Source organism: Pseudomonas coleopterorum (assembly GCF_900105555.1).
GTDB lineage: Bacteria > Pseudomonadota > Gammaproteobacteria > Pseudomonadales > Pseudomonadaceae > Aquipseudomonas > Aquipseudomonas coleopterorum.
Genome location: NZ_FNTZ01000001.1, coordinates 230,687 through 461,372 on the forward strand (window position 1 = coordinate 230,687; position 230,686 = coordinate 461,372).

Sequence of the window (230,686 nt, forward strand, 5' to 3'; positions counted from 1 at the left end):
TGCCACCGACCACCGCCGCCCACTGGGCGATGCCCAGCGCGTCCGCCAGACAGGCCTGGCTGTGTACCCAGTCTTCCACGGTCAAGACCGGAAAATCGGCGCCGAACGGCTTACCGGTCTCGGGATCGATGCTGCTGGGGCCGGTGGAACCGTTGCAGCCGCCGAGGTTGTTCAGGCTGACCACGAAGAAGCGGTTGGTGTCGATGGGCTTGCCGGGGCCGATGCAGCTGTCCCACCAGCCCGGCTTGCGGTCTTCGGTGGAGTGGTAACCGGCTGCATGGTGATGGCCCGACAGCGCGTGGCAGATCAGCACCGCATTGCTGGCGCTGGCATTGAGCTGGCCGTAGGTCTCGTAGATCAGGTCGTAGGCGGGCAGCGACCGGCCGCAGGCCAGGGCCAGGGGTTCGCTGAAGTGGGCAATTTGTGGAACGACCAGACCGACGCAATCATCGGGAAAGACAGTGGACATCGACCCTGCTCACGCTTGAATGAGGCGTAAGTCTAAAGAGCGCAGGGCAGAGGGGCAAGCAGCGCTTGGCGGGGGTACAGGCGAGTGTGCAGGCAGGCTTGCCAGCTGCGCGAGCGCTCGTAGGAGCGCTGGCGCAGCTGGCGTGCAGCGGTCAGATCAGCAGGCGCAGAATCTGCGGCATGCCGGTGGTCATGGCCAGGTTGTTGATGACCAGCATGTCCAGCAGTTTGAGCACCATGAAGGCCAGGATCGGCGAGATGTCGAGGCCGCCCAGGTTGGGCACGATGCGCCGGAACGGCGCCAGCGCCGGTTCGCAGATCTGGTTGACCAGCTCGGCGCCGGGGTTGTGGCTCTGCGGCGCGACCCAGGAGAGGATCACGCTGATGATCATGGCGAAGAAGAAGATCTTCAGGAACAGCGCCGTCACCCCGATGATCGCCCACACCAGCAATTGCAAGGGGTTGCCCGTGGTGCCGTAGGCCAGCAGCAGGGTCAGCGCCATGATGATCATCTGGATGACGATGGCCAGCAGCAGTGAGGACATGTCCAGCCCGAACAGGCTGGGAATGATGCGCCGCACCGGTTTGAGCAGCGGCTGCGTGGCGCGCACGATGAATTGGCTGAGCGGGTTGTAGAAGTCGGCACGCACCAGTTGCAGCACGAAGCGCAGCAGCATGATCAGCAGGTACAGACTGCCCAGGGTTTGCACGACATAGATTGCCGCAGTATTGAGACCGTACATGAAAGCTCCTTATTGACCCAGCTGCTCGGCCAGTTCGGCCGAGCGCCGGGCTGCCGCGTTCAGGGCGTTCTGCACCAGGGTTTCGAAACCCTCGGACTGGAATGACTGGATGGCCGCCTCGGTGGTGCCGGCGGGTGACGTGACGCGACGGCGCAGCTCGGCGGCATCGACATCGCTGGCAACCGCCATGTGTGCGGCGCCCAGCGCGGTCTGCAAGGTCAACTTGGCTGCCGTCTCGTGGGGCAGGCCGAGTTTTTCCCCGGCGGCGGTCATGGCCTCGATCAGCAGGAAGAAGTACGCCGGGCCGCTGCCGGACACGGCGGTGACGGCATCCAACTGCTGTTCTTCGTCCAGCCACAAGGCCAGGCCGACCGCGCCTAGCAGGTCTTCGGCCTGTTGGCGTTGTTCGGCGTTGACGTCGGCGGTGGCGTACAGGCCGCTGGTGCCCTGGCGCAGCAGTGACGGTGTATTGGGCATGCAGCGCACGATTGGCTGTTGCTCGCCGAGCCAGCGTTGCAGGCTGGCGCAGTTGATGCCAGCGGCGATCGAGACCACCAGCTGACCGGGTGCGAGGCTGGGCGCCAGTGCCTGGCAGACCTCTTTCATTCCCTGCGGCTTGACCGCCAGCACCACGACGTCGACCCCTTCGATCGCTTGGGCGTTGTCGGCGAACACGTCGATGCCGTGTTCGGCCGCGACCTTGTCACGCTGCTCGGCGCCGCGATCGCTGGCGCGGATGTGGCTGGCTTCGACACCCTGCGCACGCAGGCCGCCGATCAGACTGGCGGCCATGTTGCCGGCGCCGATGAAGGCAATACGAGTCTTGCTCATGAAGGATCCTTGGTGAAAGGTGAAGGGGCCACGCCCGTGTCCGCTGGTGGAGTGTGCTGGCCGTAGTCGCGGGCGCCGAACAATGCCGTGCCGATGCGCACCCAGGTGGCGCCCTGGGCGATGGCAGCCTCCAGGTCGTGGCTCATGCCCATGGACAAGGTGTCCAGCGGCAATTGCAGGTCGTGTTGCAGCGCGCGAACGTGGGCAAAGGCAGCGTTCTGCGCCGCCGGATCATCGGTGGGTTCCGGAATCGCCATCAGGCCACGCAGGTGCAGGTTCGGCAGCGCTGCAATGGCCGTGGCCAAGGCGTGCACATCGTCGGGCGCGCAACCGGACTTGCTGGCCTCGCCGCTGACGTTGACCTGAATGCAGACGTTGAGCGGCGCCAGGGTGCTCGGGCGCTGCTCGCTGAGCCGTTGGGCGATCTTGAGGCGGTCCACGGAATGTACCCAGGCGAAGTGTTCGGCGATGGCTCGCGTCTTGTTCGACTGAATGGGGCCGATGAAATGCCAGATCAAGGGCAGGTCGACAAGTTCTTCCTGCTTGCTCAGCGCTTCCTGCAGGTAGTTTTCGCCGAAATCGCGGACACCTGCAGCGAATGCCTCGCGGATGGCCGTGGCCGGTTTGGTCTTGCTGACCGCGAGCAGGCCGACTTGGCTCGGCTTCCGCTGCGCCTGCCGGGCAGCGGCTGCGATTCGGGCACTCACTTGCGAAATGTTGTCTGCTATCGTGGACATTGAATTCGTGCCGGCGGGTTTCAGGTCTGCGGCATTCTACCTGCTTGTCTGTATTTGGGGAGTCTCATGGACATTACCGAGCTGTTGGCCTTCAGTGCGAAACAAGGCGCATCCGATCTGCACCTGTCCGCAGGCCTGCCGCCGATGATTCGGGTGGATGGCGACGTGCGCCGCATCAACTTGCCGGCGCTGGACGACAAACAGGTCCAGGCGCTGATCTACGACATCATGAACGACAAGCAGCGCAAGGACTTCGAGGAGTTCCTGGAGACCGACTTTTCCTTCGAGGTGCCGGGTGTGGCGCGCTTTCGGGTCAACGCGTTCAACCAGAACCGCGGCGCCGGTGCGGTGTTCCGGACCATCCCGTCCAAGGTGCTGAGCATGGACGACCTGGGCATGGGAGATGTGTTTCGCAAGATTACCGAAGTGCCACGCGGGCTGGTGCTGGTCACCGGGCCGACCGGTTCGGGCAAGTCGACCACCCTGGCCGCCATGATTGACTACCTCAACAGCAACAAGCACCACCACATCTTGACCGTTGAGGATCCGATCGAATTCGTCCATGAGTCGAAGAAGTGCCTGGTCAACCAGCGTGAGGTGCATCGCGACACCCTGGGCTTCTCCCACGCCTTGCGCTCGGCGCTGCGCGAAGACCCGGACGTGATCCTGGTGGGCGAGATGCGCGATCTGGAAACCATCCGTCTGGCCTTGACCGCGGCCGAGACCGGGCACCTGGTGTTCGGCACGCTGCACACCACGTCGGCGGCGAAGACCATCGACCGGGTGGTCGATGTGTTTCCGGCCGAAGAGAAGTCGATGGTGCGTTCGATGCTGTCCGAATCGCTGCAGGCGGTGATTTCCCAGACCCTGCTGAAGAAGATCGGCGGCGGGCGGGTGGCGGCGCACGAGATCATGATCGGCACGCCGGCGATTCGTAACCTCATCCGCGAAGACAAGGTCGCGCAGATGTACTCATCGATTCAGACAGGCGGGTCGCTGGGCATGCAGACGTTGGACATGTGCCTGAAGAACCTGCTGGCCCAAGGTGTCATCAGCCGCGACTCGGCCCGGGAAAAGGCCAAGTCGCCGGACAACTTCTGATCTGCATCAATCCGGCTGGACGGCGGTGTTCCTTTCGCGGCCACAGACCGCTCCTACGGGGTACCTCAGCATCCCGGGGGAACGGTCAGCCACCGCGAAGGACTCCTGTAGGAGCGGTCAGCGGCCGCGAAGGGCGCGCCGCAGTCGATGGGGATCAGCGTTGCACGATGCGCAGCGCAGGTTCCTTGGGCAGGACGCGCTTGGCGACGGCGTAGTGGGTGTTCCAGTACGGCTTCTTCAAGGTGTCGATGGTCACGGCCTTGCCGCGGCGTGGGGCATGGATGAAGCGGTCGTTGCCCAGGTAGATGGCAACGTGGTTGACCTTGCGGCTCTTGATGTTGAAGAACACCAGGTCACCCGGCTTCAGGTCCTTGCGCTCGACCTTGACGCCGTGGCCAGCAGCCATGGCGGTGGACGTGCGCGGCAAGTCGACGGCCTTCACATCGTTGAAGGCATACTTGACCAGACCGCTGCAGTCGAAACCCTTGCTCGGGCTGCTGCCGCCCCAGCGATAGGGCGTGCCGAGCACGTTGACGGCGCGGCTGAGCACATCGCTGCTCTGCCTGGAGGCAGAGGTGCCGACCTTGACGGTGGTGACCTTGGCCAGGGCCTGGTTGTTACCGGCGGGGCGGGTCACGACGATGCGTGGCGCACGTTGCGATTGTTCGGAAGCCGGCTTGGCGGTGTAGCCATTGAAGCCAGCGGGAAGTCGTTGCTCACGATTGGTGGCGTGGGCGGCCAGGGGCAATAATAGGCAGATGGTCAGCCATGTCTTGAAAAATGGACGCATTCGGCAGGGCTCATATGGGTAGGCGCGCGACTTTATAACAGCTTTTTGTAGGGTTTTTAATCCGCTGGTCGAGGCTCGAAGGTCGCAAATGGCACCATTTCGGCGCAGAATTGTCTTTTGTGCGGCACGCAAGTCAGGTGCTGCAAGGGTTCAGCCGATGTCGGTCACAGAAATGCCATACGTCGGGACGGGACAAAAAAGTCACAAATTTGTTTAGAAATTTTTTATATCAGAGGACTTGCATCGAGAATGAACACCTATCGGATCCATGATACCCACAGCAAGATCATGGGCTATCTGCTGTGGATTTTGGGCTTCACCGGCGCTCATCGCTTCTATTACGGCAAGCCGGTCACCGGAACGATCTGGTTCTTCACCCTGGGCCTGTTCGGTATCGGCTGGATCATCGACCTGTTCCTGATCCCGGCCATGGACCGGCAGGCCGACATGCGCTTTCACAGCGGCGATACCAACTACAACGTGGCGTGGGTGTTGCTGACGTTCCTCGGTTTGTTCGGTGTGCACCGCATGTACCAGGGCAAGTGGATCACGGGTGTGATCTACCTGCTGACCGGGGGATTGTTTCTGGTGGGTGTGCTGTATGACTTCTGGACCCTGAATGATCAGGTGTCGATGAAGAACGCGCAGCGTCGGTAGCTGGTGCCAGGCCATGGGGCTTGTTTGTGATCCAGCAGATAGATTGCGGTGAGGCCTTCGCGGGCAGAGGGCTCAGCCGCCCGCCCCGCTCCCACAGGGTACGCCGCCCTGCCCGCGAAGGGTTCGCTGCGGTATCAGTGACTGAAGCTGATATGCCCGTCCACCAGGGTGTAACGCACGGCACCCGGCAAGGTGTGACCGAGGAACGGACAGTTGGCGCCCTTGGACAGCCAGCGCTCGCCGGCCACCGTCGAGACGTTTTCATCGAACAGCACCAGATCCGCCGCCGCGCCCACTTGCAGGCGTCCAGCCGGTAGCCGCATGGCGTCGGCCGGGCCTTGACCCAGGCGCGCCAGCAGGGTCGGCAGGTCGAGCAGACCGTCCTGTACCAGGGTCAGTGCCAAAGGCAACAACAGTTCCACACTGCTGATGCCTGGCTCGGTCGCACCGAATGGCGCCAGCTTGGCGTCGCGATCGTGCGGCTGGTGGTGGCTGGCAATCGCCTGCACCACGCCCTTCTTCACCGCCGCGCGCAGGCCTTCACGATCCGCTACGGAACGCAGTGGCGGTTGCACGTGGTACAGGCTGGAAAATCCGGTCAGCGCTTCGTCGGTCAGAATCAACTGGTACAGCGCCACGTCAGCCGTGACCGGCAGGCCGCGCGCCTGCGCCTGTTCGATCAGCTCCACACCGCGGGCGGTGGTCAACTGGCTGAAGTGCGCGCGCACGCCGCTCTGCTCGACCAGCAGCAGGTCGCGCGCCAGGGCGACGGTTTCTGCGGTGGCGGGAATGCCCGCCAGGCCCAGAAAGGCAGCGGTTGGCCCGTCGTGGGCAAGCCCGCCCGCAGACAGATCACGGTCCTGAGAATGGAAGATCACGGTCAGGTCGAAGGTGGCGGCATATTCCAGCGCGCGGCACAGCGTGCGATTGTTGCCGAAGCTGTTCAGGCCGTTGCCAAAGGCAATGCAGCCGGCATCGCGCAGGGCAATCAGCTCGGCCAGTTGCTCCCCTTCCAGACCCTTGCTCAAGGCGCCGATCGGGAACACCTTGGCATGGCCGGCTTCGCGGGCGCGATCCAGGATCAGTTCGGCCACCGCCGAGGTATCCAGAATCGGTTTGGTCAGCGGCGGGCAGCACAGGCTGGTAACGCCACCGGCCGCGGCGGCACGGGTTTCACTGGCGATGGTGCCCTTGCGGCTGTAGCCGGGCTCGCGCAGCGACACGCTGAGGTCGACCAGGCCGGGGGCGGCGACCAGGCCAGTGGCGTCCACGCGCTGGCTGGCGGTGAAATCGGCGGGTGCGTCGCCGATCGCCACGATCCGGCCCTGGCTGATGTGCAGGTCGCTGATCTGGTCCAGGCCGCTGGCCGGGTCGATCACCCGGGCGCCAAGAATACTGAGGCTCACTGGGCGTTCTCCTGCTCGAATTGACGCTGGGCTGTCTGCCCGCTCATGGCCATCGACAGCACCGCCATGCGGACCGCGATGCCGTAGGTGACCTGGTTGAGAATCACCGAATGGGGGCCGTCGGCGACGGCCGATTCGATCTCGACGCCGCGGTTGATCGGTCCGGGGTGCATGACGATGGCATCGGGCTTGGCGCCAGCCAGGCGTGCGGTGGTCAAGCCGTAGAGCCGATAGAACTCGCCTTCGCTGGGCAGCAGGCCACCGCTCATGCGCTCACGCTGCAGGCGCAGCATGATCACCACGTCGACGTCCTTGAGGCCCTGTTCCAGGTCGGTGAACACCTTGACGCCATACTGCTCGACGCCCACGGGCAGCAGCGTCTTCGGCCCTATCACGCGGATGTCCCGGCAGCCCAGGGTCTTGAGCGCGATCATGTTCGAGCGGGCCACGCGCGAATGCAGGATGTCGCCAACGATCGCCACCGACAGGTTCTCGAAGCCGCCCTTGTGCCGACGAATCGTGAGCATGTCGAGCATGCCCTGGGTCGGGTGGGCGTGGCGGCCGTCGCCACCGTTGATGATGGCCACTTCCGGGCTGACGTGCTCGGCGATGAAATGCGCGGCTCCGGAGTCGGCATGGCGCACGACGAACATGTCGGCGGCCATGGCTTCGAGGTTGCGCAGGGTGTCGAACAGGGTTTCACCCTTGCTGGTCGAAGAGGTCGACACGTTCAGGGTGATCACGTCGGCCGACAGGCGCTGGGCGGCCAGTTCGAAGGTGGTGCGGGTGCGCGTGGAGTTCTCGAAGAACACGTTGCACACGGTCTTGCCGCGCAGCAGCGGGACTTTCTTGACCGCGCGCGCGCCGACTTCCAGAAACGAGTCGGCGGTGTCGAGCACTTCGGTCAGCAGTTCGCGGGACAAGCCGTCGAGGGAAAGAAAGTGGCGTAGCTGGCCCTGGTCATTGAGCTGCAGCGGGCGCTTGGCGTCGATAGGCGTCATGGCGGGGGCTCTTAAAGGCTGGAGGCGGAAGCGAGGTCCTGGCGCTCGAGGGCGAGCGGGGACGGGCCGAGCAATTTTACCCGCTCATGGGCGGCCAGTGACAGGGTGGCGCCGACGATGTCGGGACGAATTGGCAGTTCGCCAGCGTCCAGGTCGAGCAGGCAGACCAGGGTCACGCTGGCGGGGCGCCCGTAGTCGAACAGCTCGTTGAGGGCTGCGCGGACGGTGCGGCCGCTCATCAGCACGTCATCGATCAGCACCAGATGTTGGCCCTCGATCTCGAAGGGCAAGGCCGAGGGGCGCACTTGCGGGTGCAGACCGTTCTGGCTGAAGTCGTCGCGGTAGAACGACACGTCCAGGGTGCCCAGCGGTGCTTCGCTGTCCATGGCCTGGAGCAACGCTTGAGCGACCCAGACACCGCCGCTGTGAATGCCGATGTAGCGCGGCTCGGCAATGGAGCGCCTGGCCAGATGGGCCTTGAGGTCGACAGCCATCGCGCCGATCAGCTCGGCCGGGTTGGGAAGGCTCATGTGTGCTCCTGTGATTGATAGCGTCCAAAGAGAGGGTGCAACGTGGCGCGGCTTGCACCCCACCTGCGGCAGCGGCGCAAGCCGCGTCGGCGGTCGTGCGGTGTATCTGGAAGAATGCGTCGAGGCCGGACGCGGCTTGCACCGCACCTGTAGCAGCGGCGCAAGCCGCGTCGGCGGTCGTGCGGTGTATCTGGAAGAATGCGTCAAGGCCGGACGCGGCTTGCACCGCTGCTACAGGGGGGCGGGGTGCGGCGGCTGTCATCTTCAGGCGTCGCCACCCAGCGCATTGGCCTCCAGCCAGCCTTGCAGCAGCAGCTTGGCGGCGATGGCATCGACCGGGTTGTCACGGTAGCTGCCACGCTGGCCACCGCGGGCCATGCGTTCGCCCTTGGCTTCGAAGGTGGTCAGGCGTTCGTCGTGGGTGTGCACCGGGATGTTGAAACGGCCGTTCAGGCGGCGGGCGAACTTTTCCGCGCGCTCGCTCATTTCGCTGGGGCTGCCGTCCATGTTCAACGGCAGGCCGACGACGATGGCGTCCGGCTGCCACTCCTTTATCAGCGCTTCGACACGAGTCCAGTCAGGCACCCCGTTCTGGGCCTTCAGGGTGCACAGTTCGCGCGCCTGGCCAGTGATCACCTGTCCCACCGCGAAGCCGATCTGCTTGGTGCCGTAGTCGACGCCGAGCAGCAGTCTGGGGGCGGCCATCAGGCGTGACCCGCCTGGCTGGTGAGCAGGCTGAGATTGATGCCCAGGCGTGCTGCGGCGGCGCCAAGGCGCTGTTCGCTGTCGGTGTTGAAGAGGATATCGGGGTCGAACGGACAGGTCAGCCAGGCGTTGTCGGCCAGTTCGGCCTCCAGCTGGCCGGCTTCCCAGCCTGCATAACCCAGGGTGATCAGGCTTTGCGCCGGGCCTTCGCCGTCGGCGATGGCGAACAGGATGTCCTGTGAGGTGGACAGCGAAACCTCGCCCAGGTCCACCGTGGCCTGGAACACCGGGCCGCTGGGGTGCAGGACGAAACCGCGGTCGGTCTGCACCGGTCCGCCATTGTAGATCGGCACCTGTTGGCAGGAGGCTGCGGGTTCGGTTTCCGGTCGCAGTTGCTCGAGTATATCCGCCAGGTTCAGGTCCTGCAGGCGATTCACCACCAGGCCCATCGCGCCATTGGGCGTGTGCTCGACGATGTAGGTCAAGGTATGGGCGAAATTGGGGTCCGCCATGTGTGGCATGGCGATCAGGAACTGGTTCCTGAGGTAGCTGGTTTCGAGGTTTTTCATACTTTGTAGTGTGGCGTTGCCTCGTCGGCCTGACAAGCGTGGGGGCACAGTTTCATCCGCTTCAGTTGCTTTGCAGACGGTCGCCCTTGGCGAAGCGCCAGGTACGGATGATCTCCAGGCGATCGACGTCGGCCAGATCGCCGGTAAATGGTGCGAACGGCGCAGCCAGGCGTACGATGCGCTGAGCGGCCTGGTCGAGCAGCGGCTGGCCGGACGACTCCAGCACCAGCACCTCGTAGAGCGACCCGTCGCTGTTGATCGAGACCATCAGGCGCAGGCTGCCGTAGATCTGCTGGCGCCGTGCTTCGTCGGGGTAATTGAGGTTGCCGATGCGTTCGACCTTCTTGCGCCAGTCGTCCTTGTACCAGGCGCCCTTGTCGCGCATGGTCGAGGCCGCACTCAAGCGGTGGATGCGCGGGCGCTTGGCATAGGCCTGCTGTTCGTGGGACAGCTCGGCTTCCAGGCTGGCGATCTCGCTGGACAGCTGCGAGCTGTCGAATTCGGGGGTGGCGGCCTTGGGCTTGGGCTCGGGCTTGACCGGCGGCGGTCGCGCCTCGGTCTTCACGGGTTTGGGCGCCGTGGTGGCGATGGTCTTCTTGACCGGCGCAGGCTCGGGCTGGGTGACCGGCTTGGGCGCGGGCGGTGGCGTCACCTTGTTGATCTTGTCGTCCTGGAAGGGCGCCACTTCGGTGGTCTTGGGCACCGCCTTCTTGTCCAGGGTGCCGCTGCCCTGCTGGTTGTCCTGGGCCAGAAAGTCCGCATCCTTGGGCGCGGTCTGGCTCTTGAGCGGTGCCAGGGTCACTTCCAGCGTCTTGCTGATCTGAGTCGGTGGCTCGATGCCGAAGCCCACCCCGGCGATCAGGGCAACGTGCAGCAATGCCGCAAGAAACAGGGTAAAACCCAGCCGATCCGCAGGGCGAGCACCGATGCGGGTCAGTTCAGCAGGGAGGTCGGCGGGCAGCGTCATGAAGAATCCGGCAGGCATGCAACCCGGGCGACGATGCGCGCCCGGCAACTGAAAGGGCGTGCATCATAACCCGTAGCAGGGACGTAGGGTCAGCGTGCCTTGAGCTTGCGATCGATGGCTTCCATCAATTGGCCACCGATATCGGTGCCGAAAGCCGCGTCGATTTCGCGAATGCAGGTGGGGCTGGTGACGTTGATTTCGGTCAGGTGCTCACCGATCACGTCCAGGCCGACGAACAGCAGGCCCCTGGCGCGCAGCGACGGGCCGACCTGTTCGGCGATCCAGCGGTCCTTGTCGCTCAGCGGGCGCGCTTCGCCGCGACCACCGGCGGCCAGGTTGCCGCGGGTTTCACCGCTGGCCGGAATGCGCGCCAGGCAGTACGGCACCGGCTCGCCGTCGATCATCAGGATGCGCTTGTCACCGTCCTTGATCGCCGGCAGGTAGCGCTGCGCCATGATCTGTTGGGTGCCCATGGCCGTCAGGGTTTCGAGGATCACCGACAGGTTCGGGTCGCCCACCCGATGGCGGAAGATCGAGGTGCCGCCCATGCCGTCCAGCGGCTTGAGAATGACGTCGCCATGCTCGGCAGCGAACTCGCGCAGGATGTCGGCGCGGCGGCTGACCAGCGTGGGCGGAGTCAGTTGCGGGAACAGCGTGGCGAACATCTTCTCATTGCAGTCGCGCAGGCTCTGCGGCTTGTTCACCACCAGCACGCCAGCGGCTTCGGCTTGTTCGAGCAGGTAGGTGCTGTAGACGAATTCGAGATCGAAGGGTGGGTCCTTGCGCATCAGGATGACGTCGAGATCGGCCAGCGGTGCGTCGAATTCCGACTCGAACTCGAACCAGTGCTGCGGATCGGCGAAGACCTTGAGCGGACGCATCCGGGCGCGGGCCTGGCCCTGGCCTTGATACAGGTCCTGGATTTCCATGTGGAACAGCGACCAGCCACGCGCCTGTGCGGCCAGCAGCATGGCCAGCGAGCTGTCCTTCTTGTAGGAGATGTTGGCGATCGGGTCCATGACAATGCCGAGGCGAACGCTCATGGGGTAGCTCCTGTACGCGGGACGTGCCGCTTGCGAATGGGTCTTGGAAAGTGGCGTCAGGGTGGCGCCGCGTGGCCCGCAGGTCAAGGGGCAGCGGCCATGGAACGCCGTGGGAGAGTGTGCTAAAAAGGCTCGGGCATCTCTATTGGCCGGATGGCCCTTTCGCGAGTCGTCTGCCCGCGAACGGGCCCATCGGAAAAATCGCACACCAGAGCCTCCATGAAAACGCCTGACGCCTTCAAGATCATGGTGATCGACGACTCCAAGACGATTCGTCGCACCGCCGAGCTGTTGCTCGAACAGGCAGGCTGCCAGGTGATCACGGCCCTCGATGGTTTCGACGCCTTGGCCAAGATCGTCGACGAGCGTCCCGATATCATCTTCATCGATGTCATGATGCCGCGCCTGGATGGCTACCAGACCTGCACGCTGCTCAAGAGCAACAGTGACTTCAGTGCGATTCCGGTCGTGATGTTGTCGTCGCGTGATGGCCTGTTCGACAAGGCCTGCGGCCGCACCGCAGGCTCGGATCAATTTCTGACCAAGCCTTTCAGCAAGCAAGAACTGCTCGCCGCGATCCGTGCCCATGTGCCGGGTTTCGCCGCGTAGCGAACGATGTCCGGCCCTGGCGCGTGCCAGGGTCTTCACCGCATGGGGAACAGCATGGCTCGAATCCTGATCGTCGATGATTCGCAGACGGAAACCTACAAACTCACCGGCATGCTGGAAAAGCACGGTCATGAAGTGCTCAAGGCTCAGAACGGTGCCGATGGCGTGGCCCTGGCCCGGCAGGAAAAGCCCGACGCGGTCCTGATGGACATCGTCATGCCGGGCCTGAACGGCTTCCAGGCTACACGCCAGTTGCATAAGGATGAAGAAACCGTGGGCATTCCGGTGATCATGATCACTACCAAGGATCAGGAAACCGATAAGGTCTGGGGCACCCGTCAGGGCGCCAAGGGCTACCTGACCAAGCCGGTGGATGAGGAGACCCTGATCCAGACGTTGAACACCGTACTGGCCGGTTGACCCGCCCCGATGCTGGAGTCACGCACCGCATTCGACCTGCTGCTGGATATCGACCAGCGCTGCCGTTTGCTGGCCGCCGAATTGCCTTCTCAGGAACTGCGTCTGCAGACGTGGAGCGGCATTGGCTTTCGCCTGGCCGGGCACTGGTACGTCGCGCCGATGGGCGAGGTCGCCGAAGTGCTGCCCGAACCCCGCAGTACCCGCCTACCGGGCGTCAGGCCTTGGGTCGTGGGTGTGTCGAATCTGCGTGGGCGCCTGTTGCCGGTCATCGACCTGGGCGGCTTCTTTGGCCATGCCCTGTCGCCGCAGCGCAAACAGCATCGAGTATTAGTGGTGGACCGCGCGGACATCTTCGTCGGCCTGCTGGTGGACGAAGTGGCCGGCCTGCAGCACTTCGGTTCCGCCAGCCACGAGCCTTCAGTGCCTGACACGGCACTCCCTGCGGCCGTGCCGTTCCTGCAAGGGCACTTCGTGCGTGAACACCGCTGGTGCGTGTTCAGCCCGGACCGCCTGGTACAAGCCCGCGCTTTTCTGGATGTAGCACTCTGAGCATGCCTATGCGTATCTCCATCTTTTGCACCGAATTCTTCCTGCGCAGGTTTGCACGATGATCAAGCGCTGGCCAGGCAACTCCCTGCTGGGCTCCCGAGCCGGTGCGCAGATCATCGGGCTGTTCGTGGCCCTGGTGATCTTCATCGTGTTGTTGTTCGCCAACTTCACCTACCTCAACACCCAGTCCACCTACGACAAGCAGTACATCGGCCATGCTGGCGAGTTGCGCGTGTTGTCTCAGCGCATCGCCAAGAACGCCACCGAGGCCGCCGCCGGCAAGACCGCAGCGTTCAAGCTGCTGGCGGATGCGCGCAACGATTTCGAGCGGCGCTGGGGCTTTCTCAAGGAAGGCGACAGCGCCACCGGGCTGCCTGCAGCCCCCGCGGCGATGCGTGAGCAGATGCGCCTGGTGCAGCGTGACTGGGACGAGTTGCGACAGAATGCCGATGCCATCCTGGCCAGCGAACAGACCGTGTTGTCGCTGCACCAGGTGGCCGCGACCCTGGCCGAAACGGTGCCGCAGCTGCAGGTCGAATACGACAAGGTCGTCGACACCCTGCTGCGCGGGGCAGCGCCTGCCAGCCAGGTGGCCGTGGCGCAACGTCAGTCGCTGCTGGCCGAGCGCATTCTGGGGGCCGTCAACACGGTGCTGTCCGGCGATGAAAGCGCGGCCCAGGCAGCGGAGAGCTTTGGTCGCGACGCCAACCGCTTCGGTCAAGTGCTGGGCGGCATGCTCGACGGCAATGCGCTGATCCGGGTGACCCAGGTGCAGGACCCGGAAGCCCGTGCCCGTTTGCGCGAGATCGCCGAGCTGTTCCAGTTCGTCTCGGGCAGCGTCGACGAGATCCTGGAAACCTCGCCCGAACTGTTTCAGGTACGGGCTTCGGCCAGCAACATTTTCAACCAGTCGCAGACCCTGCTCGAAGAAGCCTCGCGCCTGGCCAGCGGCTTCGAGAACCTGGCCAACGGCCGTTCTGCCGGCACGGTCGGAGGCTATATCCTCGGCCTGTTGGCGTTGGCTTCGATCATTCTGATCGCGCTGGTGATGGTGCGAGAAACCAAGCGGCAGTTGCGCCAGACCGCCGAGAAAAGCGAGCGCAATCAGGCCGCGATCATGCGCCTGCTCGACGAGATCGGCGGGTTGGCCGATGGCGACCTGACCGTGACCGCCTCGGTCACCGAAGAATTCACCGGTGCCATTGCCGACTCGATCAATCACTCCATCGACCAGCTGCGTGATCTGGTCGCCACCATCAACCTGACCGCCGAAGAAGTGGCGACTGCCGTCCAGGACACCCAGGCCACCGCTCACCAACTGGCAAGGGCGTCGGGGCATCAGGCGCAGCAGATCAGCGACGCGTCGGTGGCGATCAGCGACATGGCCCAGTCGATCGACCGGGTGTCGACCAACGCCTGGGAATCGGCCAAGGTCGCCGACCGTTCGGTGACCATCGCCAACAAGGGCAGCGAGGTGGTGAACAACACCATCCAGGGCATGGACAACATTCGCGAGCAGATTCAGGACACGGCCAAGCGCATCAAACGGCTGGGTGAATCGTCCCAGGAGATCGGTCACATCGTCAGCCTGATCGACGACATTGCCGACCAGACCAGCATTCTCGCCCTGAACGCGGCGATCCAGGCTTCCATGGCGGGCGAGGCCGGTCGTGGTTTTGCTGTGGTGGCGGATGAAGTGCAGCGCCTGGCCGAGCGCTCGTCCTCCGCGACCCGGCAGATCGAGACGCTGGTGCGGGCGATCCAGGCCGACACCAATGAGGCGGTCACTTCCATGGAACAGACCACCTTCGAGGTGGTGCGCGGTGCGCGCCTGGCCCACGATGCTGGCATTGCCCTGGAAGAGATCGAAGGCGTATCCCAGGATCTGGCCGAGCTGATCCAGATCATTTCCAGCGCGGCCCAGCAGCAGACCAGTTCGGCAGGGCAGATCTCGCACACCATGTCGGTGATCCAGCAGATCACCGAGCAGACGTCCTCGGGCTCCAGTGCCACGGCTGAAAGCATTGGCAACCTGGCGCAGATGGCCAGCGAGATGCGCCGTTCGGTGTCCGGCTTCACCCTGCCTGCGCCCAGCCCCGATGCGAACCCGGAGTGATCATGGCTGAACGGCACGAATACGTACTCCCGGCCTTGTGCGAGGAGTTGCTCAAGGTCAAGTCGCAGCTGGACCTGTTCGTGCGCGGCGGGCGCGAGTACACCCAGGAACTGAACGCCCTGATGGCACCTTTGCGGCAGATTGCCGACGCCTTGGCGGTGCTGGGTTTCGGTCAGCCTCGCAAGGTGATCATCGATCAGTTGGCAGTCATTCAGGGTCTGATGCAGGGCACGCGCGAACCCAACGACGCGGTGTTGATGGACGTCGCCGGAGCCCTGCTCTATGTCGAGTCCACATTGGCTGGCATGGCCGGCCCCAATGATGCTCCCGGGCGCGACGAGCCGCAGGCGTCCAGCACCGACCTGATGCAGATTCGCCATGTGGTGATGCGCGAAACCCGTTTCGGGCTGCAGGAGGCCAGGGATGTCCTGACCGACTCCACCGACGGGCAATGGGATCTGCCACGCCTGCAGGCACTGGCCCCGCTGCTGACGCAGTTGCGCGGCGCCCTGGTCATGCTGGCGCTGCCCCGGGCGGCTGCAGTGCTGCAGGCTTGCAACCAAGTTGTTCAAGACAGCCTGCTGGCCGGCCCGCAGGCTTCATGGGAACGGGTCGTGACCGGACTGGCGGCCGTCGAGGACTATCTGCAGCGCACCAGCGAGGCACCGCAGCTCGCCCACGAGCCTGTGTTGGAAGTGGCTGAGACGGCCTTGGCAATGACGGCGCCGCAAGCCGAGCCACTTGCCACGCCAGCAACCGAGCGGGGCCTGGAGTCCGAGCCGCTGGATACGCAACTGCTGGAGATCTTTCATAGTGAAGCCCTGAGCCACCTGAGCGGTGTCGAACGGTTTCTCGCGCTGGACGAGCAGGGCAACGATGTCGCGGTCACCGATGAGTTGCAGCGGGCCCTGCATACGCTCAAGGGCAGCGCGCTGGTGGCCGGGGTCACGCCGTTGGCCGAGCTGGCCACCGCGTTCGACGTCATGGCCCGCGAGCTGCGTGCCCACCGGCTGCCGTTCCAGGGCCAGGAATTGAGCCTGCTGGGCGACGCCCACTATCTGATGCGGCAGAAGCTGCTGCAGTTGCCCGCGCAGCCCTTGACACCCATCCCTGGCGCCGCCGAATTGATCCGAAGCGTGCAGGAATGCACCGCCGAGCGCCTGCAGGGCGTGCAGGCGCAAGGTGATGCCCGGCAGGTCCAGGCGCCGCAACTGATCGAGCGGCTGCTGGACGAGGGCATGGATATCCTCCTGGATGCCGAGCGTCTGCTGCAGCGCTGGCAGCAGCATCCGGACAGCCGTCAGGAGTTGCCGATTCTGCTCGACCAACTGACGCTGCTGGGCGAACAGGCGCAATTGACCGATGTGCAGGCGCTCGACGAGCTGTGCGAGGCCTTGCTCGACCTCTACGGTGCGGTCGAAGAGAGCAGCCTGAGCGTCAGTCCCGGCTTTTTCCAGGAAGCCGAGCAGGCCCAGGAAGCCATGATCGGCATGCTCGACCAGTTGGCCGCAGGCCAGGAGGTCAAGGCGCAGCCCATCCATGTGCGGGCCCTGCGCACATTGCTGCAGGGGTCTCTGGACCCGCACGCCATGGGCGTGGTGCAGCGCGACGGCGGGGCGATGATCGATCTCGCCCGGCTTGGCAGCGGGGTTGCCAACGCTGGCGACGAAGAATCGATTGAACAGACCCAGCGGCGCTGGCTGAGCGAGTCGGACGCTGACAGCGAGGCCGAGGACGCCGACGACGGCGAGTTGTTGAGTATCTTCATCGAAGAAGGCCTGGACATCGTCGAAAGCGCCGGCGCTGCGCTTCTGCGCTGGCAGGCCGAGCCCGCCAACCACCTCGAAGCGGAAAACCTGCTGCGCGACCTGCACACACTCAAGGGCGGGGCGCGGATGGTGGAGATCGGTCCGCTGGGCGATCTGGCCCATGAACTGGAATCGGTCTACGAACGCATCTCTCAAGGCCAGCTGCAGGCCTCGACGCAGTTGTTCGGCTTGCTGCACAAAGGTCACGACCGTCTGGCGCAGATGCTCGATGCGGTTCGCTCCGGGCAACCCTTGCCGGCGGCCGGGAAGCTGATTGCCGCGATCGCCGAGTTCGCTACGGGCAGTGAGCCAGCGCCTGCCAACCTGCCCAAGCCTGCGGCTGCCGAACCGGTGGCGGCGGAGCGTGGTCCGGTCGATGTGATCAAGGTCGGCGCCGAGCTGCTCGACGAGTTGGGCAACCTGGCTGGCGAGACATCCATCTTTCGCGGGCGCATCGAACAGCAGGTCAATGACGCGCAGGTGGCGTTGCAGGAAATGGAAACCACCATCGAACGCATGCGCGACCAGTTGCGCCGTCTGGACACCGAAACCCAAAGCCGCATCCTCAGCCGCCAGCAGGTGGAGGGCCAGGGTTACGAAGATTTCGACCCATTGGAAATGGATCGTCATTCGCAGTTGCAGCAGCTGTCACGTGCCTTGTTCGAATCGGCGTCGGACCTGCTCGACCTCAAGGAAACCCTGGCCGGACGCAACCTGGAGGCGCAGACCTTGCTGCAGCAGCAGGCGCGGGTCGACAGCCAGTTGCAGGAAGGCCTGATGCGTACGCGCATGGTGCCGTTCGAGCGCCTGGTGCCGCGCTTGCAGCGGGTGGTGCGGCAGGTCGCCGAGGAGTTGGGCAAGGAGGTCGAGTTCGAAGTCAGCGAGGCCCAGGGCGAGATGGACCGCAGTGTGCTGGAGCGCATGATCGCGCCGCTCGAACACATGCTGCGCAACGCCGTCGACCATGGCCTGGAGCCGGTCGAGATGCGAATGGCGGCCGGCAAGCCCGCCGTGGGGCACATTCGCCTGGCCTTGCTGCACCAGGGCGGCGACATCGTCATCGAAATGAGTGACGACGGTGCCGGGGTGCCCCTGGCTGCGGTGCGGGCCAAGGCGATCAAGCGCGGCTTGCTGGATCCGCACAGCGAGCTCAGCGATCACGACGTGCTGCAGTTCATCCTGCAACCCGGTTTCTCCACGGCCACCAAGGTCACACAGATTTCCGGCCGGGGCCTGGGCATGGACGTGGTCCATGAAGAGGTCAAGCAGTTGGGCGGCGCCATGAGTATCGACTCGCGGCCAGGGCAGGGCGCACGGTTCCAGATTCGCCTGCCGTTCACTGTGTCGGTCAATCGTGCCTTGATGGTGCAGTGCGGTGAGGAACAGTACGCGATCCCGCTGAACAGCATCGAGGGCATCGTGCGGGTCTTGCCCGGCGAGTTGCACGACGCCTACCAATCCGCTCCACCGCGCTACGGCTACGCCGGGCGGGTCTACGACCTGCGCTATCTGGGTACCTTGCTGCATGGGCTTGCCGTGCCCTCGCTGACCGCGCAAAGCCAGCCTTTGCCGGTGCTGCTGGTGCGCGCCTTCGATCAGCAGGTGGCGGTGCAGGTCGATGCCCTGGCCGGCTCCCGCGAAATCGTGGTGAAGAGCCTGGGCGCCCAGTTCGCGGCGGTACCAGGCCTGGGTGGGGCGACCATTCTCGGCGATGGCAGCGTGGTGCTGATTCTCGATCTGCTGGCGCAGTTGCGTGCCCGCCAAGGGGTGGCTGCGCCCCGCACCGGCTACCAGCACGGCGCGCAGGTGCGGCGCTTGCAGGTACTGGTGGTCGACGACTCGGTGACCGTGCGCAAGGTCACCAGCCGCCTGCTGGAACGCCACGGCATGCAGGTGCTGACGGCCAAGGATGGGGTCGATGCCATGGCGCTGTTGCAGGAATACAGCCCCGACATTCTCCTGCTGGACATCGAGATGCCGCGCATGGACGGTTTCGAAGTGGCGCGGCGTGTCCGCCGGCATCCCACGCTCAGGCATCTGCCGATCATCATGATCACCTCGCGCACCGGCCAGAAGCATCGCGAGCGGGCGATGGCCATCGGCGTAAACGAATACCTGGGCAAGCCCTATCAGGAGAATCAGTTGCTCGAATGCATCGAACGCTGGGGTGAACCCCATGCTTGACCGGGCGATTGGCCGCCGCGACAGCCTTACCGCGCTGTTGTTGCCCCTTGCCGACCGCAATCTGCTGCTGCCCAACGTGGCGGTGGCCGAGTTGATCGACTACCTGCCCGGTGAGCCGGTGTTGGGAGCCCCTCGTTGGCATCTGGGGATGATCGAGTGGCGCAACCTGCGCCTGCCGCTGGTCAGCTTTGAGGCTGCCAGCGGCGGCGAGGCGGTGATCGGCGAGCGCGCACGCATCGTCGTGCTCAACGCCTTGGGCGAAACCTCGATGCGTTTCATCGCCGTGTTGATCCAGCACGTGCCTCGCTCGTGCCGGGTCGACAGTCAGTTGAGCTACGTGGACGTGCCGCTCAAGCCGCTGGAAATGGCCGCCGTGCAGGTCGGCGAAACCGTGGCCCGGGTGCCGGACCTGGCCGCTCTGGAAAACCTGCTGCACAGCGCGTTGTAGACACATTGTCGCGTAATCGTTGCAGCGCTTTACAGCGGTCGGCGCGCCCGGCACTCTGGCCATTGTCATTGTTGCAGGGACCTCGTAATGCTCCACCGCACCTTTCTCGCCTTCGCCCTCTGTGCTGCGCTGTTCAGTGGCAGTGCCGTGCGCGCCGAAGTTCCGGCGGGCTATTCGATGGTGTTGCTGACCGAGAACTTTCCGCCCTACAACATGGCCAGCAACGACAAGAACTTCGCCCAGGAAGACAACATTCGCGGCATCGCGACCGAGCTTGTGCAGGAAATGTATCGGCGGGCCGGGATTCCCTACAGTATGACCCTGCGCTTTCCCTGGGACCGTATCTACAAGCTGGCCCTGAACAATCCCGGCTATGGGGTATTCGTCACCGCCCGTCTGCCCGAGCGCGAACAGGCCTTCAAGTGGGTCGGTCCTCTGGGGCCGGATGACTGGATCATGCTGGCCCGGGCAGACAGCTCGATCACCCTGGAGAATCTCGACCAGGCCCGGCCCTATCGGATCGGCGCCTACAAGGGCGATGCCATCGCGCAAAGTCTGGCCGAGCGGGACATGCGTCCGATCCTCGCGCTGCGCGACCAGGACAACGCGCGCAAGCTGCTCGACGGGCAGATCGACCTGTGGGCCACGGGTGACCCGGCGGGTCGATACCTGGCTCGTCTGGAAGGGATCAATGGGCTCAAGACGGTGCTGCGTTTCAACAGCGCCGAGCTGTTTCTGGCGCTGAACAAGGAGACACCGCCGGAGGTGGTCGAGCGCCTGCAGCGAGCGCTCGATGACATGCGTCGCGAAGGCGTGGTCGATCGGGTCTTCGCCAAGTATCTATGACACTCGGCAGCGTGGATCAGTGGTAGATCCCGCCCTTGCCGTGAGCGGCCGTCGCGCGGTTGCCGCGCTCGCCGATCATCTGCCGGACCGGTATCCACTCCACTCCCTTGGCCTTCAAGCGCGGTAGTTCGCGCTCCAGCACTTCCAGGGTCTGTGGATAAGGGTGGCCGATGATCACCACCGTGCCCTGCTTGTGCGCCAGGGCAATGGCTTTCTCGAGCTGGCCAGCGATCGCCTCGACGGTGCGCGTGTCGTCCAGGAAGACATCCCGCGACAGGCTGGCCAGGCCAATGCTCTGGGCCTTGGCGGCGGCCACGGTGGCTGCGCTGGTGCGGCTGTCGACGAAGAACATGCCGTGCTGCTGCAATTCGTTCATCAGCAGGGCCATGGCCTCGGGCTGCGACGTCATGCGGCTGCCCTCGTGGTTGTTCAGGCCGGCGGCATAGGGCACGGCTCGCAAGGCAGCCTGCAGGCGGCCAAGCAATTCACTGGCAGGCATGTCGGGACGCCAGGCGAACGGGCCGGTCGCGGGGTCCATGGGCATGTGCACCATCACGGTCTTGCCGGCCTTGTGCGCCTGACGAGCGAAATCGGCCGCATGCGGGGTATCGGGCATGATCGCCAGGGTCACCGGACCGGGCAGGGCCAGGGTGCGACTGTCTCGGGCCGGCGACTGGCCAAGGTCGTCGATGATCAGGCTCAGGTAAGCCGGACCGGCGAAGGCCGGTCCGGCCGTCAGCAGCAACATGGCCAGCAACAGAACGCGGCGCATGTCAGTTGCCGCGCGTCACGCTCAGGCCCTTGAGCAGGCTGAGAGCCTGGCTGATCTGGAAGTCGTCGTCCTGCGGCCGCGCCTTGCGGGCGCCGATCGCTGTCTTGCCCGATGGCCGGTCGGCGCCACCGTTGCCGTTGCCAAGGTGACCCTGCAGGTCGGCTTCCTTGAAGCTTTCGGTATCGGCGTCGCGGGTCACCTTGCCCTGGCGCACTTCGACGTCCGGGACGATGCCCTGGGCCTGGATCGAGCGACCATTGGGCGTGTAGTACAACGCCGTGGTGATTTTCAGGGCGCGGTCGTTGTTCAGCGGCAGCACGGTCTGCACCGAGCCCTTGCCGAAGCTGTCGGTGCCCATGAGGATGCCGCGCTTCTGGTCCTGCAGCGCACCGGCGACGATTTCCGCCGCCGAGGCGCTGCCGCCGTTGATCAATACGACCAGAGGCACGCGCTCGCTGGCGTCTGCCGGGTCGGCGGAGAAGCGCAGTTCAGAGTTGGCGATACGGCCCTTGGTGTACACGATCAGGCCCTTGGTCAGGAAGTGGTCGGCCACCTCGACCGCGCTTTGCAGCACGCCGCCGGGGTTGTTGCGCAGGTCGAGGATCAGCCCCTTGAGCTTGCCGTTGTTGTCCTTGCGCAGCTTCGCCAGGGCCTTGCCGACTTCTTCGCCGGTTTTGACCTGGAACTGAGTGATGCGCAGGTAGCCGTAGCCGTTTTCCAGCAATTGCGCCTTGACGCTCTTGACCTGGATGGTGGCGCGCGCAAGCGTCACGTCGAAGGGCGTGCCACCGTCGCGCACCAGGGTCAGGGTGATCTTCTCGCCGAGCTTGCCGCGCATCAGGTCGACGGCTTCGGTCATGCTCAGGCCCTGGGTGGGCTGGTTGTTGATCTTGACGATCAGGTCGCCCGCCTCGATGCCGGCCTTGGAGGCTGGCGTATCGTCGATGGGCGAGACCACCTTGATCATGCCGTTGTCGCTGCCCACTTCGATGCCCAGGCCGCCGAACTCGCCGCTGGTGCTTTCCTGCAGCTCCTGGAAGTCCTCGGGGCCCAGGTAGGCCGAGTGGGGGTCCAGGTTGCTGAGCATGCCCTTGATGGCGTTTTCCAGCAGGGTCTTGTCATCCACAGGCTCGACATAGGCCGCCTTGATGCGGTCCATCACCTCGGCGAAGGTCCGCAGCTCGTCCAGCGGCAAAGGCGCTGCGGCCGGGGCCGCACTCGCCGCCCGGGCGGGCTGGGGGGACAGATCGGCAGCGACCACCGCAGGGGCGGCGGTGGCCACGGCGATCGTCAGGGCCAGCGAGGTAAGGCGGGACAGATGCGGCATGTCTAACAGACTCCTGATACGGGTTCGCGCCTTTGAGGGCTGCTTTTGAACGACTGCGCCAGTCAACCGCGACACCACTGCGAAGGGTCGGTCGGTTTGCCTTGCTGGCGTATTGCAAAATACAGCGCTGGCGTGCTCTGCCCGCCGCTGGTTCCTACGGTGGCGATGGCATCACCGGCCTTGACCACGTCGCCGGCCGATTTGAGCAGGGTCTGGTTGTGGCCGTACAGGCTGAGGTAACCGTTGCCATGGTCGAGAATGACCAGAAGCCCGGCGCCGCGCAACCAGTCGGCGAAGACCACGCGGCCACCGTGCACCGCATGCACCTGGCTGCCGGCCGAGGCACTGATCATCACCCCATCCCATTTGGTACGAACGTCGTCACCGCGGGTTTCCCCGAAGCGTGCCAACAGTCGACCATCGACAGGCCATGGAAGTTTTCCCCGCGCCGAGGCAAATGCACCGCCGAAGCTCTCGCCGCTGCTCGACGCCATGGGGCCCGTTGGTGCACGAGGCGCCTGGGGCGCGGGTGTCGGCGCCTCTCGGGCGGCGGCTGCAGCCGCTTCACGCTGGCGACGCTGTTCGGCCTCCTGAGCGGCGAGCAGGGCCTTCTGCCGCGCTTCCTCGGCCTCGCGTGCCTGGCGGGCCAGGGTTTCCTCGATGGTCTTGAGCACCTTGGCCAGGTCTTCCTGATCCTGTTGGCGGGCCTGCAGCTTCTGATCGCCTTGCTTGTACTGGTCGTTGAGCTTGGCCAGGGCGACCTGGCGCTCCTTGCGCACCTTGTCGAGGTCTTCGCGCTGGCTGTCCAGGTTGCCTTGCTGCACCAACAGCTGCGCCTGCTGCAGATTGATGTCCTTTTCCACACCGGCCAGCTTCTGCAAGGTCTGGTTGAAGCGTTTCAACTGTTCCAGGCGGGCCTGGCTCAGGTAGTCGTAATACGTCAGGGTGCGGGCGAACTTCTCCGGGTTCTGCTGGTTGAGCAGAAGCTTGAGGTATTCCTGGCGCCCGCTCTGATAGGCCGCGCGGGCCTGGATGGCAATGAGGCGTTGCTGTTCGACCCGGGCGGCCTGGAACTTGGCTTTCTCGCCATCGAGACGCTCCAGCTCGCCCTCAGTCTTTTTTAGTTCTTTCTGCAGGGCCTCCACCTGCTTTTCCAGCTTGCCCATCTCGGTTTCGGTCGTGCGCAGCTCTTTCTGCACCCCGGATCTTTCTGCCTGCAGCGTGCCAAGGGTTTTCTGCAGCTCGGCGATGTCCTTGCGGGTGGCATCGATCTGCTGCTGGGTTTGCGCGCGCTCGTCGGCGAAGGCCGGGCCGAGCAGGCAGGTCAGGGTCAGGAACGTCAGGGCGCGGAGCATGGGTCAGCCTTGTACCAGGATCGAGGTGCCGGTCATTTCTTCGGGCTTGGGCAGGCCCATCAACCAGAGCATGGTCGGCGCCACGTCGGCCAGCACGCCGCCTTCGCGAACCTTGACGTCGCGCTTGCCGACGTAGATGAACGGCACCGGCTCGGTGGTGTGCGCGGTATGTGCCTGACCGGTGCAGACGTCTTCCATCTGCTCGCAGTTGCCGTGGTCGGCGGTGATCAACGCTTCGCCACCGACCTTGTCGAGTGCGGCGGTGATACGGCCTACGCAGGTGTCCAGGCACTCCACCGCCTGGATCGCGGCGGCCATGATGCCGCTGTGGCCTACCATGTCGCCGTTCGCGTAGTTGACCACGATGACGTCATAGCGCTGCTGCTCGATGGCTTCGACGATGCGGTCGGTCACTTCCGGCGCGCTCATTTCCGGCTGCAGGTCGTAGGTTGCAACCTTCGGCGAGGGCACCAGAATGCGTTCTTCGCCGGGGAACTCTTCTTCGCGGCCGCCGGAAAAGAAGAACGTCACGTGGGCGTACTTTTCGGTTTCGGCGATGCGCAGCTGGGTCTTGCCGTTCTTCGCCAGGTACTCGCCCAGCACGTTGTTCAGGCCGGTAGCGGCAAATGCCGCCGGTGCCGGAATCTTCGCCGAGTATTGGGTCAGGCCGACATAGCCGGCCAGCTTGGGCTGGCGTGCGCGTGGGAAATCGTTGAAATCGTCTTCGACGAATACGCGGCTGAGCTCGCGCGCGCGGTCGGCGCGGAAGTTCATGAAGATCACGGCGTCGCCGTCTTCGACACGGACGGGCTCGCCTACCGTGGTGGCCTTGACGAATTCGTCGCTCTCGCCACGCTCGTAGGCGGCCTGCAAACCCTGCACGGCAGTGGCGGCATGGAATTCCGAGGTGCCGTCGACAATCAGGTTGTACGCAGCGCTGACGCGATCCCAGCGGTTGTCGCGATCCATGGCGAAGTAACGCCCGATCAGGCTGGCTGTGCGACCGTGGCCGAGACGGGCGAAGGTCGCGTCCATCAGTTCCAGCGAGGCCTGCGCACTCTTGGGCGGTGTGTCGCGACCATCGAGGAAAGCATGCAGGTAGAGCTTCTGCGCGCCGCGACCGGCGGCCAGCTCGGCCATGGCGACCAGGTGGTCCTGATGGCTGTGCACGCCACCGTCGGACAGCAGACCCATGAAGTGCACCGCCTTACCGGCTGCGACGGCCTTGTCCACGGCCGCGCAGATGGTGGGATTGGTGAAGAACTCGCCATCGCGGATGGCCTTGGTCACGCGAGTGAAGTCCTGATACACCACACGCCCGGCGCCCAGGTTCATGTGGCCGACTTCCGAGTTGCCCATCTGCCCGTCGGGCAGGCCGACATCCATGCCCGAGCCCGAGATCAAGCCGTTGGGCTGGCTTGCCGTGAGTGCATCGAGCACCGGCTTGCGAGCCGAATAGACCGCGTTGTACTCGTGGTTTTCGCTGTGACCGAAACCATCGAGGATGATCAGGACCAGGGGTTTGGGCGTGGTTGTCATGGATCCCACTCGCTATGTCAGAAGAGCATTCAGGAGAAGCCCGGCATTTTAGGGCATTGCGGGGCTGTGTGACGAATCATGGCGGTTTATTTCATCGCGGACGCAAGAACAACAAGCACAGACCCGCAATGAGGCCGAGCGGTTCCGTCCGGCGGGCTTTGGCCGGACTTGGCGGCTGTGTATACTGGCCGACATTTTAACGCCCTGGAACCCGCTGATGGTTGCTCACCTGATTGAATTCGCCACAAATCACTATCTGCTCGTGACCGCGTTCGTGGTCCTGCTGGTCATGCTGATCATGCTGGAAATGAGCAAGGGTGCCAAAAGCCTCAGCCCCCGCGAGCTGACTGCGCTGGTCAACAGCGAGCAGGGCGTGGTCGTGGACATCCGCAACAAGAAGGAATACGCCGCTGGCCACATCGTCGGTGCCTTGAGCATTCCTCAGGACAAGCTGGCCAGCCGCATCGGCGAGCTGGAAAAGTACAAGGGCAAGACCCTGATCGTGGTCGACGCCATCGGCCAGCACGCCGGCACTGCCTGTGCCGAGCTGGTCAAGGCCGGCCACACCGCCGCCAAACTGGCCGGTGGCGTATCGAGCTGGCGTGCCGACAACCTGCCCGTGGTGAAGTGACATGAAGCCGATCGTCGTCTACTCCAGTGACTATTGCCCGTACTGCTCGCGCGCCAAGTACCTGCTGGAAAGCAAGAAAGCGAAGTTCACCGAGATCAAGGTCGACGGCAAGTCCGATCTGCGCCGCGAAATGGCCGCCAAGGCCGGCCGCACCTCGGTGCCACAGATCTGGATCGGCGACTTGCACGTCGGCGGCTGCGACGATCTGTTCGCCCTCGAGCGCACCGGCAAACTGGACGCGTTGCTGGGGGCCTGATTCGGTCCCCTCTACCCCCACACCTCTGAAGATCACAAGGATCAGCGATGACCGATCAAGCGAACAATGGCGCTGCCGCCGAAAACGAACCGCAGTTCTCGCTGCAGCGCATCTACGTGCGTGACCTGTCGTTCGAAGCCCCGAAAAGCCCGGCGATCTTCCGCCAGCAGTGGGAACCCAGCGTTTCCCTGGACCTGAACACCCGCCAGAAAGGCCTGGAAGGCGACTTCCACGAGGTCGTGCTGACCCTGTCGGTCACGGTCAAGAATGGCGAAGAAGTGGCGTTCATCGCCGAAGTGCAACAGGCCGGTATCTTCCTGATCAAGGGTCTGGACGAAGGCTCGATGAGCCACACCCTAGGTGCTTTCTGCCCCAACATCCTGTTCCCGTATGCCCGCGAGACCCTGGACAGCCTTGTGACTCGCGGTTCGTTCCCGGCGCTGATGCTCGCTCCGGTGAACTTCGACATGCTCTACGCGCAGGAACTGCAACGCATGCAGGAATCGGGCGAAGCCCCTTCTGCCCAGTAAGCATGGCCGTGCTGTGAACGAAAAGCGCCTTCCGGGGCGCTTTTTTTGTGTGTGCGTGCTGCCTCTTTCGCGGGCCCTCTGCCCGCGAAGAGGCCCTCAAGCCCTACTCAAACCCCAGCTGTCGCCACGCCTCATACACCGCCACCGCCACGGTATTGGACAGATTCAAGCTGCGGCACCCCTCGCGCATCGGCAGGCGCAACTTGTGCTGGCTGTCCAGCGCGTCCAGCACCTCGGCCGGCAGCCCACGGCTTTCCGGACCGAACAGGAATGCATCGCCCTTCTTAAAGCTGGCATCATGAAACGGTCGCGAACCCTTGGTGGTGAACGCGAACACCCGTGGCTGCCCCAGGCTTTCCAGGCAACTGGCCAGGTCGGCATGGCGCTGCAGCGTGGCATATTCGTGATAATCCAGGCCGGCCCGACGCAAGCGCTTGTCGTCCAGCTCGAAGCCGATCGGCTCTATCAGGTGCAAGGCACAACCGCTGTTGGCACACAGCCTGATAATGTTGCCCGTATTGGGTGGAATCTCTGGTTGAAAAAGGATCACGTGAAACATGCGCGGCACCGAACTGAAGGACGGGCAGCATTCTACTCCTGATCCGAGCGAGCGTTCGCAACTGTGGCCACGGGTCTTGGGCTCGCTGGCCCTGTTCGGCCTATTGATCGGCCTGATGATCGGCCGCCTGACCAATCCCGAGCCTGCTCGTCTGGACAACATCGAAGTGCACCGCGACCAGTTGGTGCTGTGGTTCAACGACGAGCCGAAGGTGCATGCCGAGGTGGTCGAAGGAACGGTGGCGATGCTGTTCGACGCCACGGGTGCGCCGGCCAGCGGGCGGTTGCTGGTGGACGGCAAGCCGGTGACCTGGCGCATTCAGCGCAGTGAGGAGGGGTTGTTGTTGACCGCCGTGGCGGCGCGTCCCTTGCAGATGCAATGGCGCGCGGTGCAGGTCGATGGACGTTGGCAAACCACCATCGAGCTGGGCGAGCAATAAAAGAGGGGACTCCAGCCTGCCTGTACCGAAGCCCCCCAAGCGGGGATGAAATACCTGGCGCGGGGCCAGGTGTTTCGGTGTAAAGAAGGGGAGTCCCGGCCTGCCTGTACCAAGGTCCCCAAAACAGTTGTGCGGTATTCCAGCCTTGGCTGGAGTCGCGGTGTAAAGAGGGAATCCCCGGCCTGCCTGTACCAAGGTTCCCGAAACTGGGTAATGATTAGTACATTGCAGCGCGCGTGCCAGTTTTGTTGCAGAAGCTTTCTGAGCACCCCAGAAATTTTTATATGCTTTCTATCTGATTGAAATATAAGAAAAAATAATTTTTCTCGGATATCGGTCTTTTAGCTCATTGAAACGAACGAGGTTTTATCCGAACGGTCAGCGATGTTCAGCAGCGCATCGTGTGGGTGCACTGCACAAGGCCAATGCACAAAAGCGGAGAGTTTCTACAAGCCCCTGTAGCAGCGGCGCGAGCCGCGTCGGCGGTATATGCGGTCTATCTGACCCACCGCGGTGAGGCCGGACGCGGCTTGCGCCGCTGCTACAGGGATCGGGTATGCCCGTGGCGGTGTGCGCGACGTCAGGCTTCCTCGACTTCGTCCTCGTCGGCGCCATCGACTTTCATGCCCAGCTCCTTGATCTTGCGGGTCAGGGTGTTGCGTCCCCAACCCAGGAGCACGGCGGCGTCGCGACGGCGTCCGGCGGTGTGCTTCAGGGCCGTCTCGATCATGATCCGCTCGAAACTGGGCACGGCGCTGTCGAGCAGGCTCGACTGGCCGCGTGCCAGGGCCTGGTCGGCCCACTGTCGCAGCGCCTGCTCCCAGTTGGTTACCGGTGCTGCGTCCTGCGGCAGGCTCAGCAGTTCGGGCGGCAGATCGCTGGTGTGCACTTCCCGGCCCGATGCCATCACGGTGATCCAGCGGCAGGTGTTCTCCAACTGACGCACGTTGCCAGGCCATGGCAGGTTCTTCAGGTATTCCTCGGTTTCGCTCTTGAGCAGCTTGGGCTCGACCGCCAGTTCCTGGGCGGCACGGCTGAGGAAATGGCGGGCCAGGGTCGGGATGTCTTCGCGGCGGTCCGACAGGCGCGGGATGTGGATGCGGATCACGTTGAGGCGATGGAACAAGTCTTCGCGGAACTTGCCGGCGTGCACCAGGGTTTCCAGGTTCTGGTGGGTGGCGGCGATGATACGCACGTCGACCTTGACCGGAATGTGCCCGCCAACGCGATAGAACTCGCCATCGGCCAGCACGCGCAGCAGGCGCGTCTGGGTATCGGCCGGCATGTCGCCGATTTCGTCGAGAAACAGCGTACCGCCGTCGGCCTGTTCGAAACGTCCACGGCGCAGGTTGGCTGCGCCGGTGAAGGCGCCCTTTTCATGGCCGAACAGCTCCGACTCCATCAGGTCCTTGGGAATCGCCGCCATGTTCAGCGCGATAAAAGGCGAAGCGGCCCGTGGGCTGTGCCGGTGCAGGGCGTGGGCGACCAGTTCCTTGCCGGTGCCCGACTCGCCGTTGATCAGCACGGTGATGTTGGAGTGGCTGAGTCGGCCGATGGCGCGGAAGACTTCCTGCATGGCCGGCGCTTCACCGATGATCTCGGGCGTGCGGGTCAATGCCGGGACCTCGGTCAGGCCCTGCTGTTCCTGCGCGTGCTGGTTGGCGCGCTTGACCAGCGAGACCGCCTCGTCGACGTCGAACGGCTTGGGCAGGTACTCGAAAGCGCCGCCTTGGTAGGAGGCTACCGCGCTGTCCAGGTCCGAATGGGCTGTCATGATGATCACCGGCAGGCGCGGATGCTGTTCCCGAATGCGCGCCAGCAGGTCCAGGCCACTGGCGCCGGGCATGCGGATGTCGGAGATGATCACGTCGGGCTGCTGGCGTGCCAGCCGGCTCATGACGCCATCGGCGCTGTCGAAGCTTTGGGTGGTCATGCCTTCTTGCTGCAGGGCCTTTTCCAGTACCCAGCGGATGGAACGGTCGTCATCGACGATCCAGACAGTTTCACTACGGCTCATGACGAAGCGGCTCCTTGTTCCAGCGGCAGGAAGATCGAAAAAGTGGTGTGGCCGGGGTGGCTTTCACATTCGATCAAGCCTTGGTGCTGACTGATGATGTTCTGGGTAATGGCCAGCCCCAGGCCGGTGCCGTCGGGACGACCACTGACCATGGGGTAGAAGATGGTTTCCTGCAGTTGGGCCGGAATGCCCGGACCGTTGTCGGTGATCTCGATCTTGCTCACCAGGCGGTGGCGCACATGGCCGATGGTGAACTGGCGCATGGCGCGGGTGCGCAGGCTGATGCGGCCCAGGCGCAGCTCGTTCTGGCCGCTGATGGCCTGCATGGCGTTGCGCACGATGTTGAGCACCGCCTGGATCATCTGTTCGCGGTCGATCAGGACATCGGGAATGCTAGGGTCGTAGTCGCGCACCAAGGTGATGCAGCCCTGGCTTTCGGCCTCGACCAGATTGGCCACCCGCTCCAGCACCTCGTGGATGTTGGTCATGGCCAGCGAGGGCAGCTTGTTCGAGCCAAGCATGCGGTCGACCAGGTTACGCAGGCGGTCGGCTTCCTCGATGATGACGTTGGTGTAGTCCTTGAGACTTTCCTCGGGCAGCTCGCGGGCCAGCAGTTGGGCAGCACCGCGGATGCCGCCGAGTGGGTTCTTGATTTCGTGGGCCAGGCCGCGCACCAGCATCTTGGTGGTTTCCTGCTTGGACAGCTGAGCCTCTTCCTTGGTGATGCGCAACAGGCGATCGCGCGGGTGCACTTCGAGCAGTAGCCACGTTGCGCCGTTGCTGAGAATCGGCGTCACGGCATAGTCGACCGTCAGCGTCTGGCCAGCCAGCGCGGTCAGCATCGCTTCGCGCTTGGTGAAGGGATGCGCCTGCTCCACGGCTTGGCGCAGGGAATTCAAGGCTTCGGTCGATTCGGTGAACAGTTCGCTGATGAATTGACCATGGCTGCGCTGGCCACTGATCGCCAGCAACATCTCGGCTGCGGGGTTCATGTACTCAAGGCGCAGGTCGGCATTGAGCAGAATGGTGGCAGTGGTGAGGTTGTCGAGTAACAGTCGGTGCAGAGCATCGCTGATGGTCATGGGGACAGGTGACCTCTTTTGGCACAGGGCGCCCGTGGCAATGCCCGGGTTCGCGCGCGAAACAAACTCGCTGGTGCAGGGAAAATGCAAGAACCAAACCAAGGCTCCGAAAAGAAGCGTCGATCGTACAAATGAGTGCTACAGGTGCTCAGCACCAGCGCGAAAACCCGCGGGGTGCAGCGAGATCGAACCAAAATGGCCCGTTCCGACATTCGGCAGCCGTGATAGTGCACCAATCAAGTGCGCCAGTGTTAGCCGCCGGGTCGCGGCTCAGTCGTCTTCGGGTTTGTCTTTGAGCGGGCATTCCGGACGTACGCCGTAATCGGCAGTCCGGCAAGGATGAACACGGCGCTTCTGGATCAGCGAGATGCGCTGCAGATGAACCGGCTGGGCAGGTGTGCGCTCGATCACATGGTCCTCCTGATCGATGATCTCGGCAGCCAGGGTATGGGTGCCGCGGTCAACATTGCTCAGGGCGAATACCGGGCTACGGCCCGGAGCCTGCGCGATTTCACCGTCCAGCAGCAGGCGGTAGCGATGGTTCGGCTGCAAGGCCGGCTCGCTGGTGAGGGTGACGATCAGTGAACCGTCTTCCTCGCGCACGGCGGTGTCCGGCAGCGGGCCGAGGATGCGCAGCATCTGGTAGCGCATCACCGTCGATTTGCTCGGCACGACCACCTTGCCGGTGCGTGGCGGTGTGACGGTCGCCGGTGCGCTGGTGCCGGAGCGTGTCGGCATCGGCACGCGTTCGGCGCCTTTGCCGGGCTGGTCGGTGAACACCCGGTTGCCGTTGGCGTCGACGTAGGTGTACACCGCAGCCTGTGCGGATGCAGCGATCAATATCAGCCAGAGCAGGGCAGGGTACCTCACGGCAGGTGAACCCGCTGCACCGTGAAGGTGACGGTGGCGCTTTCCTGGATGACCGCTTCCTGGCTGTCGACCACCTGCACCGCCAGGCTGTGTTCACCGCGATCGACGTTCACCAGTTGCAGGCGCGGCACGTTGGTCGGCTGACCATAGGGCTGGCCGTCGAGGACCAGGCGTAGCCGGTCTCCCGAGCGCAGGCGGGGCACGATCGCTACGCCGACATCGAAGGTACCGTTATTGGCGCGCAGGGCTTCGTCACTCGGCAGGCCGGTCAGTTCCAGCTGGCTGTACTGAGTCTGCGGCACCTGGACGGCCGTGCTGGGCAGGGTCACCGGCGCCGGCTTGCGCGGCGAGTCGACGCTGTTGAGCGGCGGCAGTTCGACCGTCTGGCTCGCGCGCCCCTCGGGAGGCTGGTTGCTGTAGGCGGTGTTGCCCTGGGCATCGGTGTACTTGTAGATCTGCGCGGCGGCAGGCAGCGAACACAGCAGTAAAAGCGAGGCTAGGGGTGAGCGCATGGAAACTTCTCTGAGTGGCGCTTGCATGAAGGCCAGCATAGAGCAAATGGCAGGTCGGGTGCACCGAGGCTGTGGCGACCGCGCAACGAAAAAAGGCCACCCGAGGGTGGCCTTTCTGTCACATCACAGGGATCAGACGCTGTAGTACAGGTCGTATTCCAGTGGGTGTACGAAGGTACGGACCTTGATTTCTTCTTCGCTCTTCAGAGCGATGAAGGCATCGATGAAGTCGTCGCTGAACACGCCGCCCTTGGTCAGGAACGCACGGCCCTTGTCCAGCTCTTCCAGGGCTTCCTTCAGGCTGCCGCAAACCTGCGGGATTTCCTTGGCCTCTTCAGGCGGCAGGTCGTACAGGTTCTTGTCGGCGGCATCGCCAGGGTGGATCTTGTTCTGGATGCCGTCCAGGCCAGCCATCAGCAGGGCCGCGAAGGCCAGGTACGGGTTGGCTGCCGGATCCGGGAAGCGGGCTTCGATACGACGGCCCTTAGGGCTGTTGACGTAAGGAATGCGGATCGAAGCGGAACGGTTGCGAGCCGAGTAGGCCAGCATCACTGGTGCTTCGAAGCCTGGGACCAGACGCTTGTAGGAGTTGGTCGACGGGTTGGTGAAGCCGTTCAGTGCCTTGCCGTGCTTGATGATGCCGCCGATGAAGTACAGGGCGGTATCGGACAGACCGGCATAGCCTTCGCCAGCGAAGGTGTTTTTGCCTTCCTTGGAGATCGACATGTGCACGTGCATACCCGAGCCGTTGTCACCGTACAGTGGCTTGGGCATGAAGGTAGCGGTGCGGCCGTAGGCGTCGGCAACGTTGTGCACGACATACTTCAGGGTCTGCACTTCATCGGCCTTGGCGACCAGGGTGTTGAACTTGACGCCGATTTCGTTCTGGCCGGCAGTCGCCACTTCGTGGTGGTGAACTTCGACGACCTGACCCATCTCTTCCAGTGCGTTGCACATGGCAGTACGGATTTCGTGGTCATGGTCGACCGGTGGCACTGGGAAGTAGCCGCCTTTCACGCCTGGACGGTGGCCCTTGTTGCCGCCGTCGACGTCCTGGTCGGTCATCCAGGAAGCCTGTTCCGAGAAGATCTTGAACATGGAGCCGGAGATGTCCGACTTGAACTTCACTTCGTCGAAGATAAAGAACTCAGGCTCGGGACCGACGAACACGGTGTCACCGATACCGGTCGACTTCAGGTATTCCTCGGCACGGTGGGCAATGGCGCGCGGGTCGCGATCGTAGCCTTGCATGGTCGACGGTTCGATGATGTCGCAGACCAGAATCAGGGTCGGCTCTTCGGTGAACGGGTCGAGCACGGCGGTGCTGTCGTCGGGCAGCAGGATCATGTCGGAGGCTTCGATGCCTTTCCAGCCTTCGATGGAGGAGCCGTCGAACATCTTGCCGACTTCGAAGAAGTCGTCGTCCAGTGCATCGCGCGCTGGCATGGTCACGTGCTGCTGCTTGCCTTTGGTATCAGTGAAGCGCAGATCAATCCACTTGACGTCATGATCTTTGATGAGTTGAACCGACTTCGACATGTTGTCCTCCGGGGTGGAATAGGGCCGATTATGGTGAGGGCCCCAAATATGAGTGATGCCGGGCCCGATAGTCGGCCAAGGCAACCTGCCTCACAAGGGAGCAATTTGCATGCCAGTGCCCCGTGATGGGCGCAATGCCGCTGTGCCTGATCCCTATGTTCGAGCACATTCCCCTGTAGCAGCGGCGCAAGCCGCGTCATGCTTTGTTTAAGGCATCGATGTGTATAAAGGCGGGACGCGGCTTGCGCCGCTGCTACAGGGGGCGGTGGTGAATGTGGGTGCGCTGGTTTGGTGCGGGGTGTTTGTGAGCGGTCCAGAATGGTGCGTTCGGCCGTTCGTACGATAACTGGTCAAACCTTGAGCAATTTCCGCTATAATCCGCGCCCCTCTTTTCAGGCTGGCATTTCGCGCGCTGTTTTCATGAAACTTATCGTAAAAGTCTTCCCAGAGATCACCATCAAGAGCCCGCCGGTGCGCAAGCGTTTCATCCGCCAGCTCGCCAAGAACATCCGCATGGTGCTCCGTGACCTGGACCCGCAGCTGGTGGTCAATGGCGTGTGGGACAACCTTGAAGTCCAGACCAAGCTGACGGACGCCAAGGTGTTGCGCGAGATGACCGAGCGCCTGAGCTGCACGCCAGGTATCGCGCATTTCCTGCAAGTGGACGAATACCCGCTGGGCGATATGGATGACATCGTGGCCAAGTGCAAGGCGCACTTCGGCCCGCTGCTGCCTGGGAAGATCTTTTCGGTGCGCGCCAAGCGTGCCGGCAAGCATGCCTTCAGCTCGATGGACGTGGAACGCACCGTCGGCAGTCAATTGCGCCGTGAGTGCGGCGCTGCCGGCATCGACCTGAAAAAGCCCGACGTCGTGGTGCGCCTGGAAATCCGTGACCAGCGCCTGTTCGTCATCCATGACCAGCACGATGGCCTGGGCGGCTACCCGTTGGGTGCTCTGGAACAGACCATGGTTCTGATGTCCGGTGGTTTCGACTCCACCGTCGCGGCCTACCAGATCATGCGTCGCGGCCTGATGACCCATTTCTGCTTCTTCAATCTGGGCGGTCGCGCCCATGAACTGGGTGTGATGGAAGTCGCGCACTTCCTGTGGAAGAAGTACGGCAGCTCCCAACGCGTGCTGTTCATCAGCGTGCCGTTCGAAGAAGTGCTGGGCGAGATTCTCGGCAAGGTCGACAACAGCCACATGGGCGTGATCCTCAAGCGCATGATGCTGCGTGCCGCCACGCGCCTGGCCGACCAGTTGAAGATCCCTGCGCTGGTCACCGGCGAGGCCATCTCCCAGGTCTCCAGTCAGACCCTGCCCAACCTGTCGGCGATCGACAGCGCTACCGACAAATTGATGTTGCGTCCACTGCTGGCCAGCCATAAACAGGACATCATCGATCAAGCAGTTGAAATTGGGACTGCCGATTTTGCCAAACACATGCCAGAATATTGCGGCGTGATTTCGGTCAACCCGACCACCAGCGCTAAACTGCCGCGCGTTGTCCATGAAGAGAAGTCTTTCGACATGGCCGTGCTCGAGCGAGCGCTGGAGCGTGCCAAGCTGGTGTCCATCGATGAAGTCATCGACCAGCTGGGCCGGGATATCGAAGTCGAAGAGGTCAGCCAGGTGCTGCCCGGACAGGTCGTCATCGATATCCGCCACCCCGATGCGCAGGAAGACCAGCCATTGTCACTGGCCGGCATCGAGGTCAAGGCAATGCCTTTTTATGCCCTGAACAACCGCTTCAAGGAACTGGACTTCACACGCCAGTACTTGCTGTATTGCGACAGGGGCGTCATGAGCCGACTGCATGCTCACCATTTGTTGAGTGAGGGACATGCCAATGTGCGCGTTTATCGTCCGACATAGAGTTCCGGGGTTGAATGGCGGATCCATCCGCCATCGCCCTCCCGATTGCAGGTAGCGCGGGAGTCACTGCGCCGCTTGACCGAATTCGCTGTTTATTAATATTCGCCACGTAGAATGCGCGGCAACCGAATCCTCTGATCGAGATACACAAGTGATCGAAAATCTACGCAACATCGCCATCATTGCTCACGTTGACCATGGTAAAACCACCCTGGTAGACAAACTCCTGCGTCAGTCCGGCACTCTGGAGCGCAACGAGCTCAACGACGAGCGCGTGATGGACTCCAACGACCAGGAAAAAGAGCGCGGCATTACCATTCTGGCGAAAAACACCGCCATCAACTGGAACGGCTACCACATCAATATCGTGGACACCCCGGGCCACGCCGACTTCGGTGGTGAAGTAGAGCGCGTGATGTCGATGGTCGACTCCGTGCTGCTCCTGGTCGATGCCCAGGACGGCCCTATGCCGCAAACCCGTTTCGTGACCAAGAAGGCGTTCGAAGCCGGCCTGCGTCCGATCGTCTGCATCAACAAGGTCGACCGTCCGGGCGCGCGTCCTGATTGGGTTCTGGACCAGATCTTCGATCTGTTCGACAACCTGGGTGCCACCGAAGAACAGCTGGACTTCAAAGTCGTCTACGCCTCGGCCCTGAACGGCATCGCCGGTCTGGACCACAACGACATGGCCGAAGACATGACCCCGCTGTACCAGTCGATCGTCGACAACGTTCCAGCGCCAGCCGTGGACCGTGAAGGTCCATTCCAGATGCAGATTTCCGCTCTGGACTACAACAGCTTCCTGGGCGTCATCGGTGTTGGCCGTATCGCCCGTGGTTCGGTCAAGCCGAACACCCCGGTTGTGGCCATCAGTGCCGACGGCAAGAAGCGCAACGGCCGTATCCTCAAGCTGATGGGTCACCACGGTCTGCACCGTGTGGACGTCGAAGAAGCCGCTGCTGGCGACATCGTCTGCATCAGCGGTATGGACTCGCTGTTCATCTCCGACACCCTGTGCCACCCGGACACCGTCGAGGCGATGAAGCCACTGACCGTCGACGAGCCGACCGTTTCGATGACCTTCCAGGTCAACGACTCGCCGTTCTGCGGTAAGGAAGGCAAGTTCGTCACCAGCCGTAACATCAAGGACCGTCTGGACAAGGAACTGCTCTACAACGTGGCTCTGCGCGTTGAAGAAGGCGACTCGGCCGACAAGTTCAAGGTCTCCGGCCGTGGTGAGCTGCACCTCTCGGTACTGATCGAAACCATGCGTCGCGAAGGCTTCGAAATGGGTGTTGGTCGTCCGGAAGTGATCATCCGCCAGGTTGACGGCGAGAAGCAGGAACCGTTCGAGAACGTCACCATCGACACCCCTGAAGAATCCCAGGGCAAGGTCATGGAAGAAATGGGTCTGCGTAAAGGCGACCTGACCAACATGGTGCCGGATGGCAAGGGCCGTGTTCGTCTGGAATACAACATCCCTGCTCGTGGTCTGATCGGTTTCCGTAACCAGTTCCTGACCCTGACCAACGGTGCTGGCATCCTGACCTCGATCTTTGATCGCTACGCTCCGATGAAGTCGGGCCACATGTCCGGCCGTCAGAACGGCGTACTGGTTTCGGTCGAAACCGGTAAGGCGCTGACCTACTCCCTGGAAACCCTGCAGGCGCGCGGCAAGCTGTTCGTCGAGCACGGTCAGGAGATCTACAACGGTCAGATCGTCGGCCTGAACAGCCGTGACACCGACATGGGCGTCAACCCAACCAAAGGCAAGAAGCTGGACAACATGCGTGCCTCGGGTAAAGACGAGACCATCGCTCTGGTTCCGCCGGTTCGCTTCACTCTGGAACAGGCCCTGGAATTCATCCAGGACGACGAGCTGTGCGAAGTCACGCCGAAGTCGATCCGTCTGCGCAAGAAGATCCTGGACGAAGGCGAGCGTACCCGCGCTGCCAAGAAAGCCAAGAACTGATTCGTAGTTCAGGCTGATCGAAAAAGCCCCCGGCGCGAAAGCGTTCGGGGGTTTTTTTATGGCGGTGGGTGCTAGCAGGTCTGGCTTCTTCGCGGGCAGAGACCCGCTCCCACATTAAGCTTGGGGTGTGTCAAGGAGGGCGAGGTGCGGCCTTCGCGGGCGGAGGGCTCGCCGCCACTGTGGGAGCGGGTCTCTGCCCGCGAAGAGGCCGGCTTTGGCACCGCAAAGCCCTCTATCGTTCGCCCTCCAGTTTTCCACCCCCAGGCCGATAGCGCAGGCAATATCGATTCCCTCCGAAGGGGGCCCATGCGCCTGCTACCCACCAAGATCATGTCCCGCTTCAGCCTGGGCATCGTGTTTATCCTGCTGGTAACTGCGGCCGCCATCTATGCGGTCATGGTGCTCAGCGGCGAGCCCAAGCTGATCCAGTCCAACACCAAGAGCGCCGAGCAGTCGGCCACGGCCATCGCGCGGCAACTGTCGGTCGAACTGGCCGAGATCGAAGGCCGCGTCGCTGCCTTGGCGAGCCTGGGAGCGACGCTGCCAGCGGATGTCGAGCTGGTGAAAGGTACCTTGGCTCCAATCATCGATTCCCAGGGCAATACCGCCATCGCCGGCGGTGGCCTGTGGCCCGAGCCGGACGCATTCAGCGCAGGCGTGGCCCGTCGCAGTTTCTATTGGGCGCGCAGCGGCCAGAGCCTGGGGTATTCGGAGGAGTACAACGCCAGCACTGTGGATGACTATCACACCGCCGACTGGTACTTGCAGGGCAAGGCCTCCACGCCCGGTCGCTGCGCCTGGTCGGATGCCTACGAGGACCCGGTCAGCAAGATTCTGATGACCACCTGTACCGTGCCCTACAGCCACGACGGCCGTTTCGCCGGCGTGGCGACTATCGACCTGACCCTCACGGGCCTGGCCGACTTCCTCAAGTCCAATGGGCAGGTCACCGGTGGCTATGCCTTTGCGATCGATCCGTCCGGCAAGGTCCTGTATTTCCCGGCCACCGGCGAGCAACCGGCGCCTGCTGACGAAACGGCACTGCTCGCCGCCTATCCCTGGTTCAAGGCCGTCACCCAGTGGCGCAGCAGCGGCCAGCGTGAGGCGCAGACCTTTCAGGTGGATCATGATGCGCAGCTGGGTGGGGCAGGTTACATCAGCCTCACGCGGGTTCCGGCCAGTGGCTGGACAGTGGGCCTGGCCACGCCCCAGGCACACATGACCGGCATTGCCAGCAAGTTGACCATCGATATCCTCACCACCCTGCTGCCGATCCTGGCACTGGTATTTGGCCTGGCTTGGCTGGCCGGACGCGCGGTGTTCAGTCAGATCAACGAAACCACGGCACAGATCGACAAATTGGGCGAGCAGGGCGGTGGCACCAGCGCAGAACTGGACGTGGCACGGGCCGATGAGATCGGCCAGTTGCGCGGCGCGGTCAACCGCTACGCCGGCAACCTGCGCAACATGCTCAAGGCGATTGCCGATGAGGCGCTGCGCTTGCAGCAGCAGTCCGATGATGTCGCGCGGCTGTCAGTGATCATGGCCGAGCGCGCGGAAACCCAGCGCCAGGACAATACCTTGCTGGCCACCGCGATCACCGAGATGTCGTCCAGCGCCCAAGAGGTTGCCTCCAACACCACGGAGTGTTCCGACACCGCGCAGCTGTCGCTGTCAACGGCGCGCGAGAGTCAGGGGCATGTGGAGCAGAACAGTCAGACGATCGATTCTCTGACCGGCGATATTGCCAGCGTGGCTCAGGCCATCACCCGCTTGGGTCAGGACATCGAGAGCGTCAGCGGTGTGCTCGACGTGATCAAGTCGATTTCCGCGCAGACCAACCTGCTGGCGCTCAACGCCGCCATCGAAGCGGCTCGCGCGGGCGAGCAGGGCAGAGGCTTTGCGGTGGTCGCCGATGAGGTGCGCACTCTAGCCGGGCGCACCCAGGCGTCGGCCGACGAGATTCAGCAGATGATCGGCGAGCTGCGTCAGGCGTCGGTAAAGGCGGTCGATACCATGGTGGCGGGCGAGGACCGGACGCGCACCGTGGCGCAGCAGGCCGGTGTGCTGAGCGTATCGCTGGGCAGCACGGTGGTGGGTTTCGACGACATCGTCCAGCGCACCCAGCAGATCGCCGTGGCGGCCCAGGAGCAGAGCCATGTCACTCAGGAGATCACCGAGCTGGCGGTGCGCATTCACGCGGCCAGTGAGGACGGCGCGCGTGACGCGTCCAGTCTCAGCGAACTGAGCCAGGGCATGCAGGCGCTGTCGACGCGGCTGGCGGGGTTGAGTCGGCAGCGGTGACCGGCGGTCATTCGGCGGCGCCCCCTTCGCGGGCAGAGACCCGCTCCCACAGATGATCACCGCCATTGTGGGAGCGGGGCGGTCTGCCTGACACACCGCAGCTCAGTGTGGGAGCGGGCCTCTGCCCGCGAAGAGGCCGGCTTTGGCACCCTGCGCTCACATTGAACTGGGGTAGGTCAGGCAGGCCCTGCTCAGGGCGTGTGGCGACTCAGCCTTGGCGCGATACCGGCTTGGGCTGGTAGGCGCAGTAGCCGGGGCGAGGTCCGATCCTGGGGTGGTTGCGGCAGGTGTCCGGGCGCTTTTCGTAGATCGTGCACAGGCGGCTTTTCTTGTCCAGGTACAGGCAGTCGTTGTTGCTCATGCGCGTCAGGGTGAAAATGCCCGACTTCTGGTTGAAACGCTCGACGATGCCTTCCTTCTGCAACCGCTTGGCGACATTCTTGGGCGGATCGCCTTTCTCGAACTCGTCCACCACACCGATACGGATCAGGTCCTTGATCTTCACTTCCACCGGCAGCGTGCAGCAGGTCGAGATACAAGCGCCGCACATCGGCGCAGAATATTTCTGCCAGGTGTCCAGGCGGTCCACTTCGGCGGCGGCAATCAAAGAGCTTTTCATCGTCAGGTCATCAGGCAAGATGGATCAGGGCGCGCGATCATACCGGCATTGGTGAAAAAGTGAACAACCTTCTGCCCGAAACCCCGCGAATGGTGCAAAGTTACGAACCTGAGCATTGAGTGTGTGTCGAAGCGTCTAGGCTCAGGTATTCCATCCAGTATCGTCAATTTCCCCGAGGACGCATTGCATGTCTCAGGAACCGCTTGTCCGTGACGCCGAGGTGGCCGATTTTCGCGCTGCTGTACTCGCCAAACTCACCTACGCGGTGGGCAAGGACCCCGATCACGCATTCGACCATGACTGGTTCGAGGCCATCGCCCTCGCAGCGCGCGACCACATGGTCGAGCACTGGATGGATCACACCCGGCAGATCTACCGCAAAGGTCAGAAACGGGTCTATTACCTCTCCCTGGAATTTCTCATTGGTCGGCTGCTCTACGACAGCCTGAGCAACCTCGGCCTGCTGGACATCGCACGTGAAGCATTGACCGACTTGGGCGTGGATCTGGAGCGCATTCGCCTGCTCGAACCCGATGCGGCGCTGGGCAACGGCGGCCTCGGACGCCTGGCGGCCTGCTTCATGGAAAGCATGTCGACCCTGGGCGTCGCCGCCCACGGCTATGGCATCCGCTACGAACACGGTCTGTTCCGCCAGGCCATCGTCGATGGCTGGCAGCAGGAACAGACCGAAAACTGGCTCAATTTCGGCAACCCCTGGGAGTTCGAGCGTCCCGAGGTGATCTACCCGATCAGCTTCGGCGGCCATGTGGAAACCGTCACCGACAGCGAAGGCCAGCAAAAGCAGGTCTGGTGGCCCAGCGAGACCGTACGCGCGATCGCCTACGACACCCCAGTGGTCGGTTGGCGTGGTTCCAGCGTCAATACCCTGCGCCTGTGGCGCGCGCGGGCGATGGAAGACCTGCACCTGGAGCGCTTCAATGCGGGCGACCACCTCGGCGCCGTGGCCGAAGTGGCCCGTGCCGAGAGCATCTCGCGGGTGCTGTACCCGGCCGATAGCACCGAAGCCGGCCAGGAGTTGCGTCTGCGCCAGGAGTACTTCTTCGTTGCAGCCTCCCTCCACGACTTGTTGCGTCGTCACCTGAACGGCAACGACAGCCTGCTCAACCTGGCCGACAAGGCTGCGATCCAGCTCAACGACACTCACCCGTCCATCGCCGTGGCGGAATTGATGCGCCAGTTGGTGGACGAACATGGTCTGGCGTGGGAAACCGCGTGGGAAATCACCGTCAACACCCTGGCCTACACCAACCACACGCTGTTGCCCGAGGCACTGGAAACCTGGCCGGTGGGCCTGATGGAGCGCGTACTGCCGCGCCACATGCAGATCATCTACCTGATCAACGCCTATCACATCGACTCGCTGCGCGCCAAAGGCCAGCACGATGTCGATGTCTTGCGCGCGGTCTCGCTGATCGAGGAAGACAACGGTCGCCGCGTGCGTATGGGCAACCTGGCGTTCCTCGGTTCGCACAGCGTCAACGGGGTGTCCGGCCTGCATACCCAGCTGATGCGCAGCACGGTGTTTTCCGAGCTGCACAAGCTCTATCCCGATCGGATCAACAACAAGACCAACGGCATCACCTTCCGCCGCTGGCTGTATCAGTCCAACAGCGAGCTGACCGCGATGCTGGTCGACAAGCTTGGCCCGGAACTGCTCGACAATCCGGAAGGGCTGCTCAAGAACCTCGAGCCGTATGCCGAGCAACCCGAGTTCCGCAAGGCCTTCGCGGCGCAGCGACTGAACAGCAAGAAAGCGCTGGCTCGCATCATTCATGAGCGCGTCGGCGTGACGGTCAATCCGGAGGCGATGTTCGACGTTCAGGTCAAGCGTATCCACGAGTACAAGCGTCAGTTGCTCAACCTGATGCACACCGTGGCGCTCTATCAGGCGATTCGCGCCGAGCCGGAAACCGCCTGGGTACCCCGGGTGAAGATCTTCGCCGGCAAGGCGGCGGCCAGTTATCACCAGGCCAAGCTGATCATCAAGCTGGCCAACGACATCGCTCGGGTGGTGAACAACGATCCGACCGTACGCGGTCTGCTCAAGGTGGTGTTCCTGCCCAACTACAACGTCAGCCTGGCCGAAAGCATCATTCCGGCGGCCGACCTGTCCGAGCAGATTTCCACGGCCGGCTACGAAGCGTCGGGCACCAGCAACATGAAGTTCGGCCTCAATGGCGCGTTGACCATCGGTACGCTGGACGGCGCCAACGTGGAAATGTGCGACTTCCTGGGCAAGGAGAACATGTTCATCTTCGGCATGACTGCTGCCCAAGTCGAAGAGCGCAAACATGCCGGGGGCTTCAGCGCCCATGGTGATGTCGCTGCTTCTCATCGTTTGAACGACGTTCTGCAGGCCATTCGTGGCGGTGTGTTTTCGTCCGACGATCCATCGCGCTACGCCGGTCTGGTCGACTCGTTGACCAGCTATGACCGCTTCCTGCTGTGTGCCGATTTCGATGCGTACTGGGATGCGCAGCGCAAAGTCGAGGAGACCTGGCACGACGCCGACAAGTGGTGGCGCATGGCCGTGCTCAATACGGCGCGCATGGGGTGGTTCTCGTCCGACCGGACCATTCGCGAGTATGCGCAGGACATCTGGCAGGCGCTGGAGTAAGGCCTGGAACCGCGGTGTGCCCTTCGCGGGCAGAGCCCGCTCCCACACGTGCCGACTGTGGGAGCGGGCTCTGCCCGCGAAGGACGTGCGGCGGCGCACTTGATACATCCTGCTCCCACACCTGCCAACTGTGGGAGCGGGCTCTGCCCGCGAAGGGCATGCGGCGGTGCACCTGATACACCTCGCTCCCACACGTGCCAATTGTGGGAGCGGGCTCTGCCCGCGAAGGACGCGCGGTGCTACCCCTGATACACCCTGCTCCCACATGTGCCAACTGTGGGAGCGGGCTCTGCCCGCGAAGGGCATGCGGCGGTGCACCTGATACACCCCCTTACCGAACTATCTCCATTGATAGCCATCTGATAGCTGCCGCGGCGTGGCTAGCGCTCGCTAGGTTTGACCGCACCCGTGTAAACTGTGCGGGCTTTCCCCAACCCCCTTTTCTACTCCGGAGTCGTCCATGTCCCGCGTTACCCTGAGTCGCTACTTGATCGAGCAGACCCGTAGCAACAACACGCCGGCCGATCTGCGCTTCCTGATCGAAGTGGTGGCGCGCGCGTGCAAAGAGATCAGCCATGCGGTGTCAAAGGGCGCCCTGGGTGGCGTGCTTGGCAGCATGGGCACCGAAAACGTCCAAGGCGAAGTGCAGAAGAAGCTGGACGTGCTGTCCAACGACATCCTGCTCGAAGCCAACGAATGGGGCGGTCACTTGGCCGGCATGGCGTCCGAAGAAATGGATAACGCCTACCAGATTCCTGGCCAGTACCCCAAAGGGGCGTACCTGCTGGTGTTCGACCCCTTGGACGGCTCCTCCAACATCGACGTCAACGTCTCGGTCGGCACCATCTTCTCGGTGCTGCGCTGCCCTACCGAGCACCTGAGCCAGAACGACAGCCTCAAGGAACAAGCCTTCCTGCAGCCTGGCACCCAGCAGGTCGCTGCCGGTTACGCCATCTACGGCCCGCAGACCATGCTGATCCTGACGCTGGGCAACGGCGTGAAGGGTTTCACCCTGGACCGCGAGATGGGCAGCTTCGTGCTGACCCACGAAAACATTCAGATCCCGGAAACCACTGCCGAATTCGCCATCAACATGTCCAACAAGCGCCACTGGGAAGCCCCGGTGACCCAGTACGTGGACGAGTTGCTGGCCGGTCAAGAAGGCCCGCTGAAGAAAAACTACAACATGCGCTGGATCGCTTCGATGGTCGCCGATGTGCACCGTATCCTGACCCGCGGTGGCCTGTTCATGTACCCACGCGACAGCCGCGAGCCGGAGAAGCCAGGCAAGCTGCGTTTGATGTACGAAGCCAACCCGATGTCGTTCCTGGTGGAGCAGGCCGGTGGCGCTTCGACCGACGGCCGCCAGCGCATCATGGACATCAAGCCCGAAGGCCTGCACCAGCGCGTCGCGGTGTTCCTGGGCTCCAAGCAGGAAGTCGAGCGTGTGACCGGCTACCACACCAAGTAAAGGTCGCGCGGCTAGCACGCTCCGGCAGATTCCCGCCCCCCCTTTTGTGGGAGCGGGCTCTGCCCGCGAAGGCTTCACCTCGATCTGCCTGATATACCGCGCTGCTCTCTTCGCGGGCAGAGCCCGCTCCCACAGGCCACAACCCCCAAGCCACAAGCCATGAGGGTCGCAATTGGAACCCGCGCCGCTTGCGCTCTTCTAAGCAGCACACACCCTGTGTCTGCCGTTCAAGGAGAGCCCCCATGTCGTTGCGCAAGTTCGCCTTGCTACCTTTGTGCCTGTCGCTGATGATCGCCGGCTGCAGCAACGCCCCCGACGCCAGCATGGCGCCACGCACCGTCGACAGCGTGGACCTGCAACGCTACCAGGGCACCTGGTACGAAGTGGCCAGATTGCCCATGTTCTTCCAACGCAACTGCGCCCAGTCCGAAGCCCACTACACCTTGCAAACCGATGGCAATATCGGCGTGCTCAACCGTTGCCGTACCGAAAGTGGTGAATGGAGCGAAGCCAAGGGCACGGCGTCGCCACAGGTCCCGGGCAAGACCGACAAGCTGTGGGTAGTGTTCGATAACTGGTTCTCCCGGATGGCGCCAAGCCTGGCCAAAGGCGACTACTGGGTTTTGGACGTGGACGACAGCTACCAGCATGCGCTGGTCGGCAGTCCAAGCCGCAAGTACCTGTGGCTGCTGTCACGTACTCCCCAGGTGTCCACCGCAGTGCGCGAGCGGATGTTGGCGAAGGCACGTCAGCAGGGCTATGACACCAGTCGCCTGATCTGGCGCGCGGCGGATGCCGACATCGGCAAATAAGGCCTGTCGCGACTTGCGCCCGGCACGAGTGGCGTTACAGCCCAGGCGCGAGTCGCGTTACAATGTCGCTCGCTGTGCCCTACGAATCAATCAAGGAATTCCCGTGCCGACTCCGCCTGTTGTCCCTGCGCTGGCTGCCCAGATGGGCGAAAGTCCGGCGCCCTTGTATGCCCGCGTCAAACAGATGATCGCGGTGCAGATCCTCAACGGCACCTGGCCACCGCACTACCGGGTGCCGTCGGAAAGCGAGCTGGTCAATCAGCTGGGCTTCAGCCGCATGACCATCAACCGTGCCCTGCGCGAGCTGACGGCCGAAGGCCTGCTGGTGCGCATGCAGGGCGTGGGTACGTTCGTGGCCGAGCCGAAGAGCCAGTCGGCGTTGTTCGAGGTGCACAACGTCGCCGACGAGATCGCCGCTCGCGGCCATCGTCACAGCAGCCGCCTGGTGCTGCTGGAGGAGGAGGCGGCCGGTGCCGAACGCGCCCTGACCCTGAACATGCGCGAAGGCCAGCGGGTGTTTCATTCGATCATCGTGCACTACGAAAACGACATCCCGGTGCAGATCGAGGACCGTTACGTCAACGCACAGATCGCCCCGCAGTACCTGCAGCAGGATTTCGTCGAAGAAACCCCCTATGCCTACCTGACTCGTGTGGCACCTTTGACTGCCGGCGAGCACGTGGTCGAAGCCATGCTGGCCAACCCCAGCGAGTGCGAGCTGCTGCAGATCGAGCGTGGCGAACCATGCCTGCTGATCCTGCGGCGTACCTGGTCGGGCAAGACACCCGTCACCGCCGCGCGCCTGATCCACCCCGGATCGCGCCATCGCCTGGAAGGCCGCTTCACCAAATAGGCCTCCCCACAGCACAAATATGCCAATCTGCCGTTCGTCGCGCAGAACAATGGCTCATCGTGCGGTCACACCCATAGATCGCCGTGACCATGGCCTATGTGGAGCAGGACCCGATGAAACTGAACAAGACCCTCCTGGCAACGACCCTGTCCCTGGGCTTGCTGGCCGGTGCCACCAGCAGCCAAGCCGCTGGCTGGTGCGAATCGGGCAAGCCGGTGAAATTCGCCGGCCTGAACTGGGAGAGCGGCATGCTGCTCACCGACCTGCTGCAATTCGTTCTCGAACACGGCTATGACTGCAAGACCGACAGCCTGCCCGGCAACTCGATCACCATGGAGAGCGCCCTGGGCAGCAACGATATCCAGGTGTTCGCCGAGGAATGGGTCGGCCGCAGCGAAGTCTGGAACAAAGCCGAGCAGGCGGGCAAGGTGGTCGGGGTCGGCGCACCGATCACCGGCGCCGTGGAAGGCTGGTACGTGCCGCGCTACGTGATCGAAGGCGACGCCAAGCGCGGCCTCGACGCCAAGGCCCCCGACCTTGCCGCCATCGCCGACCTGGGCAAATACGCCAAGGTGTTCAGGGACCAGGAAGAGCCGAGCAAGGGCCGTTTCTACAACTGCCCGGCCGGTTGGACCTGCGAGCTGGAAAACAGCGAAATGCTCAAGAGCTACGGTCTGCAGGACAGCTACACCAATTTCCGCCCCGGCACCGGGCCAGCCCTGGATGCGGCTGTGCTGTCGAGCTACAAGCGTGGCGAACCGATCCTGTTCTACTACTGGTCACCGACCCCGCTGCTGGGTCAGGTCGATGTGGTCAAGCTGGCGGAAAAGCCCGGTGTGGACAAGACCATCAGCATCAAGGTCGGCTTGTCGAAAGCCTTCCACGAAGGTGCGCCGGAATTGCTTCCCGTGTTCGAGAAGGTCAACCTGCCCATCGACCTGCTCAACCAGAACCTGGCGCGCATGAGCCGCGAGCGTATCGAGTCGCCCAAGCTGGCGCGCTTGTTCCTCAAGGAGCACCCGGAAGTCTGGAAGCCATGGGTCAGTGAAGCGGCAGCCAGCAAGATCGAAGCGGCGCTTTGACCTTGCCTGCTGTTTTGACGAAGCCCCTTGCACCGAGAGCGCTCAATGTTTCCTGAGAGTTTCACCTTCTCCATCGCCGACTGGGTCAACGACGGCGTCGATGCGCTGGTCACCCGCTACGGCGATGTGTTCCGGCAGATTTCCGACACGCTGCTGTGGGCCATCGTCAATCTGGAAAGCCTGCTGCGCATGACGCCTTGGTGGCTGATGCTGGCCATCGTCGGCGGCATCGCCTGGCATGCCTCGCGCAAATGGCTGACCACCGTGGTCATCGTTGGCCTGCTGTTTCTGGTGGGAGCCGTGGGCTTGTGGGACAAGCTCATGCAGACCCTGGCCTTGATGCTCGTCGCCACGGTGATTTCCGTAGTAATCGCAATACCCCTGGGCATTCTTGCCGCGCGCAGCGACCGGCTGCGTGCGGTGTTGATGCCGCTGCTCGACATCATGCAGACCATGCCCAGCTTCGTGTACCTGATCCCGGTGCTGATGCTGTTCGGCCTGGGCAAGGTGCCTGCCATCTTCGCCACCGTCATCTACGCGGCACCGCCGCTGATTCGCCTGACCGACCTGGGTATTCGCCAGGTGGACCGTGAGGTCATGGAAGCGATCAACGCCTTCGGCGCCAACCGCTGGCAGCAGCTGTTCGGCGTGCAACTGCCGCTGGCACTGCCCAGCATCATGGCCGGTATCAATCAGACCACGATGATGGCGCTGTCCATGGTGGTGATCGCCTCGATGATCGGCGCGCGCGGCCTGGGCGAAGACGTGCTGGTCGGCATTCAGACACTGAACGTGGGCAAGGGCCTGGAGGCAGGGCTGGCGATCGTCATTCTGGCGGTCGTGATCGACCGCATCACTCAGGCCTATGGTCGTCCCCGTCACGAGGTAGGCCGATGAACCCACCCAAGATCCAAGTGCGCAACGTCTACAAGGTATTCGGCAAGCGCGAGAAAGAGGCGCTGGCGCTGAGCCAGCAAGGGCAAAGCAAGGAGCAGGTGCTGGCCGCAACCGGTTGCGTGGTCGGCGTCGATGACCTGTCGTTGTCGATCGCAGCGGGCGAGGTGTTCGTGATCATGGGCCTGTCCGGTTCGGGCAAGTCGACATTGGTGCGGCATTTCAACCGACTGGTTGACCCTTCCAGTGGCCAGATTCTGGTGGATGGCGAAGATATCCTGCGCTATGGCATGCCAGCGCTGCGCGAATTTCGCCGTCGCAAGATCAGCATGGTGTTCCAGAGCTTCGGCCTGTTGCCGCACAAGAGCGTGCTCGACAACGTCGCCTATGGGCTCAAGGTTCGCGGCGAGAGCAAGGCGCTGTGTCAGGAGCGGGCGCAGCAGTGGGTCGAGGCGGTCGGTCTCAACGGCTACGAGCGTGCCTATCCCCAGCAGCTGTCCGGCGGCATGCGCCAGCGCGTGGGCCTGGCACGGGCACTGGCGGCGGACACCGACATCATCCTCATGGACGAAGCGTTCAGCGCTCTGGACCCGTTGATCCGCGCAGAAATGCAGGATCAGTTGCTGGAATTGCAGACCCGCCTGCACAAGACCATCGTGTTCATCACCCACGACCTGGACGAGGCGATTCGCCTGGGCAACCGGATCGCCATCCTCAAGGATGGCCGCTTGATCCAGGCTGGGACCGCCAGGGAAATTCTGCACAACCCGGCTGATGATTACGTCGACCGGTTCGTGCAGCGTCGCAGCGTTGCGGTTTGAGGCAACCGGTGGTGGGGTCTGGAACGCGTCTGCCGACATCGCTGCCAGACATTTCTGTCGGAAGTTTCTGAAAAGTGCCTCTTTCAGAAACTTCCGATTGTTGTCCCGCAGTACCCTGCCTAGCGTGCAGGCATCCGTTCAGGAACAAGGAATGCCTGCATGCCCGTCACCAAGCACTACCTCAGCCATGAAGCCATCCACAAGGCGTTGCGCATTGCCGACTTGACCGATGCCTGCGAACCGCCCCACGCGGTACGCCTGCTGGTCAGGGATCTGCTCGCGGGTCTGGTGCGCCAAGGCTGGCCCCTGGCCGAAGTGCACAAGGGACCGCGGATCATCTCCGCAGTGGAAAACTTTCAGCTGTGCGGTGACGATCCCCAAGTGATGGATGAAGTCAGCACTCACAGCTGTTGGGTCGATGATGAATTGCTGCTGCGGACCCAGACCAGCAGCGCGGTCATCACCGGCCTGCAGGCGGCGGCGGGGCGTCGCGCGCCGGGCGAAACCATCATGCTCGCCGCGCCCGGCATCACCTTCCGTCGCGACATCCGCGATCGCTGGCACTGCGCCGAACCGCACCAGATGGACATCTGGGTAGTGGGCGACGCCGCGCTGGGCAATCGTCAGGAGCTGCTGCGGCTGGTAGGCGACGTGCTGGACATCGCCGTGCCGGGACGCATGTGGGCGCACAGCTCGGGCGTCTGTGGTTTTACCCGCGATGGCCTCAATGTCAGCCTGGTCACCCGCCAGGCGCCGGTGGACATTCTGGCTTGCGGTTGCATCTGCCCGGCGTTCCTGCAACGCCTGGACGTCGATCCCCAGGCCCATGGCGGTCTGGTGCTGCGCCTGGGGCTGGATCGCCTGGCGATGCTGCGCAAGGGCGTTCCGGACATTCGTCTGCTGCGTGACGGCCATCCTCAGGTCCAGGCGCAGATGGGCGACCTCAAGGCCTGGCAACCGCTGTATCGCCAGCCTGCCATCAGCCGTGACCTGTCGCTGGCGGTGGAACCGGGATTGGGTATCGAGGACATCACGGAGCATGTCCTGCAGGTGGCCGGCTATCGCGCCGGCTGGATCGAAGAGCTGCACATACGGGGCTGCTGGTCGTTCGAGGAATTGCCTTCCCCGACCATCAAGCGTCTGGGTATCGTGCGTGGACAGCACAACCTGGTGCTGCAGGTGGTGCTGCGCGACCATGCCCAGTCCTTGACCGCGCAACAGGCCGATGACCTGTACCGGGACATCCGCGCTGCCCTTCACCAAGGCGTGCCCGGTGGCGCCTATCTGGTGGGGGAGCGCTTGTGAAACCCTGCAATGGATAGGGAGAATGCGCCGAGTGGTCATTCGGGTTTATGATGGCCGACGGCAGAGACCCAACTTCCAACGGAGCGCACGATGCAAACCTTGTACCCGCAGATCAAACCCTACGCCAGGCATGATCTGGCCGTGGAAGAGCCGCACGTGCTGTATGTCGACGAGAGCGGTTCGCCGCAGGGCTTGCCGGTGCTCTTCATCCACGGCGGCCCGGGTTCGGGGTGCGACGCGCAGAGCCGTTGCTACTTCGATCCCAACGTCTATCGCATCGTCACCTTCGACCAGCGCGGCTGCGGCCGTTCCACCCCCCATGCCAGCATCGAGAACAACACCACCTGGCGGCTGGTGGCAGACATGGAGCGCATTCGCGAACACCTGGGCATCGACAAGTGGGTCCTGTTCGGCGGCTCCTGGGGCTCGACCCTGGCGCTGGCCTATGCCCAGACGCACCCCGAGCGCGTGCATGGCCTGATCCTGCGCGGAATCTTCCTGTGCCGCCCGCAGGAAATCGAATGGTTCTACCAGTGCGGCGCCAGCCGCCTGTTCCCCGACTACTGGCAGGACTACGTCGCGCCGATTCCACCGGAAGAGCGCGGCAACCTGTTGCAGGCCTTCCACAAGCGCCTCACCGGCAACGACCAGATCGCCCAGATGCACGCTGCCAAGGCGTGGTCCACCTGGGAAGGCCGTACCGCGACCCTGCGACCCAACCCGTTGGTGGTCGACCGCTTCTCCGAGCCGCAACGTGCACTGTCGATTGCCCGCATCGAGACCCACTATTTCGTCAACAACGCTTTCCTGGAGCCGGATCAATTGATCCGCGACATGCCGCGTATCGCCCATTTGCCGGCGGTGATCGTGCATGGCCGCTATGACGTGATCTGTCCGCTGGACAACGCCTGGGCGCTGCATCAAGCCTGGCCCAACAGCGAACTGCAGGTGATTCGCGACGCCGGCCACGCCGCCTCCGAGCCGGGCATCACCGATGCGCTGGTGCGTGCCGCCGAACAGATGGCGCGCCGTTTGCTGGATTTGCCTCTGGAAGAGGCATGAAGGGGCTGCTGCAGCGGGTCAGCCAGGCCCGTGTCGAGGTCGCCGGGCAGACCATAGGCGCCATCGATCAGGGCTTGCTGGTACTGGTGGCCGTCGAACCGGACGACACGGCCGCCAGTGCCGACAAGCTGCTGCACAAACTGCTCAACTATCGGGTGTTCAGCGATGAGCAGGGCAAGATGAATCTGTCGCTCAAGGACATCGGCGGCGGGTTGCTGCTGGTGTCGCAATTCACCCTGGCGGCGGACACCCGCAGCGGTCTGCGCGCAGGCTTCTCCACCGCAGCGCCGCCGGCCTTGGCGCAGGCGCTTTTCGACCACCTGGTCGAGGCTGCAAAAAAAGCGCACGGGCAGGTTCAGGTGGGGCAATTCGGTGCCGATATGCAGGTAAGCTTGACCAACGATGGGCCTGTAACCTTCTTGTTACAAATTTAGTGGCCTATTGATGGCGAGTTTGCGGTCGTCGACCTCTCTTCGTAGCATAAATACTTGGGCTACCCTGATGCGTTGTGACGCGACGTACTAGATAATCGCGCGCCAGGGGGGCCACGTTTTGCTACCCGGTATTTCCAGTTTGAAGCGCGTCTGGCTCCGCTTGGGGAATCATTAAGCCCTTTTGGAGTCGGAACAGTGCTCGCCAACCCGGCGCAAGATTGCTGGCCGTTGGTTTTTCGATATGTTTTCGGCGAGGGTTGCTCGTGATTGTTAGTCCTTTAAATGCTTCAAGAACACCCCGCACTCGGTTGCGCAAAGCGATGCTGGCCGGGTCTGCACTGTTCTGCCTGTTCAGCGCCAGCCAACTCTGGGCCTTCAGCCTGGACGATGTTGCCGGACGCGCCAAGGAGCTTGCCGGTCAGAAATTCGAAACCCCGCGCAGCAACTTGCCCAAAGAGTTTCGCGACATGAAGTTCGCGGACTACCAGAAAATCCGTTTCCGCAACGAGAACGCAGAATGGGCCGATGCCAAGACCCCGTTCAAGCTGTCGTTCTATCACCAGGGCATGCATTTCGACACGCCGGTGAAGATCAACGAAGTCACCGCCACTGCTGTCAATGAAATCAAGTACGACCCTGCGCGTTTCGATTTCGGCGACCTGCAGTTTGATCCCAAGTCCACCGAGCAGCTGGGCTACGCCGGTTTCCGTGTGCTGTTCCCGATCAACAAGGCGGACAAGCAGGACGAGATCATGACCATGCTGGGCGCGAGCTACTTCCGCGTCATCGGCAAGGGTCAGGTCTATGGCCTCTCTGCCCGCGGCCTGGCCCTGGATACGGCACTGCCGTCGGGTGAAGAGTTCCCGCGATTCCGCGAATTCTGGGTAGAACGTCCGAACGAAGGCGACAAGCAGCTGGTGATCTTTGCCCTGCTCGATTCGCCACGTTCCACCGGCGCCTACAAGTTGACCCTGCGTCCGGGCAAGGACACCACCGTCGACGTCGAGTCGCGGGTGTTCCTGCGTGACCGCGTCAGCCGCCTGGGTATCGCGCCGCTGACCAGCATGTTCCTGTTCGGTTCGAACCAGCCGTCCCGTGTGCAGAATTATCGCCACGAGCTGCATGACTCCACCGGCCTGTCCATCCATGCCGGCAACGGTGAGTGGCTGTGGCGCCCGCTGAACAATCCCAAGCACCTGGCCGTGAGCAGCTTTACCGTCGAGAACCCCAAGGGCTTCGGCCTGCTGCAGCGTGGCCGCGAGTTCTCCCGCTACGAAGATCTCGACGACCGCTACGACAAGCGCCCAAGCGCCTGGATCGAGCCGAAGGGTGATTGGGGCAAGGGCACCGTCGACCTGGTGGAAATCCCTACCGCGGACGAAACCAACGACAACATCGTGGCGTTCTGGAACCCGGAGAAGATCCCGGAGCCGGGCGTGGCGCTGGAGCATAACTACCGCCTGCACTGGACCATGGACGAAGACGAGTTCCATTCGCCCGACATTGCCTGGGTCGACCAGACTCTGCGCTCGACTGGCGACGTGAAGCAGTCCAACCTGATTCGTCAGGCCGATGGCAGCATCGCCTTCCTGATCGACTATCAAGGTCCGGTGCTGGCCGCTCTGCCTGAAGACGCCGCCGTTCGCAGCCAGGTCAGCGTCGATGACAACGCCGAGCTGGTCGAGAACAACGTCCGTTACAATCCGGAAACCAAAGGCTGGCGCCTGACCCTGCGGGTCAAGGTCAAGGATCCGAACAAGGCCGTGGAAATGCGTGCGGCGCTGGTCAAGGATCTGCCGGTAGAGCCCGCCAAGGCTGCCGAACCGGTCGAAGACAAGGCTGCGCACAAGCATGACAAGGTGCACGGCAAGACCGACAAGCCGGCCGAAGTGGCCCAGGCCCCTGCAGCGACCGCGCCGGAAGCCGCTGCCGAAACCGCTCCTGTCACACCTACCGAACCGGTCAAGACCGAACAGGTCCTGACTGAAACCTGGAGCTACCAGTTGCCCGCCGATGACTAATTCTCCAGCTCGGCCAGAATCGCTTGGCGAATACCTGGCTCAATTGCCCTTGGGGGACGCACAGCGCGCAGAACTTGCCGACTGCACGTCCTTCACCGAACTGCACGAGCGCCTGTCCGGGCGCCCGGCGCACGATGCCGTGCTCGGCGCACAGAACTCGGTCGAACAGCGCCTGCGGCTGGATTCGGCTGCCGAACTGGAAGAGGCCGAGATGTTCGGCGTCGACGCCAGCGGCCGCCTGCAGCTCAAGGCCACGCCACCGATCCACCGCACGCTGGTGGTTCCCGAGCCGTGGCGCACCAACGTCCTGGTTCGGGCATGGCGCAAGCTGACCGGCAAGGCCAGCAAGCCCGAGCCCACCAGCGACAAGCGCGAGCTGCCGAAAGCGCGCTGGCGCTGGGTCGGCTCGATGCGTCGCTACATCCTGCTGGTGCTGATGCTCGGCCAGACCATCGTCGCCGGTTGGTACATGAAAGGCATCATGCCGTACCAGGGCTGGGGCATGGTCGACCTCGACGAAGTGGTTCGTCAGCCAATCATGCAGACAGCCACCCAGGTCCTGCCGTACTTCCTGCAGACCAGCATCCTGATCCTCTTCGGTATCCTTTTCTGCTGGGTATCGGCGGGGTTCTGGACGGCGTTGATGGGCTTCCTCGAACTGCTCACCGGTCGCGACAAGTACCGTATTTCAGGTGCCAGCGCGGGCAATGAGCCGATCGAAGCCGGGGCGCGTACCGCGCTGGTGATGCCGATCTGCAACGAAGACGTGACGCGCGTCTTCGCCGGTCTGCGCGCCACGTTCGAATCGGTGAAGGCGACCGGCGATCTGGATCGCTTCGATTTCTTCGTGCTCAGCGACACCAATGACCCCGACATCGCCGTTGCCGAGCAACAGGCGTGGTTGCAGGTGTGCCGCGAAGCCGGTGGTTTCGGCCACATCTTCTATCGTCGCCGTCGTCGTCGGGTCAAGCGCAAGAGCGGCAACCTCGACGACTTCTGCCGTCGCTGGGGCAGCGAATACCGCTACATGGTCGTACTCGACGCGGACAGCGTGATGAGCGGCGAATGCCTGACCAGCCTGGTGCGCTTGATGGAAGCGACGCCGGACGCCGGCATCATCCAGACTGCGCCGAAGGCGTCGGGCATGGACACTCTGTATGCACGCATGCAGCAGTTCGCCACGCGCGTGTACGGTCCGCTGTTCACGGCCGGTCTGCACTTCTGGCAGTTGGGCGAATCGCACTACTGGGGCCACAACGCGATCATTCGCATGAAGCCCTTCATCGAGCACTGCGCCCTGGCGCCGCTGCCGGGCAAGGGTGCGTTCGCCGGTGCGATCCTCTCTCATGACTTCGTCGAGGCGGCCCTGATGCGCCGTGCCGGCTGGGGCGTGTGGATTGCCTACGACCTGCCAGGCAGCTACGAAGAGTTGCCGCCCAACCTGCTCGACGAGCTCAAGCGCGATCGCCGCTGGTGCCACGGCAACCTGATGAACTTCCGCCTGTTCCTGGTCAAGGGCATGCACCCGGTTCACCGGGCGGTGTTCCTGACCGGCGTGATGTCGTACCTGTCGGCACCGTTGTGGTTCTTCTTCCTGGTGTTGTCCACGGCCCTGCTGGCGGTGAACACGCTGATGGAGCCGACCTACTTCCTGGCGCCACGACAGCTGTACCCATTGTGGCCGCAATGGCACCCCGACAAGGCGGTGGCGCTGTTCTCCACCACCATCGTGCTGCTGTTCCTGCCCAAGCTGCTGAGCATCATCCTGATCTGGGCCAAGGGTGCGAAGGAATACGGCGGTCGCTTCAAGGTCACCCTGTCGATGCTGCTGGAGATGCTGTTCTCCATGCTGCTGGCGCCGGTGCGCATGCTGTTCCACACCCGTTTCGTGCTGGCCGCGTTCCTGGGCTGGGCGGCTACCTGGAACTCGCCGCAACGCGACGACGACTCCACTCCATGGAGCGAAGCGATCAAGCGTCACGGCTCGCAAACCCTGCTGGGTGCGGCCTGGGCTGCCTTGGTGATCTGGTTGAACCCCAGCTTCCTGTGGTGGCTGACGCCGATCGTGGGTTCGCTGATGCTGTCGATTCCGGTATCGGTGATTTCCAGCCGGACCAATCTGGGTGTGCAGGCTCGAGAGGAGAAGCTGTTCCTGATCCCCGAGGAGTACGATACGCCGCAAGAACTGGTTTCCACCGATCGCTACACCCAGGAAAACCGCGACAACGCGCTCAAGGATGGTTTCGTACGTGCGGTTGTCGATCCGCGCCAGAACGCCCTGGCCTATGGTTTGGGTACGGCACGACACGGCAAGGCCGCACCGATCGAGAGCATGCGTGCGCAGTGGGTCCATCAGGCTTTGCAAGGTGGTCCGCAGAAGCTCGATAACAACACGCGCATGTCGCTGCTCAGCGATCCGGTGGCGATCTCGCGTCTGCATGAGCATGTCTGGGCCGATCAGAACACGGCCTGGCTGGATGCCTGGCGTCAGTCAAAGCAGGCGGAACGGCAGTCGCCGACTGTGCCAACGCTGGACACCGCTCCGGCGGCAGGCTTGCAGAACGCCTGACCGTGTCGACCTCATTCGCGGGCAGAGCCCGCTCCCACAGAAGTGCTTTTGCTACTTGTGGGAGCGGGCTCTGCCCGCGAATGAGGCACCTCGATATTCCTGCCATGCCCCTCACCAGTGCCATCCGGCACTAATTTCAGTACCAAACTTTGTCCAGCCCCCCGTTTGAGTTAGGATCGCACCCCGAAATGGTGCGCCCAGGCCGGGTCGTGCCCGAAGTTGGCTAGGGGAATTGGTGATGAACAAGTATCTGTCGATGCTGCTGCTCGGCGTCATGGCCATGGCGGCCGTGGGTTCGGCGCACGCGGGCGCTATCGATGAAGCGGTCAAGCGCGGCACATTGCGCGTGGGCATGGACCCCACCTACATGCCGTTCGAGATGACCAACAAGCGTGGCGAAATCATCGGTTTCGAAGTCGATCTGCTCAAGGCCATGGCCAAGTCCATGGGCGTCAAGCTGGAACTGGTTTCGACCAGCCTGGACGGCATCATTCCCGCCCTGATGACCGACAAGTTCGACATGATCGGCAGCGGCCTGACCCTGACCCAGGAACGTAACCTGCGCATCAACTTCAGCGATCCGTTCATCGTCGTCGGCCAGACCCTGCTGATTCGCAAGGAATTGGCCGAGAAGATCAAGACCTACAAGGACTTGAACTCGGAGGACTACCGCATCACTTCCAAAGTAGGCACCACCGGTGAGTTCGTGGCGCGCAAGCTGATCGCCAAGGCGCAATACCATGGCTACGACAACGAGCCAGAAGCGGTACTCGATGTGGTCAACGGCAAGGCCGACGCATTCATCTACGATTCGCCCTACAACGTGGTGGCGGTGGATAAGGTCGGCAACGGCAAGCTGGTCTACCTCGACGAGCCCTTCACCTACGAACCGCTGGCGTTCGGTTTGAAGAAGGGCGACTACGACAGCCTCAACTTCATCAACAACTTCCTGCGCCAGGCCCGTGAAGACGGCAGCTACGATCGTATCCACAAGAAGTGGTTCGTGAACAAGAACTGGCTCAACGAAATGCAGTGACTGCGCCTCTGGCCAGACTCTCCCTGACGCGCGGGTTTTGTCCGCGCGTCGGTCTTCTAGCGGATTGAACCCCCTGTGATCAAACACCACAAAGCCCAATGGCCCTGGCACGGGCTGACCGCGCTGGTGCTCATCGGCCTGGCTTTCAGCTTGTACGCCGCGACCTCGCGCATCTCCTACGAGTGGCACTGGAATCGTGTGCCGCAATACTTCGTCTACCAGGCCGAACAGCCGCAGCGCGCCGAAGGTTACGGCAGCGTCGAACGGATCACTCGGCAGGGTGGGCAGGCGCAAGTGACCCTGCGCGACGAGGACGGCGGCGAGCAGGTGTTGCGGGTGGACGCCAGCAGTGTCGTGCTGCAGGAGGGCGATGACGTGTCCGAAGGCGACCAGATCGGCGTAACCCGGCACTGGACGGCCGGACCGATCGCCTGGGGCTTGTGGACCACCCTGTGGCTGTCGCTGGTGTCGGGTGTGGTCGGGCTGCTGCTGGGTTTGATCACCGGTCTGTGCCGGCTGTCGAGCAACCCCACCCTGCGCCATCTTTCCACCGTGTATGTGGAGCTGGTGCGCGGCACGCCGCTGCTGGTGCAGATCTTCATCTTCTACTTCTTCATCGGTACCGTGCTCAACCTCTCGCGCGAGTTCGCCGGTGTTGCGGCACTGGCGCTGTTCACTGGCGCCTACGTCGCCGAGATCGTGCGCTCGGGCGTACAGTCCATCGCCAAGGGGCAGGGCGAGGCCGCCCGTTCGCTGGGCCTGGATGCCGGCCAATCGATGCGTTACGTGATCCTGCCCCAGGCGTTCAAGCGTGTATTGCCACCGTTGGCAGGGCAGTTCATCAGCCTGGTCAAGGACACGTCGCTGGTTTCGGTGATCGCCATCACCGAGCTGACCAAGAGTGGTCGCGAGGCCATCACCACGTCGTTCTCGACGTTCGAGATCTGGTTCTGCGTGGCAGCCCTGTACCTGGTCATCAACCTGCCGCTGTCGTATTTCGCCAGCCGGCTCGAGCGGAGGCTTGCGCAAAGTGATTGAAGTACGCGACCTGTTGAAGGTGTTCAATACCCGCGGTCAGGTGGTACGTGCGGTGGATCAGGTCAGCACTCAGGTGGCCAAGGGCGAGGTGCTGGTGGTCCTGGGTCCTTCGGGTTCGGGCAAGTCCACGTTCTTGCGCTGTCTGAATGGCCTGGAGGCGTTCGATCAGGGGTCGGTGAGCATCGACGGCCTGCGTCTCGATGATCCCAAGACCAATATCAACGCCTATCGGCGCGAAGTCGGCATGGTGTTCCAGCACTTCAACCTGTTTCCGCACATGACCGTGCTGGAAAACCTCTGCCTGGCGCAGAAGGTGGTGCGCAAGCGCGGCAAGGCCGAGCGCGAGGCCAAGGCCCGTGCGTTGCTGGTCAAGGTCGGCATCGGCGAGAAGGCCGATGCGTTTCCGTCACGGCTGTCCGGCGGCCAGCAGCAGCGCGTGGCCATTGCCCGCGCGTTGTGCATGGACCCCAAGGTGATGCTGTTCGACGAGCCGACTTCGGCGCTCGACCCAGAGATGGTCGGTGAAGTGCTGGAAGTGATGAAGACCCTGGCCGAGGAAGGCATGACCATGGTGTGCGTTACCCATGAGATGGGTTTCGCTCGGGAAGTGGCGGACCGGGTGCTGTTCTTCGACCACGGCCGCTTGCTGGAAGACGCGCCTCCGGCCGAGTTCTTCGATGCACCCAAGGACCCCAGGGCACAGGCGTTCTTGCGGCAGGTGTTGTAGTTCTGCTGCTTGGGTGACCGTAGGGCCTCTTCGCTGGCAGAGGGCTCGCCGCCGCCCCGCTCCCACAGGAGTACGGCGGGATTTGTGGGTCTGTTGCCTGCTGACTGGCTGTTGGCCTCTTCGCGGGCAGAGACCCGCTCCCACAGGAGTACGGCGAGAGTTGTGGGTCTGTTGCCTGGCTGCCTGGCTGCCTGGCTGTGTTGGCCTCTTCGCGGGCAGAGACCCGCTCCCACAGGAGTACGGCGAGAGTTGTGGGTTTGTTGCCTGGCTGACTGGCTGTTGGCCTCTTCGCGGGCAGAGACCCGCTCCCACAGGAGTACGGCGAGAGTTGTGGGTCTGTTGCCTGGCTGATTGGCTGTGTTGGCCTCTTCGCGGGCAAAGACCCGCTCCCACAGGAGTACGGCGAGAGTTGTGGGTTTGTTGCCTGGCTGACTGGCTGGGTTGGCCTCTTCGCGGACAGAGATCCGCTCCCACAAGAATCTGCGGCGATCTTGTGGGAGCGGGTCTCTGCCCGCGAAGAGGCCCGCAAGCCCACCACCCAACCTCAAACCTTGAACTGCCCCACCAACCCCTGCAGGTGTGTCCCCAGCCGCGCCAGCTCGATGCTCGACGCTGCGGTCTCCTCGCTCGCCGCCGACGTCTGCTCGGAAACCTCGCGCACATTGAGCACGCTGCGGTTGATCTCGTCGGCCACCACGCTCTGCTGCTCCGCCGCTGCGGCGATCTGCTGATTCATGGCCTGGATCGCCGACACCGTGCGGGTGATGTCGCTTAACGACTGGCCGGCACGGCGAGCCAGTTGCACGCTGCTGTCGGTCATTTCCCGGCTGCTGTCCAACGCGCTCGACACCTGATGAGTCCCGGTTTGCAGGGACGCGATCAGCGCCTGGATCTCTTCGGTCGATTGCTGGGTACGTTGGGCCAGGCTGCGTACTTCATCGGCCACCACGGCGAATCCACGACCGGCCTCGCCGGCGCGGGCCGCCTCGATCGCCGCGTTGAGGGCCAGCAGGTTGGTCTGCTGGGCCACGGAGGTGATCACATCGAGCACACCGCCGATCTTGCTGCTTTCCTGCTTCAACTGGTTCATGGCTTCGCTTGAATGCAGCACTTCGGCCGCCAGACGTTCGATCTGGCCCACCGCCTGGCTGACCACCCGATCGCCTTCGCGTGCCTGCTGATCGGCAGCCACAGCGGCCTCGGACGCTTCTTCGGCATTGCGCGCGACTTCCTGCACGGTAGCGGCCATCTCATTCATGGCGGTGGCGACCTGATCGGTTTCGACCTTCTGCGCATTGACCCCGGCACTGGTCTGCTCGGTGACCGCAGACAACTCCTCGGCCGCGCTGGCCAATTGCGTCACGCCTTCGCTGATGCCGCCCACCAGTTCACGCAGGTTCAAGGTCATGCGCTGCAAGGCCAGCTGCACCTGGCCCAGTTCATCACGCCGGGTAATGGCGGGCGACTGCCTCAGATCACCGGACGCAACCCGTTCGACGCTGACCAGGGTCTGACGCAAGGGGCCGACGATCTGCGCGGTAATGGCCCATGCCGCGGCAATGCCGAGCAGGGTCGCCAACGCTGCCGCTGTGGCCAGCCACGCTTTGGCGCGGGCCGTATCGGCATCGCGCTTGGCGGTCTGCGAATCGCCGAGTCGGTCGCTCAGATCGAGCAGCGAGGTCCCCAACGTCGTCATCTTGTCGATGCTCTGAAGAGTGGCCTGCTGATTCTCGCTGAATTGCGCCACCGCAGCGCGGTAGGCGCTCAAGGCTTCCCCAGCCTGCTGCAGGCGCCCGATGAGTTCACTGGATACGCTGGCCTGTGCAGCGGCGACCGAGGCGATCGCCTGGTCGATGGCCGTCAGGGCCGGCTGGCGCGCGTCGTCCTTGGCGCTGTAGGTGTAGCCACGCACCTGGAAGCGAGCTTGCTGAATCAGCCGACTGGTTTCCACCAGCGTGCTGAAAGCCGACAGGTCGCCTTGGCCGAGCAGGGCTGCCTGAACCTGATTGACTTCGGCGACGGCGCGGTCGGCGGTGCTGCCCAATTGGCTGCGCGCGGCCTCGCGACCCTGGATCGACAGCAGCGACGCGGCGAACGCCTGGCGATAGGCTTGCGTGGCGGCTATCTCCTGCTCGACCAGCGCAATGTCTTCGGACATCACGAGGGTGTGCTGTGCGATCACCAGGTTGGCATCGAGGTCATCGAGCAGGCGATTGACGGTGTCGGCACCGGAACTGCCTTTCTGCAATTCGAACGATTGAGCGGCGATGCGCAGGTCGCGCATGCGGTCATCGAGTATGGAAATGCTGGTGATCTTGTCGGCCCGCTCGATCAAGCGGGACAAGCCAAACCAGCCGGTGGCGGCGATCAGCAGCGTAAGCAGCAGCACCAGCCCGAAACCGATCCCCAGTTTCAGGTTGACGCTCAGATTGCCCAGGTAACGGGCAAAGGTGTTCGACATGATTGAAGCTCCCTTTCAGGCCGACGGCGTGATTGTCGGCAGTTCAAGGGCATCGGCGTGAATGGAAGAAACTCGATAGTGGCATGTAACTAAATGCGGCCGGCGCTGTTGCTCCGAGCCATGGCTGCTTCAGAACAGCCGGGCCAGCAGTACCGCCACGGCAGTTTCAACCCGCAGGATGCGTTCGCCCAGCTGGACAGGCTGCAGGCCCGCCTCCTTGAGCAGATCGATCTCGTAGGGAATCCAGCCGCCTTCCGGGCCGATAGCCAGCGTGACCGGCTCGACGAGCTGGCGCGGGCAGGGCGGATAGTCGCCGGGATGCCCGACCAGGCCCAGGGTGCCAGCGCACAGGGCCGGCAGGCGATCTTCGACGAAGGGTTTGAAGCGCTTTTCGATCACCACTTCCGGAAGCTGCGTGTCGCGGGCCTGTTCCAGACCCAGTACAAGCTGTTCGCGAATGGCGGCGGGCTCCAGAAACGGGGTCTGCCAGAAGCTCTTCTCGACCCGGTAACTGTTCACCAGCACCACCTTGGCGACCCCCATGGTGGCAATGGTCTGGAATACCCGACGAAGCATCTTCGGCCGGGGCAGCGCGAGGATCAGGGTGAGCGGCAGCTTGGCCGGTGGTGCCTGGTCGAGCACCACGTCCAGCTCGGCTTCGTGACCCTCGAGGCGGACCACTTCGGCACGGCCCATCAGGCCGTCGAGCTTGCCCACCCGCAGGCTGTCGCCCAGCTCCACGCGGTGCACGGCCTGCATATGGGTAAAGCGGCGGTCACGCAACACCACCTTGTCCGGCGCGATGAAATCGGCCGTTTCGAGCAGCAGCAGGTTCATGCCCGGGTCGCGGGCGGCTGGTCGTTGCGATCGTCTTCCTGGGCGGGTTCGTCACCCCGCTTGCGGATCAGGGCGCCGAACAGGATGCCGATCTCGAACAGCAGCCACATCGGCACTGCCAACAGCGTCTGCGAGAAGATGTCCGGTGGGGTCAGGATCATGCCGACCACGAAGCAACCGATGATCACATAGGGACGAATCTTGCGCAGGTACTTCACGTCGACCACGCCGATCCACACCAGCAGCACCACTGCTACGGGAATCTCGAACGCCACGCCGAAGGCGAAGAACAGCGTCATGACGAAATCCAGGTAGCTGGCGATGTCGGTGGCCATGGTCACGCCCACGGGCGTGGCACTGGCGAAGAACTTGAAGACCAGCGGAAAGACCAGGAAATAAGCGAAGGCCATTCCGGCATAGAACAGAAAGATGCTCGATACCAGCAACGGTATGGCGATACGCTTTTCATGCTTGTACAAGCCCGGCGCGATGAAGCCCCAGACCTGATGCAGGATGATCGGCACGGCCAGGAACAGCGAGACCATCATGGTCAGCTTGAACGGGGTGAGGAACGGCGAGGCCACGTCGGTGGCGATCATCGTTGCGCCAGCCGGCAGGTATTCGCGCAGCGGCGCCGATACCAGGGTGTAGATCTGTTGGGCAAACGAAAACAGCCCGGCGAAGACCAGAAAGATCACGGCAACACAGCGCAGCAGCCGCGTGCGCAGTTCGGTCAGGTGCGAGACCAGCGGCATCGGCTGGTCATTTTCCGGAATTTCGCTCATGGGGCTCGCGGTGGCTGTGTAGGTTCATTGGAGGTGACGGGTATCGCGACCGCTGCGGCGCTGCTGGTATCGCGCTCGAGCACGTCGGCCTGTTGCGCGGCAGTGGCCACGCTGGTCGGGGTGACGGCGGCGCTCACCGCATCGCGGTCCAGCACCGGCTGTGCCTGAGCTCCGGGCGCGATGGGATCGGCCAGTGGCGCAGGAGGCTCGCTCGGCCGCGCAGGACGCTGCGGGTCGAGGATCTTGCGCGCCTGCTCCTCCAGCGACAGCACGTGCTCGTTGTGCAATTGACGACGAATCTCGTCGGCGCCTATCTCGCGTTCGACTTCGGTCTTGATCGCATTGAAGCTGCGCTTCAGACGCCCGATCCACAGCCCTGCGGTTCGCGCGGCACCGGGCAGCCGTTCAGGGCCCAGCACCAACAGGGCGATGAGGCCCACGAGCATGAGTTCACTGAAGCTGATACCGAACATTGATCAGTCTTTCCTGATGGATTCTTCGACTTTCTGATGCTGGCCGTCGAGGGTGTGCGGCGGGGTCAGCGGCGAGCTGGCCTGCGGGTGCACCGGCTGGGTGGGCTGTTCGGCAGCCGGTTTGTCATCGTCGTTCATGGCCTTGCGAAAGCCTTTGATCGACTCGCCCACGTCGGTGCCCAGGTTCTTGAGTTTCTTGGTGCCGAAGACCAATACCACGACGATCAGGATGACGATCCAGTGTTTCCAATCAAACAGACCCATGATTCAACTCCTCCAAAAAGACATTTCAGGCTGACGGCAGGCGGGCGGCTTTTTCATCGTGACCGGACAGACCGAAGCGGCGGTCCAGTTCATCGAGTACAGCCTGTGGGTGTTGGCCGAGTTGTGCAAGCATGACCAGGCTATGGAACCACAGATCGGCGGTTTCGTAGATGACATCGCTGCAGTCGCCGCTGTGCGCGGCGTCCTTGGCGGCAATGATGGTCTCGACCGATTCTTCGCCCAGCTTTTCCAGAATCTTGTTCAAACCCTTGGCGTACAGGCTGGCGACATAGGAACTGTCGGCGCTGGCGCCCTTGCGTTCTTCGAGTACCGCGGCAACGCGGTCCAGGGTGTCATTCATGGCCATGGCCTGTGTGATAGATGGCGTCGGGGTCCTTCAGAACCGGATCGACGACGGTCCATTGGCCGTCCTCGAAGACCCGATAGAAGCAGCTTTGGCGGCCGGTGTGGCAGGCGATGTCGCCGATCTGTTCGACGCTGAGCACGACCACGTCGGCGTCACAGTCCAGGCGCAGTTCATGCAGCTTCTGCACGTGTCCGGACTCCTCGCCCTTGCGCCACAGCTTGCCACGCGAGCGTGACCAATAGATGGCCCGGTTTTCGGCGGCGGTCAGCGCCAGTGCTTCGCGGTTCATCCAGGCCATCATGAGGATGCGCCCGGTCTTGTGATCCTGGGCAATCGCCGGCACCAGGCCGTCGCGGTCCCATTTGATCTCGTCCAGCCAGTCTTTCATGTGCGACTCCGACAACAGAGAGGGCTAGTGTGCCAGCCGATGGCGCCACTGGCTATCGGCGCACGACCAGGTACAAGCCCGATGCCAGCATCAACCAGGCCGGCCAAGCCTGCACACTGTCCAGGGCAATGCCGGAGACGGCGGTCACTGTCCCGCCCACCAACAAGGCACCGCCGAGCAGCCGCAGGGCCCACCGATCATGGCGTTGCTCCCAGGGCGGTGGTGGATCCTTGCGATGAGGCTGAGACATCCGTTCGAGTAGATCGCGGGTCATGTTGGCCAGATGCGGCAATTGCTCGACCTGCGATTGAACATTCTGAAACAAAGATTTCGGACTGACCCGCTCGCGCATCCAGCGTTCGAGGAACGGCTGGGCGGTGCTCCACAGGTCCAGGTCCGGGTACAGCTGGCGGCCCAGGCCTTCGATATTGAGCAAGGTCTTCTGCAACAGCACCAGTTGCGGCTGCACTTCCATGTTGAAGCGCCGCGCGGTCTGGAACAGACGCATCAACACCTGGCCGAAGGAAATGTCCTTGAGCGGCTTCTCGAAGATCGGCTCGCACACGGTACGGATGGCCGCTTCGAATTCGTTGAGCTTGGTTTCTGCCGGCACCCAACCCGAATCGATGTGCAATTGGGCGACGCGGCGGTAGTCGCGCTTGAAGAAGGCGAACAGATTGCGCGCCAGGTAATCCTGGTCTTCGGGGGTCAGGCTGCCGACGATGCCGCAGTCGATGGCGATGTAGCGTGGGCTCCAAGGCGCCACGGTACTGACGAAGATGTTGCCCGGGTGCATGTCGGCGTGGAAGAAGCTGTCGCGAAAGACCTGGGTGAAGAAAATCTCGACACCGCGCTCGGCCAGCAGCTTCATGTCGGTGCGCTGGTCGGCCAGGGCGGCCATGTCGGTGACCTGCACGCCGTAGATGCGCTCCATCACCAGCACCTTGGGCCGGCACCAGTCCCAGTACACCTGGGGCACGTAGAGCAGATCCGAATCTTCGAAGTTGCGTCGTAGCTGGCTGGAGTTGGCCGCCTCGCGCAGCAGGTCGAGCTCGTCGTAGATAGTCCGCTCGTAGTCGGCGACCACGTCCACCGGGTGCAGCAGGCGGGCGTCGGCCGACAGTCGCTCGGCCTGGCGGGCCAGCAGGAACAGCCAGGCCAGATCCTGGCCGATGACCGATCTGAGCCCTGGGCGGATGACCTTGACCACCACCTCTTCGCCGGTCTTGAGCCGCGCGGCGTGCACCTGGGCCACCGAAGCCGAAGCCAGCGGCTCGACGTCGAAGCGACTGAACACGTCGGTGATCTTCGCCCCCAACTGCTGCTCGATCAGGGCCATGGCCTGCTTGGGATCGAACGGCGGTACGCGGTCCTGCAGCAGCATCAGCTCATCGGCGATGTCTTCGGGCAGCAGGTCGCGGCGGGTGGAGAGGATCTGCCCGAACTTGATGAAGATCGGCCCCAGGTCCTGCAACGCCAGGCGCAGGCGCGCACCGCGGTTGAGCTCCTGGCGGCTGCGCGGCAGCCAGCGCCAGGGCATGGCGAAACGGGTGATCTTCAGCCACCACGGCAGTGGCAGCGCGAACATCAGGTCATCGAGGCGGTAGCGGATCACGACGCGCTGGATGCGCAACAGACGGCGGACGGCAAGCAGCTTCATGCGTTATCGCTGGAGTTGTGGGATCGGGCGAGGCGCTCAATACGCGCCTCGAGGCGTTCGACATCGACTTTCAAAGCATCCAGCTCATTGAAACGGGCCTGGGCTTCCTGCTCGCCTACCAGAGTACGCGCTTCCTCGGCCAGGTATTCGCCCAAATTCTGGGTCGCCGTGGCCAGACCTTCACGGGTCCAGCCCGTGCGGCTGCGCAGGTGCCCGGCCAGCAACGAGGTCGGCACCGGGCCAAGCCAGCGTGAGACTTCGTATTCCCAGTCCAGTTCAAGGTCCTGCAGCACCTTCACCAGCTCGAGCAGGGCAGCGCTGTCGCCGTCCAGATCGACCTGGGGGCTGTGCAGCACGGCGGTCTTGTCCTTGCGCAGCGCCAACTGCACGAGACTGGCGGCCGGCGCCCGCAAGGTGCAGTCGGCCGGCGTGGCCCATTGCTGGGCCAGCATCAGGCCATTGGCGCTGGGCAGGACGTAGAGCGTAAAGGAAGGCTGGCGGCCCTGGATGGCAATCACCTTGCCATGCAGGTGCGCCAGGCGCGGCAGCGCCGTGGCGTCCAGACGCAGCACACGGTTGAGGCCGTGTTCGACACTGGCGATCAGGCCGCCGAGCAACATCAGGGCTTGATCCCGCGGTGCAGCGCGACGATGCCGCTGGTCATGTTGTGGTAGGTGACGCGGTCGAAACCGGCCTGCACCATCATGGCCTTGAGGGTTTCCTGATCGGGGTGCATGCGGATCGACTCGGCGAGGTAGCGGTAGCTTTCCGAATCGTTGGTGATCAGTTTGCCGGCCAGCGGCATGAACGCGAACGAATAGGCGTCGTAGACCTTGGACATCAGCTTGTTGGTGGGCTTGGAGAACTCCAGCACCAGCAGGCGACCGCCCGGCTTGAGCACACGCAGCATGGAGGCGATGGCCGCTTCCTTGTGCGTGACGTTGCGCAGACCGAAGGCGATGGTCACGCAATCGAAGTGATTGTCGGGGAACGGCAGCTTTTCGGCGTCGGCCTGGACGAACTCGATATTGCCGGCCACGCCACGGTCGAGCAGCCGGTCGCGACCGACCTTGAGCATGGAGGCATTGATGTCGGCCAGTACGACCTGACCGGTCGGCCCGACCAGATCGGAGAACTTGCGTGCCAGATCGCCCGTACCGCCAGCGATGTCCAGCACCCGGTTACCCACGCGCACGCCGGACAGTTCGATGGTGAAGCGCTTCCACAACCGGTGCATGCCGCCGGACAGCACGTCGTTCATCAAGTCGTACTTGGCCGCTACCGAGTGGAACACCTCGGCGACCTTTTCGGCTTTCTGGCTTTCCGGTACGTGCTTGTAGCCGAAGTGAGTGGTGGGTTCGGCATCGCCGCCTTTGCGCTGATCATTCATATCGCTGTCACCAGGAAAAATTACGCACCATTCTAAGCCGCACAAGGGCGCTTTGTCTTGGCGCGATGGATTGCCAGGGCATCCGCGTTAAACTGTGCGCCATTGAACCCATTACCCGGAGTCCCCGATGACCCAGATCAACGTCGAACGCAAACACAATCTGGGCCGCGATGCGGCTCGGCAGAAGGCTGAAGTGGTGGTGCAGAAGCTGATCGACCGCTATGACGTGCAGGCCACCTGGCAGGGCGATACGGTGGCGGTCAAGCGCAGCGGCGCGCAGGGGACCGTGCAGATCGACGACGAAGCGATTCGAATCGACCTGAAGCTGGGCATGATGCTGGCGATGATGAGCGGTACGATCCAGAGCGAGATCGAAAAGGCGTTGGACAAGGCCCTGGCGGCCTAGAGCATCAACCTCACCACGGATTCGGCGGGGTCGCGGGATTTGCCGGCGGCGCGCAACTGTTCCAGGTAGTCGGCCCAGAGCTGCTCCTGGCGCAGCGCCAACTGGTACAGGTAGTCCCAGGTGAACAGGCCGCTGTCATGGCCGTCGTCGAAAGTCAGCTTCAGGGCGTACTGGCCAGCCGGTTCCACCTTGGTCAGGCCGACCCCCAGTTTACCTACCTGCAGAATCGGCTTGCCGTGGCCCTGGACCTCGGCGGACGGCGAGTGCACGCGCAGGAACTCGGCGGGCAGGTGGAACACCTCGTCGGGGCCATACGTCAGGCTCAGGGTCTTGGAGGCCTTGTGCAGGTTGATGGCACTCGGGATTTTGCTCATGGTCGACTCTCGCAGGCGCGGGGAGCAGCGTGTCAGTCAGAGCGCGGAGCGGCTGTGAAGGCCGCTCCGCGCATGACAGGCCGTATTACAGAATGTAGCGCGACAGGTCTTCGTTCTGCGCCAGCTCGCCCAGATGGCTGTTCACATACTCGGCATCGATCTGGATCGGCGCTTCGCTGTGCGCGGCAGCCATGTCACCGGCGCTGAACGAGACTTCCTCCAGCAACCGCTCCAGCAGCGTGTGCAGGCGACGGGCACCGATGTTCTCGGTCTTTTCGTTGACCTGCCAGGCGATCTCGGCCAGGCGCTTGATGCCTTCGGGCACGAACTCGATGTTCAAGCCTTCGGTCTTCAGCAACTCGCGATACTGTTCGGTCAGCGACGCATGGGGCTCGCTCAGGATGCGCTCGAAATCCTGCGGGCTCAATGCCTTGAGTTCGACGCGAATCGGCAGGCGACCCTGCAGCTCGGGCACCAGATCGCTCGGCTTGCTCAGGTGGAAGGCGCCCGAAGCGATGAACAGGATGTGGTCGGTCTTGACCATGCCCAGCTTGGTGTTGACCGTGCAGCCTTCGATCAACGGCAGCAGGTCGCGCTGCACGCCTTCACGGGACACGTCGGCGCCACCCACGTTGCCGCGCTTGGCCACCTTGTCGATTTCATCGATGAAGACAATACCGTGCTGCTCGACCGCTTCCAGCGCCTTGGCCTTGAGCTCTTCTTCATTGACCAGACGACCGGCCTCTTCGTCGCGGACCATTTTCAGCGCGTCCTTGACCTTGAGCTTGCGGCTTTTCTTCTTGCCCTTGCCCATGTTGGCGAACAGGCTCTGCAGCTGATTGGTCATTTCTTCCATGCCGGGAGGGGCAGAGATGTCCACGCCGCCCATCTGCTCGGCCACTTCGATCTCGATTTCCTTTTCGTCCAGCTGGCCTTCGCGCAAGCGCTTGCGGAACAGCTGGCGGGTGTTCGAATCGTTGCTCACCGGCTCTTCGTTGAAGCCTGCACGGGCAGCAGGCAACAGCGCGTCGAGAATACGCTCTTCGGCTGCGTCTTCGGCACGATGGCGGACCTTGACCATTTCCTGCTCACGCAGCAGCTTGATGGCCGCATCGGCCAAGTCGCGGATGATCGATTCGACATCGCGGCCCACGTAGCCGACTTCAGTAAACTTGGTCGCTTCGACCTTGATGAACGGCGCATTGGCGAGCTTGGCCAGGCGACGGGCGATTTCAGTTTTGCCGACGCCGGTCGGGCCGATCATCAGGATGTTCTTGGGCGTCACTTCGATGCGCAGCTCTTCGGGCAGCTGCATGCGCCGCCAGCGGTTGCGCAGGGCAATGGCGACGGCGCGTTTGGCATCGTCCTGGCCAATGATATGGCGATTGAGTTCGTGGACGATTTCGCGGGGGGTCATGGACATGGTGTGTTCCGGACTCGAAGGTTCAGTGCGCGTGGTCTTCTATGAAGATCATCCCAGGTGGGCGCGGCGACTGATCACTGGGCGAGATCCTGCTCCTCGATGGTCATGTTGTGATTGGTGAACACGCAGATGTCGCCAGCGATGCCCAGGGCGGTCTCGACGATTTCACGGGCGCCCAGCTCGGTCTTCTTCAGCAGTGCGCTGGCAGCGGCTTGCGCGAAGGCGCCGCCGGAGCCCATGGCGATCAGCCCGTCTTCGGGTTCGACGACGTCACCGTTGCCGGTGATGATCAAGGACGCATCCTTGTTGGCCACGGCCAGCATTGCTTCCAGGCGGCTCAGCGAGCGGTCGGTACGCCACTCCTTGGCCAGCTCCACGGCGGCACGGACCAGATGGCCCTGGTGTTTCTCGAGTTGACCTTCGAAACGTTCGAAGAGGGTGAAGGCGTCGGCGGTGGCACCGGCAAAGCCGGCGATGACCTGACCGTGGTACAGGCGCCGGACTTTCTTGGCGTTGCCTTTCATCACGGTATTGCCGAGGGAAACCTGGCCGTCGCCGCCCATGACGACTTTGCCATGACGGCGGACTGAAACGATGGTGGTCAAGGGGAGAGTCTCCACGCAGCGGGGCGAAAATGCCCTGATGGAAACGGATATGGGGGTGGGTGAGGGGATTTCAACCTTTGCGGGTTGTGGGGTGCGTGGAGACAGCTTGCGGCGTATCAGGAAATTTGCGGTGGGTCCTTCGCGGGCAGAGGGCTCGCCGCCCGCCCCGCTCCCACAGATGCTGCGCGCGCCTGTGAGCGCGGGCTGTGTGGGAGCGGGGCGGGCGGCGAGCCCTCTGCCCGCGAAGGACGCCCCGCCGATGCATGCACTTACTGCCGAATCTGCCTTTGCTGCAACAGCAGGTTACTAAATCCACTGCCCGCCAGTTGCTTCTGCGCCACGGTCAGTTGCTCGCGGTTGCTGAACGGACCCACCAGCACCCGGTACCAGGTGTCCTCCTTGACCGTCCCGGACTCGACGTTCACCGACTGCCCCAGCAGGATGATCTGCGCCCGCACCCGGTCGGCGTCCGCCTGCTTGCGGAACGAACCGGCCTGCAAATAGAACTGGGTGGTCGCTGCGGGCTTGATCACGGGTGGGGCCGGCGGCGGAGTCGCACCGCTGAGCGCCGCCTGGGCGCGTGCCGTATCGATCTTGGCCGCTTCGGCTGGCGTGACGGGGGCCTGGGCCGGAATCGGTGGTGTCTTCTCGGGAACCGCCTCGGGCGGCACGATGACCTCCGATTCCGGCAGCAGGGTGTAGAAGTCGTACTTGGGCTTGACCGGTGCCTGAGGGCTGGGCGGGGTCTTGTTCGCCTCGGCGATCTTCTCTGCCTTCGCCTGCTCGGCCTTGACGCGCTTCACGTCGCCGTTGCCCGGCTCCAGCTTCATCAGGAACACCACGAACGCGCCCACGCTCAGGCCGATCGCCAGCCACAGCCAGCCTGGGATGGGCTTCTTGGCAGGTGCGGAATTGCGGCTGGCGCCACGTTTGGGTGCAGGTTTCTTCTTGGCAGCCAACTTACATACGCTCCAGTGTTTCCAGGCCCAACAGAGCCAATCCTTGCTTGAGGGTGCGGCCGGTCAGCGCCGCCAGGCGCAGGCGGCTTTGTTGCTGAGCGGGGTTTTCGGCCGCCAGGATCGGGCAGTTCTCATAGAAGCTGGAGAACAGCCCGGCCACATCGTACAGGTAAGTGCACAGCACATGGGGCGTGCCTTTCTCACCGACGGTGTTCAGCACTTCGGCGAATTGCGCCAGCTTGGCCGCCAATTCCTTCTCATGTTCGGCTTCCAGCACGATCTGGCCTTCGACGTCCGCGAAATCCTTGCCCAGCTTGCGGAACACGCCAGCCACGCGGGTGTAGGCGTAGAGCACGTACGGTGCGGTATTGCCTTCGAAGTTGAGCATCAGGTCGAAGTTGAAGCTGTAGTCGCTGGTGCGATGCTTGGACAGGTCGGCATATTTCACCGCGCCGATCCCCACGGCCTTGGCGATCACCCGCAGGTCAGCCTCGGCGACCTCGGGGTTCTTTTCCTTGACCAGGGTGTAGGCGCGCTGCTCGGCTTCGTCGAGCAGGTCGACCAGCTTCACGGTGCCGCCGTCGCGGGTCTTGAACGGGCGGCCATCGGCGCCGTTCATGGTGCCGAAGCCCATGTGCTCGGGCTGCATGCCATTGCTGATGAAACCGGCGCGCCGCGCCACCTCGAACACCTGCTGGAAGTGCAGGGCCTGACGCTGATCGACGAAGTACAGCGCGCGGTCGGCCTTGAGCACGTTGCTGCGATAGCGCAGCGCAGCCAGGTCGGTGGTGGCATACAGATAGCCGCCACCGGCCTTCTGCACGATCACCGGCAGTGGGGTGCCTTCGGCGGTCTTGAATTCTTCGAGGAACACGCACTGCGCGCCGTTGCTTTCCACCAGCAGGCCCTTGGCGCGCAGGTCGGCGACCACGTTGGCCAGGTCGTCGTTGTAGGCGCTTTCGCCCATCACGTCGGCCGGGGTCAGCTTGACGTTCAAGCGCTCGTAGGTGCTCTGGCAGTGGGACAGGGAGATTTCGTTGAAGCGCTTCCACAGCGCCAGACACTCGGCGTCGCCGGCCTGCAGCTTGACCACCAGACCGCGGGCACGCTCGGCGAACTCCTCGGACTCGTCGAAACGCTGCTTGGCTGCGCGATAGAAATTCTCCAGGTCGGAGAGTTCGTCGCTGGTAGCGGGTTTTTCCTGCAGGTAGGCGAGCAGCATGCCGAACTGCGTGCCCCAGTCACCGACGTGGTTCTGGCGGATCACGGTGTCGCCGAGGAACTCCAGCACATTGGCCACGCCATCGCCGATTATCGTCGAGCGCAAGTGGCCCACGTGCATTTCCTTGGCCAGGTTGGGTGCCGACAGATCGACCACCACGCGCTGCGCCGGGCCGGCCTTGCGCACGCCGATGTGGGCATCGGCCAGTGCAGCATCCAGGCGCGCGGCGAGGGCGGCACTGTTCTGGAAGAAGTTGAGGAAGCCGGGACCGGCGATCTCGACCTTGCTCACTCCCTCATCGGCCGGCAGCGCGGCAATCAGCTTTTCTGCCAGGTCACGTGGCTTCATGCCGGCAGGCTTGGCCAGCATCATGGCGATGTTGCTGGCGAAATCGCCGTTCTTCTTGTCTCGCGAGTTTTCCACCTGGATTGCCGGCGTCAGACCTTCTGGCAGCACACCTTCGGCGACGAGGTGGGTCAGGGCTTGTTGAATCAGCTGGCGAATGGTGTCTTTCATGGGGTTCTCGGTCGACCGCGGGTACGGCGGTGCTGGATGCGCGGGTGGAAAAACTGGGCATTATCCGGTTGTTGGCAGGGGTTGCCAACCCGCAAATCCCCCCTGCAAGCCACCACCCCTGCAGCAGCGGCGCAAGCCGCGTCAGCAGACGCCGCCGATCCTTGCCCCAAGCGCGCCTATCTCAATACAAATCCACCGGGTCCACATCCAGCGACCAGCGCACCTGGCGCCCGCTCGGCAGTTGCTCCAGTTGCAGCATCCAGGAATTGAGCAAGCGGTGCAGCGGTGCTCGAAACGTCGCCTGCACCAGCAACTGCGCCCGGTAACGTCCGGCGCGGCGTTCCATGGGGGCAGGCACCGGCCCCAGCAGTTCGAGGCCGCCCAGTGCCAGTTGCGCCACCAAGGCTTCGGCGGCGGCGCAGGCTTCGTCCAGAAAGGCTTCGGCCTGGCCCGGCTTGTGGGCCTCGGCGCGCAGCAGCGCCAGGTGCGCGAAGGGTGGCAGGCCGGCGGCGCGGCGTTCGGCCAGGGCCTGCTCGGCAAAGGCGAAGTAACCCTGCTCGGTCAATTGCACCAACAGCGGATGGTCGGCCAGGTGCGTCTGGATGATCACCTTGCCTGGCTCTTCGGCACGCCCGGCGCGGCCGGCCACCTGAACGATCAATTGCGCCATGCGCTCGCTGGCGCGGAAGTCACCGGAGAACAACCCACCGTCGGCATCAAGGATCGATACCAGGGTGACCCGCGGAAAGTGGTGCCCCTTGGCCAGCATCTGGGTGCCGATCAGGATGCACGGTTGGCCCTTCTGGATGGTCGCGAACAACTGGTTCATCGCGTCCTTGCGCGAGGTGCTGTCGCGGTCGACGCGCAGCACCGGGTAGTCCGGAAACAGGATCGCCAGGCGTTCCTCGGCGCGCTCGGTGCCGGCGCCCACCGGCCGCAGGTCCACCGTGCCGCACTTGGGGCACTGGCGCGGCACGCGTTCGACGTGGCCACAGTGATGGCAGCGCAGCTCGCTCGAGCGCTGGTGAACGGTCGTGCGCGCATCGCAGCGCGGGCACTCGGACAGCCAGCCGCAATCGTGGCACAGCAGGGTAGGGGCAAAGCCGCGGCGGTTGAGAAACACCAGCACCTGCTGGCCGTTGGCCAAGGTCTGGCCAATGGCCTGCTGCATCGGTCCGCTGATGCCGCTGTCCAGCGGTCGGCTCTTCACATCCAGGCGCAGGAACTTGGGCTGCTGGGCGCCGCCGGCGCGATGGTCGATGCGCAGCAGGCCGTAGCGACCGGTATAGGCGTTGTGCAGGCTTTCCAGGGACGGCGTTGCCGAGCCCAGGACAATGGGAATGTCTTCCTGGCTGGCGCGTACCAGCGCCAGGTCACGGGCGTGGTAGCGCAGGCCTTCCTGCTGTTTATAGGAACCGTCGTGTTCTTCGTCGATGATGATCAGCCCAGGGTTCTTCATGGGCGTGAACAGCGCCGAGCGGGTGCCGATGATGATGTCGGCCTCGCCGTCGCGGGCGGCCAGCCAGGCGTCGAGACGGTCGCGGTCGTTGACCGCCGAATGCACCAGCGCGATGCGTGCGTTGAAGCGCTGTTCGAAGCGCGCCAGGGTCTGCGGTCCCAGGTTGATCTCCGGGATCAGCACCAGGGCCTGCTTGCCGGCCTCCAGGCATTCGTGAATCAGTTGCAGGTACACCTCGGTCTTGCCACTGCCGGTCACGCCCGCGAGGAGAAACGCGTGGAAGCCGCCCAGGCTGGCGCGGATCGCCTCGAAGGCGGCGCGTTGCTCTTCGTTGAGCGGCAGTTCCGGTTGCGCCAGCCAGTGTTCCGCGCGTGGGCCGGGGCCATGGCGACGCACTTCGACGCTGACCAGTTGCTTGGCCAGCAGCAGGTCGAGGCTGTCCTTGTTCAACTGCAGCTTGCTCAACAGCTGATGCGCCACGCCATGGGGATGCTGGGCCAGGGTCTTGAGCGCGTCGCGCTGCTTGGGCGCGCGGGCGATGCGCGGGTCGTCCAGGCGCGCATCGGCGGCGGCGTGCCAGAAGCGCTCCTGGCGGGCCTCGGCCGGTTCCCCCTGGCGCAGCAGCACAGGCAGTGCCCAACTGAGGGTGTCGCCCAGGCCGTGCTGATAGTACTGCGAGGTCCACAGGCACAGCTTGAACAGCGCCGGCGGCAGCGGGCTGACCGGATCGAGCAGGGCAATGGCCGGCTTGAGCTTGTCGGCCGGTACCTCGCTGTGGCTGACCACCTCGACCAGTATGCCGATCATCTCCCGCCGCCCGAACGGTACCCGCAGGCGCATGCCCGGGGTGAACACGGTCTGCGCCGTGTGGGCAGGCGCCTTGTAGTCGAACAGGCGTCGCAGCGGCGAGGGCAGGGCGAGGCGCAGGATGACGTCGGGCACGCGGGAATTCTCTTGAGTGGAGGCGACTGCAATCGTGGGCGGAGCCAGGGTCACGGCGGGTGACCGCGCTCGAAGGATTCGAGGTGCGCAGCCTAGCAGACGACGGTCGGCGCAAGCGACAACTTGCGTGTTCGCCGGATTCTGTTAATATACGCGGCCTAATTACGTGCGGTACTCGACAATGGTGTCGGGTGGCGGCACGCAGCCTGAGGAAGTCACCATGAAAGCCGATATCCATCCAGTATACGAAGCCATCGACGCTACCTGCAGCTGCGGTAACGTCATCAAGACCCGTTCGACTCTGGCCAAGCCATTGAGCCTCGACGTCTGCTCCGAATGCCACCCGTTCTACACCGGCAAGCAGAAAACCCTGGACGTTGGCGGTCGTGTTGACCGTTTCAAGCAGCGTTTCGGCGGTTTCGGCGCCAAGAAAGCTTGATTGGTTTGCTCTCGCTGTTGAAGAAGGCGCCCCGTGTGGGCGCCTTTTTTGTGGGCGTCTTCTGGCTGGTCGCCGCACAGGCGGAGGTCTACTGCCCGGCTCCGGGCGGGCTGAGCACCGCTCAGGTACGGCAGGTCATCGACGGCGATACCCTGCGCCTGCAGGATGGCCGCAGCGTTCGGCTGATTGGTATCAACGCGCCGGAGATCGGGCGCAAGGGGCAGAGTGACGAGCCCTACGCGGTGTCTGCCCGGCGCCGGTTGCAGGCGTTGGTCGATGACAGCGACGGCTTGGTTGGCCTGCAGCTGGGTCGCGAAAGCAAGGATCGCTATGAGCGTACCCTGGCCAACGTCTATGGCCGCGGCGGCTTGAACTTCGAGGCGCAATTGCTGGCCGAGGGGCTGGCCTTGCAGGTCGCGGTGGCGCCCAACGTCGACCAGGTCGCGTGCCAGCAAAGTGCCGAACGTGCGGCGCGACAGGCCGGGCTGGGCATCTGGCGTCAGTCGCCGGCCATTGCTGCCGCGCAGGTGGAGCGCGCCGGTTTTGCCCTGCTCGGTGGGCGCGTCAGCAAGGTCGAGCGCAACCGCGCCGGGGCCTGGATCGAACTCGACGACTCGGTGGTGCTGCACGTCGCGCCCAAGGTGTTCGGGCTGTTCCCGGACGGCTGGCTCGATACCCTCGAAGGTCGTCAGGTCGAGGCGCGCGGCTGGGTGCTGGATCGCAGCCGGCGCGGCAATCAGGGCGCAGGGCAGTTGCGCTGGATGCTCCCGGTCAGCGACCCCGCCATGGTGCAGATACAGCCCTGAGCCTGTCGACGGCGGCGAGGCATTGGTTGATCCGCAGGCCTTGAACAGGCCTTTCGCGGACCTGGCCATACCCGCCGAAAGTCGTAGGCCAGGGGCCTTGACGCAAGTGACTGGGTAGTCTTGTCGGGTGTAGGCATCTTGCGTATCCTCGCGGGTCTCGTCAGACCAACAGTAAAAGCGGAACGCCCCCATGTCAGATTTGAAAACTGCCGCTCTCGAGTACCATGCCCATCCGCGCCCAGGCAAACTGAGCGTCGAACTCACCAAGCCCACTGCCACCGCCCGTGATCTGTCGCTGGCCTACAGCCCAGGCGTGGCCGAGCCCGTTCGCGAAATCGGTCGCGATCCCGAACTGGCCTACAAGTACACCGGCAAGGGCAACCTGGTAGCGGTCATCTCCGACGGCACCGCCATCCTGGGCCTGGGTAACCTCGGCCCACTGGCTTCCAAGCCGGTCATGGAAGGCAAGGGCGTTCTGTTCAAGCGTTTCGCCGGCATCGACGTCTTCGACATCGAAGTGGACTCGGAAAGCCCGCAGGCCTTCATCGACACCGTCAAGCGCATCTCGATCACCTTCGGTGGCATCAACCTGGAAGACATCAAGGCGCCCGAGTGCTTCGAGATCGAACGCGCCCTGATCGAACAGTGCGACATTCCCGTGTTCCACGATGACCAGCACGGCACCGCCATCGTCACCGCGGCCGGCATGATCAACGCCCTGGAAATCGCTGGCAAGACCCTGGAAGACGCCAAGATCGTCTGCCTCGGCGCCGGCGCTGCGGCCATCTCCTGCATGAAGTTGCTGGTGAGCATGGGCGCTCGCATCGAAAACATCTTCATGATCGACCGCACCGGCGTGATCCACGCCGGCCGTGACGACCTGAACCAGTACAAGGCGGTCTTCGCCCACACCACCGACAAGCGCACCCTGGCCGATGCCTTGCAGGGCGCCGACGTGTTCGTCGGTCTGTCGGGTCCGAACCTGCTGAGCGCCGAAGGCCTGAAGTCGATGGCGGCCAACCCGATCGTGTTCGCCTGCTCCAACCCCGATCCGGAAATCTCCCCGGAATTGGCGCACGCCACCCGTGACGACGTGATCATGGCCACCGGCCGTTCCGACTACCCGAACCAAGTCAACAACGTCCTGGGCTTCCCATTCATCTTCCGTGGTGCCCTGGACGTCCGCGCCAAGCGCATCAACGAAGAGATGAAGATCGCCGCTGCCAACGCCCTGCGCGAACTGGCCAAGCTGCCGGTCCCTCAGGAAGTCTGCGATGCCTACGGCGGCATCTCTCTGGAATTCGGCCGCGAGTACATCATTCCCAAGCCAATGGACCCACGCCTGATCACCCTGATCTCCGACGCCGTGGCCAAGGCCGCGATCGAGACCGGTGTGGCCACCCTGCCGTACCCCAAGCACTACCCGCTCAAAAGCGTGGATGACGTGTTCAACGGCTGATTCCTTGAACGCCCCATGAAAAAAGCCCCGGCTCGCGAGAGTCGGGGTTTTTTTGGCCTGCTCTGTGTGTTCGCGGCCACTGGCCGCTCCTACGGGTGTACGCGATCCATGTAGGAGGGGCCAGTGGCCGCGAAGGGGTCGATACGGTTCGGGATCAGAACAGATCGATCGGCGCCGATTCATCGGCTGGGAGCGGGCTGCCTGGTGCGCTGCCGCCGCCGAACTCGCTGTTGGAGGGCGGGGTGTCTTCGCTCTTGAACAGTTCGAAGTAGGCGCCGGGTGTGCCCGGGGCAGCCGCGCGGCCGCTGATCGGGTCCACCCGCAGGCTGAGGATGCCTTCGGGCTCGGGCTGCACGTGGGCGGGCTTGTCTTTCAGCGCGGCCCCCATGTAGGTCATCCAGATCGGCAGCGAGACGGTACCGCCAAACTCGTGCCGGCCCAGGGTTTCGGGCTGGTCGAAGCCGGACCACACGGTGGTGATGTAGTCGGCGTTGTAGCCCGAGAACCAGGCGTCCTTCGAGTCGTTGGTGGTCCCCGTCTTGCCGGCCAGATCGGTTCGGCCCAGCGCCATGGCGCGGCGCCCGGTGCCCTTTTTGATCACGTCCTCGAGCATGCTGGTGAGGATGAACGCAGTGCGCCCGTCGATGACGCGCTCGGCGATCACCGGTGCCGGTGGCGCGCCTGGAGTCAGGGTCGCATCGACGCCGATCGGTGCCGGTTCCGGCGCAGGCGTGCCTGGCGCGGGCTGGGGCGACGCGGCCGCGACTTCGTCAGCCGGTACGGTCGGCGGATTGGCGCGGAACAGGGTTTCACCGTTGCGGCTGTCGATCCGCTCGATCAGGTAGGGCGACACCTTGTAGCCGCCGTTGGCGAACACGCTCCAGCCGGTGGCGATTTCCATCGGTGTCAGCGTCGCAGTGCCCAGCGCCAGCGACAGATTGCGCGGCAGGTCCTGCTTGTTGAAGCCGAACTTGCTGATGTAGTCGATGGTGCTGTCCACGCCCAGGCTCTGCAGAACCCGGATGGACACCAGGTTGCGCGACTTGTACAACGCTTCGCGCAGGCGGATGGGGCCCAGGAAAGTGTTGGTGTCGTTCTTCGGTCGCCAGACCTTGTCCACCGATTCGTCGACGAAGACGATGGGCGCATCGTTGACCAGGCTGGCGGGCGTGTAGCCCTTGTCCAGTGCGGCACTGTAGATGAACGGCTTGAAGCTCGAACCAGGCTGGCGCTTGGCCTGCATGGCGCGGTTGTAGTTGCTCTGCTCGAACGAGAAGCCGCCGACCAGGGCGCGGATGGCACCGGTACGCGGGTCCAGCGAGACCAGCGCGCTCTGCACGGTCGGTACCTGGCTGAACTTCAAGGTGCCATCGTCTTGACGCTGCACGCGGATCAAGTCCCCGACCTGCGCGACGTCCGCAGGCTGGGTCGGCATGCGTCCGACGCTGTTGGTGTTCATGAACGGGCGCGCCCATTTCATGCTGTCCCAGGCGATCGATTCCTGCTTGTCGTCACGGGTGAGCACGACGATCCCGGTCTTGTCGACCTTGGTCACGATGGCCGGCTCCAGGCCGTTGAGTGGACGCTGGCGGGTCAGTTCGACCGCCCACTCGCGTGGCGTCTTGCCCGGCAGGCGCGCTTCGGGTCCACGATAGCCGTGGCGCTGATCGTAGGCGATCAGCCCGGCACTGATGGCGTGGTTGGCGTCTTCCTGCAGGTTGCTGGGCACCGTGGTGGTGACGTTGAAACCCTGGGTGTAGGCGTCGCTGCCGTAGCGCCCGACCATCTCGGCGCGGGCCATCTCGGCGATCCACGGCGCGCTGACTTCCGGCGTGGGCACGTGGTAGCTGGCGTTGAGTGGCTCGTTGATGGCGGCGTTGTAGCTGGCTTCGTCGATCTTGCCCAGGCGGAACATGCGCCCCAGGATCCAGTCGCGACGCTCCTTGCTGCGCACCGGATTGGCCAGCGGGTTGAAGCGCGATGGCGCCTTGGGCAGGCCGGCGATCATCGCCATCTGCGCCAGGCTGACGTCGCGAATCGACTTGCCGTAGTACACCTGTGCAGCGGCTTCGATACCGTAGGCCCGGTTGCCCAGGTAGATCTTGTTTACATACAGCTCGAGGATCTCGTCCTTGGTAAGTTGGCGCTCGATTTGCAAGGCAAGAAGGATTTCAGTGATTTTGCGGGAAAAACTGCGTTCGGACGTCAAGAAATAGTTCTTGGCGACCTGCATGGTGATGGTACTGCCGCCGGTCTGGATATGACCGCTGCGCACCAGCTGCGAGGCGGCGCGCATCAGGCTGCTGGGGTCGACGCCGTAATGGTTTTCGAAATTGTCGTCCTCGGCGGACAACAGGGCTTGGATGAAATGTGGCGGAATCTCGGCGAACTTGATCGGCGAGCGGCGCATCTCGCCGAACTCGGCGATCAGTTTTCCGTCGCTGCTGAACACCCGCAGGGGGATCTGCAGCTCTACGCTGCGCAGGGCGTCGACAGACGGCAGGCTGGGGCTAAGATACAGAAATGCCCCACTGAGCACGAGCAACAGCCCGCAGAACACGGCGAGGAAAGACCACCAGAAAAACTTCAGCAGGCGTATCAAGGCTTTTGGATTTCCAGATAAAAGAATGAGTTAAGCGCAGCACGCGGTACGTGGAAAAAACGCTGGGCATTATAAGCATTTTTCGGCCCGGAGCGTCATTTGCGCTTCTGTCAAGACTGCTATTAAATGCCCCGTACGACAAAGGGTCCGTAAGTCGCGGATAGTAATAGGGAATCGGTTGTGCGTGGACTCTTCAGCAAGAAAGCACATTCGCTATTGGGCATCGATATCAGCTCCACATCGGTCAAACTGCTCGAGCTGAGCCGCACGGGCAACCGTTTCCGGGTCGAGTCGTATGCCGTGGAGCCGCTGCCGGCCAATGCCGTGGTCGAAAAGAACATCGCCGAGCTCGAGGGCGTGGGCCATGCCTTGAGCCGCGTGCTGGTCAAGGCGCGTACCGGCACGCGCATCGTGGCCGTGGCCGTGGCCGGTTCCGCAGTGATCACCAAGACCATCGAGATGGACGCCGGGCTGTCTGACGACGAACTGGAAACCCAGCTCAAGGTCGAGGCCGACCAGTACATTCCTTATCCGCTGGAAGAAGTCGCCATCGACTTCGAGGTGCAGGGCTATTCGGCACGTAACCCGGAGCGGGTGGAAGTCCTGCTGGCCGCCTGTCGCAAGGAGAACGTCGAGGTGCGCGAGGCCGCCCTGGCCCTGGCCGGGCTGAGCGCCAAGGTGGTCGACGTCGAGGCGTATGCCCTGGAGCGCGCTTTCGGCCTGCTCACCGCGCAGCTGGCGGGGGGCAATCAGGCCCTGACCGTGGCCGTGGTGGACATCGGCGCGACCATGACCACCCTCAGCGTGCTGCACAACGGCCGCATCATCTATACCCGCGAGCAGCTGTTCGGCGGGCGTCAGCTGACCGAGGAAATCCAGCGCCGCTATGGCCTGTCCAACGAGGAAGCCGGCCTGGCCAAGAAGCAGGGCGGGCTGCCCGACGACTACGTGGCCGAAGTGCTGCAGCCGTTCAAGGACGCCGTGGTGCAGCAGGTGTCGCGCTCGCTGCAGTTCTTCTTCGCCGCCGGCCAGTTCAACGATGTCGACTACATCATGCTCGCCGGTGGTACTGCCTCCATTTCCGGTCTGGATCGGCTGATCCAGCAACGCCTGGGCACCCCGACCCTGGTGGCCAACCCGTTCGCCGACATGGCCCTGAGCAGCCGAGTCAATGCCGGCGCCCTGGCCAGTGACGCACCGGCCCTGATGATCGCCTGTGGCCTGGCGCTGAGGAGCTTCGACTAGATGGCAAGGATCAACCTGCTGCCGTGGCGCGAGCAGCTGCGTGAAGAGCGCAAGCGACACTTTCTGATGGCCATGGCCGGTGTAGTGGTAGGCGCCATCGCGATCATCTTTCTGGCAGACCGATTCATCGGCAATGCCATCGACATCCAGACGGCGCGCAATGCCCACCTGCAGTCCGAGATCGTCCTGCTCGACCAGCGCATCAAGTCGATCAGCGAGCTCAAGGCGCGGCGCAAGCAGTTGCTCGAACGCATGAAGACCATCCAGGATCTGCAGGGCAACCGGCCGATCATCGGGCGCATCTTCGACCAGATGGCGCGCACGCTGCCCGACGGTGTGTACTTCACCGACGTGAAGATGACCGACAAGAACATCGCCATTGCCGGCGCTGCCGAAACGAACAATCGCGTGTCCGACCTGCTGCGCAACCTCGACGCCTCGCCCTGGCTGGAAGCCCCGACCCTCAACGAGGTCAAGGCCAACACCAGTGCCGACGTCAACGGCGCCAACAGTTTCCAGCTGACCGTGCGCCAGACGGCGCCGGTGCCTGCCGATGGGGACGACAAATGAACCCGTCGAGCTGGATGGAAAGCCTGCGCAAGGTCGAGCTCAGCGAGCTGGACCTCAACAACATCGGTTCCTGGCCCACCGCCGTCAAGGTGATCGCCGGCGTGCTGCTCATGGCACTGATTCTGGGCCTGGGCTACAACTTTCACATTTCCGACCTTGAAGCGCAGTTGCAGCAGCAGGCCGACCAGGAGGCTACGCTCAAGGAGCAGTTCTCCACCAAGGCTTTCCAGGCGGCGAACCTGGAGACCTACACCGAACAGATGAAAGAGATGGAAACCTCGTTCGGTGCCATGCTGCGACAGTTGCCCAGCGACACCGAGGTACCGGGCCTGCTCGAAGACATCACCCGCACCGGTCTGGGCTCGGGGCTGGAGTTCGAGGAAATAAAACTGTTGCCTGAAGTGACCCAGCAGTTTTATATCGAGCTGCCGATACAGATCAGCGTGACCGGCACCTACCATGACCTGGCCACTTTCGTCAGCGGTGTGGCCAGCCTGCCGCGGATCGTCACCCTTCACGATTTCGAAGTGAAGCCGGTCGATCCCAAGGCCAGCAACAGCCAGCTGCGCATGAGCATCCTGGCCAAGACCTACCGTTACAATGACCAAGGCCTGCCTGGGACGAATGCGGTACCGGCACAGGGGCAAGCGAAATGAGGGCGGTTTTCGTGGCAGGTCTGGCGCTGTGCACGCTGGTGCTGGCCGGTTGTGGTGGCGGTGGCGATTTCGCCGACCTGGATGCATTCATGGCCGAGGTCAAGGCGCGGCCCAAGGGCAAGATCGAACCGATACCGCGCTTTGCGCCCTATCAGGCGTTCAGCTACGAGGCTGCGTCGCTGCGCAGCCCGTTCCAGCCACCGATCAAGATCGAACTGGTGAACAGGCAGAAGGGGTCCAGGCTCATCAAGCCGGACACGACGCGGGTCAAGCAATTCCTGGAGGGTTTCAACATCGAGGAATTCGAAATGGTCGGTACGCTGGGCAATGCCGGCAGACGCTACGCCCTGATGCGTGGTGCCGGTGGCGTGCATCGACTGAAGGTGGGCGATTACCTGGGTCGCAACGACGGGCGGATCATCGCCATCAGCGATGCCCAGGTCGATGTCATTGAAATCGTTCCCGATGGGGATGGTGGTTGGTTGGAGCGGCCTCGCACCATCCCGCTCAAAGAGCGCTCGTAAAGGGCTGGGTCAAGCATGTCTAGTGGAACTCGAAAATGAACAGGATTCTCTCAGCCTTCGGTATTTCGCTAGGGATAGCGATGCTTTCACCGATTGTCATGGCCGCGAACTTGAAGACGCTCGACGTTGCTTCCCTGCCCGGTGATCGTGTCGAGCTCAAGCTCTCGTTCGACGGTCCGGTCACGGCACCGCGCGGCTACACCACCGAGCAACCGGCGCGCATCGCCCTCGACTTGCCCGGTGTGACCAGCCAACTGGGCGCGCGCAGCCGAGACCTGGGTGTGGGCAACGCTCGCAGCGTGGTCGTGGTCGAGGCCACCGACCGTACGCGGGTCATCGTCAACCTGACCAAGTTGGCGCCTTACAGCACCCGTGTGCAGGGCAACGATCTGTTCGTGCTGGTGGGCGAGGGCGCCGCTGCGCTGCAGGGCACGTCGCTGCCGGCCCCAACGTCTACGCCGACCACGCCCCGTCCCGTGTCGCGACCTGCGGCGGTGTCTTCGCCGGCGCCGGCGACCTCGCGAGCGGCGGTGCCGGCCGGACGCGCCATTCGCAACGTCGATTTCCAGCGCGGCGAGCTGGGCGAAGGCAATGTGATCATCGATCTCAGTGACCCGACCATCAGCCCCGACATTCAAGAGCAGGGCGGCAAGATCCTCCTCAACTTCGCCCGCACGCAACTGCCCGAGGCGTTGCGTGTGCGCCTGGACGTCAAGGATTTCGCCACCCCGGTGCAGTTCGTCAATTCCTCGGCCAGCGCCAATGGCGCGACCGTGTCCATCGAACCCAGCGGCACCTTCGACTACTCCTCGTACCAGACCGAAAACCGGCTGACCATCAGCGTGCGACCGCTGACCAACGAGGACGTGGCGCGGCGCAACGTCGAGCGCAACGTCTATACCGGCGAGAAGCTGTCGCTGAATTTCCAGGACATCGATGTGCGCTCGGTGCTGCAATTGATCGCCGACTTCACCAACCTCAACCTGGTGGCCAGCGACACCGTGCAGGGCGGCATCACCCTGCGCCTGCAGAACGTGCCATGGGACCAGGCGCTGGACCTGGTGCTCAAGACCAAGGGCCTGGACAAGCGCAAGGTCGGCAACGTGTTGCTGGTGGCGCCGGCCGACGAGATCGCTGCCCGCGAGCGCCAGGAACTGGAGTCGCAACGGCAGATCCAGGAACTCGCGCCGCTGCGCCGTGAGCTGATGCAGGTCAACTACGCCAAGGCCGCCGACATCGCCAAGCTGTTCCAGTCGGTAACCCGCGGTGAAAACGTCGAGACCGAGCGCGGCTCGATCACGGTCGACGAACGCACCAACAACATCATTGCCTACCAGACCCAGGACCGCCTCGACGAACTGCGCCGCATCGTTACCCAACTGGACATCCCCGTACGGCAGGTGATGATCGAAGCCCGCATCGTCGAGGCCAACGTCGGCTACGACAAGGCGCTGGGTGTGCGCTGGGGCGGCTCGACCAACCTGCGCGGCAAGCACAACTGGACTGCCTACGGCCTGGACAACAACGGCGACGAAGCCGGCAACACCGGCGCCGACGTCGGTAGCAACACGCCCTTTATCGATCTGGGCGCCGCCGATGCGACCTCCGGCATCGGCCTGGGCTTCGTGACCAACAACGTCCTGCTGGACCTCGAACTCAGCGCCATGGAGAGCACCGGCAACGGCGAGATCGTCTCGCAGCCCAAGGTGGTGACCTCCGACAAGGAAACCGCGAAGATCCTCAAGGGCACCGAGGTGCCGTATCAGGAAGCCAGTTCCAGCGGTGCCACAACGGTATCGTTCAAGGAGGCTTCGCTCTCGCTCGAAGTGACGCCGCAGATCACCCCGGACAGCCGCATCATCATGGAAGTGAAGGTCACCAAGGATGAGCCCGACTACCTGAACGCCGTACTGGGCGTGCCGCCTATCAGCAAGAACGAAGTCAACGCCAAGGTGCTGGTCAACGACGGCGAAACCATCGTCATTGGCGGGGTTTTCTCCAACACGCAAAGTAAAACCGTGGACAAGGTGCCCTTTTTGGGCGACGTGCCGTATGTTGGGCGCCTTTTCCGTCGGGATGTCGTGTCGGAAGCCAAATCCGAGCTGCTGGTATTCTTGACACCGCGTATCATGAATAACCAGGCGATTGCTGTGAGTCGTTGATTCTGTGCGAAATTTGATACTTGTTGGGCCAATGGGTGCAGGCAAGAGCACCATTGGCCGTCTGCTGGCCAAAGAGCTTCGGTTGCCGTTCAAGGATTCCGACAAGGAAATCGAGACCCGTACCGGGGCGAATATCCCGTGGATCTTCGACCAGGAAGGCGAGGTCGGCTTTCGCGATCGCGAGCAGGCCATGCTGGCCGAGCTGTGCGAATTCGACGGTCTGGTGCTGGCCACCGGCGGCGGCGCCGTCATGCGCGACGCCAATCGCCAGGCACTGCACGCCGGTGGGCGCGTGGTGTACCTGCACGCCTCGGTGGAGCAACAGGTGGGCCGCACGGCGCGTGATCGCAATCGGCCGCTATTGCGTACCGCCAATCCAGAGGCCACGCTGCGGGCCCTGCTGGCGGTGCGCGATCCGCTGTACCGCGAGATCGCCGATCTGGTGGTGCAGACCGACGAGCGTCCGCCGCGCATGGTGGTGCTCGATATCCTCGAACGTCTGCAACGCCTGCCGCCGCGCTGAGGCGCGTGTAGCCGAGGGTGTTCGCAGCGCTTGCAGGGCCGTTTGGCGCTAACGTGATTTCATGGAAGCTGTTTTCAGAAAAACAAGAGTGGGGACAGATGCAGACACTCAAGGTTGACCTCGGCGAGCGCAGCTATCCGATCTACATCGGCGAAGGGTTGCTCGATCAAGCCTCATTGCTGGCCCCGCACATTGCCGGGCGAAAGGTGGCGGTCGTCTCCAACGCCACGGTGGCGCCGCTCTACCTGGATCGCCTGACCCAGACCCTGGGTGCCTACTCGGTGGTGCCCGTGGTGCTGCCAGACGGCGAAGCCTTCAAGAACTGGGAAACCCTGCAGACCATTTTCGATGCCATGCTCACCGCACGGCTGGATCGACGCGTCACGGTCATTGCCCTGGGCGGCGGGGTCATCGGCGACATGGCCGGGTTCGCCGCCGCCTGCTATCAGCGCGGCGTCGATTTCATCCAGGTGCCGACCACGCTGCTGTCCCAGGTCGACTCGTCGGTGGGCGGCAAGACCGGCATCAACCATCCGCTGGGCAAGAACATGGTCGGTGCGTTCTATCAGCCGCAGGCGGTCCTGATCGACACCACGACCCTGGCCACGCTGCCGCCGCGCGAGCTGTCGGCGGGTCTGGCCGAGGTGATCAAGTACGGTTTCATCTGCGACGAGCCGTTCCTGGGCTGGCTGGAAGAACACGTCGATGCCCTCAGGGCGCTCGACCAGGCCGCCCTCACGGTGGCCATCGCTCGCTCCTGCGAAGCCAAGGCCCGCGTGGTCGGGGCGGACGAACGCGAGTCGGGTGTGCGGGCTACACTGAACCTGGGGCATACTTTCGGCCACGCCATCGAGACCCATATGGGGTATGGTGTGTGGCTTCACGGTGAAGCCGTGGGGGCCGGTACGGTGATGGCGCTGGAGATGTCCATGCGCCTGGGCTGGATCACCCAGGCCGAGCGGGACCGCGGCATTCGTCTGCTGCAGCGCGCCGGTTTGCCGGTGGTGCCGCCAGCGGCAATGACGCCGGCCGATTTCCTCGAGCACATGGCGATCGACAAGAAAGTGCTGGATGGCAGTCTGCGCCTGGTGCTGCTGCGCAGCCTGGGCGAAGCGGTGATCACCGCCGACTACCCGCATGATGTGCTTCAGGCGACCCTGGAAGCGGATTACCGCGCCATCGTCGCCGGGCTGGAAGCCTGATTGTGAAGGCGCTCGCCGCCCGCTCCGCTCCCACAGGTGTTGAGCCCGGCGTATTCCAGCAGGACGTGTTTCCAGCAACCCATCAACGATTCACCTTTGTTCTACGAGAGTTCGATGACAAGTCTGCATGCCGATGAGGCCTTTCTCGGCCACTACCAATTGGATCATGACCCCTTCGCCGCAAGGGTGCCTGGCTTCAAATTCTTCCCGGCCCAGCGCAAGCCGGTGCTGGGGCAATTGCACCATCTGGCGCGCTACAGCCAGCTGTTGCTGGTAGTCACCGGTCCGCACGGCAGTGGCAAGACGCTCCTGCGCCAGGCCCTGGTCGCCAGTACCAACAAGCAGTCGGTGCAAAGCATCGTGGTCTCGGCGCGTGGTGCCGGCGATGCCGCGAGCGTGCTGACCCAGGTCGCCCAGTCGCTCAACCTCAATACCCTGGAAGTGCCGGCCATGTTGGCGCAGATCGTCCAGCTGGGGCTCACCGGGCAGGAAGTCTACCTGCTGGTGGACGACGCGGAACAACTCGACGAATCCGCACTCGAAGCCCTGCTGGCGTTGGCGGCGGGCACTGCGGACGGGCGCCCTCACGTGTTCCTGTTCGGCGAGCCTTCCTTGATCGCGGGCCTGGAGCAGTTCAGCGCCGGGCAGGAATTGTTCCACGTGATCGAGCTGCAACCGTACAGCCTCGAGGAAACCCGCGAATACCTGGCGCTGCGTCTGGAAGGTGCCGGGAAGGGTATCCAGTTGCTCACCAATGACCAGATTGCCGACATTCACGAGAACTCGGATGGTTGGCCAGGGGCCATCAACCAGGTTGCTCGTGATACGTTGATCGAGGCCATGATCGCTAGCCGCTCGTCGGTGAAGCGTCCTGCTATGGGGTTTAAGATGCCTAAGAAACACGTACTGGCGATTTCCGCCGTTGTCGTCGTCGCGGTGGCTGCCGCCTGGCTGATACCCAGCCGTGATGGCAAGGCGCCGAGCACCACCGAACAGGCCCAGTTGCCGATGGGCCAGGGGCAGCCAACTGCCGCCCAATCCAACAACGGCAATCCGTCGGTCGAATTCAATGGCAGCACCCAGTCGTTGCCGATGAACGGGCAACAGCCGGTCATGCGCGGCCCGCTGGCCGAATCCACCGGCATGGGCGATGGCGACGAAACCGGTGCTGCCGTGAACACTTCGCCACAGCCGCCGACCGTCACCACCACCGCGCCACCTGCGGGCGTGCCTGCAGGTGCACCGGCTGCGGTTGCGCCAACGCCGACGCCTGCACCTGCACGCCAGGCGGCGCCGGTGGCGACCACCAAGCCTGCACCTGTCACCGCCGCCAAACCCGCACCTGCGCCTGCACCGACCGTGGCCGCCAAGCCGGCCCCTGCCGCTGCTGCCGCCAAGCCTGCTGCCGGTGGCAGCTGGTACGCCGGTCAGTCGCCGAGCAACTACGTCGTGCAGATTCTGGGGACCAGCAACGAAGGCGCTGCACAGGCCTACGTCAAGGAGCAGGGTGGCGACTTCCGCTACTTCAAGAAAACCCTGCAAGGCAAGCCGCTGTACGTGATCACCTACGGCAGCTTCGCCAGCCGCGATGCAGCGGTTGCCGCCATCAAGAACTTGCCAGCCAAGGTCCAGGCTGGTAAACCTTGGCCTCGCACTGTCGCCAGCGTCCAACAGGACCTCGCGACAGCTCGCTGATTGTCGGGCGGCACCTATCCCCGCCGCCCCACCCTCCGGCGTCATCTGAATCCCGAGCCTGCTACGCATTGTGTAGCAGGCTTCGCCGTCCCTGTCCCACCGTTTGCCGTCGAAGGCTCAAGCACGGGCCTTGTAGACATGCGGGCTTGCGCTGTCGAGCTGCGGGATTCAGAATCCAGCCTAAGTCGCTATCACAATAGCTCGCTGGAAAACGTTCACATTTGCGACAATTGAGTTATTGATTTCGTCGCTGAATTTGTGACCACCCGTTGCGCTGTGTACAATAACCTCCCTTTTGCCTCCGCAAAGCCGGCGTACGTTCGGCGCGCATGGTAACTAGTTGAATCGAAAAGAAATTGCCTCGAAAAGAGGCAGCCTGGTGAGAATGTGTCTATGAAAACAGGTCTGTATCGTCCGGATGAATTCAAGGATAACTGCGGTTTTGGCCTGATTGCCCATATGTCGGGCGAGCCCAGCCATAACCTGTTGCAAACGGCCATCGAGGCCCTGACCTGCATGACCCACCGCGGTGGGATCAACGCCGACGGCAAGACCGGCGATGGGTGCGGCTTGCTGATCCAGAAGCCCGACCTGTTCCTGCGTGCCATCGCCAAGGACCATTTCGGCAGCGAGTTGCCCAAGCAGTACGCTGTGGGCATGGTCTTCTTCAACCAAGACCCGGTTCGCGCGCAAGCGGCCCGCGACAACATGAATCGCGAGATCGAAGCCGCCGGCCTGCAACTGATCGGCTGGCGCGACGTGCCGATCGATACCAGCGTGCTCGGCCGTCTGGCCCTGGAGCGCCTGCCAAAGATCCAGCAAGTGTTCGTCGGCGGTGAAGGCCTGAGCGATCAGCAGTTCGCGATCAAGCTGTTCAGCGCCCGTCGCCGTTCGTCCGTGGCCAACGCGGCCGACACCGACCATTACATCTGCAGCTTTTCGCACAAGACCATCATCTACAAAGGCCTGATGATGCCGGCCGACCTTACGGCCTTCTACCCGGACCTGTCCGACGAGCGTCTGCAAACCGCCATCTGCGTGTTCCACCAGCGCTTCTCGACCAATACCCTGCCGAAGTGGCCGCTGGCCCAGCCCTTCCGCTTTCTCGCCCACAACGGCGAGATCAACACCATCACCGGCAACCGCAACTGGGCCCTGGCCCGTCGCACCAAGTTCGCCAACGATCTGATCCCGGATCTGGAAGAGCTCGGCCCGCTGGTCAACCGCGTGGGTTCCGACTCCTCCAGCATGGACAACATGCTCGAACTGATGGTCACCGGTGGCATCGACCTGTTCCGTGGCGTGCGCATGCTGATTCCGCCGGCCTGGCAGAACGTCGAGACCATGGACCCCGACCTGCGGGCGTTCTATGAGTACAACTCGATGCACATGGAGCCGTGGGACGGTCCGGCCGGTGTGGTCATGACCGACGGCCGCCATGCCGTGTGCCTGCTCGACCGCAACGGCCTGCGCCCGGCGCGCTGGGTCACCACCAAGAATGGCTACATCACCCTGGCGTCGGAAATCGGCGTGTGGAACTACCAGCCCGAGGACGTGATTGCCAAGGGCCGTGTGGGCCCGGGCCAGATCCTGGCGGTCGATACCGAAACCGGCCAGGTCCTGCACACCGATGACATCGACAACCGCCTGAAGTCGCGCCACCCCTACAAGCAGTGGCTGCGCAAGAGCGCGCTGCGTATCCAGTCGACCATGGAAGACAACGACCACGGTTCGGCTTTCTACAGCAGCGACCAGCTCAAGCAGTACATGAAGATGTACCAGGTGACCTTCGAGGAGCGCGACCAGGTGTTGCGTCCGCTGGGCGAGCAGGGCCAGGAAGCCGTGGGCTCGATGGGCGATGACACGCCGATGGCCGTACTGTCCCATCGGGTCCGTACGCCTTACGACTATTTCCGCCAGCAATTCGCGCAGGTCACCAACCCGCCGATCGATCCGCTGCGCGAAGCGATCGTGATGTCGCTGGAAATCTGCCTGGGCGCCGAGCGCAATATTTTCCAGGAATCCCCGGAGCATGCTTCGCGGGTGATCCTCAGCTCGCCGGTCATCTCGCCCGCCAAGTGGCGCTCGCTGATGAACCTGGATCGGCCGGGCTTTGATCGCCAGATCATCGAGCTGAACTACGATGAAGCCATGGGCCTCGAGGCCGCCGTGCGCAACATCGCCGATCAGGCCGAGGAAGCCGTTCGCGCCGGACGTACCCTGCTGGTACTCAGCGATCGCAACATCGCGCCGGGCAAGCTGCCGGTGCACGCGTCGCTGGCGACCGGTGCCGTGCACCATCGCCTGACCGAGAAGGGTCTGCGCTGCGACAGCAACATCCTCGTGGAAACCGCCACCGCCCGCGATCCGCACCACTTCGCGGTGCTGATCGGCTTCGGTGCTTCGGCGGTCTATCCGTTCCTGGCCTATGAAGTGCTGGGCGACCTGATCCGGACCGGTGAAGTGCTGGGCGACCTCTACGAGGTGTTCAAGAACTACCGCAAGGGCATCACCAAGGGCCTGCTCAAGATTCTGTCGAAGATGGGCATCTCCACCGTGGCCTCGTATCGCGGCGCCCAGCTGTTCGAGGCCATCGGCCTGTCCGAGGAAGTCTGCGAGCTGAGTTTCCGCGGCGTGCCGAGCCGCATCAAGGGCGCGCGTTTCGTCGACCTGGAAGCTGAACAGAAAGCCCTCGCTGCCGAAGCCTGGAGCACGCGCAAGCCGATCCAGCAAGGCGGCCTGTTGAAGTTCGTCTACGGCGGCGAGTACCACGCCTACAACCCCGACGTGGTCAACACCCTGCAAGCCGCCGTGCAGCAGGGCGACTACAGCAAGTTCAAGGAATACACCGCGATCGTCGACAACCGTCCGGTGTCGATGATCCGCGACCTGCTCAAGGTCAAGACCCTCGACCAGCCGCTGAGCATCGACCAGATCGAACCGCTGGAAGCGATTCTCAAGCGTTTCGATTCGGCCGGGATTTCCCTGGGTGCGCTGTCGCCCGAGGCTCACGAAGCGCTGGCCGAGGCGATGAACCGCCTGGGTGCGCGTTCCAACTCCGGTGAAGGCGGCGAAGACCCTTCGCGCTACGGCACCGTGCGCAGCTCGAAGATCAAGCAGATCGCCACTGGCCGGTTCGGCGTAACTCCCGAGTACCTGGTCAACGCCGAAGTGCTGCAGATCAAGGTGGCCCAGGGCGCTAAGCCCGGGGAGGGCGGTCAACTGCCCGGCGGCAAGGTCAACGGCCTGATTGCCAAGCTGCGTTATGCCGTACCTGGCGTGACCCTGATTTCGCCACCGCCGCACCACGACATCTACTCCATCGAGGACTTGTCGCAGCTGATCTTCGACCTCAAGCAGGTCAACCCGGCCGCGCTGGTGTCGGTGAAGCTGGTGGCCGAGGCGGGCGTGGGCACCATCGCTGCCGGCGTGGCCAAGGCCTATGCCGACCTGATCACCATTTCCGGTTACGACGGCGGCACCGGGGCCTCGCCCCTGAGCTCGATCAAGTACGCCGGCGCGCCGTGGGAACTGGGCCTGGCCGAAACCCACCAGACCCTGCGCGGCAACGACCTGCGCGGCAAGGTGCGGGTACAGACCGACGGCGGCCTGAAAACCGGCCTGGACGTGATCAAGGCGGCCATTCTCGGCGCCGAGAGCTTCGGCTTCGGCACCGCACCGATGATCGCCTTGGGCTGCAAGTACCTGCGCATCTGCCACCTGAACAACTGCGCCACCGGCGTGGCCACGCAGAACGAGAAGCTGCGCAAGGACCACTACATCGGCACGGTCGACATGGTGATCAACTTCTTCACCTACGTGGCCGAGGAAACCCGCGAATGGCTGGCCAAGCTGGGCGTGCGCAGCCTGGGCGAGCTGATCGGGCGCACCGACCTGCTGGAAATGCTGCCCGGTGAAACCGCCAAGCAGCAGCATCTGGACCTGACCCCACTGCTGGGCAGCGATCAGATTCCGGCGGACAAGCCGCAGTTCTGCGAAGTGGATCGCAACCCGCCGTTCGACAAGGGCCTGCTGGCCGAGCAGATGGTGGAAATGGCCTTGCCGGCGATTCAGGGCAAGACCGGTGGCGATTTCGAAATGAACATCTGCAACTGCGACCGTTCGATCGGTGCGCGCATCTCCGGCGAGATCGCCAAGTTGCACGGCAACCAGGGCATGAACGCCAACCCGCTGACCTTCCGCTTCAAGGGCACTGCAGGTCAGAGCTTCGGCGTGTGGAACGCCGGTGGCCTGAACATGTACCTGGAAGGCGATGCCAACGATTACGTCGGCAAGGGCATGACCGCCGGCAAGCTGGTGATCGTGCCGCCCAAGGGCAGCCCGTTCAAGACCCAGGACAGCGCCATCATCGGCAACACCTGCCTGTACGGCGCCACGGGCGGCAAGCTGTTCGCCGCCGGCACCGCAGGCGAGCGTTTCGCGGTGCGCAACTCCGGTGCCCATACGGTCGTTGAAGGCACGGGCGATCACTGCTGCGAATACATGACCGGCGGTTTCGTCTGCGTGCTCGGCAAGACCGGCTACAACTTCGGCTCGGGCATGACCGGCGGTTTCGCCTACGTGCTCGACCAGGACAACAGCTTCGTCGACCGGGTCAACCACGAGCTGGTGGAAATCCAGCGCATCAGTGGCGAAGCCATGGAAGCCTACCGTACTCACCTGGAACGCGTGCTGGCCGAATACGTCGCCGAAACCGACAGCGAATGGGGCCGCAACCTTTGGGAAAACCTGGACGACTACCTGCGTCGTTTCTGGTTGGTCAAGCCCAAGGCCGCCAACCTGAAATCGCTGCTGTCCAGCACCCGTGCCAACCCGCAGTGATATGCGCCTGAAGAGTTTGATGAGGTTTTAACAATGGCTGAACGTCTGAGTAATGACTTCCAGTTCATCGAGGTCGGGCGCAAAGATCCGAAGAAGAAACTGTTGCGTCAACGCAAGAAAGAGTTCGTGGAAATCTACGAGCCCTTCAAACCCGCGCAGTCGGCCGATCAGGCCCACCGCTGCCTGGGCTGTGGCAACCCGTACTGCGAGTGGAAGTGCCCGGTGCACAACTTCATTCCCAACTGGTTGAAGCTGGTCGCCGAGGGCAATATCCTCGCGGCCGCCGAGCTGTCGCACCAGACCAACACCCTGCCCGAAGTGTGCGGCCGGGTGTGCCCGCAGGATCGTCTGTGCGAGGGTGCCTGCACCCTCAACGACGGTTTTGGCGCAGTGACCATCGGTTCGGTGGAGAAGTACATCACCGACACCGCGTTCGCCATGGGCTGGCGTCCGGACATGTCCAAGGTCAAGCCGACCGGCAAGCGCGTCGCCATCATCGGCGCCGGCCCGGCCGGGCTGGGTTGCGCCGATGTGCTGGTACGCGGTGGCGTGACTCCGGTGGTGTTCGACAAGAACCCGGAAATCGGCGGTCTGCTGACCTTCGGCATTCCCGAGTTCAAGCTGGAAAAGAGCGTGTTGAGCAATCGCCGCGAAGTCTTCACCGGCATGGGCATCGAGTTCCGCCTGAACACCGAGGTGGGCAAGGACATCAGCGTCGAGCAGTTGCTGGAAGAGTACGATGCCGTGTTCATGGGCATGGGCACCTACACCTACATGAAGGGCGGCTTCCCTGGTGAAGACCTGCCTGGTGTGCACGATGCTCTGGATTTCCTGATCGCCAACGTCAACCGCAACCTGGGCTTCGAAAAGTCGCCGGAAGATTTCGTCGACATGAAGGGCAAGAAGGTCGTGGTACTGGGCGGTGGCGACACGGCGATGGACTGCAATCGCACATCGATTCGCCAGGGCGCCAAGGCGGTGACCTGCGCCTATCGTCGCGACGAGGCGAACATGCCGGGCTCGCGCAAAGAGGTTAAGAACGCCAAGGAAGAAGGGGTGAAATTCCTCTACAACCGGCAGCCGATCGCCATCGTGGGTGAAGACAAGGTCGAAGGCGTGAAGGTGGTCGAGACCCGTCTCGGCGAGCCCGATGCCCGTGGCCGTCGCAGCCCCGAGCCGATTCCGGGTTCCGAGGAGATCATCCCGGCCGATGCCGTGGTCATCGCCTTCGGTTTCCGCCCAAGCCCTGCGGCGTGGTTCCAGGACCACAGCATCCAGACCGACAGCCAGGGCCGCGTGGTGGCACCGGAACAGGGTCAGTTCAAGCACCAGACCAGCAACCCGAAGATCTTCGCCGGTGGCGACATGGTGCGCGGCTCTGACCTGGTGGTCACCGCCATCTTCGAAGGCCGCAACGCCGCCGAAGGGATCCTGGATTACCTGGAGGTCTGATACACCTCACCCCCCCCCCCATTTGTGGGAGCGGGTCTCTGCCCGCGAAAGGGCCACTGCAGTACTTCAGGTACACCGCGGTGGCTTCTTCGCGGGCAGAGACCCGCTCCCACAAGGTCACTGCGGTATTTCAGGTGCACCGCGGTGGATTCTTCGCGGGCAGAGCCCGCTCCCACAGATGCTCTTCCCTCAGGTTTACTACCACAGATGCTCCTCCACCGGTTTTCTGCGAGGTTTTCTCCTACCGGTTTTGTGTCAGCGCAGCTCAGGCGCGCATGACCGTATGGATATCCGCTGCCAGCTCGCGCACGCGGGCTTCCTCGGTGTCCCATGAGCACATGAAACGGGCGCCGCCGCTGCCGATGAAGGTGTAGAAGCGCCAGCCCTTGGCGCGCAGGGCTTCCAAGGCCGGTTCCGGCATCTGCAGGAACACGCCGTTGGCCTCCACCGGAAACATCAACTCCACCCCCGGTATACCCTCGACCAGCGCCTTGAGCAGCTGGGCACAGTGGTTGGCGTGCCCCGCGTGCTTGAGCCAGGCATCGTTCTCAAGCAAACCCACCCAGGGTGCCGACAGAAAACGCATCTTCGAAGCCAGTTGCCCCGCCTGCTTGCAGCGATAATCGAAATCTTCGGCCAGATCATGGTTGAAGAACAGGATCGCTTCGCCCACCGCCATGCCGTTCTTGGTGCCACCGAAGCACAGTACATCCACGCCCGCCTTCCACGTCAGTTCGGCTGGCGAGCAGCCGAGAAAGGCGCACGCATTGGCAAAGCGCGCGCCGTCCATGTGCAGGTTCAGGCCGAGCTCCTTGCAGGTGGCGCTGATGGCCCTGAGTTCTTCGGGACGGTACACGCTGCCCACTTCGGTGGCCTGGGTCAGGGTGACCACACGCGGCTTGGGGTAGTGAATGTCCTGGCGCTTGAGTGCCACTTCGCGAATGGCCTGTGGGGTCAGCTTGCCCATTTCCGTGCGCGCGGTGAGCAATTTGGAGCCGTTGGAAAAGAACTCGGGAGCACCGCATTCGTCGGTCTCGACGTGAGCGGTTTCCGAACAGATGACACTGTGGTAGCTCTGGCACAACGACGACAGGGCCAGGGAGTTGGCAGCGGTGCCATTGAAGGCGAAGAAGACTTCACAGTCGGTTTCGAACAGACGGCGGAATTCATCGGCGGCGCGTGCGGTCCACTGGTCGTCGCCATAGGCGCGCTGATGGCCCTGATTGGCCTGTTCCATGGCCGCCCAGGCCTCGGAGCAGATGCCCGAATAGTTGTCGCTGGCGAACTGTTGGGTTTGGTCGTTCATGGGCGGTCCTTGGTGTTAGGTATGGGAAGCACTGTAAACCAACTGTGAGAGATGTGTCGTCTCAGCGGGCCTCTTCACCTGTGGGAGCGGGCTCTGCCCGCGAAGAGGCCGGCATGAGCAACCCAAAAACTCGAGGCTATCCACAGATGACCCGCAACCGCTCACTGGACCTGCTCAAATCTTCGCGGCCACGTAGGCATCACACCTGTGGGAGCGGGCTCTGCCCGCGAAGAGGCCGGCATGAGCAACCCAAAAACTCGAGGCTATCCACAGATGACCCGCAACCGCTCACTGGACCTGCTCAAATCTTCGCGGCCACGTAGGCATCACACCTGTGGGAGCGGGCTCTGCCCGCGAAGAGGCCGGCATGAGCAACCCAAAAACTCGAGGCTATCCACAGATGACCCGCAACCGCTCACTGGACCTGCTCAAATCTTCGCGGCCACGTAGGCATCACACCTGTGGGAGCGGGCTCTGCCCGCGAAGAGGCCGGCATGAGCAACCCAAAAACTTGAGGCTATCCACAGATGACCCGCAACCGCTCACTGGACCTGCTCAAATGGCTGGCCATGCTGTGCATGGTGCTCGACCATCTGCGCTATGTCGGCTGGTCGCTGGACTTCCTCTATGCACCGGGTCGCCTGGCGTTCCCCTGGTTCTGCCTGGCCATCGCCGCCAATCTGACGCGTCGCCCGGACGCCCCTCTGGGTGGCCGCTACCTGGCGTGGTTGCTGATCTTCGCTGCGCTTTCGGAAATCCCTTACCGCCTGTTCGTCTATCCCGCCGATACCCTCAACGTCCTGCCCACCCTGGCCCTGGGTCTGGTGGTCGCCAAGGCCTGGCAGCAACGGCGACAACCGGCGATGGCCGCGCTCGGCTGCGTGGTACTCGTGGCTGGCGCTGTCTTCGATCACCACTTGATGTTCGGCCTGGCCGGCGTGCTGCTGCCGCTGGGATTCGTGCTCGCCTGGCAGCGCCCGCTGTACTGGGCGCTGCCACTGGGCGTGCTGTGCCTGGCCGCCAACGCTTGGAGCAATCTGTTCGAATCGGCACGCCACCTCTACTGGCCGGCCATTGGCGGCATTGTCGCCTGCCTGCTGGCACCGGGGCTGGGTCTGCTTATGCTGCGTACCGATGTGCGCCATGCCGTTGTCCCCATGCGCCGCTGGGCCTACGCCATCTACCCCCTGCATTTCCTTGCTCTGCTGGGGCTTCGCCTGCTGTTGCGCGTGCTCTGACGCTGGCCTGATCGCGCCATGTCGTAAACGAACCTCTGCAAGGCGCGCGCAGGCATTTGGTCGGATCGCGCCGGCCCTACCATCGCTCTCAAAGGGGGCAGCCGCAGACGGTCGCCTTCGTCCAACAAGCCAGGCGCCGCGCCGCCGCTGGGGAGACTGCGATGTTCAGCAAAGAAGATCAGATCAAGGGCTATGACGACGTCCTGCTGGCGGCCATGAACGCCGAGGATCAGCGTCAGGAAGACCATATCGAACTGATCGCCTCGGAAAACTACACCAGCAAGCGCGTGATGGAGGCCCAGGGCAGTGGCCTCACCAACAAGTACGCCGAAGGCTATCCAGGCAAGCGCTACTACGGTGGCTGCGAGCATGTGGACAAGGTCGAGCAACTGGCCATCGATCGCGCCAAGCAGCTGTTCGGCGCCGACTATGCCAACGTCCAGCCCCACTCCGGTTCCCAGGCCAACGCCGCCGTCTACCTGGCGCTGCTGCAGGCTGGCGACACCGTGCTGGGCATGAGCCTGGCCCACGGCGGTCACCTGACCCACGGCGCCAAGGTCAGCTTTTCCGGCAAACTCTACAACGCCGTTCAGTACGGCATCGACACCGACACCGGTCTGATCGACTACGACGAGGTCGAGCGCCTGGCCGTCGAGCACCAGCCGAAGATGATCATCGCCGGCTTCTCGGCCTACTCCAAGACCTTGGATTTCGCCCGGTTCCGCGAGATCGCCGACAAGGTCGGTGCCTACCTGTTCGTCGACATGGCCCACGTGGCCGGACTGGTTGCCGCCGGCCTGTACCCCAACCCGATTCCGTTCGCCGACGTGGTCACCACCACCACCCACAAGACCCTGCGTGGCCCACGTGGCGGCCTGATCCTGGCCCGTGCCAACGAAGCCCTGGAAAAGAAATTCAACGCCGCCGTTTTCCCCGGCGGTCAAGGTGGCCCGCTGATGCACGTGATCGCCGCCAAGGCGGTGTGCTTCAAGGAAGCGCTGGAGCCTGAATTCAAGACCTACCAGCAGCAGGTCATCGACAACGCCCAGGCCATGGCCGGGGTGTTCGTCGAGCGCGGCTACGATGTGGTCTCCGGCGGCACCGATAACCACCTGTTCCTGGTCAGCCTGATTCGTCAGGGCCTGACCGGCAAGGACGCCGATGCTGCCCTGGGGCGTGCCCACATCACCGTGAACAAGAACGCGGTGCCCAACGATCCGCAATCGCCCTTCGTGACCTCGGGCCTGCGCATCGGCACCCCGGCAGTCACCAGTCGTGGTTTCAAGGTGGCCCAGTGCACGGAGCTGGCCGGCTGGATCTGCGACATCCTCGACAACCTGGGCGATGCCGACGTCGAGGCCAACGTGGCCCGCCACGTGACGGCCCTGTGCAGCGACTTCCCGGTCTACCGCTGAGAGTGGAGTGAACACCATGCAACGTTATTCTGGCTTCGGCCTCTTCAAGCACTCGCTCAGCCACCACGAAAACTGGCAGCGCATGTGGCGCACGCCGACCCCCAAGAAGGTCTACGACGTGGTCATCGTCGGCGGCGGTGGGCACGGTCTGGCCACTGCCTACTATCTGGCCAAGGTCCACGGCATCACCAACGTGGCAGTGGTCGAGAAGGGCTGGCTGGGCGGTGGCAATACCGCGCGCAACACCACCATCGTGCGTTCCAACTACCTGTGGGACGAGTCGGCGCACCTGTACGAGCACGCCATGAAACTCTGGGAAGGCCTGTCCCAGGACATCAACTACAACGTGATGTTTTCCCAGCGCGGCGTGTACAACCTGTGCCACACCCTGCAGGACATGCGCGATTCCGAGCGCCGCGTCAGCGCCAACCGCCTCAACGGCGTGGACGGCGAACTGTTGAACGGCAAGCAGGTGGCCGAAGAGATTCCCTACCTGGACTGCAGCAAGAACACCCGTTACCCGATCATCGGCGCTACCGTCCAGCGGCGTGGCGGCGTGGCCCGTCACGACGCCGTGGCCTGGGGCTATGCCCGTGCGGCCGACGCCCTGGGCGTGGACCTGATCCAGCAGACCGAAGTGATCGGTTTCCGCAAGGAAAACGGCGTGTGCATCGGTGTCGAAACCAACAAGGGTTTCATCGGCGCCAAGCGCGTCGGTGTGGTCACCGCCGGCAACTCCGGGCACATGGCCAAGCTGGCCGGCTTCCGTCTGCCGGTCGAGTCCCACCCTTTGCAGGCGCTGGTGTCGGAGCCGATCAAGCCCATCATCGACAGCGTGATCATGTCCAACGCCGTGCATGGCTACATCAGCCAGTCGGACAAGGGCGACCTGGTCATCGGCGCCGGTATCGACGGTTGGGTCGGCTACGGCCAGCGCGGTTCGTACCCGATCATCGAGCACACCCTGCAAGCCATCGTCGAGATGTTCCCGGTGCTCTCGCGCGTGCGCATGAACCGCCAGTGGGGCGGCATCGTCGACACCACGCCGGACGCCTGCCCGATCATCTCCAAGACCCCGGTGCCGAACATGTTCTTCAACTGCGGCTGGGGCACGGGGGGCTTCAAGGCCACGCCGGGCTCGGGCCATGTGTTCGCTGCCAGCCTGGCCACCGGTGAAATGCACCCGCTGGCCAAGCCGTTTTCCATCGAGCGCTTCCACAACGGCGCGCTGATCGACGAACACGGCGCTGCCGCCGTCGCCCACTAACAGGAGAAACGATCATGCTGAACATCTTCTGTCCACACTGTGGCGAGCTTCGCAGCGAAGAAGAATTCCACTGCTCGGGCCAGGCGCACATCGCCCGCCCGCTCGATCCAGGCGCGTGCACCGACGCGCAGTGGGGCGAGTACATGTTCTTCCGCAACAACCCGCGTGGCCTGCAGCACGAGCTGTGGATCCACGCCGCCGGTTGCCGCCAGTATTTCAATGCGACCCGCAACACGGTCACCTATGAAATCCTGGAAACCTATCGCATCGGCAGCCAGCCCCAGTTCGTCGAGAAGACTATCGACGAAACCCCTCAAATCGCCTCGGGAGATCAGCCATGAGCCAGGTCAATCGCCTGTCCAACGGCGGACGTCTGGACCGCAGCAAGAAGCTGACCTTCACCTTCAACGGCACGACCTACGTCGGCTATGAAGGTGACACCCTGGCCTCGGCCCTGCTGGCCAATGGCGTCGACGTGATCGGTCGCAGCTTCAAGTATTCGCGTCCGCGCGGCATCGTTGCCGCGGGCGCCGAAGAGCCCAATGCGGTGCTGCAGATCGGCGCCACCGAGGCCACCCAGATTCCCAACGTGCGGGCCACTCAACAGGCGCTGTACCAGGGCCTGGTCGCCACCAGCACCAACGGCTGGCCGAACGTCAACACCGACATGATGGGTATCCTGGGCAAGGTCGGCGGCAAGCTGATGCCGCCCGGCTTCTACTACAAGACCTTCATGTACCCGCAGTCCTTCTGGATGACCTACGAGAAGTACATCCGCAAGGCCGCCGGCCTGGGCCGTTCGCCGACCGAAGTCGACCCCGATTCCTACGACTACATGAGTCGCACCTGCGACGTGCTGGTGGTCGGCGCCGGCCCGGCCGGGCTGTCTGCCGCCCTAGCTGCGGCCCGCAGCGGTGCGCGGGTGATCCTGGCCGACGAGCAGGAAGAGTTCGGCGGCTCGCTGCTCGATACCCGCGAGAGTCTGGACGGCCAGCCGGCCGGTGAATGGGTGAAAGCGGTCATCGCTGAACTGCAGGGTCTGCCGGACGTGACCTTGCTGCCTCGTGCCACGGTCAACGGCTATCACGACCACAATTTCCTGACCATCCATCAGCGCCTCACCGATCACCTCGGCGATCGTGCACCGATGGGCCAGGTGCGCCAGCGCATGCACCGGGTTCGCGCCGGGCGCGTGGTGCTGGCCACCGGCACCCACGAGCGGCCCCTGGTGTACGGCAACAACGACGTGCCGGGCAACATGCTGGCCGGCGCCATTTCCACCTACGTGCGTCGCTACGGCGTGGCACCGGGCAAGAAGCTGGTGCTGTCGACCAACAACGACCATGCCTACCGCGTGGCCCTGGACTGGTACGACGCCGGCCTCAAGGTCGTCGCCGTGGCCGATGCCCGGCACAACCCGCGTGGTGCGCTGGTCGAGGAAGCCCGCGCCAAGGGCATCCGTATCCTGACGTCCAGCGCGGTGATCGAAGCCCGTGGCAGCAAGCACGTCACGGCAGCACGCGTCGCCGCCATCGACGTCCGGGCGCACAAGGTGGCCAGCCCCGGCGAGTGGCTCGACTGCGACCTGATCGGCAGCTCGGGCGGCTACAGCCCGGTGGTCCACCTGGCCTCGCACCTGGGCGGCAAACCGATCTGGCGTGAAGATATCCTCGGCTTCGTGCCTGGCGAAGCCCCGCAGAAACGCGTGTGCGTGGGCGGCGTGAACGGCGTGTATGCCCTGGCCGATGCCATGGCCGACGGGTTCGAAGGCGGGGCAAGAGCCGCGTCCGAGACCGGTTTCGGCATTGTCGAAGGCACCTTGCCCAAGGTCTTGAGCCGCGTCGAAGAGCCCACCCTGGCGCTGTTCCAAGTCCCCCACGACAAGGACACGGCACGTGCGCCCAAGCAGTTCGTCGACCTGCAGAACGACGTCACCGCGGCCGCCATCGAGCTGGCTACCCGCGAGGGCTTCGAGTCGGTCGAGCACGTCAAGCGCTACACCGCTTTGGGCTTCGGTACCGACCAGGGCAAGCTGGGCAACGTCAACGGCCTGGCCATTGCCGCCCGCTCGCTGAACGTCACCATTCCGGAAATGGGCACCACCATGTTCCGCCCCAACTACACGCCGGTTACCTTCGGTGCGGTGGCTGGGCGTCACTGCGGCCACCTGTTCGAGCCCGTACGGTTCACCGCGCTGCATGCCTGGCATGTGAAGAATGGCGCCGAATTCGAAGACGTCGGCCAATGGAAGCGCCCCTGGTACTTCCCCAAGCGCGGTGAGGACATCCATTCCGCCGTTGCCCGCGAATGCAAGGCGGTGCGCGACAGCGTCGGCCTGCTGGACGCCTCGACCCTGGGCAAGATCGACATCCAGGGCCCGGACGCGCGCGAATTCCTCAACCGCATCTACACCAACGCCTGGACCAAGCTGGACGTGGGCAAGGCGCGCTACGGCCTGATGTGCAAGGAAGACGGGATGGTCTTCGACGATGGTGTGACCGCCTGCCTGGCCGACAACCACTTCCTGATGACCACCACCACCGGTGGTGCGGCGCGGGTCCTGCAATGGCTGGAACTCTACCAGCAGACCGAGTGGCCGGACCTGAAGGTGTACTTCACCTCGGTCACCGACCACTGGGCGACCCTGACCCTGTCCGGGCCCAACAGCCGCAAGCTGCTCGGCGAAGTGACCGATATCGATCTGGACAAGGACGCTTTCCCGTTCATGACCTGGAAGGAAGGGCAGGTGGCAGGCGTGCCGGCACGGGTGTTCCGTATCTCCTTCACCGGCGAGCTGTCGTACGAGGTCAACATCCAGGCCGACTACGCCATGGGTGTGCTGGAGAAGATCATCGAGGCAGGCAAGCAGTACAACCTGACGCCCTACGGCACCGAGACCATGCACGTGCTGCGCGCCGAGAAGGGTTTCATCATCGTCGGCCAGGACACCGACGGCTCGATGACTCCGGACGACCTGAACATGGGCTGGTGCGTGGGGCGGACCAAGCCGTTCTCGTGGATCGGCTGGCGCGGGATGAACCGCGAAGACACCGTGCGCGAGGAGCGCAAGCAGTTGGTGGGACTCAAGCCGATCGATCCCAACAAATGGTTGCCCGAAGGCGCTCAACTGGTGTTCGACCCCAAGCAGGCGATCCCCATGAGCATGGTCGGCCACGTGACGTCGAGCTACGCCAGCAACTCGCTGGGTTACTCGTTCGCCATGGGTGTGGTCAAGGGCGGTCTCAAGCGCATGGGTGAGCGGGTGTTCTCGCCCCAGGCCGATGGCAGCGTGATCGAAGCCGAAATCGTTTCCTCGGTGTTCTTCGATCCGAAGGGCGAGCGGCAGAACATCTAAGCCCCGCTTCCAGATAGCCTCAACAGCATTCACTGACAGGTGCAGCAAAATGACCACAGTCAACGTATACCAGCAACGTCCCACCTCGGGCGCCAAGGCCGAAGACCCGCTTCACCACGCCGACCTCGCCAGCCTGGTCGGCAAGGGCCGCCAGGGTGCCGGTGTGACCCTGCGCGAGAAAAAACTGCTGGGTCACCTGACCCTGCGCGGAGACGGCCATGATGCGACCTTCGCCGGCGCCGTGCACAAGGCCACCGGCCTGGAACTGCCGGGCGCCTTGAGCCTGGTCAGCAACGGCGAGACATCGCTGCAGTGGCTGGGCCCGGACGAGTGGCTGCTGATCGTCCCCGGTGGCGAGGAGTTGGCCGCCGAGCAGCGGTTGCGCGAGGCATTGGCCGGGCTGCATGTGGCAGTGGTAAACGTCAGCGGCGGCCAGTCACTGATCGAGCTGAGCGGTCCGAACGTGCGCGACGTGCTGATGAAGTCCACCAGCTACGACGTGCACCCGAGCAATTTCCCGGTGGGCAAGGCGGTGGGGACAGTGTTCGCCAAGTCCCAACTGGTCATCCGCCGCACGGGCGAGGAAACCTGGGAACTGCTGATCCGCCGCAGCTTCGCCGACTACTGGTGGCTGTGGTTGCAGGATGCTTCGGCCGAGTATGGGCTGAGCATCCAGGCCTGACCGCTCATACAGTTGTTTCGACCTCGACACCAAAGGACTACCCATGAGCCGTGCCCCTGATACCTGGATCCTCACCGCCGATTGCCCAAGCGTATTGGGCACGGTGGACGCGGTCACGCGCTACCTGTTCGAGCAGGGCTGCTATGTCACCGAGCACCATTCGTTCGACGACCGGCTGTCGTCGCGCTTCTTCATCCGGGTGGAGTTTCGGCAGCCCGACGGTTTCGACGAGGCCGCCTTTCGCGCCGGCCTGGCCGAACGCGGTGCCAGCTTCGGCATGATCTTCGAGCTGACTGCGCCGCAGTATCGGCCCAAGGTGGTGATCATGGTGTCCAAGGCCGACCACTGCCTCAACGATCTGCTCTACCGCCAGCGCATTGGCCAGTTGCCCATGGACGTGGTCGCGGTGATCTCCAACCATCCGGACCTCGAGCCGCTGGCGCGCTGGCACGACATTCCCTACTACCATTTCCCCCTCGACCCCAAGGACAAGCCGTCGCAGGAGCGCAAGGTGTTGCAGGTCATCGAACAGGCCGACGCCGAGCTGGTGATCCTTGCCCGCTACATGCAGGTGTTGTCACCGGAGCTGTGCCGCCGCCTGGACGGCTGGGCGATCAACATTCACCACTCGTTGCTGCCCGGTTTCAAGGGTGCCAAACCGTATCACCAGGCTTACAACAAAGGCGTCAAGCTGGTCGGGGCGACCGCGCACTACATCAACAATGACCTGGACGAAGGGCCGATCATCACCCAAGGTGTAGAAGTGGTCGATCACAGTCACTACCCCGAAGACCTCATCGCCAAGGGGCGCGATATCGAATGCCTGACCCTGGCCCGAGCCATCGGCTACCACATCGAGCGCCGCGTGTTCCTCAACGCCAACCGCACGGTGGTGCTGTAGCAGCGGCGCAAGCCGCGTCCGGCCCTGATGTGATGTGTCAGGTGTACCGCGCCGTCACTGACGCGGCTTGCGCCGCTGCTACAGATGACCGCGCATTCCTGTAGCAGCGGCGCGAGCCGCGTCAGGGCAGCACACGAATCAACGCATGACCGCAGCACGCAAAACCCAAGCTCAACAACAATAAACAGCGAGGTGAAAGCATGTCTGGTAATCGTGGAGTGGTGTATCTGGGCTCCGGCAAAGTCGAAGTGCAGAACATCGATTTTCCCAAAATGCAGGACCCGCGAGGCAAGCGCATCGAACACGGTGTGATCCTGCGCGTGGTCTCGACCAACATCTGCGGCTCCGACCAGCACATGGTCCGCGGCCGTACCACGGCTCAGGTCGGCCTGGTGCTGGGCCATGAGATCACCGGCGAGGTGATCGAGGCCGGTCGCGACGTCGAGCACCTCAAGGTCGGTGATCTGGTGTCCGTACCCTTTAACGTCGCCTGTGGTCGTTGCCGCTCCTGCAAGGAGCAGCACACCGGCGTTTGCCTGACCGTCAACCCGGCGCGTCCGGGCGGCGCCTACGGCTACGTCGATATGGGTGACTGGGTCGGCGGCCAGGCCGAGTTCGTCCTGGTGCCCTATGCCGACTTCAACCTGCTCAAACTACCCGACCGCGATGCAGCCATGGAGAAGATCCGCGACCTGACTTGCCTGTCCGACATTCTGCCAACCGGTTACCACGGTGCGGTGACGGCTGGCGTTGGCCCCGGCAGCACCGTGTACGTCGCCGGCGCCGGGCCGGTCGGGCTGGCCGCCGCGGCCTCTGCGCGTCTGCTGGGCGCAGCCGTGGTCATCGTCGGTGACGTCAACCCCACACGCCTGGCGCACGCCAAGGCTCAGGGCTTCGAGATCGCCGACCTGTCCCAGGACACCCCGCTGCACGAGCAGATCGCCGCCTTGCTGGGCGAGCCGGAAGTGGACTGCGCCGTCGATGCGGTGGGCTTCGAGGCACGCGGTCACGGCCACAGCGGCGCCAAGGCGGAAGCCCCGGCGACCGTGCTCAACTCGTTGATGGGCGTTGTGCGCGTGGCCGGCAAGATCGGCATTCCCGGCCTGTACGTGACCGAAGATCCGGGCGCGGTGGATGCAGCGGCGAAGATGGGCAGCCTGAGCATCCGCTTCGGGCTGGGCTGGGCCAAGTCGCACAGCTTCCACACGGGTCAGACGCCGGTGATGAAATACAACCGGCAACTGATGCAGGCCATCATGTGGGACCGCATCAAGATCGCCGACATCGTCGGCGTGGAAGTCATTTCGCTGGACGACGCCCCGCGCGGCTACGGCGAATTCGACGCGGGCGTACCGAAGAAATTCGTCATCGACCCGCACAAACTGTTCAGCGCCGCCTGATCACACCCGCTCCCACACTCCCTCTGTGGGAGCGGGGCGGGCGGCGAGCCCTCTGCCCGCGAAAAGTCCACCGCGCAGTCCCTGAACGACCGCGTCGCTGCTTTCGCGGCCACCGACCGCTCCTACCGGGGGAACTCTCCTGCAACTCCCCGCCATTACACAATTTTCACCCTCAAGGAACATAATGGGACCGAACTGCCGTTTGACGACGGTCCGCCTATCTGTCCCCGAGGTTGCTGCACAATGAACATCACTCGCGCCATGGCCCTGGCTTCCCTGATGGCCGTTGCCACCAGTCCGGCCTTCGCTTTCAACCTGAACGACGCGGTCAACGCCGCTGCCACCCTGCAGAACGGCAAGCAAGGCAACAACGCTGCCGTGGCTGCCGCACCGGAAGCCGCAGGCCTGCTCAACACCTTGGGCTCGACCCTGAACATCACCCCGACCCAGGCCATCGGCGGCACCGGCGCCATGCTGGGTCTGGCCAAGAACCAGCTGAGCACCGCCGACTATGCACAACTGAGCAAGTCCGTGCCCGGCATCGACAAGCTTTCGGGCAACAACGCCCTGGGTGGCTTGAGCGGTCTGAGCGGTCTGCTCGGCAAGTCCGACCAGAAGAACATCAGCGCCCTGAACAACGCCTTGGGCGACGTCAAAACCACCAGCGACATGAACAACGCCTTCAGCGCACTGGGCATGAACAGCGGCATGGTCGGCCAGTTCGCGCCAGTGATTCTGCAATATTTGGGGCAACAGGGCGTCGGTGGTCCGCTGCTCAAGAGCCTGGGCAGCGTCTGGGGCACCGGGACAGGCAGCTAAGCCTGCGCTGGATCAGCGATCGAGTTCGGCGCGCAAGGCGTCGATGCGCCGATCCTTTTCGGTCCAGAGCTGGTTGACCCAGTTCTGGACGGTCAAGCGGAAGTCCGGATCATTTTCGTAGTCGCCATCGATCAGCTCCGCGTCGATGGCCCGCGACTGGATCTCCACGATCACCCGCGGCACATCACCACACAGCAGGTTCCAGAATCCCGGAATGGCCGTGCCCGGATACACCACCGTCACGTCCAGCAGACGGTCGAGTTGTGGCCCCATGGCCGCCAGCACGAACGCCACGCCACCGGCCTTGGGCTTGAGCAGGTAGTTGAACGGTGACGCCTGCTCATCGCGCTTGGCCGGGCTGAAGCGCGTACCTTCCAGGTAGTTCACCACCGTCACCGGCTGGCGCTTGTACAGCTCGCATGCGGCCCGGGTGATCTCCAGATCCTTGCCCTTGAGTTGCGGATGCCTGGCCAGAAACGCCTTGCTGTAGCGCTTCATGAAGGGGTAATCCAGCGCCCACCAGGCCAGGCCCAGCAGCGGCACCCAGATCAGTTCCTTCTTGAGGAAAAACTTGAAGAACGGTGCCCGCCGGTTCAGCGCTTGAATCAGTGCCGGAATGTCGACCCACGACTGGTGGTTGCTCACGACCAGATAGGACGTGTCCTGGCGCAGGTCCGCCGCGCCCCGTATGTCCCACTGGGTCGGCACGCACAAAGCGAAGATGAGTTTGTCGATCTCGGCCCAGGTTTCAGCGATCCACACCACGGCTGCCGATGCCCAATCACGATAACGCATGGGCAGCACCAGCTTGATCAGGGCGAACACCAGCAGGGGTCCGATGAACACCAGGGTGTTGAGCAACAGCAGCAGGGCAGTCATACAGCCGGTGAGCAGGCGACGCATAGAACGACTCGGGGGGTATTCACGGCCGGCAATCATAAGCACAAGCGAGTGCCGAGCCAATTCCGGCACGCGGTTTCGTCAACAAATGTTTCACTTTTCATTGGGTATGCTGAGCCCATACCGTTAGCAGCACCGATCGCCTTCACCGGCCCTCGCTCAAGGAAAAGCTTCAGTGAAATCCGTTCTCGCATTGCTGTCCGTATTGGCGCTGCCGGTCATGGCCGCCGAACCCACGCTGTATGGTCGCTTTGAATACATCAAACTGCCGGAAATCGGTGGTCAGGTGTTCAAGGCCAAGATGGACACCGGCGCATTGACCGCCTCACTGTCGGCCAAGGACATCCAGACCTTCACCCGCGACGGCGACGATTGGGTACGTTTCCGCCTGGCCACCAAGGACGCCGACAACAAGGTGTACGAGCACAAGATCTCGCGTATCAGCAAGATCAAGAACCGCGCCGAGGAAGACGACGACGGCGAGGGCGCCGAAGTCTCGCAGCGCCCCGTGGTGGACCTGGAACTGTGCCTGGGCGACGTCGAGCGCACCATCGAGGTCAACCTGGTCGACCGCAGCAAGTTCAACTACCCCCTGTTGATCGGCGCCAAAGGCCTGCGCGAGTTCAAGGCCGCGGTCAACCCCGCCCGCCGTTTCGTCGCCGACAAGCCGGACTGCTGATTCAGGGTGTGGCGTGCGAGGCACATCCCATAGCCTTTCGCTCGGCATGACGCTGGTCACCGGTGACAAGGCGTTTGGCTTGGTCGAGGGGCTTGAGGTACAGGACTGGTGCGAGGTCGCGTGAGAACCCCCGCTCGTGTCACGCCGACGGCATAGTCGAGCGTAGCGACTCGCGCTGACTCACCTCGGCAAACCATCCGGCCAACCCCGGATAACGCTGCCGCCAGGCTGACTCCGGCATGCGAAAATCCACATACCCCAGCGCACAGGCCACGCCGATTGCCGCGATATCGAACGCTGCGCTCAACTCCGCGACCGCCGTGGCTTCCAGATACGCCAGTCCCCGTTCGATCTTCTCGGCCTGGTTGTCGAGCCACAGCGGCCAGTGCAACTCAGGCGGCCGCAGGGCCTTCTCGTAGCGAATCAGCACGGCCGCGTCGAGCATCGCATCCGCCAGTGACGCCACCGTCAACCGCCGCCAGCGCGACGCCCCTTCCCGAGGGATCAGCGGGTTGCCCACATGCTGATGATCCAGGTACTCCAGGATCACCCGACTGTCATGCAGCGTAGTGCCGTCTTCGAGCACCAATGTCGGAATCTTCCCGGCCGGGTTGTCCTGGTTCACTGACGCATCCGGGCTGACAGGGCTCAACGCCACCGTCTTCAGGGCGACCCGCTCCAACTGACCGGTCTCATGCAGCAGCACCATGACCTTGCGAGCAAAGGGGGAGGCGGGGTTGTGATAGAGCGTCATGGCGGGCATGAGGTGTTCTCCTTGGATAAGGAGTTACCCTGTATCAGCTTGAAGATGGGGTCAAGCCGTCCCAACTTGATTGTGATCCAACGCTCTCGGACCTTGAGTGCTTTGGCCAGGAATGCAGGCGCGTAGCCCGAGTTATGCACAGGGCTGACGCTCAGCGTTCTGCTATTTCCGCTATGCCTTTGAGCAGACCTTGCTCCCTTCTCAACAGATGCCAAGGCCCATCGGCAACGATCCTGCCCTGCTGGATAACCAGTACCCGATGGAAACGCGCCAACGCTTCGATATCGTGAGTGACGCAGATCAATCCTTTTCCTTTGAATGCATCCATCAAGGTGTCCCACGTTGCCATGGCCAGCTCTTGATCGAGCGAAGCGGTTGGCTCGTCGAAGAGATTGAAGCGTCCAGGCCTGTTGAGCAGCCGAAGCAGGCTGAGTCGCTTGGCCTGTCCGCCGGAGAGATTGGACGCGGTATCGTTGAGATTCAACTGGCTGAGCAGTGCCTCCAATGACAACTTCCGCGCTTGCTCCAGCACTTCAGGCCCAGCGGCATGGCCATACATCACGCCCGATTCCAGATCGCCCGGCAGGAATACCGGACTTTGCGGGCAGTAGCGCAGGGCGCGCAGCTGTGAGGCGCCGCGGATCCGCTGAACGCCGATGGCATCGATACGAGGTGCAGATAAGTATCACCGAGTTGAGTCATACACAACGTTTACGCACAGCCCTACGTCCCGAAAAACTGTAGGATTTTTAACAGCGGAATATCAGACGAATTAGCTGCAAAGTAGGACGCAATCTTCAGTTGTTCAAAGCAGAGCAGTTTCTTCTGTAGGACTCGACAGCGTCGGGTGAGCGGATTTTTTGTGGGAGCGGGCTCTGCCCGCGAAGAGGCCTATGTTCGCAATACACATCATCAGGCCATACGCCGAATGCACGAAGCGGTCGCCTTCGCTAGGTATCCCTATGATAACTGCGCAAGCTGCTCCACCGATTGCATCCTGATCCTGGATTACCCAAGCGCAGATGACCCCACCGGTGCACGGCCCAGCTCAGGCCCTCCTGACCAACCCCCACCCCCCCAGCACCGCTGGAATCCCCAACCCCACCCACGCCAGGGCATCCCACCAGCCATCTCCCAGCAGGGCCGCGAACAATCCGGCCGCGCCGATCAGTCCGATCGCCAGCGGAATGCCGAACACCGGCCAGAACGTCGACTTCTTCCGTTTCGTCACGCCGCGGCCTCCACGCCAGCGGCCTTGGCGGCGCGGCGGCGGACCCACCACAGGTACACGCCACTGCTCAGCACGATGATGGTCAGCACATCCAGCGCCGCCCAGAGGATCTGCATCGGCATGCCGCCGTAGTCGCCGAAGTGCAGCGGCTGCGACAGGCCCATGGCGTCCATGTACCACGGCCGTTCGACCACTGCCGTGACGTCCAGGGTGGTGGCATCGATCAGCACCGGCGTCAGCAGGTGCGAAGTCAGGTGAGTGCCGCCCTTCATGAATACCGCGTAGTGGTGTTCGCTGGAAAAGCGTGTCCCGGGAAAGGCGATGAAGTCGGGTGTCATGCCCGGCGCGGCGCCGTGGGCGATGTCCAGCAGGCGGGTGGCAGGCGCCCGTTGCGTGAGCGGTGGCGCGTCGCGGTAGGGTTCGATCAGGGCCGTGAGGCTTTCCGCCCGCCAGGCGCTGATGAGCAGGTCGGCGCAGGCGCTGATCACGCCCGTCACTCCCACCACCAAGGCCCAGGTCAGGGTGACCACGCCGATCAGGTTGTGCAGGTCGAGCCAGCGGGTACGGGTGGACTTCTGATTGCGCACGGTGCCGAACGAGAGTTTGCGCATGAACGGCGAATACAGCACCACCCCGGAAACGATGGCCAACACGAACAGCAGGCCCATGAACGCCAGCAACAGCTTGCCGGGCAGCCCGGCATACATGTCCACATGCAAACGCAGCATGACCATCATGAATCCGCCATTGGCCGAAGGCATTTCCATGGCTTCGCCGGTGCGGTTGTCGAGCATGAAGGTGTGGGACAGGTTGGGCTCGGTGTCGGCTGTGGCGGCGGTGATGGCGAACACGCCATGAGGGTCGTCTTCGTCCCAGCCGAAGTACTGCACCACCTCGTCGGGACGGTGGGCCTGAGCGGCCTGAACCAGTTGCTGCAGGTCCAGCTGCGGCGTGTCGGCAGGCATGTCGCGGAACTGTGGCTCGTCGCCCAGCAGGTGTTCGATCTCGTGATGGAACACCAGGGGCAAGCCGGTGATAGCCAGCATCAACAGGAACAGGGTGCAGATCAGGCTGGTCCAGGTGTGGATGAAGGACCAGCGGCGGATGGTGGTGCTTTTCATTTCAGGGCCTGCAAAAAGAACCCAGCCGTCCACGCAGGGATGGCTGGGTCATGGAGCATCAGGTGTCAGGGCGTTACGACCTGTAGTCGCACCAGTATACGTTCAGGCAGCGCGGAAAAGGCCAGTGGCCAGCGCAATCGAGGCGTGTCGGCAGCGTTCATGTGCATACGCAGTTTCGCGCCGGTCAGAACGCCTGAGTCTGCTGGCGCCGCCGCCACTGAGCCACTTTCTCGGCCAGGGCGCTGGGGCTGTCCAGGCCTTGGCGGCGGGCACGGCTGAACAGCAGCATGGCCAACTCCGCCGTGACCAGCGCATCGGCACTGGCATGATGGCGCTCACCGACCTGCAGGCCGAAATGCCCGGTCCAGTCATCCAGCCCGGCTTCGCGCAGGGCCGCATCCGGGCACAGCATCGGCGCCAGGGCGGCGACGTCCAGGAACGGGTGCTGCAAACGGTAGCCCAGACTTTGCTTGAGCGCGCGCGTGAGCATGTGCTCGTCGAAGGGCGCGTGAAAGGCCAGCAGCGGGCTGTCACCGATGAAGGCCATGAAGTCCAGCAAGGCTTCGGCCGGATCGTCCCCGGCGGCAATCGCCTCGGGGCCCAGGCCATGGATCAAGACACTGGCACCCAGCCGTGGTTGCTCGCGCAGCAACGTGCGTTCGAACTGCCGGGAGAAATCCACCGCGCCATCTTCGATGACCACCGCGCCGATCGACAGCACCTGATCCTTGTTCAGGTTCAAGCCGCTGGTTTCCAGGTCCAGCACCACCCAGCGCTGCTCGCGCAGGCTGCAGGTTTGCCAAGGCTGAGCCGTGGGCAGTGCTGCCACACGTTGCTGCAAAGTGGCGTCCAGCACGCAGGCGGGTTTGGCCCGTAGCCAGTCGAACAGGCTCACAGCTGGTACCTCAGGCTCAGGCTGGCCTGCAGGCGCTGGGCCTGGCGCAGGGATTCACGCAGGATGCGCCGGTCCAGGTGGTTGAGCTCGGCCGGGTCGACGCGATTGGAATAGGGCAGGTGCTGCCGGGCCTGGGCTTGATGCTGCTGCATGCGCGTCTGCTGGATGAAATGGTAGGCCTCTTCATAGGCGGCGCCGTCCTGTGCGTCGATGACCTCTTTTGCGACCAGCTGGCGCAGGCGCTCCAGGGTGTTCCCGGTGTCGATGCCGTTGGCCAGGGCCAGCAGGCGTGCGCCGTCGACGAAGGGCGTCAGGCCTTGCACCTTGAGGTCCAGGGTGGGTGCCTTGTCGCTACCCTGGCGGGTCAGTACGAAGTCGCGAAAGCGCCCGACCGGAGGCCGCTGGCGCAAGGCATTCTGCGCCAGCATGCGCTGGAACAGGCTGTTGTCCGCGACCTGTTCGAGCACGCTGCGGCGCAGTTGTGCACAGGCCGAGTCATCGCCCCATACCGTACGCAGGTCGAAATATATGCTCGAATTGAGCAGGTTTTCCGGGCTCGCCTCGCGGATGAAACCGGCGAAGCGCCGCGCCCATTCCAGGCGCGACAGACACAGCTCGGGATTGCTCGCCATGACGTTGCCCGTGCACAGACTGAAGCCGCACTGCGCCAGCGCCAGGTTGATCTGATGCGCCAGCGGCAGCAGCTTGCCGCGTATCTCGGCAGCGTGGGCGGCGTCACGGGCTTCGAAGACGATGCCGTTGTCCTGATCGGTGTGCAGGGTCTGCTCGCGGCGGCCTTCACTGCCGAAACACAGCCAGCTGAAGGGCACGCCCGGATCGCCGCGCTCCTGCAGCACCAGCTCGATTACCCGGCAGACGGTGTGATCGTTGAGCAAGGTAATCAGCTGGGTGATCTGCGTCGATGAGGCGCCATGAGCCAGCATGCGCTCGACCAGAGCGCTGATTTCCCCGCGCAGCGCGACCAGTTGTTCCAGCCGCGAAGCGTGGCGGATGGTCCGAGCCAGGTGCACCAGATCTACGCGCTGCAGGGAAAACAGATCGCGCTCGGACACCACGCCGCACAGGCGCTGATCCTTGACCAGGCAGACGTGGGCAATGTGCCGTTCGGTCATGGCCACGGCGGCATCGAAGGCACTGGCTTCCGGGCTGAGGTGAAAGGGCCGGGGAATCATGTATCGCTCGATGGCCGCGCCGAAATCGGTGGCTGCATCGGCCACGGCCTGACGCAGATCGCGCAGGGTGAAGATGCCTTGGGGGGCTTTCAGGTCGTCGACGATAACGATGCTGCCCACTTGCTGTTCGTGCATCAGGCGCACGGCATCGCGCAGAGGCAGCGAGGCGGCGCAGGTTACGGGATGACGCATGGCGAGGTCGCCCAGCCGGGTGTTCAGCGAGTACTGCGTACCCAGGGTTTCGACGGCCTGGCGCTGCACCTGCTGGTTGACCTGGTCGAGCAGGCTGCTCACCCCGCGCAGGGCGAAATCACGGAACACCGTGGACAGCGCGAACAGCTTGATGAAGGCCGGTTTGTTCAATTGCAGACAGAAGGTGTCCTCTGCTGCCAGATGCTCGGTGCGCGTGGCGCGCTCGCTCAGCAGCGCGGCGAGCGGGAAGCACTCGCCAGCGGTGATCTCGAACGTGGTTTCGGTCCCGCGACGCGCACTGTGAGGCCGCTCGCCCACCACCTGACCCTGCTTGACGATGTAGAAGTGCTCGACAGCACCGTCGGCCGGTTTGATGATGCTTTCACCGCTGGCATAGAAGCGCAGTTGGCACTGTTCGACCAGATAGGCCAGATGGGCGTTTTCCATCTGGTTGAACGGTGGAAAGCGTTGCAGGAACTGCACGGTGCCGTGAATGTTCTGCAGCACTGCGGTCTTGCCCGCCTGGGTGAAGGCGTCGGTTTTGCTCATTGGCCATTACCGCCCGATAGGTCGAATCGGAAATTGTCGTTATTGTGGATTTGGCTTTATTGTCCGGCCATGGTCGACTGCATGAGCGAACGTGCCCATTGGACGTAAGTCTAAAAGGTGGGACGGCGCTCAAAAGGCCGATGGATAGGTAATGGATGACGGGAAACGTATGTCCGATCACGAATCATTGTTGAGTGATGCCGAGCGTGAAGCGCTCAGCGAGTTGGGCCAGGTTCAGGATATGCCGCCCCAACTGGCGCTGGTGGTTGATGACGACGGCGACACGCGAGACGTCCTCACGCAGATTCTGGAGCTGCATGGCATTGCGTGTGTGCAGGCCGACAGTGCCATGGGGGCGATGCGCCAATTGCGCGCCAGCCGTCGCATCGGATTGCTGATCACCGACCTGCGCATGGGCCCGGAGTCAGGCCTGGATCTCATTCGTGAAGTGCGCGAGTCGGAGCGCGCGGCGTTGCCGATCATCATCATTTCCGGCGATGCCAGTGTGAAGGATGCGATTGCGGCGATGCACTTCAGCGTGGTGGACTTCCTGCTCAAACCGATCGACACGAACACGTTGGTGAAACTGGCGCGTGAAGAGTTGGGACTGGATGGGGCTTCTTGAGGTTATCCACGTTTATCCTGAGCGTGGCTGTGGATAACCTGTGTCGATAGCCCTGGAGCCCGCAGCCTGCGGTGTTTTCAGAGTGTTGATCAAAAAACGGACAGTTGTGCCGGGCTTGTGCACAATCCAGGTGGACCAGCCTGTGGATAACCTTGGCGTAACTTGCTGCAGGCCTTGACCGGCCTGACCCGCAGCCAGGTGAGCGTTTTTTGATCAGCTGCGCTGACGCCGATTCCACCAGATATCCACACTGTAGATAAGCAACCCCGCCCAGATGAAGATGAACGTCACCAGCGTCGCAGGCGCCAGGTGTTCGCCGAACACCTGAACGGCCAACAGCAGCACCAGGGTGGGCGCGATGTATTGCAGGAAACCCAGTGTGGTGTAGGGCAGGTGGCGGGCGGCTGCGTTGAAGCACAGCAGCGGCACCAGGGTGATCGGGCCCGCGGCCATCAACCAGAGGGCCTCGCGGGTGGTCCAGAACGCTGGCTGGACGCTGGCGGCATCGCCATGCCAGAGCAGCCAGCCCGCAGCCAGCGGCACCAGCAACCAGGTTTCGATCACAAGCCCCGGCAACGCTGCCACGGGCGCGCGCTTGCGAATCAGGCCGTAGAAACCGAAGGTCAGGGCCAGCGCCAGGGACACCCACGGCAGACTGCCCACTTGCCACACCTGCTGCGCCACGCCGATGGCCGCCAGCGCCACTGCGACCCACTGCAGCGGACGCAGCCGCTCACGCAGGATCAGCAACCCGAGCACGACGTTGAGCAGTGGATTGATGTAGTAGCCCAGGCTGGCCTCGAGCACTCGGTCGTGGGTCACTGCCCAGACATAGACCAGCCAGTTGGCGGCGATCAGGCAACCGCTGCCGACCAGTATCGCCAGGCGCATGGGGTTGTCGCGCAGTTCGCGCAGCCAGCCGGGATGCTTCCACACCAGCAGCAGCAACGAGCCGAGCAGCGCCGACCAGAGTACCCGCTGGGCAATGATCTCCACGGCCGGGTAGTGCGAGAGGGTCTTGAAGTAGAGGGGGATGAACCCCCAGCAGATGTAGGCGCTCAGGCCCAGGATGTATCCCCGGCGGGGATTGGCGACTTGCATGGAGCTCCCTGCTTGCATGGTTTTGTTATTGAGCGGTGGTCGGCAACTTTACACATCGGGCCGTGAGACACAACGCCTCGCGTGTGTGCTCAAAACAGTTTCAGTGGCTCTTCGTTGAGCGCTGCCAGTTGTTCGCGCAACGCCAGCACCTGGTCGCCCCAGTACCGCTCGCTGCCGAACCAGGGGAAGCTGCGCGGAAAGGCTGGGTCTTCCCAGCGGCGCGCCAACCAGGCGCTGTAGTGCATCAGGCGCAACGCCCGCAGCGGTTCGATCAGTGCCAGTTCACGGGGGTTGAAGTCGTGGAACTCGCTGTAGCCGTCCATGAGTTCGGACAGTTGCCCCAGGCATTCCTGGCGATCGCCGGCGAGCATCATCCACAGGTCCTGGACCGCCGGGCCCATACGGCAATCGTCGAGGTCGACGATGTGGAACACGTCGTCGCGGCACATCATGTTGCCGGGGTGGCAGTCACCGTGCATGCGGATGTTCTGGTGTGGCGTGGCCTTGTAGACCTCTTCCACGCGCTTGAGCAGGTCGCGGGCCACCGACTCGTAGGCGGGCAGCAGGCTGCGGGGAACATGGTTGCCTTCGAGCAGGGTCTGCAACGAATCGTGGCCGAAGTTCTGCACGCCCAACGCTTCGCGGTGTTCGAACGGGCGCGTGGCACCCACGGCGTGCAGACGACCGAGCAACTGGCCCAGACGATAGAGCTGGTCGAGGTTGCCCGGCTCCGGCGCGCGACCGCCGCGACGAGGAAACAGGGTAAAGCGAAAGCCGGCGTGCTCGAACAGCGTCTGGCCCTCGTGCACCATCGGCGCAACCACGGGCACTTCACAGTCGGCCAGCTCGGCGGTGAAGGCGTGTTCTTCAAGGATGGCCGCATTGGTCCAGCGATCAGGACGGTAGAACTTGGCAATCAGCGGTTGGCCATCTTCGATGCCCACCTGGTAGACGCGGTTCTCGTAGCTGTTGAGCGCCAGCACCCGTGCATCGCTGAGAAAGCCGATGCTTTCGACGGCGTCGAGCACCAGGTCTGGGGTCAGTGTTTCAAAAGGGTGGGCCATGCGAACTCCTGCGCGCGGCAGGCTGCCGCGTCCGGCTCGCCATGGTAGCGCAGACGCGACAGTAGCGGTGGGCATGTTACGCGCCGATCACCCCACCGTCTTCGCGGCTGATGGCGATCACCGAAGAACGTGGCTTGCCGTTGGGCAGGTGTTCGGGGAAGGTCGAACCACCGTTTTCACCCGGATGCTGGATGCCGATGAACAGGGTGCGTTGATCGGGGGCGAAGCTCACGCCGGTGACTTCGCAGCCCACCGGGCCGACCATGAAGCGGCGAATCTCGCCGCTGGCCGGGTCCGCGCAGAGCATCTGGTTGTTGCCCATGCCGGCGAAGTCACCGGCGTTGCTGGTGTCGCCATCGGTCTGCACCCAGAGCCGGCCGGCGTCGTCGAAGGCCAGGCCATCGGGGCTGTTGAACATGTTCTGCGGGTTGATGTTGGACGAACCGCCCTTGGCCTGGCCGGGATGCACACTGGGGTTGCCGGCCACCAGGAACAGGTCCCACTCGAACGTCATGGCACCGTGTTCGTCGCCGCTTTCACGCCAGCGCAGAATCTGCCCGTAGACGTTCTTCTCGCGCGGGTTGGGGCCGCCGACCGGCTGGCCGTCGTCGCCGCGTTTGATGTTGTTGGTCAGGGTGCAATAGACCTGGCCATCCTTGGGGCTGACCACGATCCACTCGGGGCGGTCCATGCGTGTGGCCTGCATGGCACTGGCGGCAAGCCGTGCGTGAATCAACACTTCGGCCTGGCTGGCGAAGCCCTTGCTGGCGTCCAGACCGTTCTTGCCATGGGTCAGCTCCACCCACTGGCCATGCCCCTTGGGACGATCCGGGTTGCCGTCGCCATTGTCGAAACGGGCGACGTACAACGTGCCGTGGTCGAGCAGGTCACGGTTGGCCTTGGGGTTGTGGTGGTCGATGCGGTCGCGGCTGATGAACTTGTAGATGAACTCGCCACGCTCGTCATCGCCCATGTACACCACCGCGCGACCATCGCGCGTTTCGGCCAGGGCCGCGTTCTCGTGCTTGAAGCGACCCAGCGCGGTGCGCTTGACCGGCATGGCGGTCGGGTCGAACGGGTCCACTTCCACGACCCAGCCGAAGCGGTTGAGTTCGTTGGGGTTACGCGCCATGTCGAAGCGCGGGTCGTGGGGGTGCCAGTTGATTTCCTTGCTCGCCGCGACCACGCCGTAGCGTTTCTGCGCGGGAGTGAACGCCAGGGTAGCGTCGGTGCTGCCGAAGCAGTCGGTGAAGTTTTCTTCGCACGTCAGGTAGGTGCCCCACGGGGTCTTGCCGTTGGCGCAGTTCTGGAAGGTGCCATGCACCAGTTGCCCGGTGCTGTCGGCCGCAGTCTTGAGCAGGGCATCACCGGCCGCTGGGCCGCTGACGCGGATCGGCGTGTTGCCGTGGACGCGGCGGTTGTATTGCGAGCCCTGAACGAAATGCCAGTGGCCGCCCTTGCGCTGGATCTCGATCACCGACAGGCCTTCGCAGGCCAGGGCCTTGCGCACTTCTTCGGCTGACTGTGGGCTGCCGCCGTGGGCGTAGAGGTAGCGGTAGTTGGTGTATTCGTTGTTGATTGCCATCAACGCGCGATTGGCGTCGTTGGGGAAGGGGAACAGACTCATGCCGTCGTTGTTGTCACCGAACTGCACCTCCTGGGCCTCGGCGCTGCCGTTGCCGCTGGGATCGAAGGCCGGGCCACCGGCCTGCAGTGGCTGCCCCCAGCTGATCAGCACGCTGGCCTGGTAGCCGGGCGGCAGGCTGATGGTATCGCTGGTGGCCGCGGCAATACCGGTAAAGCCCAGCAGTGCGCTGTTGCCGGCGCTGACCGCGTTGGCCATGGCCGTGCGGGTCAGCAGGTTGCCGCCCAGGAACATCGCGGCACCGCACAGGGCGCCAGCGCCGATGAAGCGGCGACGGCTCAGGCCGGTGATCTTTTCCAGGTCGGTGGCTTGGTGTTCTTCTAACAGGCTCATGGTGATCTCCCTTCAGGTCAGCGAGTACCTTAAGGAGGGATTGTGACGAACAGATTGCAGACCGTGGCTTAATCCTCGCACAGGCTCACTGCGCCACCTGGCCGACATCCAGCGCCTTGGGCAGCAGCTTGTTCTGGTAGAACAGGTCGGCAGTCGCCTGCTGGGTCTGGACCACGGTGTTATCCACAGGCCGCACGGGGGAGGGTGGGCGGTTGTCCACATAGCGCTCGACCACTGACTCCGGCAGCCCCATGGACTGGGCCAGCACTGCGATGCTCTGTGCATGCTCGGTGCGGGTCAGTGCCTCCGCGCTGCTGAGTTGGTCCAGCAGGTTGTGGATGAACTCGCCGTTGGCTTGGGCATAGGCACGCCGTGCGGTGTAGATCGGTCCGCCAAGACCCAGCCCGCTGCCATCGGCCAACAGCCGCGCATGACCCTGGCTCAGGGCCAGCGACGAGTAGGGTTCCCAGATTGCCCAGGCGTCGACACTGCCTTGTTCGAAGGCCGCCCGAGCATCGGCCGGGCTCAGGTACACCGGCTGAATTTCCCGATAGCTCAGGCCAGCCTTGTTCAGCGCCCGCAGGATCAGGTTGTGCGAACTGGAGCCTTTCTGAAAGGCGACCTTCTTGCCTTTGAGGTCGGCGACCTGAGCGAACGTACTGGTGTCCTTGACCAGCAAGGTCTCGGCCTGGGGCTTGGCCGGCTCGGCACCGATGTACACAAGGTCCGCGCCCGCTGCCTGCGCGAACAGCGGCGGGATATCTCCCGTGGCCGCTACATCGAGGCTGCCGATGTTCAAGGCTTCGAGCATCTGCGGGCCAGCGGGAAATTCGATCCACTGGACCTGGGTCTGCCCGAAGCGTTTTTCCAGCAGGCCATGCTGCTTGGCCAGGACCAGGGCAATCGAGCCCTTCTGATAGCCGATGCGCAGCGCCGCCGGATCGGCCAGAGCGGCGCCGGCCAGGCCCAGCAAGGCCAGTACGGCGCCCACGCGAGCGAGTGTCTTCATGTGATCGATCCCTTATTGCGCAGTCGAGGGTTTTTCCCAGAGGTTGATGCCGCCTTCCACTGCATGGCGGTCGATCTCGGCCAGTTCCTCGGCGCTGAAGCTGAGGTTGTCCAGTGCGCCGACGTTTTCGATGATCTGCTCGGGACGGCTGGCGCCGATCAGGGCGCTGGTCACGCGGCTGTCGCGCAGGGTCCAGGCCAGGGCCAATTGCGCCAGGCTCTGGCCGCGGCGGCGGGCGATTTCGTTGAGCGCGCGAACGTGGGTCAGGTTGGCCTCGCTCAAGTGCCCAGGCAGCAATGAGCCGCCGCCGGGACGGTTGACCCGCGCATCGGCCGGCACGCCTTGCAGGTACTTGTCGGTGAGCAGCCCTTGCGCCAGCGGCGTGAAGGCAATGACACCGGCGCCCAGTTCGTCGGTGACCTGCAGCAGGTCGTTCTCCACCCAGCGGTTGAGCAGGTTGTAGGCAGGCTGGTGGATCAGCAGCGGCACCTTCCACTCCTTGAGCAGGGCGGCGATCTCACGGGTCTTGACTCCGGAGTACGAGGAAATGCCGATGTACAGCGCCTTGCCCTGTTGCACCGCCGTGGCCAGGGCGCTGGCGGTTTCTTCCAGCGGCGTGTCGGAGTCGAAGCGGTGCGAGTAGAAGATATCCACATAATCCAGGCCCAGCCGTTGCAGGCTCTGGTCGAGGCTGGCCAGGATGTACTTGCGCGAGCCGCCGCCCTGACCGTACGGACCGGGCCACATGTCCCAACCGGCCTTGCTGGAGATGATCAGCTCATCACGGTAGTGCTTGAAATCCTCGCGCAGCAGACGGCCGAAATTGATCTCGGCGCTGCCATAGGGCGGGCCATAGTTATTGGCCAGGTCGAAGTGGTTGATGCCCAGATCGAAGGCGGTGCGCAACAGGCTGCGCTGGGTGTCGATCGGGGTGCTGTCGCCAAAGTTGTGCCACAACCCCAGGGACAGTGCTGGCAACACCAGGCCGCTACGGCCAACACGGCGGTAGGGCAGGCGCTGGTAGCGATGTTCGGCAGCGATGTAGGTCATGGAAAGCCTCGCTTCAGGTATGTCGAAGGGCGCCCGATCAGCGCCCGTTGATTTCGGGTAGGCCCAGATGCTCGCGCAACGTGGTGCCTGTGTAGTGGGTGCGGAACAGGCCGCGGCGTTGCAGTTCGGGCACCACCTGGCGTGCGAAGTCCTCGAGCCCGCCGGGCAGATGCGGCACCAGCACGTTGAAACCATCGGCGGCGCCGTTCTGGAACCATAGCTGCAATTGGTCGGCGATCTGCGCCGCAGTGCCGATAAGACTGAAGTGCCCACGCCCCCCGGCGATTCGGCGACCCAGTTGCGCCAGGTTGAGGTGCTCGCGCTCGGCCAGTTCGCTGAGCAGTTGCTGACGGCTGCGCTGGCCGCTGTCGGTCAGGGGCAGGTCGGGCAGCGGTCCGTCCAGCGGGTAGCCGGACAAGTCGAAGTTGCCCAGCATGCGGCCCAGCAGCGCCACCCCGACCTCGGGTTGCACCAGGTCCTGGAATGCTTCGAACTTGGCCTGTGCCAGGGCCTGGGTTTCGCCGACCACGACGAACACCCCAGGCATGATCTTCAGCTCATCGGCGCCACGACCGAATGTGGCCGCGCGGTTCTTGAGGTCGGCGTAGAACGCTTGCGCGGCGGTCAACGAAGGCTGCGCGGTGAAGATCACATCGGCGGTCCGTGCCGCCAGCGCGCGGCCGGCTTCGGACGAACCGGCCTGCACCACCACCGGTCGCCCTTGCGGTGAGCGGGCGACGTTGAGGGGGCCCTTGACCTTGAAGTGCTCGCCGACATGGTTCAGCTCGCGGCGCCCGGCCGGGTCGTAGTATTGGCCGCTGGCCTTGTCGCGCACGAAGGCATCGGCGCTCCAGCTGTCCCAGAGCCCCGTGACCACCTGATGAAACTCTTGCGCCCGGCTGTAGCGCTCGGCGTGCCCGATGTGTTCGTCGCGACCGAAGTTGCCGGCCTCGGCCGCGGCGTCCGAGGTCACCAGGTTCCAGCCGGCGCGGCCACCGGACAGATGATCCAGCGAGGCGAACTTGCGCGCCACGTGGTAGGGCTCGTTGTAGCTGGTAGTGACCGTACTGATCAGGCCGATGCGTTCGGTGACCACGCTCAGGGCCGAGAGCAGGGTCAACGGTTCGAAATGATCGGAGCGGGCCATCTGGCTGGCGCTGTCGCCGGTGGCTGCTGCCACGCTGTCGGCCAGGAACAGGGTGTCGAAGCAGGCCGCCTCGGCCACCTGCGCCAGGTGCCGATAATGCTGGAAATCGAGCCCGGCATCGGCCGGCACCTGGGGGTGGCGCCAGGCAGCCACGTGGTGCCCGGTGGCCATCAGAAAGGCACCCAGTTTCATCTGTCTGGCGCTCATGTCAGAAATCCTTGCGCAGTTGCACGCCGAAGTAGCGCTCGTCATCACGAGGCACGGCGCGGTAGATATAGCCGCTGCCACTGGCCAGCATCGGCGAGTAGGACTTGTCGGCCAGGTTCTTGCCCAGCAACGCGACACGCCAGCCATTGGTGTAGTCGGCCAAGGCGATGCTGGCATTCCAGATGCCATAGGCACCTTGCTTGGTGTCCGGGTTCTGGCTGATGTCGTACTGCACTTCGCTCTGCCAGCTGTAATCGGTCCCCAGCTCAACATCCAGGCCATTGGCCAATGGAATGCTGTAGTCGGCGCGCACGTAGCTCTTCCAGTCGGGGCTGTAGGGCAGGGTCTTGCCGTCGACGTTGCAGGAAGCGGCCGCGCCGGCCGGGCAACTGAACTGATCGATGCGCGCACGGGTGTAGGCCAGTGCGCCGGACAGCTTGAGGTTCTGCGTGGCCTGCAGGGCGTAGTCCAGCTCGACGCCCTCGGTGCTGACGCTGCCGGCGTTGATCAGACGGGTCACCACCTGATTGGCCACGGTGTCGAAGAAGTTCGCCTGGTAGTTGTCGTACTCGCTGTGAAAGACCGCCAGATTGCTGGTCAGGCGATTGTCCCAGGCGCTGGCCTTGATCCCCGCTTCCCAGGTGTTGGAGGTTTCCGGCTTGAGCGCGTCGGTGTCGCGCGGCTGCATGTTGAAGAACACGTTGTAGGCAGGGCCTTTGTATCCACGCGAATAGGTGACATAAGCCATGACCTCGTCACTGAGGTCGTACTGCACGCCCAGTCGTCCGGACCAGCCATCCTCATCCACCGAGCCTGAGCTGCGGGTGCCTGGCTGGATGCCGCTGACGGTGGTGGCCGAGGTCGACACGCGACGGTGATCGTATTCCAGGTCGTCGTGGGTCCAGCGCAGGCCGGCGATGCCGCGCAGCCGCGAGGTGAAGTTGAGGGTGGTCTCACCGAAGGCCGAGTAGCTGTCGCTGGTGGTGGTGTAGTCGGCCACGCCGCGCTGGCTGCCGGTCGGTGTCACCAAGGTGCGGCGGTAGGTTTCGTCATCCTTGCCGTGCATGTAGAACAGTCCGCCGACGTACTCCACGAACTCGCCCTTGGGCGAGGCCAGGCGAACTTCCTGCGAGTACTGGTCGTAGCTCAGGTCGCCCTTGTCTTCCGTGCCGGGGAAGGCGCTGGTGATGGTCGCCAGGCGGTCGCCGTCCTGCCATTGGGTGTTGTCCCAGCCGCGCCAGGCGGTGATCGAGGTCAGGGTGTAGTCGCCCAGGTTCCAGTCCAACTGGGCCGACAGACCCTTGTTGATGTCCTCGACATGGCTGCGGTAGTCGCTGGCGATATCACGGCTGTGGCCGCTGGCCGACACCGGCGCCAGGGCGCCCGCGAACGCAGGGGTCAGTGCCTTGCTGACGACGCCATTGGGCGCATCGTCGTGGCTCTGCATGTAATCGGCGGCCAAGGTAAGCGTGAGGTCGTCATTGGGGGTGAACTCGAGCTTCCCACGCACACCCTTGCGGTTGTAGCCGTTGACTTCGTGACCATTGGCGCGGTTGTCGACGTTGCCGTCGTAGCTGCCGAACAGCGTGGTCAGCGAGCCCTTGAGGGTGTCGGGGATCAGGCTGCCACCGATGCCGAAGCGGGTGCGGCTTTCGTTGCCGCTGTAGTACGACTGGTCGATATAGCCGTGGGTCTCTTCGGTGGGCGCCTTGGTCACGATGTTCAACACGCCGGCCGAGGCGTTCTTGCCGAACAGCGTGCCTTGCGGGCCGCGCAGCACTTCGATGCGTTCCAGATCCAACAGGTCCAGGGTGGCCTGGCCGGGGCGCCCGTAAACCACGCCATCGATGACCGTGGCCACGGTGGGCTCCACGCCGGGTGAGGTGGAAATGGTGCCCACCCCACGGATGAACAGCGAGGTGTCCTTGTTCGAGGCGCCGGTGCGGAAATTCAGGCTGGGCACCTGTTGCACGATGCTCGCAACGCCGTTGCGGTTGTCCCGTTCCAGCTGCTCGCCGTCGACCACCGACACCGCCACCGGCACTTTCTGCAGCGACTCGGCGCGCCGCGTGGCGGTGACCGTGACGGCTTGCAGGCTGACCGACTCTTCATCGCCCTGAGCGGCAAAGGCGGGCATTGCGCCCAGGGCGATGGCCGCAGCGACGGCCTGGGACAATACGGAAGTCTTGATCGCGAAAGATTGACGCTGTGGCATGGCGGGTCGCTCGAACAGGGGCTGGACATTGTTTTGATTGGCGCAGCATTCGCTCGAGCGAGTAGCAGACAGGTCAGCTGGTTAGCGCTAACATGGCGAATAGTGGCGATCAACGCTTATACGGTCAAATACCGTAATCTCTACTGTTTATGGTTTTTAGTTATTAGAGGCGGGCAGATGACCGATCCCAAGCACCAGCGCAAGCGCCGTGGTGCTGGCCGCGTGACACTGGCCAGCGTGGCCACCTACGCGGGGGTCTCTGCCATGACCGTATCGCGGTATTTCAATCAACCGGACCTGGTATCGGACGAGCATCGGCAGCGCATCGCTCAGGCGGTGACCGAGCTGGGTTATGTTCCCAATCTGGTGGCCGGGGGGCTGGCGTCGGCGCGGGGCAAGATCGTCGGCATGGTCATCCCGAACATTTCCGGGCCGATCTTCGCCCATACCATTCAAGGCTTCAGCGATACCTTGAGCAGGCATGGCTACCAAGTCCTGCTGGCGTCCAGCTATTTCAGCGCCGAGCAGGAGGAGAACGCTGTGCGTGCCTTCCTTGGCTGGTCGCCTGCGGCCCTGGTGCTGACCAGCCACTTCCACAGCGTCGGCACCGAGAAGATGCTGGCCCAAGCGCAGATACCGTTGGTGGAAACCTGGGACTATCAACCCGAACGCGCGCCGATGCAGATCGGCTTCTCGCATGCTCAGGTGGGCGTCACTTCGGTGCGCTATCTCTACGGCGAAGGCTACCGGCGCATCGCCTTCGTCCAGAACAGCGCAGCGGGCGACTTGAGTGCTCTCGAGCGTCGAGACGGCTATGCCGCGACGCTGGCCGAGCTGGGCCTGGAACCCCAGGTGTTCGCTCCCGATCCCTCCCTGGCGCCTTTCGAAGCCGGCAAACAGGCCCTCCATGCCCTGATGGCGAGCGAGCAGCCACCGGATGCGATCATCTTCGCCAACGACAACCTGGCCGCCGGGGGCTTGCTGGCGGCCCAGCGCGCCGGGCTGCGCATTCCACAGGACTGCGCGGTGATGGGCTTCGGCGACTACCCCTTCGCCGAAATGCTCCTGCCCAGCCTGACCACCATCAGGCCGCCTGCGCTGCAGATTGGCGTGCTGGCAGCCACGCGTGTCCTGCAAAGCCTGGGCATCATCGAGGGCGAGCCGCCGCATCTGGAGCTGCTCGACTGCGAACTTGTGGCGCGGGAGAGCAGTTGATACGCAAAGCGGCCTTCGACTTCGCACCTGCGTTTGAAAATGACACACAAGAATGCATTAGCTAACACGTCGGGCTAGGCTAGACTTGACATGCATCGCATGGTTTTGCCTTGCACAGATCGTTTGTCCTGCCAAGGGAGTCGCCACCAATGGCCATCCACAACATTCACGACGCTAAGAGCAATCTGTCGCGCTTGCTCGAACAAGCCGCAGCCGGTGAAGTGGTGGTCATCGCCAAGGCCGGCAAGCCCATTGCCAAGCTGGTGGCCTATGATGCGCCAGAGCCGCGCGAAGCAAAGCGTATCGGTTTCATGCTTGATCTTGTGGTTCCGGAAGACTTTGATGAGCTCGACAATGAGGTCACCACTCTCTTCGAGGGCAAGGTGTGAAGTTACTGCTCGACACGCATATCCTGATCTGGGTCGCCAAGGACAGCCCAATGCTTTCCTCAAAAGCTCGATCCTTGATCGCCAATCTGGATCATGAGGTTTACTTCAGCGCGGCAAGCCTATGGGAAGTGGCTATCAAAAACGGCCTTAGCCGCAGCGGCATAGTGATCGATACGGTGGGTCTGCGCCGTCAGCTATTGCTCAATGGCTACCACGAACTGCCGATCACGGCAGCCCATGGCATGGCCGTTGAAAAGCTGCCGCCCATTCACCGCGATCCATTCGACCGCCTGCTGTTTGCCCAAGCCACTCTGGAAAGCATGCAGCTACTGACGGCCGACGCACTGTTGAGTCAATACGGCGCACCCGCGTTGCAGGTTTGAGCCTTGCTACCCAAGAAGCTCGATATGCAGATGCTCGGCCACGCTCTGTGCGCTGGCGTTCTTCAGGTAGGGCACGCGACCCAGGCAAGGGGCCGGCAGGCGTTCGGCCAGGGTGGCGAGGTTGTCTTCCAGGCGTGAGGTTTTCGGTTCGATGATGTTGGCCACCCAGCCGGCCAGTTGCAGGCCGTCGCGGGCGATGGCTTCCGCGCTCAGCAGCGCATGGCTGATAGCGCCAAGGCGCACGCCCACCACCAGAATCACCGGCAGCTTCAAGGCAATGGCCAGGTCCGACAGATTGGCCTGGTCGGAGAGCGGCACGCGCCAGCCACCAGCGCCTTCGATCAGGGTGAAGTCGGCCTGCCGGGCCAGCACCTCCCGCATGGGTGCCAACAGCGAGCCGACGGTCAGGGCCACCCCAGCCTCGCGGGCGGCGATGTGGGGGGCGATTGCAGGTTCGAAGGCCACCGGGTTGATCTGCGCGTACTCAAGCTTGAGCGAGCTCTGGGCCATCAAGGCCAACGCGTCGCTGTTGCGCAGGCCCTTGGGGGTCACCTCGCAACCCGAGGCAACGGGCTTCGCGCCCAGCGTGCTCAGGCCCTTGAGGCTGGCAGCGTGCAGCAGGCCAGCGGCCACGGTGGTCTTGCCGATATCCGTGTCAGTACCGGCGATGAAATAGGCGCTCATCAGGATTGTCCTTGCTCGACGGGTTTGCGCAGCACAGCGTAGACCACCTGGTAAGTGGCTGGCAGCCCCTGGGGTGCACGAAAGGCTTCATAGGCTTGCAGCAGACCGAGCATGCGCGCGCGGCCGGTCAGGCCGTCGGGGCGACCGGGGTTGAGGTTGTGCGCGCCCAGGGCCTTGAGCTCATGGGTCAGGCCGCGCACGTCGGCGTAGTGCAGCACATGAGGCACGTTATCCAGGCCCAGCACCTCCAGGCCGCTGTCGGCGCACAGGCGCTGGTAGTCGGCGAATTCACGGAAACGGTTGACGTGCACTCGGCCATCCACCGCTCGCCAGCTTTGCCGCAGCTCGTGCAGCGTGCCCGCGCACAGGCTGGCAAAGGCCAGCACGCCGCCGGGTTGCAAGGTTCTGCGAGCCTCGGCGAGCACGGCGGCGAAGTCGCTGCACCATTGTACCGCCAGGCTGGAATAGATCAGACCACAGCTGCCGTCGCGCAAAGGCAGTTGCTCGGCATCGCCAGCCACATGCCAGGTGGCACCACCCTGTGCCTGCGCGTGGCTGAGCATGCCTTCGGCAATGTCCAGCGCCACGCCGACACGGTTCGGAAAACGCTGGGCCAGAACACGGCTGAAGTAGCCGGTGCCGCTGCCCAGGTCGAGCCATTGCGACGGTTGCAGGCCGTCTGGCAGTCGTGTGAGCAATGAGTGACCCACGTCCCGCTGCAATTGCGCGACGCTGTCATAGCTCGCTGCCGCTTTGGAAAAGGACGCCGCCACCAGCCGCTTGTCCGGCAACCTGAGCGTAGTCTCCCGCCTCACCTCAACTACTGTAGCAGCGGCGCAAGCCGCGTCATCTACCACCTCAACGCCTGCGCCAAGCACACTCCCGTTCCTCTCACTCATGCACAAAGGCCCCAATTGCACCGGCGACCCTATCCGGGTCTTCCAGCATGAACCCATGGCTGGCCTGCTCGACCATGCCGATCTGGGCCTCCGGCACCAGCTTGCGCAATGCACTCACTGCACCGACGGGCACCAGCGAATCGCTTCCGGCAAACAGGTGCAGTTGCGGCCCGGTAAACGCCTGCAACGCGGCACGGGTATCCAGCTCCGCGAGCACGTGCAGGCCCTCGACCAACGTCTGTGTCGAAGCCGGCTCAGCAACCGCCAGTCGCCGAGAAAGCCCGCGCGGATCAGCAGCGCCTTGCGCACAGAGCGATGCGAAGCGCTTCAGCAGGGTTTTTGGATCTGCCTCGCAAGCGGCCAGAAAGGCTTCGAACGTCTCAGCAGGCATTGCATCCGGCCAGTCGGCGCGGGCCACGAAGCAGGGGTTGCTGGCCAGGGTCAACAGGCCAGGGCAGCGTTCACCCCGGCGCGCCGCGAGCTCGGCGGCGAGCATGCCCCCCAGCGACCAGCCGCCCAGCCAGGCACCGTCCGGCAGGCATGCGTCGAGGGCATCCAGCCAACCGGCAAGCCCCGCAGCGTCTGGCGTGGGCAAAGGTTCGATCTGCACCTGCACGGGTTCACCGAGCTGCTGCAGCGCAGCGACCAATGGCTCCAGCGCATCTGTGCCCAGGCCCCAGCCGGGCAGCAGGATCAGGCGATCAGACATGTTCGGCTCCCAGCAACGGGTAGCATTCAGCCAGCGCATCGAGCAATTGCTGCACTTGGGCACTGCTGTGCGCGGCCGAAAGCGTCACCCGCAACCGCGCACTGCCGGCAGGCACGGTCGGCGGACGTATGGCCGTGACCAGCAATCCGCGCTCGCGCAACAACTGGGACAAGCGCAAGGCACGTCCGGCATCGCCGACCAGAATCGGCTGAATGGGCGTGAAACTGTCCATCAAGGTCAGGCCCAACTGAGCAGCGCCGTGTCGGAACTGGGTGATCAGGCTCGCCAGGTGTTCGCGCCGCCAGTGTTCGCTGCGCAGCAGTTGCAGGCTGCGCAAGGTAGCGCAGGCCAGCGCCGGTGGCTGGCTGGTCGTGTAGATGTAAGGCCGAGCGAACTGCACCAGGGTCTCGATCAGTTCCTCGCTGCCCGCCACGAACGCGCCTGCGGTGCCAAAGCCCTTGCCCAGGGTACCGACCAGCACTTGCACATCGTCCATCCCCAGCCCGAAATGCTCGACGATACCGCCGCCGGTAGCGCCCAGGGCACCGAACCCGTGGGCGTCGTCGACCAGCAGCCAGGCGCCCTTGGCCCGCGCAACGGCTGCCAGTCGTGGCAGCTCGGCGAGGTCGCCGTCCATGCTGAACACACCATCGGTCACCACGAGCGTGTTGCCGACGGCTTTGGCCAGACGTGTTTCCAGGCTGGCGGCATCATTGTGCAGATAACGGCTGAAGCGCGCGCCGCTGAGCAGGCCGGCGTCCAGCAGCGAGGCGTGGTTCAGACGGTCCTGCAACACGCTATCGCCTTGCCCCACCAAGGCAGTGACCGCCCCCAGATTGGCCATGTAGCCGGTGGAGAACAGCAGCGCCCGCGGGCGGCCGGTGAATTCAGCCAGGGCTTCTTCCAGCGCATGGTGAGGGCTGCTGTGGCCAACCACCAGATGGGACGCGCCGCCCCCCACGCCCCAGCGCTCGGCGCCCTCGCGCCAAGCCTTGATCACGTCGGGGTGGTTGGCCAGACCCAGGTAGTCGTTGCTGCAGAAGGCCAGCAGCGGTTGGCCATCGACCACCACGCGCGGCCCTTGCGGGCTTTGCAGCAATGGACGCTGACGATAGAGGTCGGCGGCGCGGCGCTCGGCCAGGCGCGCGCTGAGGTCGAAGGGCATGCAGGCCTCGAATGGCAGTGGATGAACGCCGGCGACGCGGCCGGCGCAGGGTCAGGCGGAGGCGGCGTCGTAGAACAGGTCGCTGCTCTTCTGTTCGACCAGGGCCTGTTCGATGGCCGCTTGATGGACTTCGTCAGCGTGTTCTTCGCGCGCTTCTGGGGCGATCCCGAGGCGGGCGAACAACTGCATGTCCTTGTCCGCCTGCGGGTTGGCGGTGGTCAGCAGCTTGTCGCCGTAGAAGATCGAATTGGCCCCGGCCAGGAAGGCCAGTGCCTGCATCTGCTCGTTCATCGCTTCACGCCCGGCGGACAGACGCACGTGGGATTGCGGCATGAGAATGCGCGCCACGGCCAGCATGCGGATGAAGTCGAACGGATCGACATCCTCGGCGTTCTCGAGCGGGGTGCCGGCGACCTTCACCAGCATGTTGATCGGCACCGACTCGGGATGCTCCGGCAGGTTGGCCAGCTGGATCAGCAGCCCGGCGCGGTCGTCCAGCGACTCGCCCATGCCCAGAATGCCGCCCGAGCAGATCTTCATGCCGGCGTCGCGCACGTGGGCCAGGGTCTGCAGGCGCTCGCTGTAGGTGCGGGTGGTGATGATGCTGCCGTAGAACTCCGGCGAGGTGTCCAGGTTGTGGTTGTAGTAGTCCAGCCCGGCCTGGGCCAGGGCCCTGGTCTGGTCTTCGTCCAGCCGGCCCAGGGTCATGCAGGTTTCCAGGCCCATGGCCTTGACCCCGGCAACCATCTGCAACACATATGGCATGTCCTTGGCCGAGGGGTGCTTCCAGGCCGCGCCCATGCAGAATCGCGTCGAACCGATCGCCTTGGCGCGGGCGGCTTCTTCGAGCACCTTCTGCACTTCCATCAGCTTTTCTTTTTCCAGCCCGGTGTTGTAGTGCCCCGACTGCGGACAGTATTTGCAGTCCTCAGGGCAGGCGCCGGTCTTGATCGACAGCAGGGTCGAGACCTGAACCCGATTGGGATCGAAATGCGCGCGATGCACGCTTTGCGCCTGAAACAGCAGGTCGTTGAAAGGCTGCACGAACAGCGCCTTGACCTCGGCCAGGGTCCAGTCGTGACGAACGGTTGCAGTTGTACTGGCGCTCATCGGCGATTCCTTGTTTATGCTCGGTCAAGTCCAGGACACGGAATGTCCATGGGCGCAACGCGGCTATTGAGTCGAATGCGGGCATGATTAAGGAAGCGCGATGTACTGTCAACCTGCTGTCAATACCTCGGTTTACAAGTGGATAAAAAGTGATCAGTCCTGCTTGCTGTGTGATGGCGCTTCGGGTAACCCCTATGCGCTCTGCGAGGCCTGCGAATGCGATCTGCCCTGGCTGGACGAGCAATGTGTGGTGTGTGCCCTGCCGCTGGCCATGAGCGGATTCACCTGCGCCCCGTGCCGGCGCCGTCCGCCCGCCTTCGAGAAGGTGGAAACCCCCTGGCATTACGGTTTCCCCGTCGACAGCCTGATCACGCGTTTCAAGCACAACAGCCAATGGCCCTACGGGCGCCTGCTGGCAGAGTTGACCAGCCACTGGCTCGACCATCGTTTCAACGAGGATCTGCCACGCCCGCAATTGCTGATTCCGGTGCCCATGGGCCGCAAACGCCTGCGCAAGCGCGGTTTCAACCAGGCTGAAATGCTCGCTGGCTGGCTGTCCAGGGCGCTGCATATCGACTGCGATTCGACCCTCGTTCAGCGCGCGCTCGAAACACGAGCCCAGCAGGAACTGGGTGCCAAGGCGCGGCTGCACAATCTGCAACACGCTTTTTCCGTGATGCCTGACGCGAGGCTGGAAGGGCTGCACGTGGCCCTGGTCGACGACGTGATCACCACCGGCGCCACGGCCCAGGCCCTGGCGGTGCTGCTGCGCAAGGCGGGTGCCGCGCGCGTGGACGTTTACTGTCTGGCGCGCACGGCCAAGGCCGAGTAGCCTTGAACCATGACCTTGTCCCCCTTGCTGGCCCAACACATCGCACGTCGTCCGCAACGCATCGAGCTGCTGCGGCATATTGCCGAGCAGGGTTCGATCACCCGCGCCGCCAAGGCCGCCGGCCTGAGCTACAAAGGCGCCTGGGACGCCATTGACGAACTCAACAACCTGGCCCATACGCCCCTGGTCGAGCGCGTCGTGGGCGGCAAGGGCGGCGGGGGCGCCCGACTGTCCGAGGAAGGGCAGCGCATGCTGCGCCTTTACGAGAAACTTCAAGCGTTGCAGGCGCAGGTGCTCGAAGCCGCCGATGACGCCAACGACCTCGACCTGCTCGGCCGACTGATGCTGCGCACCAGTGCGCGCAACCAGTTACATGGCCGCGTGAGTGCCATCGAGGCGCAAGGTCGCAACGACCATGTCACCCTTGATCTTGGCGCAGGGCTGAACCTGCGTGCCCAGATCACCCACGACAGCACGCAAACCCTGTCGCTGGCCCCGGGCGCCGGGGTGGTGGCCTTGATCAAGGCCGGTTGGCTCTGCGTGTTGCCGGTGGATGTCGCCGGTGTCCCCGGTCACAACTGCCTGCAAGGGCTCCTGGAGCAGGTTCTGCCCCAGGAGCAGGGGCCCTGTGAAATGCGCATCGGGCTGGCCAATGGGCAGACCCTCTGCGCACTGTCACCGCTTGGACCGGTCCGAGAGGGCGAGCCGGTCAATGTCTGGTTCGATCCTGCCAACGTGCTGCTCGGCACGCCGCTCTAACCCGTACCCTATCCGCTGGAAACCCCGCTGTGCCCATTTCTGCGGGCCGCATTCGCGCTTTTACTGGCAGGCGCGATGCCGTCGTCCGGCGCCGGGCGGGTATTGACTTTGCCCAGGCGTAAACGTATGTTTCAAACACCCGTTTGATAGCGACAACCTGTCGCAGGTCGAACCCATCGGAGTTCAGCAGAGGTTTATCGCTATGTCTGATTACAAGGCCCCCTTGCGTGATATTCGCTTCGTCCGCGACGAGTTGCTCGGCTACGAGGCGCACTATCAAAGCCTGCCCGGTTGCCAGGACGCCACGCCGGACATGGTCGATGCCATCCTCGAAGAAGGCGCCAAGTTCTGTGAACAGGTACTGGCACCGCTGAACCGCGTGGGTGACATCGAAGGCTGCACCTGGAGCGAGGACGGCGTGAAGACGCCGACCGGTTTCAAGGAAGCCTACAAGCAGTTCGTCGAAGGTGGCTGGCCGAGCCTGGCCCATGACGTCGAGCACGGCGGCCAGGGCCTGCCCGAATCCCTCGGGCTTGCGGTCAGCGAGATGATCGGCAGTGCCAACTGGTCCTGGGGCATGTACCCCGGCCTGTCCCATGGCGCCATGAACACCATTTCCGCCCACGGTACCCCCGAGCAGCAGGAGGCCTACCTGACCAAGCTGGTGTCCGGCGAGTGGACCGGCACCATGTGCCTGACCGAGCCGCACTGCGGCACCGACCTGGGCATGCTGCGCACCAAGGCCGAACCCCAGGCCGACGGCAGCTATGCGATCAGCGGCACGAAGATCTTCATCTCTGCCGGCGAACACGACATGGCCGACAACATCGTGCACATCGTCCTGGCACGCCTGCCCGATGCGCCTGCTGGCACCAAAGGCATCTCGCTGTTCATCGTGCCCAAGTTCCTGTCCAACGCAGACGGTTCGATCGGCACGCGCAATGCGGTGAGCTGTGGCTCGCTGGAACACAAGATGGGCATTCACGGCAACGCCACCTGCGTGATGAACTTCGACAGCGCCACCGGCTACCTCATCGGCCCTGCCAACAAGGGCCTCAACTGCATGTTCACCTTCATGAACACCGCGCGCCTGGGTACCGCTCTGCAGGGCCTGGCACACGCCGAAGTGGCGTTCCAGGGTGGTCTGCGTTATGCCCGCGACCGCTTGCAGATGCGCTCGCTCACCGGCCCCAAGGCGCCAGAGAAGGCCGCCGATCCGATCATCGTGCACCCGGACGTGCGCCGTATGCTGCTGACCATCAAGGCCTTCGCCGAAGGCACGCGTGCCATGGTCTATTTCACCGCCAAGCTGGTGGACGTGCTCAAGTTCAGCCAGGACGAGGAAGAGCGCAAACGTGCCGATGCCCTGCTGGCGTTCATGACCCCGATCGCCAAGGCGTTCATGACCGAAGTGGGCTTCGAGGCCGCCAACCACGGCGTGCAGATCTACGGTGGACACGGCTTCATCGCCGAGTGGGGCATGGAGCAGAACGTACGCGACAGCCGCATTTCCATGCTGTACGAAGGCACCACAGGTATCCAGGCGCTCGACCTGCTGGGCCGCAAGGTGCTCATGACCCAGGGCGAGGCGCTCAAGGGCTTCACCCGCATCGTGCACAAGTTCTGCCAGGCCAACGAAGGCAACGAAGCGGTTGCCGAGTTCGTCACACCCTTGGCGCAGTTGAACAAGGAGTGGGGCGAGTTGACCATGAAGGTCGGCATGGCCGCCATGAAGGACCGTGAAGAAGTCGGCGCCGCCTCGGTCGACTACGTGATGTATTCGGGTTACGCCTGCCTGGCCTACTTCTGGGCCGACATGGCTCGCGTGGCGGCGCAGAAACTGGCCGAAGGTCATGGCGATGCGGCGTTCTACACGGCCAAGCTGCAGACTGCGCGCTTCTACTTCCAGCGCATCCTGCCGCGCACCCGCACTCACGTTGCCGCCATGCTGTCCGGCGCAGGCAACCTGATGGCCATGGACGAAGCGCACTTCGGCCTTTCCTACTGACAGGCCAACCAGCCTGCGGCGCGCGTCGACCCGAGCGCGCCGCCCGGCTTTCGAACTTCAGCCCTCGAATTCCTGCGAGTTAGCCATGGCGGACTACAAAGCTCCCTTGCGCGATATGCGCTTTGTTCTGAATGAAGTATTCGACGTCGCCAGTCACTGGGCGCAATTGCCGGGCCTGGCCGACAGCGTCGACGTGGAAACCATGGAGGCGATCCTTGAGGAGGCCGGCAAGGTCACGGCCCAGGCGATCGCACCGTTGAGCCGTGCGGCCGACGAAGAGGGCTGTCATTGGCGCGATACCGTGGTTACCACTCCGGCTGGATTCATCCAGGCCTACCAGACCTATGCCGAGGGCGGCTGGGTCGGCGTCGGCGGCGAGCCTGCCCACGGTGGCATGGGCATGCCCAAGGTGATTTCGGCGCAGGTCGAGGAGATGGTCAACTCGGCCAGCCTGGCGTTCGGCCTGTACCCGATGCTGACGGCCGGGGCCTGCCTGTCCATCGACGCTCACGCCAGCGACGAGCTCAAACGGACCTACCTGCCCAAGATGTATGCGGGCACCTGGGCCGGCTCCATGTGCCTGACCGAAGCCCATGCAGGCACCGACCTCGGCCTGATCCGCACCCGCGCCGAACCGCAGGCCGACGGCAGCTACAAGGTCAGCGGGACGAAGATATTCATCACCGGCGGCGAACACGACCTGACCGAGAACATCATTCACCTGGTGTTGGCCAAGCTTCCCGATGCACCGCCCGGTCCCAAGGGCATCTCGTTGCTGCTGGTGCCCAAGTTCATGGTCGATGCCGACGGCAACCTGGGCGCGCGAAATGCCGTGTCGTGCGGTTCCATCGAGCACAAGATGGGCATTCAGGCCTCGGCCACCTGTGTGATGAACTTCGACGGCGCTACCGGTTACCTGGTCGGCGAGGCGAACAAGGGCCTGGCGGCCATGTTCACCATGATGAATTACGAGCGCCTGGGGGTCGGTATCCAGGGTCTGGCGTCGGCCGAGCGCTCCTACCAGAACGCCGTGGAATATGCCCGCGACCGGCTGCAAAGTCGCTCACCCAGCGGTGCTGCCCAGCCCGACAAGATGGCCGACCCGATCATCGTCCACCCGGACGTGCGGCGCATGCTGCTGACCATGAAGGCCTGCAACGAAGGCGGGCGTGCCTTTTCCACCTACGTTGCGTTGCAACTGGACACGGCCAAGTACAGCGAAGATCCGGCCACGCGCAAGCGCGCCGAGGACATGGTCGCTTTGCTGACACCGGTGGCCAAGGCGTTCCTGACCGACCTGGGCCTGGAAACCACTGTGCATGGGCAGCAGATATTCGGCGGCCACGGCTATATCCGTGAATGGGGCCAGGAGCAGCTGGTCCGCGATGTGCGCATCACCCAGATCTACGAAGGCACCAACGGTATCCAGGCGCTGGACCTGATGGGGCGCAAGGTCGTGGGCAACAGCGGCGCGTTCTATCAGCTGTTCTCCGAGGAGGTACGGGCTTACGCGACCCAGGCCGAAGGCGCATTGCAGGAGTTCACCCAGCCGTTGATCCAGGCGTTGGACCGTCTGGATGCGCTGACCGCCGGGGTGCTGGACCGGGCCGGGAACGATCCGCGCGAGATTGGTGCTGCGTCCGTCGAGTACCTGCAGGCCTTCGGCTACACCGCCTATGCCTACATGTGGGCAAGGATGGCCGGCGCCGCGCTGGGCCGGCAGGACGAGGCGTTCTACGCCAGCAAGCTAGGCACGGCGCGGTTTTATTTCGCGCGTTTGCTGCCGCGGGTTCACTCGCTGGCGGCCGCCGTCGATGCCGGCAGTACGTCGCTGTTTCTGCTGGATGAGGCGCAGTTCTGACGGTGTAAGCTTTGGCTTACGTTACGCGGCGTCTTTGAGCTATATCCGAAGATTGGATCCACGGTTAATCTTCTCTCCAAGGACGTTGCGCAGGATGCGCCTAGATATAACAGGGACACGTAGGATTTCTGCCAGGACGGCGGACGGAAATGGATGTCATGGGAAACAGTCTGCAAAACCCCGCTTCGGCGGGGTTTTCTTTTTTCCGCTCCCGAATATTCCCCGCATCACCGCCGGACGCCGCACACCAGACACCCCGCATCGACGCCCGACGCTGCTTACACACCCCCTGTAGCAGCGGCGCAAGCCGCGTCACTGACGACGCGCTTCACCTGACACCCCGCATCACCTCCCGACGCGGCTCGCGCCGCTGCTACAGGGTTGCGCAAGCCGTTCAGCAGCGCCGCGTCAGGTCATGGTTTCGCTGGCGGCTTGAGCAGCGCTTCGGCGGCCTTGGCCAGGTCCGGTGGCAGGAAATCCTTGTCCGGGTTGTAGTCGGCCTTGAGGAAGCGCGTCAGGTCCTGCAGGTCCCCCGGGCTCAGGATACCTGCCGCCTGCTTGAGGCGCAGGTTGTCCAGAATGTAGTCGTAGCGGGTGTTGTTGTAGTCGCGCACCGAGCTGTACAACTGGCGCTGCGCGTCGAGCACGTCGACGATGTTGCGTGTCCCCACCTGATAGCCGATCTCGGTGGCCAGCACCGAGCTCTGGTTGGAAATGATCGACTGCTTGCGCGCCTGCACCTGCTCGACATCGGTATTGACCGCGCGGTGCAGGTTGCGCGTGTTCTCCACCACCTGCCGACGCAGGCTTTCGCGCTGCTGCTCGCTTTGCGTGAGCCGTGCGTAGGCTTCACGCACCTGCGAGCTGGTCAGCCCGCCGCTGTAGATCGGAATGTTCAACTGCACGCCGATGCTGCGCTGCGACACATCGCTGCCATAGCTGACGCCCGGCAGAGTCGATGGGTTGCTGAAACCCAGATTGTCGTTGTCGCCCTTCTGGTATTGCGCGACCGCATCCACCGTCGGCGCATGCCCGGCCTTGCGCTGGCGCAAGGTCTGCTCGGCGGCTTCCACGGCGTAGTTGCTGGCCAGCAGATCGAGGTTCTGCCGCGAAGCGGTATCGACCCAGGTACTGGCGTCATTGGGTATCGGCGCCAGCACGGGCAGAGTGTGAACGATGCCCTGGATCGAATTGTATTCGCGGTTGGTCAGCGTGATCAGCGCCTGGAAGGCGTCGTCCACCTGACGCTGGGCGATGATCCGGTTGGCCCGGGCAGTGTCGTAGCTGGCCTGGGACTGCAGGGTGTCGGTCTTGTCGGAAAGACCGACGTTGAAGCGCTCCTGGGACTGATCGAGCTGGCGCCGGAATGCATTCTCCTCGGCGCGCGCGGTGGCCAGGTTGTCCTGGGCGCGCAGTACAGAGAAGTAGGCCTGGGCACTTTGCAGAATCAGGTTCTGCTCGGTGGCCGACAACTGCACTGCAGCCTGCTCGTCGACCGCCTTGGCCGCCTTGAGCTGGAACCAGCGGTCGGCACGGAACAGCGGCTGGCTCAATTGCGCACGGTAGGAATTGCCGCTGCGGTTGTACACCGCCGAGGGCTGGTCCAGCGCCGTGCGGGTGTCGTTGATGTCGTAACCGGCCGACAGGTTGGGCAGCAAACCGGCGCGCGCCTGCGGCACGATTTCGCTTTGCGCGGCATAGTCGGCCCGCGAGGCGGCCAGGTCAGCGTTGTTCAATACCGCTTCCTGATAGACGCTGACCAGATCGGTCATGCTCGCCAACGGTGCCTGCTGCGCCAGGGCCAGGCCTGGGATGGCACCGGACACGGCCAGGGCGAGGGCCGTTGCCGAGGGAAATCTACTGCGCAGCATGGGGGCAATCCTTGGTCTGTAAGCTGGGTCTGGACATCAGCTGTGGAAAGAGGCTTGGGGCAGGGCGAGTGTAGAGCGCGGCGCGCCGCACAACAATCGGTCCGATGCAACGGCCACTATCAAGACCTGCAGGCGGGGTTGGCGTTCCGTGTGCAGGGCGTCTATGCTGTGCACGTTCTTGTCGGGGTGCCTTGCTATGAGGCTGAGATCGGATAATCCGGATCCCGTTGAACCTGATCAGGTTAACGCCTGCGTAGGGAACAAGATTTCTCGTCTTTGCGGCGAGTCCTCTTGTGCTTCGTCCGAGGTCTCGCGCATTTTCTGCACAGCATCTCGCGTACAAGCACAGCATCCGTTCACAGGGTGCATCCGTGCCTTTCAGGTTCGCTCCGACATTCCCTGCTGGATGCCGTCTGGAGAGCCTGTGATGAATACAAAAGCAAAAAACACCGTGCATTTGAGCGAATCGGCCCAAGTCGATTCAGGCTCCGTGCAGCCCTTCACCCGTTCGCGCAAGATCTACGTCCAGGGCTCGCGGGCAGACATCCGTGTGCCCATGCGTGAAATCAGCCTGGACGTCACTCCGACCGACTTTTCCACCGGCAACAGCAGCGGTGAGATCAACCCGCCGGTGACCGTCTACGACACCTCCGGCCCCTACACCGACCCCAATGTCGTCATCGACGTGCGCAAGGGCCTGGCCGACGTGCGTTCGGCCTGGATCGACGACCGTGGTGACACCGAACGGCTGCCCGGCCTGAGTTCTGACTTCGGCCAACAGCGCCTGAGCGACGACGAACTGACCAAACTGCGCTTCGCTCACGTGCGCAACCCGCGCCGGGCCAAGGCCGGCGCCAACGTCAGCCAGATGCACTACGCACGTCAGGGCATCATCACCGCCGAAATGGAATACGTCGCCATCCGCGAGAACATGAAGCTGGCCGAGGCCCGCGCTGCCGGCCTGCTCAAGGATCAGCACAAGGGCCACAGCTTCGGCGCCAGCATTCCCAAGGAGATCACCGCCGAGTTCGTGCGTGAAGAAATCGCCCGTGGCCGCGCGATCATTCCGGCCAACATCAACCACACCGAACTCGAACCGATGATCATCGGCCGCAACTTCCTGGTGAAGATCAACGGCAACATCGGCAACAGCGCCCTGGGTTCCTCCATCGAGGAGGAAGTGGCCAAGCTCACCTGGGGCATCCGCTGGGGCTCGGACACGGTGATGGACCTGTCCACCGGCAAGCACATCCACGAAACCCGCGAGTGGATCATCCGCAATTCGCCCGTGCCGATCGGTACCGTGCCCATCTATCAGGCCCTGGAAAAAGTCGGCGGCGTGGCCGAAGACCTGACCTGGGAGCTGTTCCGCGACACCCTCATCGAGCAGGCCGAGCAGGGCGTGGACTACTTCACCATCCATGCCGGGGTTCTGTTGCGCTACGTCCCGTTGACCGCCAAGCGGGTCACCGGCATCGTCAGCCGCGGCGGGTCGATCATGGCCAAGTGGTGCCTGGCGCACCACAAGGAAAACTTCCTCTACACGCACTTCGACGAGATCTGCGAAATCATGAAGGCCTACGACGTCAGCTTCTCCCTGGGCGACGGTCTGCGTCCGGGCTCGATCGCCGACGCCAACGACGAAGCTCAGTTCGGGGAGCTGGAAACCCTCGGCGAGCTGACCAAGATCGCCTGGAAGCACGACGTGCAGTGCATGATCGAAGGTCCGGGGCACGTGCCGATGCAACTGATCAAGGAGAACATGGACAAGCAGCTGGAATGCTGCGACGAAGCGCCGTTCTACACCCTCGGCCCGCTGACCACCGACATCGCGCCGGGTTACGACCACATCACCTCGGGCATCGGTGCAGCGATGATCGGCTGGTTCGGTTGCGCCATGCTTTGCTACGTGACGCCCAAGGAGCACCTGGGCCTGCCGAACAAGGATGACGTGAAGACCGGCATCATCACCTACAAGATCGCCGCGCACGCCGCCGACCTGGCCAAGGGGCACCCCGGCGCGCAGATCCGCGATAACGCCTTGAGCAAGGCGCGTTTCGAGTTCCGCTGGGAAGACCAGTTCAACCTCGGGCTGGACCCGGACACCGCGCGCGCCTACCACGACGAAACCCTGCCCAAGGACTCGGCCAAGGTCGCGCACTTCTGCTCGATGTGCGGGCCGAAGTTCTGTTCCATGAAGATCACTCAGGAAGTGCGCGAGTATGCGGCCAACCAGAAGATCGAGACCGTCGACCTGAGCGTGGAGGAAGGAATGCGCGAACAGGCCAAGCGCTTCAAGCAGGAAGGCAGCCAGCTGTACCAGAAAGTCTGATCAGGACCTTCAGTGGTGCGGCGTTCGCGGCCGATGACCGCTCCTGCGATTTCTCCGTGGGAGCGGTCATCGGCCGCGAAACCCGCACCGCGTCTGACCTGACACCCCACCAATGCTCCGACAACCCCTGACTCCTTCCCTTTCGAGCCCATCCATTGAAAACCTCCTACTCCCCCGATATCGCGGTCTCCACCGCCCAGCGCGTGCTGGGCGGACGTGATCTGTTCTCCCTGTGGTTTTCCCTGGGCGTCGGCCTCATGGTGCTGCAGACCGGCGCCTTGCTGGCGCCCGGCCTGGGCCTTGCCGGTGCGCTGGGCGCCATTTTTCTCGGGACCCTGGTGGGTGTGCTGCTGCTCGCCGGCGTCGGCGTGATCGGCAGCGACACCGGGTTGTCGGCCATGGCCGCCCTGCGCCTGACCCTGGGCCATGGTGCCGGCAGCGTGCCGGCGCTGCTCAACCTGCTGCAACTGATCGGCTGGGGCTCGTTCGAAATCATCGTCATGCGCGATGCGGCCAGCCTGCTGGGCACCCGGGCCTTCGGCGAAGGCAGCCTGGGCAGCAATCCGTGGTTGTGGACGCTGCTGTTCGGCGCGTTGGTCACGCTGCTGGCGGTCAGTGGACCGCTGACCTTCGTGCGCAAGGTGCTGCGCAAATGGGGCATCTGGTTGCTGCTGGCCGCCTGCCTTTGGCTGACCTGGAACCTCTTCGCCAAGGCTGACCTGGCAGCTCTGTGGAACACTGCGGGCGACGGCTCCATGGACCTGGCCACCGGCTTTGACATCGCGATTGCCATGCCCCTGTCGTGGCTGCCGCTGATTGCCGATTACTCGCGATTCGGCAAGCGCGCCCGCAACGTGTTCGGCGGCACCGCCGTGGGCTTCTTCATCGGCAATTTCTGGTTGATGAGCCTGGGCGTCGCCTACACCCTGGCGTTCGCGCCCAGTGGTGAAGTCAATGCACTGCTGTTGGCGCTGGCCGGTGCCGGCCTGGGCATACCGCTGCTGCTGATTCTGCTGGACGAGTCGGAGAACGCCTTTGCCGACATCCATTCGGCTGCGGTATCGACCAGCCTGTTGTCAGGCTTGAAGGTGGAGCACCTGGCCCTGGCCATCGGTATAACCTGCACGCTGATCGCCTGCCTGGCACCGCTGGCGCAGTACCAGAACTTCCTGCTGCTGATCGGCTCGGTCTTCGCGCCGCTGTTCGGCGTGGTCCTGATGGACCACTTCGTGCTGCGCAAACGCGCCATCCAGGTCGAGCCACGGGCTGTGCGCTGGAGCGCGCTGCTGGCGTGGCTGGGCGGTGTGTGTCTGTATCATCTGCTGGCCAATCTGTACCCACAGATCGGAGCAACCCTGCCAGCGCTGGTGGTGGCCGGGTTGCTGTACTACCTGATCGAGCGGGTGCTCAACCGCGCCCCGGGAACAGCTCGGGCTTGATCACGCCATTGAGGCGCGGATAGGCGATCTTCACTTCCGGGTGGCCCATGGCGTAGGGGGCGATGCTGTACACGTTGTACTTGAGCACCACGCCCCCATAGGTCAAGGCAATGTTCGGCGTCTGCTGGAAAGGCCACTGACGAATGAAGTCGGCATCCTTGTCCAGCTTGCTGGCGACCAGCCAGCCACGGTGGGCTTCTTCGGCAGCCTGCCAGAACGCGCGTTCCTGGCCCGGTACCAGCATGTCCTTCAGGGTCAGTTCGCGATGCTCGCGACGCGACCAGTTGATGAAGCCGCGCCCCGGCATGCCGTGGGCGCCACCGGTCATGACGTAGCTGGACAGCTCGACCACCACGATACCGTCATGCTGCTCGCGTACCTTGGCTTGCAGGTAGCTGCTGTAGCGCGGCTGGGCCTCGCGCATGAATTGATCTTCATAAGCCTTAAGGGTCGCCGGTACGCGCGCGTCGGGAGTATTGACGGTCATCTCGCGCAAGCGTTTGTCGATGGCTGCATCCAAACCGGGCTCGTCGGGAAAATGCACCACGTCGATGTTCACCAGTGGGCAGTCCTGATTGTCGCAGCCGGGCTTGATGTGCTCGAAAGCTTCGCGCTTGGTCTCCAGCGGCGCCCGGTAGTTGGTTTGGAAGACACTGGCGCAGGCACCCAGGGTCAAGGCGACGCAGGCCACGGAGGTGAACTTGAGAAACGACATGATGGTCCTTGGCGGATGATTGAATTGTCGTGCTTGGACTGCCGGTCGAACCGTCGGTTCGCACGTAGCGCAATCTTAATGCCTGCTCGCCCAACCGCCTATCCCGAGGCTTGCGGCTTACCTTCGAAGGGGGCTGCAATACGGTCGCATCGCGGTTAGGATGGCCCCATGCTGCATGCACGAGTACGAGGTTTTTCCATGCCAGATTCATCCCGATCCACCCCCAAGGCGGTCGAGATCGACAAGACCGAACGTTGCTTCCAGGGCTTCTACAGACTGGACAAGCTGTTCCTGCGCCACGAGCTGTTCAACGGTGGCATGAGCAAGCAGATCAGCCGCGAACTGTTCGTGCGCCACGACGCCGTGTGCGTGTTGCCCTACGATGCCGTTCGCGACGAAGTGGTCCTGATCGAGCAGTTCCGGGTCGGCGCGGTGGGCAAGGTCGACAACCCCTGGCTGATCGAAATGGTCGCCGGGTTGATCGACAAGGACGAGCAGCCCGAGGAAGTCGCCCATCGCGAAGCCGACGAGGAAGCGGGGCTGCAGATCGAAGCGCTGTGGCCAGTCACCAAGTACTTCCCGTCGCCCGGCGGCAGCGATGAATACGTGCATCTGTACCTGGGTCGCTGCAGCAGCGAAGGCGCGGGCGGCCTGCATGGCCTGGAGGAGGAGGGCGAGGACATCCGCGTCAAGGTCTGGGCGTTCGACGATGCCCTGCAGGCCGTGCGCGACGGTCGGATCATCAACGCGGCAGCGATCATCGCCATTCAATGGCTGGCGCTGAACCGCGACGAAGTCAGGGGGCTGTGGTCGTGAGTCCGTTGCGCGAGCGCTACCGCGTCGACCTGGTCGGCTTGCAGGCCGCCTGCGAGGCCAACTATGCGCGACTCATGCGATTGTTGCCGGACATGCGCAGCCAGCAGTTGTCACGCCGCATCGCCATGACCCAGGCCGACCAGATGCTCGGCGTGCTGACCCTCGAGGTGCTGCTGGCCTGTCCGTACACCACCACCCTGCGCGTGCGCCAGGAACACAGCCTGCCCTGGCTGCCGGTGCCGCAGATGGAAGTGCAGGTGTATCACGATGCGCGCATGGCCGAGGTCATCAGCGCCGAGCATGCCCGTCGTTTCCGCAGCGTCTATCCCTATCCCAACGAGGCCATGCACCAACCCGACGAAAAGGCCCAGCTCAACCTGTTTCTCGGCGAATGGCTCAGCCACTGCCTGGCCTGCGGCCACGAGTACGAAGCGGTACGCTGAGCGCCGACCGGCCCCTGGCGCTGGACCCTGCATTGCCCTCGTCATCCGGGCTGCGCATAATTCCTTGATCAACCCCTGCCTGGAGACGGCCTTGTCGAGCCCATCTGATCGCGCTGTCGATGCCCCGGTGCTGCTCGTGCAGCTGTCGGACAGCCACCTGGTGGCCGAAGCCGACGGAGCCATGTTCGGCTTGAATACCCGGCAGAGCCTGGCGCAGGTCGTCAGCCAGGTGCAAGCGGAACAGCCGCACATCGATTTGCTGGTCGCCACTGGCGACCTGTCTCAGGACGGCACGCTGGCTTCCTACCATGCGTTTGCCCAGGCCACAGCGGGAATTGCCGCGCCGATGCGCTGGCTGCCTGGCAATCACGACGAACCGGCGGTCATGCAGCAGGCCGCGCAGGGCACGCAGTGGCTGGAGCCGGTGGTGGACATCGGTGCCTGGCGAGTAACGCTGCTCGATTCCGCCATCGCAGGTTCGGCGGCGGGTCATCTGGCCGACGAGCAGTTGCAGCTGCTCGAACGGTCGCTTGCCGAGGCACCGCACAGGCATCACCTGGTGTGTCTGCACCATCATCCAGTGTCCATCGACAGCTCCTGGATGGAGCCCATTGGCTTGCGCAATCGGCATGCCCTGTTCGAACTGCTTGCCCGCTTTGCGCAAGTGCGGGGTGTGCTCTGGGGGCACGTGCATCAGGAGATCGACCGGCAGGCTCATGGCGTGCGCCTGTTGGCATCGCCCTCGACCTGCATCCAGTTTCTGCCGCGCAGCGAGGATTTCGCCCTGGATGACCGCGCCCCGGGCTACCGCTGGCTGCGTCTGATGCCGGATGGACAGATCGAAACCGGCGTCTCGCGCCTGGCGGACTTTAGCTTCACCCCGGATCTGGACGCGGCGGGTTATTGATTCAGGGGCGGTAGCGTGGCTTTCGCGGGCAGAGCCCGCTCTCACAGGGTTTCGTGCCAGGATTGTGGCTTGCCGGAGCGGAGCGGGCGGCGATCCTTCTGGTTACGAAGGCCGCACCGCCCATATACCGATGCACCAACACCCCAACAGCATCCCCGACAAGGTAAACTGCGCGCCATCTCTATGCCCGGAGGCCCCCATGCCCGGTTCGATCCTCTACATTCATGGTCTGAACAGCTCGCCGGATTCGCAGAAAGCCCGCCAATTGAGTGCGCTGATGCAACGCATCGGCCTGGCTGATCAACTGCGCGCGCCCGCCTTGCACCACCATCCGCGCCAGGCCATCGCCCAACTCGAAGCGGCACTGGCGCAGCTCGACGCACCCTTGCTGGTGGGAAGCTCGCTGGGCGGCTACTATGCGACACACCTGGCCCAGCGCTTTGGCCTCAAGGCAGTGCTGATCAACCCGGTGGTCAACCCGCACCACCTGTTCGATGGCTACCTGGGCGAACAGACCAACCATTACACTCGCGAGCGCTGGCAGCTGACCCACGACCATGTCACGGCACTGGCCGAGCTGGAAGTGCCGGCCCCCACGGACCGCGAGCGGCTCCAGGTGTGGCTGCAGACCGGCGACGAGACCCTCGACTATCGCCAGGCGGCGGCCTTCTACCAAGCCTGCAGCGTGCACATCGAAAACGGCGGCGACCACGGCTTCCAGGGCTTTGCGCAGAAGTTGCCAGCGCTGCTGGCATTCGCCGGCATCGACGCCGAGCGCCTGGATGGCATCGACCTTGCCCAGCTTTGACCACTCATTTCACGAACGACTGACGACGAGACCCCATGGCCAATCCCAGCGCTAGCTCCTATAACGCAGACGCCATCGAAGTCCTCTCGGGCCTCGACCCGGTGCGCAAGCGCCCGGGCATGTACACCGACACCAGTCGGCCCAACCACCTGGCCCAGGAAGTCATCGACAACAGTGTCGACGAAGCCCTGGCGGGCCACGCACGGTCGATCCAGGTCATCCTGCACGCCGATCACTCCCTGGAAGTGTCCGACGACGGCCGCGGCATGCCTGTGGACATCCACCCGGAGGAAGGCGTCAGCGGCGTCGAGCTGATCCTCACCAAGCTGCACGCCGGCGGCAAGTTCTCCAACAAGAACTACCAGTTCTCCGGCGGCCTGCACGGGGTCGGTATCTCCGTGGTCAACGCCCTGTCCAATCAGGTGCGGGTCAGGGTCAAGCGCGACGGCAACGAGTATCAGATGACCTTCGCCGATGGCTTCAAGGCCACCGACCTGGAAGTCATCGGTACGGTCGGCAAGCGCAACACCGGCACCAGCGTGTACTTCGCCCCGGACCCGAAATACTTCGATTCGCCCAAGTTTTCCGTCAGCCGCCTCAAGCATGTGCTCAAGGCCAAGGCGGTGCTCTGTCCCGGCCTGCTGGTCAGCTTCGAGGACAAGGGCAGCGGCGAGAAGGTCGAATGGCATTATGAAGACGGCCTGCGCTCGTACCTGATCGATGCGGTCACCGAGTTCGCCCGTCTGCCGGACGAGCCGTTCTGCGGCAGCCTGGCGGGCAACAAGGAAGCCGTGGACTGGGCGCTGCTGTGGTTGCCTGAAGGCGGCGACAGCGTTCAGGAAAGCTACGTCAACCTGATTCCGACGGCCCAGGGCGGTACCCACGTCAACGGCCTGCGCCAGGGCCTGCTCGATGCCATGCGCGAATTCTGCGAGTTCCGCAACCTGCTGCCGCGCGGGCTGAAGCTGGCGCCTGAAGACATCTGGGAGCGTATCGCCTTCGTCCTGTCGATGAAGATGCAGGATGCGCAGTTCTCCGGTCAGACCAAGGAGCGGTTGTCCTCGCGCGAGGCGGCAGCGTTCGTGTCCGGCGTGGTCAAGGACGCCTTCAGCCTGTGGCTCAACGCGCATCCTGAATTGGGCATGCAGCTGGCCGAGCTGGCGATCAGCAACGCCGGCCGCCGCCTCAAGGCGAGCAAGAAAGTCGAGCGCAAGCGCATCACCCAAGGCCCGGCATTGCCCGGCAAGCTGGCCGACTGCGCCGGCCAGGACCCGGCCCGCTCCGAGCTGTTCCTGGTCGAGGGTGACTCGGCAGGTGGCTCGGCCAAACAGGCACGGGACAAGGAGTTCCAGGCGATCCTGCCGTTGCGCGGCAAGATCCTAAACACTTGGGAAGTGGACGGCAGCGAGGTCCTGGCCAGCCAGGAAGTGCACAACATCGCCGTGGCCATCGGGGTCGATCCCGGTGCCGCCGATATCAGCCAGCTGCGCTACGGCAAGGTGTGCATCCTCGCCGACGCCGACTCCGACGGCCTGCACATCGCAACTTTGCTTTGTGCGCTGTTCGTTCAGCACTTCCGGCCCCTAGTGGACGCCGGCCATGTCTACGTCGCCATGCCGCCGCTGTACCGCATCGACCTGGGTAAGGAGATCTTCTACGCCCTGGACGAAGCCGAGCGCGATGGCATCCTCGACCGCCTGGTGGCCGAAAAGAAACGCGGCAAGCTGCAGGTCACGCGCTTCAAGGGTCTGGGGGAGATGAACCCACCGCAGCTGCGCGAAACCACCATGGACCCCAACACCCGCCGCCTGGTGCAACTGACCCTGGACGACTTCGCCGGCACTACCGAGATCATGGACATGCTGCTGGCCAAGAAACGTGCGGGCGACCGCAAGGCGTGGCTCGAGTCCAAGGGCAATCTGGCCGAGGTGCTGGCTTGATCGCAGCGCTGCTGACAGCCCTGTTCGCCCTGGCCGTGCCGACGCTGGCCGAGGCGTCGGCGCAGCCCGCTGTGCCCGAGTTGACCTTGATTGGCGAGCATGCGGTCGATGGCATGCCCACGGGCAATCTGTCCGGTCTGGCGCTGTGCGGCAAGGCGTTGTGGGCCGTGTCCGACCGTGAAGACGGGACGGTCTATCGACTCGATACCTCGACGCCCACCTGGCAGGCCAGGGCGGTGACGTTCAAGGCACCACCGGTCCCCCCCAGCGGGCTGCCTGCCCGTCTGCGCATGAGCAGCTGGGCCGCGTCTTTCGTGCGCGGCGGCGATCTGGATTTCGAAGGCATCGGCTGTGATGCCCAAGGCAACCAATACCTGGTCAGCGAAGCCCATGTCGCAGTCTTGCAGATTCCCGTGTCAGGCGAGCCGAAGTGGTTGCCCCTGGATCCGACCCTGGTCAGTCAGGCGCGCGCCAGCAACCTGCTGTTGCACTTCAACGCCCTGTTCGAAGGGCTGACCGTCAACCCGGCCGGCGACCGCTTGTGGCTGGCCGCCGAACGTCAGCAGCGCGGTCTGTTGGCGGTTCGCAAGCGGCCGGTAAGCTGGAGCTGCGAGGGGCGTTGCGTGCTGCTCGCCGAAGGCGGTGCGGAAACGCTGCCGGTGCAGGTGCCTCGCACCAGGACCATGCCGCGCGACTTCGCTGACCTGGCCTACTTCGACGGCAAGCTGTTCACCCTGGAACGCAATGCCTACCGCATCTGCCGCCGAGACGCCGATACGGCGAAGCGGGAACGTTGCTGGTCGTTCGCCGCCGAAGCCCTGTTGCCCGCGCGCCGCTATGATGCGCCCTACGGCCTGACCGAAGCGCTGAGCTTGGACGCCGACGGCGCCTGGGTCGGCACTGACAACAACCAATGGGCCCGCGCCGATGGCGAACGCCGTCCGGTGGTCTGGCGCTTCGCAGCCCCGGCCGGTGGCTGGAGTGCGGCACCATGAGCCAGGCGGTACCCGGCAAGCGGGCGGGCAAACTGCTGATGCTGCTGGCCTGGGCCGCGGCGTTGTACCTGGCCACGCAGTTCTTCGGCGACTGGGAACAGCGTCGGGAAAATCCCAATGCCGTGCCGGTGTCCCAGCACGGCGACGGCTATGTGGAAGTGCAGCTGGCCGGCAATGGCCAAGGACACTTCGTCAGTGGCGGCTTCATCAACGGCCAGCCGGTGCAGTTCATGCTCGACACCGGCGCCACCGATGTGGCGATGCCCGAAGCCGTGGCGCGCAAGCTTGAATTGGCGCGCGGGGCACCGGTGCTGCTCACCACCGCCAATGGCAAGACCCAAGGCTATCGCACCGAGATCGCCAGCCTGCAATTGGGCGACATTCGCCTGAGCAATGTCCGCGCCCTTGTAGTGCCGGGCTTCGAAGGCAACCAGGTGCTGCTGGGCATGAGCGCTCTGAAACAACTTGAATTCACTCAGCGCGGCGGCAACTTGTTGCTGCGCCAGACCACGAAACGATGAGGCTTGCATGAGCGACTCCCTCGATCTCAGTCTCGACGGCGTAGAACGCCGGTCCCTGGCTGACTTCACCGAACAGGCCTACCTCAACTACTCCATGTACGTGATCATGGACCGCGCCTTGCCGCACATCGGCGATGGCCTCAAGCCGGTCCAGCGACGCATCGTCTATGCCATGAGCGAGTTGGGGCTCGACGCCGACGCCAAGCACAAGAAATCCGCGCGCACCGTGGGTGACGTGCTCGGCAAATTCCATCCCCATGGCGACTCGGCCTGCTACGAGGCCATGGTGTTGATGGCGCAGCCGTTCAGCTATCGCTACACCCTGGTCGATGGCCAGGGCAACTGGGGGGCGCCGGACGATCCCAAGTCCTTCGCTGCCATGCGCTACACCGAAGCGCGCCTGTCGCGCTATTCCGAAGTGCTGCTCACCGAACTGGGCCAGGGCACTGCCGACTGGGTACCGAACTTCGACGGCACCCTGGACGAGCCTGCGGTGCTGCCGGCGCGCTTGCCCAACATCCTGCTCAACGGCACCACCGGCATTGCCGTGGGCATGGCCACCGACGTGCCACCGCATAACCTGCGCGAAGTGGCCAGCGCCTGCGTCCGTCTGCTCGACGAGCCCAAGGCCACGGTCGAGCAGTTGTGCGAGCACATACAAGGCCCGGACTACCCGACCGAAGCGGAAATCATCACCCCGCGCGCCGAGCTGCTGAAGATCTACCAGACCGGTCGCGGTTCGGTGCGCATGCGCGCGGTGTATCGTCTGGAAGACGGCGACGTGGTCGTCACCGCTCTGCCGCATCAGGTGTCCGGTGCCAAGGTGCTGGAGCAGATCGCCGCGCAGATGCAGGCCAAGAAGCTGCCGATGGTGGCCGACCTGCGTGACGAATCCGACCACGAGCATCCGTGCCGCATCGTCATCATTCCGCGCTCCAATCGGGTCGAAGTCGACGAACTGATGCAGCATCTGTTCGCCACCACGGATCTGGAGTCGACCTACCGGGTCAACGTCAACATCATCGGCCTCGACGGCCGCCCGCAGCTGAAGAACCTGCGCGCGTTGCTGGTCGAGTGGCTGGAGTTCCGCGTCAACACCGTGCGCCGCCGCCTGCAGTTCCGTCTGGACAAGGTAGAGCGCCGCCTGCACCTGTTGGACGGCTTGCTGATTGCCTTCCTCAACCTGGACGAAGTGATCCACATCATCCGCACCGAGGACCATCCCAAGGCGCGCCTGATCGAGCGTTTCGCGCTGACCGAGATCCAGGCCGACTATATTCTCGACACGCGCCTGCGCCAGCTAGCGCGCCTGGAAGAAATGAAGATCCGTGGCGAGCAGGAAGAATTGGCCAAGGAGCGCGCCAAGCTGCAGGCCCTCTTGGGCAGCGAGGCCAAGCTGAAGAAACTGGTGCGTGCCGAGCTGATCAAGGATGCCGAAACCTATGGCGACGATCGCCGCTCGCCGATCGTGGCGCGCAGCGAGGCCCGTGCGTTGTCGGAAAACGAGCTGATGCCCACCGAGCCGGTGACGGTAGTGCTGTCCGAGAAGGGCTGGGTGCGCTGTGGCAAAGGCCACGACATCGATGCCACCGGGCTGTCCTACAAGGCCGGTGACGGCTACAAGACCGCAGCGACCGGGCGCTCGAATCAGTTCGCGGTGTTCATCGACTCGACCGGGCGCAGCTACTCGGTGGCTGCCCATACGCTGCCCTCGGCCCGTGGCCAGGGCGAGCCGCTGACAGGCCGCCTGACGCCGCCACCGGGTGCGACGTTCGAATGCGTGATGCTGCCCGACGACGACGCGCTGTATGTCATCGCATCGGACGCCGGCTACGGTTTCGTGGTCAAGGGCGAAGACCTGCAAGCCAAGAACAAGGCCGGCAAGGCGCTGCTCAGCCTGCCCAAGGGCGCCAAGGTGATCAACCCCCGCGCCGTGCCGGACCGTGAGCAGAACTGGCTGGCCGCCGTGACCACCGAAGGACGCCTGCTGGTGTTCAAGATCAGCGACCTGCCGCAGTTGGGCAAGGGCAAGGGCAACAAGATCATCGGCATTCCCGGTGATCGAGTGGCCAGCCGTGAAGAATTCGTCACCGACCTGGCGGTCGTTGCCGAAGGCTCGACCCTGGTTCTGCAGGCGGGCAAACGCACGCTGTCGCTCAAGCCCGACGACCTGGAGCACTACCGTGGCGAGCGTGGCCGCCGCGGCAACAAGCTGCCTCGCGGTTTCCAGCGCGTCGACGCTCTGGTCGTGGAAAACCCCTGACTGCCAACCGCGTGCGGACGGTGGCATGCCTGTCGTTCGACGCAAGCACTGGAGTCAGGGCGCGGATTCACGGATGATAGGCCCTTTCGCGGCGCCGCCAAGCGGCAGCGCCCAGACGACTCGGTCAAGTATTGCTGCGGTTGCCGTGTGGCAGCCGCCTGGATGAAATGATGAAACTGTTGCGTCTTCCCGTGATTTTATTGCTCGGCGGCGTGCTGGGACTGGCCGGATGCAGCACGCATCAACCCGTGGCTTTGTACCAGCTCGACAGCGGCAACCCCGGCCTGCCCAAGGAAAGCCGCGGCATGGCCGTGCTGCTGGGGCCGGTGTCGGTGGCCGACTACCTGCAGCGCGAAACGCTGCTGCAACGCCAGGCCGACGGCAGCCTGAGAGCGTCCACCGACGGCCGCTGGGCCGGCAGCCTTTCCGCCGACATCGACCAACTGCTGCTGCGCCAGATGGCCTGGCGCCTGGACAGCCAGCGCGTGGTGCTGGCACCCACGCCCGCCAACTTCACGCCCGATGCTCAGGTACTGCTGTCGATCACCCGGCTCGATTCAGGCAGCCGCCAGCCTGCGATTCTCGACGCCCAGTGGCGCGTCCTGGACCGTCGCGGACAGGTACGCGACAACCGCATCGTCCACCTCGAAGAAAAGCACGACGGCGGCACCGCCGCTCAAGTCCAGGCGCAGGGGGTGCTGTTGCAGCGTCTGGCTGCGCAGTTGACCGCGGCGCTCAAACCGCTGGCCAACCAACCGGCACTGGTCGAAGAGCGCAAGCCAGCGCCGGCGCAGGTGCGCCGGGAAGAAGAAAAACCGCAGATTCCGCTGGCGACCCCCATCCGTACCGACCTGGAAGTGTTCCGCTTCTAGAGCGACACCCAACAAAAAGCCCGCACTGGATGCGGGCTTTTTGTTGGGTGTTCAGCCGTAGTGGTAGCGGCAGGCAATTACCGTAAGCACATCATTGTCGTAGAAGTAGACCAGGCGGTGCTCCTTGTCGATGCGCCGCGACCAGTATCCGGTGAGGTCGCCTTTCAGTGGTTCGGGGCGACCTATTCCCTTGAAGGGATCACGCAGGATATGGGAAATGAGGTTATCGACAGCTTCATGTTTACCGGGGTCATTCTCGGACCAGTGCTGATAGTCAGCCCAACCATTGGCAGTGAATGAAACGGCGACACTGGTGCGAGCTTTAGTCTTGTTCTGCTGCTTCTTGCTCTGCGACATTCAAGGAGATCTCCTTGGTGAAGGCTCCCCCGGCCTTATGCTGAGCAATGGATTCGCGCAGGCGCTTGGCGTTCTCCGCTGAACCAAGCAGGTACAGGGTTTCCTCCATGGCGTTGTAATCTTCCAGCGACAGGATGACTACGTGTTCACCACGCTGGCGGGTGATGACGGCCGGCTCGTGATCACGGCACACATCATCCATTGTCTGCTTCAAACCGGCACGGGCCTGGCTAAAGGTAAGTACATTCATGGATATCGATTCCTTCCCGGGAATATCCCAAGGGAGAACGCCAAGGCAGTGCATAGCATACCCCTGGCAAGATCAGCCGCATCTGCGGCGAAACGGAACGAGGCTGCGGCACAGCCGGCAGCCTCGTTCGGTCGAGCTGAAAATGTACAATGCCTTGTACAATGACGTCAAGTCGGCTGCCAGTCAGCAAATGCGCGCCAACTGCCGTTCCAGCAGCGACGGGTAGGGCTCCAGCAGGCGCTCGACGCAGCAGGCGCCTTCGGGGCTGGCGATCGAACGGATGCGCGCGCGCTGGCGGATCAGCGGGTCTTCGCCGATCTCGCGTACCACCAGCAACAGGTTGCGGCTGTGCTGCGAGAGCGCCAGTGCATCCTGCGCCGATTCGGTCAGCAGCAGGTCGATGGAGTTCAGGCCATGGACCTCGTCGCTGAGCACCAGACCCAACTGCAGTTGCAGGGTGATACCGCTGTCGGCGACCTCGATCTGCAAGGCATGACCCAGGGCGCGCAACAGTTCGCCACAGCAGATCGCATTGGTCAGGTAGTCATCGCCGCTGGTTTCGCTGTGGAACAGCATCAGGGTACTGCCGTCCTGGAGCATGTGCACTTCACTCTCGTAGAGCGAGGCGGCCTGCTGCAGGCAGTCGTGGTAGCGCTCCAGCAGCTCGGCCAGGCGTGCCTTGGGTAGGCGCCGCAGTTGTTCCTGAGCACCCAGTTGCACGGCCAGCACCGCGCTGTCGGTATGCACCTTGGCCACGGCAGTGACGGGTGGCTTGATCACCGCCACCGGAGCTTCGCGCAGGTCCGCGAACGGATCGTCACCGAAGTCTTCCTCGTCCTCGTCGGCCTGGATCTGACGCATGACCGGTTTCGCAGGCTTTGCGGCCACCGGCGGGAACGGGCCGGGCTTGCTGGCGGTGCGCACGGGCAAGGCTGGCTGCGGCTCATCGTCTTCGTCGATGTCGTCGGGTTCGACTTCAGGCTCACGGGGCTCTGGAGCCAACTGCGCGTGCAGCTGGCGCGCCAGGTCGCCGATCTCGTCGGTGCGCTGGGTCGCCGGCGTGTACTCGTCAGGGTTGCGCAGCCAGACCCGCAGCTGCAGCAGTGGCGTCGAGATGTAGCGCCCCAGGCGCAGGCTCAGCGCCAACGCAAGCACCAGCAGGATCCCGGCCAGCACGCCCATGCTCTGCAGGCTGATGGTCAGCGGCTGCTGGAACTGGTTCATGTCCAGGCTGATGCGCAACTGTCCGGCCAGGGCGTCCTGGAAGTTGATCTTGGTCTCGTACAGCCCCTGGCTCTGCCCGAGCAGGCCGCTTCTGGGGCGCTGACCGGCTTCGGCAAGGATGCGGTTGTCCGGGCTGAAGATCGCCGCGTGCGCCACCAGTGGGTTTTTCACCAGGTTGTTGAGCAGCACGTTGAGGCTGAGGATGTCGTTGGACACCAGCAGCTCGGTGGCGGACGTGGCCGTCTGCGTGGTCAGGCTCTGGCCCACCGCATCGGCTTGCTCGTGCATGGCCTGCTTGAACTGCAGACCCATCACGCAGGCGTAGATCACCAGGGCGATGGCAACCAGCACGATGTTGGTGAACGCGATGCGCAAAGCCAGCGGCACTCGACGGTGGCGCACGGCTCGGAAGATCAGCAGGAAGAAGTTGTCGGTTTTGACTGGCGTAGGCCGGTTCACTGAGCGCGGCTCTTTGTCCGTGAAGTTGGCGCGCAGTATAACGACCGCCCCCCGAGCGGCAAAGCGCTGCCTGTGCCCGATGGTCACTGAAAGTGGTTAGAATGCGTTTTTTTTCATGAAACGGGGTGCCTCTTGCGCGAAATCGTCCTGATCAACATCACCGCTCAGGAGCAGTCGGGCATCGTCGATGCACTGGGCGACGTCCTGACCGCCGAGACCACCTTCAGCACCGCCCTGAACGCTGAGCCGGCAGACCACGTGGTCAGCGTGATGGGGCGCCAGGTCGGCTACCCGGCGCTGCGGCAGGTGATCACGCTGCTGGCCGAGCATGGCTTGTCGCTTTCGAGCCTGGAGCGCCTGTCAGCGGCCACGGGTGGCAATGCCTGTTTCGAGTTGTGCCTGCAGGGCCCGTTGGAGCAGCCACTGCCATTGCGTGCCCAGGTGCTCGAACTCAGCGCCGCACTGGGTCTCGACATCGTCTACCAGCCCGAATCGGCACAGCGTCGGCATCCGCGCCTGGCCGTGTTCGACATGGATTCGACACTGATCGAAGCCGAGGTGATCGACGAACTGGCCAAGGCGGCCGGCATCGGCGAACGTGTCGCGGCGATCACCGAACAGGCCATGCGCGGCGAGATCGATTTTCGCGCCAGCTTCAAGGCCCGCCTGGCGTTGCTCGACGGCCTCGATGTTGCAGTGCTCGATGACATCGGTGCGCAACTGCGCCTGAGCGAAGGCGCCGAGCGCCTGTTCGCCGAACTCAATCGCATGGGGGTGAAAACCGCCATTCTGTCCGGCGGCTTCACCTATTTCGCCAACCAGTTGCAGAAGCGTCTGAGCATCACTCATGTCTTCGCCAACGAACTGCAGGTGGTCGAGGGTAAATGCACCGGAGTTGCGGTCGAGCCCATCGTCGACGCCCAACGCAAAGCCGACCTGCTGCAGCAGTTGGCCCGTGAGCACGGTATCGACTTGAGCGAAACCATCGCAGTGGGTGACGGGGCCAACGACCTGGCCATGCTGGCCATTGCAGGGCTGGGCGTGGCGTTCCGCGCCAAGCCGCTGGTCCGGCAGTCGGCGCGTCAGGCCATCAGTGTGCTGGGGCTGGATGCGGTGCTGTACCTGCTCGGTCGCCGCGACTGAGCACTGGTTCGTTTACAGATCTTTCCACAGCGAAGCGAAGTCTTCTTCGGGCGCTCCATCCTCGGCACCGGTCGACACCGGTTTGGCAACCTCCAGCAGGTGGTATTCGAACTGGTTGAAACTGCCGGTGCCGGCCATCCGCGTGCCCAGGCCCGCAGGCTGCTCTTCACCCTGGTTGTTGATGATGACCTTGTTGCCCTCCTGAAAAGGCATGCGCGGGGCGAGCAGGGAAGCGGGAATGTCGATGGCGCGAATCTCCGGCAGCAGCAGGCCGCGCAGGAACTGGCTGTTCTGCTCGCTGACGCGCACCAGTTGCAGGCCGCACGGCTGGGCGTGCGGTGCCACCAACTCGATGCCCATCTGCGTGCCGCCACTGCGCACCTGCCGAATCCAGCGCACCACGGCCACGCTCCAGCCCTGGGCCTGAGTGTCCTGAATGCCGACCATCTCACCGGCCTGCAGTTGCGGCGGAACCTCCTTGGGCCACGCCAGGCAGTAGCCACCGGGGCTGTGATTGACGATCTGCAGGGCATAGGTCGGGAAGTGCTGATCGTGATTGGAGGCACTGCCAGCGCTGCTGCCGTCGCCGCGCGGCAGGTCGTACTGGATCTCCTCGTAGTCGCCGTGGCGATCGCCCTCGGTCGGCCTGCTCCACGATTGCGTGGCAGCGCCCGGTACGAACTGTGCGCTCTGCGAAGGGCCAGGGCGCTTGAGGATCTCGCTGAAGGACCGCTCGCCGCCAATGTAGTAATGCAACGCGCTCATGCCGATGCACAGGCTCAGGTTGCCCTGGCCGGGCGTTCGAGTAAAAGTGCGTTCCGCCACATCGCCCCAGGCGGCGGCCACGTGCTGGAGCAGATCGATACTGAAGTTGCTGGGGATCAGGTGCGACTGCGCGCGCTGCTCGACCGGCAAGTCCAGGTAGGCCTTGATGGCCTGAACCAGGTCGCTCGGGTCGAGCCCGATCAGGTGCGGCAGTTGGTCGTCGCCATACAGGGTCTTGTAGCGGGGCCCGCTGTCTTCACCGGGCGCTATGGCGAACAGGCTCGAAGCCAGGCTGGCCGGCTGCACACGGACCAGGGGGCTCCACGCATCCAGCACTTCGGCCAGACGCAGGATCGCCTGTTGACGCATCTGGTTGCAGCGAGAGCTGCCCAGCAGCAACGAGGCCGCGTAACTTTGCTGAACGGTCGAGCTACGGCCTGGAGGAATCAGCGGATCGTTGATGGAAAGGTTCTGCAACTGATGCGCCAGGGCTGCCTGATACAACTGGTGCAACTCCAGCCACACCCCATCGGGCACCGGACAGTACAGCAGACTGGCGCGCAACACGGGCCCGTTCAGGCAGTGCAGGGCACGCTGTGCAGCGGTGGCCAGAAGGGTGGCCCGCTCCTTGGTAACACGATCCTTGGTAGCGGTTGCGGAAATACGCAGCACGATCTGCTTGTAGCCGATCGCCAGATGGTTCTGCAGGGCCTGGCACAGGTTGGCGACCTTGCGCGAGCGCTCGTCGAGCACGATGGACTGGTTGAGGAAGTGTCGTTCCAGATGCTTGCAGACGAAATACACCTCGGGCCTGAGCAGCTCGAGCAGTTGCAGGCGATTGTCGCTGGGCGTGAGCAACTGGTTGAGCTCGCCCAGGCCCTGGTACAGCAACCGGGCGGTTTCCCCCAGATTGGCCTTGGGTAGCGTGGCAATCCAGCGTTTGAGGTCGCGCGGGGTCGCTTCGCAGAAGGTCAGGCTCAACTGCGATGGCGTCGGAGCGCGCAACAACAGATGGGGGCGTGGCGACATCGGTCGTTTCCTGGTTCGACTCAGGTCATCGTGCGACAGCGTGAACGATGACGAAAGACAGGCCATTCATTTGGCCGTATGCGAAGACTCTAACAGCATTGGATAACGGTCGCAGCCTCGATGTCGCCAAGGCTGCGCCGTGCCAGCCGCAAGCGGCTCAGATATCAGACAACAGTTGCAGGCGTCGCTGGGGCCACGTCCTGCGCAACGGCCGGGCGCCCCAGGCCTTGCCCCATGTTCACGGGTGACAGGTTGGCCAGGTGGTGAGCCCACTCGACCTGTTCCGGGCCGAACAGCATGACCACGGTCGAACCCAGTTTGAAACGGCCCATCTCGGCGCCTTTTTCCAGATGGATCGGCGCCCGTGCCGCTTCGTCGTAGCGAAAGGTCTTGAGTTCGCGCTTGGGCGGCGTTACCAGACCGGCCCAGACGGTTTCGATCGAGGCGACGATCATCGCGCCCACCAGCACCATGGCCATCGGCCCGCGCTCGGTGTCGAAGATGCACACCACGCGCTCGTTGCGCGCGAACAGCTCGGGGACGTTCTCGGCGGTGGTCTGGTTGACCGAGAAGATACGCCCTGGCACGTAGATCATTTCGCGCAGGGTGCCGGCCAGCGGCATGTGCACTCGATGGTAGTCACGTGGCGACAGGTAGATGGTGGCGAACTTGCCCCCCATGAAGGGCGCTGCGTTGGCAGGATCGCCGCCCAGCAGTTCGAGCACGCTGAAGCTGTGGCCCTTGGCCTGGAAGATGCGACCGTGTTCGATGGTACCCAGCTGACTGACGGCTCCGTCGGCTGGGGAGAGGATCGCACCGGGCGTTGGGTCCAGTGGACGTGCGTCGGGTTTCAGGGCGCGGGTGAAGAACGCGTTGAAATTCTCGTAGGCGCTCAGGTCCTCGACCTCGGCCAGGGACATGTCGACATCGTAGCGCTTGGCGAACCAGCGGGTGAACGCATCCTTGAACCATCGCGAACGACATTCGGCCACACAGCCGGCCAGGCGCGAGAGCAGGTGATGGGGCAGCAGGTACTGACTGATGATGAACAAGCGATCTTTCATTGAGTGTCCTTAAACTTCGATAGGGGTGTCGGGGTGGTTGCCCCATTCGCCCCAGGAACCGGCATAGCCCTTGACGCGTGGATAGCCAAGCGCCTTGGCCACCAGATAGGTGAAACCAGAGCGGTGATGTGTCTGGCAGTGCGTGATGATTTCCTTGTCGGCGGTGATACCCAGGCCATCGAGCAGCGGTGCGACGTCGCTGCGAATGCGCAACTGACGCGCCGGATCCATGGCCGCGGTCCACTCCAGGTTGATTGCACCGGGAATGTGCCCTGCCTTGGCTGCCAGCACCTTTTCACCGGTGTATTCCAGCGGGCCGCGGGCATCCCAGATGGCCAGGTCGGCGGCGCCCAGACGGCTCTGCAGATACTCGCGGGTGGCGATGGGCTCGTCGTGCAGGGTGAGCGGTACCGGACCGCCTGCGCTGGCCGGTGTGTCCTGGCTCAGCGGCAGGCCGGCGGCCTCCCAGGCCAGGATGCCGCCGTCGAGGTAGTGATAGCGTTCATGGCCGATGACGTCGAGCAGCCAGATGAAGCGCCCGGCCCAGCCGCCGCCTTCGTCGTCGTAGACCACATAGGTCGCCTCGGGCGTATGCCCCAGCTCACCGAACAGCTTTTCCAGAGACGACAATCCAGGCAGCAGCCCCGGCGCCGGCGGCTGGCCCAGCTGGGTACGCTTGGGATCGACGAAATGCGCCCCGCGAATGTGCCCGGACGCGTAGCGTGCAGCGCTGGTCAAGTCGACCACGATCAGGTTGGCGGCATCGAGCCGGGCGTTCAGCTCATCGGGCTCGATCACCAGGGGCAGGCCGGAAAAGTCAGGCATTCGGGTCTCCAGACGAAACGGAACGGCGATTGTAGCGCAAGCCTCAGCGGCTGCGGTTGGTAAAGGTGTCCAGGGCGCGCTCGATGCACTGCGCGCTCTTGCCGAAGCCCTGCACGCTGATCTCGGAGAACGGACGCCCGCCCTGGTCGGCCACCAGCAGCGTATGCACTCGCCCATCGACACCCAGCGAGCGCAGCAGCAGGTGTTCACCGCGGAACAGCGCGCGCAGGGTCGCCGGCAACAGGGCCTGCAACTGCGCGCTGTTGGCGGTGCCCATGCGCAGCTGCGTCGGTTGCGCGAGCAGCCGCTGCAGCAGGCCGTTGTGCTCGATGCCCAGGCTCAGCGCCGCGACTTCCTTGGGCAGTCCGGCGCTCTGGTGCACGCGCAGGCTGCCGTGATTGCGGTCGACCATCAGCAGCAGCACGCGCTGCATGCCGCACGCCAGCAGGGCATCGCGCGCGCAAGTGGTCAGGTGCAAAGCATTGTTGAACGGCGTCGGCGTGGTCAGCAGTTGCGTGCACAGTTGCCGCCAGTGCGCCAGCGCCTCTTCGCTCGGTGCCGGGGCTGGATCGGTGTCGGGCGCCGGTCCCTTGTATGGTGGCGGCCACAGCAGGTTGCGTGCCGGATGCCACAGGTCGGCGGCGCAGTGCACTCGGGCACTGTGCACCGCGTGTTGATGGACCTGCTGTTGAACCTGTTCCAGCGGCACTTGCAGGTACAGGCAGCTCAGGTACTGCCAGCGCTGAAGGTGCGGCGTGAACCAGCCCTGTTGCGCGGCCAGGGCGAGGCCGTTGGCCATCAGAATGGTGTTGGCGGGCTGGTTCAACCAGCGCCGCAACGCCGGCTCGTCGTCCAACTGCTGTTGCTGGCGCAAACGATGCTGATTGTCGCGGGCAATGTGCAGCGCCTGCACCAGCGCCCGACGCTCCTCCAGCAGCAGCCGATAGCCATGCAGCACCCAGGCGGGAAGGCGCCATTTCTGCGCCAGTGCCTGACACAGCACCAGCAACGGCACACCGAACAGCTCCTGCTCGACCTTGACCGCCGCTTCACCTTCACCGGTGACGCGCCGCTGCCATTCATCGAGCAGCTCGGGGTAGGTCGCCGCCAACGGCCACAGCGGTGAAAGAAACAGCAGGCTGCCCCAATGAATTTCCTGCCACAGCCGCGCCAGCCTTGCGGCGAACAGACCATTGGCCTGCTGGCTGGCGTGCTGGCTGATCATCTGCAGCTGGCGCAAGGTCAGGGGCATCTGTTGCGGCTCCTGGGCGGGCAGGCGCATCAACAACTCTTCGGCCCGCGACAGGCCCAGCCGGTTCAGCGCCACTTCGAGGCTTTCCGCCGGCTCCGCCAGGCTGTTGCTGGCATGCCGGTTGGCTTCGCGCATCACGCTGAGCACCAGTGCGGGGCTGTGCTGCATCAGGTCGGCGATGTCGCGCAGCGAGCGGCGCCGATCCTTGATCGCGGCGCGAACCTTGTCGTGGTACAGCTTGGGAATCGGCAGGCGCACGCCGTCGAGCAGTGCGAGCCAGGTGTCTAGGGTTTGGGGCTTGGCGTTGGACACTATGCTTATCCTGATGCATGCCTGAATGCAGGCCGACTACACGAACGGACCAAACTGGCTTTTGAAAACCGCTGCCTATAGTCTGGCGCAGTTCTGCCGATAAGGAGAACAACAGATTCCACACCACCTTTTTCGTCCCTGAACCCGACTTCTGAAGTGTTTTTTATCCATGGCTAAAATCATTGGCATCATTGTCGTGTTCGCGAGCGTGCTGGGCGGATACGTTCTTTCACATGGTCAACTGGCCGCCCTGGTCCAACCCTTCGAGGTGATGATCATCGGCGGTGCGGCCTTGGGCGCGTTTCTGCAGGCCAACCCCGGCAGCACCACCATGATCGTGCTGAAGAAGTCGTTGAAGATGTTCAAGTCGCGCTTCAGCCATGCCTACTATCTGGAAGTGCTGAGCCTGCTGTTCGAGATTCTCAACAAGAGTCGTCGCGAGGGCATGATGTCTATCGAGGCCGACATCGAAGACGTCGCCGCCAGTCCGATCTTCGCCAAGTACCCCACCATCCTCAAGGACGAGCAGATGATCGCGTTCATCTGCGATTACCTGCGCATCATGTCGTCGGGCAACATGGCGCCGCACGAACTCGAAGGCCTGTTCGACATGGAACTGCTGAGCATGAAGGAAGAGCTCGAGCATCCGTCCCACGCCGTGACCGGTATCGCCGATGCGCTGCCAGGTTTCGGTATCGTTGCGGCGGTATTGGGCATCGTGGTGACCATGGCGTCGCTGGGTGACGGCGACAAGGCGGCGATCGGTGGTCACGTCGGCGCTGCACTGGTCGGTACCTTCCTGGGGATCCTGGCGGCCTACGGTTTCTTCGGCCCGCTGGCGACCTGCCTGGGCCACGACGCCAAGGAAGAGCTGAACGTCTACGAAGCCATCAAAGCGTCGCTGGTGGCTTCGGCGTCGGGCATGCCGCCGTCGCTGGCCGTGGAGTTCGGGCGCAAGGTGCTGTACCCGGCACACCGCCCAAGCTTCGCCGAACTCGAACAAGCCGTACGCGGTCGCTGAGTCATGGAAAACAACCAGCCCATCATCGTCAAGCGGGTCAAGCGCTTTGGCGGCGGCCACCACGGTGGCGCCTGGAAGATCGCCTTCGCCGACTTCGCGACGGCGATGATGGCGTTTTTCCTGGTGCTCTGGCTGTTGTCCAACGCCACACCCGAGCAGAAGATCGCCATTGCCGGTTACTTCAAGGACCCGATCGGCTTCTCCGAAAGCGGCACGCCCTATGTCATCGACCTAGGCGGCTCTCCGCAGCTCTCGCCCGAGAAAACCCTGAATCCGGACGTCGACGTCTCGCCGCCCAAGCCGGAAACCTCGAATCAGGTGGAAGCCGAACAGGCCCAGCAAATAGCCGAACAGGTTGAAAAGGAACGCCTGGAACTGCTGTTGCAGGAGCTGCAGAACAAGGTCGACGAAAATCCCCAACTGCAGAAATTCAAGGACCAGATCCTTTTTGAAATCACGCAGGACGGCTTGCGTATCCAGATCACCGATGCCGAGAACCGGCCGATGTTCGACCTGGGCAGTGCGCGGCTCAAGCCTTATTTCGAGGACATCCTGCTGGCCATGGCCGACACCATCAAGGCGGTGCCGAACAAGATCAGCATCAGCGGCCATACCGACGCCAAGCCCTACGCCGGCAGTGCGTCGGGCGGCTTCGGCAACTGGGAGCTGTCGTCCAACCGCGCCAATGCCGCGCGTCGAGCCCTGGTGGCGGGCAGCTATCCGGAGGATCAGATCGCTCGCGTGGTCGGCTATGGTTCATCGTCGTTGTTCGACCGCAAGGATCCGCTGAACTCCATCAATCGCCGCATCGACATCGTGGTGCTGACCAAAAAGGCCCAGCGCGACATCGAAGGTGATCAGCCGGCATTGGAAGCGCCCAATCCCGGTACGGCCCCCGGTGCTGCGCCACCAGGCGCTTCGATCGGCGACCCCAGCGCACCGGTGCAGCCGCGCGAACTGCGGCAGCGCCTGAACCTGTTCGAAGACGGCTCGGCCAAGCTGGTCGAGCCGGGCAAGCCTGCGCCCTGAGACGATAAGCCGTTAGAAACCCCGGCCGATGCGTTCGCGCAGGCCCCTGTGGATATCTCGCGCTTGCACCGGCAGTGGCGTCTCGCGTTGGCCTGCCGGCAGGCGCATGGCCGCCTCGCGGTGATAGGCCTCGATGAGGAAGTCCAACTGCTGCGGGCGGGTCAGGGTCGGCCAATGCGCCAGGTATTCGGGCAGTGCCTGATCGCCCAGCCGATACAGGCACAGGCGCCGGTCCCACGAGGTGGCCTTGCCAATGCAGAACGGTATCCACCAGCGCCGCGCGCTGCAGTGCGAGATCATCAGGATCACGTGGGTGCAGTCGCGGATATGCGCAGTGAGCGTTTCGGTGACGTGCAGCGTGGTCAACGAATCGAAGTCCATCACGTCCATGCCCACCTCGATCCCGGCCCTGCGCAAGTATTTCCTGACCCGCAAGGCCTGGGGCAGATCGACATGCTGATAGCCAATGAACACGCTCATCGCCCAGGTCCGCCGGCAATGAATCGAGCAAGTCGCAGGCAAGCAACGGGCAGGTGGGACATGGAAAGCCTTCATCGTGGGTGCTGAAGGCTGAAAGATTGTTCAATGCCGTTTAAGCGGCAAGGGATGTCATCGAAAAGAGACAAGCCCTACTGCTGCCGGTAATTATCCTTACAGACGAAGCCTATAGCTTCTGCACCAGCGCACGCACGGTGCCGACGATGCGCTCCACTTCGGCATGGTTCAGGGTCAGGGGTGGCAGCAGCCGAATGGTAGTGCCCCGGGTCACGTTGATCAGCAGGCCATGCTCTTCTGCGGCTCGCTGCATCAGTTCGCGGCAGGGCCGGTCCAGCTCCACACCGATCATCAGGCCCAGGCCCCGAACGGCTTTGACGCCAGGCATGTTTCCCACTTCGCTACGCAGCCGTTCGAGCAGCGCATGCCCCTGGCGCGCGGCGTTATCCAGCAGTTGCTCGCGCTCGATGATGTCGAGCACCGTGCAACCGACCCGGCACGCCAGGGGGTTGCCGCCAAAGGTGCTGCCGTGGCCACCGGGCTGGAACAGGCGGCCCACGGCCTCGGTGGCCAGACACGCACCGATCGGAATGCCATTGGCCAAGGCCTTGGCCAGAGTGACCACATCGGGCTGGATGTCGGCATGCTGGTAGGCAAACCACTGACCAGTGCGGCCAATGCCGGTCTGGATCTCATCGAGCATCAACAACCAGCCGTGGCTGTCGCAATGCTCGCGCAGGGCCCGCATGTAGGATGTCGAGGCGACGTGCACACCGCTTTCGCCCTGGATCGGCTCGAGCAGCACCGCCACGATGCGCTGGCCGAACGCCTGGGTGACAGTGGCCAGCGCATCCAGGTCGCCGAAGGAAATCCTGATGCAGTCTCCAGGCAGTTGGCCCAGGCCGGCGCTCAGGTGCGCACCGTCACTGGCCGCCAGGGTGGCCAGGGTGCGGCCGTGAAAGGCGTTGTCCATGACCACCACCAAGGGCTTGGCGATACCGCGGCTGTGGCCGTGCAGCCGGGCCAGCTTCAACGCGGTCTCGTTCGCTTCCGCGCCGGAATTGTTGAAGAACGCCAGGGCAAGCCCGGACTTCTCGGCCAGCTTCGCGCCCAGCCGCTGTTGCCAGTCGATGGCGTACAGGTTGGAGGTGTGCAGCAACAGCCCGGCCTGCTCGACGATGGCGGCCACCACCTCCGGGTGGCTATGCCCCACGTTGGTCACTGCTACCCCGGCCAGGGCATCCAGGTATTCACGGCCCGCGTTATCCCACAGACGAGTGCCGCGACCATGGCTGAACGTCAGCGGCAGCGGTTGATAGGTAGGCATCAGGTGGCTTGCGCTCATCATGGAAGTCTCGGCGGTGAAATGAATGTGCAGTATTGCTTTCAACCTCAGGTGGATAAATGGCGTTAAGCTGAATGCACCTTTCACCGGGAGTTGATAATGGACCTGTTCCAGGCGATGCAGGTGTACGTAAAAGTGGTGGAGCTAGGCACCATGACTGCAGCGGCCAAGGCGTGCGATCTGTCCACGACCATGGTCAGCAACCACTTGCAGGCACTGGAGCAGCGTCTGGGCGTGAGCCTGTTGCTGCGCACCACGCGCCGCCAGCAGGTGACCGACGCCGGGCAGGCCTACTATCAGCGTTGTCTTGAGGTGCTGGGGCTGGTCGCCGATTCGGAGCGCTGGGCCGAACGCGCCCAAGGCACCGCGCAGGGACTGTTACGCATCACCGCGCCGCCGACCTTCGGCGCTGAGTGCCTGACACCCGCACTGGCGGGATTTCTCCAACGTTATCCACAGATCAGCGTCAGTCTCAGCCTCAGTGACCAGGTACACGACATGCTCGACGGGCAGTTCGACGCCGCACTACGGCTGGGCAATCTCGAACCCTCGACCTTGATCGCCCGTCCGCTGGACGACTATCGATTGAGTATCTGTGCGTCCCCGGACTACTTGCGTCGCCATGGCACGCCTTGCGATCCCGAGGAATTGGCTGCGCATGAGTGCCTGCAATTCATGTACAACCCGGGCGATGAGTGGCGCGGGACGCAGAAACGTTGGTCCATGCAGGGGCCGGATGGATCGATTGGCGTCGAGGTGCAAGGGCGACTGGTCACCAACAGCAGCGCGGGACTGCGTCAGGCCGCTCTGGCGGGCATGGGCCTGGTCATGCTCCCTGATGTGCTGGTGCGCCGCGACCTGGAAGAGGGCAAGCTGGTCCAGGTGCTGGCTCGATACGCACTGCCCGGCAGACCCATGCACCTGCTTTATCCACAGGCGCGCTACCGTTCCCCCAAGCTGCGCGCCTTCGTGGACTACATCGTCCAGGCGCTGGGGCCTCAGGACAGGACCGGTCAGTAGGTGTCCTGGGTCAGGCTGGCGATGATCGAGCGGTAGCTGTTCATGCGCTGTTGCTGCACACGGCCGTCTTCCAGCGCCCCGAGCAGAGCGCAACCCGGTTCGCGGTCGTGCTTGCAGTCGCGGAAACGGCAGGTGCCCAGCAGGTCGGCGAACTCGATGAAGCCGGCCTCGACATCCGCCCGGCTGACGTGGCCCAGGCCGAATTCACGGATGCCGGGTGAGTCGATCAGTTCGCCGCCGCCCGGGAAGTGGAACAAGCGTGCGGTGGTGGTGGTGTGCGTGCCCTGGCCGGACCATTCCGACAGCGCACCCACCCGCGCCTGCACTTCGGGCAGCAGGCTGTTGACCAACGACGACTTGCCCACCCCCGACTGACCGACGAACACGCTGATATGGCCGTCCAAACGTGCCTGCAACTGCTGCATGCCATCGCCTTGATGCGCCGATACTTCCAGCAATGGATAACCCAACTGTCGATAGACCGCCAGCAGCGCGTTGAGCGCGGGCGCGTTCTGCTCGTCGATCAGGTCGGCCTTGTTCAGCAGCAGCAGGGGATGGATGCTGGCGTGTTCGGCGGCCACCAGGTAGCGGTCGATCAGGTTGGCATGGGGTTCGGGCATGGGCGCGAACACGATGACAATCAGGTCAACGTTGGCCGCGACCGGCTTGAGCTGCCCGCGGCTGTCGGGACGGCACAGTTCGGTGCTGCGCGGCAGCTGCGCGACGATGACCCCGATGCCTTGGTTGCCGGCGCGCCAGACCACCTTGTCGCCGGTGACCAGCGAGGGCAGGTTGGCCCGCAGGTAGCAACGGCAGACCTGACCGGCGTGCTCGCCTTCCAGTGCCTCGACTTCCACCTGAACACCGAAGTGGGCGATGACCAGCCCCGTCTGCTCGGGACCCAGGTCGCCGCCTTCGAGGGTCTCCAGGGCCTGGGACTCGCGCTTGGCGGCGCGTGCGGCGCGCTCGCCCTGGATTTTTTCGATGCGCCAGTTCTGGCGGCGGTTCAGTTGGCGTTTGGCCATGTGTGTTCCGTGTAAATGAGTTCAAGCGTGAACGAAGGCGGGATACTAGCACGCCCGGCTACGCTAGACTGCGCAGCTACACCCAGGAGCCCCCCCAATGCAGAACCCACAGAACCTGATCTGGATCGACCTGGAAATGACCGGTCTGGACCCGGACCACGACGTCATCATCGAAATGGCCACCATCGTCACCGACAGCGACCTCAATACCCTGGCCGAAGGCCCGGTCATCGCCATCCACCAGAGCGACGAGATCCTGGCCGGCATGGACGAGTGGAACACCCGCCAGCACGGCGGCTCGGGCCTGACCCAGCGCGTTCGCGAAAGCACCGTCAGCATGGCCCAGGCCGAAGCACAGACCATCGCCTTTCTGGAGCAGTGGGTGCCCAAGGGCAAGTCGCCGATCTGCGGCAACAGCATCTGCCAGGATCGCCGCTTCCTCTACCGCCACATGCGTGAGCTGGAAAACTACTTCCACTACCGCAACCTGGACGTCTCGACCCTCAAGGAGCTGGCCGCGCGCTGGGCGCCCGAGGTCAAGGACAGCTTCAAGAAGGGCAGCACCCACCTGGCCCTGGACGATATCCGCGAATCGATCGCCGAGCTGCAGCACTACCGCAAGCACTTCATCAAGTTCTGACGCCCGTAGAACCCTGCAGCGGAAACGAAGCGGGCGGCGATCCCTCTGCCCGCGAAGAGGCCGGTGTGGGAGCGGGTTCTCAGTCCATGACGAGCCCTTTGTGGGAGCGGGTTCCCAGCCTATGACAAGCCCTTTGTGGGAGCGGGCTCTGCCCGCGAAGAGGCCCTCGAGCCAACCTCCCTCAATACACCCGACGCCGCGCTGCCTGCAATGCACTGGCGATATCGGCAGCCAGTCGCGCGATATCGGCCTCGGCCAGATTACCGACACTGACGCGCACCGCCGGCCCACTCTGCAATCGAAACGGACTGCCTGCCTGGACTGCCCAGCCTGCGGAGGCCAGGGCCTGCACCGTCGATGTTTCGTCAATGGCCGGTAGCCACAGGTGCAGGCCTTCGCCTGAGCTGGACAGGCTCACACCCATGAGTTCGAGTGCCTCGACCAGCGATTGTCGACGGCTTCGATAGGCCGCACCCACTTCCGTCAAGCGGCCCGCTTGCAACATCCTGTTCCACAGATGGGCGGTCAGTCGCTGCAGCAGCAGGCTGACCCAGCGCGGCCCGACCCGCTGCTGGCGTTGCATCTCGCCATGCAAGGACGCGCTGGCGCCCGCAATCGAGACGCGCAGGTCGGGCCCTATGAATTTGCTGGTCGACAGCACATAGAGCCAATGCTGCGGCAGCGGTTGCAGGTCGATGGCCGGGGCCTGGCTCAACGGTCCCCAATGATCGTCGATCACCAGCAGGGTGTGCGGTGCGTCCTGCAGGACCGCTGACCATTGCTGCCAGCGCGGGGTATCGAACGAGCAGCCGGTCGGGTTCTGTGCACGGGGCGTCAATACCACGGCCGCCGCACCACGCAGCACCTCCGGCGCCGGGGCCAGCGCGCCATGCTCGTCCATGCTCAATCCCCCTGGCTTGAGCTGTAGTCCGGTCAGCAGGTCGCGCAACGGCGGCCAGCATGGGTCTTCGATCAGCACCGTGGCGCCCGGGCGGCAGCGTGCACGAAGCGCTCTCTCCACTGCATCCAGCGCGCCGCAATACACACCTACGTGCTCGCTGGGCAGTTGCTGGCTGTCGAGCCATTCGCGGGCCAGGCTCGACAACTGCGGGTCATCGCCGAACGGGTCGAAACCACTCTGGGTGACGTTGCGCAGCAGCCATTCGGGATCGGGCGCTGGCAGCAGCGTGGCATCGAGGTTGCCGCTGGCCATGTCGTACAGCCCTTCAGGAAGCACGAAGCCGTACTCGACAATTTCCGAAGCCGGCGCGCTGACCCGAGTCCCGCGACGCCCGTCGGTCACCACGGTGCCGCTGTCACGCAACCTTCTGTACGCCGCCGCAACGGTATTGGGGCTGATCTTGAGCTGCGCGGCCAAGTCGCGCACCGAAGGCAGTGAAGCGTTTTGAAGCAAATCACCCTGGCGTATCTGCCGCTCGATGGCCTCCGCGATCTCGACGGCAGTGGACGCATTCGTCAATAATGTATTCATACATTCATATTATTGTATTGGTACATAAATGAAAAGTGCTTTGGTAGTGCGGCATCTCGCCTTCGAAGACCTGGGCAGTCTGGCCCCGGTGCTGGAAGCCGAGGGGTATGAAATCGAAATGATAGAGGCGCCACTGCACCCGCTGGCGTCCCTCGATGTGATCTCGGCAGACCTGTTGATCATTCTGGGCGGGCCAATCGGCGCTTTCGATGAGGCGCTGTACCCATTCCTGCTGGACGAGCTCGAACTCATTCGCCAACGCCTGGACAGCGGCAAACCTTTGTTGGGTATCTGCCTGGGCGCACAGCTGATCGCCCGCGCCCTGGGTGCGGGCGTCGCTGCCATGGGACACAAGGAAATCGGTTTCGGCCCCATCACGTTGACCGACGCCGGACACAACTCTGTCCTCGCGCCCTTGGCACAGGGAACCCCCGTGTTGCACTGGCACGGCGATCAGTTCGACATCCCCGCTCAGGCCGTGGCGCTCGCTGCCACCGACGCCTGTCCCCATCAGGCGTTCAGCCTGGGCAATAAGGTCCTGGCCCTGCAGTTTCATCTCGAGGTGGCACCGCAGATGCTCGAAGCATGGCTGGTCGGCCATGCCAACGAGCTGCATCAGCAGCGTATCGACCCCCGCGAACTGCGTGCCCAGGCGCAGGCACTAGGCTGCACAGGCGCACAGGTAGCCAGCGTGATCCTGACCGACTGGCTGGCACGGCTGCGATGAGTGAGGAGCTGCCCACCATCGAATTGCGGCACGTGCTCGCCGGCACGTCGCGCCCCTTCACGCGCCCAGGCAGTTTCACCGGCATCGACAAGGTCCCGCTCCCCGGGCCGGTTGAAGTGGGAACACTGGGAATCATGGGCGATGAGCAGGGGGATCGCCGCATTCACGGCGGCCCCGACAAAGCCATTCACCATTATCCGTTCGAGCACTACCACGCATGGAAGCGGCTCATCGGCGAGCATCCACGCCTGGCACAGCCAGCTGCATTCGGCGAGAACCTGTCGACTGTCGGTGTAGACGAAACCCAGGTGTGCCTGGGCGACATCTTTCGATGTGGCAGCGTGTTGCTGGAAGTCAGCCAGACCCGGCAGCCTTGCTGGAAGCTCAACGATCGCTTCGAAGTGAGCGATATGGCCTTGCGCATGCAAGCCAGTGCGATGACCGGCTGGTATTACCGGGTGCTCGAAAGCGGTGTCCTGCAGGCAGGCGACCCCATCGTGCTTCAGGATCGCCCAATCCCTCGATGGCCACTGCGCAAAGTCATCGCGCTGTTGTACGAGCGCTCGCTGGACTTCGATGAATTGAGCCAATTCGCGCAGTTGCCGCTCGTACCTTCCTGGCGCGCACTGGTGGAGCGACGCCTGGCAACGGGCCAGATCGAGAACTGGGCCAGCCGAGTGCTGGGTCCCCCTTCAGGAGAATAGAAACCATGCAGCACTTTCGCGTCATCGTTCAATTGCACCGGGCGTACTGGTGCCAGTTCGATATCGAGCATGCCGCTGCCGAGCATGCATTGGCCGATGTAGTCCGCCGCTTCCCCGAAGGCGAGGGCTACACCCTCGATATACAACGCAAGACGGGTGAGCGCCGGCTGCTGGAATCCACGCCCGACGGGATTCGGTTGCTGTATGCGCAGGGCATCTTTGCAAAGACTTGAATGCCAGTAATGGCGTTATTGGTTGAACATCACAGGTAAAGAGGTACGCAGCACGTGAATATGGAAGTTGGTCCGCAAAGCCATGATGGCGTCAGGAACATGCTGGAGAAGTTGTCTTCTTTATGGGACGTACGGGCAGCAGTCAATAATGATGCGACCCCGTACAGTGAATTGCTCTTCGAGCACGGCAGGTTGGACTTTAGCGAGTCGCTCGTTCCTTTTCGAAGCCATCCAAACTGGCAGGCGGCTTCGGCTGAGATGAAATCCAGATGTCTGTCCTACGGCTGGATTATCTATAACCTCAAAACCATCTATATCGAATGCGACATCGTGACGCCGGCCTGCGAGGACATCATCAAAAGGCCGCCTGTCGAGTCTAGCAACCGTGACATCCTGCAACGCGTGATGTCGGAGGCGCTGCTCGATGAAGCGCTCCATACCAAGATGTCGGTCACGGCATGCAATTACATCTATCTGAACCGAAAGCTGCCCTATCTCGATTTCACTGATTTCAATCTTATCCGCTGGCGAGATCAGATATTGGCCACGTGCACGGCTGAGTGGCAGCGGCGGCTGACTCGATTCGGTATTGCCTGTGCTAGCGAAACCTTGATTACCGACTATCTCAAAACCTTGTCCGAGGATGATTCCATCCAGCAGGTGTGCCATGAGGTAACCCGCACTCACGCAGTGGACGAGTGGAGTCATTCAAGCGTTTTCAGCTTTGTGGCGTGCGATATCGTTCATACGCTCAGCGTTCGCGAGCGGGCGTACTTGCAGGCGGTCATTGCCAAGACCGTGGAGATGTTTGCCGACAACGAAATGGGTGCCTGGGCTCAAGCACTTTCTCTGGCCGGATTCCAAGGCCATGAAGCCATGCTGATGGAATGTTCCCGATCTAGCGAGGTAGAAGTTTACACGGAGTCGGTTTTCAGTCTGCTCGCACGTATAGGTCTGGAATAGATGGCCCTTTCGGTCAAGGAAGGCCCCACTGCTCGGAAGCCTCTTGAGCCAGGTTTTCTGCGCTGTGATGTGGCGTGCGATATTGCCGAGAACGCACGAAGGTTCGTTCTCACGGTACTTAATGAGCAACAGGCAGAGGAGTGTGTCCCAGGTCGGTATCTGATACTGGAATACGCAGACGTGAACGGCCGTGTGCGTAGGGCCTGCTATTCGATCGTGGCATGCCCCGGGCCGCGGCGAGTCGAGATAATTGTCCAACGCGTGCCTTCAAAGGGGGTCTCGGAGGCGATGTTCAGTCATCTGATGGTCGGCGCTCTGGTGCGCTGCGTGGGCATTGCAGGGGACATCACCGCACAGCAGCTGTCCGGCTTCGATAGCGTGGCGCTGTTGGCCGGTGGTATCGGTTTTACCTTGCCCTTGGCATTGATACGCGAATTCAGGCATCGGGTACGGCAAGGTGGCCCAGTGCCGCGGACCACTTTGCTGTTGTGCACGCCCTCTCTGGACACTGTACCTTGCCTCGCCGAACTCATGATTCTAGAGCTTGCCGAGCGCTGGTTCACCTTGCGCATCCATATAACCCGTCAGTCGTTGTACCAAGACAATGGATGCTTGTTGCGGGGGCGGCCAAGCCAGGCCGCACTGGATGCTCTGCAAGCGCCGCAGGGTGTAGTGATTTGCGGTAGCCAGGCATTTGCCGACCAAATGCACCGGGCCATGACGGTTCGACATGGTGCTGCTCGGTACTTCATCGAAGCATTCAGCTCGTCCGACTCGCCGCTGCCCGCGGCTCAGGGCAACACTGGAACGGTGCGTTTGAAGATACCTGCGTCAGGTGTCGAGTTCGACGCGGTCCAGTCGTTGACGCTGCTTGAGCAGCTGGAAGCCCAGGGCCAGAAAGTGCGCAGTCAATGCCGTGCTGGAATCTGTGGTGCCTGCAAGATCAAGGTTCTGAATGGCGAGTGTCGTCGCGACGCGGATTTCGCCCTGAGTGCGAAGGAGCGCGCAGATGGATACGCCTTGGCGTGCTGTACTTATCCTATGGGCAATGAGCTCACTCTGTGCATCTAGGCCTCGTGAAGCGGACAGCACATGGGGGCGCCCGGTATGATGGGCGTCCACCGCGGCACCCATGTTCCACTTCATACCGCGCCCATCACACTACGTGTCTTCTGTCCTCCGGTTCCCATGCTGCTGACCCTCTACCTCATCGCCATCACCGCTGAAGCCATGACCGGAGCCCTTTCCGCAGGGCGGCGCGGGATGGACTGGTTCGGTGTCGTGCTGATCGCCTGTGTGACTGCATTGGGTGGCGGGTCGATGCGCGATGTGTTGCTGGGGCACTATCCGCTGACGTGGGTCAAGCACCCCGAGTATCTGGTGCTGACCAGTGTCGCGGCGTTGGTCACGATCTTCATCGCGCCGCTCATGCGCCGCTTGCGCTCGCTGTTTCTGGTGCTCGATGCGCTGGGGCTGGTGGCGTTCACGCTGATCGGCACCATGACCGCCCTGGAGCTGGGTCACGATTATCTGGTGGCGTCCATCAGCGGCATGATTACCGGGGTGTTCGGCGGTATCCTGCGTGACATCCTCTGCAACGACATTCCCCTGGTGTTCCGCCGTGAGCTGTATGCCAGCGTTTCATTTGCCTCGGCCTGGTGCTTTCTGGGCTGCACCTACCTGGAACTGGTGCCGATTCAGGCGCTGTCGATCACCTTGTTCGGTGGCTTCCTGCTGCGCCTGTTGGCGATCCGTTTCCACTGGGAAATGCCCAAGTTCGTCTACGACGACCGTTGAGCATGGGCCGCCAGGGCCCATTCGACGTGTTCGCGGACCAGCTCGCTGGGGTCTTCGCGGCGCGTCTTCAGGGCTTCGAGTACCGGAATGCTCGATGGCGCGTTGCCCAATCCCACTGCCAGGTTGCGCAGGAAACGCTCGTAACCGGCGCGACGCAGGGGCGAGCCCTCGGTGCTGCTCAGGAAGTGCTCTTCATCCCACAGAAACAGCTGGGCCAGCTCGGCGTTGTCCAACTGATGCCGCGGCTGGAAATCGCCTTCGCCCGAGGGGCGGGCGAAGCGGTTCCAGGGGCAGACGATCTGGCAGTCGTCACAACCGAACACGCGGTTGCCGATCAGCGGCCGCAACTCCGTGGGAATGGGGCCCTTGAGCTCGATGGTCAGGTAGGAAATGCAGCGGCGGGCGTCCAGCACATAGGGCCCGACGAAGGCAGCGGTGGGGCAGATCTCCAGGCAGGCCGTGCAGCGTCCGCAGTGTTCGCTGGCGTGCGCTTCGTCGACCGGTAACGGCAGGTCGACGAACAATTCGGCGAGGAAGAAGTAGCTGCCCGCCTTGCGGTTGAGGACCAGGGTGTTCTTGCCGATCCAGCCCAGCCCCGCCTCCTGCGCGATGGCTTTCTCCAGCACCGGCGCGCTGTCGACGAAGGCGCGAAAGCCGAACGGGCCGATGTCCTGCTGGATGCGCTCGGCCAGGTGCTGCACCCGTTTGCGGATCAGCTTGTGGTAGTCGCGACCCAGGGCATAGCGCGAGACGTAGGCTTTTTCCGGCTCGGCCAGGCGTTGCGCCATGTGCGTGTCGCCGGGCAGGTAGTCCATGCGCAGCGAAACGACGCGCAAGGTGCCGGGTACCAGTTGCTCGGGGTGTGAACGCTTGCTGCCGTGGGCGGCCATGTAGTCCATTTCGCCATGGTAGCCAGCCTCCAGCCAACGTTGCAGGTGTTGTTCATGCTCGGCCAGGTCCAGGCCGGCGATGCCGACTTGCTGGAAACCCAGTTCGCGCCCCCATTGCTTGATGGAGAGCGCCAGGGCGGGAAGGTCGATGGTGGGAGCAGACATGCGAGCGAGGAAACCGGTGCGGAGGTGGGTATAATTCTGCCAGACATCGACAGCAAAGGTTCAAGCATGCCGCCAGACACGCAAATACCCGACGTAGTGCACAGCCAGCCAGCGGCCGCCGTGCCGCTCACTCCGGCCACCTTGCCAGTCCTGTCGGCGCGGCCGATGGATGCGCACAAGGGCATGTACGGCCGTGTGCTGGTGATCGGCGGCGACCACGGCACCGGCGGCGCGGCGCTGCTCAGCGCCCAAAGCGCGCTGCGCAGCGGGGCCGGCATGGTCTCGCTGGCCACCCGAGGCGAGCACGTAGCGCCGGCGCTGGCGCGCCTGCCGGAAGTGATGGTGGCCGATATCGCCTCGGCCAATCAGCTCCTGCCAATGGCCGAGGCCGCTAGCGTGCTGGTGGTCGGGCCCGGCCTGGGCCAGGCCGGTTGGGGGCGCAGCCTGCTGTCGGTGGCGGCCAGCCAGGACAAACCACAGGTGTGGGACGCCGATGCCCTTAATCAGCTGGCCCAGGGCGCCGTCACGCTGCCCGCCGATGCGGTACTGACCCCGCATCCTGGCGAAGCGGCGCGGCTGCTCGGCATTTCCACCGCGCAGGTCCAGGAAGACCGCCCCGCTGCAGCCCGGCGCCTGGCCCGGCAATATGCGGCAGTGTGTGTACTCAAGGGCGCCGGCAGCCTGATCGCGGCGCCCGACGGTCGCCTGGCGATCTGCGAGCACGGTCATCCGGCCATGGCCACCGGTGGGCTGGGCGATGTCCTCGCCGGGCTGATCGGCGCACTGCGCGCCCAGGGTCTGGACGGCTTCGATGCGGCGTGTCTGGGCGTATGGCTGCACGCCTGTGCCGGAGAACGGTCGGGCGAGGGCGGCCGCGGCCTGGCCGCCAGCGATCTGATCCCTGCCATTCGTCAGTTGCTCGAGGAGCATTACCCGTGTCAGAAGTAGAGATTTTCATTGAAGGCGAGGACGCGATGGTCGCGTTCGGTGCGCGCATGGCAGAGGTCACCCAAGGCCACGGACTGATCTTTCTGGAAGGTGATCTGGGCGCCGGCAAGACCACCTTTTCCCGGGGCTTGATCCGCGGCCTCGGGCACGTCGGGGCGGTCAAGAGTCCGACCTTCACCCTCGTCGAGCCCTACGAAATCGGAGCTATAAAAGCCTTTCACTTCGACCTGTATCGCCTTGTTGATCCTGAGGAATTGGAGTATCTGGGCATCCGCGACTACTTTGAAGAGGACGCCTTGTGCCTGATCGAGTGGCCCCAGCAGGGTGCGGGCTTTTTGCCAAAGCCTGACCTGACCATTACCATAAGCCCGCAAGCGGCCGGAAGGCTGTTGAAGTTATCGCCACAGGGCCCGCGCGGCGTGTCCTGGTGTGCCGCTGTGGCACAGAAATCCAAATAATTTGATGGGGTTAGGTATGCGCATTCGCGCGCTGGTCGCGGTCGTTGGTCTGATGTTGACGGGTTTTGTCGTCAATGCCGTGGCCGCTACACAAGTCAAGAGCGTGCGCTTGTGGCGAGCGCCGGACAATACGCGGCTGGTCTTCGACCTCACCGGCCCGGTCCAGCACAGCGTGTTCACGCTCACATCGCCCGACCGGCTGGTGATCGACATCAACGGCGCCACTGCGTCCGCCCCGCTCAGCGTCGCTCCCGGCGACTCGCCCGTCACCAGCGTGCGCTCGGCCCAGCGCACGCCCAACGACCTGCGCGTCGTGGTCGACCTGAAAAAGGCCGTCACCCCAAAAAGCTTCACCCTCGCGCCGAACCAGCAATACGGTAATCGACTGGTGGTCGACCTGTTCGACTCGGCCGCCGATGCCGAACCAGCGCCGCCTCAGCCGGTCGTGGCCACCACACCGGCGGTGCCGGTCACGCCAACGCGTCCAGCTATCAAACTGACGCCAGTGCCCAGCGGCAAGCGCGATATCGTCATCGCCATCGATGCCGGTCATGGTGGCGAAGACCCCGGTGCTTCCGGCCCGCGAGGCCAGCACGAGAAGGACGTGGTGTTGCAGATTGCCAAGGAACTGCAACGCCAGATCAACGCCGAACAAGGCTTTCGTGCCGAGCTGACGCGCACTGGCGACTATTTCATCCCGCTGCGCGGACGTACCGAAATTGCCCGCAAGAAGGGCGCCGACCTGTTCGTTTCCATTCACGCCGACGCCGCGCCGTCCTCGGCCGCCTTCGGTGCCTCGGTGTTTGCGCTGTCCGAGCGCGGCGCCACCTCGGAAACCGCGCGCTGGCTGGCCGATACCGAAAACCGTTCCGACTTGATCGGCGGTGCTGGCAACGTCAGCCTGGACGACAAGGACCGCATGCTGGCCGGTGTACTGCTGGACCTGTCGATGACCGCTTCGCTGACTTCCAGCCTCAACGTGGGCCAGAAAGTGTTGAGCAACATCGGCCAGGTGACGCCGCTGCACAAGCGTCGTGTCGAGCAGGCCGGGTTCATGGTGCTGAAATCGCCGGACATCCCTTCGATCCTGGTGGAAACCGGGTTCATCTCAAACTCCAACGAAGCCAACAAGCTGCAAAGCTCGGGTCACCAGCAGGCTCTGGCGCGCTCCATTCGTACCGGTGTGAAGCAGTTCTTCCAGCAGAACCCGCCGCCCGGGACCTACATGGCCTGGCTGCGTGACACCGGCAAGATCGCACGGGGCCCCAGCACCCACGTAGTGCGTCCCGGCGAAACGCTGGCCATGCTGGCCGCGCGCTACGACCTGGGCATTGCCACCCTGCGCAGCGCCAACGACCTGAAGACCGACGAACTGAAAATTGGCCAGGAAGTCACCATTCCCAGCACTGCCCTGGCGTCCCAGTAATGACTGAATCGGCCCGTATCGAGCTGCTCAGCCCGCGGCTCGCCAACCAGATCGCCGCGGGCGAGGTGGTCGAACGTCCTGCCTCGGTGATCAAGGAACTGCTGGAAAACAGCCTGGACTCGGGCGCTCGCCGCGTCGACATCGAAGTCGAACAGGGTGGCGTCAAGCTGCTGCGCGTGCGCGACGACGGCAGCGGTATCTCCGCCGACGACCTGCCCCTGGCGCTGGCACGCCATGCGACCAGCAAGATCCGCGACCTTGAGGATCTGGAACGGGTGATGAGCCTGGGCTTCCGTGGGGAAGCGCTGGCCTCGATCAGTTCGGTGGCCCGTCTGACCCTGACCTCGCGCACGGCCACTGCCGACCAGGCCTGGCAGGTCGAAACCGAAGGTCGCGACATGGATGCCCGCGTGCAGCCTGCCGCGCACCCGGTAGGCACCTCGGTCGAGGTCCGCGACCTGTTCTTCAATACCCCGGCGCGACGCAAGTTTCTCAAGACCGAGAAGACCGAGTTCGACCACCTGCAGGAGGTCATCAAACGCCTGGCGCTGGCGCGCTTCGACGTCGGCTTCCACCTGCGACACAACGGCAAGAGCATCCTCGGCCTGCACGAAGCGCATGACGAAACTGCCCGCGCCCGAAGGGTCGCTGCGGTTTGTGGCCCGGCGTTTCTCGAACAGGCGATGCCGATCGAGGTCGAGCGCAATGGCCTGCGTCTGTGGGGCTGGGTCGGTTTGCCGACGTTTTCCCGGAGTCAGGCCGACCTGCAATATTTCTTCGTCAACGGTCGAGCGGTACGCGACAAGCTGGTCGCCCATGCGGTGCGCCAGGCCTACCGCGACGTGCTGTTCAATGGCCGCCACCCGACCTTCGTTCTGTTTCTGGAAGTGGATCCGGCGGTCGTCGACGTCAACGTGCACCCGACCAAGCATGAAGTGCGCTTTCGCGACGGGCGCATGGTGCATGACTTCCTCTACGGCACATTGCACCGTGCACTGGCCGACGTGCGCCCTGAAGACCAGTTGGCAACCGCGCCGGCGCAGTCGCAGGCGCCGCGACCCAGTGGCGCGCAGGCCGGCGAGTTCGGTCCTCAGGGTGAAATGGGCCTGTCGGCGAACCTGCTGCAGCCGCCCATGACCGCACCGCAGTCGAACGGTGGTTCCGGTGGTGGTTACTCGTACACGCCGCGGCCGACTGCAGCCTTGCCGGTGGCCGAGGCGCAAAGCGCCTACCGGGAATTCTTCGCGCCGTTGCCGACCGCAGGCAGCAGCACCGCACCGATCCCCAGCCTGCCGCAGAGCCAGGGTGACATTCCCCCGTTGGGTTATGCCCTGGCGCAGCTCAAGGGCATCTACATCCTGGCCGAAAACGCACAAGGGCTGGTGCTGGTGGACATGCATGCGGCCCATGAGCGGATCATGTACGAGCGCCTGAAGATCGCCATGGCCAGTGAGGGACTGAGCGGGCAGCCGCTGCTGGTGCCCGAGTCGCTGGTCATGAGCCAACGCGAAGCGGACTGCGCCGAAGAACACGCGGCCTGGTTCCAGCGCCTGGGCTTCGAGTTGCAGCGTCTGGGGCCGGAAACCGTGGCCATCCGCCAGATTCCGGCGCTGCTCAAGCAGGCCGAAGCCAATCGCCTGGTCAGCGATGTGCTCGCCGACCTCATGGAGTACGGCACCAGTGACCGCATCCAGGCACACTTGAACGAACTGCTGGGCACCATGGCCTGCCACGGGGCGATTCGCGCCAACCGGCGCCTGGCCCTGCCGGAGATGAACGCCCTGTTGCGTGACATGGAAAACACCGAGCGCAGCGGCCAGTGCAATCATGGCCGACCGACCTGGACCCAGATGGGCCTGGACGATCTGGACAAACTCTTCCTGCGCGGGCGTTGATCGATGAGTGGCCTACCTCCGGCGATCTTCCTCATGGGACCCACCGCCGCCGGCAAGACCGACCTGGCCATCGAGCTGAGCAAGGTGTTGCCCTGCGAGCTGATCAGCGTCGACTCGGCGCTGGTCTACCGCGGCATGGACATCGGCACCGCCAAGCCGTCTACCGCGGTGCTCAAGGCCCACCCGCATGCCTTGATCGACATCCTCGACCCGGCGCAGAGCTACAGCGCCGCCGATTTCCGGCGCGACGCCCTGCAAGCCATGGCGCAGATCACCGCGCGCGGCAATATCCCGCTGCTGGTCGGCGGCACCATGCTGTATTTCAAGGCGTTGCTCGAAGGGCTGGCGGACATGCCCGGCGCCGACGCCCAGGTGCGCGCCGACCTGGAAGCGCAGGCCGCCCGCGAAGGCTGGCAGGCATTGCACGACCAGCTCGCGGCGGTCGATCCGGTGTCCGCCGCGCGCATCCATCCCAACGATCCGCAACGCCTGATCCGGGCGCTGGAGGTGTACCGCGTAAGTGGTTCGAGCATGACCGAGCTGCGCGCGCGACAATCTGCGCAAAGTACCGAACCAGGCGCATTGGCAAGCGGGCAATTGCCCTATACTGTGGCCAACCTGGCCATCGCGCCCGCCGATCGTTCGGTGCTGCATGAGCGAATTGCCATGCGTTTCGAACAAATGCTGGAACAAGGCTTCGTCCAGGAGGTCACTGCCTTGCGTGCTCGAAGTGACTTGCATGCTGGGCTCGCGTCTATACGAGCGGTGGGCTATCGGCAAGTCTGGGATCATCTGGATGGCAAGCTGACCGAGGTGCAGATGCGCGAACGCGGCATCATCGCCACTCGCCAATTGGCCAAACGGCAGTTCACCTGGTTGCGCGGTTGGGCCGATCTGCACTGGCTCGACAGCCTGGCGGGCGACAATCTGCCTCGCACCTTGAAATACCTGGGCTCGGCCTCCATATTGAGCTGAGTCCCGCAATTGCCGTCTATCCTTGGGGTCTGACGGTCAAAGCCTTCATCTTTTTACAGCTTTTCCACTATTGATCCTTAAAGGAGTGCGGCACATGTCAAAAGGGCATTCGCTACAAGACCCTTACTTGAACACCTTGCGTAAAGAGAAGGTCGGCGTCTCGATCTATCTGGTGAACGGTATCAAGTTGCAGGGCCAGATCGAATCGTTCGACCAGTTCGTCATCCTGCTGAAGAACACTGTCAGCCAGATGGTCTACAAACACGCGATTTCCACTGTTGTACCGGTGCGTCCGATTCGTCTGCCAAGCGCGACCGAATCCGAGCAGGGCGACACCGACCCAGGTAACGCTTGATAGGAGTCTGCCTTGTTCTTTGAGCGCCACGGTGGTGGTGAACGAGCGATCCTCGTTCATCTGGATGGTCAGGACCCTGAGGCGCGCGAAGACCCGCAGGAGTTTCAGGAGCTGGCCATCTCGGCCGGCGCCGAAACTGTCGCATTCGTCAATGTCGCCCGTCATCGGCCCAGTGCCAAATTTCTGATCGGCAGCGGCAAGGTCGAGGAACTGCGTGATCAGGTCAAGACCGAACACGCGGATCTGGTGATCTTCAATCACACCCTCACACCCAGCCAGGAACGCAACCTCGAGAAGATCTTCGAGTGCCGCGTGCTGGACCGTACCGGTCTGATCCTGGACATCTTCGCGCAACGCGCCCGTACCCATGAAGGCAAGCTGCAGGTCGAACTGGCCCAGCTCGAGCACATGAGCACGCGGCTGGTTCGCGGCTGGACTCACCTCGAGCGCCAGGGTGGCGGTATCGGCCTGCGCGGTCCCGGGGAAACCCAGCTGGAAACCGACCGGCGCCTGCTGCGTGTACGCCTGCGCCAGATCAAGCAACGCCTGGAGAAGGTCCGCAGCCAGCGCGAGCAGGCTCGGCGGGGGCGTCGGCGTGCCGATATCCCCTCGGTGTCCCTGGTGGGTTACACCAACGCCGGCAAGTCGACCTTGTTCAACGCGATCACCCGTTCCGAGGTATACGCAGCCGACCAGTTGTTCGCCACGCTCGATCCGACCTTGCGCCGGCTCGAGTTGAACGACCTGGGGCCGGTGATTCTGGCCGACACGGTGGGCTTCATACGCCATCTGCCGCACAAGCTGGTCGAAGCGTTTCGCGCCACCCTCGAAGAGTCGAGCAACTCCGACCTGCTGCTGCACGTGATCGACGCCCATGAGCCCGAGCGCATGGCGCAGATCGAGCAGGTCATGGCGGTGCTCACCGAGATCGGCGCACAAGGCTTGCCGATCCTCGAGGTGTATAACAAACTCGATCTGCTCGAAAACGTCGAGCCGCAGATACAGCGCGATGCGGACGGCAAGCCGGTCCGGGTCTGGGTATCGGCGCGCGACGGTCGCGGCCTCGAGCTGGTCAAGCAGGCGGTCGCCGAGCTGCTGGGCGAGGACCTGTTCGTCGGGACGTTGCAGTTGGGCCAGAAACTGGGCCGTCTGCGTGCCCAGCTGTTTTCGCTGGGCGCGGTGCAAAGCGAAGCGCATGATGAGCAAGGTGGCAGTCTGCTGGCAATCCGCCTGCCACGTGCGGAACTCAATCGCCTGGTCAGTCGCGAAGGCATGGAGCCCGCTGAATTCATCGAGCAACACACTTTGCAATAAAAGCCTGACGTGGCAGCTGTGCTGTCGTGTCGGGCATTCTGTAGCATTGGTCGGCGCGCCGTGGGTGCGTCTTTGCTTTATCAGATGGAGAGCGCTATGGCTTGGAATGAGCCGGGTGGCAACTCGAACAATCAAGATCCTTGGGGTGGAAAACGCCGTGGAGGCGACCGCAAGGGGCCACCGGATCTCGACGAGGCCTTCCGCAAACTGCAGGACAGCCTGAACGGTCTGTTCGGCGGTGGAAAGAAACGCACAGGTGGTGGTGGCGACGGGGGAGGCACGTCCAAGGGCGGTGGTCTCGGCCTGTTGGGCATCGGCCTTGCCGTGCTCGGCGCTATCTGGCTGTACAGCGCGGTGTATGTGGTGGACGAGCAGGAACAGGCGGTTGTACTGCGCTTCGGCAAGTACTACGAAACCGTGGGTCCGGGTCTGAACATCTACTTCCCGCCGATCGACCGCAAGTACCTGGAAAACGTCACGCGCGAGCGTTCGTATACCAAGCAGGGCCAGATGCTCACCGAAGACGAGAACATCGTCGAGGTACCGCTGACCGTGCAGTACAAGATCACCAACCTGCAGGATTTCGTCCTGCGCGTCGACCAGCCTGAAATCAGCCTGCAGCACGCCACCGACAGTGCGCTGCGCCATGTGGTGGGTTCCACCGCCATGGACCAGGTGCTGACCGAAGGCCGCGAGCAGATGGCTGGCGAGATCAAGGAGCGCCTGCAGCGGTTCCTCGACACCTACCAGACCGGTATCACCGTCACCCAGGTCAACGTACAGAGCGCGGCAGCCCCGCGTGAAGTGCAGGAAGCCTTCGACGACGTGATCCGTGCCCGTGAAGACGAGCAACGCTCGCGCAACCAGGCCGAAGGCTATGCCAACGGCGTGATTCCCGAGGCTCGCGGTCAGGCCCAGCGCATCATCGAAGATGCCAACGGCTACCGCGACGAAGTGGTTTCGCGTGCCAAGGGTGAGGCCGATCGCTTCACCAAGCTGGTCACCGAGTACCGCAAGGCGCCCGACGTGACCCGCCAGCGTCTGTACCTGGAAACCATGCAGGACGTCTACAGCAACACCAGCAAGGTGCTGGTGGCCAGCAAGGAAGGTCAGAACAACCTGATCTACCTGCCGCTGGACAAGATGGTCGGTGGTGACCGCAACAACAGCAGCACGCCTGCCGCCAGCACGCCGTCATCGGCGAGCGACGCCGCCGGCGCCCGCGCCGCGGCCGACCTGCAGCAGCAACAGCGTGAAATGCGTTCAAGGGAGAGTCGCTGATGGGCAATAAATCTGTGATCGCCCTGATCGTCGCCGTCGTTCTGGCGGTGGCAGCATGGAACTGCTTCTACATCGTGGCGCAAACCGAACGTGCGGTTCTGCTGCAATTCGGTCGCGTGGTTCAGGCCGATGTCCAGCCCGGCCTGCATGTGAAGCTGCCGTACGTCAACCAGGTGCGCAAGTTCGATGCGCGGCTGATGACCCTCGACGCGCCGACCCAGCGGTTCCTGACCCTGGAGAAGAAAGCGGTGATGGTCGATGCCTATGCCAAATGGCGTGTGAAGGATGCCGAGCGCTACTACACCGCCACGTCCGGCATGAAGCAGATCGCCGACGAGCGTCTGTCGCGTCGTCTCGAATCGGGTCTGCGTGACCAGTTCGGCAAGCGCACGCTGCACGAAGTGGTATCGGGTGAGCGGGATGCGCTGATGTCCGACATCACCACCTCACTCAACCGCATGGCCGACAAGGAGCTGGGTATCGAAGTCATCGACGTGCGCGTCAAGGCCATCGACCTGCCCAAGGAAGTCAACCGCAGCGTGTTCGAGCGCATGAGCACCGAGCGTGAGCGCGAGGCGCGCGAGCACCGTGCCAAGGGTAACGAACTGGCGGAAGGCATCCGTGCCGATGCCGATCGTCAGCGTCGCGTCCTGCTGGCCGAAGCCTATCGCGAGTCCGAGGAAGCGCGCGGCGACGGTGATGCCCAGGCCGCAGCCATCTACGCCCAGGCCTATGGTCAGGATCAGGAGTTCTACTCCTTCTTCCGCAGCCTGCAGGCTTACCGCCAGAGCTTCGCCAACAAGAGCGACGTGATGGTGCTCGACTCCAAGAGCGATTTCTTCCGCTTCATGGAGAAGTACAAGCCCTGATCGGCTTTCCCCGCCGGGCGGTTTAACCGTTCGGCGGGGTGAACGATCGGCAAAACGTGTGTATGATGCGGCAGCCGGGAAATTCCCGGCTTTTTTGCGTCTGCAAGATCGATTGGCCGATTCATAGGCCCGGTTCATGAGGACATTGCCCCGCGACATGCTTGCGGTGGGCGATTTCTGCTTCACTCAAGGCTAGCCCGACGGCAGGCCACCCGGATCATAGGGGAAAGGCGTAATGGCAACGGTAGACCGCTGGCTGCTGCCAGATGGCATCGAAGAAGTACTGCCGCCTGAGGCCGCGCGCATCGAAGTCGCGCGGCGCCAGGTGTTGGACCTGTTCCAGAGCTGGGGTTACGAGTTCGTCGTGACTCCGCATATCGAATACCTCGAATCGCTGCTGACCGGCGCCGGCCAGGACCTTGACCTGCGCACTTTCAAGGTGATCGACCCGCAATCGGGTCGGCAGATGGGTTTCCGTGCCGATATCACGCCCCAGGTGGCGCGTATCGATGCGCATACCTTGCGTCGTGAAGGGCCGAACCGTCTGTGCTATGCCGGCAGTGTCCTGCATGCGCAGCCTCGCGCTCTGTCCAGCTCGCGCAGCCCCATCCAGTTGGGTGCGGAGCTGTATGGCGATGCCAGCCCCAGCAGCGACGTGGAAGTCATCAGCCTGATGCTGACCATGCTCGAAATGGCCGATGTGCCAGACGTGCACATGGATCTGGGGCATGTCGGTATCTACCGTGGCCTGGCCCGCGCGGCGGGCCTGTCGGGGGATGTCGAGCAACAGTTGTTCGATGCCCTGCAGCGCAAGGCCATCGACGAGGTGATCACCCTGACCGAAGGGCTGCAGGCCGATCTGGCCGAGATGCTGCGGGCTCTGGTCGGGCTGTGTGGCGGGCGAGAGGTGCTGGCCCAGGCCAAGGTACGCCTGGCCAATGCACCGGCGGCGGTGCTGACCGCGCTGGACGACCTGCTGACGATCGCCGAACGCCTGTCGTTGCGTTTTCCGCAATTGCCGCTGTACTTCGACTTGGGCGAACTGCGCGGTTATCACTATCACACCGGCGTGGTGTTTGCCGTGTTCGTTCCAGGCATGGGCCAGTCCATCGCTCAGGGCGGCCGCTACGACGACATAGGCGCGGATTTCGGCCGCGCTCGCCCGGCTACCGGGTTTTCCACGGACCTCAAGTCCCTGGTCACCCTGGGCCGGGCTCGAATCGAACTGCCGTGCGGTGGCGTCTGGATGCCCGATAGCACTGATGCAGCACTGTGGCAGGCGGTCTGCCAGCTGCGCCGCGAGGGCCAGCGCGTGGTCCAGGCCCTGCCGGGCCAGACGATCGAGGCTGCTGGCGAGGCAGATTGCGACCGTCAATTGATTCAGCAGAACGGGCAATGGCAAGTGCTGCCACTGGCCTCTTGAGTATTCCTGCCGGCCGCTGCCGGCACCAAGTTTGCGCGAATGAGGACAAGTGTTATGGGTAAGAATGTCGTAGTCCTGGGCACCCAATGGGGTGATGAGGGCAAAGGCAAGATCGTTGATCTGCTGACCGAACATGCTGCCGCGGTAGTGCGCTATCAAGGCGGTCACAACGCTGGCCACACACTGGTGATCGACGGCGAGAAAACCGTCCTGCACCTGATTCCTTCGGGCGTGCTGCGCGAAGGCGTGCAGTGCCTGATCGGCAACGGCGTGGTCGTTGCACCCGACGCTCTGATGCGCGAGATCACCAAGCTGGAAGAGAAGGGCGTACCGGTGCGCGAGCGCCTGCGTATCAGCCCGTCCTGCCCGTTGATCCTGTCCTTCCACGTGGCGCTGGATCAGGCCCGTGAAAAGGCCCGTGGCGAGCTGAAGATCGGCACCACCGGTCGCGGCATCGGTCCGGCGTACGAAGACAAGGTTGCACGTCGCGGCCTGCGCGTGGGCGACCTGCTCGACATGCCGCGCTTCGAAGACAAGCTGCGTGAACTGGTGGATTACCACAACTTCATGCTGGTCGGTTACTACAAAGAGCCGGCCATCGAGTTTGAAAAGACCCTGGCCGAGTGCAAGGAATACGCCGAGCTGCTCAAGCCGCTGATGCTGGACGTGACGGCCGAGCTGCACGAACTGCGTCGCGCTGGCAAAGACATCATGTTCGAGGGCGCCCAGGGTTCGTTGCTGGACATCGACCACGGCACCTACCCTTACGTGACCAGCTCCAACACCACCGCAGGTGGCGTGGCGACCGGCTCGGGCGTCGGTCCCATGTTCCTGGACTACATCCTGGGCATCACCAAGGCCTACACCACCCGTGTAGGTTCGGGGCCGTTTCCGACCGAGCTGTTCGACGAAGTCGGCGCGCACCTGGCCAAACAAGGCCATGAATTCGGCGCAACCACCGGCCGTGCCCGTCGCTGTGGCTGGTTCGACGCTGTCATCCTGCGCCGCGCGATCGATGTGAACAGCATCTCGGGCATCTGCCTGACCAAGCTGGACGTACTCGATGGTCTGGAAACCATCAACATCTGCACCGGCTACAAAGATGCAGAAGGCAATGACGTTGCCCCCACCGACGCCGACAGCTACGTAGGCCTGCAGCCAGTGTACGAAGAAGTGCCGGGCTGGACCGAGTCGACCGTGGGTGCCAAAACCCTGGAAGAACTGCCGGCCAACGCCCGTGCCTACATCAAGCGTGTCGAAGCGCTGATCGGCGCACCGATCGATATCATCTCGACCGGTCCTGATCGCAACGAGACTATCGTGCTGCGTCATCCGTTCGGCTGATCGCGGTTCGTGCACCACAGCAAAAGGCCCTTCGGGGCCTTTTGTCGTTTCAGGGACAGGTCGGCCGTCCGGCACGGCGTTTGCTGTGTGATTCCGAATCAGGTGCCAGTATTACGATGGCGTCAATAAAAAGGGGATTCACATGTCCGCTGTCCTTTCTCTTCTGCGCAGCCGCTTGCTGCGTCCGGTTTTCATTGCCTTGGGTATCGCTCTTTTGGTGCAGGTGCTGGCCGCCATTGCGCTGACCCGAAGCACCGTCACGGCACTTGAAGCCGACCTGGATCAGCGCATGGCCCAGGACAGCCAGCGGCTGACAGGGGAACTGCAAAGCGCCAGTGCGGAGGTGTCCTCCGGGCTCGAAAGTCTTTCCGCGAACACGCGTCAGCGCCTGAGTGCCGGTTTGTCGGCGCGCCTGACCCAGGAACAGGCGCAGATTCGAGCGACCCTGGACAAGGACCTGCAGGATTCGGCCACCGACATGGCCGAGCTGCTGGCCTCGGTCGCACCGCGGGCCATGTGGGACAACGATGTACCGACGCTGTCCGAGTTCGCCCGTCGCGCTCAGCGCAACCCCAACGTGCTGTTCGTGATCTATAACGACGCGCAGGGCGAGCACCTGACCCGTTACCTGAATCGCGACAACCCGATCAACCAGGCGCTGATGGCCAAGGGAGCCGGTGAGCGTGCTTTGGACAAGGTGCTCGATGCGGCCAGGAATGATCCTGGGGTGATCTATGTCGAAGCCTCGATCAATCCCAACGGCGTGGAGATCGGTCGTGTATTGATGGCCGTTTCGCGCACGGGCGTCGAAGCGCAGGTGGCCGAACTGGACAAGCGTTTTGCTGCGCTGATTACCAGTGCCGGGCAACTGGTGGGCGAAAGTCTGCAAGGCGCCTCGACCGAAAGCGCCAAGGCCCTGCAGGCCCGTCTGCAGTCGGCGGAATCGGCGGCAGCGACCATGCAGGCCAATACCCACAGCACAGTGCAGGACGCTGCGGCGCAGTTGCGCTGGCGCATCGGGCTGTGTTTGGCCCTGGTTGGGCTTGCCATGCTGGTGGTGCTCGCCGCTGTGCTGGGGCGGCGTGTAGTGCACCGCCTGCGCCTGCTGGTCGGCGCCTTGGATGACCTGGCTGCTGGTGAAGGCGACCTGACCAAGCGGGTGGCGATCCACAGCCGCGACGAGATCGGCGACATGGCATCGGCCGTCAACCGTTTTGTCGACAAGCTGCAGCCTATCGTTCGCGAAGCGGGCGAGGTGGCGCACAAGACAGGGGTTGAAATCGGCAGCATGGCTCAACGCAATGCGGGGGCCGACGATGCCGCCCAATTGCAGCGCGATGAAGTGGCGCAGAGCCTGCAGGACCTGTCGCAGATGGCCGATGAGGCTCAGGCCGAGAGTCAGGCGATGCAGTCGGCCTTGCAACAAGTGGCGGAGATCCGTCAGGCCACGGACGACAACACTCGGGCCTCTCAACAAGTCGGCGGCTTGATCGAAGCGTTGGCCGGGCAGGTGCAGAGTGGGTCCAAGGTGATCGAGCGATTGGCCGAGCAGAGTCAGCAGATCGAGGTGGTGTTGACGGTGATCCACGGGATCGCCGAGCAGACCAATCTGCTGGCGCTCAATGCCGCCATCGAAGCGGCGCGAGCCGGTGAAACCGGGCGTGGCTTCGCCGTGGTGGCCGACGAGGTGCGTGCGCTGGCGAGCAAGACGCAGAGTTCGACCGGCGACATTCAAGCCCATATCGGCGCTTTGCAGGCCGGCGCGCGCGAGGCAGTGGCGGCCATCGGCCAGGCCGGACGTCAGGCGGACGAAGGTCTGGCGGTGCTGCGCGACAGCGCGCGGCTGCAGCAAGCGGTGCAGACTTCGGTGGAGCAGGTACACGCGGCGATCGGCCTGGCGACTCAGGCCGCCGAGCAGCAGGCCCGCGGCGCGCAGGCTGTGAAGGGCAGGGTGCAGGTGATTCATGCGCAGGCAGAGAAAGCGGCTTTCGCCGTGCAGCAGACCACGGCCAGCAGCCGAGAACTGGACAAGCTCGCGGCCCAGCTGAAAGCCAGCCTGGGTCAGTTCCGGGCTTAGATGCCCGCCTGTAGGAGCGGTCATAGGCCGCGAAAGGCGCATTGCGGTCTACCTGACGAACCGCGTTGCCCTTTTCGCGGCCACGGACCGCTCCTACAGGAGGGCCTAACGTGTGTGGCTCAGGTACATGCGAGTCGTGAGCAGGTACACCGGCACCCCGGAGATCAGGATCAGCAAGGCCGCATAGGGCGCGGCGGCGGCGAACTCCATGTTCGAGGTGTGTGACCACACTTCGGTTGCCAGGGTGGTCATGCCCGTGGGGGCCAGAACCAGCGTGGCGGTGAGTTCCTTCATGCCGTCCAGGAACACCAGCGCGAATGCCGCAGCCATGGCCGGGAAAATGATGGGCAGCGTCACCCGGCAGAAGGCAGTAAAGGGCGTAGCGCCCAGCGTGCGCGCGGCTTCTTCCAGCTGGGGCGCAGCCTTGTTCAAAGCATTACGGACAGGCGCCTGCGCCAGGGGCAGAAACAGCAGTGCGTAGGCCAGCAACAGCAAACCCGTGGTCTGGTACATCGCCGGAACGTAGTGCAGGGCGAAATACACCAGGGTCAAGGCGATCACCAGTCCGGGCAGTGCGTGCAGCAGGTACGGCAAACGCTCCGCCCAGATCGCCAGGCGGCCGCGATGGCGCACGACCAGCAAACCGACGGGTAATGCCAGTGCCAGGCACAACGCCGCGCCACCCAGCGCCAGTGACAGCGAGGTCAGCAACGCCTCGCCAATGGCCGCCACCGGAAAGGCGGCCGACGAGCCTTTCACCAGCCAATACCCCAGCATGCCCAGCGGCACGCCACTGCCGACGACCACCAGCAGCAGGCAATACAGCTGCGCCACTACACGCCAGGGCCCCAGCCGCAACGGTGTTGCCCGGCGGGCTGCGCCTTGACCAGTACGAATGTGGCGCGCGGTACCCCGCACCCTCAGCTCCAGCCACAGCAGCAACAGGCACAGAACCAGCAGCAGCGCTGACAGCATTGCCGCATTGGTGTTGCTGAACTCAAGCTCGAACTGTTGATAGATCGCTGTGGTGAAGGTCTGCAATCCCAGGATCGACAGCGCGCCGAACTCCACCAGCATGTGCAGCGCGATCAGCAGTGCCCCGCCCAGCACTGCAGGCCACAGCAGCGGCAAGGTCACCTTGAAGAACACACCGGTGCGGTTCTGCCCCAGCGTACGGGCTGACTCTTCCAGCGAGGTATCCAGATTGCGCAGCGTCGCCGCGACCGGAAGAAACACCAATGGGTATTTCGACAGCGTCATGACCAGGATGGCGCCGCCCAACCCCTCGAATCCGGAGCTCAACGAAACCCAGGTGAAGCCGCTGACGAAGGCGGGGACTGCGAACGGCAGGCACAGGATCACGCCCCAAAGCCGCCGACCGACCAGGTCGCTACGCTCCAGCAGCCAGGCCAGGCTCACACCGATCACCACGCAGGCCGCGGTTACCCCAGCCATCAACATCAGGGTGTTGCCCAGCAAACGCAGGACGTAGGGGCGCCAGAGCAACCTGATCGCTTCGTGCAAGCCGGCCTGCCATGCTTTAAGGCCGACGTAGAGCAGGGGCAGCAGGCTCAGTCCGACCAGCAGCAGGACGGGCGCGAGCACCCAGATCGAGGGACGCTTGCGCCGCCCCATGGCACTGACAGGGGGGGTGATCAATTCAGGCCAACGTCCCGTTCCATGTCCAGGGCGTCCTCGGCATTGCCGATGTCAGCCGGGGTGATGGCAGGTGCCTGCAATTCGTCGAATGGCTTGAGGCCACGGTCCGAGACCATCCCTTTGTGCAGGGGGTATTCAGCGGTAGTCTGGGTGATCACGCGCTGACCCTCTTCGCTGGCCATGTAGGCGAGCAGTGCCTGGGCCTCGCGTGGGTGCTTGCTGGACTTGAGGACCGCAGCCGAGGAAATGGTGATCAGCCCACCGGCGTCACCGTTGCTGAAGTACTGCAGCTTGGAGTCGAGTTGGCCTTTCTCGCGCTGCAGTGCGAACCAGTAGTAGTTGTTCACCAGCACGGTGGCGATTTCGCCGTTTTCCACTGCCTTGAGGGCGACCATGTTGTTGGTGTAGGTCTTGCCGAAGGCGCGCAGGCCGGTCAGCCATTCTTCGGCAGCTTCTCGCCCGTGCAGCTTGATGATGGCAACGGCCTGCTCCTGGAAGGCGCCGCTGGTCGGTACGAAGCCAACCTTGCCCTGCCATTGCGGCTCGGCGAATTCCAGCACCGTTTCAGGCAGGTCCTTTTCGTCGATCAGCTTTGGGTTGTAGGCCACAACCCGTACGCGAGCGGTCACGCCTATCCAAGAGCCGTCCTTGGCGACGTACTCGGGTGGAAGCATGTTCAGGGTGCTGTCGTCGGTCTGGGCCAGGAAGCCTTTCTCGCCCAGGTTGTTCAGAGGCGGGGATTCTTCGGTGTAGATCAGGTCTGCCGGAGAGCGTTCGCCTTCCTCCATCACCTGGCTGGCCAGTTGATTGCTGCTGCCCTTGCGGACATTGACATGAATCCCGGTCTTGGCCTCGTAGGCCTTGGCGATGGCTTCGCCAATTTCCTTGTGCTGACCGTTGTAGAGGGTCAGTTCGACCTTGTCGGCGGCCTGGGCCAGTGGAACGGCCAGGGCGGTGCTCAGCAGGCATGCAGCCAATGCACGCAGCAGGGACCGGGGGTTTCGAGACGTCATGGACTACTTCCTTACGGCAGGGCAGCGGAATCTTGAAACAATTGTAAACGATATGGGTTCTCAGGTGCTCGTGCGCCGTACGAGCCCGCCGTAGGAGCGGTCATCGGCCGCGAAGGATGCGCCGTGGATACGGAGAAAGAGGACGGATTTCGAAACCCGAAAACGCAAAAACCCGCTTTCGCGGGTTCTTGTGAAGAATTGGTGCCCAGAAGAAGACTCGAACTTCCACGACCGTAAGGTCACCAGCACCTGAAGCTGGCGTGTCTACCAATTTCACCATCTGGGCAGCATCAGCAGCGTTGTACGCCGTTGATGGGGCGCACTATACGGCGGCCTTTTTGATCTGTAAACCCCTGTTTTGATTTTGTTAATTCAAATCATCGTGCAGGGCGCGCGGAAGCCTGAAACGCAAAAACCCGCTTTCGCGGGTTTTTGTGAGTGACGCAAGATTGTTGTAATCTCGTGTCCTGAATTGGTGCCCAGAAGAAGACTCGAACTTCCACGACCGTAAGGTCACCAGCACCTGAAGCTGGCGTGTCTACCAATTTCACCATCTGGGCAGCATCTGCAACGCTGTGCGTTGTCGATGGCGCGCACTATACGGAGCGCTCTTTGTGCTGTAAACCCCTTTGGCAAGAAAAATCGACTAAAATTCTGCAGTGGCGTCCCGGACACTGTTTTCGACCTCGGGGCAGGGCTTTTAACTGGCAGGCAGCGCCTGAAATTTCCCGTTTCAATACGCGTATGCCAAACTAACGCCTATATAGACAAGGTGAATTCTCTCTAATGGCCGATTGGCAGACCCTCGATCCCGAGGCCGCTCGTGAAGCGGAAAAATACGAAAACCCCATTCCCAGCCGCGAGCTGATCCTCAAGCACCTCGACGAGCGCGGCTCCCCCGCCAGCCGCGAGGAGCTGGTGGACGAGTTCGGCCTCACCACCGAGGACCAGCTGGAAGCCTTGCGCCGCCGTCTGCGAGCCATGGAGCGCGATGCGCAATTGATCTACACCCGCCGCGGCACCTATGCCCCGGTGGACAAGCTCGACCTGATCGCCGGCCGCATCAGCGGTCACCGCGACGGTTTCGGCTTCCTGATTCCCGATGATGGCAGTGACGACCTGTTCATGAGCCCGGCGCAGATGCGTCTGGTGTTCGACGGCGACCGTGCCCTGGCCCGCGTCTCCGGTCTGGACCGTCGAGGCCGCCGCGAAGGCGTGATCGTCGAAGTGGTGTCCCGTGCCCATGAAACCATCGTTGGCCGCTACTTCGAAGAAGGCGGCATTGGTTTCGTGACGCCGGACAACCCCAAGGTGCAGCAGGAAGTGCTGATCACCCCCGGCCGCCACGGCGCCGCGAAGATCGGCCAGTTCGTCGGGGTGAAGATCACCCACTGGCCCACCGCGCGCTTCCAGCCCCAGGGTGACATCGTCGAAGTGCTGGGCAACTACATGGCCCCGGGCATGGAAATCGATGTAGCCCTGCGCACCTACGACATTCCCCACGTATGGCCCGAAGCCGTACTCAAGGAAGCTGCCAAGCTCAAGCCTCAGGTGGAAGAGAAGGACAAGGAAAAGCGCATCGACCTGCGCCACCTGCCGTTCGTCACCATTGACGGCGAAGACGCCCGCGACTTCGACGACGCCGTCTATTGCGAAGCCAAGAGCAAGCTGCGCCTGTTCAACGGTGGCTGGACCCTGTACGTCGCTATCGCCGACGTTTCCAGCTACGTGAAACTGGGCTCGGCACTGGATGCCGAGGCGCAGGTGCGTGGCAACTCGGTGTACTTCCCCGAGCGCGTGATTCCGATGCTGCCCGAGCAGCTGTCCAACGGCCTGTGCTCGCTGAACCCCAAGGTCGACCGCCTGGCCATGGTCTGCGAGATGACCATTTCCAAGACCGGCGAGATGACCGACTACAGCTTCTATGAAGCGGTGATCCACTCTCACGCGCGCCTGACCTACAACAAGGTCAGCACCATGCTCGAGCACTCGCGCACCAGCGAGGCCAAGGCCTTGCGCGGCGAGTTCGGCGAAGTGCTGCCCCATCTCAAGCAGCTGTATGCGCTGTACAAGGTGTTGCTGTCGGCCCGTCACGTGCGTGGCGCCATCGATTTCGAGACCCAGGAAACCCGTATCGTCTTCGGCTCCGAGCGCAAGATCGCCGAGATCAAGCCGACGGTGCGCAACGACGCCCACAAGCTGATCGAGGAATGCATGCTGGCGGCCAACGTGGCCACCGCCGAGTTTCTCAAGAAGCATGAGATTCCTGCCCTGTATCGCGTCCACGACGGCCCGCCGCCGGAGCGTCTGGAAAAACTGCGTGCTTTCCTCGGCGAGCTTGGTCTGTCGCTGAACAAGGGCAAGGACGGTCCGTCGCCCAAGGATTACCGTGCGCTGCTGGAAACCATCCAGGGGCGCCCGGATTTTCACGTGATCCAGACCGTGATGCTGCGCTCCCTGAGCCAGGCGGTGTACAGCGCCGACAACCATGGCCACTTCGGCTTGAATTACGAGGCGTACACCCACTTCACTTCGCCGATCCGTCGCTATCCCGACCTGCTCACGCACCGGGCGATCCGTAGCGTGATCCACTCCAAGCAGGACACCCCGCACGTCAAGCGCGCCGGTGCCCCGACCATTCCCAAGGCGCGTATCTACCCGTACGACGAAGCCGCGCTGGAGCAGTTGGGCGAAGAGTGCTCAATGAGCGAGCGTCGGGCCGACGAAGCCACCCGTGACGTGGTCAACTGGCTCAAGTGCGAGTTCATGAAGGATCGCGTTGGCGAAACCTTCCCGGGCGTGATCACGGCAGTGACCGGTTTCGGCCTGTTCGTCGAGCTGACCGATATCTTCGTCGAAGGCCTGGTGCACGTCACCGCGCTGCCGGGCGACTACTACCATTTCGATCCGATCCACCATCGCCTGGCCGGCGAGCGCACCGGGCGCAATTTCCGCCTGGGCGACACGGTCGAAGTGCAGGTCATGCGGGTCGACCTGGACGAGCGCAAGATCGATTTCGGCATTGGCGAAGCGACGCTCAATCAGCCGATCGGTCGCAAGAACCGCAAGGCCGATGCGCCGGCGGGGAAGCCTAAAAGCTATCCGACCACGCCTGCCGTCGAAAAAACCGTTGCCGACAAGCCAGCTGCTTCGGCCAAGCGCAGTTCGGCACCGAGCAAGCGCAAGGCCGAAAGCGACGAGGTCTATCGGGCATCGGACGCCGCGGCCAAGAATGCCGAAGTGCGCAAGAGCCGGGAAATGAAGAAGGCTTTGCTGGCCGACGCAGCCAAGGGCGGCTCGGCCAAGGCCAGCAACAGCCGCGGCAGCGCTGGCAGCAGTGCCGGAGGCGACTCCAAACCGAGCAAGCATCGCAAGGGTCCGTCTAAGTCGGGCAGCCGCAAACCCAAGGCCAAGTCATGAGTCAGCTGGAAAAGATCTACGGCGTGCACGCCGTGGAAGCGTTGTTGCGTCATCACCCGAAACGGGTCAAGCAGATCTGGTTGTCCGATGGCCGCAGCGAGCCGCGGGTACAGACCCTGGTCGAACTGGCCACGCAGAATCGCATTTCCGTGGGTCAGGCCGAGCGTCGTGAGCTGGATGCCTGGGTCGAAGGCGTGCATCAGGGCGTCGTGGCGGAAGTCAGCCCCAGCCAGGTGTGGGGCGAGGCGATGCTCGACGAGCTGCTCGACCGCACCGAGGGCCCGCCCCTCTTGCTGGTGCTGGACGGCGTCACCGATCCGCACAATCTGGGGGCCTGCCTGCGCACCGCCGATGCGGCCGGGGCGCTGGCCGTGATCGTGCCCAAGGACAAGTCCGCCACCCTGACGCCGGCCGTGCGCAAGGTGGCCTGCGGCGCGGCGGAAGTGATTCCGCTGGTGGCGGTGACCAACCTGGCACGCACCCTGGAAAAGCTCCAGCAGCGTGGTCTTTGGGTCGTGGGCACCGCTGGCGAAGCGGAAGTCGAGATCTACCAGCAGGACCTGACCGGGCCCACCATCCTGATCATGGGGGCCGAGGGCAAGGGCATGCGCCGCCTGACCCGCGAGCACTGCGACTATCTGGTGAAACTGCCGATGGCCGGCAGCGTGAGCAGTCTGAACGTCTCGGTGGCGACCGGTGTGTGCCTGTTCGAGGCGGTTCGGCAGCGTAACGCCAAAAAGAAGTGATCCGACCGAGCTGGCCCCTTTACGGGCAGAGCCCGCTCCCACCAATATGACCGATAGGTGTGGCGGGCGGCGAGCGTTCCGCCCGCGAATGCGGTGGCAGAGACATTGCCGCCGCTGTTCAAATATTCACCAATCCTCTTGCTTCCCCCCAACCCCTTCTCTACAATTGCGCCCCTTGCCGTGATGGCTGGCGCACTTGTGCGCATTTACCGGCGCACCACCCAGCAAGACACACAGTGTCATTCACTCCTTGTCTGACCGCTCTGGCGGCAGGCTACAACCCGTAAGGAGCATTCATGCGTCATTACGAAATCATCTTTCTGGTCCACCCGGATCAGAGCGAGCAAGTCGGCGGCATGGTTGAGCGTTACACCAAGCTGATCGAAGAAGACGGCGGCAAGATCCACCGTCTGGAAGATTGGGGCCGTCGTCAACTGGCCTACGCCATCAACAACGTTCACAAGGCTCACTACGTGATGCTGAACGTTGAGTGCACCGGCAAGGCCCTGGCCGAGCTGGAAGATAACTTCCGCTACAACGATGCCGTGATCCGTAACCTTGTCATCCGTCGCGACGAAGCCGTCACCGACCAGTCCGAGATGCTCAAGGCAGAAGAAAACCGCAGCGAGCGCCGTGAGCGTCGTGACCGTCCTGAGCACTCTGACAACGCCGATGGCGATGACAGCGACAACAGCGACGCCAGCGATAACGCTGACGAGTAATCCACGGACCTTTTGAGGAGCCCATTACATGGCACGTTTCTTCCGTCGTCGTAAATTTTGCCGCTTCACCGCTGAAGATGTGAAGGAGATCGACTACAAAGATCTCAACACTCTGAAAGCCTACGTATCCGAAACCGGCAAGATCGTTCCAAGCCGTATCACCGGTACCAAGGCTCGTTATCAGCGTCAGCTGGCCGTCGCTATCAAGCGCGCCCGCTTCCTGGCCCTGCTGGCCTACACCGACAGCCACGGCCGCTGAGACCGGGTTGTCGATACGTAGTAAAAGGATAGATACGCATGCGTGCCCTGGCTGATTTCATCATGCGCGGTCGCATGCAGGCCACACTGGTTGTGGTCGGATGTGCGGCTTTGCCGCTGTTGTTCTGGTTGAGTGCTGCCGCAGCGTGCCTGGTGTACCTGCGGCGCGGCATGAGTGACGCTTTTGGCGTCCTCGTCTGGGCTCTGCTGCCGGCTCTGGCCTGGTGGTATTTCGGCGAACCGCGCACCTTGATGGTGTTGCTGGGCGCGCTGGGGCTCGCGGCGCTGTTGCGCGCGGGATGGGCCTGGAATCGCGTGCTGCTGGCCAGCATAGCGCTGGGGCTGGTGTACGGAGTGTTGTTGGGTGTGGTGTTTCGCGAACCCATCGAAGCGTTGGCGCAGGCGTTGAACGAACGCCTGCCGCAGATGCTCGGTGGTCTCTACCAGCAGATGTCGGTGGAAGAGCGGGCAAACCTCGGCAACCTCATTGCACCAGTACTCAACGGACTGATAGCGGCCTTGTTGCAAGTCGTCAGCGTGGCAGCCCTGATGCTGGGGCGTTACTGGCAGGCGGCGTTGTACAACCCGGGTGGTTTCGGCAGCGAGTTTCGCGCCATTCGCATTCCACTCTGGCCGGCGGTCCTGCTGCTGGCGTGCATGCTCATCGGTCCGAACTTCGGACCTCAGATGGCCATGTTGACGCCGCTGTGCAGCGTACCGCTGGTGTTCGCCGGGCTGGCCCTGATGCATGGGCTGGTCAAGGCGGGCAAGCTGGGCAGGTTCTGGCTCGTAGGGATGTACGTCACGCTCGTGCTGTTCATGCAGCTGATCTATCCGTTGCTCGTGGTCCTGGCCATTGTCGACAGCCTGATTGATTTTCGCGGCCGAATCGGGCCGAAAGGCACCGATAGCGATTCCGCGAACGGTGAAGGTTAAAAGTTAAGAGGTTTATACCAAATGGAACTGATCCTGCTGGAAAAAGTCGCCAACCTGGGCAACCTGGGCGATAAGGTAAATGTTAAGGCCGGTTACGGCCGTAACTTCCTGCTGCCATTCGGCAAGGCTACCGCTGCGACCGCCGCCAACCTGGCTGCGTTCGAAGAGCGTCGCGCCGAGCTGGAAAAAGCAGCTGCCGACAAGAAGGCTTCGGCCGAAACTCGCGCTGCCCAACTGGCTGAGCTGGAAGTGACCATCACTGCCACCGCTGGCGACGAAGGCAAGCTGTTCGGTTCGATCGGCACCCACGACATCGCTGACGCCCTGACCGCCTCCGGCGTCGAAGTGGCCAAAGCTGAAGTGCGTCTGCCGAACGGCACCATCCGTAACGTTGGCGAATACGACGTAGCCGTGCACCTGCACAGCGACGTTGAAGCTACCGTACGCGTTGTCGTAGTAGCTGCATAAGTCGGCTGGCACCTCGGGTGCCAGGCGGTTTAACATCGGGCACGACCTGTTTACAGGCCGTGCCCTTTGTCTTTTTGAAGAAGCTGTTTTTCTGCAACCCTAATTTCAAGTGGCCATGAACGAGATATCCGCTCCCGAGCAATACGACCTGCAAACCGCTGCCCTCAAGGTGCCCCCGCATTCCATCGAGGCCGAACAGGCCGTGCTCGGTGGCCTGATGCTGGACAACAACGCCTGGGAGCGCGTGCTCGATCAGGTTTCGGACGGCGACTTTTATCGTCATGACCACCGCCTGATCTTCCGCGCTATCGCCAAGCTGGCCGATCAGAACACTCCGTTCGACGTGGTGACCCTGCACGAACAGCTCGACAAGGAAGGGCAGGGTACTCAGGTCGGTGGCCTGGGCTACCTGGGCGAGCTGGCCAAGAACACGCCGTCGGTGGCCAACATCAAGGCGTACGCGCAGATCGTGCGCGAGCGCGCCACCCTGCGCCAGTTGATCAGCATCAGCACCGAGATTGCCGACAGCGCTTTCAATCCGCAGGGACGCAACGCGGCCGAGATTCTCGACGAGGCCGAACGGCAGATCTTCCAGATCGCCGAGGCACGGCCCAAGACCGGCGGGCCGGTGAGTGTCAACGACCTTTTGACCAAGGCCATCGACCGCATCGACACGCTGTTCAACACCGATGCGGCCATCACTGGTCTGTCCACCGGCTATACCGACCTTGACGAGAAGACCAGTGGCCTGCAACCGGCCGACCTGATCATCGTCGCCGGCCGTCCGTCCATGGGCAAGACCACCTTCGCCATGAACCTGGTGGAAAACGCCGTGCTGCGCAGCGAGAAGGCCGTACTGGTGTACTCGCTGGAGATGCCAGGTGATTCGCTGGTCATGCGTATGCTCTCTTCGCTGGGGCGTATCGACCAGACCAAGGTGCGTTCGGGCCGCCTGGACGACGACGATTGGCCGCGGCTGACGTCGGCGGTCAACCTGCTCAACGATCGCAAGCTGTTCATCGACGATACGGCGGGCATCAGCCCGTCGGAAATGCGTGCGCGGACACGTCGCCTGGTGCGCGAGCACGGCGAGATCGGCCTGATCATGATCGACTACCTGCAGTTGATGCAGATCCCCGGCTCCAGCGGTGACAACCGTACCAACGAGATTTCCGAAATCTCGCGCTCGTTGAAAGCCCTGGCCAAGGAGTTCAATTGCCCGGTGGTGGCGCTGTCGCAGCTCAACCGCTCGCTCGAGCAGCGGCCGAACAAGCGTCCGGTGAACTCCGACTTGCGTGAATCCGGGGCGATCGAGCAGGACGCCGACGTGATCATGTTCGTCTACCGCGACGAGGTGTATCACCCGGAAACCGAGCATAAGGGCATCGCCGAGATCATCATCGGCAAGCAGCGTAACGGTCCGATCGGTTTCATTCGCCTGGCATTCATCGGTAAGTACACCCGCTTCGAGAACCTTGCGCCGGGCAGCTACAACTTCGACGACGACGAGTAGTGATCCTGCAGGTACGGCCCCTTCGCGGGTAGAACCCGCTCCCACAGGAGCTGCGTGCAGCGCCCCTTCGCGGGTAGAGCCTACTCCCACAGGAGCCGCGTGCAGCGCCCCTTCGCGGGTAGAACCCGCTCCCACAGGAGCTGCGTACAGAGCCCCTTCTTGTGGGAGCGGTCTCTGCCCGCGAAAGGGTCACTGCGGTTGATCAGGTCTACCGGATAAATATCTTCGCCGCCTATTTCCGACTAAAGCCATCGGAATTGGTTGTTTTTTGTGCTATATTCCGCGCCCGCGATTTTTCATACGGTCATCGACATGCAAGCAGCCAAGCCGCTTTTTGACTATCCCAAGTACTGGGCCGAATGCTTCGGCCCAGCGCCTTTCCTGCCCATGAGCAGGGAGGAGATGGATCAGCTTGGCTGGGATTCGTGCGACATCATCATCGTCACCGGTGATGCCTATGTCGACCATCCGTCGTTCGGCATGGCCATCATCGGCCGGCTGCTGGAAGCCCAGGGGTTTCGCGTGGGCATCATTGCCCAGCCGAACTGGCAGTCCAAGGATGACTTCATGAAGCTGGGCGAGCCGAATCTGTTCTTCGGCGTCGCGGCCGGCAACATGGACTCGATGATCAACCGCTACACCGCCGACAAGAAGGTGCGTTCCGACGATGCCTACACGCCCGGCGGCCTGGCCGGCTCGCGCCCTGATCGCGCCAGCCTGGTGTACAGCCAGCGGTGCAAGGAAGCCTACAAGCACGTGCCGATCGTGCTGGGTGGGATCGAGGCATCGCTGCGCCGCATTGCGCACTACGACTACTGGCAGGACAAGGTCCGTCATTCGATCCTGATCGACGCCTGCGCCGACATTCTGCTGTACGGCAACGCCGAACGCGCCATCGTCGAAGTGGCCCAGCGGCTGTCCTACGGCCAGAAGATCGAAGAGATCACCGATATCCGCGGCACCGCGTTCATTCGCCGCGATACGCCCAAGGATTGGTACGAAGTCGACTCGACCCGTATCGACCGGCCGGGCAAGGTCGACAAGATCATCAACCCGTACGTGAACACCCAGGACACTCAGGCCTGCGCCATCGAGCAGGAAAAGGGCAATGTCGAGGACCCCAACGAAGCCAAGGTGGTGCAGATCCTCGCCAGCCCGCGGATGACGCGGGACAAGACCGTCATCCGTCTGCCGTCTTTCGAGAAAGTGCGTGGCGATGCCGTGCTGTATGCCCACGCCAACCGCGTGCTGCATTTGGAAACCAACCCCGGCAATGCCCGCGCACTGGTGCAGCGTCATGGCGAAGTGGACGTGTGGTTCAATCCGCCGCCCATTCCCATGACCACCGAGGAAATGGACTACGTGTTCGGCATGCCCTATGCCCGGGTCCCGCACCCGGCGTACGGCAATCAGAAGATCCCGGCCTACGACATGATTCGCTTCTCGGTGAACATCATGCGTGGCTGCTTCGGTGGCTGCACCTTCTGCTCGATCACCGAGCACGAAGGGCGGATCATCCAGAACCGTTCCGAAGAGTCGATCATCCGCGAGATCGAAGAGATCCGCGACAAGGTGCCAGGCTTCACCGGAGTGATTTCCGACCTCGGCGGGCCGACCGCGAACATGTACCGCATCGCCTGCAAGAGCCCGGAAATCGAATCCGCGTGCCGCAAGCCGTCGTGCGTGTTCCCGGGGATCTGCCCGAACCTCAATACCGACCACTCATCCTTGATCCAGCTGTACCGCAGCGCGCGGGCACTGCCGGGCGTGAAGAAGATCCTCATCGCCTCGGGCCTGCGCTATGACCTGGCGGTCGAGTCGCCGGAGTACGTGAAGGAGCTGGTGACGCACCATGTCGGCGGTTACCTGAAGATCGCCCCGGAGCATACCGAGGAAGGTCCGCTGAACCAGATGATGAAGCCGGGCATCGGCTCTTATGATCGGTTCAAGCGCATGTTCGAGAAGTTCTCGAAAGAGGCGGGCAAGGAGCAATACCTGATCCCGTACTTCATCGCCGCCCACCCGGGCACCACCGATGAAGACATGATGAACCTGGCGCTGTGGCTCAAGGGCAACGGTTTCCGCGCCGACCAGGTGCAGGCGTTCTACCCCTCGCCAATGGCGTCGGCGACTGCCATGTACCACTCGGGCAAGAACCCGCTGCGCAAGGTCACCTACAAAAGCGACAACCTGACCATCGTCAAGAGCGAGGAGCAGCGCCGTCTGCACAAGGCGTTCCTGCGCTATCACGATCCCAAGGGCTGGCCGATGCTGCGCGAGGCGCTGGAGCGCATGGGCCGTGCGGACCTGATCGGGCCGGGGAAAAACCAGCTGATTCCGTTACACCAGCCGGCTACCGACACCTACCAGAGTGCACGGCGCAAGAACTCCACGCCTGCGGGCAGCCACAAGGTGGCCAAGGAAACGCGCATCCTGACCCAGCACACCGGTTTGCCGCCGCGCGCCAGCGACGGCTCCAAGCCGTGGGACAAGCGCGAGCAGGCCAAGGCCGCCGCCGAAGCCCGCAGCAAGCAGGCCGCCAAGGACCGTCAGCAGGCGGCCAAGCCGGGCAAGGGCAAGAAGAAGCCGACGCGCCAGCCCGTACTGCCGCGCTGAGACGTCGTCGCCCCTGGACTGCAACCGCGCAGCCCAGGGGGGATGCCGACATTTTTCAGCTGGCCACGCCCACCACATGGCTGGCAGGAATGTCACCCTTCACATAGAACACCTCGGCTTCCTGATGCACGCTGATATTGTCTGCGGCCTTCAGTACAGTGGCACGCGTGACTTTCTTGGCCAATATCAAGCGCTCGGCATCTGTGAGCAGAATGTCGCTGACGGTGCGGTAGGCCTTCGGGTCATGGGTGGTATCGATCTCGAACACCGGAGCCCCTCGGCCCTTGGCAAATTTGCTGGCGACTGCCTTGTTGGCGCTCAGTGATAGAACCTCGCCGGCGCTGCCACCCTGACGGGCGGTGTGTTTGATGATCGCCGCCAGGTAGTCGTCGCCCTCCAGGCGTCCGCCCGGGGCCCGCTGCAGGCCCGTCTGAGCGACCTCCTGCACCGTGTTGCCCTGATGGCCGCGAAAGATGCGCTCGGGAACCGGAAAATCGCTGGCCCGGATTTCGGCAGTGCTCTGGACCTGGCCGATGGCTCGCGCTGTACTATTGGCGCGTTGCTGCAACAGGCTTTCCAGAAACGACAACTCGGCTCCGCTGCTAAACGGCTTACGTGGTGCTCGGTTGGCAATAGCCTGACCGGCCAGATCTTCCCTTGCTCGAATTGCCCCAGTATTGCGCAGGCGGTTGACCGCGTTCATCAGTTTTTGACTGGGTTTGAACCCGCCACTCGTCGCTGACGGTTTGATCGCCGCGGCCGATGGCTTCACCGGGATGCCTGGGCGCAGGGAGGTGGGCCGTGCAGAAGGGCGGAAAGCGCTGGGCCGTGCGGTCACGCGACCCACGTGAGCTCCAGGCCCGGAGCCAAGCAGGCTGAGCGCCACTTCCAGAGCGATATCGGCGAAGTCGGGAGGGGCCGGCTCGCCCTCATCGATTGGGATATCGGCATCGCTGACCGGGTCCAGGCCGGTGCGCCATTTGTAATGTTCCCGCTGGTAATCCTGCCACGTGCCGCGGGTATCGAACTGCGGCTCCTGACGTGCCGCTTGCGGGGTGGGCAGCGGTTCGAATTCAGGCGTTTGGTCGTTTGTGCTCATTTGAATGCTCCTTGATGAATTAAGCATCCAATCTAGAGTTGCCCCGTTACGGCATCGCCATACATGTTTAGCGCAAGACGGCATGCTCAATGTGTGCGACGCTGCTACAACCGTGGGGGGTGCAGAGCCCTTCGGGCCTGGTTGACTGGCACGCCAGAGGCAATCGCCACAACCGGGTCAATGGCATACGTCTTGCGCGTTAACCCCAATGCCCAGGCTCGCAGGAGGCACGCCGTGTCGATTCATGTCGCACTGAACCATGTCACCCATTACCGCTATGACCGCGAAATCGAAATCGGCCCTCAGGTGGTGCGTCTGCGCCCGGCGCCGCATAGTCGTACGCGGGTGCTTTCCTACGCACTGAGGGTCTTGCCAGCGCAGCATTTCATCAATTGGCAACAGGACCCGCAGGGCAACTACCTGGCCCGCCTGGTGTTTCCGGAAAAGGCTACGCAATTGCGCATCGAGGTGGATCTGGTTGCCGAAATCGCGGTGTTCAATCCCTTCGATTTCTTTCTCGAACCGCACGCGCAGCGCATTCCCTTTGCCTACACCCATGAAGAGCAGCACGAGTTGGCTCCCTACCTGGAAACCTTGGCCCTGACGCCCCGGTTCGAGGCGTACCTGAACGGCATCGACCGCACGCCGATCCCCAGTATCGATTTCCTGGTCAGGCTCAATCAGCAGCTCAGCCAGGACATTCGCTACCTGCTGCGCATGGAGCCAGGCGTGCAGACGCCCGAGCACACCCTGATGACCGGTGCCGGTTCGTGCCGCGACTCTGCCTGGCTGCTGGTGCAGCTGATGCGCCGGTTGGGGATTGCGGCGCGCTTCGTGTCCGGCTACCTGATTCAGATGGTGGCCGACGAGCAGGCGCTGGACGGCCCGTCCGGTACCGAGGTCGACTTCACCGACCTGCATGCCTGGTGCGAGGTGTACCTGCCCGGTGCGGGCTGGATCGGTCTGGACGCCACCTCCGGCTTGTTCGCAGGCGAGGGCCATATCCCTTTGGCGTGCAGCCCCGAGCCCTCGTCGGCAGCGCCCATCAGCGGGCGACTGGAGCCGTGCGAGGTGACGTTTTCGCACCGGATGTCGGTGCAGCGCATCTGGCAGACGCCGCGTGTCACCTGGCCGGTCAGCGAGCCGCAGTGGGCGGACATGCAGGCGTTGGGGCAGCGGCTCGATGCCGATCTGCAGGCGCTGGATGTGCGCCTGGGCATCGGTAGCGAGCCGACCTTCGTGGCCATTGAGGGCGCAGGTGTCGCGCCGCAGGAAGCTGAAAACGATCTGTCTTCGAGCCGGTTCGAAAGCACTTCGATGCCGGGCGTATTCAAAGTCCAATTGCTGCCGGCGAAGCAGTGGGCGCAGTCGGTCGAGCAAGTCGATGACCTCTACGAGCAAGCCCGGCAGAGCCGTCTGGGAACCCAGCGGTTCAGGGTGGACGGCCGGCAAATGGGCACCGGTGCGGGCAATGCGCTGCTGCTCGGTGGGGAGACTGCCGAGGATTCGCCGTTCCTGCGTCGGCCCGATCTGCTGCGCAGTCTGATCGGTTACTGGCATGACCACCCGGCGTTGACCTACCTGTTCAGTGGCATGGCTTGGCCAATCCCGCGAGTGGACGAGACCCGTGGCGATGCATTGTACGAACTGGAAATTGCCCTGTCGCAGTTGCCCGAACCCGGTACGCCATGCCCGCCAGGGTTGATCGACCGCCTGTTGCGCCCGCTGCTCGTGGATGTCGCCGGTGACCCGGATCGTGCACAGTTCTGCATCGTCGAGTTGCAGGGCGATGGCCCCGGCGAACATCAGGGACTGCTGCGGCTGCAGGGGTTCGAGATGCCACCCCATGCGCGGATGAACCTGGCGCTGCAGTTACTGCTGCGCTGCCTGGTCGCACGTTTCTGGCGCACGCCCTACGCGCCGGCGAGGTTGACCCGCTGGGGCGCGCAACTGCACGACCGTTTCATGCTGCCGTATTTCATCGAGCGTGATTTCGCCGAGGTGCTCGACGATCTCGACGCGGCGGGCTATGCAGTGGACAGCCAATGGTTCGCTGCGCAACAGGCATTTCGCTTTCCCACGATCGGTGACTACGCGGTGGCCGGCATCGAACTGGAATTGCGCCACGCGCTGGAGCCTGGCCCTGCGCGCGGCAGTGCCAGTGACGCGCTGGAACGTCTGCAGGTGCGGGTCAATGGCTGGCTGTCGGATCGTTACCGACTGGCCGTCAACGGTCGCCCCTTGCCGCTGACCGCGACCGGGCGCGCCGGCGAGTTCGTTGCCGGTGTGCGCTACCGCGCCTGGCAGCCCGTTCATGACGAGCATGCCACTGGCCAGCCCGATGTGCCCTTGACCTTCGACATCGTCGACACCTGGACCCAGCGCTCGCTGGGCGGGTGCCAGTACCACGCGGCTCATCCCGGCGGTCGCAATTACGAGAGCCTTCCGGTGAATGCCAACGAAGCGGAGAGCAGGCGTCTGGCGCGGTTTGCCCGGATCGGCCACAGCCCTGGTCCACTGGTGCTGCCACCGCTCAAGGTCGACGATGACTGGCCGATGACCCTGGACATGCGCCGCCGCCCATAAGCTGAAGTGCGACCCCTGGACGGTATCCGTGCACCGTTCAGGCTGCGATAATCGCTTCTTTCAACGCTGCTTCCGAGCTTCGCCATGTCCGACCTGCTTGACCGATACTCGCTGTCCGGCGGGTCCTATCATGAAATGCTCGAAGCCGATGGCGGCGTGCGGCCGCACTGGCAGCGCATGTTCGAGCAGCTGCAACGCAGCGCCCCCGGCCAGTTGTCGCAGCGCCAGGCCTCGTTGGCGCGGCAGATTCAGGAAAACGGCGTCACTTACAACGTCTATGCCGACCCCAAGGGTGCCGATCGGCCGTGGGAGCTGGACCTGCTGCCGCACATCATTCCTGCCCACGAGTGGCGTCAGGTGGCCGCCGGCATCGCCCAGCGGGCACGCCTGCTCAATGCCGTGCTGGCCGACGTCTACGGTCCGCAGACGCTCATCGCCGAGGGCCTGTTGCCCGCCGAGCTGATCTTCGGGCACAACAACTACCTGTGGCCGTGCCAAGGCGTGCAGCCCCCGCTGGGTACGTTCCTGCACCTGTATGCCGCGGACCTGGCTCGCACGCCCGATGGACGCTGGTGGGTCACCGCCGACCGCACCCAGGCGCCTTCCGGCGCCGGCTATGCGCTGGAAAACCGCATGAGCCTGTCGCGGACCTTCCCCGAGCTGTATCGCGACCTCAAGGTCGAGCACATGGCCAGTTTCTTCCGGACCGTGCAGGACACCATGAGCCGCCTGGCACCCAGCGGCCACGAAGCACCCCTGGTAGTGCTGCTGACACCGGGACGTTTCAACGAGAGCTACTTCGAGCATCTGTACCTGGCGCGGCAGCTGGGCTATCCGCTGGTCGAGGGCAGTGACCTGACCGTGCGCGAAGCCACGGTGTACCTGAAGACCTTGAGCGGCCTGCGCCGGGTGCACGCGATCATGCGGCGGCTGGACGACGATTTCTGCGATCCACTGGAATTGCGCACCGACTCGGCCCTGGGCGTGCCCGGTCTGCTGGACGCGGTACGCCAGGGCAATGTGATGGTGGCCAATGCCTTGGGCAGCGGCGTGCTCGAATCGCCCGGGTTGCTGGGCTTTCTGCCCAGGATCTGTGAACGCCTGTTCGGTGAACGCTTGATCCTGCCTTCGATCGCCACCTGGTGGTGCGGCGAGCCGCCAGTGCTGGCACAGGCCCTCGAGCGACTCGACGAGTTGGTGATCAAGCCAGCGTTTCCCTCGCAGAATTTTGGCCCGGTGTTCGGCCGGGATCTGAACGAGGCGCAGCGCCAGGCGTTGACCGAGCGCATTCAGGCGCGGCCCTATGCCTACGTGGCTCAGGAAATGGCCCAGTTGTCCCAGGCGCCGGTCTGGCATTGCCAGGGCAACGACCTGCAGCCGCGGGCGATCGGCATGCGCGTGTTCGCCGTTGCCGCTGCCGACGGTTACCGGGTCTTGCCGGGTGGCCTGACCCGCGTGGCGACGGACGCCGATGCCGACGTGGTGTCGATGCAGCATGGCGGTGCCAGCAAGGACACCTGGGTGCTGGGCGAGCACGCCCCGGTCGGCGAGCAGTGGCGCGCGCAGCGGACCATCGGTGCGCACGACCTGGTGCGCATGGATCCCTACCTGCCGTCGCGGGTGGTGGAAAACCTGTTCTGGTTCGGTCGTTACTGTGAGCGTTGCGACGGTAACGCGCGACTGCTGCGGATCATTCTTGGCCGCTACCTGGATGGCGATGATCCCCAGGCGTTGCAGGCTGCGGTCGACCTGGCCGAGAAGCTCAACCTGCTGCCCGAAGAGGGCGACCTGCGCGAGCGCCTGCTGACGGCGCTGCGCGGTGAAGACTGGGCGTTCAGCCTGCGCGCCAACCTGCAGCGTCTGCAGTGGGCGGCGTTTCAGGTCCGCGGCAAGCTGTCGCGAGAAAACTGGCAGGCGCTGGGCGAGCTGCAGCGCGAGTCTCTGGCCCTGGACGCCGAAGTGCCGGACCTGGGTGAGCTGTTCGATTTTCTCAACCGGCTGGTGATGAACCTGGCCGCGTTGTCCGGCTTCGCCCTGGATGACATGACCCGTGACGAAGGCTGGCGTTTCCTGATGATCGGACGGCGCATCGAACGCCTGCAGTTCCTCAGCAACGGCCTGTCGGCGTTCATCGCCGGCGATGCGGTGGACGATCAGGCGGGCCTGGACTGGCTGCTCGAACTGGGCAACAGCAGCATTACCTATCGCTCGCGCTACCTGGCCGTGCCGCAGTTGATCCCGGTGCTCGATCTGCTCCTGCTCGACGCCCAGAACCCTCATGCCGTGCTGTTCCAGCTCAAGCTGGTGGCGCGCGCCGTACGCCGTCTGAGCGTCGAATTCGACATGCCGGTGGATCACGCCCTTGAGCCGCTCATCGAGCGCGTGACCCGCTTCGATCTGGGCACTCTGGAAAACGCACTGTTCGGTGAGGCCAGCGTGCGCGACGTGCTCGATGGCCTGCGCGGTTTGCTGGAGGACATCGCCAGCGTCAGCGTGCAGGTCTCGGACCGTCTGGCGTTGCGCCATTTCGTCCATGTCGATGATGTCAGCCAGCAAACGGTGTCGGTGTGATGAGCGCGCATTACCAGATCGTCCACGACACCCGTTACTGCTACGACAGTCCGGTCTCGCTGGCCAAGCAGCTGGCGCACCTGTGGCCCAGGCCCTGTGCCTGGCAGCGCTGTCACCAGCAGACGCTGGCGATCAGTCCCGAGCCGACCCGGCGCACCGACGAACTCGACGTGTTCGGCAATCCGCTGACGCGGTTGGCCTTCGAGCGCCCTCATGACGAGCTCAAGGTTGGGGCTCGGCTGCATGTCGAGGTGCTGCCGCGCACGCCGCTGGAGTTTGCCCTCTCGCCGAGCTGGGAACTCACCCGTGATGCCCTGTGCTACAGCGGCCAGGCCGTGGGGGTGGATGTGCTGCAAGCCTGTCGCTACCGCTTCGAATCCCCTTACGTGCGCCTGAAGAAGAGCTTCGTGGCCTTCTCCGCGAGCTGTTTTCCGCCAGGTCGGCCGATGCTGGAGGGCGCGCAGGCGTTGATGCAGAAGATCTTCGGCGAGTTCACCTTCGATGCCACGGCCACCCAGGTGGCAACCCCGCTGGTCGAGGTCCTGGAAAACCGTCGTGGCGTGTGTCAGGACTTCGCACACCTGATGCTGGCCTGCCTGCGCTCGCGCGGCCTGGCGGCGCGCTACGTCAGCGGTTACCTGCTGACCCAGCCGCCGCCAGGGCAACCGCGGATGATCGGTGCAGATGCCTCGCACGCCTGGGTGTCGGTGTTCTGTCCGGTGTTGGGTTGGGTCGACTTCGACCCGACCAACAATGTCCAGCCGGGTCTGGAACACATCACCCTGGCCTGGGGCCGTGATTTCAGCGATGTGTCGCCGCTGCGCGGGGTGATCCTAGGCGGAGGCGGGCACGATCCCGAGGTGCGTGTGACTGTCCTGCCGATGGCGTGAGCCGAATCTTTACAGCGAATGTCTGAGTGCTGGCAGATAGCTGCAGTGTACGGTCAATCATGAAATGATGGCCGCCGTAGCCTTTCCCCCTGCCTGGAGACTCACATGTTCGCAAAAGCTGTAGCGGTATCGGTGCTCGCGTTGGCCAGCGGTCAGTTGCTGGCGGCCGAGTGTTCGACCACCGTTGATTCGACCGACCAGATGACCTTCGGCACCAAGGCCATCGAGATCAGCAAGAGCTGCAAGACCTTCACCGTCAACCTGACCCACTCCGGCAGCCTGCCCAAGGAAGTCATGGGGCATAACTGGGTGTTGAGCAAGGAAGAGGATGCACGTGGCATCGCCATGGACGGCATGAGTGCCGGTATCGACAACAGCTACCTGAAGAAAGGCGACGAGCGCGTAATCGCGTACACCAAGGTCATCGGTGTCGGGGAGAAGGATTCGGTGTCGTTCGACGTGTCGAAACTGTCCGCCGAGCAGAAGTACCTGTTCTTCTGCTCGTTCCCCGGTCATTTGGCCATGATGAAGGGGGCGGTGACGTTGGTCGATTGAGGCAATGCCTGACGCCTGCGCAATCCCTGTAGCAGCGGCGCGAGCCGCGTCGACGGTATCTGAATCAGCGTGATCTACCGCGTCGTCCTTGACGCGGCTCGCGCCGCTGCTACAGGGGGGCGGTTCCTGTTGCGTCAGGCACCTTGAACACGTGGCGCAGGTAGGCGACGAAATTGGGATCGCGGCATTGAGTCTTGGCCGCTTCGTCGGAAATCTTCGCCACCGGCTGGCCGTTGCAGTCGGTCATCTTCAGCACGATGTTCATCGGCTCCACGCCCGGTATGTCGCAGGTCAGGTTGGTGCCGATGCCGAAGCTCACATTGATGCGTCCGCGCAGGGCACGGAAAATCTCCAGCGACTTGGGCAGGTTCAGCCCATCGGAAAACACCAGGGTCTTGGTCATCGGGTCGATGCCCAGCTTGCGGTAGTGGGCAATGGCTTTTTCCGCCCAGATCACCGGATCGCCCGAATCGTGACGCAGGCCATCGAAGAGCTTGGCGAAGTACAGGTCGAAATCCCCGAGAAACGCGTCCATGGTGATGCAGTCGGTGAGGGCGATGCCCAACAGACCGCGGTATTCACGGACCCAGCAATCGAGTGCGGCGATCTGACTGTCGATCAGCCGCGGCCCTAGCTGCTGATGGGCCATGATCCACTCATGGGCCATGGTCCCCAGTGGTTTGAGGTCCAGCTGGCGGGCCAGGTGCATGTTACTGGTGCCGACGAAACGCCCCGGAAACTCGTGCTTGAGCACCGTGACCACTTCCTCCTGCACCTTGTAGGAGAAACGCCGACGGGTGCCGAAGTCGGCCACCTGCAGCTCCGCCAATTCTTCGCTGCTGGCATTGGCCTGCAGCCATTCGAACTTGCGGTAGAGCTTTTCCCGCGGCTGGCTGAGCAGCACATCGGGATAGCGAATGCGGTTGCGCACCTCGCTCACCGTTGCCAGCAACGGCACTTCGAACAGGATCACATGCAGCCACGGCCCGCGCAGGCGGATGAACAGCTGATCGTTCTCGATACCGATGCTCAGGTAGCGCAGATTGAAGCGGAACAGGCCCAGGAAGCGCAGAAAGTCCGGCTTCATGAAATTGATGCCTTCCAGAAAGCTCAACTGATCCGGGCCCAGACTCAATTCGGACAGCTGTTCGAGCTGTTCGCGAATGTCATTCAGGTAGGGCCGCAGGTCTTCCCCGTTGCGACAACGAAACTCCCACTCGACATCGACGTTGGGATAGTTGTGGAGCACAGCCTGCATCATGCTCAACTTGTACAGATCGGTGTCGAGCAGGTTTTGCACGATGCGATCGGCGAATACGCTCTCGCTCATCAGGGTCTCCAGAACCGCGTGCCTCATTTGGAACAGCGGTGGCGCACAGTAAGGGCACATTCTGCCAGCTTTTTCGAACGCAGGTGGACGCGACCGCACCATCGCCCGGCGCGGCCCCCTGCCAAAGGCTCGCCAATGACATGAGTGCGGCGGCGGGAACAGCGCACTCGGGGAGTATCCAGTGGTGCGCGATGTAGCGGTTATGCACCGACAGTGTGCACTTAGGTTACGTCCGCTGTTACAGCAAGGTTGCCCACTTGCGCAATGCACGGTTGCAATGATGGCTCACTCGGGTTGTACCGTTCTCGATTATCGGTATCACCAGCCCCGTGCCAGACGGTTGCACGACCTGTAGAAAATGGTCCGGGCGTCGAGGGGCCGTGCTGAAGATGAAAACTGTGCAACTTGGGTAAATGCGCTGGCACGGCGCTTGCTCGGAGCTTGGCGCTGAAGTTGTAGTGCCAACCAAAAAAATTCAGGAGCACCACTCATGTCGCAGACGTTCTACAGGAAAGGTTTTCTGGCTCTCGCAGTGGCAACTGCGCTGGGCGCTTCGTCGATTGTTCAAGCCGACGTCAAGATCGGTGTAGCAGGGCCAATGACCGGTGCCAACGCATCGTTCGGCGAGCAGTACATGAAGGGTGCACAAGCGGCAGCGGACGCCATCAACAAGGCTGGTGGCGTGAACGGGGAGAAGATCGTGCTGGTGGCCGGCGATGATGCCTGCGAGCCCAAGCAGGCGGTAGCGGTGGCCAACAAGCTGGAACAGGATGGTGTGATCGGCGTTGTCGGTCACTTCTGCTCGTCTTCCACCATTCCAGCGTCGGAAATCTACGCCGATGGCGGTATCGTCATGATCACGCCCGGTTCGACCAACCCGCAGGTGACCGAGCGCGGCCTGGACACCATCCTGCGCATGTGCGGTCGTGACGACCAGCAGGGCGTCGTCGCCGGCAACTACATCGTCGACGTGCTCAAGGGCAAGAAAGTCGCCGTCATCAACGACAAGGACACCTACGGTAAAGGCCTGGCCGATGCGACGGCCAAGCAGTTGACCGCACGGGGTGTCAAACCGGTGCTGGAAGAAGGCCTGACCCGCGGCGAGAAGGATTTCAGCGCCCTGGTCACCAAGATCCGCTCCACCGGCGCCGACGTGGTGTATTTCGGCGGCCTGCATCCCGAAGCCGGTCCTCTGGTTCGACAGATGCGCGAGCAAGGCCTCAAGGACGTCAAGTTCATGTCCGATGACGGCATCGTCACCGACGAACTGGTCACCACCGCCGGCGGCGCGCAATACGTTGACGGTGTGTACATGACCTTCGGCGCCGATCCGCGCGCGTTGCCCGACAGCAAGGCCGTGGTCGACGAGTTCCGCAAGTCTGGCTACGAGCCTGAAGGCTACACCCTGTACGCCTACGCCTCGCTGCAGACACTGGCCGCAGGCTTCAACGGCGCCAAGTCGAACAAGGGTGAAGACGCGGCCAAGTGGCTCAAGGCCAACCCGGTCAAGACCGTCATGGGCGAAAAGGCCTGGGACACCAAGGGCGACCTGAAAGTGTCCGACTACGTGGTCTACCAGTGGAACGCCGAAGGCAAGTACAAGCAGCTGGAACAGCAGAAGTAGGACGTTTGCGCTGGCGTACGCCAGCCGGGGCCGCCCCTGCGGTGGCCCCCGTTTCCCTCCATACCGCCTGACGGGGGGCGGGCGCCTTCAGGGTTGCCCGCACCCCGCGCGGTGCGCGGTTCCAGACGTTCGTGAGAGTGCATGATGGACGGTATCTTCCTGCAACAAATGATCAACGGACTGACCCTCGGGTCGGTGTACGGCTTGATCGCCATTGGCTACACCATGGTCTACGGCATCATCGGCATGATCAACTTCGCCCACGGCGACGTGTACATGATCAGCGCCTACCTGGCGGCCATCGGCCTGGCCGTGCTGTCGTTCTTCGGCCTCGAATCCTTTCCGTTCCTGATTCTCGGTACGCTGGTGTTCACCATCGTGGTGACCGGTGTGTACGGTTTCGTGATCGAGCGCGTGGCCTACAAGCCGCTGCGCAACTCGACCCGCCTGGCGCCGCTGATCAGCGCCATCGGTATATCGCTGATCCTGCAGAACTATGCGCAGATCAGCCAAGGGGCTCGTCAACAAGGCGTACCGACGCTGCTCGAAGGCGCCTGGCGCTTCGAAGTGGGCACCGGTTTCGTACAGATCACCTACACCAAGATCTTCATCCTCATCGCCGCCTTCGTGGGCATGGGCGTGCTGACCTACATCATCAAGTTCACCAAGCTGGGGCGCATGTGCCGCGCGACCCAGCAGGACCGCAAGATGGCCTCCATCCTGGGCATCAACACCGACCGGGTGATCTCCTACGTGTTCATCATCGGCGCTGCCATGGCGGCCCTGGCCGGGGTGTTGATCACCATGAACTACGGCACGTTCGACTTCTATGCCGGCTTCATCATCGGCATCAAGGCGTTCACTGCAGCGGTACTGGGCGGCATCGGCTCGTTGCCCGGTGCGATGCTCGGTGGCCTGATCCTGGGGGTTGCCGAATCGCAGTTCTCCGGTTTGATCAACTCCGACTACAAGGATGTGTTCAGTTTCGGCCTGCTGGTGCTGATCCTGATCTTCCGTCCCCAAGGCCTGCTGGGTCGCCCACTCGTGGCGAAGGTATAAGTATGTCCGCACCTACTGCCAAACCTGTCGATATCAAGAAAAGCCTGGTCGACATGGTCATTGCCGGCTTGCTGGCGCTGATCGTGTTCGGACCCATCGTCGGCATCGTGCTCGACGGCTACAGCTTCAACCTGCAACCGGCGCGCGTGGCGTGGCTGGTGGCGGCGGTGATGGCCGGGCGCTTCCTGCTCAGTCTGTTCCTGCAGACGCCTCGGGGGCTGGCCATCTCCCAGAGCTTCGAGAGCTCGGGCTCCGGTGTGCACGTGCTGCCGCCGGACTACAAGTCGCGGCTGCGCTTCATCATTCCGGCGCTGATCGTGATTGCCATCGTGTTCCCGATCTTCGCCAACAAGTACATCCTCACCGTGGTCATTCTCGGGCTGATCTATGTATTGCTCGGCCTGGGCCTGAACATCGTGGTCGGCCTGGCCGGTCTGCTCGACCTGGGCTACGTGGCGTTCTACGCCATTGGCGCCTACGGCCTGGCGCTGGGCTACCAGTACCTGGGGCTGGGCTTCTGGTCGGCGCTGCCGCTGGCCGCGATCGCCGCGGCGCTGGCGGGGTGCATTCTGGGGTTCCCGGTGTTGCGCATGCACGGGGATTACCTGGCCATCGTGACCCTGGGCTTCGGCGAGATCATTCGCCTGGTGCTCAACAACTGGTTGTCGTTCACCGGCGGGCCGAACGGCGTTCCGGTGCCGTCGCCCACCTTCTTCGGTCTGGAGTTCGGCCGTCGCGCCCGTGACGGCGGGGTGCCGATCCATGAGTACTTCGGTTTCGAATACAACCCCGACCTGAAATTCGTGTTCATCTACGCCGTGCTGTTCCTGGTGGTGCTGGCCGTTCTGTACATCAAGCATCGGCTCACGCGCATGCCGGTAGGGCGTGCCTGGGAAGCGCTGCGCGAAGACGAGATCGCCTGCCGCTCGATGGGCCTGAACCACGTGCTGGTCAAGCTTTCGGCGTTCACCATCGGGGCATCCACCGCAGGTCTGGCCGGGGTGTTCTTCGCCAGTTATCAGGGCTTCGTCAACCCCACCTCGTTCACCTTCTTCGAGTCGGCGTTGATCCTGGCCATCGTGGTGCTCGGCGGCATGGGCTCGACCGTTGGCGTGGTGATTGCCGCGTTCGTGCTGACCGTGGCGCCGGAGTTGCTGCGCAGTTTCTCCGAGTACCGGGTATTGCTGTTTGGCGTATTGATGGTGCTGATGATGATCTGGCGGCCACGGGGTTTGATCCGTATCAGCCGTACCGGCATCAAGCCGGTGAAAGGTGCATTGATCGATGCCAAAAGGACTACGCCATGAGTAACGAAGTCATTCTGTCGGTCGAGAAGCTGATGATGCATTTCGGTGGCATCAAGGCCTTGAGCGATGTCAGCCTGCAGGTCAGGCGCAATTCGATCTTTGCCCTGATCGGCCCTAACGGTGCCGGCAAGACCACGGTGTTCAACTGCCTGACCGGGTTCTACAAAGCCACTGGCGGGCGCATCGAGCTTAATGCCCGCGGCCAGAAGACCAACGTCATCAAGCTGCTGGGCGAGCCGTTCCAGGCCGCGGACTTCGTCTCGCCGCGCAGCTTCGCCAGTCGTGTCTGGTACAAGATGTTCGGCGGTACCCACCTGGTAAACCGCGCAGGCCTGGCCCGTACCTTCCAGAACATTCGCCTGTTCAAGGAAATGTCGGTGCTGGAAAACCTGCTGGTGGCCCAGCACATGTGGGTCAACCGCAACATGCTGGCAGGCATCCTGAATACCAAGGGATACCGCAAGGCCGAAGAGGACGCCATCAAGACCGCGTTCTACTGGCTGGAAGTGGTGGACCTGGTGAACTGTGCGAACCGCCTGGCCGGCGAGCTTTCCTATGGCCAGCAACGACGCCTGGAGATTGCCCGGGCGATGTGCACTCGGCCCCAGGTGATCTGCCTGGACGAACCGGCGGCGGGCCTCAACCCTCAGGAAACCGAAGCACTGAGCGGCATGATCCGCCTGCTGCGTGACGAACACGATATGACGGTGGTGCTGATCGAGCACGACATGGGCATGGTAATGAGCATTTCCGACGACATCGTGGTGCTGGACCACGGCAACGTGATCGCCAAGGGCAAACCGGAAGAAATCCGCAGCGACCCCAAGGTCATTGCGGCCTATCTGGGTGCCGAAGAGGAGGAGCTGGTATGAGTACGCCCATCCTCGAATTGAAGGAGATCGACGTTCACTACGGTCCGATCCAGGCGCTGAAAAAGGTCTCGCTGCACATCGACGAGGGCGAGACGGTGAGCCTGATCGGCTCCAACGGTGCGGGCAAGTCGACGCTGCTGATGTCCATCTTCGGCCAGCCGCGCGCCAGTGCCGGGCAGATCATCTACCGTGGTACCGACATCACTCAGAAGTCGTCCCACTACATCGCCTCCAACGGCATCGCCCAGTCGCCGGAAGGCCGTCGAGTCTTTCCCGACATGTCGGTGGAAGAGAACCTGATGATGGGTACCATCCCCATCGGCGACAAGCACTCGAGCGAAGACATGCAGCGCATGTTCGAGCTGTTTCCCCGGCTGAAGGAGCGGCGCAACCAGCGCGCCATGACCATGTCAGGTGGTGAGCAGCAGATGCTTGCCATCGCACGTGCGTTGATGAGTCGGCCCAAGCTGCTGTTGCTCGACGAGCCGTCCCTGGGGTTGGCACCGATCGTGGTCAAGCAGATCTTTTCGACCCTGCGCGAGCTGGCGCAGAGCGGGATGACTATCTTCCTGGTCGAGCAGAACGCCAACCACGCGCTCCGGCTTTCGGACCGTGCCTATGTGATGGTCAACGGCGAGATCCGTCTGACCGGAACGGGCCGTGAGCTGCTTAGCAACGATGAGGTGCGCAATGCCTACCTGGGCGGCCACTGATACCGAGCTCCAGCGCCGCAGAACGCCCCGTCAGGGGCGTTTTTCATGGCTTTGCACAATTGTGGAAAACAAATCCGGCGCAGCGCGCGCCTGCGACATAAAACCACTGTTGGTCATCGGAATGCCACAATCCGCGCTTGTCCCCAATTGCTGTGGAACCGGTTGTGGACAACTTGGTGGTATCACGCTGCAGCCCACGAGAATCGGAGCCTGCAGACTTCTGATCAAAAAACGTACAGGGGTTTGATGGGGATCGACAGGTAGCTTTGTCAACTGTTTTATCCACCGTGCCAACCAGAGTGACAGCAGTACAACATCCTGTGGATAACTCTGTGAACAAGCCTTGGAAATACCTCGAAAAGGGGCGTATTCACTGGCGTTGCGCCTTTGGTCGTATTTCCCCTGCCAACCATGGGCGAAGCAGGCATGCGCAATAGCCCCTGCCGGTCAAGCCAAAAAGTTCTAACAACGCCTGTTCGGCATTCGGAGTGAGACAGTCCCGGCAACGACAATTGCCCCCAGTCTCTGTGGAATCGCTTGTGGATAACATGCTGGTAACCGTCCGCGAGCCTTTAACCCTGCGGGTTTGGCGCGGGTGGTCGATTATTGATCAGTTGCATACGGCCCATTGGCCGGGCATTCTGCAAAGCCCCATTCTCAGTGGCCACGGCTTGAGCCTGACGCGCCCATGCGCCGCAGCCACACCCTCAGGAGAACCGCATGACTTCCACGGTATTCATCACTGGCGCCACGTCCGGATTCGGCGAAGCCTGCGCGCGGCGTTTCGCCGAGGCCGGCTGGTCGTTGATTCTGACCGGCCGCCGCGAAGAGCGTCTGACCGCGTTGAGCGAAGAGCTGTCGGCGAAGACGCGCGTGCTCCCGCTGGTACTCGACGTCCGTGACCGCAAGGCCATGGAGGCGGCGATTGCCGGGTTGCCCGAGGAATTCGCCAGCATCAGTGGGCTGGTCAACAACGCAGGTCTGGCTTTGGGCGCAGACCCTGCGCCCAAGTGCGACCTGGACGATTGGGACACCATGGTCGATACCAACATCAAAGGGCTGATCTACGCCACGCGGCTGCTGCTGCCGCGCCTGATTGCCCACGGCAAGGGGGCAACGATCGTCAACCTGGGCTCTGTGGCCGGCAATTACCCCTATCCCGGCAGCCATGTGTACGGGGGCACCAAAGCCTTTGTCGGGCAGTTCTCATTGAACCTGCGCTGTGACCTGCAAGGTACCGGCGTGCGCGTCACCAACCTTGAGCCGGGCATGTGCGAAAGCGAATTCTCGCTGGTGCGCTTCGGCGGTGACCAGGCGCGCTACGATGCAACCTATGCAGGCGCCAACCCGATCCAGCCGCAGGACATCGCCGAAACCATCTACTGGATTCTGACCCAGCCGCCCCACATCAACATCAACAGCCTGGAAGTCATGCCGGTCACGCAATCGTGGGCCGGCTTTGCGGTCGAGCGTCCCGGCAAGGCCTGACCGGCCGGGGATCAGACGAACGCCTGCAGCCCCTGGTAGCAGGTCAGCAGGTGGTAAGGGGTGGTCGATGGCATGTCGGTACGGCTGACCATCCCTTTGCCATCGCGGCACTCGTGCCAGCCGGCGCCGTGCAGGAAGCGCTCGCGCAAGACCTGCAACTGCGCGCCGACATCGGCATCGGGCCGCAGCGTCAGGGCGCGCAGGTACTCGGCCTGCGCCCAGATGCGTTGAGTGGCGTCGAGGACTTCGCCGTCGAGCTTGAGCATCGCCATCACGACCCCATCCTGCACGCCGGTGCCTTGTGCATAAGCGAAGGCGCGCTGCAGGGAGCGGTGCAGGGCGCTGCCCTGCAGCAGCGGTGAGGTCTGCACGAGAAACAGCCACTCGAACTGATGGCCCGGTTCGAACCAGTTATCCACAGCACCGCGCGGCTTCTCCAGCATGATGCCGTGCTCGGGTTCCACGAAACGCGCCTGCATGGCCTCGCACAGGGCCAGCAGCGCCGCCTGGGTAGGTTTATCGTCACGCACGGCCAGGGTTGCCAGGAAGGCTTCTGCCAGGTGCATCAAGGGGTTCTGCAAAGGGCCTGCGCCCTGATCGCTCCAGTCTTCGCCAAGCAGGGCTTCGTGGAGGCCGTCGCCTGTGGAAAACCGGGTGGCGATCACTTCCAGGGCGGCGTTGAGCACCGACTCCACCAGCGGCTCGCGCACCTTTTCCCAGTAGTGGGCACAGGCGAAGACGATGAAGGCGTGGGTGTAGAGGTCCTTGCGCCGATCCAGCGGTGCACCTTGCGCGTCGATGCTGTAGAACCAACCGCCGTGCTCGGCATCGTGGAAATGCCGTTGCAGGGAGCGGAACAGGGTGGCGGCGTGTTCGCGGGCACCGGGCTGGTCGATCAGACTGGAAAACACGTACAGCTGACGAGCGCACGCCATGGCGCGATAGCGCTGCGCCGGCAACGGCTGGCCAGTGGCGTTCACCGCTTCGAACGGCAGGCCCAGTTCGGTGTTGAAGCCGGCGCCTTGCCACAATGGCAGGACGGTGTCGCGAAAGTGCGCTTGAGTGGCCGCCAGGGCGGCGTGCAGCGATGGGTCAGGCATTGGCGGGATCATCGGAGGCGTTTTGCGCGACATGGTAGCAGGTGTCGGCCACGGCTCCTAAAGCAAGGCCCCCCCAGGCAGGGGGGGCGTGCCGCAATCAGCCGGCCAGCAACCATGCGCCGGTCAATGCCGACAGCGCACCGGCCACGCGTACCAGCGGCGCCGCGGCCTTGGGCAGGAAGCGCACGACGGCATAACCGGCTGCATGCAGTGCAGCGGTGGCGGCGACGAAACCGGCCGCATAGGCGACGGGGCTGGACATGTCCGGCAGCTCCAGGCCGTGGGCCACGCCGTGAAACAGGGCGAACAGCGCCGTGGCGACCACGGCCAGGATCAGCGGTGGCCGCACCGCCAGCGCCACGGCCAGACCCAGGGCCAGTACCGAAGCGGCAATGCCGCTTTCCAGCGCGGGCAGTTGCAGGCCGGCAAAGCCCAGCAGACCACCGATGAGCATGGTGCCGACGAAGGTGCACGGCAACGCCCAGCGCGCTGCACCCTGTTGCTGCGCCGCCCAAAGGCCTACGGCGAGCATGGCCAGCAAATGATCGAGGCCGCCCAGGGGGTGGCCGATACCGGCCAGCAGGCCGTTGTCGCCATGGCCCGGATGAGCGAAGGCGACAGCTGGAGTCAGCAGCAGGGCCGCACAGGTGAAGAGCGTCTTGAAGGTCATGTGAGTGTTTTCCTTATCGTCGTGTTCACTGCAATGAAAGCAAGGGTGGCAACGGCTCAGGCGGCGTCGAGCAAGCCCTGGCGCTCGATGAAGGCAATGATCTGCTCCAGGCCCTGGCCGGTCTTCTGATTGCTGAAGACGAACGGCTTTTCGCCGCGCATGCGTCGGGTGTCGCCGTCCATCATCTCCAGGGATGCACCCACCAGTGGTGCCAGGTCGATCTTGTTGATCACCAGCAGGTCGGACTTGCAGATACCGGGGCCGCCCTTGCGCGGTAGCTTGTCGCCGGCGGACACATCGATCACGTAGATGGTCAGGTCCGAAAGCTCTGGGCTGAAGGTGGCGGACAGGTTGTCGCCACCCGATTCCACGAGGATCAGGTCCAGGCCTGGAAAACGCCGATTGAGCTGGTCCACGGCTTCCAGATTGATGGAAGCGTCTTCGCGAATGGCGGTGTGCGGGCAGCCGCCGGTTTCCACGCCGATGATGCGTTCGGGGGCGAGCGCCTGGTTGCGTACCAGAAAATCGGCGTCTTCACGGGTATAGATGTCGTTGGTGACCACCGCCAGGTTGTAGCGCTCGCGCAGGGCCAGGCACAGGGCCAGGGTCAGCGCGGTCTTGCCGGAGCCTACCGGGCCTCCGATACCGACACGCAGAGGTTGGGTATTCATGGTGATTCTCCTAGGAACGGAACAGGCGGCTGTACTGGCGTTCGTGGGCCATGCTCGCCAGGGACAGGCCGAAGGCGGCACTGCCGTAGTGTTGAGGATCCAGTTCGGTGGCATTGCGCTGGGCCAACTGCAAAGTCGGCAGCAATTGGGTAGTGAGGCGCTGGGCGGCCTGCTGACCCAGGGGCAAGGTCTTCATGAGCACTGCCAGTTGGTTCTCCAGCCAGCTCCACAGCCAGGCGGCCAGCGCGTCTTGCGCCGGGATGTTCCAGGCCCGCGCGGCCAGCGCCCAGCCCAGGGCCAGGTGAGGTTCTTCGATCTGAGCCAGGTAGCGACGGGCTGGGATATCCAATTCGGCAAGGCCGAGCAGGAGTTGCTTGAGCGAATAGCCCATCTGCCGACTCTCCAGTTGCAGCTCGCGGGTCTCCCGACTCGCGCGGTGTTCGGCGCTCAGTTCCAGCAGCTGCCCCCAGTCGTCCTGCGCTGCGGCCATGCAATGGGCGAGCAGCAGGGGCGCTTCGAAGCGCGCCAGGTTGAGCAGCAGTTGGTCGGCGATCCAGTGATGGGCGCTCTGTGCATCGTTGACCGTGCCGTTTTCCACGGCCATTTCCAGGCCCTGCGAATAGCTGTAGCCACCGATCGGCAACTGTGGGCTGGCCAGGCGCAGCAGGGCCCAGGCGTTGTTCACGTGCGCACGCCGAACTGATGCAGTTTGGGCGCGTAGTTGAAGCCTTCTTCGCCGTGTCGCGAATGATGGTGACCACCGCCGTAGGCACCGTGCTCGGGTTGAAAAGGGGCGAGCAGCGTCTGGGTCTGTGCGCCGAGCTGTTCGAGCATGGCCTTGAGCACGTAGTCGTCGAGCAGGCGCAGCCAGCCGTCACCGACTTGCAGGGCGACGTGGCGATTGCCCAGGTGATAGGCCGCGCGGGTCAGTTCGAAGGCGCTTGCGCAGGTGACGTGCAGCAGTTCCTCGGGACGGGCGCACACGCGCACCACTCGACCGTCTTCGGCCTGCAGGCATTCGCCGTCGTGCAAGGGAGGCTGGCCGCGTTCGAGAAACAGTCCGACATCTTCACCCTCGGCACTGAAACAGCGCAGGCGACTTTTGCTGCGGGCCTCGAAGTTCAGGTGCAGCTCGGCAGCCCATTGGTCCGCAGGCGCGATTCGGCGGTGAATAACCAGCATTGGTGGCGTCCTTCTGAAGGCAGTGGCCAATGCAGAGCAAGTGTCTTGCCAACCTTTGGATGACCGCCGGCGCTTGGCTGTTGCCAGAAAAGAGGGCGGTTTTGCGCACCACTTCAGTGCAGATGATATCTGCGCGCACCAGTGCAAGGCGCGAGGGCTATTGGCTAAGCCCTTTCCAGTACTTGGCGCCGATGAAGATGAAGCGCAGTTGCTGGCTGATCTTCGCTTCGGGCGTCAGGTGAGCCGGCAGGTCGGGTGCCGGTGGGTCGATCAGTTCCGGCAACGTGGCGAACACGGCCTTGACCACCAGGTCGGCCATGACCTGCAGCGAGGCACTGTCCAGGTGCTGCCATTTGGGCATGGAGCCCAGGTCAGTCGCCAGGTCCGCGCTGATGCCCGCGCGCAGGGTGGCGATGGCTTGGCGCACGGGCAGGGAACCGCCGTATTGCTCGCGGGCGAGGAACAGGAACTGCGGGCGGTTGGCGGCTACGCCATCGAGAAAGATGCGCACCGAGGCTGCGGTGAGCCCGCCGACCACGATTTCATGGTGACGCACAAGACGCAGAGTGGCGCGAAACGTGGCGTCGACTTCGTTGACCAGGGCCAGACCGAGCTGGTCCATGTCGTCGAAATGGCGGTAGAAGCCGGTCGGTACGATGCCGGCAGCCTTGGCGACTTCGCGCAGGCTGATACTGCCGAAGCCTCGGCCGGCCGCCATCAATTGGCGTGTGGCTTCGAGGAGGGCAAGGCGGGTCTGCTGTTTCTGTTCGGCGCGCGGCAACATCGACGGTGCTTCTATACAAGGGCAGCGAAGGACTCTAGCAAATTGACAGGCTGGGCGTCGAACCAGGAAGGCGGGGCGAGGGGTTGCATCAACGACGGGTCAGACTGGATCGGAAAGCCCGGTCTGGAGAAACCGGGCTTTGTCGGAGACCTCGAACAGCAGGCTCATGCGTTGGCTTGGTCTTGACGATCGAGCAGGCGCTGCGAGCCGTTCTCGGCGAAGGTGCCCTGTGGAGTGCGATCCGAACCGTCTTCAGCGAAGGTGGCCTGAGGGGTGCGATCGGAACCGTTCTCGGCGAAGGTGCCTTGTGGGGTGCGATCCGAGCCGTCTTCAGCGAAGGTGGCCTGCGGAGTGCGATCCGAACCGTTTTCGGCGAAGGTGCCTTGTGGAGTGCGATCCGAACCGTCTTCAGCGAAAGTGGCCTGAGGGGTGCGGTCCGAACCGTTCTCGGCGACAGCGCCTTGTGGGGTACGGTCCGAGCCATCTTCGGCCAGGTAGGGCTGGCTGTAGCTGGCAGCGCTGGAGCGAAGCTCGGCGGAAACACTTTGATCCGCAGCTGGCATGGCGAAAGCGTTGGCAGCCAGGACGGACAGGGTCAGGGAAAGCAGCAATTGGCGTTTCATGATGTAGGCGCTCCTTGGGAGGGCAGAAATTGGGTACAGAGCCAATGCTACTCTCTGAAATTCGATAGAAAAGTTCATAAAGGCAATGGTAACAATCAACGAAAATGATGTTTTGCCGCGAGGGCTCTAGATCGAGGGTTTCAGTGCACCAGTGCGGGGATTTTCGTGGGCTTGGGCACCGTTGTCGGGCGTCACCATCGGTAACGTTGATAGTGAATGACGCATGCATATTCCGGATTGGACGCGTTTTATCGGGCGGATCCCAGGCACTACCGACGCGGCTTGCGCCGCTGCTACAGGGGCATACCACGATCCCTGTAGCAGCGGCGCAAGCCGCGTCCGGGCTCGAAAAACCCAAAAACTAAACCCTCAAGGCGTTTATCAGTCCTACCCTTGTTGGTAGTACCCCCTGTGCTCGCGGGAGCACGCAGTCTCAAGGAGCCCGCAATGACGCGCCCACGTAAAATCGTCGCCTGGACCCTGGGCAGCCTGTTGGTCCTGCTGCTGATAGTGGTAGTGGTGATCGCCACCTTCGATTGGAATCGAATCAAACCCACGCTCAACGAAAAGGTTTCCGAAGCCCTGCATCGTCCCTTTGCCATCAATGGTGACCTCGCCGTGCATTGGCAGCGTGAAGAGGATGAAGGGGGCTGGCGTGCCTGGGTGCCGTGGCCGCGTTTCGTCGCTCAGGACATCACCCTGGGCAACCCCGATTGGTCGTCGAAACCTCAGATGGCCAGCCTGCAGAAGGTCGAATTTCGTCTTTCGCCGCTGCCTCTGCTGGCCCAGCGCGTGGTCATACCGCGTATCGACCTGACCGGTCCCGATGTCTCCCTGCAACGTCTGGCCGATGGTCGCGCCAACTGGACCTTCCAGTTCGACGAAAAGGACCCCGACGCCGAGCCGTCCAAATGGGTCATGGACATCGGCTCCATCGGCTTCGACAAGGGCGTGGTGGCGTTCGACGACCAGACGCTCAAGACTTCGGTCAAGGTGTTGATCGACCCATTGGGTAAACCCATTCCGTTCAGCGACATCGTCGGCAGCGGTGCGGCCAAGAAAGTCGCCGACCAAGGTGCCAGTGCGCAGGACTACGCGTTCGGCTTCAAGGTCGATGGTCGCTACAAGGACCTGCCGCTCTCGGGCTCGGGCAAGATCGGCGGGCTGCTGGCGCTGCAGGACGCTTCCCGGCCGTTTCCCGTCCAGGTCGATGTGCGTATCGCCGACACCCGCGCTGCGGTTGCCGGCACTCTGACCGATCCGCGCAACCTGGGCGCGCTGGATTTGCGCCTGCGCCTGAGTGGCAGCAGCCTGGGCAATCTCTACCCACTGACCGGCGTGACCCTGCCGGATTCTCCCGCGTACGAAACCGATGGGCACTTGGTGGTCAAGCTGCACGAGCCTGGCGGCGCGTCGTTTCGCTATGAGGATTTCAACGGCAAGATCGGCAACAGCGACATCCATGGCAACCTGGGCTTCGTCGCCAGCCAGCCTCGGCCAAAGCTGAGCGGCGCGCTGGTGTCGAACCAGTTGTTGTTCGCCGACCTCAAGCCGTTGATCGGTGCCGACTCCAATGCCGAGCAGAAGGCCCGCGGCGGGGCGAGCAAGCAACCGGCCGGCAAGGTCCTGCCGGTGGAAGAGTTCAAGACCGACCGCTGGCGCGCCATGGACGCCGACGTCGAATTCACCGGGCGCAAGATCGTCCACAGCGAGGATCTGCCGTTCACGGACCTGTATACTCATGTGGTACTGGACGACGGCAACCTGCGCCTGGAGCCGCTACGCTTCGGCGTGGCCGGGGGCAAGCTCGACGCACAGATCTCGCTCAACGGCCGCACCACGCCGTTGCAGGGTCGGGCCAAATTGACCGCGCGCGGCTTTCAGCTCAAGCAACTGTTCCCCTCGTTCGAACCCATGCGCACCAGCTTCGGTCAGCTCAACGGCGATGCCGAGATTGCCGGCACCGGCAATTCGGTGGCGGCGCTGCTGGGCACGGCCAATGGCAATCTGAAAATGCTCGTCAACGATGGCGCGGTGAGCCGCGACCTGATGGAGATTGCCGGGCTGAACGTCGGCAACTACCTGGTCGGCAAGATCTTCGGTGACAAGGAGGTGGACATCAACTGTGCGGCCGCGTCACTGGGCATCAAGAACGGGCTGGCCAGCACCGATCTGTTCGTCTTCGATACCGAGAACGCGATCATCTACATCGATGGCACGGTGAATTTCAAGCAGGAACAACTGGACCTGAAGATCTCTCCAGAGTCCAAGGGCTTCCGTCTGCTGTCGCTGCGCTCGCCGCTGTACGTGCGCGGCCCGTTCGCCAAGCCCAATGCTGGCGTGCAAGCGGTGCCTTTGCTGTTGCGCGGTGCAGGGATGGTCGCACTCGGCGCTGCCATCGGGCCGGCGGCTGGCCTGCTGGCGTTGGTGGCACCCAGCGGTGGCGAGCCGAATCAGTGCACGCCGCTCCTGCAGCAGATGAAGGCGGGCAAGGCTCCGAAGACGGTACCTGGGTCCTGAGCCGGTTGCTGGTAGGAGCGGCCACGGACCGCTCCTACGAGGTGCAGGCAAAATGACCGGGCACAAAAAAGCCAGAACCTGAGTTCTGGCTTGGGACCTGCGACTGACGCTTACAGCGCGTTGTAAATGTCGGCCATGTCGTCGGCGTGTTCTTCTTCCTGGGCCAGGATGTCTTCGAAGATGCGGCGAGTGGTAGGGTCCTTGTCACCGATGTACTGGATGATTTCGCGGTAGCTGTCGATAGCGATCCGCTCGGCCACCAGGTCTTCGTAGACCATTTCCTTGAGCGTGTTGCCTGCCACGTATTGAGCGTGGGAGTTCTTGCTCAGCAGGTCCGGGTTGAATTCCGGCTCGCCGCCCAGTTGCACGATGCGCTCGGCCAGCTTGTCGGCGTGTTCGGCTTCCTGCTCGGCGTGCTCGAGGAATTCATCGGCCGCAATGCTGGCCTTCAGGCCACTGGCCATGAAGTAGTGGCGCTTGTAGCGCAGCACGCACACTAGTTCGGTGGCCAGCGAGCCGTTGAGCAGTTTGATGATCTCTTCGCGGTCGGCGTTGTAGCCTTCGGTGACGGCGCCTTGATCGACGTTCTGACGTGCGCGGGCACGCAGGTCTTGCACGGATGTCAGTTGGGAAGTTTCGAGGTTCAGCATGTTTATCTCCAGCTATACGGTTTGAGCCGTCGCGCTCTGTTGTTCCGAATTCGGAACCCGGCGGGATCGGTGCAGATGCGTCATTGCATGAATGTCGCTACAGGAATGTGAGTGGCGGCGGCGACGAAAAGTTTTATTACAAATGGCCTGGGTAAGGCCTTTCGTCAGCCGCCTGACGCAGGATTACGGCGCGGTTTCGTTCAGCTTGCGTTGCTCGCAGGTCATGAAGCCCTTGGTCGCCACACGGCCCGAGCTGTCGAAGCTGACGTAGTAAGGCTGTTGATGGCCTTCACGGTTGAGGATGTAGTTGTTGCAGGTGCCGTAGGCGGAGTTGGCGGTGCCTGCAACGACGGTCGACGGTGTGCCGCCGATGGCCAGGACCTGCTGCATGGTCATGCCTTTCTCGACCTGCTTGACCAGCGGTGCGTCGCGATAGGTCACGAAGTCCACCGGGTTCTGCACGGTGGTGTTCGAGGAACAGCCGGCCAGCGAGGCGATGACACACAGTGCAGCCAAGGATTGCTTGTACATGGGGAGTCGCTCCTTCGATGGGCCGTGAGTGGCCCCGTGCTGGTTTGGAGCGTGGTGAGGAGACGATAGTTCTGAAATTTTTCGCTCGTCGACTGGCTGGCCAGGCCTTTTGCGGGCAGCCCATGCTGGAAAACAAATGACGCAATTTAGCCGGGGCCGCGCCTGCGTTCGTCTACTGGCCCTTCGCTCGCAACGCTGGCAGACTGCCTGTCCTTTCGAATCGCTCGCTTCTGAGGCTTTATGCCCATGTTCTCTTCGCGTCAAGTGCTGATCGCCAGCTGGATTCTGGTGTTTGGCGGCCTTTTGCTGGTCTTGCCGATGCGCCTGCTGCCCAGCCTGTTGGCGGGCCTGCTGGTGTTCGAACTGGTCAACATGCTGACCCCGCAACTGGAGCGACTGATCGCCGGGCGTCGTGCGCGGTGGGTGGCGGTGGCGCTGCTGGGCACGCTGGTGGTCAGCAGCCTGGCGCTGCTGTTCGCCGGCGTCATCAGCTTCGTCCTGCACGAAGCGGAAAACCCGGGTGCCTCGCTGAACAAGTTCATGGGCGTGGTCGATCGTGCCCGCGGCCAGTTGCCGCCCTTCATCGACGCCTACCTGCCAGCCAGCGCCGCCGAATTTCGCGTGGCCATCAGCGGCTGGCTGAGCAAGCACCTGAGCGATCTGCAACTGGTCGGCAAGGATGCCGCGCACATGTTCGTGACCTTGCTGATCGGCATGGTGCTGGGCGCCATCATCGCGCTGCAGGCGATTCCCGATCCCGACCAGCGCAAGCCCCTGGCGGCGGCGCTGTTCGACCGTCTGGCGCTGCTGGTGCGGGCCTTTCGCAACATCGTCTTCGCGCAGATCAAGATTTCCCTGCTGAACACCTTCTTCACGGCCATTTTCCTGGCCGTGGTACTGCCGTTATGCGGGATCAAGCTGCCGCTGACCAAGACCCTCATCGTGCTGACCTTCCTGCTCGGGCTGTTGCCGGTGATCGGCAATCTGATCTCGAACACCTTGATCACCATCGTCGGGCTGTCACTGTCGATCTGGGTGGCCATGGCGGCGCTGGGTTATCTGATACTCATTCACAAGGTCGAGTACTTCCTCAACGCGCGGATCGTCGGTGGGCAGATCAGTGCCAAGTCGTGGGAGCTGCTGCTGGCGATGCTGATCTTCGAGGCAGCGTTCGGGCTGCCTGGGGTGGTGGCGGGGCCGATCTACTATGCCTATCTGAAGAGTGAGTTGAAGCAGGCTCAGTTGGTGTAAAGCTTACTGGCCTCTTCGCGGGCAGATGGCTCGCCGCCCGCCCCGCTCCCACAATCCCCGCCCCCACAGGTATTGTGGGAGCTCTGTGGGAGCGGGCTCTGCCCGCGAAGAGGCCGGACCTGCCTTACTCCGTGCCGTAGCGCTTGCGCGCCTCGATGGCCAGGCCGCTGCCGATGCTGCCGAAGATGTTGCCTTCCACATGCCGCGCATTGGGCAGCATTGCCGCAACGCTG

203 protein-coding genes, 2 tRNA genes, 4 pseudogenes and 1 riboswitch (2 of these 210 cut by a window edge) are annotated in these 230,686 nt (G+C 63.4%); of the genes and pseudogenes, 118 read left to right on the top strand and 91 right to left on the bottom strand.

Annotation, left to right across the window (positions count from 1 at the left end):
* The 4 genes from metX to BLV18_RS01040 form a co-directional block, all read right to left on the bottom strand.
* A protein-coding gene (metX, locus tag BLV18_RS01025; RefSeq protein WP_049861692.1) for a homoserine O-succinyltransferase MetX crosses the window boundary here: on the bottom strand, positions 1–469 show its 5' portion. It extends 671 nt beyond the left edge of the window; 469 of the gene's 1,140 nt are visible here — the first part of the coding sequence; its start codon is at positions 467–469; the stop codon falls past the left edge of the window.
* Between the two features lie 151 nt (positions 470–620).
* Positions 621–1,211, bottom strand: a complete 591-nt coding sequence (locus BLV18_RS01030) for a YggT family protein (RefSeq protein ID WP_049861693.1) — start codon at positions 1,209–1,211, stop codon at positions 621–623.
* A 9-nt stretch (positions 1,212–1,220) separates the two neighbouring features.
* Positions 1,221–2,042: a pyrroline-5-carboxylate reductase gene (proC, locus tag BLV18_RS01035; RefSeq protein WP_090355597.1), complete on the bottom strand. Its 822-nt coding sequence runs from the start codon at positions 2,040–2,042 to the stop codon at positions 1,221–1,223.
* The gene (locus BLV18_RS01040; RefSeq protein WP_090355600.1) at positions 2,039–2,779 is read right to left on the bottom strand and encodes a YggS family pyridoxal phosphate-dependent enzyme; all 741 of its coding nucleotides are present in this window, start codon (positions 2,777–2,779) and stop codon (positions 2,039–2,041) included. Before BLV18_RS01040 ends, proC begins: the two co-directional genes overlap by 4 nt.
* A gap of 66 nt (positions 2,780–2,845) precedes the next feature.
* On the opposite strand from BLV18_RS01040, the gene BLV18_RS01045 reads away from it, so the two are divergent.
* Positions 2,846–3,880 (top strand): type IV pilus twitching motility protein PilT, encoded by a 1,035-nt coding sequence (locus BLV18_RS01045; RefSeq protein ID WP_043191513.1) that lies wholly within the window; start codon positions 2,846–2,848, stop codon positions 3,878–3,880.
* Positions 3,881–4,034: 154 nt separating this feature from the next.
* Here BLV18_RS01045 and BLV18_RS01050 read toward each other — a convergent pair whose 3' ends face one another.
* The gene (locus BLV18_RS01050) at positions 4,035–4,670 is read right to left on the bottom strand and encodes a C40 family peptidase (protein WP_090355602.1); all 636 of its coding nucleotides are present in this window, start codon (positions 4,668–4,670) and stop codon (positions 4,035–4,037) included.
* A gap of 249 nt (positions 4,671–4,919) precedes the next feature.
* Here BLV18_RS01050 and BLV18_RS01055 point away from each other — a divergent pair, with 249 nt between their 5' ends.
* A complete protein-coding gene (locus tag BLV18_RS01055) occupies positions 4,920–5,327 on the top strand; it encodes an NINE protein (RefSeq protein WP_049861697.1) in 408 nt (135 codons plus the stop codon).
* A 134-nt stretch (positions 5,328–5,461) separates the two neighbouring features.
* Here the strand turns inward: BLV18_RS01055 and BLV18_RS01060 are convergent, their stop codons facing one another.
* From BLV18_RS01060 to gshB, 7 genes are all read right to left on the bottom strand, one after another.
* Positions 5,462–6,733 (bottom strand): dihydroorotase, encoded by a 1,272-nt coding sequence (locus BLV18_RS01060; protein ID WP_056844462.1) that lies wholly within the window; start codon positions 6,731–6,733, stop codon positions 5,462–5,464.
* Positions 6,730–7,734 (bottom strand): aspartate carbamoyltransferase catalytic subunit, encoded by a 1,005-nt coding sequence (locus tag BLV18_RS01065; protein WP_049861699.1) that lies wholly within the window; start codon positions 7,732–7,734, stop codon positions 6,730–6,732. Before BLV18_RS01065 ends, BLV18_RS01060 begins: the two co-directional genes overlap by 4 nt.
* 11 nt (positions 7,735–7,745) lie before the next feature.
* Positions 7,746–8,264, bottom strand: a complete 519-nt coding sequence (pyrR, locus tag BLV18_RS01070) for a bifunctional pyr operon transcriptional regulator/uracil phosphoribosyltransferase PyrR (protein WP_049861700.1) — start codon at positions 8,262–8,264, stop codon at positions 7,746–7,748.
* Between the two features lie 264 nt (positions 8,265–8,528).
* On the bottom strand, positions 8,529–8,969 hold the full coding sequence (ruvX, locus tag BLV18_RS01075) for a Holliday junction resolvase RuvX (protein ID WP_090355605.1): 441 nt from the start codon (positions 8,967–8,969) through the stop codon (positions 8,529–8,531).
* Positions 8,969–9,538, bottom strand: a complete 570-nt coding sequence (locus tag BLV18_RS01080) for a YqgE/AlgH family protein (RefSeq protein WP_049861703.1) — start codon at positions 9,536–9,538, stop codon at positions 8,969–8,971. The genes ruvX and BLV18_RS01080 overlap by 1 nt, the downstream gene beginning before the upstream one ends.
* A gap of 61 nt (positions 9,539–9,599) precedes the next feature.
* Complete coding sequence (locus BLV18_RS01085) at positions 9,600–10,505, bottom strand: energy transducer TonB (RefSeq protein WP_090355607.1); 906 nt, start codon at positions 10,503–10,505, stop codon at positions 9,600–9,602.
* Between the two features lie 89 nt (positions 10,506–10,594).
* Positions 10,595–11,548, bottom strand: a complete 954-nt coding sequence (gene gshB, locus BLV18_RS01090; protein ID WP_049861705.1) for a glutathione synthase — start codon at positions 11,546–11,548, stop codon at positions 10,595–10,597.
* Positions 11,549–11,767: 219 nt separating this feature from the next.
* Here gshB and BLV18_RS01095 point away from each other — a divergent pair, with 219 nt between their 5' ends.
* From BLV18_RS01095 to BLV18_RS01125, 7 genes are all read left to right on the top strand, one after another.
* Positions 11,768–12,157 carry a response regulator transcription factor gene (locus BLV18_RS01095; protein WP_049861706.1) on the top strand — a complete coding sequence of 130 codons (390 nt, stop codon included), beginning with the start codon at positions 11,768–11,770 and terminating at the stop codon, positions 12,155–12,157.
* A gap of 54 nt (positions 12,158–12,211) precedes the next feature.
* Positions 12,212–12,577 carry a twitching motility response regulator PilH gene (gene pilH / locus BLV18_RS01100; RefSeq protein WP_049861745.1) on the top strand — a complete coding sequence of 122 codons (366 nt, stop codon included), beginning with the start codon at positions 12,212–12,214 and terminating at the stop codon, positions 12,575–12,577.
* A 9-nt stretch (positions 12,578–12,586) separates the two neighbouring features.
* On the top strand, positions 12,587–13,126 hold the full coding sequence (locus BLV18_RS01105) for a chemotaxis protein CheW (RefSeq protein WP_049861707.1): 540 nt from the start codon (positions 12,587–12,589) through the stop codon (positions 13,124–13,126).
* A gap of 58 nt (positions 13,127–13,184) precedes the next feature.
* Complete coding sequence (locus BLV18_RS01110) at positions 13,185–15,242, top strand: methyl-accepting chemotaxis protein (RefSeq protein WP_049861708.1); 2,058 nt, start codon at positions 13,185–13,187, stop codon at positions 15,240–15,242.
* Positions 15,243–15,244: 2 nt separating this feature from the next.
* A complete protein-coding gene (locus BLV18_RS01115; protein WP_090355610.1) occupies positions 15,245–19,234 on the top strand; it encodes a hybrid sensor histidine kinase/response regulator in 3,990 nt (1,329 codons plus the stop codon).
* A complete protein-coding gene (locus BLV18_RS01120) occupies positions 19,227–19,682 on the top strand; it encodes a chemotaxis protein CheW (protein WP_090361921.1) in 456 nt (151 codons plus the stop codon). The genes BLV18_RS01115 and BLV18_RS01120 overlap by 8 nt, the downstream gene beginning before the upstream one ends.
* Positions 19,683–19,769: 87 nt before the next feature.
* Positions 19,770–20,528 carry a substrate-binding periplasmic protein gene (locus tag BLV18_RS01125; protein ID WP_090355612.1) on the top strand — a complete coding sequence of 253 codons (759 nt, stop codon included), beginning with the start codon at positions 19,770–19,772 and terminating at the stop codon, positions 20,526–20,528.
* A 16-nt stretch (positions 20,529–20,544) separates the two neighbouring features.
* Here the strand turns inward: BLV18_RS01125 and BLV18_RS01130 are convergent, their stop codons facing one another.
* The 4 genes from BLV18_RS01130 to gpmI all read right to left on the bottom strand — a co-directional run bounded on the left by BLV18_RS01130 (position 20,545) and on the right by gpmI (position 25,521).
* A complete protein-coding gene (locus BLV18_RS01130; protein WP_090355616.1) occupies positions 20,545–21,300 on the bottom strand; it encodes a divergent polysaccharide deacetylase family protein in 756 nt (251 codons plus the stop codon).
* A gap of 1 nt (position 21,301) precedes the next feature.
* Entirely contained in the window at positions 21,302–22,627 is a 1,326-nt protein-coding gene (locus tag BLV18_RS01135) for a S41 family peptidase (protein ID WP_049861712.1), read from the bottom strand.
* Between the two features lie 62 nt (positions 22,628–22,689).
* The gene (locus BLV18_RS01140; protein WP_090355618.1) at positions 22,690–23,982 is read right to left on the bottom strand and encodes a murein hydrolase activator EnvC family protein; all 1,293 of its coding nucleotides are present in this window, start codon (positions 23,980–23,982) and stop codon (positions 22,690–22,692) included.
* A gap of 3 nt (positions 23,983–23,985) precedes the next feature.
* Entirely contained in the window at positions 23,986–25,521 is a 1,536-nt protein-coding gene (gpmI, locus tag BLV18_RS01145) for a 2,3-bisphosphoglycerate-independent phosphoglycerate mutase (RefSeq protein WP_090355620.1), read from the bottom strand.
* 217 nt (positions 25,522–25,738) lie between these two features.
* Between gpmI and BLV18_RS01150 the strand changes: the two genes are divergently transcribed.
* From BLV18_RS01150 to secB, 3 genes are read left to right on the top strand one after another with little or no spacing between them, the layout of a single operon-like run.
* Positions 25,739–26,152, top strand: a complete 414-nt coding sequence (locus tag BLV18_RS01150; protein ID WP_090355623.1) for a rhodanese-like domain-containing protein — start codon at positions 25,739–25,741, stop codon at positions 26,150–26,152.
* Position 26,153: 1 nt separating this feature from the next.
* Positions 26,154–26,408, top strand: a complete 255-nt coding sequence (gene grxC, locus BLV18_RS01155) for a glutaredoxin 3 (protein WP_090355625.1) — start codon at positions 26,154–26,156, stop codon at positions 26,406–26,408.
* Positions 26,409–26,455: 47 nt separating this feature from the next.
* Positions 26,456–26,938, top strand: a complete 483-nt coding sequence (gene secB, locus BLV18_RS01160) for a protein-export chaperone SecB (RefSeq protein WP_049861717.1) — start codon at positions 26,456–26,458, stop codon at positions 26,936–26,938.
* Positions 26,939–27,041: 103 nt separating this feature from the next.
* Here the strand turns inward: secB and trmL are convergent, their stop codons facing one another.
* A complete protein-coding gene (gene trmL, locus BLV18_RS01165) occupies positions 27,042–27,497 on the bottom strand; it encodes a tRNA (uridine(34)/cytosine(34)/5-carboxymethylaminomethyluridine(34)-2'-O)-methyltransferase TrmL (RefSeq protein ID WP_090355627.1) in 456 nt (151 codons plus the stop codon).
* On the opposite strand from trmL, the gene BLV18_RS01170 reads away from it, so the two are divergent.
* A complete protein-coding gene (locus tag BLV18_RS01170; RefSeq protein WP_090355630.1) occupies positions 27,496–27,936 on the top strand; it encodes a hypothetical protein in 441 nt (146 codons plus the stop codon). The two genes, trmL and BLV18_RS01170, sit on opposite strands and share 2 nt — an antisense overlap.
* Positions 27,937–28,516: 580 nt before the next feature.
* Here BLV18_RS01170 and ntrC read toward each other — a convergent pair.
* From ntrC to glnA, 5 genes are all read right to left on the bottom strand, one after another.
* Positions 28,517–29,953, bottom strand: coding sequence for a nitrogen regulation protein NR(I) (gene ntrC / locus BLV18_RS01175; RefSeq protein WP_049861720.1), 1,437 nt, complete (start codon positions 29,951–29,953; stop codon positions 28,517–28,519).
* Positions 29,950–31,035, bottom strand: a complete 1,086-nt coding sequence (gene glnL / locus BLV18_RS01180; protein WP_043191452.1) for a nitrogen regulation protein NR(II) — start codon at positions 31,033–31,035, stop codon at positions 29,950–29,952. The genes ntrC and glnL overlap by 4 nt, the downstream gene beginning before the upstream one ends.
* Before the next feature lie 270 nt (positions 31,036–31,305).
* Positions 31,306–31,905, bottom strand: a complete 600-nt coding sequence (locus BLV18_RS01185; protein ID WP_090355632.1) for a DUF4124 domain-containing protein — start codon at positions 31,903–31,905, stop codon at positions 31,306–31,308.
* A complete protein-coding gene (locus tag BLV18_RS01190; protein ID WP_090355634.1) occupies positions 31,902–32,417 on the bottom strand; it encodes a DUF4124 domain-containing protein in 516 nt (171 codons plus the stop codon). The genes BLV18_RS01185 and BLV18_RS01190 overlap by 4 nt, the downstream gene beginning before the upstream one ends.
* A gap of 132 nt (positions 32,418–32,549) precedes the next feature.
* On the bottom strand, positions 32,550–33,956 hold the full coding sequence (glnA, locus tag BLV18_RS01195; RefSeq protein ID WP_049861723.1) for a glutamate--ammonia ligase: 1,407 nt from the start codon (positions 33,954–33,956) through the stop codon (positions 32,550–32,552).
* A gap of 420 nt (positions 33,957–34,376) precedes the next feature.
* Between glnA and thiI the strand changes: the two genes are divergently transcribed.
* The 4 genes and pseudogenes from thiI (at position 34,377) to BLV18_RS22655 (ending at position 40,107) form a co-directional block, all read left to right on the top strand.
* Positions 34,377–35,831, top strand: coding sequence for a tRNA uracil 4-sulfurtransferase ThiI (gene thiI / locus BLV18_RS01200; protein WP_090355637.1), 1,455 nt, complete (start codon positions 34,377–34,379; stop codon positions 35,829–35,831).
* Positions 35,832–35,982: 151 nt separating this feature from the next.
* On the top strand, positions 35,983–37,803 hold the full coding sequence (gene typA / locus BLV18_RS01205; protein WP_049861725.1) for a translational GTPase TypA: 1,821 nt from the start codon (positions 35,983–35,985) through the stop codon (positions 37,801–37,803).
* A gap of 396 nt (positions 37,804–38,199) precedes the next feature.
* Positions 38,200–38,988 (top strand): annotated as a pseudogene (locus tag BLV18_RS22650) (cache domain-containing protein); the annotation flags it as partial.
* Positions 38,989–39,408: 420 nt separating this feature from the next.
* On the top strand, positions 39,409–40,107 hold the full coding sequence (locus BLV18_RS22655; protein ID WP_425272636.1) for a methyl-accepting chemotaxis protein: 699 nt from the start codon (positions 39,409–39,411) through the stop codon (positions 40,105–40,107).
* Positions 40,108–40,315: 208 nt separating this feature from the next.
* Here BLV18_RS22655 and BLV18_RS01215 read toward each other — a convergent pair whose 3' ends face one another.
* Positions 40,316–40,726 carry a YkgJ family cysteine cluster protein gene (locus BLV18_RS01215; RefSeq protein WP_090355641.1) on the bottom strand — a complete coding sequence of 137 codons (411 nt, stop codon included), beginning with the start codon at positions 40,724–40,726 and terminating at the stop codon, positions 40,316–40,318.
* Between the two features lie 187 nt (positions 40,727–40,913).
* Between BLV18_RS01215 and BLV18_RS01220 the strand changes: the two genes are divergently transcribed.
* The 15 genes from BLV18_RS01220 to BLV18_RS01290 all read left to right on the top strand — a co-directional run bounded on the left by BLV18_RS01220 (position 40,914) and on the right by BLV18_RS01290 (position 59,489).
* Positions 40,914–43,364, top strand: a complete 2,451-nt coding sequence (locus tag BLV18_RS01220; RefSeq protein ID WP_049861728.1) for a glycogen/starch/alpha-glucan phosphorylase — start codon at positions 40,914–40,916, stop codon at positions 43,362–43,364.
* A gap of 460 nt (positions 43,365–43,824) precedes the next feature.
* Entirely contained in the window at positions 43,825–44,835 is a 1,011-nt protein-coding gene (locus BLV18_RS01225; protein ID WP_090355644.1) for a class 1 fructose-bisphosphatase, read from the top strand.
* Between the two features lie 287 nt (positions 44,836–45,122).
* The gene (locus BLV18_RS01230; RefSeq protein ID WP_376787048.1) at positions 45,123–45,647 is read left to right on the top strand and encodes a lipocalin family protein; all 525 of its coding nucleotides are present in this window, start codon (positions 45,123–45,125) and stop codon (positions 45,645–45,647) included.
* A gap of 142 nt (positions 45,648–45,789) precedes the next feature.
* On the top strand, positions 45,790–46,500 hold the full coding sequence (gene hutC / locus BLV18_RS01235; RefSeq protein ID WP_177327972.1) for a histidine utilization transcriptional repressor HutC: 711 nt from the start codon (positions 45,790–45,792) through the stop codon (positions 46,498–46,500).
* Positions 46,501–46,613: 113 nt separating this feature from the next.
* Positions 46,614–47,582 carry an ABC transporter substrate-binding protein gene (locus BLV18_RS01240; RefSeq protein WP_090361924.1) on the top strand — a complete coding sequence of 323 codons (969 nt, stop codon included), beginning with the start codon at positions 46,614–46,616 and terminating at the stop codon, positions 47,580–47,582.
* 45 nt (positions 47,583–47,627) lie between these two features.
* The gene (locus BLV18_RS01245) at positions 47,628–48,479 is read left to right on the top strand and encodes an ABC transporter permease (protein ID WP_049861732.1); all 852 of its coding nucleotides are present in this window, start codon (positions 47,628–47,630) and stop codon (positions 48,477–48,479) included.
* A complete protein-coding gene (locus BLV18_RS01250; RefSeq protein ID WP_090355648.1) occupies positions 48,476–49,297 on the top strand; it encodes a quaternary amine ABC transporter ATP-binding protein in 822 nt (273 codons plus the stop codon). Before BLV18_RS01245 ends, BLV18_RS01250 begins: the two co-directional genes overlap by 4 nt.
* 159 nt (positions 49,298–49,456) lie before the next feature.
* A complete protein-coding gene (gene srmL / locus BLV18_RS01255) occupies positions 49,457–50,602 on the top strand; it encodes a PheS-related mystery ligase SrmL (RefSeq protein WP_090355650.1) in 1,146 nt (381 codons plus the stop codon).
* 90 nt (positions 50,603–50,692) lie between these two features.
* Positions 50,693–51,664, top strand: a complete 972-nt coding sequence (gene pip / locus BLV18_RS01260) for a prolyl aminopeptidase (RefSeq protein WP_056844443.1) — start codon at positions 50,693–50,695, stop codon at positions 51,662–51,664.
* On the top strand, positions 51,661–52,098 hold the full coding sequence (gene dtd / locus BLV18_RS01265) for a D-aminoacyl-tRNA deacylase (RefSeq protein ID WP_090355653.1): 438 nt from the start codon (positions 51,661–51,663) through the stop codon (positions 52,096–52,098). Before pip ends, dtd begins: the two co-directional genes overlap by 4 nt.
* Before the next feature lie 263 nt (positions 52,099–52,361).
* Complete coding sequence (locus BLV18_RS01270; RefSeq protein WP_090361926.1) at positions 52,362–54,119, top strand: glucan biosynthesis protein G; 1,758 nt, start codon at positions 52,362–52,364, stop codon at positions 54,117–54,119.
* The gene (gene mdoH / locus BLV18_RS01275; RefSeq protein WP_090355655.1) at positions 54,112–56,688 is read left to right on the top strand and encodes a glucans biosynthesis glucosyltransferase MdoH; all 2,577 of its coding nucleotides are present in this window, start codon (positions 54,112–54,114) and stop codon (positions 56,686–56,688) included. Before BLV18_RS01270 ends, mdoH begins: the two co-directional genes overlap by 8 nt.
* Positions 56,689–56,926: 238 nt before the next feature.
* On the top strand, positions 56,927–57,724 hold the full coding sequence (locus tag BLV18_RS01280) for a transporter substrate-binding domain-containing protein (protein WP_049861738.1): 798 nt from the start codon (positions 56,927–56,929) through the stop codon (positions 57,722–57,724).
* Between the two features lie 75 nt (positions 57,725–57,799).
* Positions 57,800–58,762: an amino acid ABC transporter permease gene (locus BLV18_RS01285; protein ID WP_090355658.1), complete on the top strand. Its 963-nt coding sequence runs from the start codon at positions 57,800–57,802 to the stop codon at positions 58,760–58,762.
* Positions 58,755–59,489, top strand: a complete 735-nt coding sequence (locus tag BLV18_RS01290) for an amino acid ABC transporter ATP-binding protein (RefSeq protein ID WP_090355660.1) — start codon at positions 58,755–58,757, stop codon at positions 59,487–59,489. The genes BLV18_RS01285 and BLV18_RS01290 overlap by 8 nt, the downstream gene beginning before the upstream one ends.
* A 544-nt stretch (positions 59,490–60,033) precedes the next feature.
* Here the strand turns inward: BLV18_RS01290 and BLV18_RS22660 are convergent.
* From BLV18_RS22660 to ubiE, 11 genes and pseudogenes are all read right to left on the bottom strand, one after another.
* Positions 60,034–60,897, bottom strand: a complete 864-nt coding sequence (locus tag BLV18_RS22660; RefSeq protein WP_376787049.1) for a methyl-accepting chemotaxis protein — start codon at positions 60,895–60,897, stop codon at positions 60,034–60,036.
* Positions 60,889–61,950: pseudogene (locus tag BLV18_RS22665) on the bottom strand (methyl-accepting chemotaxis protein); the annotation flags it as partial. The gene BLV18_RS22660 and the pseudogene BLV18_RS22665, both read right to left, overlap by 9 nt.
* Positions 61,951–62,079: 129 nt before the next feature.
* On the bottom strand, positions 62,080–62,787 hold the full coding sequence (locus BLV18_RS01300) for a 16S rRNA (uracil(1498)-N(3))-methyltransferase (protein ID WP_056844438.1): 708 nt from the start codon (positions 62,785–62,787) through the stop codon (positions 62,080–62,082).
* Positions 62,784–63,572, bottom strand: coding sequence for a twin-arginine translocase subunit TatC (tatC, locus tag BLV18_RS01305; protein ID WP_090355664.1), 789 nt, complete (start codon positions 63,570–63,572; stop codon positions 62,784–62,786). Before tatC ends, BLV18_RS01300 begins: the two co-directional genes overlap by 4 nt.
* Entirely contained in the window at positions 63,569–64,045 is a 477-nt protein-coding gene (gene tatB, locus BLV18_RS01310) for a Sec-independent protein translocase protein TatB (protein WP_090355667.1), read from the bottom strand. Before tatB ends, tatC begins: the two co-directional genes overlap by 4 nt.
* Positions 64,046–64,048: 3 nt before the next feature.
* A complete protein-coding gene (locus BLV18_RS01315; RefSeq protein WP_090355671.1) occupies positions 64,049–64,309 on the bottom strand; it encodes a twin-arginine translocase TatA/TatE family subunit in 261 nt (86 codons plus the stop codon).
* A 25-nt stretch (positions 64,310–64,334) separates the two neighbouring features.
* Positions 64,335–64,670: a phosphoribosyl-ATP diphosphatase gene (locus BLV18_RS01320; RefSeq protein ID WP_049861754.1), complete on the bottom strand. Its 336-nt coding sequence runs from the start codon at positions 64,668–64,670 to the stop codon at positions 64,335–64,337.
* On the bottom strand, positions 64,663–65,064 hold the full coding sequence (hisI, locus tag BLV18_RS01325; protein WP_056844435.1) for a phosphoribosyl-AMP cyclohydrolase: 402 nt from the start codon (positions 65,062–65,064) through the stop codon (positions 64,663–64,665). The genes BLV18_RS01320 and hisI overlap by 8 nt, the downstream gene beginning before the upstream one ends.
* Positions 65,065–65,116: 52 nt before the next feature.
* Positions 65,117–66,724 carry a ubiquinone biosynthesis regulatory protein kinase UbiB gene (gene ubiB / locus BLV18_RS01330; RefSeq protein ID WP_049861756.1) on the bottom strand — a complete coding sequence of 536 codons (1,608 nt, stop codon included), beginning with the start codon at positions 66,722–66,724 and terminating at the stop codon, positions 65,117–65,119.
* A complete protein-coding gene (locus tag BLV18_RS01335) occupies positions 66,721–67,344 on the bottom strand; it encodes a ubiquinone biosynthesis accessory factor UbiJ (protein ID WP_090355674.1) in 624 nt (207 codons plus the stop codon). The genes ubiB and BLV18_RS01335 overlap by 4 nt, the downstream gene beginning before the upstream one ends.
* A complete protein-coding gene (gene ubiE, locus BLV18_RS01340; protein ID WP_043191385.1) occupies positions 67,344–68,114 on the bottom strand; it encodes a bifunctional demethylmenaquinone methyltransferase/2-methoxy-6-polyprenyl-1,4-benzoquinol methylase UbiE in 771 nt (256 codons plus the stop codon). Before ubiE ends, BLV18_RS01335 begins: the two co-directional genes overlap by 1 nt.
* A 127-nt stretch (positions 68,115–68,241) precedes the next feature.
* Between ubiE and BLV18_RS01345 the strand changes: the two genes are divergently transcribed.
* On the top strand, positions 68,242–68,520 hold the full coding sequence (locus tag BLV18_RS01345) for a polyhydroxyalkanoic acid system family protein (RefSeq protein ID WP_043191383.1): 279 nt from the start codon (positions 68,242–68,244) through the stop codon (positions 68,518–68,520).
* Here BLV18_RS01345 and BLV18_RS01350 read toward each other — a convergent pair.
* The 6 genes from BLV18_RS01350 to BLV18_RS01375 all read right to left on the bottom strand — a co-directional run bounded on the left by BLV18_RS01350 (position 68,517) and on the right by BLV18_RS01375 (position 76,020).
* Positions 68,517–68,894: a gamma-butyrobetaine hydroxylase family protein gene (locus tag BLV18_RS01350; RefSeq protein ID WP_049861758.1), complete on the bottom strand. Its 378-nt coding sequence runs from the start codon at positions 68,892–68,894 to the stop codon at positions 68,517–68,519. The genes BLV18_RS01345 and BLV18_RS01350 overlap by 4 nt on opposite strands.
* Positions 68,895–68,979: 85 nt before the next feature.
* Positions 68,980–70,317, bottom strand: coding sequence for an ATP-dependent protease ATPase subunit HslU (gene hslU / locus BLV18_RS01355; RefSeq protein ID WP_090355676.1), 1,338 nt, complete (start codon positions 70,315–70,317; stop codon positions 68,980–68,982).
* A gap of 74 nt (positions 70,318–70,391) precedes the next feature.
* Positions 70,392–70,922, bottom strand: a complete 531-nt coding sequence (hslV, locus tag BLV18_RS01360; protein ID WP_049861759.1) for an ATP-dependent protease subunit HslV — start codon at positions 70,920–70,922, stop codon at positions 70,392–70,394.
* A gap of 269 nt (positions 70,923–71,191) precedes the next feature.
* On the bottom strand, positions 71,192–71,881 hold the full coding sequence (locus BLV18_RS01365; RefSeq protein ID WP_056844431.1) for an SPOR domain-containing protein: 690 nt from the start codon (positions 71,879–71,881) through the stop codon (positions 71,192–71,194).
* Position 71,882: 1 nt separating this feature from the next.
* A complete protein-coding gene (argS, locus tag BLV18_RS01370) occupies positions 71,883–73,619 on the bottom strand; it encodes an arginine--tRNA ligase (protein WP_090355679.1) in 1,737 nt (578 codons plus the stop codon).
* A 181-nt stretch (positions 73,620–73,800) separates the two neighbouring features.
* Positions 73,801–76,020: a primosomal protein N' gene (locus BLV18_RS01375; RefSeq protein WP_090355681.1), complete on the bottom strand. Its 2,220-nt coding sequence runs from the start codon at positions 76,018–76,020 to the stop codon at positions 73,801–73,803.
* 220 nt (positions 76,021–76,240) lie between these two features.
* Between BLV18_RS01375 and rpmE the strand changes: the two genes are divergently transcribed.
* The 3 genes from rpmE (at position 76,241) to BLV18_RS01390 (ending at position 78,724) form a co-directional block, all read left to right on the top strand.
* The gene (gene rpmE, locus BLV18_RS01380) at positions 76,241–76,459 is read left to right on the top strand and encodes a 50S ribosomal protein L31 (RefSeq protein ID WP_043193699.1); all 219 of its coding nucleotides are present in this window, start codon (positions 76,241–76,243) and stop codon (positions 76,457–76,459) included.
* A 35-nt stretch (positions 76,460–76,494) separates the two neighbouring features.
* Positions 76,495–77,265, top strand: a complete 771-nt coding sequence (locus tag BLV18_RS01385) for a thermonuclease family protein (protein WP_414705020.1) — start codon at positions 76,495–76,497, stop codon at positions 77,263–77,265.
* Between the two features lie 190 nt (positions 77,266–77,455).
* The gene (locus tag BLV18_RS01390) at positions 77,456–78,724 is read left to right on the top strand and encodes a malic enzyme-like NAD(P)-binding protein (RefSeq protein WP_049861763.1); all 1,269 of its coding nucleotides are present in this window, start codon (positions 77,456–77,458) and stop codon (positions 78,722–78,724) included.
* A 154-nt stretch (positions 78,725–78,878) separates the two neighbouring features.
* Here BLV18_RS01390 and BLV18_RS01395 read toward each other — a convergent pair whose 3' ends face one another.
* Complete coding sequence (locus BLV18_RS01395) at positions 78,879–81,326, bottom strand: penicillin-binding protein 1A (RefSeq protein ID WP_090355684.1); 2,448 nt, start codon at positions 81,324–81,326, stop codon at positions 78,879–78,881.
* Between the two features lie 180 nt (positions 81,327–81,506).
* Here BLV18_RS01395 and BLV18_RS01400 point away from each other — a divergent pair, with 180 nt between their 5' ends.
* The 10 genes from BLV18_RS01400 (at position 81,507) to BLV18_RS01450 (ending at position 96,197) form a co-directional block, all read left to right on the top strand.
* Positions 81,507–82,571: a pilus assembly protein PilM gene (locus tag BLV18_RS01400; protein ID WP_049861765.1), complete on the top strand. Its 1,065-nt coding sequence runs from the start codon at positions 81,507–81,509 to the stop codon at positions 82,569–82,571.
* On the top strand, positions 82,572–83,141 hold the full coding sequence (locus BLV18_RS01405; protein ID WP_049861766.1) for a PilN domain-containing protein: 570 nt from the start codon (positions 82,572–82,574) through the stop codon (positions 83,139–83,141).
* Positions 83,138–83,797, top strand: coding sequence for a type 4a pilus biogenesis protein PilO (pilO, locus tag BLV18_RS01410; RefSeq protein ID WP_090355687.1), 660 nt, complete (start codon positions 83,138–83,140; stop codon positions 83,795–83,797). Before BLV18_RS01405 ends, pilO begins: the two co-directional genes overlap by 4 nt.
* Positions 83,794–84,321, top strand: a complete 528-nt coding sequence (locus BLV18_RS01415) for a pilus assembly protein PilP (RefSeq protein ID WP_090355690.1) — start codon at positions 83,794–83,796, stop codon at positions 84,319–84,321. The genes pilO and BLV18_RS01415 overlap by 4 nt, the downstream gene beginning before the upstream one ends.
* Positions 84,322–84,356: 35 nt before the next feature.
* Positions 84,357–86,483, top strand: a complete 2,127-nt coding sequence (locus tag BLV18_RS01420; RefSeq protein ID WP_090355694.1) for a type IV pilus secretin PilQ — start codon at positions 84,357–84,359, stop codon at positions 86,481–86,483.
* 4 nt (positions 86,484–86,487) lie between these two features.
* On the top strand, positions 86,488–87,006 hold the full coding sequence (aroK, locus tag BLV18_RS01425) for a shikimate kinase AroK (RefSeq protein WP_056844424.1): 519 nt from the start codon (positions 86,488–86,490) through the stop codon (positions 87,004–87,006).
* 98 nt (positions 87,007–87,104) lie between these two features.
* Entirely contained in the window at positions 87,105–88,208 is a 1,104-nt protein-coding gene (gene aroB / locus BLV18_RS01430) for a 3-dehydroquinate synthase (protein WP_090355698.1), read from the top strand.
* Positions 88,209–88,322: 114 nt separating this feature from the next.
* Positions 88,323–89,903 (top strand): SPOR domain-containing protein, encoded by a 1,581-nt coding sequence (locus tag BLV18_RS01435; RefSeq protein ID WP_090361931.1) that lies wholly within the window; start codon positions 88,323–88,325, stop codon positions 89,901–89,903.
* A gap of 393 nt (positions 89,904–90,296) precedes the next feature.
* Entirely contained in the window at positions 90,297–94,745 is a 4,449-nt protein-coding gene (gene gltB, locus BLV18_RS01445) for a glutamate synthase large subunit (protein WP_090355700.1), read from the top strand.
* Positions 94,746–94,778: 33 nt separating this feature from the next.
* A complete protein-coding gene (locus BLV18_RS01450) occupies positions 94,779–96,197 on the top strand; it encodes an FAD-dependent oxidoreductase (protein ID WP_049861773.1) in 1,419 nt (472 codons plus the stop codon).
* A 265-nt stretch (positions 96,198–96,462) separates the two neighbouring features.
* Here BLV18_RS01450 and BLV18_RS01455 read toward each other — a convergent pair whose 3' ends face one another.
* The gene (locus tag BLV18_RS01455) at positions 96,463–97,503 is read right to left on the bottom strand and encodes a threonine aldolase family protein (protein WP_049861774.1); all 1,041 of its coding nucleotides are present in this window, start codon (positions 97,501–97,503) and stop codon (positions 96,463–96,465) included.
* A gap of 527 nt (positions 97,504–98,030) precedes the next feature.
* On the opposite strand from BLV18_RS01455, the gene BLV18_RS01460 reads away from it, so the two are divergent.
* From BLV18_RS01460 to BLV18_RS01500, 9 genes are all read left to right on the top strand, one after another.
* Complete coding sequence (locus BLV18_RS01460) at positions 98,031–98,741, top strand: TraX family protein (protein WP_090355703.1); 711 nt, start codon at positions 98,031–98,033, stop codon at positions 98,739–98,741.
* A 161-nt stretch (positions 98,742–98,902) separates the two neighbouring features.
* The gene (glyA, locus tag BLV18_RS01465; RefSeq protein WP_090355705.1) at positions 98,903–100,156 is read left to right on the top strand and encodes a serine hydroxymethyltransferase; all 1,254 of its coding nucleotides are present in this window, start codon (positions 98,903–98,905) and stop codon (positions 100,154–100,156) included.
* Positions 100,157–100,172: 16 nt separating this feature from the next.
* Complete coding sequence (locus BLV18_RS01470; protein WP_049861776.1) at positions 100,173–101,423, top strand: sarcosine oxidase subunit beta family protein; 1,251 nt, start codon at positions 100,173–100,175, stop codon at positions 101,421–101,423.
* Between the two features lie 14 nt (positions 101,424–101,437).
* On the top strand, positions 101,438–101,764 hold the full coding sequence (locus tag BLV18_RS01475; protein WP_043191317.1) for a sarcosine oxidase subunit delta: 327 nt from the start codon (positions 101,438–101,440) through the stop codon (positions 101,762–101,764).
* Entirely contained in the window at positions 101,761–104,778 is a 3,018-nt protein-coding gene (locus BLV18_RS01480) for a sarcosine oxidase subunit alpha (RefSeq protein ID WP_090355708.1), read from the top strand. Before BLV18_RS01475 ends, BLV18_RS01480 begins: the two co-directional genes overlap by 4 nt.
* Positions 104,779–104,827: 49 nt before the next feature.
* The gene (locus tag BLV18_RS01485; RefSeq protein WP_090355714.1) at positions 104,828–105,460 is read left to right on the top strand and encodes a sarcosine oxidase subunit gamma; all 633 of its coding nucleotides are present in this window, start codon (positions 104,828–104,830) and stop codon (positions 105,458–105,460) included.
* A 43-nt stretch (positions 105,461–105,503) separates the two neighbouring features.
* Positions 105,504–106,361, top strand: a complete 858-nt coding sequence (gene purU / locus BLV18_RS01490) for a formyltetrahydrofolate deformylase (RefSeq protein ID WP_090355717.1) — start codon at positions 105,504–105,506, stop codon at positions 106,359–106,361.
* 200 nt (positions 106,362–106,561) lie between these two features.
* Positions 106,562–107,761, top strand: coding sequence for a formaldehyde dehydrogenase, glutathione-independent (gene fdhA, locus BLV18_RS01495; protein ID WP_043191307.1), 1,200 nt, complete (start codon positions 106,562–106,564; stop codon positions 107,759–107,761).
* A gap of 243 nt (positions 107,762–108,004) precedes the next feature.
* Positions 108,005–108,580 carry a DUF2780 domain-containing protein gene (locus BLV18_RS01500; RefSeq protein WP_056844420.1) on the top strand — a complete coding sequence of 192 codons (576 nt, stop codon included), beginning with the start codon at positions 108,005–108,007 and terminating at the stop codon, positions 108,578–108,580.
* 12 nt (positions 108,581–108,592) lie between these two features.
* Here BLV18_RS01500 and BLV18_RS01505 read toward each other — a convergent pair whose 3' ends face one another.
* Entirely contained in the window at positions 108,593–109,483 is an 891-nt protein-coding gene (locus tag BLV18_RS01505) for a 1-acylglycerol-3-phosphate O-acyltransferase, YihG family (RefSeq protein WP_090355719.1), read from the bottom strand.
* 172 nt (positions 109,484–109,655) lie between these two features.
* Between BLV18_RS01505 and rloA2 the strand changes: the two genes are divergently transcribed.
* Positions 109,656–110,159: a retropepsin-like aspartic peptidase RloA2 gene (gene rloA2 / locus BLV18_RS01510; protein WP_090355722.1), complete on the top strand. Its 504-nt coding sequence runs from the start codon at positions 109,656–109,658 to the stop codon at positions 110,157–110,159.
* Between the two features lie 139 nt (positions 110,160–110,298).
* Here rloA2 and BLV18_RS01515 read toward each other — a convergent pair whose 3' ends face one another.
* The 6 genes from BLV18_RS01515 to BLV18_RS01540 all read right to left on the bottom strand — a co-directional run bounded on the left by BLV18_RS01515 (position 110,299) and on the right by BLV18_RS01540 (position 116,103).
* Positions 110,299–110,922, bottom strand: coding sequence for a glutathione S-transferase (locus BLV18_RS01515; protein WP_167375904.1), 624 nt, complete (start codon positions 110,920–110,922; stop codon positions 110,299–110,301).
* A 151-nt stretch (positions 110,923–111,073) separates the two neighbouring features.
* Positions 111,074–111,589 (bottom strand): ATP-binding cassette domain-containing protein, encoded by a 516-nt coding sequence (locus BLV18_RS01520; protein ID WP_090355726.1) that lies wholly within the window; start codon positions 111,587–111,589, stop codon positions 111,074–111,076.
* 381 nt (positions 111,590–111,970) lie between these two features.
* Positions 111,971–112,153 (bottom strand): hypothetical protein, encoded by a 183-nt coding sequence (locus tag BLV18_RS01525; protein WP_090355728.1) that lies wholly within the window; start codon positions 112,151–112,153, stop codon positions 111,971–111,973.
* Positions 112,150–113,274: a PepSY-associated TM helix domain-containing protein gene (locus tag BLV18_RS01530; protein WP_090355732.1), complete on the bottom strand. Its 1,125-nt coding sequence runs from the start codon at positions 113,272–113,274 to the stop codon at positions 112,150–112,152. The genes BLV18_RS01525 and BLV18_RS01530 overlap by 4 nt, the downstream gene beginning before the upstream one ends.
* Before the next feature lie 184 nt (positions 113,275–113,458).
* Positions 113,459–114,169 carry a 3'-5' exonuclease gene (locus BLV18_RS01535; protein WP_090355735.1) on the bottom strand — a complete coding sequence of 237 codons (711 nt, stop codon included), beginning with the start codon at positions 114,167–114,169 and terminating at the stop codon, positions 113,459–113,461.
* Positions 114,166–116,103, bottom strand: coding sequence for a putative nucleotidyltransferase substrate binding domain-containing protein (locus BLV18_RS01540; RefSeq protein ID WP_090355738.1), 1,938 nt, complete (start codon positions 116,101–116,103; stop codon positions 114,166–114,168). Before BLV18_RS01540 ends, BLV18_RS01535 begins: the two co-directional genes overlap by 4 nt.
* A 169-nt stretch (positions 116,104–116,272) precedes the next feature.
* Here BLV18_RS01540 and BLV18_RS01545 point away from each other — a divergent pair, with 169 nt between their 5' ends.
* On the top strand, positions 116,273–116,728 hold the full coding sequence (locus BLV18_RS01545; protein ID WP_090361935.1) for a response regulator: 456 nt from the start codon (positions 116,273–116,275) through the stop codon (positions 116,726–116,728).
* Between the two features lie 213 nt (positions 116,729–116,941).
* Here the strand turns inward: BLV18_RS01545 and rarD are convergent, their stop codons facing one another.
* The 7 genes from rarD to BLV18_RS01580 all read right to left on the bottom strand — a co-directional run bounded on the left by rarD (position 116,942) and on the right by BLV18_RS01580 (position 126,421).
* Positions 116,942–117,829, bottom strand: a complete 888-nt coding sequence (gene rarD, locus BLV18_RS01550; RefSeq protein WP_090355741.1) for an EamA family transporter RarD — start codon at positions 117,827–117,829, stop codon at positions 116,942–116,944.
* 89 nt (positions 117,830–117,918) lie between these two features.
* Entirely contained in the window at positions 117,919–118,893 is a 975-nt protein-coding gene (locus BLV18_RS01555) for a serine/threonine protein kinase (RefSeq protein ID WP_049862091.1), read from the bottom strand.
* A gap of 76 nt (positions 118,894–118,969) precedes the next feature.
* Positions 118,970–120,871, bottom strand: coding sequence for a PhoX family protein (locus BLV18_RS01560; protein ID WP_090355745.1), 1,902 nt, complete (start codon positions 120,869–120,871; stop codon positions 118,970–118,972).
* Between the two features lie 85 nt (positions 120,872–120,956).
* The gene (locus BLV18_RS01565; protein WP_090355748.1) at positions 120,957–121,880 is read right to left on the bottom strand and encodes an aliphatic sulfonate ABC transporter substrate-binding protein; all 924 of its coding nucleotides are present in this window, start codon (positions 121,878–121,880) and stop codon (positions 120,957–120,959) included.
* Between the two features lie 12 nt (positions 121,881–121,892).
* Complete coding sequence (gene mgrA, locus BLV18_RS01570) at positions 121,893–122,930, bottom strand: L-glyceraldehyde 3-phosphate reductase (protein ID WP_090355750.1); 1,038 nt, start codon at positions 122,928–122,930, stop codon at positions 121,893–121,895.
* 37 nt (positions 122,931–122,967) lie between these two features.
* Positions 122,968–124,284, bottom strand: a complete 1,317-nt coding sequence (locus tag BLV18_RS01575; protein ID WP_090355755.1) for an LLM class flavin-dependent oxidoreductase — start codon at positions 124,282–124,284, stop codon at positions 122,968–122,970.
* Between the two features lies 1 nt (position 124,285).
* The gene (locus BLV18_RS01580) at positions 124,286–126,421 is read right to left on the bottom strand and encodes a TonB-dependent receptor (RefSeq protein WP_244156918.1); all 2,136 of its coding nucleotides are present in this window, start codon (positions 126,419–126,421) and stop codon (positions 124,286–124,288) included.
* A gap of 255 nt (positions 126,422–126,676) precedes the next feature.
* Between BLV18_RS01580 and BLV18_RS01585 the strand changes: the two genes are divergently transcribed.
* From BLV18_RS01585 to BLV18_RS01595, 3 genes are all read left to right on the top strand, one after another.
* Positions 126,677–127,714 carry a LacI family DNA-binding transcriptional regulator gene (locus BLV18_RS01585; RefSeq protein WP_090355761.1) on the top strand — a complete coding sequence of 346 codons (1,038 nt, stop codon included), beginning with the start codon at positions 126,677–126,679 and terminating at the stop codon, positions 127,712–127,714.
* A gap of 149 nt (positions 127,715–127,863) precedes the next feature.
* Positions 127,864–128,103: a type II toxin-antitoxin system Phd/YefM family antitoxin gene (locus BLV18_RS01590; protein ID WP_090355764.1), complete on the top strand. Its 240-nt coding sequence runs from the start codon at positions 127,864–127,866 to the stop codon at positions 128,101–128,103.
* Entirely contained in the window at positions 128,100–128,486 is a 387-nt protein-coding gene (locus BLV18_RS01595; protein WP_049862083.1) for a type II toxin-antitoxin system VapC family toxin, read from the top strand. Before BLV18_RS01590 ends, BLV18_RS01595 begins: the two co-directional genes overlap by 4 nt.
* 6 nt (positions 128,487–128,492) lie before the next feature.
* On the opposite strand, the gene bioD is transcribed toward BLV18_RS01595, so the two are convergent.
* The 5 genes from bioD to bioB all read right to left on the bottom strand — a co-directional run bounded on the left by bioD (position 128,493) and on the right by bioB (position 133,053).
* Positions 128,493–129,173 (bottom strand): dethiobiotin synthase, encoded by a 681-nt coding sequence (bioD, locus tag BLV18_RS01600; protein ID WP_090355768.1) that lies wholly within the window; start codon positions 129,171–129,173, stop codon positions 128,493–128,495.
* Complete coding sequence (bioC, locus tag BLV18_RS01605) at positions 129,170–129,961, bottom strand: malonyl-ACP O-methyltransferase BioC (RefSeq protein WP_244156795.1); 792 nt, start codon at positions 129,959–129,961, stop codon at positions 129,170–129,172. The genes bioD and bioC overlap by 4 nt, the downstream gene beginning before the upstream one ends.
* 100 nt (positions 129,962–130,061) lie before the next feature.
* Complete coding sequence (locus BLV18_RS01610; RefSeq protein ID WP_090355775.1) at positions 130,062–130,778, bottom strand: alpha/beta fold hydrolase; 717 nt, start codon at positions 130,776–130,778, stop codon at positions 130,062–130,064.
* Complete coding sequence (gene bioF, locus BLV18_RS01615) at positions 130,771–131,943, bottom strand: 8-amino-7-oxononanoate synthase (protein ID WP_090355778.1); 1,173 nt, start codon at positions 131,941–131,943, stop codon at positions 130,771–130,773. The genes BLV18_RS01610 and bioF overlap by 8 nt, the downstream gene beginning before the upstream one ends.
* Positions 131,944–131,994: 51 nt before the next feature.
* Positions 131,995–133,053, bottom strand: a complete 1,059-nt coding sequence (gene bioB / locus BLV18_RS01620) for a biotin synthase BioB (protein ID WP_090355782.1) — start codon at positions 133,051–133,053, stop codon at positions 131,995–131,997.
* Positions 133,054–133,153: 100 nt separating this feature from the next.
* Here bioB and BLV18_RS01625 point away from each other — a divergent pair, with 100 nt between their 5' ends.
* The 4 genes from BLV18_RS01625 (at position 133,154) to BLV18_RS01640 (ending at position 138,513) form a co-directional block, all read left to right on the top strand.
* On the top strand, positions 133,154–133,885 hold the full coding sequence (locus tag BLV18_RS01625; protein ID WP_090355785.1) for a ComFC family protein: 732 nt from the start codon (positions 133,154–133,156) through the stop codon (positions 133,883–133,885).
* A gap of 9 nt (positions 133,886–133,894) precedes the next feature.
* Entirely contained in the window at positions 133,895–134,644 is a 750-nt protein-coding gene (locus tag BLV18_RS01630) for a TOBE domain-containing protein (protein WP_090355787.1), read from the top strand.
* 202 nt (positions 134,645–134,846) lie between these two features.
* Positions 134,847–136,652 carry a phenylacyl-CoA dehydrogenase gene (locus tag BLV18_RS01635; protein ID WP_049862075.1) on the top strand — a complete coding sequence of 602 codons (1,806 nt, stop codon included), beginning with the start codon at positions 134,847–134,849 and terminating at the stop codon, positions 136,650–136,652.
* Between the two features lie 85 nt (positions 136,653–136,737).
* Positions 136,738–138,513 carry an acyl-CoA dehydrogenase C-terminal domain-containing protein gene (locus BLV18_RS01640; RefSeq protein WP_090355791.1) on the top strand — a complete coding sequence of 592 codons (1,776 nt, stop codon included), beginning with the start codon at positions 136,738–136,740 and terminating at the stop codon, positions 138,511–138,513.
* Between the two features lie 413 nt (positions 138,514–138,926).
* Here BLV18_RS01640 and BLV18_RS01645 read toward each other — a convergent pair whose 3' ends face one another.
* Positions 138,927–140,384 (bottom strand): TolC family outer membrane protein, encoded by a 1,458-nt coding sequence (locus BLV18_RS01645; protein ID WP_090355793.1) that lies wholly within the window; start codon positions 140,382–140,384, stop codon positions 138,927–138,929.
* 172 nt (positions 140,385–140,556) lie between these two features.
* A riboswitch (TPP riboswitch) is annotated at positions 140,557–140,661 on the top strand.
* Between the two features lie 150 nt (positions 140,662–140,811).
* On the opposite strand from BLV18_RS01645, the gene thiC reads away from it, so the two are divergent.
* Together thiC and cytX are read left to right on the top strand one after the other, a co-directional pair.
* Positions 140,812–142,716, top strand: a complete 1,905-nt coding sequence (thiC, locus tag BLV18_RS01650; RefSeq protein ID WP_090355796.1) for a phosphomethylpyrimidine synthase ThiC — start codon at positions 140,812–140,814, stop codon at positions 142,714–142,716.
* 155 nt (positions 142,717–142,871) lie between these two features.
* On the top strand, positions 142,872–144,155 hold the full coding sequence (cytX, locus tag BLV18_RS01655; RefSeq protein ID WP_090355800.1) for a putative hydroxymethylpyrimidine transporter CytX: 1,284 nt from the start codon (positions 142,872–142,874) through the stop codon (positions 144,153–144,155).
* Here the strand turns inward: cytX and BLV18_RS01660 are convergent.
* Positions 144,124–144,870 (bottom strand): RsiV family protein, encoded by a 747-nt coding sequence (locus BLV18_RS01660; protein WP_049862070.1) that lies wholly within the window; start codon positions 144,868–144,870, stop codon positions 144,124–144,126. The genes cytX and BLV18_RS01660 overlap by 32 nt on opposite strands.
* A gap of 198 nt (positions 144,871–145,068) precedes the next feature.
* On the opposite strand from BLV18_RS01660, the gene BLV18_RS01665 reads away from it, so the two are divergent.
* From BLV18_RS01665 to BLV18_RS01705, 9 genes are all read left to right on the top strand, one after another.
* Entirely contained in the window at positions 145,069–145,686 is a 618-nt protein-coding gene (locus BLV18_RS01665; protein ID WP_049862069.1) for an NUDIX domain-containing protein, read from the top strand.
* Entirely contained in the window at positions 145,641–146,129 is a 489-nt protein-coding gene (locus BLV18_RS01670) for a DUF1249 domain-containing protein (RefSeq protein ID WP_197979194.1), read from the top strand. Before BLV18_RS01665 ends, BLV18_RS01670 begins: the two co-directional genes overlap by 46 nt.
* Positions 146,130–146,220: 91 nt before the next feature.
* Positions 146,221–147,036 (top strand): 3',5'-cyclic-AMP phosphodiesterase, encoded by an 816-nt coding sequence (gene cpdA, locus BLV18_RS01675; RefSeq protein ID WP_090355802.1) that lies wholly within the window; start codon positions 146,221–146,223, stop codon positions 147,034–147,036.
* 199 nt (positions 147,037–147,235) lie between these two features.
* Positions 147,236–147,844, top strand: a complete 609-nt coding sequence (locus BLV18_RS01680; RefSeq protein ID WP_090355804.1) for a YqiA/YcfP family alpha/beta fold hydrolase — start codon at positions 147,236–147,238, stop codon at positions 147,842–147,844.
* 35 nt (positions 147,845–147,879) lie between these two features.
* Positions 147,880–149,784 carry a DNA topoisomerase IV subunit B gene (parE, locus tag BLV18_RS01685; RefSeq protein ID WP_090355806.1) on the top strand — a complete coding sequence of 635 codons (1,905 nt, stop codon included), beginning with the start codon at positions 147,880–147,882 and terminating at the stop codon, positions 149,782–149,784.
* Positions 149,784–150,779: an esterase-like activity of phytase family protein gene (locus BLV18_RS01690; protein WP_425272637.1), complete on the top strand. Its 996-nt coding sequence runs from the start codon at positions 149,784–149,786 to the stop codon at positions 150,777–150,779. The genes parE and BLV18_RS01690 overlap by 1 nt, the downstream gene beginning before the upstream one ends.
* Complete coding sequence (locus BLV18_RS01695) at positions 150,776–151,300, top strand: retropepsin-like aspartic protease family protein (protein WP_090355810.1); 525 nt, start codon at positions 150,776–150,778, stop codon at positions 151,298–151,300. Before BLV18_RS01690 ends, BLV18_RS01695 begins: the two co-directional genes overlap by 4 nt.
* Before the next feature lie 7 nt (positions 151,301–151,307).
* Positions 151,308–153,563: a DNA topoisomerase IV subunit A gene (gene parC / locus BLV18_RS01700; RefSeq protein WP_090355814.1), complete on the top strand. Its 2,256-nt coding sequence runs from the start codon at positions 151,308–151,310 to the stop codon at positions 153,561–153,563.
* Between the two features lie 170 nt (positions 153,564–153,733).
* On the top strand, positions 153,734–154,435 hold the full coding sequence (locus tag BLV18_RS01705; RefSeq protein ID WP_177327978.1) for a PqiC family protein: 702 nt from the start codon (positions 153,734–153,736) through the stop codon (positions 154,433–154,435).
* 51 nt (positions 154,436–154,486) lie between these two features.
* On the opposite strand, the gene BLV18_RS01710 is transcribed toward BLV18_RS01705, so the two are convergent.
* From BLV18_RS01710 to BLV18_RS01720, 3 genes are all read right to left on the bottom strand, one after another.
* Positions 154,487–154,792 carry a Txe/YoeB family addiction module toxin gene (locus BLV18_RS01710; RefSeq protein WP_090355816.1) on the bottom strand — a complete coding sequence of 102 codons (306 nt, stop codon included), beginning with the start codon at positions 154,790–154,792 and terminating at the stop codon, positions 154,487–154,489.
* Positions 154,758–155,042, bottom strand: coding sequence for a type II toxin-antitoxin system Phd/YefM family antitoxin (locus BLV18_RS01715; protein ID WP_090355819.1), 285 nt, complete (start codon positions 155,040–155,042; stop codon positions 154,758–154,760). Before BLV18_RS01715 ends, BLV18_RS01710 begins: the two co-directional genes overlap by 35 nt.
* 183 nt (positions 155,043–155,225) lie before the next feature.
* Positions 155,226–156,725, bottom strand: a complete 1,500-nt coding sequence (locus tag BLV18_RS01720; protein ID WP_090355822.1) for an AhpA/YtjB family protein — start codon at positions 156,723–156,725, stop codon at positions 155,226–155,228.
* Positions 156,726–156,980: 255 nt separating this feature from the next.
* Between BLV18_RS01720 and serB the strand changes: the two are divergent.
* Positions 156,981–157,868: pseudogene (gene serB / locus BLV18_RS01725) on the top strand (phosphoserine phosphatase SerB); the annotation flags it as partial.
* Between the two features lie 12 nt (positions 157,869–157,880).
* Here serB and BLV18_RS01730 read toward each other — a convergent pair.
* The 4 genes from BLV18_RS01730 to BLV18_RS01745 form a co-directional block, all read right to left on the bottom strand.
* Complete coding sequence (locus BLV18_RS01730) at positions 157,881–159,662, bottom strand: cyclic-di-GMP receptor FimW-related protein (protein WP_090355824.1); 1,782 nt, start codon at positions 159,660–159,662, stop codon at positions 157,881–157,883.
* Positions 159,663–159,826: 164 nt separating this feature from the next.
* Positions 159,827–160,726, bottom strand: a complete 900-nt coding sequence (gene asd / locus BLV18_RS01735) for an archaetidylserine decarboxylase (protein WP_090355827.1) — start codon at positions 160,724–160,726, stop codon at positions 159,827–159,829.
* Positions 160,727–160,735: 9 nt separating this feature from the next.
* Positions 160,736–161,551 (bottom strand): rhodanese-like domain-containing protein, encoded by an 816-nt coding sequence (locus BLV18_RS01740; protein ID WP_090355830.1) that lies wholly within the window; start codon positions 161,549–161,551, stop codon positions 160,736–160,738.
* A 43-nt stretch (positions 161,552–161,594) separates the two neighbouring features.
* Positions 161,595–163,115 (bottom strand): HDOD domain-containing protein, encoded by a 1,521-nt coding sequence (locus BLV18_RS01745; protein WP_244156796.1) that lies wholly within the window; start codon positions 163,113–163,115, stop codon positions 161,595–161,597.
* Positions 163,116–163,284: 169 nt separating this feature from the next.
* On the opposite strand from BLV18_RS01745, the gene motA reads away from it, so the two are divergent.
* Together motA and motB are read left to right on the top strand one after the other, a co-directional pair.
* Complete coding sequence (gene motA / locus BLV18_RS01750; RefSeq protein ID WP_049862054.1) at positions 163,285–164,136, top strand: flagellar motor stator protein MotA; 852 nt, start codon at positions 163,285–163,287, stop codon at positions 164,134–164,136.
* Between the two features lie 3 nt (positions 164,137–164,139).
* Positions 164,140–165,165 carry a flagellar motor protein MotB gene (motB, locus tag BLV18_RS01755; RefSeq protein WP_090355835.1) on the top strand — a complete coding sequence of 342 codons (1,026 nt, stop codon included), beginning with the start codon at positions 164,140–164,142 and terminating at the stop codon, positions 165,163–165,165.
* A gap of 12 nt (positions 165,166–165,177) precedes the next feature.
* Here motB and BLV18_RS01760 read toward each other — a convergent pair whose 3' ends face one another.
* Both BLV18_RS01760 and BLV18_RS01765 read right to left on the bottom strand, forming a co-directional pair.
* On the bottom strand, positions 165,178–165,645 hold the full coding sequence (locus BLV18_RS01760) for a TIR domain-containing protein (RefSeq protein WP_167375905.1): 468 nt from the start codon (positions 165,643–165,645) through the stop codon (positions 165,178–165,180).
* A 184-nt stretch (positions 165,646–165,829) separates the two neighbouring features.
* Positions 165,830–167,005 (bottom strand): aspartate aminotransferase family protein, encoded by a 1,176-nt coding sequence (locus BLV18_RS01765; RefSeq protein ID WP_090361944.1) that lies wholly within the window; start codon positions 167,003–167,005, stop codon positions 165,830–165,832.
* Between the two features lie 99 nt (positions 167,006–167,104).
* Between BLV18_RS01765 and BLV18_RS01770 the strand changes: the two genes are divergently transcribed.
* Positions 167,105–168,025 carry a LysR family transcriptional regulator gene (locus tag BLV18_RS01770; protein ID WP_049862051.1) on the top strand — a complete coding sequence of 307 codons (921 nt, stop codon included), beginning with the start codon at positions 167,105–167,107 and terminating at the stop codon, positions 168,023–168,025.
* Here BLV18_RS01770 and rsgA read toward each other — a convergent pair.
* Positions 168,019–169,050 carry a small ribosomal subunit biogenesis GTPase RsgA gene (rsgA, locus tag BLV18_RS01775; protein WP_090355841.1) on the bottom strand — a complete coding sequence of 344 codons (1,032 nt, stop codon included), beginning with the start codon at positions 169,048–169,050 and terminating at the stop codon, positions 168,019–168,021. The genes BLV18_RS01770 and rsgA overlap by 7 nt on opposite strands.
* A 97-nt stretch (positions 169,051–169,147) precedes the next feature.
* On the opposite strand from rsgA, the gene orn reads away from it, so the two are divergent.
* Positions 169,148–169,690, top strand: coding sequence for an oligoribonuclease (orn, locus tag BLV18_RS01780; RefSeq protein ID WP_090355847.1), 543 nt, complete (start codon positions 169,148–169,150; stop codon positions 169,688–169,690).
* Positions 169,691–169,871: 181 nt separating this feature from the next.
* On the opposite strand, the gene BLV18_RS01785 is transcribed toward orn, so the two are convergent.
* Positions 169,872–171,182: an aminotransferase class I/II-fold pyridoxal phosphate-dependent enzyme gene (locus BLV18_RS01785; protein WP_090355849.1), complete on the bottom strand. Its 1,311-nt coding sequence runs from the start codon at positions 171,180–171,182 to the stop codon at positions 169,872–169,874.
* Between the two features lie 28 nt (positions 171,183–171,210).
* On the opposite strand from BLV18_RS01785, the gene BLV18_RS01790 reads away from it, so the two are divergent.
* From BLV18_RS01790 to BLV18_RS01815, 6 genes are all read left to right on the top strand, one after another.
* Positions 171,211–171,909: a glutamine amidotransferase gene (locus tag BLV18_RS01790; protein WP_090355852.1), complete on the top strand. Its 699-nt coding sequence runs from the start codon at positions 171,211–171,213 to the stop codon at positions 171,907–171,909.
* Positions 171,906–172,613, top strand: a complete 708-nt coding sequence (locus tag BLV18_RS01795; RefSeq protein WP_090355856.1) for an MOSC domain-containing protein — start codon at positions 171,906–171,908, stop codon at positions 172,611–172,613. The genes BLV18_RS01790 and BLV18_RS01795 overlap by 4 nt, the downstream gene beginning before the upstream one ends.
* Before the next feature lie 5 nt (positions 172,614–172,618).
* Complete coding sequence (locus BLV18_RS01800; protein WP_090355858.1) at positions 172,619–172,846, top strand: hypothetical protein; 228 nt, start codon at positions 172,619–172,621, stop codon at positions 172,844–172,846.
* Between the two features lie 60 nt (positions 172,847–172,906).
* Positions 172,907–173,809, top strand: a complete 903-nt coding sequence (locus BLV18_RS01805; RefSeq protein WP_090355861.1) for a diiron oxygenase — start codon at positions 172,907–172,909, stop codon at positions 173,807–173,809.
* Positions 173,810–174,880: a 2Fe-2S iron-sulfur cluster-binding protein gene (locus BLV18_RS01810; RefSeq protein ID WP_090355864.1), complete on the top strand. Its 1,071-nt coding sequence runs from the start codon at positions 173,810–173,812 to the stop codon at positions 174,878–174,880. It abuts the gene before it with no gap.
* Positions 174,881–174,997: 117 nt separating this feature from the next.
* Positions 174,998–175,606 carry a trimeric intracellular cation channel family protein gene (locus BLV18_RS01815; protein WP_043191159.1) on the top strand — a complete coding sequence of 203 codons (609 nt, stop codon included), beginning with the start codon at positions 174,998–175,000 and terminating at the stop codon, positions 175,604–175,606.
* Here the strand turns inward: BLV18_RS01815 and queG are convergent.
* Positions 175,591–176,661 carry a tRNA epoxyqueuosine(34) reductase QueG gene (gene queG / locus BLV18_RS01820; protein WP_090355869.1) on the bottom strand — a complete coding sequence of 357 codons (1,071 nt, stop codon included), beginning with the start codon at positions 176,659–176,661 and terminating at the stop codon, positions 175,591–175,593. The two genes, BLV18_RS01815 and queG, sit on opposite strands and share 16 nt — an antisense overlap.
* Before the next feature lie 141 nt (positions 176,662–176,802).
* Between queG and BLV18_RS01825 the strand changes: the two are divergent.
* From BLV18_RS01825 to BLV18_RS01880, 12 genes and pseudogenes are all read left to right on the top strand, one after another.
* Positions 176,803–177,609 (top strand): annotated as a pseudogene (locus BLV18_RS01825) (NAD(P)H-hydrate dehydratase); the annotation flags it as partial.
* On the top strand, positions 177,597–178,067 hold the full coding sequence (gene tsaE / locus BLV18_RS01830) for a tRNA (adenosine(37)-N6)-threonylcarbamoyltransferase complex ATPase subunit type 1 TsaE (RefSeq protein WP_090355873.1): 471 nt from the start codon (positions 177,597–177,599) through the stop codon (positions 178,065–178,067). The pseudogene BLV18_RS01825 and the gene tsaE, both read left to right, overlap by 13 nt.
* Before the next feature lie 16 nt (positions 178,068–178,083).
* Positions 178,084–179,493 (top strand): N-acetylmuramoyl-L-alanine amidase, encoded by a 1,410-nt coding sequence (locus tag BLV18_RS01835; RefSeq protein WP_049862039.1) that lies wholly within the window; start codon positions 178,084–178,086, stop codon positions 179,491–179,493.
* Positions 179,493–181,388 (top strand): DNA mismatch repair endonuclease MutL, encoded by a 1,896-nt coding sequence (mutL, locus tag BLV18_RS01840; RefSeq protein ID WP_090355876.1) that lies wholly within the window; start codon positions 179,493–179,495, stop codon positions 181,386–181,388. Before BLV18_RS01835 ends, mutL begins: the two co-directional genes overlap by 1 nt.
* Positions 181,389–181,391: 3 nt before the next feature.
* Positions 181,392–182,363 carry a tRNA (adenosine(37)-N6)-dimethylallyltransferase MiaA gene (gene miaA, locus BLV18_RS01845; protein ID WP_090355880.1) on the top strand — a complete coding sequence of 324 codons (972 nt, stop codon included), beginning with the start codon at positions 181,392–181,394 and terminating at the stop codon, positions 182,361–182,363.
* A gap of 94 nt (positions 182,364–182,457) precedes the next feature.
* Positions 182,458–182,718, top strand: coding sequence for an RNA chaperone Hfq (gene hfq / locus BLV18_RS01850; protein WP_043191144.1), 261 nt, complete (start codon positions 182,458–182,460; stop codon positions 182,716–182,718).
* 12 nt (positions 182,719–182,730) lie between these two features.
* The gene (gene hflX / locus BLV18_RS01855) at positions 182,731–184,032 is read left to right on the top strand and encodes a ribosome rescue GTPase HflX (protein ID WP_049862036.1); all 1,302 of its coding nucleotides are present in this window, start codon (positions 182,731–182,733) and stop codon (positions 184,030–184,032) included.
* Between the two features lie 96 nt (positions 184,033–184,128).
* Entirely contained in the window at positions 184,129–185,313 is a 1,185-nt protein-coding gene (hflK, locus tag BLV18_RS01860; RefSeq protein WP_049862035.1) for an FtsH protease activity modulator HflK, read from the top strand.
* Positions 185,313–186,182, top strand: coding sequence for a protease modulator HflC (gene hflC / locus BLV18_RS01865; RefSeq protein ID WP_049862034.1), 870 nt, complete (start codon positions 185,313–185,315; stop codon positions 186,180–186,182). The genes hflK and hflC overlap by 1 nt, the downstream gene beginning before the upstream one ends.
* Before the next feature lie 235 nt (positions 186,183–186,417).
* Positions 186,418–187,605: an ATP phosphoribosyltransferase regulatory subunit gene (locus BLV18_RS01870; protein WP_090355883.1), complete on the top strand. Its 1,188-nt coding sequence runs from the start codon at positions 186,418–186,420 to the stop codon at positions 187,603–187,605.
* A 54-nt stretch (positions 187,606–187,659) separates the two neighbouring features.
* Positions 187,660–188,949, top strand: coding sequence for an adenylosuccinate synthase (locus BLV18_RS01875; protein ID WP_090355885.1), 1,290 nt, complete (start codon positions 187,660–187,662; stop codon positions 188,947–188,949).
* A 142-nt stretch (positions 188,950–189,091) separates the two neighbouring features.
* Complete coding sequence (locus tag BLV18_RS01880) at positions 189,092–191,026, top strand: methyl-accepting chemotaxis protein (RefSeq protein ID WP_090355888.1); 1,935 nt, start codon at positions 189,092–189,094, stop codon at positions 191,024–191,026.
* Positions 191,027–191,131: 105 nt separating this feature from the next.
* On the opposite strand, the gene BLV18_RS01885 is transcribed toward BLV18_RS01880, so the two are convergent.
* The 4 genes from BLV18_RS01885 to BLV18_RS01900 form a co-directional block, all read right to left on the bottom strand.
* Positions 191,132–192,661 (bottom strand): ABC transporter permease, encoded by a 1,530-nt coding sequence (locus BLV18_RS01885; RefSeq protein ID WP_090361950.1) that lies wholly within the window; start codon positions 192,659–192,661, stop codon positions 191,132–191,134.
* A 20-nt stretch (positions 192,662–192,681) separates the two neighbouring features.
* Positions 192,682–193,698, bottom strand: coding sequence for an extracellular solute-binding protein (locus BLV18_RS01890; RefSeq protein WP_090355892.1), 1,017 nt, complete (start codon positions 193,696–193,698; stop codon positions 192,682–192,684).
* A gap of 199 nt (positions 193,699–193,897) precedes the next feature.
* Positions 193,898–193,984, bottom strand: a tRNA-Leu gene (locus tag BLV18_RS01895).
* Between the two features lie 187 nt (positions 193,985–194,171).
* Positions 194,172–194,258 (bottom strand) — tRNA-Leu (locus BLV18_RS01900).
* A gap of 226 nt (positions 194,259–194,484) precedes the next feature.
* On the opposite strand from BLV18_RS01900, the gene rnr reads away from it, so the two are divergent.
* The 8 genes from rnr to BLV18_RS01940 all read left to right on the top strand — a co-directional run bounded on the left by rnr (position 194,485) and on the right by BLV18_RS01940 (position 204,377).
* Positions 194,485–197,118: a ribonuclease R gene (gene rnr / locus BLV18_RS01905; RefSeq protein ID WP_090355894.1), complete on the top strand. Its 2,634-nt coding sequence runs from the start codon at positions 194,485–194,487 to the stop codon at positions 197,116–197,118.
* On the top strand, positions 197,115–197,864 hold the full coding sequence (gene rlmB / locus BLV18_RS01910) for a 23S rRNA (guanosine(2251)-2'-O)-methyltransferase RlmB (RefSeq protein WP_090355897.1): 750 nt from the start codon (positions 197,115–197,117) through the stop codon (positions 197,862–197,864). Before rnr ends, rlmB begins: the two co-directional genes overlap by 4 nt.
* A gap of 296 nt (positions 197,865–198,160) precedes the next feature.
* Entirely contained in the window at positions 198,161–198,586 is a 426-nt protein-coding gene (rpsF, locus tag BLV18_RS01915; RefSeq protein WP_056844368.1) for a 30S ribosomal protein S6, read from the top strand.
* 28 nt (positions 198,587–198,614) lie between these two features.
* Complete coding sequence (gene rpsR / locus BLV18_RS01920) at positions 198,615–198,845, top strand: 30S ribosomal protein S18 (RefSeq protein ID WP_008368574.1); 231 nt, start codon at positions 198,615–198,617, stop codon at positions 198,843–198,845.
* A gap of 38 nt (positions 198,846–198,883) precedes the next feature.
* Positions 198,884–199,780, top strand: coding sequence for a YybS family protein (locus BLV18_RS01925; RefSeq protein ID WP_090355899.1), 897 nt, complete (start codon positions 198,884–198,886; stop codon positions 199,778–199,780).
* A 21-nt stretch (positions 199,781–199,801) separates the two neighbouring features.
* Positions 199,802–200,248: a 50S ribosomal protein L9 gene (gene rplI / locus BLV18_RS01930; protein WP_043191123.1), complete on the top strand. Its 447-nt coding sequence runs from the start codon at positions 199,802–199,804 to the stop codon at positions 200,246–200,248.
* 115 nt (positions 200,249–200,363) lie between these two features.
* Positions 200,364–201,761, top strand: a complete 1,398-nt coding sequence (dnaB, locus tag BLV18_RS01935) for a replicative DNA helicase (protein ID WP_090355902.1) — start codon at positions 200,364–200,366, stop codon at positions 201,759–201,761.
* A gap of 312 nt (positions 201,762–202,073) precedes the next feature.
* Complete coding sequence (locus BLV18_RS01940; protein WP_049862024.1) at positions 202,074–204,377, top strand: YgiQ family radical SAM protein; 2,304 nt, start codon at positions 202,074–202,076, stop codon at positions 204,375–204,377.
* A 55-nt stretch (positions 204,378–204,432) separates the two neighbouring features.
* Here the strand turns inward: BLV18_RS01940 and BLV18_RS01945 are convergent, their stop codons facing one another.
* Positions 204,433–205,476: a hypothetical protein gene (locus BLV18_RS01945; RefSeq protein ID WP_090355904.1), complete on the bottom strand. Its 1,044-nt coding sequence runs from the start codon at positions 205,474–205,476 to the stop codon at positions 204,433–204,435.
* A 234-nt stretch (positions 205,477–205,710) separates the two neighbouring features.
* Here BLV18_RS01945 and BLV18_RS01950 point away from each other — a divergent pair, with 234 nt between their 5' ends.
* The 4 genes from BLV18_RS01950 to azu all read left to right on the top strand — a co-directional run bounded on the left by BLV18_RS01950 (position 205,711) and on the right by azu (position 212,078).
* Positions 205,711–208,062: a transglutaminase family protein gene (locus tag BLV18_RS01950; RefSeq protein ID WP_090355906.1), complete on the top strand. Its 2,352-nt coding sequence runs from the start codon at positions 205,711–205,713 to the stop codon at positions 208,060–208,062.
* An 84-nt stretch (positions 208,063–208,146) separates the two neighbouring features.
* Positions 208,147–210,633 (top strand): circularly permuted type 2 ATP-grasp protein, encoded by a 2,487-nt coding sequence (locus tag BLV18_RS01955; RefSeq protein ID WP_090355908.1) that lies wholly within the window; start codon positions 208,147–208,149, stop codon positions 210,631–210,633.
* Entirely contained in the window at positions 210,633–211,523 is an 891-nt protein-coding gene (locus BLV18_RS01960) for a transglutaminase family protein (protein ID WP_090355911.1), read from the top strand. The genes BLV18_RS01955 and BLV18_RS01960 overlap by 1 nt, the downstream gene beginning before the upstream one ends.
* A 105-nt stretch (positions 211,524–211,628) precedes the next feature.
* A complete protein-coding gene (gene azu / locus BLV18_RS01965; protein WP_090355914.1) occupies positions 211,629–212,078 on the top strand; it encodes an azurin in 450 nt (149 codons plus the stop codon).
* Positions 212,079–212,187: 109 nt separating this feature from the next.
* Here the strand turns inward: azu and pncB are convergent, their stop codons facing one another.
* A complete protein-coding gene (gene pncB / locus BLV18_RS01970) occupies positions 212,188–213,408 on the bottom strand; it encodes a nicotinate phosphoribosyltransferase (RefSeq protein WP_090355916.1) in 1,221 nt (406 codons plus the stop codon).
* 490 nt (positions 213,409–213,898) lie between these two features.
* On the opposite strand from pncB, the gene BLV18_RS01975 reads away from it, so the two are divergent.
* From BLV18_RS01975 to BLV18_RS02000, 6 genes are all read left to right on the top strand, one after another.
* A complete protein-coding gene (locus BLV18_RS01975; RefSeq protein ID WP_090355919.1) occupies positions 213,899–215,032 on the top strand; it encodes a branched-chain amino acid ABC transporter substrate-binding protein in 1,134 nt (377 codons plus the stop codon).
* Between the two features lie 144 nt (positions 215,033–215,176).
* Positions 215,177–216,091, top strand: coding sequence for an ABC transporter permease subunit (locus BLV18_RS01980; RefSeq protein WP_049862098.1), 915 nt, complete (start codon positions 215,177–215,179; stop codon positions 216,089–216,091).
* Between the two features lie 2 nt (positions 216,092–216,093).
* Positions 216,094–217,398: a high-affinity branched-chain amino acid ABC transporter permease LivM gene (gene livM / locus BLV18_RS01985; RefSeq protein WP_090355921.1), complete on the top strand. Its 1,305-nt coding sequence runs from the start codon at positions 216,094–216,096 to the stop codon at positions 217,396–217,398.
* Positions 217,395–218,270, top strand: a complete 876-nt coding sequence (locus BLV18_RS01990) for an ABC transporter ATP-binding protein (protein WP_090355924.1) — start codon at positions 217,395–217,397, stop codon at positions 218,268–218,270. The genes livM and BLV18_RS01990 overlap by 4 nt, the downstream gene beginning before the upstream one ends.
* Positions 218,267–218,983: an ABC transporter ATP-binding protein gene (locus BLV18_RS01995; RefSeq protein WP_049862014.1), complete on the top strand. Its 717-nt coding sequence runs from the start codon at positions 218,267–218,269 to the stop codon at positions 218,981–218,983. The genes BLV18_RS01990 and BLV18_RS01995 overlap by 4 nt, the downstream gene beginning before the upstream one ends.
* Before the next feature lie 720 nt (positions 218,984–219,703).
* On the top strand, positions 219,704–220,471 hold the full coding sequence (locus BLV18_RS02000) for an SDR family oxidoreductase (protein ID WP_049862013.1): 768 nt from the start codon (positions 219,704–219,706) through the stop codon (positions 220,469–220,471).
* Between the two features lie 11 nt (positions 220,472–220,482).
* Here the strand turns inward: BLV18_RS02000 and BLV18_RS02005 are convergent, their stop codons facing one another.
* The 7 genes from BLV18_RS02005 to BLV18_RS02035 form a co-directional block, all read right to left on the bottom strand.
* The gene (locus tag BLV18_RS02005) at positions 220,483–221,571 is read right to left on the bottom strand and encodes an AGE family epimerase/isomerase (protein ID WP_090355926.1); all 1,089 of its coding nucleotides are present in this window, start codon (positions 221,569–221,571) and stop codon (positions 220,483–220,485) included.
* A 97-nt stretch (positions 221,572–221,668) separates the two neighbouring features.
* Positions 221,669–222,241 (bottom strand): HupE/UreJ family protein, encoded by a 573-nt coding sequence (locus BLV18_RS02010; RefSeq protein ID WP_090355928.1) that lies wholly within the window; start codon positions 222,239–222,241, stop codon positions 221,669–221,671.
* A gap of 56 nt (positions 222,242–222,297) precedes the next feature.
* Positions 222,298–222,912 (bottom strand): urease accessory protein UreG, encoded by a 615-nt coding sequence (gene ureG, locus BLV18_RS02015; protein ID WP_049862010.1) that lies wholly within the window; start codon positions 222,910–222,912, stop codon positions 222,298–222,300.
* A 10-nt stretch (positions 222,913–222,922) separates the two neighbouring features.
* Positions 222,923–223,597, bottom strand: a complete 675-nt coding sequence (locus tag BLV18_RS02020) for an urease accessory protein UreF (protein ID WP_056844359.1) — start codon at positions 223,595–223,597, stop codon at positions 222,923–222,925.
* On the bottom strand, positions 223,594–224,094 hold the full coding sequence (gene ureE / locus BLV18_RS02025) for an urease accessory protein UreE (protein WP_049862008.1): 501 nt from the start codon (positions 224,092–224,094) through the stop codon (positions 223,594–223,596). The genes BLV18_RS02020 and ureE overlap by 4 nt, the downstream gene beginning before the upstream one ends.
* 157 nt (positions 224,095–224,251) lie before the next feature.
* On the bottom strand, positions 224,252–224,878 hold the full coding sequence (locus BLV18_RS02030; protein ID WP_090355931.1) for a TetR family transcriptional regulator: 627 nt from the start codon (positions 224,876–224,878) through the stop codon (positions 224,252–224,254).
* A 164-nt stretch (positions 224,879–225,042) separates the two neighbouring features.
* Entirely contained in the window at positions 225,043–225,501 is a 459-nt protein-coding gene (locus BLV18_RS02035) for a hypothetical protein (RefSeq protein WP_043191081.1), read from the bottom strand.
* A 447-nt stretch (positions 225,502–225,948) separates the two neighbouring features.
* Between BLV18_RS02035 and BLV18_RS02040 the strand changes: the two genes are divergently transcribed.
* Complete coding sequence (locus BLV18_RS02040; RefSeq protein ID WP_090355933.1) at positions 225,949–228,021, top strand: AsmA family protein; 2,073 nt, start codon at positions 225,949–225,951, stop codon at positions 228,019–228,021.
* Positions 228,022–228,131: 110 nt separating this feature from the next.
* On the opposite strand, the gene BLV18_RS02045 is transcribed toward BLV18_RS02040, so the two are convergent.
* A complete protein-coding gene (locus BLV18_RS02045) occupies positions 228,132–228,671 on the bottom strand; it encodes a ferritin-like domain-containing protein (protein WP_043191077.1) in 540 nt (179 codons plus the stop codon).
* 183 nt (positions 228,672–228,854) lie between these two features.
* A complete protein-coding gene (osmE, locus tag BLV18_RS02050) occupies positions 228,855–229,202 on the bottom strand; it encodes an osmotically-inducible lipoprotein OsmE (RefSeq protein ID WP_049862004.1) in 348 nt (115 codons plus the stop codon).
* Positions 229,203–229,442: 240 nt separating this feature from the next.
* Here osmE and BLV18_RS02055 point away from each other — a divergent pair, with 240 nt between their 5' ends.
* Positions 229,443–230,453: an AI-2E family transporter gene (locus tag BLV18_RS02055; protein WP_049862003.1), complete on the top strand. Its 1,011-nt coding sequence runs from the start codon at positions 229,443–229,445 to the stop codon at positions 230,451–230,453.
* Positions 230,454–230,577: 124 nt separating this feature from the next.
* On the opposite strand, the gene BLV18_RS02060 is transcribed toward BLV18_RS02055, so the two are convergent.
* Positions 230,578–230,686, bottom strand: the final stretch of a protein-coding gene (locus BLV18_RS02060; protein ID WP_090355935.1) for an Hsp70 family protein. The gene runs 1,163 nt beyond the window's last position; the window shows 109 of its 1,272 coding nt (coding positions 1,164–1,272); its start codon lies off the right edge, out of view; its stop codon occupies positions 230,578–230,580.

Coding starts and splice junctions, on each gene's coding strand:
- BLV18_RS01030 (WP_049861693.1), bottom strand. CDS start 1,211: ATGTACGGTCTCAATACTGCGGCAATCTATGTCGTGCAAACCCTGGGC.
- proC (WP_090355597.1), bottom strand. CDS start 2,042: ATGAGCAAGACTCGTATTGCCTTCATCGGCGCCGGCAACATGGCCGCC.
- BLV18_RS01040 (WP_090355600.1), bottom strand. CDS start 2,779: ATGTCCACGATAGCAGACAACATTTCGCAAGTGAGTGCCCGAATCGCA.
- BLV18_RS01045 (WP_043191513.1), top strand. CDS start 2,846: ATGGACATTACCGAGCTGTTGGCCTTCAGTGCGAAACAAGGCGCATCC.
- BLV18_RS01050 (WP_090355602.1), bottom strand. CDS start 4,670: ATGCGTCCATTTTTCAAGACATGGCTGACCATCTGCCTATTATTGCCC.
- BLV18_RS01055 (WP_049861697.1), top strand. CDS start 4,920: ATGAACACCTATCGGATCCATGATACCCACAGCAAGATCATGGGCTAT.
- BLV18_RS01065 (WP_049861699.1), bottom strand. CDS start 7,734: ATGACGCCTATCGACGCCAAGCGCCCGCTGCAGCTCAATGACCAGGGC.
- pyrR (WP_049861700.1), bottom strand. CDS start 8,264: ATGAGCCTTCCCAACCCGGCCGAGCTGATCGGCGCGATGGCTGTCGAC.
- ruvX (WP_090355605.1), bottom strand. CDS start 8,969: ATGGCCGCCCCCAGACTGCTGCTCGGCGTCGACTACGGCACCAAGCAG.
- BLV18_RS01080 (WP_049861703.1), bottom strand. CDS start 9,538: ATGAAAAACCTCGAAACCAGCTACCTCAGGAACCAGTTCCTGATCGCC.
- BLV18_RS01085 (WP_090355607.1), bottom strand. CDS start 10,505: ATGACGCTGCCCGCCGACCTCCCTGCTGAACTGACCCGCATCGGTGCT.
- gshB (WP_049861705.1), bottom strand. CDS start 11,548: ATGAGCGTTCGCCTCGGCATTGTCATGGACCCGATCGCCAACATCTCC.
- BLV18_RS01095 (WP_049861706.1), top strand. CDS start 11,768: ATGAAAACGCCTGACGCCTTCAAGATCATGGTGATCGACGACTCCAAG.
- pilH (WP_049861745.1), top strand. CDS start 12,212: ATGGCTCGAATCCTGATCGTCGATGATTCGCAGACGGAAACCTACAAA.
- BLV18_RS01105 (WP_049861707.1), top strand. CDS start 12,587: ATGCTGGAGTCACGCACCGCATTCGACCTGCTGCTGGATATCGACCAG.
- BLV18_RS01110 (WP_049861708.1), top strand. CDS start 13,185: ATGATCAAGCGCTGGCCAGGCAACTCCCTGCTGGGCTCCCGAGCCGGT.
- BLV18_RS01115 (WP_090355610.1), top strand. CDS start 15,245: ATGGCTGAACGGCACGAATACGTACTCCCGGCCTTGTGCGAGGAGTTG.
- BLV18_RS01120 (WP_090361921.1), top strand. CDS start 19,227: ATGCTTGACCGGGCGATTGGCCGCCGCGACAGCCTTACCGCGCTGTTG.
- BLV18_RS01125 (WP_090355612.1), top strand. CDS start 19,770: ATGCTCCACCGCACCTTTCTCGCCTTCGCCCTCTGTGCTGCGCTGTTC.
- BLV18_RS01130 (WP_090355616.1), bottom strand. CDS start 21,300: ATGCGCCGCGTTCTGTTGCTGGCCATGTTGCTGCTGACGGCCGGACCG.
- BLV18_RS01135 (WP_049861712.1), bottom strand. CDS start 22,627: ATGCCGCATCTGTCCCGCCTTACCTCGCTGGCCCTGACGATCGCCGTG.
- BLV18_RS01140 (WP_090355618.1), bottom strand. CDS start 23,982: ATGCTCCGCGCCCTGACGTTCCTGACCCTGACCTGCCTGCTCGGCCCG.
- gpmI (WP_090355620.1), bottom strand. CDS start 25,521: ATGACAACCACGCCCAAACCCCTGGTCCTGATCATCCTCGATGGTTTC.
- BLV18_RS01150 (WP_090355623.1), top strand. CDS start 25,739: ATGGTTGCTCACCTGATTGAATTCGCCACAAATCACTATCTGCTCGTG.
- grxC (WP_090355625.1), top strand. CDS start 26,154: ATGAAGCCGATCGTCGTCTACTCCAGTGACTATTGCCCGTACTGCTCG.
- secB (WP_049861717.1), top strand. CDS start 26,456: ATGACCGATCAAGCGAACAATGGCGCTGCCGCCGAAAACGAACCGCAG.
- BLV18_RS01170 (WP_090355630.1), top strand. CDS start 27,496: ATGCGCGGCACCGAACTGAAGGACGGGCAGCATTCTACTCCTGATCCG.
- trmL (WP_090355627.1), bottom strand. CDS start 27,497: ATGTTTCACGTGATCCTTTTTCAACCAGAGATTCCACCCAATACGGGC.
- ntrC (WP_049861720.1), bottom strand. CDS start 29,953: ATGAGCCGTAGTGAAACTGTCTGGATCGTCGATGACGACCGTTCCATC.
- glnL (WP_043191452.1), bottom strand. CDS start 31,035: ATGACCATCAGCGATGCTCTGCACCGACTGTTACTCGACAACCTCACC.
- BLV18_RS01190 (WP_090355634.1), bottom strand. CDS start 32,417: ATGCGCTCACCCCTAGCCTCGCTTTTACTGCTGTGTTCGCTGCCTGCC.
- glnA (WP_049861723.1), bottom strand. CDS start 33,956: ATGTCGAAGTCGGTTCAACTCATCAAAGATCATGACGTCAAGTGGATT.
- thiI (WP_090355637.1), top strand. CDS start 34,377: ATGAAACTTATCGTAAAAGTCTTCCCAGAGATCACCATCAAGAGCCCG.
- BLV18_RS22655 (WP_425272636.1), top strand. CDS start 39,409: ATGTCGTCCAGCGCCCAAGAGGTTGCCTCCAACACCACGGAGTGTTCC.
- BLV18_RS01215 (WP_090355641.1), bottom strand. CDS start 40,726: ATGAAAAGCTCTTTGATTGCCGCCGCCGAAGTGGACCGCCTGGACACC.
- BLV18_RS01220 (WP_049861728.1), top strand. CDS start 40,914: ATGTCTCAGGAACCGCTTGTCCGTGACGCCGAGGTGGCCGATTTTCGC.
- BLV18_RS01225 (WP_090355644.1), top strand. CDS start 43,825: ATGTCCCGCGTTACCCTGAGTCGCTACTTGATCGAGCAGACCCGTAGC.
- BLV18_RS01230 (WP_376787048.1), top strand. CDS start 45,123: ATGATCGCCGGCTGCAGCAACGCCCCCGACGCCAGCATGGCGCCACGC.
- hutC (WP_177327972.1), top strand. CDS start 45,790: ATGGGCGAAAGTCCGGCGCCCTTGTATGCCCGCGTCAAACAGATGATC.
- BLV18_RS01240 (WP_090361924.1), top strand. CDS start 46,614: ATGAAACTGAACAAGACCCTCCTGGCAACGACCCTGTCCCTGGGCTTG.
- BLV18_RS01245 (WP_049861732.1), top strand. CDS start 47,628: ATGTTTCCTGAGAGTTTCACCTTCTCCATCGCCGACTGGGTCAACGAC.
- BLV18_RS01250 (WP_090355648.1), top strand. CDS start 48,476: ATGAACCCACCCAAGATCCAAGTGCGCAACGTCTACAAGGTATTCGGC.
- srmL (WP_090355650.1), top strand. CDS start 49,457: ATGCCCGTCACCAAGCACTACCTCAGCCATGAAGCCATCCACAAGGCG.
- pip (WP_056844443.1), top strand. CDS start 50,693: ATGCAAACCTTGTACCCGCAGATCAAACCCTACGCCAGGCATGATCTG.
- dtd (WP_090355653.1), top strand. CDS start 51,661: ATGAAGGGGCTGCTGCAGCGGGTCAGCCAGGCCCGTGTCGAGGTCGCC.
- mdoH (WP_090355655.1), top strand. CDS start 54,112: ATGACTAATTCTCCAGCTCGGCCAGAATCGCTTGGCGAATACCTGGCT.
- BLV18_RS01280 (WP_049861738.1), top strand. CDS start 56,927: ATGAACAAGTATCTGTCGATGCTGCTGCTCGGCGTCATGGCCATGGCG.
- BLV18_RS22660 (WP_376787049.1), bottom strand. CDS start 60,897: ATGACCTTGAACCTGCGTGAACTGGTGGGCGGCATCAGCGAAGGCGTG.
- BLV18_RS01300 (WP_056844438.1), bottom strand. CDS start 62,787: ATGAACCTGCTGCTGCTCGAAACGGCCGATTTCATCGCGCCGGACAAG.
- tatC (WP_090355664.1), bottom strand. CDS start 63,572: ATGAGCGAAATTCCGGAAAATGACCAGCCGATGCCGCTGGTCTCGCAC.
- tatB (WP_090355667.1), bottom strand. CDS start 64,045: ATGTTCGGTATCAGCTTCAGTGAACTCATGCTCGTGGGCCTCATCGCC.
- BLV18_RS01315 (WP_090355671.1), bottom strand. CDS start 64,309: ATGGGTCTGTTTGATTGGAAACACTGGATCGTCATCCTGATCGTCGTG.
- BLV18_RS01320 (WP_049861754.1), bottom strand. CDS start 64,670: ATGAATGACACCCTGGACCGCGTTGCCGCGGTACTCGAAGAACGCAAG.
- hisI (WP_056844435.1), bottom strand. CDS start 65,064: ATGAAAGACTGGCTGGACGAGATCAAATGGGACCGCGACGGCCTGGTG.
- ubiB (WP_049861756.1), bottom strand. CDS start 66,724: ATGAAGCTGCTTGCCGTCCGCCGTCTGTTGCGCATCCAGCGCGTCGTG.
- BLV18_RS01335 (WP_090355674.1), bottom strand. CDS start 67,344: ATGTTGCTCGGCGGCCTGATCGCCAGTGTCGAACACGGCCTCAACCGT.
- ubiE (WP_043191385.1), bottom strand. CDS start 68,114: ATGAATGATCAGCGCAAAGGCGGCGATGCCGAACCCACCACTCACTTC.
- BLV18_RS01345 (WP_043191383.1), top strand. CDS start 68,242: ATGACCCAGATCAACGTCGAACGCAAACACAATCTGGGCCGCGATGCG.
- BLV18_RS01350 (WP_049861758.1), bottom strand. CDS start 68,894: ATGAGCAAAATCCCGAGTGCCATCAACCTGCACAAGGCCTCCAAGACC.
- hslU (WP_090355676.1), bottom strand. CDS start 70,317: ATGTCCATGACCCCCCGCGAAATCGTCCACGAACTCAATCGCCATATC.
- argS (WP_090355679.1), bottom strand. CDS start 73,619: ATGAAAGACACCATTCGCCAGCTGATTCAACAAGCCCTGACCCACCTC.
- rpmE (WP_043193699.1), top strand. CDS start 76,241: ATGAAAGCCGATATCCATCCAGTATACGAAGCCATCGACGCTACCTGC.
- BLV18_RS01390 (WP_049861763.1), top strand. CDS start 77,456: ATGTCAGATTTGAAAACTGCCGCTCTCGAGTACCATGCCCATCCGCGC.
- BLV18_RS01405 (WP_049861766.1), top strand. CDS start 82,572: ATGGCAAGGATCAACCTGCTGCCGTGGCGCGAGCAGCTGCGTGAAGAG.
- pilO (WP_090355687.1), top strand. CDS start 83,138: ATGAACCCGTCGAGCTGGATGGAAAGCCTGCGCAAGGTCGAGCTCAGC.
- BLV18_RS01415 (WP_090355690.1), top strand. CDS start 83,794: ATGAGGGCGGTTTTCGTGGCAGGTCTGGCGCTGTGCACGCTGGTGCTG.
- BLV18_RS01420 (WP_090355694.1), top strand. CDS start 84,357: ATGAACAGGATTCTCTCAGCCTTCGGTATTTCGCTAGGGATAGCGATG.
- aroB (WP_090355698.1), top strand. CDS start 87,105: ATGCAGACACTCAAGGTTGACCTCGGCGAGCGCAGCTATCCGATCTAC.
- BLV18_RS01435 (WP_090361931.1), top strand. CDS start 88,323: ATGACAAGTCTGCATGCCGATGAGGCCTTTCTCGGCCACTACCAATTG.
- gltB (WP_090355700.1), top strand. CDS start 90,297: ATGAAAACAGGTCTGTATCGTCCGGATGAATTCAAGGATAACTGCGGT.
- BLV18_RS01450 (WP_049861773.1), top strand. CDS start 94,779: ATGGCTGAACGTCTGAGTAATGACTTCCAGTTCATCGAGGTCGGGCGC.
- BLV18_RS01455 (WP_049861774.1), bottom strand. CDS start 97,503: ATGAACGACCAAACCCAACAGTTCGCCAGCGACAACTATTCGGGCATC.
- BLV18_RS01460 (WP_090355703.1), top strand. CDS start 98,031: ATGACCCGCAACCGCTCACTGGACCTGCTCAAATGGCTGGCCATGCTG.
- glyA (WP_090355705.1), top strand. CDS start 98,903: ATGTTCAGCAAAGAAGATCAGATCAAGGGCTATGACGACGTCCTGCTG.
- BLV18_RS01470 (WP_049861776.1), top strand. CDS start 100,173: ATGCAACGTTATTCTGGCTTCGGCCTCTTCAAGCACTCGCTCAGCCAC.
- BLV18_RS01475 (WP_043191317.1), top strand. CDS start 101,438: ATGCTGAACATCTTCTGTCCACACTGTGGCGAGCTTCGCAGCGAAGAA.
- BLV18_RS01480 (WP_090355708.1), top strand. CDS start 101,761: ATGAGCCAGGTCAATCGCCTGTCCAACGGCGGACGTCTGGACCGCAGC.
- BLV18_RS01485 (WP_090355714.1), top strand. CDS start 104,828: ATGACCACAGTCAACGTATACCAGCAACGTCCCACCTCGGGCGCCAAG.
- purU (WP_090355717.1), top strand. CDS start 105,504: ATGAGCCGTGCCCCTGATACCTGGATCCTCACCGCCGATTGCCCAAGC.
- fdhA (WP_043191307.1), top strand. CDS start 106,562: ATGTCTGGTAATCGTGGAGTGGTGTATCTGGGCTCCGGCAAAGTCGAA.
- BLV18_RS01500 (WP_056844420.1), top strand. CDS start 108,005: ATGAACATCACTCGCGCCATGGCCCTGGCTTCCCTGATGGCCGTTGCC.
- BLV18_RS01505 (WP_090355719.1), bottom strand. CDS start 109,483: ATGCGTCGCCTGCTCACCGGCTGTATGACTGCCCTGCTGCTGTTGCTC.
- BLV18_RS01515 (WP_167375904.1), bottom strand. CDS start 110,922: ATGCCCGCCATGACGCTCTATCACAACCCCGCCTCCCCCTTTGCTCGC.
- BLV18_RS01530 (WP_090355732.1), bottom strand. CDS start 113,274: ATGAAAAGCACCACCATCCGCCGCTGGTCCTTCATCCACACCTGGACC.
- BLV18_RS01540 (WP_090355738.1), bottom strand. CDS start 116,103: ATGAGCAAAACCGACGCCTTCACCCAGGCGGGCAAGACCGCAGTGCTG.
- BLV18_RS01545 (WP_090361935.1), top strand. CDS start 116,273: ATGTCCGATCACGAATCATTGTTGAGTGATGCCGAGCGTGAAGCGCTC.
- rarD (WP_090355741.1), bottom strand. CDS start 117,829: ATGCAAGTCGCCAATCCCCGCCGGGGATACATCCTGGGCCTGAGCGCC.
- BLV18_RS01555 (WP_049862091.1), bottom strand. CDS start 118,893: ATGGCCCACCCTTTTGAAACACTGACCCCAGACCTGGTGCTCGACGCC.
- BLV18_RS01560 (WP_090355745.1), bottom strand. CDS start 120,871: ATGAGCCTGTTAGAAGAACACCAAGCCACCGACCTGGAAAAGATCACC.
- BLV18_RS01565 (WP_090355748.1), bottom strand. CDS start 121,880: ATGAAGACACTCGCTCGCGTGGGCGCCGTACTGGCCTTGCTGGGCCTG.
- mgrA (WP_090355750.1), bottom strand. CDS start 122,930: ATGACCTACATCGCTGCCGAACATCGCTACCAGCGCCTGCCCTACCGC.
- BLV18_RS01575 (WP_090355755.1), bottom strand. CDS start 124,284: ATGAGCGCCAGACAGATGAAACTGGGTGCCTTTCTGATGGCCACCGGG.
- BLV18_RS01580 (WP_244156918.1), bottom strand. CDS start 126,421: ATGCCCGCCTTTGCCGCTCAGGGCGATGAAGAGTCGGTCAGCCTGCAA.
- BLV18_RS01585 (WP_090355761.1), top strand. CDS start 126,677: ATGACCGATCCCAAGCACCAGCGCAAGCGCCGTGGTGCTGGCCGCGTG.
- BLV18_RS01590 (WP_090355764.1), top strand. CDS start 127,864: ATGGCCATCCACAACATTCACGACGCTAAGAGCAATCTGTCGCGCTTG.
- BLV18_RS01610 (WP_090355775.1), bottom strand. CDS start 130,778: ATGTCTGATCGCCTGATCCTGCTGCCCGGCTGGGGCCTGGGCACAGAT.
- bioF (WP_090355778.1), bottom strand. CDS start 131,943: ATGCCCTTCGACCTCAGCGCGCGCCTGGCCGAGCGCCGCGCCGCCGAC.
- bioB (WP_090355782.1), bottom strand. CDS start 133,053: ATGAGCGCCAGTACAACTGCAACCGTTCGTCACGACTGGACCCTGGCC.
- BLV18_RS01625 (WP_090355785.1), top strand. CDS start 133,154: ATGTACTGTCAACCTGCTGTCAATACCTCGGTTTACAAGTGGATAAAA.
- BLV18_RS01630 (WP_090355787.1), top strand. CDS start 133,895: ATGACCTTGTCCCCCTTGCTGGCCCAACACATCGCACGTCGTCCGCAA.
- BLV18_RS01635 (WP_049862075.1), top strand. CDS start 134,847: ATGTCTGATTACAAGGCCCCCTTGCGTGATATTCGCTTCGTCCGCGAC.
- BLV18_RS01640 (WP_090355791.1), top strand. CDS start 136,738: ATGGCGGACTACAAAGCTCCCTTGCGCGATATGCGCTTTGTTCTGAAT.
- BLV18_RS01645 (WP_090355793.1), bottom strand. CDS start 140,384: ATGCTGCGCAGTAGATTTCCCTCGGCAACGGCCCTCGCCCTGGCCGTG.
- thiC (WP_090355796.1), top strand. CDS start 140,812: ATGAATACAAAAGCAAAAAACACCGTGCATTTGAGCGAATCGGCCCAA.
- BLV18_RS01660 (WP_049862070.1), bottom strand. CDS start 144,870: ATGTCGTTTCTCAAGTTCACCTCCGTGGCCTGCGTCGCCTTGACCCTG.
- BLV18_RS01665 (WP_049862069.1), top strand. CDS start 145,069: ATGCCAGATTCATCCCGATCCACCCCCAAGGCGGTCGAGATCGACAAG.
- BLV18_RS01670 (WP_197979194.1), top strand. CDS start 145,641: ATGGCTGGCGCTGAACCGCGACGAAGTCAGGGGGCTGTGGTCGTGAGT.
- BLV18_RS01680 (WP_090355804.1), top strand. CDS start 147,236: ATGCCCGGTTCGATCCTCTACATTCATGGTCTGAACAGCTCGCCGGAT.
- parE (WP_090355806.1), top strand. CDS start 147,880: ATGGCCAATCCCAGCGCTAGCTCCTATAACGCAGACGCCATCGAAGTC.
- BLV18_RS01695 (WP_090355810.1), top strand. CDS start 150,776: ATGAGCCAGGCGGTACCCGGCAAGCGGGCGGGCAAACTGCTGATGCTG.
- parC (WP_090355814.1), top strand. CDS start 151,308: ATGAGCGACTCCCTCGATCTCAGTCTCGACGGCGTAGAACGCCGGTCC.
- BLV18_RS01705 (WP_177327978.1), top strand. CDS start 153,734: ATGAAACTGTTGCGTCTTCCCGTGATTTTATTGCTCGGCGGCGTGCTG.
- BLV18_RS01710 (WP_090355816.1), bottom strand. CDS start 154,792: ATGTCGCAGAGCAAGAAGCAGCAGAACAAGACTAAAGCTCGCACCAGT.
- BLV18_RS01715 (WP_090355819.1), bottom strand. CDS start 155,042: ATGAATGTACTTACCTTTAGCCAGGCCCGTGCCGGTTTGAAGCAGACA.
- BLV18_RS01730 (WP_090355824.1), bottom strand. CDS start 159,662: ATGTCGCCACGCCCCCATCTGTTGTTGCGCGCTCCGACGCCATCGCAG.
- asd (WP_090355827.1), bottom strand. CDS start 160,726: ATGAAAGATCGCTTGTTCATCATCAGTCAGTACCTGCTGCCCCATCAC.
- BLV18_RS01740 (WP_090355830.1), bottom strand. CDS start 161,551: ATGCCTGACTTTTCCGGCCTGCCCCTGGTGATCGAGCCCGATGAGCTG.
- motA (WP_049862054.1), top strand. CDS start 163,285: ATGGCTAAAATCATTGGCATCATTGTCGTGTTCGCGAGCGTGCTGGGC.
- motB (WP_090355835.1), top strand. CDS start 164,140: ATGGAAAACAACCAGCCCATCATCGTCAAGCGGGTCAAGCGCTTTGGC.
- BLV18_RS01760 (WP_167375905.1), bottom strand. CDS start 165,645: ATGAGCGTGTTCATTGGCTATCAGCATGTCGATCTGCCCCAGGCCTTG.
- BLV18_RS01765 (WP_090361944.1), bottom strand. CDS start 167,005: ATGAGCGCAAGCCACCTGATGCCTACCTATCAACCGCTGCCGCTGACG.
- BLV18_RS01770 (WP_049862051.1), top strand. CDS start 167,105: ATGGACCTGTTCCAGGCGATGCAGGTGTACGTAAAAGTGGTGGAGCTA.
- rsgA (WP_090355841.1), bottom strand. CDS start 169,050: ATGGCCAAACGCCAACTGAACCGCCGCCAGAACTGGCGCATCGAAAAA.
- orn (WP_090355847.1), top strand. CDS start 169,148: ATGCAGAACCCACAGAACCTGATCTGGATCGACCTGGAAATGACCGGT.
- BLV18_RS01785 (WP_090355849.1), bottom strand. CDS start 171,182: ATGAATACATTATTGACGAATGCGTCCACTGCCGTCGAGATCGCGGAG.
- BLV18_RS01790 (WP_090355852.1), top strand. CDS start 171,211: ATGAAAAGTGCTTTGGTAGTGCGGCATCTCGCCTTCGAAGACCTGGGC.
- BLV18_RS01795 (WP_090355856.1), top strand. CDS start 171,906: ATGAGTGAGGAGCTGCCCACCATCGAATTGCGGCACGTGCTCGCCGGC.
- BLV18_RS01800 (WP_090355858.1), top strand. CDS start 172,619: ATGCAGCACTTTCGCGTCATCGTTCAATTGCACCGGGCGTACTGGTGC.
- BLV18_RS01805 (WP_090355861.1), top strand. CDS start 172,907: ATGGAAGTTGGTCCGCAAAGCCATGATGGCGTCAGGAACATGCTGGAG.
- BLV18_RS01810 (WP_090355864.1), top strand. CDS start 173,810: ATGGCCCTTTCGGTCAAGGAAGGCCCCACTGCTCGGAAGCCTCTTGAG.
- BLV18_RS01815 (WP_043191159.1), top strand. CDS start 174,998: ATGCTGCTGACCCTCTACCTCATCGCCATCACCGCTGAAGCCATGACC.
- queG (WP_090355869.1), bottom strand. CDS start 176,661: ATGTCTGCTCCCACCATCGACCTTCCCGCCCTGGCGCTCTCCATCAAG.
- BLV18_RS01835 (WP_049862039.1), top strand. CDS start 178,084: ATGCGCATTCGCGCGCTGGTCGCGGTCGTTGGTCTGATGTTGACGGGT.
- mutL (WP_090355876.1), top strand. CDS start 179,493: ATGACTGAATCGGCCCGTATCGAGCTGCTCAGCCCGCGGCTCGCCAAC.
- miaA (WP_090355880.1), top strand. CDS start 181,392: ATGAGTGGCCTACCTCCGGCGATCTTCCTCATGGGACCCACCGCCGCC.
- hfq (WP_043191144.1), top strand. CDS start 182,458: ATGTCAAAAGGGCATTCGCTACAAGACCCTTACTTGAACACCTTGCGT.
- hflK (WP_049862035.1), top strand. CDS start 184,129: ATGGCTTGGAATGAGCCGGGTGGCAACTCGAACAATCAAGATCCTTGG.
- hflC (WP_049862034.1), top strand. CDS start 185,313: ATGGGCAATAAATCTGTGATCGCCCTGATCGTCGCCGTCGTTCTGGCG.
- BLV18_RS01870 (WP_090355883.1), top strand. CDS start 186,418: ATGGCAACGGTAGACCGCTGGCTGCTGCCAGATGGCATCGAAGAAGTA.
- BLV18_RS01875 (WP_090355885.1), top strand. CDS start 187,660: ATGGGTAAGAATGTCGTAGTCCTGGGCACCCAATGGGGTGATGAGGGC.
- BLV18_RS01880 (WP_090355888.1), top strand. CDS start 189,092: ATGTCCGCTGTCCTTTCTCTTCTGCGCAGCCGCTTGCTGCGTCCGGTT.
- BLV18_RS01885 (WP_090361950.1), bottom strand. CDS start 192,661: ATGGGGCGGCGCAAGCGTCCCTCGATCTGGGTGCTCGCGCCCGTCCTG.
- BLV18_RS01890 (WP_090355892.1), bottom strand. CDS start 193,698: ATGACGTCTCGAAACCCCCGGTCCCTGCTGCGTGCATTGGCTGCATGC.
- rnr (WP_090355894.1), top strand. CDS start 194,485: ATGGCCGATTGGCAGACCCTCGATCCCGAGGCCGCTCGTGAAGCGGAA.
- rlmB (WP_090355897.1), top strand. CDS start 197,115: ATGAGTCAGCTGGAAAAGATCTACGGCGTGCACGCCGTGGAAGCGTTG.
- rpsF (WP_056844368.1), top strand. CDS start 198,161: ATGCGTCATTACGAAATCATCTTTCTGGTCCACCCGGATCAGAGCGAG.
- rpsR (WP_008368574.1), top strand. CDS start 198,615: ATGGCACGTTTCTTCCGTCGTCGTAAATTTTGCCGCTTCACCGCTGAA.
- BLV18_RS01925 (WP_090355899.1), top strand. CDS start 198,884: ATGCGTGCCCTGGCTGATTTCATCATGCGCGGTCGCATGCAGGCCACA.
- rplI (WP_043191123.1), top strand. CDS start 199,802: ATGGAACTGATCCTGCTGGAAAAAGTCGCCAACCTGGGCAACCTGGGC.
- dnaB (WP_090355902.1), top strand. CDS start 200,364: ATGAACGAGATATCCGCTCCCGAGCAATACGACCTGCAAACCGCTGCC.
- BLV18_RS01940 (WP_049862024.1), top strand. CDS start 202,074: ATGCAAGCAGCCAAGCCGCTTTTTGACTATCCCAAGTACTGGGCCGAA.
- BLV18_RS01945 (WP_090355904.1), bottom strand. CDS start 205,476: ATGAGCACAAACGACCAAACGCCTGAATTCGAACCGCTGCCCACCCCG.
- BLV18_RS01955 (WP_090355908.1), top strand. CDS start 208,147: ATGTCCGACCTGCTTGACCGATACTCGCTGTCCGGCGGGTCCTATCAT.
- BLV18_RS01960 (WP_090355911.1), top strand. CDS start 210,633: ATGAGCGCGCATTACCAGATCGTCCACGACACCCGTTACTGCTACGAC.
- azu (WP_090355914.1), top strand. CDS start 211,629: ATGTTCGCAAAAGCTGTAGCGGTATCGGTGCTCGCGTTGGCCAGCGGT.
- pncB (WP_090355916.1), bottom strand. CDS start 213,408: ATGAGCGAGAGCGTATTCGCCGATCGCATCGTGCAAAACCTGCTCGAC.
- BLV18_RS01975 (WP_090355919.1), top strand. CDS start 213,899: ATGTCGCAGACGTTCTACAGGAAAGGTTTTCTGGCTCTCGCAGTGGCA.
- BLV18_RS01980 (WP_049862098.1), top strand. CDS start 215,177: ATGGACGGTATCTTCCTGCAACAAATGATCAACGGACTGACCCTCGGG.
- livM (WP_090355921.1), top strand. CDS start 216,094: ATGTCCGCACCTACTGCCAAACCTGTCGATATCAAGAAAAGCCTGGTC.
- BLV18_RS01990 (WP_090355924.1), top strand. CDS start 217,395: ATGAGTAACGAAGTCATTCTGTCGGTCGAGAAGCTGATGATGCATTTC.
- BLV18_RS01995 (WP_049862014.1), top strand. CDS start 218,267: ATGAGTACGCCCATCCTCGAATTGAAGGAGATCGACGTTCACTACGGT.
- BLV18_RS02000 (WP_049862013.1), top strand. CDS start 219,704: ATGACTTCCACGGTATTCATCACTGGCGCCACGTCCGGATTCGGCGAA.
- BLV18_RS02005 (WP_090355926.1), bottom strand. CDS start 221,571: ATGCCTGACCCATCGCTGCACGCCGCCCTGGCGGCCACTCAAGCGCAC.
- BLV18_RS02010 (WP_090355928.1), bottom strand. CDS start 222,241: ATGACCTTCAAGACGCTCTTCACCTGTGCGGCCCTGCTGCTGACTCCA.
- ureG (WP_049862010.1), bottom strand. CDS start 222,912: ATGAATACCCAACCTCTGCGTGTCGGTATCGGAGGCCCGGTAGGCTCC.
- ureE (WP_049862008.1), bottom strand. CDS start 224,094: ATGCTGGTTATTCACCGCCGAATCGCGCCTGCGGACCAATGGGCTGCC.
- BLV18_RS02030 (WP_090355931.1), bottom strand. CDS start 224,878: ATGTTGCCGCGCGCCGAACAGAAACAGCAGACCCGCCTTGCCCTCCTC.
- BLV18_RS02035 (WP_043191081.1), bottom strand. CDS start 225,501: ATGAAACGCCAATTGCTGCTTTCCCTGACCCTGTCCGTCCTGGCTGCC.
- BLV18_RS02040 (WP_090355933.1), top strand. CDS start 225,949: ATGACGCGCCCACGTAAAATCGTCGCCTGGACCCTGGGCAGCCTGTTG.
- BLV18_RS02045 (WP_043191077.1), bottom strand. CDS start 228,671: ATGCTGAACCTCGAAACTTCCCAACTGACATCCGTGCAAGACCTGCGT.
- osmE (WP_049862004.1), bottom strand. CDS start 229,202: ATGTACAAGCAATCCTTGGCTGCACTGTGTGTCATCGCCTCGCTGGCC.
- BLV18_RS02055 (WP_049862003.1), top strand. CDS start 229,443: ATGCCCATGTTCTCTTCGCGTCAAGTGCTGATCGCCAGCTGGATTCTG.